The organism is Bifidobacterium tsurumiense (assembly GCF_000741765.1).
Classification (GTDB): domain Bacteria; phylum Actinomycetota; class Actinomycetes; order Actinomycetales; family Bifidobacteriaceae; genus Bifidobacterium; species Bifidobacterium tsurumiense.
This window is the reverse complement of record NZ_JGZU01000015.1, coordinates 57672-288357: the sequence shown is the minus strand read 5'-3', so window position 1 is coordinate 288357 and position 230686 is coordinate 57672. Positions and strand designations below refer to the sequence as shown.

189 protein-coding genes, 8 tRNA genes, 6 pseudogenes and 2 riboswitches (2 of these 205 only partly in view) are annotated in these 230686 nt (G+C 53.0%); of the genes and pseudogenes, 160 read left to right on the top strand and 43 right to left on the bottom strand.

All coding sequences use genetic code 11. The features are described from left to right. Nucleotides 1-237: the final stretch of an ABC transporter ATP-binding protein gene (locus BITS_RS07085; protein WP_026641691.1), read on the top strand. 1641 nt of this gene lie to the left of the window's left edge; only the last 237 of its 1878 coding nucleotides appear in the window; its start codon lies off the left edge, out of view; it ends in the stop codon at nucleotides 235-237. Nucleotides 238-395: 158 nt separating this feature from the next. Here the strand turns inward: BITS_RS07085 and BITS_RS07080 are convergent, their stop codons facing one another. Further along, a complete protein-coding gene (locus BITS_RS07080; RefSeq protein WP_044259650.1) occupies nucleotides 396-1496 on the bottom strand; it encodes an FAD:protein FMN transferase in 1101 nt (366 codons plus the stop codon). A gap of 410 nt (nucleotides 1497-1906) precedes the next feature. On the opposite strand from BITS_RS07080, the gene BITS_RS07075 reads away from it, so the two are divergent. The 7 genes from BITS_RS07075 to BITS_RS07045 all read left to right on the top strand — a co-directional run bounded on the left by BITS_RS07075 (nucleotide 1907) and on the right by BITS_RS07045 (nucleotide 10332). Continuing rightward, nucleotides 1907-3736, top strand: coding sequence for an FTR1 family iron permease (locus BITS_RS07075; RefSeq protein ID WP_407712218.1), 1830 nt, complete (start codon nucleotides 1907-1909; stop codon nucleotides 3734-3736). Between the two features lie 92 nt (nucleotides 3737-3828). Continuing rightward, on the top strand, nucleotides 3829-4467 hold the full coding sequence (locus BITS_RS07070) for an iron transporter (protein WP_026641690.1): 639 nt from the start codon (nucleotides 3829-3831) through the stop codon (nucleotides 4465-4467). A gap of 290 nt (nucleotides 4468-4757) precedes the next feature. Further along, complete coding sequence (locus BITS_RS07065; protein WP_026641689.1) at nucleotides 4758-6026, top strand: DUF2318 domain-containing protein; 1269 nt, start codon at nucleotides 4758-4760, stop codon at nucleotides 6024-6026. 105 nt (nucleotides 6027-6131) lie between these two features. Next, nucleotides 6132-7445 (top strand): ABC transporter permease, encoded by a 1314-nt coding sequence (locus BITS_RS07060; protein ID WP_026641688.1) that lies wholly within the window; start codon nucleotides 6132-6134, stop codon nucleotides 7443-7445. A 133-nt stretch (nucleotides 7446-7578) separates the two neighbouring features. Then, nucleotides 7579-8865: an ABC transporter permease gene (locus tag BITS_RS07055; RefSeq protein WP_026641687.1), complete on the top strand. Its 1287-nt coding sequence runs from the start codon at nucleotides 7579-7581 to the stop codon at nucleotides 8863-8865. A gap of 71 nt (nucleotides 8866-8936) precedes the next feature. Then, nucleotides 8937-9755: an ABC transporter ATP-binding protein gene (locus tag BITS_RS07050; RefSeq protein ID WP_026641686.1), complete on the top strand. Its 819-nt coding sequence runs from the start codon at nucleotides 8937-8939 to the stop codon at nucleotides 9753-9755. A gap of 22 nt (nucleotides 9756-9777) precedes the next feature. Beyond that, nucleotides 9778-10332, top strand: a complete 555-nt coding sequence (locus BITS_RS07045; protein WP_026641685.1) for an FMN-binding protein — start codon at nucleotides 9778-9780, stop codon at nucleotides 10330-10332. Nucleotides 10333-10518: 186 nt separating this feature from the next. On the opposite strand, the gene BITS_RS07040 is transcribed toward BITS_RS07045, so the two are convergent. From BITS_RS07040 to BITS_RS07020, 5 genes are all read right to left on the bottom strand, one after another. Continuing rightward, nucleotides 10519-11151: a TetR/AcrR family transcriptional regulator gene (locus BITS_RS07040; RefSeq protein WP_044259648.1), complete on the bottom strand. Its 633-nt coding sequence runs from the start codon at nucleotides 11149-11151 to the stop codon at nucleotides 10519-10521. Between the two features lie 137 nt (nucleotides 11152-11288). Next, complete coding sequence (locus tag BITS_RS07035; protein WP_026641684.1) at nucleotides 11289-13451, bottom strand: YhgE/Pip domain-containing protein; 2163 nt, start codon at nucleotides 13449-13451, stop codon at nucleotides 11289-11291. Nucleotide 13452: 1 nt separating this feature from the next. Continuing rightward, complete coding sequence (locus BITS_RS07030) at nucleotides 13453-16272, bottom strand: YhgE/Pip domain-containing protein (protein WP_052366679.1); 2820 nt, start codon at nucleotides 16270-16272, stop codon at nucleotides 13453-13455. Nucleotides 16273-16582: 310 nt separating this feature from the next. Then, a complete protein-coding gene (locus BITS_RS08760; RefSeq protein ID WP_051264305.1) occupies nucleotides 16583-17293 on the bottom strand; it encodes a hypothetical protein in 711 nt (236 codons plus the stop codon). Between the two features lie 58 nt (nucleotides 17294-17351). Beyond that, nucleotides 17352-18923 carry a beta strand repeat-containing protein gene (locus BITS_RS07020; protein WP_229774840.1) on the bottom strand — a complete coding sequence of 524 codons (1572 nt, stop codon included), beginning with the start codon at nucleotides 18921-18923 and terminating at the stop codon, nucleotides 17352-17354. A gap of 404 nt (nucleotides 18924-19327) precedes the next feature. Here BITS_RS07020 and BITS_RS07015 point away from each other — a divergent pair, with 404 nt between their 5' ends. After that, nucleotides 19328-20560, top strand: a complete 1233-nt coding sequence (locus BITS_RS07015) for a putative ABC transporter permease (RefSeq protein ID WP_081693479.1) — start codon at nucleotides 19328-19330, stop codon at nucleotides 20558-20560. A gap of 193 nt (nucleotides 20561-20753) precedes the next feature. Here BITS_RS07015 and nrdF read toward each other — a convergent pair whose 3' ends face one another. The 4 genes from nrdF to nrdH form a co-directional block, all read right to left on the bottom strand. Next, nucleotides 20754-21746: a class 1b ribonucleoside-diphosphate reductase subunit beta gene (gene nrdF / locus BITS_RS07010; RefSeq protein WP_081890989.1), complete on the bottom strand. Its 993-nt coding sequence runs from the start codon at nucleotides 21744-21746 to the stop codon at nucleotides 20754-20756. Nucleotides 21747-21919: 173 nt separating this feature from the next. Then, nucleotides 21920-24112: a class 1b ribonucleoside-diphosphate reductase subunit alpha gene (gene nrdE, locus BITS_RS07005; RefSeq protein WP_026641682.1), complete on the bottom strand. Its 2193-nt coding sequence runs from the start codon at nucleotides 24110-24112 to the stop codon at nucleotides 21920-21922. A 112-nt stretch (nucleotides 24113-24224) separates the two neighbouring features. Next, nucleotides 24225-24752 (bottom strand): class Ib ribonucleoside-diphosphate reductase assembly flavoprotein NrdI, encoded by a 528-nt coding sequence (gene nrdI / locus BITS_RS07000; RefSeq protein ID WP_238556564.1) that lies wholly within the window; start codon nucleotides 24750-24752, stop codon nucleotides 24225-24227. Beyond that, a complete protein-coding gene (gene nrdH, locus BITS_RS06995) occupies nucleotides 24749-25024 on the bottom strand; it encodes a glutaredoxin-like protein NrdH (RefSeq protein WP_026641681.1) in 276 nt (91 codons plus the stop codon). The genes nrdI and nrdH overlap by 4 nt, the downstream gene beginning before the upstream one ends. Nucleotides 25025-25495: 471 nt before the next feature. On the opposite strand from nrdH, the gene gndA reads away from it, so the two are divergent. Further along, entirely contained in the window at nucleotides 25496-26950 is a 1455-nt protein-coding gene (gene gndA, locus BITS_RS06990) for an NADP-dependent phosphogluconate dehydrogenase (RefSeq protein ID WP_026641680.1), read from the top strand. 138 nt (nucleotides 26951-27088) lie between these two features. On the opposite strand, the gene pgl is transcribed toward gndA, so the two are convergent. The 3 genes from pgl to zwf form a co-directional block, all read right to left on the bottom strand. After that, on the bottom strand, nucleotides 27089-27904 hold the full coding sequence (gene pgl / locus BITS_RS06985; RefSeq protein WP_034533482.1) for a 6-phosphogluconolactonase: 816 nt from the start codon (nucleotides 27902-27904) through the stop codon (nucleotides 27089-27091). A gap of 187 nt (nucleotides 27905-28091) precedes the next feature. Further along, the gene (locus BITS_RS06980) at nucleotides 28092-29027 is read right to left on the bottom strand and encodes a glucose-6-phosphate dehydrogenase assembly protein OpcA (protein WP_026641678.1); all 936 of its coding nucleotides are present in this window, start codon (nucleotides 29025-29027) and stop codon (nucleotides 28092-28094) included. Then, nucleotides 29024-30562: a glucose-6-phosphate dehydrogenase gene (zwf, locus tag BITS_RS06975; protein ID WP_026641677.1), complete on the bottom strand. Its 1539-nt coding sequence runs from the start codon at nucleotides 30560-30562 to the stop codon at nucleotides 29024-29026. The genes BITS_RS06980 and zwf overlap by 4 nt, the downstream gene beginning before the upstream one ends. Before the next feature lie 248 nt (nucleotides 30563-30810). Between zwf and BITS_RS06970 the strand changes: the two genes are divergently transcribed. Further along, nucleotides 30811-31899, top strand: a complete 1089-nt coding sequence (locus BITS_RS06970; RefSeq protein ID WP_026641676.1) for a LacI family DNA-binding transcriptional regulator — start codon at nucleotides 30811-30813, stop codon at nucleotides 31897-31899. Between the two features lie 66 nt (nucleotides 31900-31965). Here the strand turns inward: BITS_RS06970 and BITS_RS06965 are convergent, their stop codons facing one another. Further along, nucleotides 31966-33216, bottom strand: coding sequence for an ATP-binding protein (locus BITS_RS06965; RefSeq protein WP_034533481.1), 1251 nt, complete (start codon nucleotides 33214-33216; stop codon nucleotides 31966-31968). A gap of 464 nt (nucleotides 33217-33680) precedes the next feature. On the opposite strand from BITS_RS06965, the gene BITS_RS06960 reads away from it, so the two are divergent. From BITS_RS06960 to BITS_RS06950, 3 genes are all read left to right on the top strand, one after another. Next, complete coding sequence (locus BITS_RS06960) at nucleotides 33681-34679, top strand: nucleoside hydrolase (RefSeq protein ID WP_044259647.1); 999 nt, start codon at nucleotides 33681-33683, stop codon at nucleotides 34677-34679. A gap of 61 nt (nucleotides 34680-34740) precedes the next feature. Beyond that, nucleotides 34741-36156: an MFS transporter gene (locus BITS_RS06955; RefSeq protein WP_044259645.1), complete on the top strand. Its 1416-nt coding sequence runs from the start codon at nucleotides 34741-34743 to the stop codon at nucleotides 36154-36156. 143 nt (nucleotides 36157-36299) lie between these two features. Further along, nucleotides 36300-37277: a ribokinase gene (locus BITS_RS06950; RefSeq protein WP_026641672.1), complete on the top strand. Its 978-nt coding sequence runs from the start codon at nucleotides 36300-36302 to the stop codon at nucleotides 37275-37277. 259 nt (nucleotides 37278-37536) lie between these two features. On the opposite strand, the gene BITS_RS06945 is transcribed toward BITS_RS06950, so the two are convergent. The 3 genes and pseudogenes from BITS_RS06945 to BITS_RS09750 form a co-directional block, all read right to left on the bottom strand. Beyond that, on the bottom strand, nucleotides 37537-38550 hold the full coding sequence (locus BITS_RS06945) for a ribose-phosphate diphosphokinase (protein WP_026641671.1): 1014 nt from the start codon (nucleotides 38548-38550) through the stop codon (nucleotides 37537-37539). A gap of 151 nt (nucleotides 38551-38701) precedes the next feature. Beyond that, entirely contained in the window at nucleotides 38702-41860 is a 3159-nt protein-coding gene (locus BITS_RS06940) for an ABC transporter permease (RefSeq protein WP_051264304.1), read from the bottom strand. Nucleotides 41861-41896: 36 nt separating this feature from the next. After that, nucleotides 41897-41962 (bottom strand): annotated as a pseudogene (locus tag BITS_RS09750) (zinc-ribbon domain-containing protein); the annotation flags it as partial. A gap of 558 nt (nucleotides 41963-42520) precedes the next feature. Here BITS_RS09750 and BITS_RS06935 point away from each other — a divergent pair. From BITS_RS06935 to rplI, 9 genes are all read left to right on the top strand, one after another. Beyond that, nucleotides 42521-44131, top strand: coding sequence for an extracellular solute-binding protein (locus tag BITS_RS06935; protein WP_026641669.1), 1611 nt, complete (start codon nucleotides 42521-42523; stop codon nucleotides 44129-44131). A gap of 112 nt (nucleotides 44132-44243) precedes the next feature. Beyond that, entirely contained in the window at nucleotides 44244-45215 is a 972-nt protein-coding gene (locus BITS_RS06930) for an ABC transporter permease (protein WP_026641668.1), read from the top strand. Nucleotides 45216-45229: 14 nt separating this feature from the next. Further along, complete coding sequence (locus BITS_RS06925) at nucleotides 45230-46165, top strand: carbohydrate ABC transporter permease (RefSeq protein WP_026641667.1); 936 nt, start codon at nucleotides 45230-45232, stop codon at nucleotides 46163-46165. 285 nt (nucleotides 46166-46450) lie between these two features. Beyond that, nucleotides 46451-47494, top strand: coding sequence for a LacI family DNA-binding transcriptional regulator (locus BITS_RS06920; protein WP_034533480.1), 1044 nt, complete (start codon nucleotides 46451-46453; stop codon nucleotides 47492-47494). 212 nt (nucleotides 47495-47706) lie between these two features. Then, a complete protein-coding gene (locus tag BITS_RS06915) occupies nucleotides 47707-49149 on the top strand; it encodes a zinc ribbon domain-containing protein (RefSeq protein ID WP_051264303.1) in 1443 nt (480 codons plus the stop codon). Nucleotides 49150-49268: 119 nt separating this feature from the next. Further along, nucleotides 49269-49565: a 30S ribosomal protein S6 gene (gene rpsF, locus BITS_RS06910; protein WP_026641665.1), complete on the top strand. Its 297-nt coding sequence runs from the start codon at nucleotides 49269-49271 to the stop codon at nucleotides 49563-49565. Between the two features lie 53 nt (nucleotides 49566-49618). Beyond that, nucleotides 49619-50215 (top strand): single-stranded DNA-binding protein, encoded by a 597-nt coding sequence (locus tag BITS_RS06905; protein WP_026641664.1) that lies wholly within the window; start codon nucleotides 49619-49621, stop codon nucleotides 50213-50215. 57 nt (nucleotides 50216-50272) lie between these two features. Beyond that, complete coding sequence (rpsR, locus tag BITS_RS06900) at nucleotides 50273-50521, top strand: 30S ribosomal protein S18 (protein ID WP_026641663.1); 249 nt, start codon at nucleotides 50273-50275, stop codon at nucleotides 50519-50521. Nucleotides 50522-50536: 15 nt separating this feature from the next. Then, nucleotides 50537-50983: a 50S ribosomal protein L9 gene (gene rplI, locus BITS_RS06895; RefSeq protein WP_026641662.1), complete on the top strand. Its 447-nt coding sequence runs from the start codon at nucleotides 50537-50539 to the stop codon at nucleotides 50981-50983. Between the two features lie 279 nt (nucleotides 50984-51262). Here the strand turns inward: rplI and BITS_RS06890 are convergent, their stop codons facing one another. After that, nucleotides 51263-53737, bottom strand: coding sequence for a bifunctional hydroxymethylpyrimidine kinase/phosphomethylpyrimidine kinase (locus BITS_RS06890; RefSeq protein ID WP_162177542.1), 2475 nt, complete (start codon nucleotides 53735-53737; stop codon nucleotides 51263-51265). Between the two features lies 1 nt (nucleotide 53738). Beyond that, entirely contained in the window at nucleotides 53739-54740 is a 1002-nt protein-coding gene (gene thiM, locus BITS_RS06885; protein WP_202961132.1) for a hydroxyethylthiazole kinase, read from the bottom strand. Next, nucleotides 54730-54820, bottom strand: a riboswitch (TPP riboswitch). It overlaps the preceding gene by 11 nt. Nucleotides 54821-55208: 388 nt before the next feature. On the opposite strand from thiM, the gene BITS_RS06880 reads away from it, so the two are divergent. The 3 genes from BITS_RS06880 to BITS_RS06870 all read left to right on the top strand — a co-directional run bounded on the left by BITS_RS06880 (nucleotide 55209) and on the right by BITS_RS06870 (nucleotide 57328). Beyond that, a complete protein-coding gene (locus BITS_RS06880; RefSeq protein WP_152571164.1) occupies nucleotides 55209-56918 on the top strand; it encodes an ABC transporter permease in 1710 nt (569 codons plus the stop codon). Between the two features lie 226 nt (nucleotides 56919-57144). Then, a tRNA-Glu gene (locus BITS_RS06875) sits at nucleotides 57145-57217 on the top strand. A gap of 39 nt (nucleotides 57218-57256) precedes the next feature. Continuing rightward, a tRNA-Gln gene (locus BITS_RS06870) sits at nucleotides 57257-57328 on the top strand. Between the two features lie 151 nt (nucleotides 57329-57479). Here the strand turns inward: BITS_RS06870 and BITS_RS06865 are convergent. Then, the gene (locus BITS_RS06865) at nucleotides 57480-57932 is read right to left on the bottom strand and encodes a GNAT family N-acetyltransferase (RefSeq protein ID WP_026641660.1); all 453 of its coding nucleotides are present in this window, start codon (nucleotides 57930-57932) and stop codon (nucleotides 57480-57482) included. A 449-nt stretch (nucleotides 57933-58381) separates the two neighbouring features. Between BITS_RS06865 and BITS_RS06860 the strand changes: the two genes are divergently transcribed. From BITS_RS06860 to BITS_RS06835, 6 genes and pseudogenes are all read left to right on the top strand, one after another. Further along, the gene (locus BITS_RS06860; RefSeq protein ID WP_238556563.1) at nucleotides 58382-59815 is read left to right on the top strand and encodes an amino acid permease; all 1434 of its coding nucleotides are present in this window, start codon (nucleotides 58382-58384) and stop codon (nucleotides 59813-59815) included. A gap of 185 nt (nucleotides 59816-60000) precedes the next feature. Beyond that, a complete protein-coding gene (argS, locus tag BITS_RS06855) occupies nucleotides 60001-61797 on the top strand; it encodes an arginine--tRNA ligase (RefSeq protein ID WP_026641658.1) in 1797 nt (598 codons plus the stop codon). A gap of 114 nt (nucleotides 61798-61911) precedes the next feature. Further along, nucleotides 61912-63342 (top strand): diaminopimelate decarboxylase family protein, encoded by a 1431-nt coding sequence (locus BITS_RS06850; protein ID WP_044259640.1) that lies wholly within the window; start codon nucleotides 61912-61914, stop codon nucleotides 63340-63342. A gap of 264 nt (nucleotides 63343-63606) precedes the next feature. Beyond that, entirely contained in the window at nucleotides 63607-64920 is a 1314-nt protein-coding gene (locus tag BITS_RS06845) for a homoserine dehydrogenase (protein ID WP_026641656.1), read from the top strand. Between the two features lie 104 nt (nucleotides 64921-65024). Continuing rightward, a complete protein-coding gene (gene thrB, locus BITS_RS06840) occupies nucleotides 65025-66020 on the top strand; it encodes a homoserine kinase (RefSeq protein WP_026641655.1) in 996 nt (331 codons plus the stop codon). Nucleotides 66021-66106: 86 nt separating this feature from the next. Continuing rightward, a pseudogene (locus BITS_RS06835) lies at nucleotides 66107-67519 on the top strand (Maf family nucleotide pyrophosphatase). A 73-nt stretch (nucleotides 67520-67592) separates the two neighbouring features. On the opposite strand, the gene BITS_RS06830 reads toward BITS_RS06835, so the two are convergent. After that, nucleotides 67593-68537, bottom strand: a complete 945-nt coding sequence (locus tag BITS_RS06830) for an AEC family transporter (RefSeq protein ID WP_026641653.1) — start codon at nucleotides 68535-68537, stop codon at nucleotides 67593-67595. Between the two features lie 234 nt (nucleotides 68538-68771). On the opposite strand from BITS_RS06830, the gene dapE reads away from it, so the two are divergent. The 21 genes from dapE to rplA all read left to right on the top strand — a co-directional run bounded on the left by dapE (nucleotide 68772) and on the right by rplA (nucleotide 89269). Then, nucleotides 68772-69938: a succinyl-diaminopimelate desuccinylase gene (dapE, locus tag BITS_RS06825; protein ID WP_229774882.1), complete on the top strand. Its 1167-nt coding sequence runs from the start codon at nucleotides 68772-68774 to the stop codon at nucleotides 69936-69938. Nucleotides 69939-70453: 515 nt separating this feature from the next. Then, a complete protein-coding gene (locus BITS_RS06820) occupies nucleotides 70454-73165 on the top strand; it encodes an Rne/Rng family ribonuclease (protein ID WP_026641651.1) in 2712 nt (903 codons plus the stop codon). Between the two features lie 276 nt (nucleotides 73166-73441). Continuing rightward, complete coding sequence (gene rplU, locus BITS_RS06815; RefSeq protein ID WP_026641650.1) at nucleotides 73442-73750, top strand: 50S ribosomal protein L21; 309 nt, start codon at nucleotides 73442-73444, stop codon at nucleotides 73748-73750. A gap of 31 nt (nucleotides 73751-73781) precedes the next feature. Next, nucleotides 73782-74033: a 50S ribosomal protein L27 gene (rpmA, locus tag BITS_RS06810; protein WP_026641649.1), complete on the top strand. Its 252-nt coding sequence runs from the start codon at nucleotides 73782-73784 to the stop codon at nucleotides 74031-74033. Nucleotides 74034-74169: 136 nt separating this feature from the next. Beyond that, nucleotides 74170-75837, top strand: coding sequence for a GTPase ObgE (gene obgE, locus BITS_RS06805; RefSeq protein WP_026641648.1), 1668 nt, complete (start codon nucleotides 74170-74172; stop codon nucleotides 75835-75837). Nucleotides 75838-75856: 19 nt separating this feature from the next. Continuing rightward, complete coding sequence (gene proB, locus BITS_RS06800; RefSeq protein ID WP_026641647.1) at nucleotides 75857-76990, top strand: glutamate 5-kinase; 1134 nt, start codon at nucleotides 75857-75859, stop codon at nucleotides 76988-76990. 181 nt (nucleotides 76991-77171) lie between these two features. Continuing rightward, entirely contained in the window at nucleotides 77172-77357 is a 186-nt protein-coding gene (locus BITS_RS09745; protein WP_081693475.1) for a winged helix-turn-helix transcriptional regulator, read from the top strand. Between the two features lie 10 nt (nucleotides 77358-77367). After that, nucleotides 77368-78336 carry an ROK family protein gene (locus BITS_RS06795; protein WP_026641646.1) on the top strand — a complete coding sequence of 323 codons (969 nt, stop codon included), beginning with the start codon at nucleotides 77368-77370 and terminating at the stop codon, nucleotides 78334-78336. Between the two features lie 46 nt (nucleotides 78337-78382). Continuing rightward, nucleotides 78383-78742, top strand: a complete 360-nt coding sequence (locus tag BITS_RS09615) for an ATP-binding cassette domain-containing protein (RefSeq protein WP_052366678.1) — start codon at nucleotides 78383-78385, stop codon at nucleotides 78740-78742. A gap of 56 nt (nucleotides 78743-78798) precedes the next feature. Beyond that, nucleotides 78799-79167, top strand: coding sequence for an ATP-binding cassette domain-containing protein (locus BITS_RS09740; RefSeq protein ID WP_081890987.1), 369 nt, complete (start codon nucleotides 78799-78801; stop codon nucleotides 79165-79167). Nucleotides 79168-79427: 260 nt separating this feature from the next. Continuing rightward, nucleotides 79428-80393: a sugar ABC transporter substrate-binding protein gene (locus BITS_RS06785; RefSeq protein ID WP_026641645.1), complete on the top strand. Its 966-nt coding sequence runs from the start codon at nucleotides 79428-79430 to the stop codon at nucleotides 80391-80393. Nucleotides 80394-80509: 116 nt separating this feature from the next. After that, a complete protein-coding gene (locus BITS_RS06780) occupies nucleotides 80510-82054 on the top strand; it encodes a sugar ABC transporter ATP-binding protein (RefSeq protein WP_202961131.1) in 1545 nt (514 codons plus the stop codon). Between the two features lie 32 nt (nucleotides 82055-82086). After that, complete coding sequence (locus BITS_RS06775; RefSeq protein ID WP_034533477.1) at nucleotides 82087-83091, top strand: ABC transporter permease; 1005 nt, start codon at nucleotides 82087-82089, stop codon at nucleotides 83089-83091. A 62-nt stretch (nucleotides 83092-83153) separates the two neighbouring features. Continuing rightward, nucleotides 83154-84017, top strand: a complete 864-nt coding sequence (locus BITS_RS06770; RefSeq protein ID WP_026641642.1) for a transketolase — start codon at nucleotides 83154-83156, stop codon at nucleotides 84015-84017. Beyond that, entirely contained in the window at nucleotides 84014-84958 is a 945-nt protein-coding gene (locus BITS_RS06765; RefSeq protein WP_034533473.1) for a transketolase family protein, read from the top strand. The genes BITS_RS06770 and BITS_RS06765 overlap by 4 nt, the downstream gene beginning before the upstream one ends. A gap of 167 nt (nucleotides 84959-85125) precedes the next feature. Further along, a complete protein-coding gene (locus BITS_RS06760) occupies nucleotides 85126-86334 on the top strand; it encodes a pyridoxal phosphate-dependent aminotransferase (RefSeq protein WP_026641640.1) in 1209 nt (402 codons plus the stop codon). A gap of 203 nt (nucleotides 86335-86537) precedes the next feature. Beyond that, a tRNA-Trp gene (locus tag BITS_RS06755) sits at nucleotides 86538-86610 on the top strand. A 42-nt stretch (nucleotides 86611-86652) separates the two neighbouring features. Continuing rightward, nucleotides 86653-86880 carry a preprotein translocase subunit SecE gene (secE, locus tag BITS_RS06750; protein ID WP_026641639.1) on the top strand — a complete coding sequence of 76 codons (228 nt, stop codon included), beginning with the start codon at nucleotides 86653-86655 and terminating at the stop codon, nucleotides 86878-86880. A gap of 45 nt (nucleotides 86881-86925) precedes the next feature. Beyond that, nucleotides 86926-87780, top strand: a complete 855-nt coding sequence (gene nusG, locus BITS_RS06745) for a transcription termination/antitermination protein NusG (protein ID WP_026641638.1) — start codon at nucleotides 86926-86928, stop codon at nucleotides 87778-87780. A 350-nt stretch (nucleotides 87781-88130) separates the two neighbouring features. Further along, a complete protein-coding gene (gene rplK / locus BITS_RS06740; protein WP_026641637.1) occupies nucleotides 88131-88562 on the top strand; it encodes a 50S ribosomal protein L11 in 432 nt (143 codons plus the stop codon). A gap of 14 nt (nucleotides 88563-88576) precedes the next feature. Beyond that, nucleotides 88577-89269: a 50S ribosomal protein L1 gene (rplA, locus tag BITS_RS06735; protein ID WP_026641636.1), complete on the top strand. Its 693-nt coding sequence runs from the start codon at nucleotides 88577-88579 to the stop codon at nucleotides 89267-89269. Between the two features lie 75 nt (nucleotides 89270-89344). Here the strand turns inward: rplA and BITS_RS06730 are convergent, their stop codons facing one another. Continuing rightward, nucleotides 89345-90088: a PucR family transcriptional regulator gene (locus BITS_RS06730; protein ID WP_044259687.1), complete on the bottom strand. Its 744-nt coding sequence runs from the start codon at nucleotides 90086-90088 to the stop codon at nucleotides 89345-89347. A gap of 230 nt (nucleotides 90089-90318) precedes the next feature. Then, complete coding sequence (locus tag BITS_RS06725) at nucleotides 90319-92358, bottom strand: DUF6020 family protein (protein ID WP_044259685.1); 2040 nt, start codon at nucleotides 92356-92358, stop codon at nucleotides 90319-90321. A gap of 216 nt (nucleotides 92359-92574) precedes the next feature. Here BITS_RS06725 and BITS_RS06720 point away from each other — a divergent pair, with 216 nt between their 5' ends. Further along, on the top strand, nucleotides 92575-93564 hold the full coding sequence (locus BITS_RS06720) for a biotin--[acetyl-CoA-carboxylase] ligase (protein WP_026641634.1): 990 nt from the start codon (nucleotides 92575-92577) through the stop codon (nucleotides 93562-93564). A gap of 278 nt (nucleotides 93565-93842) precedes the next feature. Here BITS_RS06720 and BITS_RS06715 read toward each other — a convergent pair whose 3' ends face one another. After that, nucleotides 93843-94439, bottom strand: a complete 597-nt coding sequence (locus tag BITS_RS06715; protein ID WP_026641633.1) for a biotin transporter BioY — start codon at nucleotides 94437-94439, stop codon at nucleotides 93843-93845. Between the two features lie 324 nt (nucleotides 94440-94763). On the opposite strand from BITS_RS06715, the gene BITS_RS06710 reads away from it, so the two are divergent. The 6 genes and pseudogenes from BITS_RS06710 to BITS_RS06690 all read left to right on the top strand — a co-directional run bounded on the left by BITS_RS06710 (nucleotide 94764) and on the right by BITS_RS06690 (nucleotide 108970). After that, nucleotides 94764-96656, top strand: coding sequence for an acetyl/propionyl/methylcrotonyl-CoA carboxylase subunit alpha (locus BITS_RS06710; RefSeq protein ID WP_034533467.1), 1893 nt, complete (start codon nucleotides 94764-94766; stop codon nucleotides 96654-96656). A 91-nt stretch (nucleotides 96657-96747) separates the two neighbouring features. After that, nucleotides 96748-98358, top strand: coding sequence for an acyl-CoA carboxylase subunit beta (locus BITS_RS06705; protein WP_081693487.1), 1611 nt, complete (start codon nucleotides 96748-96750; stop codon nucleotides 98356-98358). Between the two features lie 113 nt (nucleotides 98359-98471). Further along, nucleotides 98472-101162: pseudogene (locus BITS_RS09735) on the top strand (fatty acid synthase subunit beta domain-containing protein); the annotation flags it as partial. Nucleotides 101163-101318: 156 nt separating this feature from the next. Next, nucleotides 101319-108056, top strand: a pseudogene (locus BITS_RS06700) (acyltransferase domain-containing protein); the annotation flags it as partial. A 278-nt stretch (nucleotides 108057-108334) separates the two neighbouring features. Next, nucleotides 108335-108862, top strand: a complete 528-nt coding sequence (locus BITS_RS06695; RefSeq protein WP_051264299.1) for a holo-ACP synthase — start codon at nucleotides 108335-108337, stop codon at nucleotides 108860-108862. A 34-nt stretch (nucleotides 108863-108896) separates the two neighbouring features. Continuing rightward, nucleotides 108897-108970 (top strand) — tRNA-Gly (locus BITS_RS06690). A 157-nt stretch (nucleotides 108971-109127) separates the two neighbouring features. Here the strand turns inward: BITS_RS06690 and BITS_RS06685 are convergent. Beyond that, nucleotides 109128-110135, bottom strand: coding sequence for an alpha/beta hydrolase (locus tag BITS_RS06685; RefSeq protein WP_026641629.1), 1008 nt, complete (start codon nucleotides 110133-110135; stop codon nucleotides 109128-109130). 152 nt (nucleotides 110136-110287) lie between these two features. Continuing rightward, nucleotides 110288-111409 carry a pectin acetylesterase-family hydrolase gene (locus tag BITS_RS06680; protein ID WP_026641628.1) on the bottom strand — a complete coding sequence of 374 codons (1122 nt, stop codon included), beginning with the start codon at nucleotides 111407-111409 and terminating at the stop codon, nucleotides 110288-110290. A gap of 103 nt (nucleotides 111410-111512) precedes the next feature. On the opposite strand from BITS_RS06680, the gene BITS_RS06675 reads away from it, so the two are divergent. The 5 genes from BITS_RS06675 (at nucleotide 111513) to BITS_RS06655 (ending at nucleotide 116879) form a co-directional block, all read left to right on the top strand. Then, nucleotides 111513-112022: a TetR/AcrR family transcriptional regulator gene (locus BITS_RS06675; protein WP_052366677.1), complete on the top strand. Its 510-nt coding sequence runs from the start codon at nucleotides 111513-111515 to the stop codon at nucleotides 112020-112022. A gap of 958 nt (nucleotides 112023-112980) precedes the next feature. Further along, the gene (locus tag BITS_RS09730; RefSeq protein ID WP_202961130.1) at nucleotides 112981-113451 is read left to right on the top strand and encodes an RrF2 family transcriptional regulator; all 471 of its coding nucleotides are present in this window, start codon (nucleotides 112981-112983) and stop codon (nucleotides 113449-113451) included. Nucleotides 113452-113460: 9 nt separating this feature from the next. Beyond that, entirely contained in the window at nucleotides 113461-114507 is a 1047-nt protein-coding gene (locus BITS_RS06665; protein WP_026641625.1) for an NADP-dependent oxidoreductase, read from the top strand. A 4-nt stretch (nucleotides 114508-114511) separates the two neighbouring features. Further along, nucleotides 114512-115417 carry an alpha/beta fold hydrolase gene (locus BITS_RS06660; protein ID WP_044259633.1) on the top strand — a complete coding sequence of 302 codons (906 nt, stop codon included), beginning with the start codon at nucleotides 114512-114514 and terminating at the stop codon, nucleotides 115415-115417. Between the two features lie 622 nt (nucleotides 115418-116039). Continuing rightward, entirely contained in the window at nucleotides 116040-116879 is an 840-nt protein-coding gene (locus BITS_RS06655; RefSeq protein ID WP_044259631.1) for an SDR family oxidoreductase, read from the top strand. A 242-nt stretch (nucleotides 116880-117121) separates the two neighbouring features. Here BITS_RS06655 and BITS_RS06650 read toward each other — a convergent pair whose 3' ends face one another. Then, the gene (locus BITS_RS06650) at nucleotides 117122-117625 is read right to left on the bottom strand and encodes an alpha/beta fold hydrolase (protein ID WP_202961129.1); all 504 of its coding nucleotides are present in this window, start codon (nucleotides 117623-117625) and stop codon (nucleotides 117122-117124) included. Between the two features lie 15 nt (nucleotides 117626-117640). Continuing rightward, nucleotides 117641-117847 carry a hypothetical protein gene (locus BITS_RS09360; protein ID WP_202961128.1) on the bottom strand — a complete coding sequence of 69 codons (207 nt, stop codon included), beginning with the start codon at nucleotides 117845-117847 and terminating at the stop codon, nucleotides 117641-117643. 167 nt (nucleotides 117848-118014) lie between these two features. Here BITS_RS09360 and BITS_RS06645 point away from each other — a divergent pair, with 167 nt between their 5' ends. Beyond that, nucleotides 118015-118533 (top strand): NAD(P)H-dependent oxidoreductase, encoded by a 519-nt coding sequence (locus BITS_RS06645; RefSeq protein ID WP_026641623.1) that lies wholly within the window; start codon nucleotides 118015-118017, stop codon nucleotides 118531-118533. Between the two features lie 60 nt (nucleotides 118534-118593). Then, nucleotides 118594-119646, top strand: coding sequence for a zinc-binding dehydrogenase (locus tag BITS_RS06640; protein ID WP_238556562.1), 1053 nt, complete (start codon nucleotides 118594-118596; stop codon nucleotides 119644-119646). A gap of 399 nt (nucleotides 119647-120045) precedes the next feature. Here the strand turns inward: BITS_RS06640 and BITS_RS06635 are convergent, their stop codons facing one another. Further along, entirely contained in the window at nucleotides 120046-121014 is a 969-nt protein-coding gene (locus BITS_RS06635) for a helix-turn-helix domain-containing protein (RefSeq protein ID WP_202961127.1), read from the bottom strand. A gap of 94 nt (nucleotides 121015-121108) precedes the next feature. Between BITS_RS06635 and BITS_RS06630 the strand changes: the two genes are divergently transcribed. Next, nucleotides 121109-122521, top strand: coding sequence for an MFS transporter (locus BITS_RS06630; protein ID WP_044259628.1), 1413 nt, complete (start codon nucleotides 121109-121111; stop codon nucleotides 122519-122521). A gap of 139 nt (nucleotides 122522-122660) precedes the next feature. Beyond that, nucleotides 122661-123440, top strand: coding sequence for an SDR family oxidoreductase (locus tag BITS_RS06625; RefSeq protein WP_026641620.1), 780 nt, complete (start codon nucleotides 122661-122663; stop codon nucleotides 123438-123440). A 103-nt stretch (nucleotides 123441-123543) separates the two neighbouring features. Here BITS_RS06625 and BITS_RS06620 read toward each other — a convergent pair whose 3' ends face one another. The 4 genes from BITS_RS06620 to BITS_RS06605 are packed head-to-tail and all read right to left on the bottom strand — an operon-like array spanning nucleotide 123544 to nucleotide 126646. Further along, entirely contained in the window at nucleotides 123544-124464 is a 921-nt protein-coding gene (locus BITS_RS06620; RefSeq protein ID WP_034533463.1) for an ABC transporter substrate-binding protein, read from the bottom strand. Nucleotides 124465-124500: 36 nt separating this feature from the next. After that, nucleotides 124501-125169 carry an ABC transporter permease gene (locus tag BITS_RS06615; protein WP_026641618.1) on the bottom strand — a complete coding sequence of 223 codons (669 nt, stop codon included), beginning with the start codon at nucleotides 125167-125169 and terminating at the stop codon, nucleotides 124501-124503. Next, nucleotides 125166-125840, bottom strand: coding sequence for an ABC transporter permease (locus BITS_RS09310; RefSeq protein WP_044259626.1), 675 nt, complete (start codon nucleotides 125838-125840; stop codon nucleotides 125166-125168). Before BITS_RS09310 ends, BITS_RS06615 begins: the two co-directional genes overlap by 4 nt. Beyond that, on the bottom strand, nucleotides 125837-126646 hold the full coding sequence (locus BITS_RS06605; protein ID WP_026641617.1) for an ABC transporter ATP-binding protein: 810 nt from the start codon (nucleotides 126644-126646) through the stop codon (nucleotides 125837-125839). Before BITS_RS06605 ends, BITS_RS09310 begins: the two co-directional genes overlap by 4 nt. Nucleotides 126647-127088: 442 nt before the next feature. Between BITS_RS06605 and BITS_RS06600 the strand changes: the two genes are divergently transcribed. The 7 genes from BITS_RS06600 to BITS_RS06570 all read left to right on the top strand — a co-directional run bounded on the left by BITS_RS06600 (nucleotide 127089) and on the right by BITS_RS06570 (nucleotide 137065). Beyond that, nucleotides 127089-128327: a CE1758 family FMN-dependent luciferase-like monooxygenase gene (locus BITS_RS06600; protein ID WP_238556561.1), complete on the top strand. Its 1239-nt coding sequence runs from the start codon at nucleotides 127089-127091 to the stop codon at nucleotides 128325-128327. Further along, entirely contained in the window at nucleotides 128324-129214 is an 891-nt protein-coding gene (locus BITS_RS06595; protein ID WP_051264298.1) for a CE1759 family FMN reductase, read from the top strand. The genes BITS_RS06600 and BITS_RS06595 overlap by 4 nt, the downstream gene beginning before the upstream one ends. A 773-nt stretch (nucleotides 129215-129987) precedes the next feature. Then, nucleotides 129988-130218: a hypothetical protein gene (locus BITS_RS09245; protein WP_026641615.1), complete on the top strand. Its 231-nt coding sequence runs from the start codon at nucleotides 129988-129990 to the stop codon at nucleotides 130216-130218. Further along, a complete protein-coding gene (locus BITS_RS06585; protein WP_338010655.1) occupies nucleotides 130128-131069 on the top strand; it encodes a pectate lyase-like adhesive domain-containing protein in 942 nt (313 codons plus the stop codon). Before BITS_RS09245 ends, BITS_RS06585 begins: the two co-directional genes overlap by 91 nt. Continuing rightward, nucleotides 130972-131904 carry a hypothetical protein gene (locus BITS_RS06580; RefSeq protein WP_156097485.1) on the top strand — a complete coding sequence of 311 codons (933 nt, stop codon included), beginning with the start codon at nucleotides 130972-130974 and terminating at the stop codon, nucleotides 131902-131904. Before BITS_RS06585 ends, BITS_RS06580 begins: the two co-directional genes overlap by 98 nt. Further along, nucleotides 131802-132767 (top strand): Rib/alpha-like domain-containing protein, encoded by a 966-nt coding sequence (locus BITS_RS06575; protein ID WP_044259622.1) that lies wholly within the window; start codon nucleotides 131802-131804, stop codon nucleotides 132765-132767. The genes BITS_RS06580 and BITS_RS06575 overlap by 103 nt, the downstream gene beginning before the upstream one ends. Before the next feature lie 23 nt (nucleotides 132768-132790). After that, complete coding sequence (locus tag BITS_RS06570; RefSeq protein WP_326830986.1) at nucleotides 132791-137065, top strand: hypothetical protein; 4275 nt, start codon at nucleotides 132791-132793, stop codon at nucleotides 137063-137065. Between the two features lie 380 nt (nucleotides 137066-137445). Here BITS_RS06570 and BITS_RS06565 read toward each other — a convergent pair whose 3' ends face one another. Then, on the bottom strand, nucleotides 137446-138795 hold the full coding sequence (locus BITS_RS06565) for a collagen-binding domain-containing protein (protein ID WP_160249600.1): 1350 nt from the start codon (nucleotides 138793-138795) through the stop codon (nucleotides 137446-137448). A gap of 614 nt (nucleotides 138796-139409) precedes the next feature. Next, nucleotides 139410-139925, bottom strand: a complete 516-nt coding sequence (locus BITS_RS06560) for a GNAT family N-acetyltransferase (RefSeq protein ID WP_202961126.1) — start codon at nucleotides 139923-139925, stop codon at nucleotides 139410-139412. Between the two features lie 9 nt (nucleotides 139926-139934). Next, a riboswitch (guanidine-III (ykkC-III) riboswitch) is annotated at nucleotides 139935-139999 on the bottom strand. A gap of 246 nt (nucleotides 140000-140245) precedes the next feature. On the opposite strand from BITS_RS06560, the gene BITS_RS06555 reads away from it, so the two are divergent. The 4 genes from BITS_RS06555 to BITS_RS06540 all read left to right on the top strand — a co-directional run bounded on the left by BITS_RS06555 (nucleotide 140246) and on the right by BITS_RS06540 (nucleotide 145174). After that, complete coding sequence (locus tag BITS_RS06555) at nucleotides 140246-141634, top strand: dihydrolipoyl dehydrogenase family protein (RefSeq protein WP_034533462.1); 1389 nt, start codon at nucleotides 140246-140248, stop codon at nucleotides 141632-141634. 186 nt (nucleotides 141635-141820) lie between these two features. Continuing rightward, complete coding sequence (locus BITS_RS06550; RefSeq protein ID WP_026641608.1) at nucleotides 141821-143497, top strand: formate--tetrahydrofolate ligase; 1677 nt, start codon at nucleotides 141821-141823, stop codon at nucleotides 143495-143497. A 163-nt stretch (nucleotides 143498-143660) separates the two neighbouring features. Beyond that, nucleotides 143661-144311, top strand: a complete 651-nt coding sequence (locus tag BITS_RS06545; RefSeq protein ID WP_034533461.1) for a cyclodeaminase/cyclohydrolase family protein — start codon at nucleotides 143661-143663, stop codon at nucleotides 144309-144311. A gap of 8 nt (nucleotides 144312-144319) precedes the next feature. Next, nucleotides 144320-145174 carry a bifunctional 5,10-methylenetetrahydrofolate dehydrogenase/5,10-methenyltetrahydrofolate cyclohydrolase gene (locus BITS_RS06540; RefSeq protein WP_026641606.1) on the top strand — a complete coding sequence of 285 codons (855 nt, stop codon included), beginning with the start codon at nucleotides 144320-144322 and terminating at the stop codon, nucleotides 145172-145174. 203 nt (nucleotides 145175-145377) lie between these two features. On the opposite strand, the gene BITS_RS06535 is transcribed toward BITS_RS06540, so the two are convergent. The 3 genes from BITS_RS06535 to BITS_RS08750 form a co-directional block, all read right to left on the bottom strand. Next, nucleotides 145378-146697 carry an ABC transporter permease gene (locus tag BITS_RS06535; protein ID WP_026641605.1) on the bottom strand — a complete coding sequence of 440 codons (1320 nt, stop codon included), beginning with the start codon at nucleotides 146695-146697 and terminating at the stop codon, nucleotides 145378-145380. Continuing rightward, complete coding sequence (locus tag BITS_RS06530; protein WP_026641604.1) at nucleotides 146694-147410, bottom strand: ABC transporter ATP-binding protein; 717 nt, start codon at nucleotides 147408-147410, stop codon at nucleotides 146694-146696. Before BITS_RS06530 ends, BITS_RS06535 begins: the two co-directional genes overlap by 4 nt. Nucleotides 147411-147512: 102 nt before the next feature. Then, complete coding sequence (locus BITS_RS08750) at nucleotides 147513-148100, bottom strand: TetR/AcrR family transcriptional regulator (protein ID WP_051264297.1); 588 nt, start codon at nucleotides 148098-148100, stop codon at nucleotides 147513-147515. 200 nt (nucleotides 148101-148300) lie between these two features. On the opposite strand from BITS_RS08750, the gene BITS_RS06520 reads away from it, so the two are divergent. From BITS_RS06520 to BITS_RS06365, 29 genes are all read left to right on the top strand, one after another. Continuing rightward, a complete protein-coding gene (locus tag BITS_RS06520) occupies nucleotides 148301-149032 on the top strand; it encodes a hypothetical protein (protein ID WP_238556560.1) in 732 nt (243 codons plus the stop codon). Between the two features lie 446 nt (nucleotides 149033-149478). Then, entirely contained in the window at nucleotides 149479-151359 is a 1881-nt protein-coding gene (locus BITS_RS06515; RefSeq protein WP_044259620.1) for an MFS transporter, read from the top strand. A 362-nt stretch (nucleotides 151360-151721) separates the two neighbouring features. Continuing rightward, nucleotides 151722-151991, top strand: coding sequence for a 30S ribosomal protein S15 (gene rpsO, locus BITS_RS06510; protein WP_026641602.1), 270 nt, complete (start codon nucleotides 151722-151724; stop codon nucleotides 151989-151991). 347 nt (nucleotides 151992-152338) lie between these two features. Beyond that, nucleotides 152339-155005: a polyribonucleotide nucleotidyltransferase gene (locus BITS_RS06500; protein WP_026641600.1), complete on the top strand. Its 2667-nt coding sequence runs from the start codon at nucleotides 152339-152341 to the stop codon at nucleotides 155003-155005. A gap of 246 nt (nucleotides 155006-155251) precedes the next feature. Further along, nucleotides 155252-155818, top strand: a complete 567-nt coding sequence (locus BITS_RS06495; protein ID WP_026641599.1) for a LemA family protein — start codon at nucleotides 155252-155254, stop codon at nucleotides 155816-155818. Nucleotides 155819-155926: 108 nt separating this feature from the next. After that, nucleotides 155927-158116 (top strand): DUF2207 domain-containing protein, encoded by a 2190-nt coding sequence (locus BITS_RS06490; RefSeq protein WP_026641598.1) that lies wholly within the window; start codon nucleotides 155927-155929, stop codon nucleotides 158114-158116. Between the two features lie 212 nt (nucleotides 158117-158328). Next, entirely contained in the window at nucleotides 158329-159195 is an 867-nt protein-coding gene (locus BITS_RS06485) for an aldo/keto reductase (protein ID WP_026641597.1), read from the top strand. Between the two features lie 175 nt (nucleotides 159196-159370). Next, nucleotides 159371-160741: a peptidase U32 family protein gene (locus BITS_RS06480; protein ID WP_026641596.1), complete on the top strand. Its 1371-nt coding sequence runs from the start codon at nucleotides 159371-159373 to the stop codon at nucleotides 160739-160741. A gap of 221 nt (nucleotides 160742-160962) precedes the next feature. Further along, nucleotides 160963-161958, top strand: a complete 996-nt coding sequence (locus BITS_RS06470) for a purine nucleoside phosphorylase YfiH/LACC1 family protein (protein WP_229774830.1) — start codon at nucleotides 160963-160965, stop codon at nucleotides 161956-161958. 243 nt (nucleotides 161959-162201) lie between these two features. Further along, complete coding sequence (locus tag BITS_RS06465) at nucleotides 162202-162966, top strand: IspD/TarI family cytidylyltransferase (RefSeq protein ID WP_044259679.1); 765 nt, start codon at nucleotides 162202-162204, stop codon at nucleotides 162964-162966. Nucleotides 162967-163141: 175 nt separating this feature from the next. After that, complete coding sequence (locus BITS_RS06460) at nucleotides 163142-163834, top strand: pyroglutamyl-peptidase I (protein WP_026641592.1); 693 nt, start codon at nucleotides 163142-163144, stop codon at nucleotides 163832-163834. Nucleotides 163835-164008: 174 nt separating this feature from the next. Next, a complete protein-coding gene (locus BITS_RS06455) occupies nucleotides 164009-165454 on the top strand; it encodes a coiled-coil domain-containing protein (protein WP_026641591.1) in 1446 nt (481 codons plus the stop codon). 163 nt (nucleotides 165455-165617) lie between these two features. Further along, nucleotides 165618-166955, top strand: a complete 1338-nt coding sequence (locus tag BITS_RS06450) for a C1 family peptidase (protein ID WP_026641590.1) — start codon at nucleotides 165618-165620, stop codon at nucleotides 166953-166955. 657 nt (nucleotides 166956-167612) lie between these two features. After that, the gene (locus BITS_RS06445; RefSeq protein WP_026641589.1) at nucleotides 167613-168743 is read left to right on the top strand and encodes a 3-deoxy-7-phosphoheptulonate synthase; all 1131 of its coding nucleotides are present in this window, start codon (nucleotides 167613-167615) and stop codon (nucleotides 168741-168743) included. A gap of 350 nt (nucleotides 168744-169093) precedes the next feature. Beyond that, nucleotides 169094-170227, top strand: a complete 1134-nt coding sequence (locus BITS_RS06440) for a 3-deoxy-7-phosphoheptulonate synthase (RefSeq protein WP_238556567.1) — start codon at nucleotides 169094-169096, stop codon at nucleotides 170225-170227. 114 nt (nucleotides 170228-170341) lie between these two features. Next, nucleotides 170342-170539 (top strand): hypothetical protein, encoded by a 198-nt coding sequence (locus BITS_RS09110; RefSeq protein ID WP_152571186.1) that lies wholly within the window; start codon nucleotides 170342-170344, stop codon nucleotides 170537-170539. Nucleotides 170540-170602: 63 nt separating this feature from the next. Continuing rightward, the gene (mtnN, locus tag BITS_RS06435; RefSeq protein WP_026641587.1) at nucleotides 170603-171295 is read left to right on the top strand and encodes a 5'-methylthioadenosine/S-adenosylhomocysteine nucleosidase; all 693 of its coding nucleotides are present in this window, start codon (nucleotides 170603-170605) and stop codon (nucleotides 171293-171295) included. Between the two features lie 333 nt (nucleotides 171296-171628). Next, the gene (locus BITS_RS06430) at nucleotides 171629-173104 is read left to right on the top strand and encodes a sensor histidine kinase (protein ID WP_081693469.1); all 1476 of its coding nucleotides are present in this window, start codon (nucleotides 171629-171631) and stop codon (nucleotides 173102-173104) included. A 145-nt stretch (nucleotides 173105-173249) separates the two neighbouring features. Continuing rightward, nucleotides 173250-173954, top strand: a complete 705-nt coding sequence (locus tag BITS_RS06425; protein ID WP_026641585.1) for a response regulator transcription factor — start codon at nucleotides 173250-173252, stop codon at nucleotides 173952-173954. A gap of 342 nt (nucleotides 173955-174296) precedes the next feature. Then, complete coding sequence (gene pstS / locus BITS_RS06415) at nucleotides 174297-175421, top strand: phosphate ABC transporter substrate-binding protein PstS (RefSeq protein WP_026641583.1); 1125 nt, start codon at nucleotides 174297-174299, stop codon at nucleotides 175419-175421. 189 nt (nucleotides 175422-175610) lie between these two features. Then, nucleotides 175611-176564: a phosphate ABC transporter permease subunit PstC gene (gene pstC, locus BITS_RS06410; RefSeq protein ID WP_026641582.1), complete on the top strand. Its 954-nt coding sequence runs from the start codon at nucleotides 175611-175613 to the stop codon at nucleotides 176562-176564. Continuing rightward, entirely contained in the window at nucleotides 176564-177553 is a 990-nt protein-coding gene (gene pstA / locus BITS_RS06405; protein WP_034533460.1) for a phosphate ABC transporter permease PstA, read from the top strand. Before pstC ends, pstA begins: the two co-directional genes overlap by 1 nt. 51 nt (nucleotides 177554-177604) lie before the next feature. Beyond that, on the top strand, nucleotides 177605-178384 hold the full coding sequence (gene pstB, locus BITS_RS06400) for a phosphate ABC transporter ATP-binding protein PstB (RefSeq protein ID WP_026641580.1): 780 nt from the start codon (nucleotides 177605-177607) through the stop codon (nucleotides 178382-178384). A 596-nt stretch (nucleotides 178385-178980) separates the two neighbouring features. Then, nucleotides 178981-180375 (top strand): NCS2 family permease, encoded by a 1395-nt coding sequence (locus BITS_RS06395; RefSeq protein ID WP_026641579.1) that lies wholly within the window; start codon nucleotides 178981-178983, stop codon nucleotides 180373-180375. 726 nt (nucleotides 180376-181101) lie between these two features. Next, complete coding sequence (gene rplJ, locus BITS_RS06385) at nucleotides 181102-181623, top strand: 50S ribosomal protein L10 (protein WP_026641577.1); 522 nt, start codon at nucleotides 181102-181104, stop codon at nucleotides 181621-181623. 114 nt (nucleotides 181624-181737) lie between these two features. After that, entirely contained in the window at nucleotides 181738-182118 is a 381-nt protein-coding gene (rplL, locus tag BITS_RS06380; protein WP_026641576.1) for a 50S ribosomal protein L7/L12, read from the top strand. A gap of 412 nt (nucleotides 182119-182530) precedes the next feature. Continuing rightward, nucleotides 182531-184042, top strand: a complete 1512-nt coding sequence (locus BITS_RS06375) for an FHA domain-containing protein (protein ID WP_238556559.1) — start codon at nucleotides 182531-182533, stop codon at nucleotides 184040-184042. An 8-nt stretch (nucleotides 184043-184050) separates the two neighbouring features. Further along, entirely contained in the window at nucleotides 184051-187668 is a 3618-nt protein-coding gene (locus tag BITS_RS06370) for a helicase (protein ID WP_044259674.1), read from the top strand. Then, a complete protein-coding gene (locus tag BITS_RS06365; RefSeq protein ID WP_026641573.1) occupies nucleotides 187665-187868 on the top strand; it encodes a hypothetical protein in 204 nt (67 codons plus the stop codon). The genes BITS_RS06370 and BITS_RS06365 overlap by 4 nt, the downstream gene beginning before the upstream one ends. Before the next feature lie 73 nt (nucleotides 187869-187941). Here the strand turns inward: BITS_RS06365 and BITS_RS08745 are convergent, their stop codons facing one another. The 3 genes from BITS_RS08745 to BITS_RS06355 all read right to left on the bottom strand — a co-directional run bounded on the left by BITS_RS08745 (nucleotide 187942) and on the right by BITS_RS06355 (nucleotide 190402). Next, complete coding sequence (locus BITS_RS08745; protein WP_026641572.1) at nucleotides 187942-188703, bottom strand: CpaB family protein; 762 nt, start codon at nucleotides 188701-188703, stop codon at nucleotides 187942-187944. Between the two features lie 766 nt (nucleotides 188704-189469). Continuing rightward, nucleotides 189470-189658, bottom strand: coding sequence for an FmdB family zinc ribbon protein (locus BITS_RS08955; protein WP_081693468.1), 189 nt, complete (start codon nucleotides 189656-189658; stop codon nucleotides 189470-189472). A 129-nt stretch (nucleotides 189659-189787) separates the two neighbouring features. Continuing rightward, nucleotides 189788-190402, bottom strand: a complete 615-nt coding sequence (locus BITS_RS06355; RefSeq protein ID WP_044259617.1) for a 5-formyltetrahydrofolate cyclo-ligase — start codon at nucleotides 190400-190402, stop codon at nucleotides 189788-189790. A gap of 125 nt (nucleotides 190403-190527) precedes the next feature. Between BITS_RS06355 and BITS_RS06350 the strand changes: the two genes are divergently transcribed. The 12 genes and pseudogenes from BITS_RS06350 (at nucleotide 190528) to dapC (ending at nucleotide 200012) form a co-directional block, all read left to right on the top strand. Then, nucleotides 190528-191193: a GNAT family N-acetyltransferase gene (locus BITS_RS06350; RefSeq protein ID WP_026641571.1), complete on the top strand. Its 666-nt coding sequence runs from the start codon at nucleotides 190528-190530 to the stop codon at nucleotides 191191-191193. 40 nt (nucleotides 191194-191233) lie between these two features. Next, nucleotides 191234-192511, top strand: coding sequence for a hypothetical protein (locus BITS_RS06345; protein WP_026641570.1), 1278 nt, complete (start codon nucleotides 191234-191236; stop codon nucleotides 192509-192511). A 168-nt stretch (nucleotides 192512-192679) separates the two neighbouring features. After that, on the top strand, nucleotides 192680-192973 hold the full coding sequence (groES, locus tag BITS_RS06340; RefSeq protein ID WP_026641569.1) for a co-chaperone GroES: 294 nt from the start codon (nucleotides 192680-192682) through the stop codon (nucleotides 192971-192973). A gap of 177 nt (nucleotides 192974-193150) precedes the next feature. Further along, entirely contained in the window at nucleotides 193151-194227 is a 1077-nt protein-coding gene (locus BITS_RS06335; RefSeq protein WP_026641568.1) for a histidinol-phosphate transaminase, read from the top strand. A gap of 275 nt (nucleotides 194228-194502) precedes the next feature. Next, nucleotides 194503-194584: transfer RNA gene (locus tag BITS_RS06330), tRNA-Tyr, on the top strand. 1 nt (nucleotide 194585) lies between these two features. Beyond that, a tRNA-Thr gene (locus tag BITS_RS06325) sits at nucleotides 194586-194657 on the top strand. Nucleotides 194658-194662: 5 nt separating this feature from the next. Next, nucleotides 194663-194736: transfer RNA gene (locus BITS_RS06320), tRNA-Met, on the top strand. Nucleotides 194737-194783: 47 nt separating this feature from the next. Next, nucleotides 194784-194954 carry a 50S ribosomal protein L33 gene (gene rpmG / locus BITS_RS06315; RefSeq protein ID WP_026641567.1) on the top strand — a complete coding sequence of 57 codons (171 nt, stop codon included), beginning with the start codon at nucleotides 194784-194786 and terminating at the stop codon, nucleotides 194952-194954. A gap of 204 nt (nucleotides 194955-195158) precedes the next feature. Beyond that, the gene (locus tag BITS_RS06310) at nucleotides 195159-196436 is read left to right on the top strand and encodes a UDP-N-acetylmuramate dehydrogenase (RefSeq protein WP_026641566.1); all 1278 of its coding nucleotides are present in this window, start codon (nucleotides 195159-195161) and stop codon (nucleotides 196434-196436) included. Between the two features lie 256 nt (nucleotides 196437-196692). Further along, nucleotides 196693-198189: an amino acid permease gene (locus tag BITS_RS06305; RefSeq protein ID WP_026641565.1), complete on the top strand. Its 1497-nt coding sequence runs from the start codon at nucleotides 196693-196695 to the stop codon at nucleotides 198187-198189. 260 nt (nucleotides 198190-198449) lie between these two features. After that, nucleotides 198450-198773, top strand: a complete 324-nt coding sequence (fdxA, locus tag BITS_RS06300) for a ferredoxin (RefSeq protein ID WP_026641564.1) — start codon at nucleotides 198450-198452, stop codon at nucleotides 198771-198773. An 82-nt stretch (nucleotides 198774-198855) separates the two neighbouring features. Further along, nucleotides 198856-200012, top strand: a pseudogene (gene dapC, locus BITS_RS06295) (succinyldiaminopimelate transaminase). Between the two features lie 103 nt (nucleotides 200013-200115). Here dapC and dinB read toward each other — a convergent pair. Next, on the bottom strand, nucleotides 200116-201390 hold the full coding sequence (gene dinB, locus BITS_RS06290) for a DNA polymerase IV (protein ID WP_026641562.1): 1275 nt from the start codon (nucleotides 201388-201390) through the stop codon (nucleotides 200116-200118). A 147-nt stretch (nucleotides 201391-201537) separates the two neighbouring features. Between dinB and BITS_RS06285 the strand changes: the two genes are divergently transcribed. From BITS_RS06285 to BITS_RS06240, 10 genes are all read left to right on the top strand, one after another. Next, entirely contained in the window at nucleotides 201538-202470 is a 933-nt protein-coding gene (locus tag BITS_RS06285) for an EamA family transporter (protein ID WP_026641561.1), read from the top strand. Between the two features lie 87 nt (nucleotides 202471-202557). Further along, nucleotides 202558-202644: transfer RNA gene (locus BITS_RS06280), tRNA-Ser, on the top strand. Nucleotides 202645-203030: 386 nt separating this feature from the next. After that, on the top strand, nucleotides 203031-203684 hold the full coding sequence (locus BITS_RS06275; RefSeq protein WP_034533458.1) for a YigZ family protein: 654 nt from the start codon (nucleotides 203031-203033) through the stop codon (nucleotides 203682-203684). A gap of 73 nt (nucleotides 203685-203757) precedes the next feature. Continuing rightward, nucleotides 203758-204453 carry an AbrB family transcriptional regulator gene (locus BITS_RS06270; RefSeq protein WP_238556557.1) on the top strand — a complete coding sequence of 232 codons (696 nt, stop codon included), beginning with the start codon at nucleotides 203758-203760 and terminating at the stop codon, nucleotides 204451-204453. 204 nt (nucleotides 204454-204657) lie between these two features. Beyond that, entirely contained in the window at nucleotides 204658-206823 is a 2166-nt protein-coding gene (gene malQ, locus BITS_RS06265) for a 4-alpha-glucanotransferase (RefSeq protein WP_026641558.1), read from the top strand. A gap of 237 nt (nucleotides 206824-207060) precedes the next feature. Further along, complete coding sequence (rplM, locus tag BITS_RS06260; RefSeq protein ID WP_026641557.1) at nucleotides 207061-207510, top strand: 50S ribosomal protein L13; 450 nt, start codon at nucleotides 207061-207063, stop codon at nucleotides 207508-207510. A 20-nt stretch (nucleotides 207511-207530) separates the two neighbouring features. After that, complete coding sequence (rpsI, locus tag BITS_RS06255) at nucleotides 207531-208022, top strand: 30S ribosomal protein S9 (RefSeq protein WP_026641556.1); 492 nt, start codon at nucleotides 207531-207533, stop codon at nucleotides 208020-208022. Nucleotides 208023-208466: 444 nt separating this feature from the next. Next, nucleotides 208467-209471: a zinc-dependent alcohol dehydrogenase family protein gene (locus BITS_RS06250; protein WP_026641555.1), complete on the top strand. Its 1005-nt coding sequence runs from the start codon at nucleotides 208467-208469 to the stop codon at nucleotides 209469-209471. Between the two features lies 1 nt (nucleotide 209472). Next, nucleotides 209473-210789, top strand: coding sequence for an MFS transporter (locus tag BITS_RS06245; RefSeq protein WP_026641554.1), 1317 nt, complete (start codon nucleotides 209473-209475; stop codon nucleotides 210787-210789). Nucleotides 210790-210927: 138 nt separating this feature from the next. Then, nucleotides 210928-211326, top strand: a complete 399-nt coding sequence (locus BITS_RS06240; RefSeq protein ID WP_026641553.1) for a VOC family protein — start codon at nucleotides 210928-210930, stop codon at nucleotides 211324-211326. Nucleotides 211327-211589: 263 nt separating this feature from the next. Here the strand turns inward: BITS_RS06240 and BITS_RS06235 are convergent, their stop codons facing one another. Then, a complete protein-coding gene (locus BITS_RS06235) occupies nucleotides 211590-212732 on the bottom strand; it encodes an ROK family transcriptional regulator (RefSeq protein ID WP_026641552.1) in 1143 nt (380 codons plus the stop codon). 444 nt (nucleotides 212733-213176) lie between these two features. Between BITS_RS06235 and adhE the strand changes: the two genes are divergently transcribed. From adhE to rpsM, 29 genes and pseudogenes are all read left to right on the top strand, one after another. Then, a complete protein-coding gene (gene adhE / locus BITS_RS06225) occupies nucleotides 213177-215909 on the top strand; it encodes a bifunctional acetaldehyde-CoA/alcohol dehydrogenase (RefSeq protein ID WP_026641550.1) in 2733 nt (910 codons plus the stop codon). A gap of 173 nt (nucleotides 215910-216082) precedes the next feature. After that, entirely contained in the window at nucleotides 216083-216859 is a 777-nt protein-coding gene (locus BITS_RS06220) for a YwiC-like family protein (RefSeq protein WP_051264295.1), read from the top strand. A gap of 49 nt (nucleotides 216860-216908) precedes the next feature. Continuing rightward, a complete protein-coding gene (locus BITS_RS06215) occupies nucleotides 216909-217757 on the top strand; it encodes a heparan-alpha-glucosaminide N-acetyltransferase (protein WP_160249601.1) in 849 nt (282 codons plus the stop codon). Nucleotides 217758-218190: 433 nt separating this feature from the next. Beyond that, nucleotides 218191-218499: a 30S ribosomal protein S10 gene (rpsJ, locus tag BITS_RS06210; RefSeq protein ID WP_003808013.1), complete on the top strand. Its 309-nt coding sequence runs from the start codon at nucleotides 218191-218193 to the stop codon at nucleotides 218497-218499. A 16-nt stretch (nucleotides 218500-218515) separates the two neighbouring features. Then, nucleotides 218516-219169 (top strand): 50S ribosomal protein L3, encoded by a 654-nt coding sequence (rplC, locus tag BITS_RS06205; RefSeq protein ID WP_026641548.1) that lies wholly within the window; start codon nucleotides 218516-218518, stop codon nucleotides 219167-219169. A 5-nt stretch (nucleotides 219170-219174) separates the two neighbouring features. Next, nucleotides 219175-219840: a 50S ribosomal protein L4 gene (rplD, locus tag BITS_RS06200; protein WP_026641547.1), complete on the top strand. Its 666-nt coding sequence runs from the start codon at nucleotides 219175-219177 to the stop codon at nucleotides 219838-219840. Between the two features lie 5 nt (nucleotides 219841-219845). Further along, nucleotides 219846-220142, top strand: a complete 297-nt coding sequence (rplW, locus tag BITS_RS06195) for a 50S ribosomal protein L23 (protein ID WP_026641546.1) — start codon at nucleotides 219846-219848, stop codon at nucleotides 220140-220142. 35 nt (nucleotides 220143-220177) lie between these two features. Continuing rightward, nucleotides 220178-221008 carry a 50S ribosomal protein L2 gene (gene rplB / locus BITS_RS06190; RefSeq protein ID WP_026641545.1) on the top strand — a complete coding sequence of 277 codons (831 nt, stop codon included), beginning with the start codon at nucleotides 220178-220180 and terminating at the stop codon, nucleotides 221006-221008. Between the two features lie 15 nt (nucleotides 221009-221023). After that, nucleotides 221024-221302 (top strand): 30S ribosomal protein S19, encoded by a 279-nt coding sequence (gene rpsS / locus BITS_RS06185; protein WP_015450968.1) that lies wholly within the window; start codon nucleotides 221024-221026, stop codon nucleotides 221300-221302. 16 nt (nucleotides 221303-221318) lie between these two features. Then, nucleotides 221319-221678 carry a 50S ribosomal protein L22 gene (rplV, locus tag BITS_RS06180; RefSeq protein ID WP_026641544.1) on the top strand — a complete coding sequence of 120 codons (360 nt, stop codon included), beginning with the start codon at nucleotides 221319-221321 and terminating at the stop codon, nucleotides 221676-221678. Nucleotide 221679: 1 nt separating this feature from the next. After that, nucleotides 221680-222498, top strand: a complete 819-nt coding sequence (rpsC, locus tag BITS_RS06175; protein WP_026641543.1) for a 30S ribosomal protein S3 — start codon at nucleotides 221680-221682, stop codon at nucleotides 222496-222498. A 6-nt stretch (nucleotides 222499-222504) separates the two neighbouring features. After that, nucleotides 222505-222924, top strand: coding sequence for a 50S ribosomal protein L16 (gene rplP / locus BITS_RS06170; protein WP_026641542.1), 420 nt, complete (start codon nucleotides 222505-222507; stop codon nucleotides 222922-222924). Beyond that, the gene (gene rpmC, locus BITS_RS06165; RefSeq protein WP_026641541.1) at nucleotides 222924-223181 is read left to right on the top strand and encodes a 50S ribosomal protein L29; all 258 of its coding nucleotides are present in this window, start codon (nucleotides 222924-222926) and stop codon (nucleotides 223179-223181) included. The genes rplP and rpmC overlap by 1 nt, the downstream gene beginning before the upstream one ends. Then, on the top strand, nucleotides 223181-223441 hold the full coding sequence (rpsQ, locus tag BITS_RS06160) for a 30S ribosomal protein S17 (RefSeq protein WP_026641540.1): 261 nt from the start codon (nucleotides 223181-223183) through the stop codon (nucleotides 223439-223441). The genes rpmC and rpsQ overlap by 1 nt, the downstream gene beginning before the upstream one ends. A gap of 75 nt (nucleotides 223442-223516) precedes the next feature. Next, entirely contained in the window at nucleotides 223517-223885 is a 369-nt protein-coding gene (gene rplN / locus BITS_RS06155; protein WP_003837358.1) for a 50S ribosomal protein L14, read from the top strand. A gap of 2 nt (nucleotides 223886-223887) precedes the next feature. Next, nucleotides 223888-224223 carry a 50S ribosomal protein L24 gene (gene rplX, locus BITS_RS06150; RefSeq protein WP_026641539.1) on the top strand — a complete coding sequence of 112 codons (336 nt, stop codon included), beginning with the start codon at nucleotides 223888-223890 and terminating at the stop codon, nucleotides 224221-224223. Continuing rightward, nucleotides 224220-224792 carry a 50S ribosomal protein L5 gene (gene rplE, locus BITS_RS06145; RefSeq protein ID WP_026641538.1) on the top strand — a complete coding sequence of 191 codons (573 nt, stop codon included), beginning with the start codon at nucleotides 224220-224222 and terminating at the stop codon, nucleotides 224790-224792. Before rplX ends, rplE begins: the two co-directional genes overlap by 4 nt. Before the next feature lies 1 nt (nucleotide 224793). Then, complete coding sequence (locus BITS_RS06140) at nucleotides 224794-224979, top strand: type Z 30S ribosomal protein S14 (RefSeq protein WP_003808046.1); 186 nt, start codon at nucleotides 224794-224796, stop codon at nucleotides 224977-224979. 85 nt (nucleotides 224980-225064) lie between these two features. Next, a complete protein-coding gene (gene rpsH / locus BITS_RS06135) occupies nucleotides 225065-225463 on the top strand; it encodes a 30S ribosomal protein S8 (RefSeq protein WP_026641537.1) in 399 nt (132 codons plus the stop codon). 17 nt (nucleotides 225464-225480) lie between these two features. Further along, on the top strand, nucleotides 225481-226020 hold the full coding sequence (rplF, locus tag BITS_RS06130; protein ID WP_026641536.1) for a 50S ribosomal protein L6: 540 nt from the start codon (nucleotides 225481-225483) through the stop codon (nucleotides 226018-226020). Between the two features lie 2 nt (nucleotides 226021-226022). Then, the gene (gene rplR / locus BITS_RS06125; protein ID WP_026641535.1) at nucleotides 226023-226394 is read left to right on the top strand and encodes a 50S ribosomal protein L18; all 372 of its coding nucleotides are present in this window, start codon (nucleotides 226023-226025) and stop codon (nucleotides 226392-226394) included. Continuing rightward, on the top strand, nucleotides 226391-227122 hold the full coding sequence (rpsE, locus tag BITS_RS06120; protein ID WP_034533450.1) for a 30S ribosomal protein S5: 732 nt from the start codon (nucleotides 226391-226393) through the stop codon (nucleotides 227120-227122). Before rplR ends, rpsE begins: the two co-directional genes overlap by 4 nt. Next, entirely contained in the window at nucleotides 227122-227304 is a 183-nt protein-coding gene (gene rpmD / locus BITS_RS06115) for a 50S ribosomal protein L30 (RefSeq protein ID WP_026641533.1), read from the top strand. The genes rpsE and rpmD overlap by 1 nt, the downstream gene beginning before the upstream one ends. Before the next feature lie 2 nt (nucleotides 227305-227306). Continuing rightward, the gene (rplO, locus tag BITS_RS06110) at nucleotides 227307-227768 is read left to right on the top strand and encodes a 50S ribosomal protein L15 (protein ID WP_026641532.1); all 462 of its coding nucleotides are present in this window, start codon (nucleotides 227307-227309) and stop codon (nucleotides 227766-227768) included. Nucleotides 227769-227955: 187 nt separating this feature from the next. After that, nucleotides 227956-229350, top strand: a complete 1395-nt coding sequence (secY, locus tag BITS_RS06105; protein ID WP_044259610.1) for a preprotein translocase subunit SecY — start codon at nucleotides 227956-227958, stop codon at nucleotides 229348-229350. A gap of 17 nt (nucleotides 229351-229367) precedes the next feature. After that, entirely contained in the window at nucleotides 229368-229928 is a 561-nt protein-coding gene (locus BITS_RS06100; protein ID WP_026641531.1) for an adenylate kinase, read from the top strand. Between the two features lie 131 nt (nucleotides 229929-230059). Further along, a complete protein-coding gene (gene infA, locus BITS_RS06095) occupies nucleotides 230060-230278 on the top strand; it encodes a translation initiation factor IF-1 (protein ID WP_003808114.1) in 219 nt (72 codons plus the stop codon). Between the two features lie 20 nt (nucleotides 230279-230298). Continuing rightward, nucleotides 230299-230412, top strand: a complete 114-nt coding sequence (gene rpmJ / locus BITS_RS08950) for a 50S ribosomal protein L36 (RefSeq protein WP_003808136.1) — start codon at nucleotides 230299-230301, stop codon at nucleotides 230410-230412. A gap of 129 nt (nucleotides 230413-230541) precedes the next feature. Further along, nucleotides 230542-230686, top strand: a pseudogene (rpsM, locus tag BITS_RS06090) (30S ribosomal protein S13) (it continues 232 nt past the right edge of the window).

Sequence of the window (230686 nt, the reverse complement as noted above, 5' to 3'; positions counted from 1 at the left end):
ACCTCTTCGGTGGATACGCGAACCGAGGAATTGATCCAACAAGCCATGGATCAGTTGACGGTCGGTCGCACCAGCTTCGTGATTGCTCATCGTCTGTCCACCATCAAGAACGCCGATATGATTCTGGTGATGAATGAGGGTGACATCATCGAGCGCGGCACCCATGAGGAACTGCTTGCAGCAAACGGATTCTACGCCGATTTGTACAACAGCCAGTTCTCCACGCTGGTGGCCTGAGCGATTGAGTGGGCAGGCATATGTTGTTCCGGGCGGCAATGGTGAGATGAATCTCGGGAATCTTGCATAAGCGTAAGAGATGCCATGTCCGTTATGCGCAGTACTGAATTGCCTCCTATTCCTTCTGCTGAGGGAATGGGAGGCAGTCTGATATTCGGCTACATGGTATCGCTGGTGTTTTCGCTGGCTTGTTGGCCGTCATTCAAAAAGAATGTGCCGGGGAATCCGTTGAATATGGTGGCATGCCGCTGCGAATCCAAGGTTGCTCCCGAACAGTGGCTGCTCAGCATGATGTGCTTGCCATATCCGAGGAATAAGGCGGTCGCGAGGCCATCGGCCAAGGCAGTCGGGTAGCAAAGCAGTTTGGGATTGAGACTGCGATTGGTTTCGGATTCGGTATTGATGCCGGCTTGTGGGTCGAATATATGAGGGGCAAGAGCCCAAGACGCTGCGGTATCGGTTACGGGCATACCGTCCAAGGCGTTGATGAGGTGGTGCAGGGGCAGGGGGGCGTTGTCGGCCCAATGGCGTCTGCTGGGGGAGGAAGCGCATAGGGATCCGTTCTTCATGCGGATGATTCCGATGGCGTTATCGGCATTGCTGGGATCCTCTAGCGCTATGGTGACGGGCTCAATGGTGTGAATGTTCACATCGCCTCCGGCATCCACAATCCATTGCGTAATAGGGGGTTGATGCGTGTTCGGGGTTGTGCTCTCCGTGGTTGGGGACGCATGTTCGCCATTCCAAGTCTGCAATGCTTCTGCAATGAGATCAACCAGGTACCCTTTGCCGAAAGCGCCGAAGTCAAGGTGAACCGGCTGTTTGGTGATGAGCGTGCTGTGCTGGCGTTGTATGTCGTTGCGCCATGTTGGTCGACCATGCAATGTGCCGAGGTGCTGCGGGGCATCCGCGTCCATATGGAAACTGAGATCAGGGCCATAGCCGAGTCGGATGAGGTCTTCTCCGGCGCAGGGGTCAATGGCTCCTTTGCTTTCGGTCACTAAGGCGTCGGCGAGATCGAATAATCCGGTCGTCCAATCAGGAAATGCGAATGTGCCGCCTTGCGGTGCCTCTGCCATGCGGGCAACAATGGAATCGCTGCGAAAGCGGGACAATGCGCTTTCCATATCATCTATGAGTGATTCCAGATGCTCTCGAAGCTCAGGCATAATTGACTGATCCGTGCGCAGGATGATTCCGGTGCCCACCGCGTGTGGGAATGCGGTGACGAAAGGCAATTGCTTCGTGAGCTCGCTCATGGTTTTCATCGTAGTGTCAGGGCGTCATCATGATGATTCGCAGTGTGAGATAGGCAGGCTGAACAAACGTGTTGTTTTGTTCGTATGAGAAGAGTTTTCGCTGAAATAACGCACTCTTATACACCAAAAATTCCTGATAATCAAGACTGTTTTTTGTGGATTTGCTCTCTTACACTAAGCCTTGGTGCTTCGCGAAGTCGAGCCTGAAGGTGGCGGTTGTCGTCTTGCGTGGCTGGACGAGGTTTGAGGGCACCAATACACAAGGTTCGAGTGTGGTGCAGCATGCCCGTAGATAACGTATGCGAATGCATATGGGCACGCCCCACCATGGTTTCGGTTAGGCGAGGAACGTGCGGCAATCGGTGAATCAGTTAGGCGGTGTTCGGGTCGCGGCGCAGAGAAATGTTAATGTGCCAGTGAAGTTGCGGCCGGTATTGGTGGCTGCGGCAGTATTCATTGCCTTGATTATTACGCTGTTGCCCATCCAAGCGAGTTCGGCCGAGGTCTCATTCGAGACTTGGGCTGCAGTTGCTGAGGAGATGAATACTCAGCTCACTGACGGCTTGAATGCCTATAAGTCCGGGAATACTTCGGGCGCGGCTGCAGATGTGAAATCGGCATACAATTCCGTCTATGTCGGTGCCAATTTCTCCACGGTGGTGCGCGACACCATAAGCGCGGATGTGCAAAGCAGTCAGCAACAGCAATTCCGCTCGCTTCAGGAATTGGCATATACCACCGGTAATGAGGACGCTTTTGCCTCACAAGTTGCCGCATTGACCCAGGAACTTACCGATACTGCAACCCAGCTGGATGCCAATGCCGATTTGGCGGCCCCGGATGCCTATGCCAAAGCACAGGATGAGAAAATAGCGCAGGACAGGGCGAAGCTGGATGCGGCAAAGAAGAAAAACGAAGGCAAAGGCACCCGCACATGGTCCCAAATCGCCAGCGAAATGAGCGATATTCTCGATTCTGCCGTTGCCGCTTATGAGCAGGGCGACGGCTCCAAGGGTGCGAGCCTGGTCAACGAGGCCTACTATCAGTACTACGAAAAACTGGGATTCGAGAAAAACGTGATGAATGCCATAAGCGGCAATCGCGTTTCCCAAGTGGAATACCAGTTCAAAGAGTCGCGTCAGGCCATGAACAATGGCGAACCACTGGCTCAGGCCAAGCAATATATCGAAGATCTCAAGGCTATGCTTGCCCAGGATGCTCAGGAACTTGACGGTGGGGCGGCAGGTAATGTCAATCCATTGGTATCCTTTGCGACCAGCGCTTTCGGCCAGGCCTTCCTGATCCTCCTTCGCGAAGGTCTGGAAGCAGTGCTTGTGGTGGCGGCCATAATCGCATATCTGCTCAAAACCGGCAATAAGCGAATGCTGAAATACATCTATTTAGGTGTGGTTGCCGGACTTCTCGCCAGCGGTGTTGTGGCAGCGCTTTTCGTCTGGCTATTCAATGGATCAAGCTCACAGCAGGAGATTTTCGAGGGTGTTGTGGCGCTTATCGCCATGGTGATGCTCCTTTACACCAGCAATTGGATGCTTTCACGTTCCTCGATAACGGCTTGGAACAGCTATATCAAGAATCAAACGGCTGCCGCAGTATCTCGCGGCGGTGTGCTTTCTTTGGCATTGTTGAGCTTTCTGGCGGTATTCCGCGAAGGCGCTGAAACGGTGATGTTCTATCAGGCCATCTTCGCGATGACATCCGGAAGCACTGCGGGTATTTGGGGCGGTTTCATCTCGGCTGCAGTGCTCTTGGTGATTATTTTCCTGCTGATTCGCTTCACCTCCGTGAAGATTCCGATTCGTCCCTTCTTCCTCGTCACCAGTGCTCTGATGTCACTTTTGGTTATCGTTTTTGCTGGTGGCGGTGTGCATGCGCTGATCGAAGGCGATGTGGTCAACGGCACGTATGTCAACGGTGTGCCGACCAATGACTGGATTGGTCTGTATCCATATGCGGAAACGATAGCGGCGCAGATTATTGCGGCAATTGCCGTGATGGTGTTGATGACGATGTCCTTGGTCAAACAATCACGCGAGGCGAAAATCTCCGTAGCGGCTCAAGCCGAGCATGATTCCGCGCATTCGCATCAGTCCGAGGCTGCCGCGGCTGGGAAAGACGCGAACGAAGTAATAAGCGATGCCGCTGGTGATCCGCAACGCTCTGAAACCGGGACTTCGGAATCTCAAAGCACGGTTTCGGACGCACATCAGACCTCGGAATAACAACAACAGACGTACCATCCGGCGCCCTTGCGACGCCATTCACAGCACCGCACGCCCTGTGCAGGTGTCCGACTCACAGGAGAACACAAGTAATGAAGAAGAGCACAATATCGGGAATCGCAGCCTTGGTACTCGCTGGCGCCTTGGCTTTGGCCGGCTGCGGAAGCACATCGAATACCAGCTCAAACAGCGCTTCCAACCAATCATCCGACTCATCGGATACCTCCTCACCTGCGGATTCAGGAGCAGGTTTCGAAGAGTTCCCAGTAGGCGATAACCAGGATCAGGAAGTCGGGCCCCTTATGGTCGGTGCCGTGTACTTCCAGCCCATCGATATGGAACCGGCTGGAATGGGTCTGGCCGCCGCTGATTCCAGCTTCCACTTAGAAGCGGATATCCACGCCAATGACGAAGGCACCAAGCTGGGATATGGCAAGGGCGATTTCATCCCGGATTTGACTGTGGACTACGAAATCATCAACCAAGACACCAATGAATCTGTGCAAAGCGGAACCTTCATGCAAATGAACGCATCCGATGGTCCGCATTACGGTGCCAATATCAAGCTTGATGACGCAGGAACCTACACGCTGAAGCTTTCGATCCAGTCTCCTGCCAAGAACGGTTGGATGCTCCATGTCGATCCGGAAACCGGTGTGACAGGACACTTCTGGACCGAACCTCTAGAAGTGACCTTCGATAACTGGGATTACACGCCTCGCCAGTGGTAGGGGTCGCTGGTATTCGACGCCCACAAAGAGGGTTTGGGAACGCACTAGAGTGTCCTCGTTGAAGATCTCATTGAATATATGACAAGGATGCCGGTCAGGTCTGTGCGATGTTCGCAGATGTGACCGGCATTGGCTGTGAATGGACCGGACGGATTCAAGAAACCCCCGGCAACCATCCTCAATCGCAGTCGAGAATGAACCCCAGCTCAGGTCTTTGCAAAGAGGTCTTTACATATGAGGGCTTGATTCGATACATTGGCAGTACAAGCCAAGGAAAGAAGTGACAACGCATGCTGAAGCAATTTGTTACGGTGCTCTCGGGAACATTGCCGATGATGCTTGTGGTGATGTGCTTGGGCACCATGTTCACCGTTGGCGAGGGGAAATCCAAGCCGATAAGCGCCAAGTGGCGCAGTTGGGGACTGCTTGTCGGCATCGTTGCGGCAGTGGTCTTTGCAACGCTTCGAGCCACAGCGGTGATCACCCAGCGCACTTCGGTGAATCTGCCGGCACTTATGGCCACGGTTGTCGCAGATATCGCGGTTATCGTGTTGTTGGTGCGTGCACAGTCAATCACATCGCGTTGGCAGGAGCACCCTCGCCATATTCATGTGGCCAATGGCGTGGCCGCGGTTGCCATAGCTTTGACCACATTCTTTGCCTTGCCGGATGTGATACTGCAATTGACGGCATTCGTGGAGCCTGGTGAGTCGCCGTTCACTTCGGAAATGCTGCTCAGGGCACTGGGATTCCTGCTCGGCCTTGCCAGCTCCATTATTCTGGCCGCCATAGTGCGCACATTGCATGTTTCCGCGGTGCGCCCCTTCTTCCATATCGCTGCCGTCGCTTCGATGGTGCTGATGTTCCTTCAGCATCTCGTCGCATTGCTCCAAGTCATGCAAGGCTCGGTGCTGCGCATTCGCGGAGCGGCTTTCCGCATGTTGGTGTGGGGCATCAACCACCATGATGTTTTGGTACAGGTGCAGATGTGGGTATTCATCATCCCTGCAGTGGCATCGATTGTGGCCGGCATGCGCATGAAGGTGCGGGTTTCCAATATTGCCGAGCGGCGCAGGAATATCGCTTTCAGGCGCCGCGCCATATCGTGCGCGATATGGAGTGTGGCGGCGATGCTCGGTGTGACCATGGCGCTGACAGTCGGCGTGGCACAGACCAAGAAGGTTCCGGTTCTCTCCGAGCCTGAGGCATATTCATTGGAAGATGGCGTGGCCACCATTCCGTTCAGCCAGCTCGAAGACGGGCATTTGCATCGCTTTGAATACAAGGCCAGCGACGGCACCGTGATGCGTTTTATCATCATCAAAAAGAACGGTGGTGCCTATGGTGTCGGATTGGATGCTTGCGAGAACTGCGGTGATGCCGGATATTACGAAAAAGACGGCAAGATCATCTGCAAGAAATGCGATGTCGCCATCAACCTGGCAACCATCGGATTCAAAGGCGGATGCAATCCAATACCGCTGCCATATACGTCGGATGCCAATGCCATAACCATTCAGACAGCGGATTTGGATGCGCTCAGCGCCCATTTCACCTAAATACTGAGTAACTTTCAGTCTGCGATGGCACTGCTTCTGGGCAGAGCCGCACAACAGCGAAGTATGAAAACGTCATATGAAATTCGTCCATGAAAGGAGGCGGCGATGTTCTTTCTGCGCATGGTGTATCGTTCGTTCAGCCGCCAATTGAGGCGACGTCTGCTCATTGCCGTAACCGTATGTTTGTCTGCGAGCATTGCTGTGGCGATGCTGGGCATAGTATTCGATGTCGGCGATAAGCTCAATGCCGAGCTCAGTACCTATGGATCCAATATTGTGGTGCAGCCCAAATCGGATGCAGTGGTCTCCGAACTCTACGGAGGTGATCAGTCCGGCACAGCGGCGTCTTCAAGTGGACAGGATCCCACCGCTTTTTTGGCGGAGTCGGAAGTGCCCAAGCTCAAGACCATCTTCTGGGCATACAATATTACGAATTTTGCCCCGGAACTCACCATTCATGTGGATGTCACCACAGGGAGCGCCAAGAGTGAGCAGGTGCCGTTGGTGGGAACGTGGTTCAACAAGACGCTGAATCTCAACTCTGGCGAAACCACAGTCGTGGGCGTACAAGGCATGCGTTCCTGGTGGAGCGTGGAGGGCAATTGGCCCAAAGATGACACCGCGCAGGCCATGCTGGGCAAGGATTTGGCCACCCGACTCGATGTGAGCGTGGGGCAAAGCATCCAGCTGAGCAAAAACGATGCATCGCAAAGCATTCAGGTGGTGGGCATCTTCGACTCAGGAGATGACGATAACTCCGCCATATATCTGCCATCCTCGGTGGCTCAGACTTTGGCCGGACTCCCTGATCAGATCAATCGCATCGAGGTCAAGGCGCTCACCACTCCGGAAAATGATCTGGCAAGGAAAGCTGCCAAAAATCCTGCTGCGTTGAGTCAAGATGAATGGGAGACCTGGTATTGCACGGCATATCCAAGTTCCATTGCATACCAAATCGAAGAGGTTCTTCCTGACGCCGTTGCCAAGCAGGTCCGCCAGGTTGCGGCTTTGCAAGGCAATGTGCTCAATAAGACCAGCGCAGTGATGATATTGATGACGGCATTGAGTCTGCTGGCTGCGGCTGTGGCAGTGGCGAATCTGATGGCAGCTTCGATATCGGAGCGTTCCGCAGAACTGGCACTGCTCAAGGCAGTCGGCGCCACGGATGGCGCGGTATCACGATTGATGCTTATGGAAACGGCAACCATCTCATTGGTCGGCGCAATAGTCGGTTCCATATTGGGAGTCGGCGTAGCTCAGATCGTGGGGCATGTGGTATTCGGATCAGGCGTGACCATGCGCCCGATGGTATTCATTCTGGTATTCGTGCTCCTCGCCGTAACCGTGCTGGCCGCTTCCGCATCGACCATTCGTTCCATTCTTCACGTGCATCCTGCGGAGGTGTTGCATGGCAGATAAATCAGTGAATCCGCAGGAACGGGAACTCGATAAGAATACCGGCACTCAGCAGGAGCAGAGAGAGCACTTGGAGCAACATAATTCCGAAATGGCTGATAAGCAACAGCACGACCAGCACACTGATACCCGAACCATGGGAGGACGAAGCAATGCGGGGATGTTCCTCGCCATGATCTGGGGCGCTGTTGCAAGACGGCATGGCCGTGCGATCATGGCAGTCGTCGCATCCATGGTCGGGGCTGCAACCCTGTTCTGCCTGGCTGCGATATGCATTGCCGTGCCGCAACAGATGAATGAGGATATGCGGGCATATGGCGCCAATATGGTGGTGACGCCCATCGCGCAGAGCGCGGATTCAAGCTCTGACTCGACGCAGAATACGACCTCTGATGCACAAAGTCAGGATGCTGAGCAGTCCAAAGGCATTGCCGAGGCCATGGTTGAGCACACCACGGAGATGGTGGAGGCGAAGAGCGCTGCAACCTATGCCACATATCGTTATGAAAATGTGAGAGTGAATGCTGCGCCCTATGTTATGGCAGGGATTGATGTGAACAGTGTGCGCGACCTCAACCAGCACTGGAGCGTGGACGGCGAATGGCCCAGCGACGGCAATGTGATGGTGGGGCGCGATGTGGCCGATGCCATGGATCTGCAGATCGGCTCGCGCATAACCGTCGGATATCGTTCGGATGATAACGCAAGCGATTCGCAAAGCGACGGCAGCGCTGATTCCGCTACTGACAGTGGCCATGTCTCCAGTGACATTATGGAAACGGACGGCAAGGAATATCGCGTTGCCGGCATCTTGGACACGGGCGGTTCAGAAGATCAGATAATCTATGCCACGCAAGCGGATGTGGAAACGCTCACCGGGGTGAAACGCGGAGTGGATGTGATCGCCTATTCGGTCAATGCCTCTGCAGACACGTTGGATGAGATAGTCGAAAGCATCAACGATATGACATCCATGCATGTCAAGGCGCAGAAAGTCACCAAAATAACCTCTTCTGACACACGCATCATCACCATGTTGCAAAGCCTGTTCTGGGTTGTGTCATTGGTTGTGCTCGGATTGACCTTGGTCGGCGTCGGCACCACGATCTCCTCGATTGTCTCCCAGCGACGCAACGAAATCGGTCTGCGCAAGGCGTTGGGAGCATCGGCCGCTGGCATCGGCGTGGAATTCATGGTCGAATCGGCAGTGTATGGCCTTATTGGCGGCGTGCTGGGCACTGCATTGGGATACGCGTTCGCATGGATTTTGACCTCTTCGGTATTCGGCAGAGAGCTGGCATTCAGTTGGTGGCTGGGTGCGTGCTCCCTGATATTAAGCGCAATCGTGGCGGTTATTGCGGCATTGCCTCCGGTATTGCGAGCCACGCGGATCGATCCGGCCGTAGTGTTGAGGGAGGAGTGACGATGAGCGCAGCAGAACCACATATCAAGTCGGCACAACAATCGGAGAATGCTATGAGTGAATCACAGTCGATGTTGCTGAATTTGGAACACGTATCGAAAATCTATGGCGATTTGCATGCCGTGGATGATTTGAGCCTGACCGTCCCCGAGGGTGAATGGCTGGCTATTGTGGGATCCTCTGGTTCAGGCAAAACCACCTTGATGAATATCATCGGATGCCTTGACGCTCCCAGCAAAGGTTCTGTGAGTCTCGAAGGTCGCAAACTTGAGGATCTGAACGCTTCCCAGCTTGCAGATGTTCGCAAGAACGTTGTGGGATTGGTATTCCAGAAGTTTTATTTGGTGCCGCATTTGACCGCTGTGGAAAATGTTATGGTCGCCCAGTATTACCATTCTGTGGTTGATGAGCAGCAGGCATTGGATGCCTTGGAACAAGTGGGTTTGAAGGATCGCGCGCACCATTTGCCGAGCCAGCTTTCCGGTGGCGAGCAGCAGCGTGTGTGTATCGCCCGCGCATTGATCAATTGTCCCAAGCTGATTCTGGCGGATGAGCCGACTGGAAACCTGGACGAGAAGAACGAGAGAATAGTGCTCGACCTCTTCCGCAAGCTGCACGAGCAGGGGACGACGATTATCGTGGTCACCCATGATGCTTTGGTCGCCTCCTGCGCACAGCGGGAGATCATGTTGAACCATGGCGTTCTGGTCGGCGAAAAGTGGAACGACGAGAACGCCAAAGCCGAGTATGAAGCACAGGGCGGCAAGCCGGCATCCACGGGAGCGCAGGTCGAAGGTGCACAAAGCGGCGATGAGGCCAAGGATTTCGTTGATCCGACCAAGGCGGCAAAACACCGCGGTTCCTTGGAGGAAGGACGGCATAATGCGTGAGGATCAGTCGATGCTTGGCAAGATGCCGGAGGATAGGAACGGCACGTTAACCAAGAGCAACGGCGCGGAGCGGCATACTCGCAAGTCTGGTGTTGCCACGCTTTCCACGGCGGCGGTAGGCCTGATTGCCGCCAGCACACTGCTCGCTGGTTGCGGCAGCCCGACTGCCGTTCCTATGAATGATGAGTATGCGGGAAATGCAGGGGAATCAAGCTCTGCTCCTTCGCAGTCCACAACCGATCCGAATACCACGACCTCTGACAAGCAGGATACCGGCAATTATGCGGATGGAACCTATGCCATCAAAGGGCAATACGGGCCTATCGGCGAGGATTCTATTGATGTGAGTCTGACGGTTGCGGATCAGGATATTACTGCCGTTTCCATTGTGGGACACCCTTCAAGCACTATTTCCAAAAACCATCAGGATGCCTTCTCGCAAGCCATCCCCGGAGTGGTTGTGGGAAAGCCGCTGAAGGATCTGAAAATCGATACCGTTGCGGGCGCAAGCTGGACTTCTGAGGCGTTCAACAAGGCATTGGAAGTGGCTCGGCAGGAAGCCTCAATCGGCGGGTGATTCGATCCGGAGGTTGCTGATGGGTGCTGTCTGAACGTCACTCTAAAAAGAGTTACTTCAAAGAGAGCTGCTCCAAAGAGAAGGAGAGGCCTCGAGATCGCATATTGTTGCGTCTTCTCCTTCGATACACTGAGGAGATCATCGCTGTTGCCGCCGTTTCCGCTGTTGCAACTGTTGCCACAGTCGCTACTGCTGCTGTGAAGGGGTTATGGCTGGCCACAGTACATTGGCCATCGCTTGGGGCCAAGGGGTTTCCTCTGGGCCGGAATCTGCCACACTTTGTCGAAGCGCCTGCTGTGCAACCATGGATCCGATCACCGTGCTGAAGAGGAACACGGTATCCAATCCTGTTCGGAACACTCCGGCACGAGCGCCGCGATCAATGAAGTCGGTGAAGAAACGCTGGGCAGGGACCACATGTTGCTCGACGATTCTGTTGAAGTATTCATTGCCAGAAGTGATTGCCACTGCCACGGCATCCAGGCCGATATCTGATGTGAAACGTCGCAGCATATATTCAAGAGCGCATTGCAGGTTATCGCGACTCGGCTCAAGGTCTTCGCACTCTGCTTCAACCGGCGCATCCGGTATCGCCAAATGCTTCAACATCTCTTCGGTATTGCGATAACGGCGATAAATGGTCGTTTTTGCAACGCCGCTGCGTCGTGCCACCTCTTCGATACTGACCGCTCCTACGCCAAGTGTTGTGGCGATATCCACTGTCGCTTGCATGATTTTGCGATCGGTTTCTTCGCGTGCATGTTCGCGACGGCTCTGAAGTTTGGTCGGATGGGTGGGATGGGACCGTAACAGATTCATATGTTTCTCTTCTTTGATTGCTTTCGATGATGACTTTCAATATCCGGCGCGATTGCATGGTCTTCGTGAACCAAGAGACTGCTTGCCGCTGCCGAATGGTGTGCGCCATGCGCCGTCGATACTGCGGGCTGAAATGGCTATGCCAATAGCTTGGTGCTTTCCACCCGCTCGACATACGCCTTGTTGAATCGCATAAGAGGCTTGCGCAAGAACAAACCCAGGATGAGTGCAGGGGGAACGAAGAGCAGCAGCAGTCCCAATTGATACCAATAGTCATTCATATATATCCCTGCAATGGCGGCACGTGCGGCCAGAATGGAATGCGTCATGGGCAGATACGGGCTCAGGTCGCGGATGAAACTCGGCAGGAGTTGCAGTGGATATGACCCGCCCGCACCCGAGATCTGCAAGATGAGGAAGACCATGCCAAATGCTTTGCCCACGTTGCCGAAGCTGGCAACGGCGGTGTACATCAGCAGTGAGAACACCAGACTGCTCACCCATCCCGTCAGCATGAACAACCACGGATGAACCATGTGTATGCGCAGAAAGAGCAGGGTTCCTGCGCATGAGAATGTGCTTTGCAGCAAGGCAATTGTGGCGAAAATACCGTAATGGCCGAGGAAGAGCTGATGTGGTTTGGGATTGCCCAGCTCCTTGCGGGTTTTGCGTGAAACCGAAACCTTCAAGGCGATAAGCATCAGCAGCGAACCCACCCACAGAGGAATGAAGGTGTAGAACGGGGTCATCGAAGCGCCGAAATTCTCTATGGGGAATTCGACGGTGCGATTCAACGACACCGGCGCCGCGAGCGTCGCGGCAAGAGTATCGGGATTGTTGCCAAGTACTTTGCGCACTTCTTGCATATCGCCACTGTTCAGGGCATTGCTGAGCTGAGTGTTGAAATCGGCAAGACGCTTTCCGGTATCGTTCAACAAGCTTGACATAGTAGACAATGTTTGTTGCACATTATTCAGGCTGTCGTTGGCCTGATCAACGGTGTTCTGCAGGCCGGCAAGCGATGAGGAAATATCGCCGCTCAGCGATCCGACCGAGGTCTGCAAGCCATTGATATCCGAGGTAATCTGGCTGATCTGCGGCTTGAGCGTATCGGCAAAATCGGTTTGCACGCTTGCGATTTCACTTTTCGCCTGCGTGGCCAAATCCTTGACCTGTTGATGCTGAGACTGGGCGGTGCTATTGTCCTGATCGACTTTGTCCGCGGCTGCATTGAGCGAATCACGCAGCGAAGTGATTCGGGTTATCACAGAATCCAGTGCGGTCACAACCGCTGAATCTTGGCCGAGCAACGAGGCGGCGTTCTCTCGGATTTGTTGATATGGGGCAATCTGGTCATTGACCAAGGATGCCTGTTTGCGCAGCCCAGAGGACACATCGGATGCGCTCGCATTCACATTGGAAAATACGCTGTCGATATTGTCCGCGACTGAGGCGTAACTGTTGCTGCTGGTCGTAAGGGCGTCGGCAAGCGTCGAAGCCGAAGTGTCCAAAGCGCTTGCGATATCACTGACGCTTCCGGAAGCCTGCTGAATTTGGTCTCGTGCATTCCCCGCACTGGTGGAAGTGGTGCTCATAAGCGCATTGGCGCTGGAGAGCAGGGATTGCGCTGCTCCAGTAAGTGAGCCGTAGGAATCCAATGTGGTTGCCGTGGAGGTGAGCTGATTGGCGAATTCTGAGATATTCGTGCTGAAATTACTCAGCATCTGCTGGGATTGCAGCTTATCCAACTGTGTCGAAATCTGGTTGGCAATGCTCAGCGCGATATTGGCCAGTGTTGATGCAAACACTTGGTTGAGCTGTGCTGAGATGCCTTCGGCTCCCTGACCGGTGACCTTCGGAGCCACCGCGTTGAGCTTTTCATTGGTGTAATAAGCCAGATTCGCCCGTTGCCCTTCATCGGAGAAGAATGTCATCATGGTGGTGCTGAAATCCTTGGGAATAACCACTGCGGCATAATATTCACCGGATTTGGTTCCCTCGATGGCATCCTCTTCGCTGGTAAAGGTCCAATTGAGCTGGTTATTCGAACGCAAGGAACTGATAACCTGTTCTCCTACATTGATTTTGAGTGGGATGAGATCGCTTTGATAGCCTTCGTCGATGTTGGCGACGGCGAATTTGAGATTGCTGGTATTGCCGAATGGATCCCAGCTGGCGGCGATATTGAACCACGCAAACAGTCCCGGGAAGGCGACCAGCCCAATGGTGATGATTATGGATGCGATATTGCTAGTCAGGCGGCGCAGGTCGCCCTTGTAGAGCTTCCACATGGTTGACATGCTATTCATCCTCTCCGGTGTCGGTTGCGGTTTGTTGCGTGGTATTCGTGCGGATATCCGTGGGGGCTGGCGTCACAGTCGGTTTGATGCCGCTCGCGGGCAGTTCCTGTGTGTCCGCTGAGCTATTATTTTTGGCTTCTTCGGTTGGTTGTCGGTTCTGAGCAGTCGCTGTGGCTGCAAGCAAGGCCAAATTTGCCTGATGTCGTTCGGTGCCCGCAAATTCGTTTGCCAGCTCGGCGATATCGCGTGACGGGGAGGCTGAATGCTTTGCATTGCCGGCACGGTATATGTTCCGTTTGCGTTTGGACGATGACTTGTATTCTTTGGACAGAATCTCGCGGATGGATTCGTCGCTGAGCGTGCCTAGTCGAACTTGTCTCTCGATACTGTCCCGAGTCATCTCCAGCGTCATGAGCACGGTGACGATGACGAAGAACCACACGAACCAAGCGGCCAGAGCGATAAGCATCGTTCCTGTGGTCAAAGAGAAAGTGATGGCCAAAACAGCGGGGACTACCAGTCCTGCAATAAAGGCCGCTCGTTTCAATTGTGGATATCGGTGTTCGAATTCGGCTGCCTTGCGCTCGATGGCTTCACGGTATTCATCCTTATTGGCCAGCATGGCGATGGCTTGGGAGATGCGGAATTCGCGCCCCGGCATTTGCATCGGCTCATAGGCAATCATGTCGCCTTCCTTGATTTCACGGGCGAAAAGCCTATTGAGATTGGTCAGATATGGACGGATAACAAGACCAAGGAAGAAGAATACGACTGCGAAGAGCAGTAATACACCCATGCTGTTGAGCCAATGATTGCCATAGAATCCGCCGATGGTTTCGCGGAAAGCCTTGATGGAATATGTAAAAGGGAAGAAAGGATACAGCGCTCGGAAGAATCGCGGCATGATTTCAATGGGATACAAACCTGATGCGCCGGGTACCTGCACGATAATCAACGCCATGATCAATCCCTTACCCACATGAAGGAATGAAGTGGACATGGCGAAGGCAATGCTGAGATACACCAATGAGACGAGCATTCCGGTGAGAATGAACATCAAGGTATTCACTGTTTGCACGCCTATGATCAGCTCCCCGACAGTGGTGACCAGCCCCTGCACCATCGCGATTATGGCCAAAAGAAGCCAGCGTCCCCCAATAGCGTTGGCCGGGGGTGAGGTCTTCAATGCCTTCGTCGTCGGTTTCCAGCTTGAACATGACCATAAGCATGAAGCGCCGGCCCAGAGAGAAAGATTGATGAACAGAGGAGCCATGCTCGAGCCATAGGCGTTTATGGAATACAGCGTATGCGTGTCGATGACGGTTGGCGAGAGCATGAATTTGGCGATTGCTTCTGTGTCCAGATTGCCGTCGATGCCAAAGAGTTCCTTGAGGAGATTGGCATCGGCCAAAGCGGTGAGATCGGTGCTCAGGGTGTCTAACTTGGTCTGAAGCTGCGCCAATCCGGCGTCGGTGTTGCTCAGGGCTTGACGCGCCGAGGATGCTGCCTGGTCGAGTTGATCCAAAACGGTGGATACCTGATCAAGGGTGGTTGACTGGCTGGAAATGCCTGCGCCCAAGGATGCCGAGGCTGTGGATAGGCCGGTAAGGCCTGTGTTCAGACTGGGCAAGGTGCCTGAAATAAGACTTGATCGGGCATTGCCTGTGGTTTGCAAGGTCTGTTGCGTTGCCGTATTGATGGAATTGGCAGTGGCGGCGGCACTGGTTACGGTGTTGCCGACGTCGGTATTCAGTTGCTGCAGGCGGCTTGTGGCATCTGTCAGTGTGGCGTTTTGTTCGCTCAGTTTGCTGATCAGGTCATTGCTGCCGGGCAGATTCATCGCTTGCAAGGTGCTTATGAGATTTGCCGCGTCTGCATTGACTTGTTGAGCGACATTCAGCGTGGAAGCAACATTGCCATTGGCTTCGGTGAGTGATGCGGCCACGCTTGAGGCAAGCAGATTCGTGGAAGAGCTTGCCTGAGACAATAGCGCTGCGCCCTTGTCGAGGGAAGTGGACGCAGAGCCGATAAAGGAGTTCAAGCCTGTTTGGGTTTGACTGATCAATGTTGCCGTATCGCTCAGTGTATTGCCGGATTGTTGCGCGATGCCACGCAAAGTATTCACCGTTCCGCGGGCTCTTTGTGTGGAATCCGGAACCTGTGCGAGTGAGGCGTCCAGAGATGCGATATTGGAACGGGTATTGTTCAACGTGGCTTGAACGGTATTCAGATCCTTGACCGTTTGGTTATGCGCATCTGATAATTTCGCGCTTAATCCGGAAGCCGTTGAGTTCAGGGTCGAGGATACGACTGAGCTGACGGTGGATACGAAAGTGCTGTTGATTTGCCTATCCACGGTATTGGCGCCGGTGTCTGAGATTTTTGTGGCGACGCCATTGGCTTTTTCGTTGACGTAATAGTTCAACGTAGGGCGTTCGCCGCCGGTCGCAGCGGCCACAAGACGGGCGCTGAAGTCTTTCGGGATCACGATCGCGGCATAGCTTTCTGCGGATTTGACTTGTCGCAATGCCTCGTCTTCATCAACGAAACGCCAGCCAAGATTGTCGTTGGAACGCAGTGTGGTCTCGATTTCCTTGCCGAAGTTTACGGTGCCCACCAATTCGCTTGTGGTGCCAGCATCTTCATTGGCCACCGCGACCGGAATGTTCTTGGTATTGCCATACGGGTCCCAGAATCCGATCGTGTTGATCCATGCATACAGCGGCGGGATGGCGACGAGACCGATAAGAATCACCCAAGCGGCCGGGACTCGCAATAATCGCAAGGCATCGCGGCGCACAATTTTGAGCACATTCCCCATGGTGTTCCTTCTGATTGGATCAAAGATATACGCTACGCATCGCGTAGCGCTACGTAGATAGTAGCGCCAAGAGGAGGACAAGAACGTGAATATGCAATTATTCGCTTATTGCGAAGTGTGTTGTGGTGATGAAGAATCCTTCGGCCGCATTCAAGATCAGTCCTGTAGGCCCAAGATCATATTGTTTCGAGGATGGGCGAGCGGTTGGGGGATGGGCGAGTGAATGGAGAATGGGCAAAGAAAAAGCCGCCCCGTGTGTAGGGCGGCTGTAAGTCAAGGACGACGGTTCCTTATCGGCCTGCGTCTGCAATCAGAAGCTAGCATCAGTTGGGCTGGAGGTGGACGAGGAGTTCGAAGATGAACCGCTTGAAGATGAACCGGAGGAACTATCCGATCCACTGCCATAGTTGGATGAGTCGCTTGAGCCTGGACCGCCGTTGCCGCTCGGTGGCTGACCCATGCCGCCGGAGCTGGAATCGCCGCCCATCTGGCTCATGCCTCCCATCTGTGACATATCAGGTCCTGATTGCTTGGTGAAAGCGCCGACTATGGCTCCGCCGGCAACGCCTCCGACCGCGCCGCATACCAGGGTGATTGCGATCAGGATGCCGATCATTTTGCCGGTGAGCTTGTTGGGAGCGGGAGCTGTGGTCGTCGCAGCGCCGGTGTGTTGCGCCTGTGCGCCATAACCGTAGGCGGGTGCCGTCGAAGAAGCAAAACGTCCGTCATACGATTGACCAGTGCCGGCCGCGGTATTCGCCGAAGCATACGGAGAATTCTGGTACTGTCCGGCCGATGACTGCGTGTTCTGCGATGTTGAATTGGCGGCAGAATTGGCGTTTGCGTTCCAATACCAATTTCCGTTATTGGACTGTGATTGGCTTTGCGCAGGCGTTTCCGGCAGAGTCTGGGTTGCCTGAGTATCGGTGGTGTTCAAGATTTCCGTGCGCTCGGTCTCGTTGACGGTGTCTCCATTGCCACTGCTGTTGGCGGTGGTGTTGGGGTTGGTGTTGTCGGTCATGATATCTCCTTATTGATGTGCTTATTTGGGAGTATTGGTTGTTTACGCAGAGGTACGTTTATAGGGACCAAGTGGTCGTGGTGCCGAAGGTGCTGTCGAAATCGCTGCGGTTGATGAGATCCTTGGAAAGCTGCGTTTCGTCGTCGGCCGTAACTGTTGTGCCATAGCTGCCGGTCACCGTCACGGTGATATCGCTATCGCCTTGAACCACGGTCTTGCCATTGGCCACGATGGTGACGGTGCGTCCGGAGGAATCCATGACCTTGCCTCCTTCAGCCACATTCATATTGGAAACTGTGGTGTCCTTGGTGACGGTCCAAGTCGAGGTTCCGTCCACATTGATGGTCAAAGGCTCATCGACAGTGGAACCGGCTGAGTTTTCGGTAATCGTTGCCGAACCGGTCCAGGTGGAACCTTCCAACAGGTTCAAGGTCACTGAGGATATGGTGTCCACGTCGATATCGCCATTCAGCGTCTGGTTGCGGCCAGTGAAGTTCACCGTGGCGCCGTTGGAACCGGATTGGCCCCAGTTATTCGAATCGTTGCCAGCTGCGGTAATGAGCGAAGCCGCATCCGAATCGAAATCCAGTGTGGTGTTCTGCAGCACCACATTCGCCGAAGTATTGGTGAAGTAGAACATCGAGCCGGAGGTTATGTCCGATTTCAGTGTGGAGTCCTTGGCTTGGAAGGTGGCATGCTCACCCGTGGAGGATTCCGCGTCTCCGGAAGTGGACTGATAAATGATGATGCCGTTGGCGATTGGGTCAGAACCCGTTGTGCTGGTATTCGTGCTTTCCAACGTCGAATCATTGATCAGGATGGTATTCATGCCTTCCATGCCGGCGATTTGCGCGCCGGTTGCGGTACCGGTTACGCCCGATACCTGAACGTCTCCGGTTGAATAGAGCAGAGGGGATCCGGAGCCGGCGGTGCTCAGCTTCGAATTCGTCACTGATACCGAGCCGCCGCCGCGATCGGTGGCTATTGCGGCGCTGTGGTCTCCTTGGGTGGAGATGGTCAGATTATTGCCGATAATCGTGCCGGAATAGGTGGCGTCCAGTCCGCGTGAATTGTCTGCACTTGTCGTGATGGAAGTGTTATTGGCATAGACGGTTGCGGAATCAGTGGAGAATATGCCGTTTGATCCCGAGCTGGTCGCATTGATGCTGCTGTCGGAAATGGTGGCCTTTGAGCCATCGCCCACTGCAAGCAATACGGAGTTTGTACCGTAGAAGTTGTTGTTGTCGGCGTTGTCGCTATTGCCGGATTTCTCCAAAGTGCCATTGGTTATGGCCAGTGTGCCGCCATTGGTTGCCAATGATGCATTCTGATCGCTATCAGTTGCCGTGGTGGTTTCCGAATCGGAAGTGACGCTCTCCCCATCGGCGGTGAGTGCGGCATTGTAAGTGCCTGAATAGTCGTAGGACATGGTATTAGCGCCGCCGCTTGTGCCTGCGTTAATCATGGTCGCCGCGGCGGATGACGTTCCGCTTCGCATAACCAAGGATGCGACGGTTCCGGTTCCGAGGCCGACGATAAGCGAAGCCGCTGCAGTAAACGCCATGGTACGGCTCATGGTTGAACGCCCTGATGCCTTGGCTTTGGGGCGAGCATTATGGCTGGTCATCATACATCCTTTCCTATGGAGTGATGTGACAGATGGGTAGGCCGTTCACTGTCGTGAGCGGCATTGGGGTGTCGGTCAGGGTTGCGGCTGAAACCTGGTGGGCTGGTCGCATCGGTGCAGGACTCTTGTCAAAACTTGTTGTTTTGCCACGGTCTCGCTCCATCTTCTGTCGGTGCTGGTTTGCTCCGTTAGGTAGTAGTTAACTGCAGTAACCCGTGTTGGAGCTGGTGTCGCCCACAAGATTGACTTCGGTGTTGCCCAAGGCATACTTGATGATTCTTGGAAGTTTCCTGAAAGGGATGCGTCTCAAATGTGACGCTGGACCTAAGCATTGCAAGTCGAAGGACACCGTGCGCTCGGGCATGATAGCGTTGAAGTGGGCTTGAAGCGGGGAAGGTAAGGTTGCCATGGAGAACGAGTCAACGGCGCAGGAACGGCGCTTGCCGCTAGTTACCCGAGTGTATGGATTGCTGACCCTGCTCAGCGGCATCATCACCTTACCTGCAATGGTTTTGTATACCATATATGCAATTCACGAAGGCATGAAACAGGGCATGGTGGTGGATGCCATAAGTCTGGCGTTCATATTGTCTTGTGCGCAAGTGGTTGTGCTCCTGATCAATATGGTGTGCATGATGGTGCTGGGTGTTTCCTTATTGCGCAGTCGAAGAAAACACGCAGCGAGATGGGCATACGCGCTTATTCCGCTGACCATCATTGAGTGGTTGCTATCACTGGCTTTGCAGGGCTTGGGAAGCAATCTCATCGCGACAAGCGTCAAATTATGCATCCTCGTGGCATTGTCCGTTTCGCTTGATCCGGGTCTGCTTGAGGAGCGTCGACTTCAACACACGCTGCGTCGCATGGAGGATCGCGACCAGTATGAGACAGCGCTTTCACAAGGCATGCTCGGCAGAGATATGAGTGGCAAAGGCTATATCGCTCTGGATTTCTTCAATCTCTTCTGGTTGTTCATGGTGGGCAGCGTAGTCGGACTGCTTATCGAAACGGTGTATCACTTCGCGATATTCGGTGAATACCAGGAACGGGCAGGACTGCTATGGGGGCCGTTCTCGCCGATTTACGGCTTTGGCGCGGTTATTTTGACAGTGTGCCTCAATAGGCTTTGGCGCATGAATATCGTTTTGGTGTTCTGTGCCAGCGCGGTTATCGGAGGTGCTTTCGAATTCGCGGTCAGTTGGATTATGGAAGTGACTTTTGGTATCACCGCATGGGATTACACGGGGCAGTGGCTGTCCATTGACGGCCGCACTTCCGGCAAATACATGGTGTTTTGGGGAGTATTGGGCGTGGCTTGGGTCAAGTTCGCGCTGCCTCATCTGCTCGCGCTGATCCAGCGCATTCCTTGGAAGCGTCGATACACATTGACTGTGATTTGTTTGGTGGCGATGCTGGTGAATGCTGGAATGACCTTGATGGCTCTCAATAGCTGGTATGACAGGATGTCAGGCGGTCCGCAAAATACTCCGGTGGCTCAGTTCTTTGAACGGCATTTTGATGATGAATATATGCAAGAGCGATTCCAAACCATGCATATTGATCCCGGCAAGACAGGGCGTATCGATGAGGATGCCAAGCGTTTCTATTTCACCAACAATGACGGGCGTTGGCCGTTCTGACGGCTGAGGTATTCCCACGTCATTGTGGGCGGTTTTGCGATGTGCTGAGTGGATCGGGATCGGGGCCCGCGCGGTGGCTGCGCATGGCAAAGGCCTTATGCTTGGTTGGTTCAACGCCAATCAAGCATAAGGCCTTCGCCATTACCTTGCTTTTTCTCGCTAGTGCTGAAACCAGTCGAAGAACCGAATCGGATTAGAAATCCCAATCGTCATCGTCGGTTTCGACTGCCTTGCCCATGACGTAGGAAGAACCCGAGCCAGAGAAGAAGTCGTGGTTTTCGTCTGCATTGGGGCTCAGCGATGCGATGATTGCAGGATTCACATCGCATATTTCCGCTGGGAAGAGTGCAGGGTAGCCCAAATTCATCAAAGCCTTGTTGCCGTTGTAGCGCAGGAACTTTTCCACATCCTCAACCAGGCCGACACCGGCATAAAGGCTTTCGGTGTAGTTCACCTCGTTGTCGTAGAGCTCGTTGAGCAGATCGTAGGTGTAGTCCTGCATCTCGTCGCGTTCGGCCTCAGAAACCATGGCCAAGCCCTTCTGGTACTTGTAGCCGATGTAATAGCCGTGCACGGCCTCATCGCGGATGATAAGGCGGATCACGTCTGCGGTATTCGTCAGCTTGGCGTGGCTGGAGAAAATACATAGGCAGGTAGAATCCGCTGTAGAAGAGGAAGGATTCGAGCAGGGTGGAAGCCACCTTGCGCTTGAGCGGCTATCGCCTTCGTAGTAATCGAGAACGATCTTCGCCTTCTTCTGCAAGTACTCGTTTTCCTCGCTCCATGCGAAGGCTGCGTCGATTTCCTTGGTGGAGCACAGCGTGGAGAAGATACTGGAATAGCTCTTGGCATGCACTGATTCCATGAATGAAATGTTGGTGTACACGGCTTCCTCATGGGGGGTGAGCGCATCAGGGATCAGGGATACAGCGCCGACCGTTCCCTGAATGGTGTCCAGCAGGGTCAGGCCGGTGAACACGCGCATGGTCAGGGTGTGCTCTTCTTCGCTCATCTTCTGCCAAGTGGGAATGTCGTTGGAAACCGGCACCTTTTCAGGCAACCAGAAGTTTCCGGTGAGACGGTCCCAGACCTCGAGATCCTTTTCGTCTTCGAGGCGGTTCCAGTTGATTGCGGTAACACGGTCAATGAGTTTCAGTGGTTGGCGTGGAATGGAAATCGGTGGCATGCCAGTATCCTTTCATGAGGCGTGAGATGTGGATGGTATTGCTTCTGGACACCTGTCCGGTTGTGGCCAGTCAGATATCCAATCGATGTCGTGTTCCTCAATGAAATGCGCCACCAAAGGGTTAACAAAACCTGAGAGGCGGTGCACTTCATTGAGTTTGCAGGACCGAAGGCTTAGAGCATGCAGGATACGCAGCCCTGCACTTCGGTGCCTTCAAGCGCCTGCTGGCGGATGCGGATGTAATACAGGGTCTTGATTCCCTTGCGCCATGCATAGATCTGAGCCTTGTTCAGATCACGAGTGGTGACGGTATCGGGGAAGAACAGCGTCAAAGACAAGCCTTGATCCACATGCTGGGTTGCTTCGGCGTAGGTGTCGACGATAGCCTTCCATCCGATTTCGTATGCATCCTTGAAATATTCCAAGTTGTCGTTGGTCATATATGGCGCCGGGTAGTACACGCGGCCGATCTTGCCCTCTTTGCGGATTTCGATTTTGGAAGCGATCGGGTGGATCGAGCTCGTGGAGTGGTTGATATACGAGATCGAACCAGTCGGAGGAACAGCTTGCAGATTCTGGTTGTAGATGCCGTCGCGCAGGATGCCGTCGCGCAATGCCTCCCAATCGGCAACCGTAGGAATGGCGATGCCGAAACGCTCAAAGAGATCGCGCACGAACTGAGTGCGTGGCTCCAAGGACCTGCTGCCATCGGTGTACTTGTCGAAGTAGTTGCCTTGTCCTGCCGGCTTGGCGTAGGCGCTCGTTTTGAAGCTGGCAAAAGCCTTGCCGCGTTCGGCTGCAATGGCATGAGAGGTCTTGTAGGCATGGAATGCCACGGTCATGAAATACATATCCGTGAAGTCCAGGGCCTCTTCTGAGCCGTATTGCATGCCTTCGCGTGCGAGGAAGCCGTGGAGATTCATCTGCCCCAGGCCGATGGCGTGGCCTTCGTCATTGCCGCGACGGATAGAAGGAACGCTGTCCATGCTGGTGTGATCCGAGACGGATGTGAGAGCGCGGATTGCCGTGGAGACGCTTCCTGCAAGTCCGCCATCCATGGCCTTGGCGATATTCAGCGAACCAAGGTTGCAGGAGATGTCACGACCCACATGGGCATAGGTCAGATCCTCGTTCAAGGCACTTGGCTCCTGCACCTGCAGGATTTCAGAGCACAAATTGGACATGGTGATGCGGCCCTCGATTGGGTTGGCTCGGTTCACGGTGTCTTCGAAGAGGATGTAGGGATATCCGGATTCGAACTGAATCTCGGCGATGGTCATGAAGAATTCGCGCGCATCGATATAGGTCTTGCGAATGCGGTCATCGGCAACCATCTCGTCATAGTGTTCGGTCACGGAGATGTCTGCAAATGGCTTGCCATAGACACGCTCGACATCATAAGGGCTGAACAAGGCCATAGGCTTTTTGGACTTGGCCAATTCAAAGGTGATATCGGGGATGACCACGCCCAGAGCCAGCGACTTGATGCGGATCTTCTCGTCGGCATTCTCGCGCTTGGTGTCCAAGAATCGCATGATGTCAGGGTGATGGGCATTCAGATACACGGCGCCTGCGCCTTGACGCGCACCCAATTGGTTGGCATATGAGAAAGAATCCTCGAGCAGCTTCATCACGGGGACGATGCCGCTTGACTGGTTTTCAATATGCTTGATAGGAGCACCCAATTCGCGCAGGTTACTCAGCAGCAAAGCCACGCCGCCGCCTCGCTTCGAGAGCTGCAGAGCCGCGTTGATACCGCGGGAGATGGATTCCATATTGTCTTCGATGCGAACCAAGAAGCAGCTTACAGGTTCGCCGCGCTGTGCCTTGCCCAGGTTGAGGAAGGTGGGGGTCGCGGGCTGGAAACGTCCTGAAATAATCTCATCGGCATAGGTCAGGGCTTGCTGCTCGTCGCCTGCTGCCAGCTCAAGGGCCACGGCGGCGCTGCGCTGAGGGAAGTCTTCCAGATACTGCTTGCCGTCGAAGGTTTTCAGCGCGTATGAGGTGTAGAACTTGAAAGCGCCGAGGAAGGTGTCGAATTCAAAGCCCAAGGATTCCACATGCTCATAGAAGCTATCGAGGAACTCTGGGGAATACTGCGAAAAGACAGCAGGGTTGTAATACTGCTTATCCAGCAGATAATCCAAGCGCTCGCGAGTGGAATTGAAATGCAAGGTGTTGTTCTTGACATGTCCGTTGACATACTCGCGTTCGGCGGCCTTGTCCTTGTCGAATTGGATCTTGCCGTCCGCGTCATACAGATTCAGCATGGCGTTCAGCGCATGATAATCATGCGCCGGATCATATGCGGAGTCGTCTGCGGAGGTGTTGTCCAGCGACAGCTCGGTGTTATTGGTGATATCCATTGCTTGCTAATATTCCTTCTCTTCGGACTGGTGGCCTTAACTGAGTGCGCAATAACGCCCTCATGAGACGCTATTGCGCTATTCGTTGAATTCACAGGAAAGTCAGTTGTCGTTAGTTATTGCTGACCGTGGCTTCAGGCGTCGCTGCGCCCTGTGCTTCGTCACGGCGTTCCGGGGCAACCTGGCTGTTGCTCTTCTTGAAGAAATCGACGACACCAACTCGAACCTTTTGCACGTCTTCTTTGGTGCCCATCAGTTCGAAATAATACAGGAACGGCACTTCGCATTTCGCCGCAACGATGTCGCCGGCCATGCAGAATGCCTCTCCGAAATTGGTGTTCCCTGACGCGATGACACCGCGAATATACGAGCGGTTATCGGGATCGTTGAGGAACTTTTTGACTTGGATCGGCACGGCTTTTTTGGGATTGCCGCCTCCGTATGTGGGGACCATAATCACATATGGTTCGCGCACTGACAGCGGAGGCTCGTTGGCTCTCAGAGGAATGCGATATACGTTGATTCCCTCGTCCTGAAGGCGGCAGTTGGCGACGAAGCGGGCTGTGTTTTCAGATGCGGAGGAGAAATAGACTATCGCGCCGATGGTTGGTTCTGTTGCAGCGAATTCCGGCGCACTCACGCCAGCACCTGCTGCGCTTGCTCTGCGGTGACCTCGGCTGCGGCATTCTGCTGTGCGAGCTGCTTGATGAGGTCGGGACGGTATCCGGTCCATGATGAATCAGGTGTGATGACGACCGGAGCCTGGCGGAACCCGGCTTCCTGAAGTTGTTCAAGTGTGGAGGGGTTCTCAACGAGATCCACGATGTCGAATGCAATACCCTGCTTGGTGAGCTGGCGCTTGGTTGCTTCGCACTGCGGGCAGCGGGGTTTGGTAAACACGGTAACAGTCATCGTGGCCTCCGAATTACATAGGTGTTGTTTGTTGTCGAATTGCCACAGTACATGATGGGGTGCCTAATGAGAACACCGATTATGGGGGCGTGTCGGCATATTGACCACTATATCTAGTGATTTATTGATGCTGGATGGTTGCTGGGAAACACGCCCGACAACCCCTTGATTTATCAATGCTTTGAGGAGCTGTCCGGGGGTGTGCGGCCCGGAATTCGCATGCGAAACGTCACTACATATCGTGGTGGGCGAATGTGACGCAGTTCACTTGTGGGCAGTGGCGGTGTGGTTGTTGCGCTGCCGTGGGTCGGGTATTTGGAAACGGGGCATATCGTGATGTGGGTGACAGATACGCTATTGGCATAGGATATGGGGGTAAATTACTGCAATCCGTTGGGGTTGAGCGTTAGACTGAAATACGTGAACAGTGTGCCACTTCAGGTGGCAACGGTCGAATCGAAAGGCAAAGCAATGGCTGAAGCGCAAGCAAATATCGGTGTGGTCGGGTTGGCGGCCATGGGCTCGAATCTGGCACGTAATCTGGCGCATCACGGCAATACCGTTGCGGTGTACAACCGCCACTATGATCGCACAGAAACGCTTATGAACGAGCACGGAGACGAAGGCAAGTTCGTGCCTGCTCACACTGTGGAAGAATTCGTCGCATCATTGAGCAAGCCACGCACGGCCATCATCATGGTCAAGGCCGGTGCTCCAACGGATGCCGTTATCGAGGAATTGGCGAATGCCATGGAGCCGGGCGATATCATTGTCGATGGCGGCAATGCCTACTTCCCGGACACCATTCGTCGCGAGAAGGAAATCCGCGCACGCGGTCTGCACTTCGTTGGTTGCGGTGTTTCCGGTGGCGAAGAGGGCGCTTTGAATGGCCCTTCCATGATGCCTGGCGGCACCGAGGAGTCTTGGAAGACTCTTGGCCCGATTCTTGAATCCATTGCGGCTCTGGCTGAAGGTGAGCCCTGCGTCACCCATATCGGCACTGATGGCGCCGGACATTTCGTCAAGATGGTGCATAACGGCATTGAATACGCCGACATGCAGTTGATTGCTGAGAGCTATGACCTTATGCGTCGTGGTCTGGGCATGAGCGCCGGCGAAATCGGCAATGTATTCGCCAAGTGGAATGAAGGCGAGCTGAACTCCTATCTGATCGAGATCACCTCTGAAGTGCTGCGTCAGCAGGATGCAAAGACCGGCAAGCCGCTTGTCGACGTGATCGTCGACCATGCAGGCATGAAGGGCACCGGAACCTGGACCGTGCAGACAGCATTATCGTTGGCAGTGCCGGTTACCGGCATTTCCGAAGCAGTATTCGCCCGCGGATTGTCCAGCCAAGCGGAACAGCGCGAAGAGGCTGCCAAGCAAGAGCTGGCAGGTCCCGAGCAGCGCATTGAATTGGCTCAGTCTGAGCGCGAGGCCTTCATTGAGGACATCCGTCAGGCACTCTATGCCTCCAAGATCGTGGCCTATGCGCAAGGATTCGATGAGATCAATGCCGGAGCGAAGGAATATGGCTGGAATATCGATCAGGCTGCCGTCGCTCGCATTTGGCGTGGCGGCTGCATCATCCGCGCAAAGTTCCTCAACCGCGTCTCTGATGCATTCGAATCCGGTGAGGCCAATATTTCACTGCTGTTTGCTCGGTACTTCAAGGACGCGATTGCTTCTGCCCAGTCGGCATGGCGTCGTGTGGTCGCTCGTGCTGCCGAGAACGGCATTCCTGTTCCGGCATTCTCCAGCTCCCTGTCCTATTACGACGGCCTGCGCTCTGATCGTCTGCCTGCAGCCTTGATCCAAGGTCAGCGCGATCTCTTCGGTGCGCACACCTATCAGCGCGTTGATGAGCCTGGTGTGTTCCACACGCTGTGGGCTGCCGAGGGTCGCCCTGAGATCAAGCAGGACTGATGCATAGCAAAGGTCTTCATTCCGGAACCGCACGGGTATCGGAATAAAGACCATTGTTCATAACAGCGAGGTGCCGTATCCAATGCGGCACCTCGTTTGGTAAGTGGATGGATGACGGTCCAGTCAGGGATCTCTGTGTTATGCCTTGTCGTCAGGTTCAGGGAGTGCGTCCTCGGTGACAATCCAATGATACTCTTCAGTGCCATTGGCGAAGGAAGAAGGATAATCCACATTATTCGGCTTTTCCAGCACATGAGCCAGTGCATTCGCCTTGCCTTCTCCAGCAGTAAGGAACCAGGTGCGTCGCGCCTGTGCCAAGAGTGGAGCGGTGAGTGATACGCGCAGAGGAGGCATCTTGGGGGAGTGATTCACGCCGACGGCCAACCTGTCGGTAATGGTAATCTCATGGTGACCAGGGAAGAGTGAGGCATAGTGTCCGTCTGGTCCCATGCCCATAACCGCGAGATCGAAAATCGGGGACTCTCCGAGCTCCTGTACAAGCTCTTCTTCGTATGCTCGTGCTGCGGAATCCAATGCCGCGTCATTTTCTGCGTCGCTTGCTGAAGCGATTGCGTCTGCAGAGCGGGTATCCGGTGCCATCTCGTGAATATTGGTTTCGGGTAGGTCGCCCTTGGCTACCAGATCATCAAGGAGTGCACGGCGTGCTTGCAGGCTATTTCGGTCATCGCTATCTGCTGGGACGAATCGTTCATCACCCCACCAGAAATGGACTCTCTTCCAGTCAATGCTATCCACGAGTGGGTTATTGGCCATCAATTTCAGGGAAAGAATGCTGTCCGAACCGCCGGTCAGAATCACGTTGACACGTTCGCGAATGCGGCGGCCATGCGCATCGCGCTCATTGAGATCCTCTGCAACGGCGAGCAAAGTGCGTTGCGCTCCTGCTTGGGCAACGGTTCCTTTGTCTGGATAAACGAATACATGCGGTTTCATAGTGGACTCCTTCACAGTGTTTGAATGAATATTGTTCTGTTTTCAGGCTATTCCTGAGCGTGCTCAACGATGAGCGTTTGCACGGTCGTATTCGAATGCATGGCACGCCAACGAGCGATATGAATAAGCCGTTTCGCTAGTAATACATGGCGAAACGGCTTATTCATGGGTTTATGCATCTCGGATATCAGGCGTGGGTGAGATCCCAGCCGGTGTTGATGACATCGGCATACACCTGATCGAGATCAATGCGTCGCAATTCCTCACTCAAGCAGTCTTCGAGTGTGCGGATAGGAACGGAAATCGGCTGAGGGGTTTGCCCCGGGAAGCTGATAACCGCATGATCCTCATGTGGACGCTCCAGCGAAACCACGCCGTCCTCTCGGGTGAAATACACACCGGTGACGGCTTCGGCATCCTCGACAACCTCGTATTTCACCGGCACGCCCAACTTCAGGCGCAACCAAGCCAACAGGAGTTCCGAAGGCAAGAAGTCCGCCGGTCCGCTCACCTTCACTTCGGTAATCGGCAGATGCGGTGGTTGATCAAGCAAGGATGCAAGCATTGCGCGCCATACTGTCACGCGGGTCCATGAGAGATCCACATCCTCAGGTGACCAGTGGCGGCGCAGACGTTCGACGGTGGCCTCCGGGTTATTGGAACGCATCGCATCGGTGATACGGCTGCCGGCCATCGCTCCGAGCGGATCCTGTGCGGGATTCGCCGGAGGATTGGTGGGCCACCAAGCGACAATCGGAGTATCGGCGACCAGCAAGGGCATGACCAGGGTGTCAGGATGCTCAATCAATCCGTTGCGCGGATACAGAATGATGATTTCGCCGGCCCCTGCGTCTGCGCCGAAACGCACCTGTGCATTCAGATTTGAATCATCTTCGCAGGCTTTGAGATCCGGATTGTGATCCGGAACGACGGCGATAACGCGGCAAGGATGTTCGCGGCTTGCGGCGTTGGCCACTTCCAAGGCATCCTCGAGCTCTTCTGCATCTGTCTCGATGAGAAGCGTCAGCACACGGCCGATAGCGGCTTCTCCGCGTTCCTCGTGCAATTCGTCGATTTTATGCGAGATATCGCGAGTGCGCGTATTCGGCATATCGATAATCATGGCATCCTCCAATGGCGTCCATCGTTAGCCAGCATCTCATCGGCTTCGGCAGGTCCCCATGTGCCGGAACGGTAAGGCTGGGGCTGTCCAAGTGTGGCCCAGTACTGTTCGATAGGGTCAAGAATCTTCCAGCTGAGATTGACCTCTTCTGTGGTCGGGAACAGAGGCGGGTCGCCGAGCAGAACGTCCAGAATCAAGCGTTCATATGCCTCGGGAGAGCTCTCGGTGAAAGAACGGCCATAGCTGAAGTCCATCGAAACATCGCGGACCTCGAATGCGGAGCCACCTGGCACCTTGGCGCCGAATCGCATGGTGACACCTTCATCAGGCTGCACGCGAATCACAATGGAATTATTGCCAAGTTCACGAACCGCAGTGCTTTCGAAAGGCAGATGCGGAGCGCGCTTAAATACCACGGCGATTTCCGTGACACGCTTGCCCAAGCGCTTGCCGGTGCGCAGGTAGAAGGGGACGCCAGCCCAACGGCGGGTGTCTACGTCAAGGCGAATCGCGGCGTAGGTTTCTGTGGTGCTGGAAGGGTCGATGCCTTTTTCATCCAGATAACCTGCCACTTCGTGGGAGCCCTGCCATCCGGCTGCATACTGTCCACGAGCGGTGTGGGCGGAGAGGTCCTTCGGCAGGCGAACTGCTGAAAGCACCTTGGTCTTTTCTGCAGTCAGGTCGGCGGCGGAGAAGCTCACCGGTTCTTCCATTGCAGTGAGGGCCATCAACTGCAGCAAGTGGTTCTGAATCACATCGCGTGCGGCGCCGATGCCATCGTAATAGCCTGCGCGGCCGCCGATGCCTATGTCTTCTGCCATGGTGATCTGAACGTGATCCACATAGTTGGCATTCCATATCGGCTCGTACATCGAATTGGCAAAGCGAAGGGCCAGCAGGTTCTGTACTGTTTCCTTGCCGATATAGTGGTCGATGCGGAACACCGAGCTCGGGTCGAAGACCTCGGAGACCACGCGGTCGAGTTCCTTGGCGCTCTCCAAGTCGTGGCCGAAAGGCTTTTCGATAATGACCCTGCGCCATGCGCCTTCCGATGAACGGGATAGGCCGGAAGCGGAGAGCTGCTTGGAAACGGTGGGGAATGCGCGAGGGGGCACGGACATATAGAAGGCGTGGTTGCCGCGTGTGCCGCGGTCGCGGTCGAGTTCCTGCACGGTTTCGCTCAACCGCTCGAATGCGGCCGGGTCATCGAAGGTGCCTTGCACGAAGCGGATGCCTTCGGCAAGATTGCGCCAAGTCGATTCACGGAACGGCGTGCGGCAATGCTCTTGCACGGCCTTCTTGACGAATTCGATAAACTGCTCGTTGCTCCAGTCACGACGGGCAAAGCCTGTCAGACCGAAGCTCGGAGGTAGCAGACCACGGTTCGCGAGGTCATACACGGCTGGTAGCAATTTCTTCTGCGCCAAATCGCCCGTGACGCCGAAAATAACCAGACTGCAAGGGCCGGCAATGCGCGGAAGTCGCAAATCCTGCGGGTCGCGCAGAGGGTTAGTCCAGGTAATGGAGTCATTCATGCTTCTATCGTAATGCTGTCAGCATATCCGCTACGAAAAAATCGCGTATCGTGAACAGTTGACGACATGTCGAGACTCAGTGTGAGTGCTACCCACCAGGTAGTCTTGCTGTTTGCGACGGTGTGAAGCAGGGTGGCCCCAGGCGACTAGATTGGTTTCAAGAAAGGCCCGGCAAAGCTGCCGAAGATTTGCCGTACGTTAGGCTTGGGAAGACACTCGTTAAGTTCGTAATGCAAAGGATGTGTAGTTTGGCTCGTAAGGCAACGATTAAGGATGTGGCAGCACAGGCTGAAGTCTCGGTCGCCACGGTATCCTTGGTACTCAATGGGCGTCCTGCCCGTGTTGCCGATACCACGCGTGAGCGTATCTTCCAGGCGGCACGGGAATTGCACTATGTGCCGAATCAGAATGCGCGAAGTCTGGTGACGAATGAGTCAAAGCTCATTGCGCTTATTGTGCCGGATATTGAGAATCTGTTCTTTATTGCCTTGGCAAAATCCTTGGAAGATTTGTGCTCGGCAGAGGGGTATTCGTTGATTATTGCCGGCTCCGATGATTCTCGCATTGCAGAACATAATTTGATGAATAAGCTGTCTTCTCGCGGGGTTGACGGCATCTTCCTTATCGCCACTCGGCAGTCGACTGCCCATGAGGAAGGCTTGCGTGAGGATGTGCAGCATTTGGATTGCCCCGTGGTGCTCATCGATCGCCTTGCGGATAGCCATTGGTGCGATGGGGTTGGCTTTAACAACAGGCATGGGGGATATCTTGCGGCCATGCATTTGCTGGAAGCGGGTCATCGTCGTATCGGCTGCGTAAGCGGGGATATCGGCGAAGGCAATGCAAATGCGCGGCGGCAAGGTTTTTTGGATGCGCTCGCGGAATGGGGAGTGAGCGCGGAACCTTCTTTATTGGTTGAAGGCGATTATCGATTCGCGAGTGGTTATGCGGCAGCCGATCAACTTATTGATAATGGTGCCACGGCTGTGTTCTGCGCCAACGATTTGATGGCAGCGGGCTTTATGGGGCGGCTTTCGGAGCGCAAACTGAGCGTTCCTGACGATATTTCTTTGGTCGGCTATGACAATGTGGTCCGCCGATTTGGAGTAATGCCGGAGATTACGGCAGTTGATCAGAACGTAGATGCGATGGCCGCGAAGTGCTATCGCATTATCGCTGATCGTATTGGTGATGCTAATAGTGCGCGGCAAAATACTGCGACCGTCAGCAAGCCATGGTTGGCCGAACCTATGAGTGAGATTCTTTTGCCGACTTTGGTTGTGCGTGACACAGTTCGGCCGGTGCTTGTCAATGGGGACGGCGCAGTTGGGCTTTAATGCCGCAATGATATAGGGTAAGGAATTCGGTTCGCATTAACCTATTCCTATTGGCAGACGTGTTTGCTAGAAGATGCGGTATTCGTCTAAAAGCCAGTCGGTAACAGGGGCAATCTGAATCCCTTGTTCGTCGGTGCCGGTGTTCCATCCATCAAGCGTGAGCACTATTCGTGGGAAGGCATCGTTGAGTTTTTGCAAAGGACGAAGTTCCCGTTCTCTTGTGGCATCATCCAGCATCGATAACGTCACTTGAATGTACGCACGATTTGGTGATCTTTCGGCCACGAAATCAACTTCTTCGCTTCCGTTATTTCCAACGTTTATCGTGTATCCACGTCGTTTGAGTTCGAGGAAAACTATACCTTCGAGCTGCGCTCCAAGGTCACTGGTGCGGAAACCATTTGCAAGGTTTCGGAAACCGTTATCTACCGGATAGTATTTGTTAGTTGGTCTCAGTATTTTCTTTCCGCTAATGCCCACTTGTTCTGCTCGATAGACGATGTATGCGCGTTCTAGAGCTTGTATATAGGTGTCGACTGTCTTGACATTGGCAGGGGTTCCTGCGCTTGTAAGCGTATTTGATACATTTCGTGTGGAGAAAAGGGTGCCTGATGTAGAAAAGAGGTATTTGCAGACGGTGTTGAGCATGCCTAAATCACGGATGTTGTTACGTTCGGCAACATCTTTTACCACAACAGAGTCATATATTCCGTCTAATTGCTCACGTACGGTATCTAAACTCGGCATCTCTTGTTTATATAAGCCGGGCATGCCGCCATACCTCATATAATCCGCGAAGTCTTGTGCAATGGTTGTTTGGCTCTCGGATGCATTTCGGTAGTGGGCATATTCTTCGAATGAAAGCGGGAATACCGGAATCTCCGCATACCTTCCTGCAAGGTAGGTGGCGAGATCTCCTGAAAGCAATTGAGAGTTGGAGCCGGTAATATACACATCGGTATTCGGGCGTGTGTGCAGCCGCCGTACAACTCTTTCCCAACCATCAACGTCTTGGATTTCATCGAGAAATACGTAAAAAGGCTCAGCGGAGTTAGCGTGTTTGAATGCGTTTTGTAGATCCTCATACAGATTTGATGCATTGTATCCAAGTGGAATATCGAAAGAATCAAACCTTTTAGCAAAAATGTTGTCCTGCGAGACTCCCTCATCCTTCAGCTGTTGTACAAACATTTGCAGGAGAGTGGACTTACCGCAGCGGCGCACACCGGTAAGAACTTTTACGGGCTCGGTGTCTCTATGCTGGCTAAGTTTTGCAAGAAGTTGAGTACGCGGAATGAATACGTCTTTGCTGCTCATAAATATGTATTATAATCCACAAATCATGTGAAATGATCCCGATTGTGTGTTTTATTATTCAAAGCCATGGTCACGTTTAGGCCTATCCCAGACCTTCAAACAGAGCCGAAAGCTTGGTGAAGGGGCTATTGATTTGAGGGAGATAAAACATGCTAATGCCGGTCCTTTGTTCCTTTTCAATTATGTTGGGTGTATTTATGGACGCCTGTCGTTTACCGATCCTCTACGACACGCCGTCTCTCGCTTACTGGACGCTTTTGGTAAAACGTTTTATCATCATATCGAGTCGAGGCATATCGAGGTACGCTTGTGCCCGCTACGGTGTTGTTTGCGAACTTCATCGTATGAGTCGTGTGGGCCAAGTTGCCGGTGCTGATCTTATGCGGTTGATGAGTGGCGTAACCATGCACCAGCCGCCGGATCGGGGATGTGCCGACAGGCCGATGCAACGCATTCGATGAGGGGTGTGGCATCGACCGCCCTCAACGAAGAAAGGTACGACAGTGAAAAAGAAGCTCATCCTTGACCTTGACACGGGCGTCGATGATGCACTTGCCATCTCCTATGCCTTGGGCAGCCCTGAAGTGGAGCTTATCGGCATAACCGGGACCTATGGCAATGTGTTGCTTGAACAAGGCGTGCGCAATGCGCTGGCCATCACCGATTTGCTGGGGCATCCAGAGGTGAAGGTATACAAGGGATTGTCTCACTCAAGCACCACCGATTCCTTTGAGGTGCTTGATATCTCGGCGTTTATCCACGGCAAGAACGGCATCGGTGATGTCGACATTCCTGACTCCTCCCGCGAAGCAGAAGAGCAATCGGCTGTGGATTTCATCATTGATGCGGTCAAGACCTATGGCAAGGATTTGATCTATGTTCCTACCGGTCCTATGACCAATATTGCCGCGGCTTTGGCCAAGGCTCCGGAAATCAAGGATGAGATCGGTGGCATCGTTTTGATGGGCGGTGCATTGACGGTTCCGGGCAATGTGAATGCATGGACCGAAGCCAATATTTCCCAGGATCCTGACGCTGCCAATATCTTGTTCCGTTCAGGGGCTCCAGCTACCATGATCGGTTTGGATGTTACTCTGCAAACCTTGCTCACCTATAAGGAAACGCAGCAATGGCGTGATCTGGGCACCAAGGCAGGTGCCTTCCTCGCTGATATGACCGACTTCTATATCAAGGCATATGAGACGACGGCGCCACATTTGGGTGGCTGTGGTCTGCATGATCCTCTGGCAGCTGGTGTCGCAGTGGATCCTTCGCTTGTAAACACTCTTGCCATCAATATGCAGGTGGATGTGGAAGGCGCAACCCGCGGTCGCACAATAGGCAATCCCGAAAAACTCAATGATCCGAACAAGACCATGAAGGTCGCGGCGGGCGTTGACGTCCCACGATTCCTGAACGAGTTCATGACCCGCATCACCAATCTGGCACGCCAGGCAGCGTGAAGGCGTCCAGTAGTAGCGCTGCAATATTCAAGTCAATCTTCGACATTAGAGGAAGGTAATAATGGCACAGGAAAACACTGCTGCTGTTCAATCGGATGATGTGGATGCCGCCACCAATGCGATGGCCATTCGCGCTCTGATCCCCCTGTTGATTACGTTTATTTTGGGAACCTTGTGTTTACAAGGATTCAATCTAGTTTTTGAACAAGTTGGATCCGATGTAGGCGCGTCCGCAGGCCAGGCGTCATTGATCACCGCTTTACCTGGAATCGTGTTGGGCATCGTCTGCTTCATTTACGGTTCGTTGGGTGATTTCGTTTCACTGAAGAAGCTGGTTGTTGTCGGATTGGTGACGCTTTTGGTCGGCTCACTGTTCGGATTTATCGCGAACTTCTTCTTCTCCTCCAATCTGTGGACTGTTATCATTGCACGTGTTTTGCAAACCGCAGGCGAGCAGGTGGCAGGTTCGGCATATTTGGTGGTTGCAACCAAATATCTGAGGAACTCACTCAAGGTGGTATTCTTCGGTCTGTTTACGGCCGGTTATCAGCTTTCGGCATCCATCGGTGTGTTTGCGGCCGGTTGGTTGAGCACCATTCATTGGCAATACCTCTTCCTTATTCCTTCTGTCACCATCCTCTTCCTGCCGATGCTGTTAAAGAATCTGCCAGATCAGAATGGCAGCGGCGACAAGGTTGATGGCTGGGGCTTCGCCATTTTCGGCGTGGCAACTGCATTCCTTACCTTGTTCTTCTCATACAGCAATTGGTGGCTACTGGGAGTTGCATTTGTGCTGTTCGTTGTATTCGGCATTTACATCAACAAGGCCGGCAACCCATTTGTTACTCCGGATTTCTTCAAAAACACTCGATGGATCATGGCCATCAGCTTGATTGCCGTGTTCTACTTCGTCAACTACTGCATTTCTCCTATTTTCAATGCAATCGCTCGTGACGTGTATGGCATGGAGACTTCGACGGTTTCCAACTACTTGGTTTGGGCATTCGTCGTGGCTGCAATCGTGGGTACTTCCTCGGGTGCAATCATCGGCAAGATTGGACGCCAGACTGCTTTGATCACTGCTGGGTGCCTTATGCTCATCGGCTTTGTGGGCTCGGCTCTTGCAGTAAACGCAGGGTTCCTCACGCTGACTCTCATGGCATGTGTGTTCTACGCAGGCACCGGCCTCATGTATTCACCAGTGGTCTCCACTGTTCTGGACACCTTGCCGAAGGAAGAGTCCGGACGAGGTGTTGGCATGAACGATCTGATCATGAATGTCACCGCTTCTATCGGTATTTCCGTTATCGGCGGCATGATGAGCACTGCCGGCAATGCAAGCGGAAGCCTGATCGGTGCAACCGGTGCAGCTGCAGGATATTCCAATTTATTGCTGATCTGTGGCGGGGTCATTCTGCTCGGCCTGATTGTGTTCTTGGTATTCCGCAAGAGGATTTATTCAGACAGCCAAGCCTGATCAGTGCTGACGCCAATTCATCAAGCACTGCGATTCGGGTGGCTTGGAAACAGATTCTTCTGGGTCACCCGCGCATTGCACATCTCAACATGCATAGTTGCTGAAGATCTGAGTCATCGACAGTCCTTGGAAAGGAAAGAGTAATGAGCGAACAATCCGCTTTGAACCTATTGGATCGCATTAACGGCACCATTTCCGTTGTGGGATCGATGAATGCTGACTACACTGTCACCACTGATCGCCTTCCAGGGCCTGGTGAAACGGTGAATGGTGGAGCTCTGCAGATACTTCCAGGTGGCAAGTCCGGCAACCAGGCTGCGGCTGCTGCGAAAATCGGTGCCCATGTACAGATGTTCGGTGCAGTGGGATCCGATGATAATGCGGTTTTCCTGATCAATAATCTCGACAATGCAGGTGTTGACACTTCGCATATCCGACGCGTGCTCGGCCCTAGTGGCACCACGGTGATAACTGTGGATGCGCATGGCGAAAACACCATCGTGTATTCCCCTGGTTCCAATGCGCAGGTTAGCGTTGAATATGTTGAGTCAATGCGCGAGGTCTTGGGCAAATCCAAGGTATTGGGGCTGTGCTTGGAAAGCCCTATGGAGACGGTGACTGCTTGCGCCAAGATGTGCCATGAGATGGGCATTACGGTGTTGCTGAATAACTCCCCATTCGTTCCTTCACTCCCGCCAGAATTGGTGGCAGCTGCTGATGTGCTGCTCGTCAATGAGCATGAGATGGCACAGATGCTGGGTATCGATGAGCCTTCCGATGGCGACTGGAATGCTTTTGATTGGCATATGGCGGCGGAACACATGCAGAAGTATGGTTTCGAGCGCGCTATCGTCACCTTGGGTGCTGAAGGCTCGATGGTCCTTGACTCGACCTCTGATGAGCCGGTTAAGCGTATCCAGCCGGTGAAGGTCAATGCCGTGGATACCACAGGAAGCGGCGATGCCTTTATGGGCACTGTGCTTGCTGGTCTGTCTTCAGGTTTGAGCTTGCATGAGTCAGCCAGCCTTGCATCTTATGTTGCGGCATATGCTGCGGCTGGTTATGGTGCCCAGGCTTCATACGGCACTGCTGCGCAGATTCGAAAGGCCTTTGAAGGCTGAATTGCGGATCGGCGATATGGCTGATGCTGTGGTTGCGGAATGATTTTAGCGGGGGATTGGCCGTATGATATCGGTTGATCCCCCGCTTCATATTGCTGATTCATGGTGATTGAGTCGGATTGGATTATGCGCGGTTGAATTCTGCGGTGGCTGAACTCCTCGTGGGCTCAGCTGGATATCGCTTGTTGTCTTGAATATGGTGAATGCCTGAAGGTCCGACCTTCAGGCATTCACCATATTTGTCAAAAGAGAATTCGTCCTACGCATACATATTGCGTGGCTTCATATCCTCAGGGAGTCCATTGAGCAGCGTACTCACGGAATTGGATTCGAATACGGAGCGGATGCCCGCCGCCAGCAGAGGAGCCACAGACAAAACCGTCATATTGGGAAGTCGCTTTTCGGCAGGAACCGGAACGGTGTCCATAAGCACGATTTCGCGTGCCCCGCTATCACGAAGACGTTCAATGGCAGGGCCGGAAAGCAACCCGTGAGTTGCTACCAAAGTGACGCTTCTGGCGCCGTGTTCATGCAGAGTGCGCACGGCTTCGCATATGGTACCCGCGGTGTCAATCATGTCGTCGACCACAATGCAGTCACGTCCTTTGATATCGCCGATAATGCCGTGGGCTTCAGCGTGGTTAGGGCGTGTGATGTCACGGGTCTTATGAATGAATGCCAGAGGCAAGCCTCCGAGCTTTGCAGCCCACTGTTCAGAAACTTTGATGCGTCCGGCATCGGGTGAGACCACGGTTGCCTCGCCTAAATCCATGGAGTTGCGCACATAATCCAAAAGCACAGGCATAGCGGTCAAATGATCGACTGGGCCGTTGAAAAAGCCCTGCTCCTGAGAGGCGTGCAGGTCGACTGTCATAATGCGGTCGGCGCCCGCAGTGCGCAGCAGGTCGAAGATCAAACGTGCGGTTATGGGCTCGCGGCCTTGGTGCTTCTTGTCTTGGCGAGAATATCCCAAGAAGGGGGCGACGACGGTGATGGAACGAGCCGACGCGCGCTTCAAAGCGTCCAGCATAAGCAGCTGTTCCATAACCCACTTGTTAATCGGCTCAGTGTGTGCCTGAAGGACGAAAGCGTCAGCACCTCGAACCGGTTGTGCAAACCGCACATACATCTCACCGTTGGCGAAATCATATGCGGTCGTCTCTAATAATTCGGTGCCAAGGCATTTCACGGTTTCCTCAGCAAGTTCCGGATACGCGCGTCCCGTCACCACTGCCAAACGCTTATCGGGCCTGCCTTCGAGAATAGCCGACATTATTCGCCTTCCACACTGTGTCCGCATCATGCGGATTTGGAGCCATACAGCACCACACTATACAAACGTACCGTCATCGTAAACGAAATGGCACCGAACCGGCAGGAGATGCCGCGTTCGGTGCCGTTGATCTCACCGTGTGATGAATGGTCTAGTAGTAATACCCCTTGTTGAGGGTTACGGTTACTTTGTCGCCATCGATGGCATAGGTGCCACTCATACTGAAGGAGTCGGTGGAATCCCGAGGAGTCCACTTCTCTTCGGTCCAACCGGAGTTGTACTCGTAGGTGACCTTGGCTTCTCCGTCATAATCGGTGCTGAATGATGAAGAAGATACGCTCACTTGATCGAGTGTGGGATATTCGGTGATGCTCCAAGCAAAGTTTCGGTAATCCGAACTGGTGTAACCGAAGGAGAATGGGCATCCCTTAGGCGACGCATCGGTTGACGCGGCGCACTGGTCAAGAGTGTCATGGATGGCGGAATCGATTGCATTAGTCAGCTCGTCCGTGGCACTGACCTTGAGAGAGGCGGAACTCGGATCTGATGCGTTCACACTGGCTGTAACATTGTCAGCCTCGAAATACTTCGTATCCGACAGTGCAACCGTGTAGGTGCCTGGATACACCTTGAATGCCAAGGTGGAGCCGTCCTCGCTGGCGTCGCTTGCATTGTCCTTGCTGACTTTCACACCGTTGATGGTGAAATCGCTGATGGCGGTAGGCAATGATACTTGCAAGCTTTGCACCACTGGTTGGCTTATGGTCCAGTTCTTGAAGATCAGGTATTTATTGCCCGTGGTCGCTAGTGTAAGGGTGCCGGAGTCAGACTTTCCATCCAGAGTGTAGGTGTATGACACGGAAGTGGTGCCATCGCTTCCTCGCTGTTCGGAACCGATATGCACATTCGTGATGGTGGTATGTTCGCCGGATGCAGCGGCATTAGTGAGCAACGCCTTCTTATCTTGGCTCACCTGCGGATCTGCTATGGAATTCGCCTTATCGTAATCACCTGAGGAAATCGCGGACAAGTAGGATTCTGCAACATGTGAAGGGCTGAACAGTGTCGCGTTCAGCACGCCATAGACAATGCCCAGCACGATGAATGCACCAATGATGGAGCACACGAGGATCATAATCCGTTTTGTTTTCTTGCTCATCGGCTGTGCCTGTGACCCTTTGAATGCCGCGGGTATGGCGGGGTCGGCAGGTGAAGGCATTGCCGGGAAGTTGGTCGGCGCTGTTGCAGGAACTGCCTGTGCCTGCATAGTGCCAGGATTAGGAATCACCGTTGTGGGTTGCTCTTGTGCTGCTCCTGAGGCAGTTTGCGCCGGCATTGCGGTTGATGCGGTGACGACAGGGGTTGCGGACAAGGTGTCTTGCCCAAGTGCTGCTGCGGTGGCTAACGGTTGTGCTGCAGCATTGGCATTTGTCTGAGCATAGGCGTTCTGTGTTGAAGCCGTGGCGGCGCTAATCGGACGTTCCACGCCGGAAGCCTTCACATAGTCGATCACTTCCTGGGGCGTGGGTTGAACGGCGCCTCCGACAAAGAAGCGCCACATGCCAGGTAAGGATGCAATCAAAGTAGGGGCGACTGTTCGGGCCAATACTTCGATAACCAGCATCCAGATTGCGGCAATAATCGCATACCATGCGGCTGGTGCAAGCGAGAGCATGGGGCGGGAACTTGTGTACGAGCCCATGTTTCCGCTGCCGCCCAGTACCAGAGATGAGAACAGTAGAGACCCGAGCAGCCAGACTACTGCAACAGCGACTGGCGCTTTCCATACATGTGACCATGAGGCATAAGCCGGATCATACATATTGCGTGCAGCCAATCTCAGTGCAACGTAGATGGTCGCAACAATGAAGAACAGCAGGCCGACCCACAGGATCCACGACAGGCTGCCTTGCACGGCTGAGGTATTGAACAGTGAGAATGATCTGGTCATTATCTGTTGGGCGGACATGGATATTGCGCCGAAGGAAACGACGCTGAGCAAAGATGCCGCCAAGAAAGGAAGCAGCATGGGAATAAGCTCGAAGAATACCGCGCTGTTGGAGTTGATGCTCAAACCTGTAATCGCGATCAATGCGAGGACGACTCCAAATACGGCGAAAATAACAGAGGATTCAACGAAGGTGCGAAGGAATCCTCGACTGCGGTGAAGCCAGAGCCAAAATGCGTGGAAAGCATTCCCTCCATCAGGCGCAAATTGAGCCAAAGCGTATCCGGTCAGTGAACCCAGCACAGCCACGAGCAAGGCCATGAAGAAGGTACGTGCGCTCGCACCAGTGAGTTGATAGTATCCGTTGGAAACCTGGAACATGGCGCCAAGCAGCACATATACGATTCCGGTGAATACACCGACAATCAGGCTGCTGACTGCTCCTGTCCAGCGCAAGATAATGGCATTGCGTCGGGCGATCATATACGCTCCGTAGGCACAGCCGATTGCCAGCGCAATTCCCGATAGCGATACCGGCAACCACATATACGCTTGTGAGCCATCGGCTGTCAAAGTGATGGAGCCCGATACGCCGGTGACGAGCATAACCAGCGCGACTTGGAAGAGGTTCACGCCGCTGTATTCGCCAAACAGGCTATTGAACATTGAGCTTCCGGGGATCGAGGATAATGCGTCGTTCACATCATTGATTCCGGACATCATAGGTAGGGCCGCAAGCAGTGCCAGCACGATGGCACTGGCGACGCCGATGCCGAGAGAGACGCCGATAGAACTCCAGATGCGAGGGGAAGAGAAATCCCTGCCCAAAGCTTCTATTGCAGCATTTTGCGAACCGGTAGCGTTCGGCTGCATCGTTGGTGAAGCTGTTTGCATTGGAACAGCTGCGGCGGTTTGTGGAATAACGTTCGGTGCCGGTTGGGTGGCATATGCTTCCGTTGCCGGTGTGCTCTGTTGTGGTTGTGCGTAGGATGCAGACGCAGTGCCTTGCGCAGTCATAGTTGCCTCGGCTGCATCAGGCTGGGATGGCGTTTGGCTCTGTGTGTCTGCTGGTGTTTCACCCTCTACGCTGAGTTGCGGCACAGAAAACTGCTGGTTTGCTTGAGTTTCATATGCATCTGAGGCTGTGTGGCTGCTTGGTGAATCAGATTCAGCCGGAGGCAATTCCTCAAAGGAAACCGTGTTCGAGGAATCTGCAGCCTGAGCGTTTGGTGAATCGGCTTCTTCCAGGTTTTCTGTATCAGAAGGCGCGGGTGTTGGAGAGGTTTCGATGCTTGGAGATGCAGTTTCTTGTGGCGCGTCAACGGTCAGCTGTGCTGTTTGTTGCACAGCGGCATCGGGCATCTGAACAGTTGATAGGTCGGGACGTTGGGGGAGTGCCTGTCCGCAAGAAGCACAGAACTTTGCCCCCTCTCTTACTGGTGAGCCGCAATGAGGGCAGAACATATTGTCACCTTTCTCTTCTCCTAGGCGTGTCGACCATGACGGCGACAATCGCCTGGTAAACCTAGTAACAGCAGGCCCCTTCCTTCTTTAAGGAGCCAACTGTCCAGTTGCTATTGTGGCAATATCGACGGTGTTTAGCAACTTTGAATCACAGTGCAGATCTGCAATTTTGATCAATCGTTTGTACCTGCACCAAAAGTGAATCGCGTTGATTTGGGATTGTTTATCAGTTACTGGAAGTAAGTAATTAAGTGGTTGCAAAATCATGTCTTTATTGACGTCAAACGATTGACGGCGTGTCGTGTCGGGACTCGCTATCTTCGTTCTTTCGAAAATGGCGGAATGTTGCCGATGACAACGGTTGTTGTTGACGGGCTGGGCAGTAGAAAAGACTTGAATTGCTTGCCGTCAATCGTTTGACGTTTTGACATTAAACGATTAACTGTTTATATTTAGAGCCGCTGAACAAAGCACACATCAAATGTGAATTTGTGAGGCTGTGTCTAAGTGAATTCGCTGTGACACGGAGATGTCCGATTTGGAAGAAAGCGCAGAATCATGGCACGAGGGAGTGTTCGGTTTATGGCGGCTTGTGCCGCCGTTGCAACCATGGCCGCAATGTTAGCTGGATGTGGCAGTGAAGAGTCCACCGTCGATGAGAACGGCAAGCCGATTGTCAATATTTTAGTGAGACGCAATGTGACTGATCATCCGATGCAGGATACTCAGTACACCAAAGATCTCGAAGAGGCTTGTGACTGCACGATTAAATGGCAGGAAGTCTCAGACAATGCATGGGGCCAACAAAAAAGCGCGAAAATGGCTGCCGGTGAGTTCCCTGATATTGGGCTGAGTCTGTTCAGCATGACGGATGCTGTTAAGTACAGCACATATTTCGAGGATCTTAAGCCTCAGTTGGATAAAATGCCGAATGTCCAAGAATTTTTGGAAGCACAGCCGGGCGCTGAAAAGTACGTTACCGACGGGAATAAAATAGCCATGCTTCCCTCGGATCGCGGGCAAGGATACGAAGTTTCCGGAACCCACATGTTTATCAATAAAACATGGTTGGATAAGCTCGGCTTGTCGGTCCCTACAACCTGGGATGAGCTTCAGACAGTTCTTGAGGCTTTCAAGGATCAGGATCCGAATGGCAACGGCAAAGCGGACGAAATACCGATGAATATTCGTAGCGGTGTGGGGTTCGGTTTGTGGAGTCCAATGACCTTGATGAATTCCGAAGGAGTGGTGACATCCTTTATGGGTGGCGGTGCATCTGAGCAGGGTTATTATGTGGACAATGGAACGGTAAAGAGCTACTACACTTCCGATGCGCTCAAAGATGTCATCAATTATCTTCATGATCTATTGGATAAAGGGCTTATCCCCAAGGATTTTCTCACTCGTGATGACTCCCAGTACACTGCCCAAACCGTAAGCGACGGCAAGACTGCGTTGACGGGCGTATCCTTCGGCTGGTCCAATTATTCTGAATTCGGCAACGCGCTTGGTGATCAGTATGTGACGCTTCCGCCACTGAAAAAAGATGCGTCCATTCCGGATTCGCAAGTCAAGTGGGATGCTTCTCAGGACGCATGTCGGTGGGCATTTTCTGGCTCAGGTTTGTCGGTTAACCCCAATGCCGCCAATCAAGAGGCGATTTATAAAGTAATCAACGCAATGTATAGCGAAAAATTGTCGGTTGCTGGATTCTTCGGTTCCATCCCGGACATCGTGTCTGATGACGGAAACCATCAATACACAATCGACAAAGAAAAGGCGTATGCGGAATATCCGGATACTCGAGCAATCGCATTGCAGGATCGCTTCGGTGGTTGGATTCGCGATGACGTGACGATGGTTAATGACACGAATGCAGACCAAGTGACAGCTTCTGATCAGGCAGTTCGCGGGGCGCGAGACCGAGTCGATATGGAGAAGGACCTCATACCGATTTACGTACGTCCTGATACCGAGGATGCGAATACGCTGCAGAACAACAATACCGCGATTTCCAACTACGCGAGCAGCCAGATAGCTCAATGGATCCAAAAGGGCGGAGTTGACAAGGAGTGGGATTCCTATCTTCAGAAGGTGAACGAGCCCAGCCTTGGCCTGGAATCCAATATCCAAATTTGGCAGAAGTTGTACGACAAGTACGTCGCGTAATGCATGAGACCTTAATGGTTCTGCAGGCGGTGCCGGCTATCAGTATGGGACTGCCTGCAGCCTCTTTCCTCACATGTGTATGAGTCGAGAATACAAATAACTGGAGTGCAAAATGCGTGTAAAGCAAATCGCGCAGTCAAGGACTGCGCATGATGGATTACAACATACGGGCTATCGGAAGAAGTCAAGCGTCCCGCAGCGTATATCCGATCACTTCCGCCGATATTGGCAATTATGGGTTCTTACCGCTCCGGCTTTGATTTTCGTCGGGTTGTTCGCCTACGTGCCGATGTGGGGAATTCAGCTTGCTTTTCGCGAATTTGATCCGATACGCGGACTGACTGGCGGCAAGTTTGTTGGTTTCAAGTACTTCAAGGAATTCTTCCATAACCCGTTGTTCGGCGAGATAATGAGTAATACCATTCGTATTTCATTATGGACATTGGTTATGGGCTTCATCTTCCCCATTATCCTGGCTTTGCTTATCAATCAGATCGGGTCCAAGAAAATAAAAGGGTTTGTGCAGACGGTTACATACATGCCACACTTCATTTCTGTCGTGGTCATTGTATCGATGCTCAACATCTTCCTCACTCCAGGAACCGGAATTCTAGGTCGATTTTTTGGAGATGAATCTCTTATGGGATCGACGAGCGCAATAACTGCGGTGTATTGGATATCTGAAGTTTGGCAACACGTCGGTTGGAACTCCATTATTTACTTGGCGGCATTAGCCGGGGTCGACACGTCTCTGTATGAAGCGGCAAAGCTTGATGGCGCAGGCCGATTGCAGATTATTCGATACGTTGATTTTCCTGCGATTCTCCCTACTTGTGCGATTTTGCTCATCATGAATATGGGCTCTGTGCTCAATGTGGGCTTCGACAAGATCTATCTGATGCAGAACTCGTTGAATTTGCCCGCCACTGAAGTCATCTCAACATATACCTACAAGATAGGTATTATCAATGGCCAATACTCGTATTCAACGGCCATCGGTTTATTCAATACATTGGTCAATTTCGTATTCCTTATCACCGCAAACGCCATTGCGAAGCGTGCGGCAAATACGAGCATCTTCTAGGGGGAGGAATCATTATGGATACATCGACTAAGACCGTTGGCACAAACAAGCACGATATTCCATGGAACAAGCCCGTTAAGCAGAAACTCAAGCCGGGTGACCGTATTGTGGATCTGGTCATCAAAATGCTGATCCTGTTCGCCGTTGTGGCGGTGTTGTATCCGCTATGGTTTGTGATCATCGCTTCCTTCTCGAATCCCAATAGCGTTTCGGGAGGTGAAGTCACTTTGCTGCCCAAAGGGATTAATCTCATAGGTTATGCAAAAGTGTTCTCCAATCCTCGAATATGGCAGGGATATATCAATACGATTATGTATTCCGTCGTGGGCACCGCAGTGAATATGGCAGTCACGATTCCGTGCGCATTTGCATTATCGCGCGTCGAATTCAAACCACGGCGAATCATCATGTTCTTGTTTACCGTCACCATGTTTATCAGTGGCGGTTTGATACCCAATTATTTGCTATATAAAAGCTTGGGCATCAATAACAGCATGTGGGTGTTCATCCTGCCTGGTGCTGTATCGGTGTATAACGTCATTGTGGCGCGTTCCTTCTTTGAAACGTCCATCCCTGAGGAGTTGCATGATGCGGCGCAAATTGATGGGCTGAGCTATTTCGGATATTTCTTCAAGATTGTGTTGCCACTGAGTTCGGCAATACTAGCGGTAATCGGATTGTATTATTTCGTAGGTCATTGGAACGACTTCATGACAGGTCTGATTTATATCACCGATGATAAAAAACAACCTTTGCAAGTAGTTCTGCAACAACTGCTATTGGTGGCGCAGGGGACGGGAACCAATGTCAACGCGGCTGCGCAACAACAGGCAGCAGACCAAATCAAGTTTGGCATCATCATTGTCTCAACTTTGCCCCTGCTTGTGTTGTACCCATTCTTGCAAAAGTACTTCAACAAGGGTGTGATGTTGGGAGCTGTTAAGGGCTAAGACTGCATTTCAATGCGCCGCGTATTGCAAACTGGCAATAGTGCGTTGCACAAAGCCTTGGGCATTACAGTCGACCCGCAGGACAGTTCGAGCGGAAAATTGGATTGGCGGTCGGCATTGTATCGCCGCCTTTCCAAATGGCCCTCACCTGAGCAACGTGAGCAAGTAATGATTTACTATGTGTCATAGCAGGGATCGGCTTGTGCTGGATGGGGGAGTTGATGCATGAAGATTGATATACTTCTCGCATTAGCTAGCGCAGACATAAGTGGATGGGATTGATTATTGGTATCGATCAAAGATATTGCCAGCGAAGCAGGTGTTTCTGTTTGCACGGTCTCTTTGGTGATGAACAATAAGTACCACCATCGTGTCAGTAATGGTGTGGCACAGCATGTTCGAGATGTCGCTCAGGCCATGGGGTATAAACCGAATTCGGTGGCGCGAACGTTGCGCACAGGCAGATCACATACGTTGGGTTTTATTACCGATGAGATCGTGACATCCCCATATGCTGGAAGAGTTCTTCAAGGTGCGCAGGAGGCGGCGAGAAGACTCGGATATGTTTGCTTGGTTGCGAATACCAATTATGACAGTCAAATGGAAAGCCAGGAGATCAACGCATTGCGCAGATACAATGTGGACGGTTTCCTGTATGCCCTAATGTATCACCGAACGGTTGACATCCCTTCTTCATTGGCCAATAGTCCGATCGTAGTGGCAGATGGGGAGGATGCGGCTGGCAGGAAACCGTCGATATTCCCGGATGACGAGCTTGCCGGTTATGATGCGACAAATCGATTAATCAAAGCTGGATGCAGACGGATTGTATATTTCGGTTCTGAGACGATGATTATTGCGCAACGAGATAGGTATGCAGGGTACCGTCGCGCTCTCAAGGACGGTGGGATTCCATTCGACGAGAGTTTGGTGATTAATGTTCTGGAATCCACGAATGCTGCGGATGAAGCGAAGAGGATGTTTGATGAAATCCGACCGGACGGCATCTTTTGTTTCAACGATGTACGTGCGACGTTTATCTACGAGGAAGCGAGGCGGCGTGGAATTCAAATTGGTACTGATGTTTCTGTAATTAGTATCGATAACCAGCCGTTTATTATTGAGGTGCTCAAACCTTCGCTGACCACATTGGAGTTGCCCCATTATGCAATGGGTTTTGAGGCTGTGCGCCAACTGGTATCAATTATTGACGGCGAAGATGCTGTCAGTGTGTTACACGATGAATGCGTTGAGCAGATAAGTGCTCAGGATGATACTAAAACCGCTATGCGCTGCAGCATCATAGAGCGCAATTCAATTGTGACGTGACTGGATATGCGCTTCTGTCCCGCTAGATTCATCTAGCAAGTAAGCGGCATCATGACCCGAGTCAGGGCCACGCATCCGTGGATGTCAGCAAGGCAATGACGCATTCATGGTACACAGTGCAATATCAGTCGCATTGCCAACCAAGGGCATGGCTGTTTTGAATATTGCTAAGATTGCCCGTAGGAGCCAAATTCATATGGGAGAAGTGCGGTATGAAAGCATGTATTCAATGTGGTGCCGAATTGCAGGACGATGACGTATTCTGCACGAATTGCGGCACAAGGCAGCCGGATCCAGAATTGGAATCTCAACAACCGGATCAAGATACCCAAAGCCAGCAGCCAGCAAATAGCGAGGTATGTCCTAACTGCGGTCAACCGGTGGAAGAGAATATGCAATTCTGCATTTCATGCGGTGCGAAATTGCATAGCGGTACGGATGGCTCAGCACTTGTGGGCGGCACCAGTGCCGCAACAGCGCCTATAGCGGTCGTTTCGCCGGTCACGACAGCTCCGAACGATAGATCCGCCGAGGTCCCGCAGCCTGTCCAGCCGATTCAGCAACCTCCAGTGCAACCACTGCCGGTCCAACCTCCGGCACAATTCGCGGCACCGTCAGTTCCGTCTGATGCAGCGTATGCTGGCGCTTCCCCGGTGCCTCCGGCAGTACAAGGTGAAGAAGGCGGATTTTTGGAGGAAGAAGATAAACCCAAGCGCGGCCGCATAATAGCGATCATTGTTGCAGCCATTGTGGTTTTGGCAATTATTGGTGGCTTGGTTTGGTGGTTCGTCTGGGGAAGGGAATCCGGTAATGATTCCAGCCAGCAAGCCCAATCACAAACCACTTCATCGGCCTCTGCAACTCCTGAAAGTTCCTCGGACAGTTCGAAGGGGACGGATAAAGATTCCTCTGATACCACTTGCTCAACGATTTCGGATGCGAGGGTGGAAAAGGTTGCGCAGCAAGGCAATTCTTTGGTCGCTTATTTGAATGTCGATTCCTCTTGTGACGGAGATAAACAGCAGTTCAAGGAATCGGGCATCAAGGTCAGCGTCAAGGATTCTGATGGCGATGTCATTGCGTCAGCTGTATTCGATTTTTCCAAGAAACCGATAACCCTGAATAAGGGGAAGGCTAGCGATGTAGCTCTGGAATTTGGTTCTCGACAGTATTGGCGACCAGCAGACCAAATGACAACGGATAATACCGAAGTCGTATGGCAGAAAGGTCAGCAGGGAAGTGGCGGAGCAGCTGATGGTAACGCATTAACCGGTGGCGATATTTCGAGTGAAGATGCCGAACGATACGCCCAGTTGGCCTTGAGCTGGCAATTGAAACATGATGCAACTGCAGTGCAGGCATTACAAGGTCAGTCCACTACTCAGCTTTCCAGCAAGAAATTTGATATGGATGCCGACGGCAAGGTATGGAAGTACCTTGATATCTACGAGCAGTTCCTTACCTTGCACGTCAAGCATCCCAAGACCGTATTGCTTTGGGGAGCCGATTATAGTTATTACACGCGCAACGGTCATGCAGCGGATTACTACGTCATGCTCTCGGGCGAGACTTTCGGATCCCAGGACGACGCCAATGCTTGGTGCCCTGCCAATGGCTACGATGCCAATAATTGCATCGGTATGACTCTTGACTAAAAGTCAGTGCTTCGAGTTACCATTGCGAGGTTGTGCGCGAAACTTAGTCTCGCGTTCAGCACGCAAACACACTCCTGCCGTGGAAAGGCCACGGCCGAATAGTCCGAAGGAGGTGGGTGATGTCTGCGCATAAGTACGAACTGATGTTCATCGCTGATTCTGAGCTGGATGAGCGCGGTCTGAAGAAGTTGACCGAGCAGTATCTGGAACTCGTCACCAAGGAAGGCGGTTCTGTTGACGGAACCGATTACTGGGGACGCCGTAAGCTCGCTTATGAGATTGCCGGAAAGACCGAAGGCAACTACGTTGTGGTGAATTACACCGCTGAACCTGCCGTGAGTGATGAGCTCGACCGTGTGCTCAACCTCAACGAGTCTGTGATCCGCACGAAGATTCTTCGCAAGGACGCCAAGTAAACGACGATTCGTCGCCAACAGCATTGACAGCTATGAAGTAAGAAGGTAGCGCCATGGCAGTGCCAACCATAACCGTTATCGGAAATCTGGGTACTGATCCGGAATTACGCAAGTCGGCAAATGGTAACGATTGGGTACGTGTGTTCATCATTGCATCTTCACGTCAACGCAATCGTCAAACCAACGAATGGGAAGATGGCGATCATATGGCCATCGGTGGTGTAGCTTTTGGTGATTTGGCTCAGCATATCAGCCAGTCCTTGGCCAAGGGCATGCGCGTTATTGTTCAGGGACGTTTGCGCGAAGGCCGCCCAAACCCCAATCAGCCTGATGCTCGTGGGGCTATGGAATTGCTTATCGACGATATCGGTCCTGCATTGAGCAATGCCACTGCGCAGGTGACTCGAATCTCTGCACAGGGTGGTTTTGCCGGAAATCGTGGCGGCTTCGCAGGAAATGCGGGCGGCAATGCCGGTGGATATCAAGGTGGCACTGGCTATTCCGGCGGCGCTGGATACTCCGGTGGCGCATCCGCACCTGCCGCACAGGGCACGGATCCCTGGAGCACACCTGCATCGTCGAATGATGGATTCGCATCCTTTGGTGCGAGTTCGGACTTTGGCGGCGATTCCGACGAACCAGAGTTCTAATAACTCTTCAACCATTCATAGCGATACACAGATAATCAGTTTTAAGGAGAACATCAGATGTCACGCAAGAGGCCGCAACCGCCGGTCAAACCGTTTAAGAAGAAGCCAAACCCACTGAAGGCCGCTAAGATCACCGAGATCGATTACAAGGATGTCGCCTTGCTGCGCAAGTTCGTGTCCGACCGCGGCAAGATCCGTTCCCGTCGTATTACCGGCGTGACCGTGCAGGAGCAGCGCGAAATCGCGAAGGCAGTGAAGAACGCCCGCGAAATGGCTCTTCTGCCGTACGCCACTTCGGGTCGCTGATAGGAGGCTCATATCATGGCTGAATCCAAAGTTATTCTCAAGAAGACCGTTGCCAACCTCGGTCATTCCGGCGATGTCGTTACCGTCCGCGCCGGCTATGCTCGCAACTACCTGATTCCTCAGGGATTGGCATTCGCTTGGACCAAGAATGCTGCCGCTCAGATCGAGTCGATGCGTCGTGCTCGTCTGGCCAAGGCTGTTGCCACCCGTGAAGACGCCGTGGCAGCCAAGGGCAACATCGAAGGCACCGTTGTGGAAATCACTGCAAAGGTGTCCGAATCCGGAAAGCTGTTCGGCGGCATTTCCAACGAGGCGATCGCTCAGGCATTGTCCTCCAAGGCCGCTGTCGATGCTCGCTCCATCAAGGTGGAGAACATCAAGACCACGGGCGAATTCCCCGCAACCGTGGCTCTGCATCCGGAAATCAGCGCTTCCTTCACTGTGAAGGTCGTGGCCGAGTAACCCTTTCGGTCTCATACGAGTCCGATCATCAGATTGGCTTGACTTATCCCTAAGGAATAAGTGATGGCTGATCGAGCTTAAGCGTAGATCCTCCTGAATCTTCGGATTCAGGAGGATTATCTTTATGCGCTTTATGTAGGAGTTTGCGTGCAAGGTGACACTTGGTTGCAGGGAATTCCGGCCCTCGCAGATAATCTCTTGCATAGCGAAGTGGCACCCCGCGTTGGAAGGTTTCCGCAGGATGCCACGTAATGAATTTTCTTCTTGAGTATGCCGGAACTAATCCCTATCCGTTTGGTCGAAGAATTCCAGCTCCCACTGGCAAGCGGTCATGAATGCTCGTGCGGCCTGCTCGCGCAGTTCAGGAGATGCCGTTTCCATATGGTGCTCAACGATTGCAATAGCCCTGGCTGTCGATTGTGTAAAAGCAGCGTCTCCATATGTTGAAAGCCAACGATGGAAGGGGTGATCCTCGCGGTTGTAGGCAACAAGTTGCAGACCAATATGCGCATACAACCAGAAGCAGGGAAGCACTGCCGCAGCCCCTACCAGATAATCTTCTCCACAGGTTCGAGCCAGTAGAAAATCGGTATATCCCGCAGTGATCGGGGATGTGGCGGTTTCGATATTCGATGTGTCATGGTGAGAAAGCCAGTCACGGTGCAGGGACTGTTCTTCTTGGGAGATGCCTGCGGCGCTGGTCGTCCAATGAGCACGCTCGCGGTCGTCAACGGCACGTGATCCGAGACAAGCCAAGGCGCGTGCGTACTGGTTCAGATACAGAAAATCCTGGAATTGATAGGCCGTGAAATGGTCGGTTTGCAACGTGCCATCGGCAAGTCCCTGGATGAACGGCAACGACTGAGTGCCCAGCACTATTGGGCGAGAAGCGTTCCACAAGCGTTGGGTCCATGGTCCGGCCGCAGGAACGAGGGGATCGGTGTTCCAATCTCGGGTGAGCTTGGTTGGTCGTCCGATCTGAGGTGATGAAGTGCTTGTGGAAGCGTTTGTCCGTGCAGGAGAATCAGCGGCATCACCTTCCCCGGACAATAGTTCCTCAGCTGAAAGGCGATATGAAGGCCACGGACGGTTAGATGCCGCCGAGGCCAGCCTGCGCAGCCGGTGCATATGGTCAACCGGACCATGGCCATGTCCGACATGCAATGCTTCACCGTGGCTAATTGATTCATACAACCATGAGGTAACCCAGCTCAACGCATCCTGGGCGCTTTCTCCTGCAGCAAGCCGTGTTGCCAGAGCAGATGACATGGAGCAGCCTGTGCCGTGGGTGCTTGAAGTGTGAACTCGAGGGCATGTGACCTGTGCAATCACGCCGCTTTCATCGACAATGGCATTGCTCAGCACTTCGTCACTTAAGTGACCACCCTTCATCACCACGCGCACATGGAATCGTTGGGCTACGCGTTGAGCCGCGGATTGTGCAGCCTCAGGCGAATCAATGCTGCCTTGTGCCACTCCGGCAATGACTTCCAATTCGGGAATATTCGGGGTGATGTAGTCTGCGAGATGCAGCATATCGAGTAGTGCGGCTTCGGCTTTAGGAACCAGCAACCGGTCGCCTGAAGTGGCCACCATGACCGGATCCAGAACCACAACGGGGGCGTTATGCTGTTCCAGCCAAGCCCTTACCGTGGAGATAACGTCAGTAGTGCCCAACATGCCAATCTTGACGCCGTCGATTTCGACATCATCGCTGACTGCGTTCAATTGGGCAGTCACAATATCGTCGCTTGGCATTTCGATACTGGTTACGCCATTGGTATTCTGCGCGACGATGGCGGTGACAGCACCCATGGCAAACCCGCCTGCGGCACTGATTGATTTGAGATCGGCATGTAATCCCGCCCCGCCTGTGGGGTCGGTTCCTGCGATCGACAAGATACGTGGGATTTGATTATTCATTATTGTTCCATTCACATTGCAAAGTCGACAGCATATTGAGACAAATGGCTCACTTCGTGGGCGATTCTCGTGCCACAACTGCAAGCATCGAGCAGCGGTCTGCGCAGGATCCTTGGCTGCGACTATTGCGGAGACCATGGCAATAGCGGCAACAGGAATCTGAGCGAGCTGAGGAATATCCTCCGGAACAATGCCGCCGATTGCGATAAGCGGGTGCTTGCTTATGGCACAAGCTCTCTCCAAGCCTTCAAAACCCATGGCATGTGGAGCATTTGGTTTGGTATTGGTATGGCGCAGCACTCCTGTGCCTACAGCATCGATAACATCCGGCATGGCATTGGCGGCTTCAAGTTCGGCATCGCTGGCTGCAGACCAGCCGATATGCGGACGCTGCCCCACCATTGCTCGCACTACGGGAGCAGGAAGATCGGTTTGCCCGATATGAATGCCGTGAATATCGGCACCCTGCTGACGCGAGGCAAGAAACACATCAATACGGTCATTGATAATGATGGATGTACCTGGAACGGCTTCCTCGTAGGCTGCAAGAGCCAAGTCAAGGAAATATCCGGCATCGACGCCTTTCCAGCGTAACTGAATGGTTCGGATGCCTGCCTCGCTGGTTTGCTTCACCAAATCCAGAGTGGCGTCGATTGCCTCGCGGTGCCATTGTTTATCGTCTCCATGAGAAGGCTTGCCCAGCCGAGCCATTGACATCCCCGGATCGGTAACCAGATATATGCCATCTTGGATGGTATTGCGTTGCTTTGAATGATTATTTATTGAGACGGCGTTGAGTGTGTTCTCCATAGAGGCTTGAATGTCTGTCATTTCACGCCTCCTGAATGCTGGCAGAGGATGCCTGCGAATCTGATGTGTCATCAGATGGAATATCCTGTGGGAATATGCGTGCCTCGGCGGCAATATCACCCTCGTTTATTGAAGTGAGAGCATCAAGGAAATAGGCGGCAAAGGTGCCAGGGCCCTTTGCGATGGCGGCCGCATGTTGCGCGGCGATTCCATAGCATGCATGGGCAGCAGCGGCACAGAGCAATGGGTCTTCGCCAGTTGATGCGAAGGCTGCAAGATAAGCGCCCAAAGAGCAACCGCCACCGGTAACAAGTGTGAGTAAGGCATCGCCATTGCCGCAACGCAAAATACGAGAGCCATCGGTGATCAGATCCAAAGGTCCGGAAACAGCGACCACTGCGCCCGTGCGTTTTGCAAGTTCCTGTGCTGCGGGGATTGCCGAATCAACGGAATCGCCGGCATCCACACCCTTGCCGCTGGATGCCGTAGGCGTGCCACCGGAGACATTGTTCAATGTGATGATTTCAGAAGCATTGCCTCGGATAATCGTGGGTTGGTAATCCAAAATCCTGACTGCGAGCTCGGTGCGAATACGGAGCGCACCTACACCGACAGGATCCAAAACCCACGGTTTTCCATGTTCTCTTGCAGACGCGACGGCTTCGGGAACTGCTTTGCGTTGCTCTGGATTGGGAGTTCCAAGGTTGATAAGCAGAGCAGACGCCATGGCTGCAAAATCACCGGATTCACCTGCAATATCCACCATTGCGGGAGAAGCCCCGGCAGCCAACAATACGTTGGCGCTCAAGAATTGCACCACTGTATTGGTTATGCAGTGGGTCAAAGGATTGCTTTCGCGAACTTTCTTCCAAATGGCTTGAATGGTTTGAATCATCTGAGGTGAAGTCGGATTATCCTTTGCTGATTGGCGAGTAGCGCCATCAACAGAGAAATCGGAATTCTGATCGACTTGGTTTTCTTTCGGCTGCTGCGCCGTAGATGCCATAGAATGCGTGGCACTCATAGGACATTCCTCCGTTCGTACTAACGAAATCAGGTTCTCGGGTGTGATCTCAGCCTTTTTGGGCACCCCGTGTCAACAAGCCCACTGTGGCACGGGGTGCAGACTGCATAATTACGGAAAGCTGTTTGCTTCGTGCAATGGGTTGAAGTCAGCGGGCGGATAGATTAGCGGCCACTTGTGTTTGACAAAAGCTGTGCAAGGCGGCTGGAATCTATGTCTAAGGCCATATGTGTGACGGTTGATTGCATCCTGTGAAATGTCATGTGAAGACGGCCATACGTGCATGTTTTATGGCATATTTCCGTACTGTCAACAATGAGGCGGGACACTCGTTATAATAAACAACTCGATAAGTAGATACGTATGGCCGGTGCGGCTTGCGTGCAGAGAAGGAAATGCGCAGTCGCCAAGATAGTGGAAGACGCGCGTGTCGGAACTGTCCATCGAACGACCAACAGGGGACTGATATTGACTGAGGAACGTGGAATCGCAGCGGTATCCGCGCATAAGGTCACGCAATTGCAACGCGTCATTGGCAAAACAAAGCGTTATCAGTGGGTGACCTTGGCTGTGTATGCGATGGTTATCGCCGTGGTCATGTGCTTCCACGAACCATGGTTTGACGAAGCGCAATCCTGGCTTATTGCGCGTGATTCCTCATGGAAGGACATCCTGCTGTTTCGCCCACATTATGAGGGGCATCCGCCCTTGTGGTGGGTGCTATTGGCGGTGCCGGCAAAACTGGGAGTACCCTATGAAATCGGCCTGAAATCGGTGCAATTCATATGCTCCATGCTTATGGCAGGGGCGCTGATTTTTTACTCGCCTTTCTCTAAGATCATCACCATTCTGCTGCCGTTCACGTATTTCTTCTGTTACCAATACGGTGTGACTGCCCGTCCGTATGCTTTGCTGTGTTTGGCCATGTTCCTGGTGGCCATGCATTGGCGAATACGCAATGAGCATCCTTGGCGCACGGTCTGGTTTCTGGTTCTGCTTTGCCTGACCAGCACATACGGAGTGGTGGTTTCCGGCACTATGGCTGCCATCTGGGTGTTACGAGTGATCTTCTCCGGAGAATCGCCTTTCCATAATCGCCGACGCTTTGCTGCGTGGTCGTTGCTTATGGCAGTAGGCATAGTATTGGCCCTTGATGTGTGGCCTGCAGCGGATAATTTCGCCACGCAACCCTCCACTGTCGGAACCATAACGTCGTTGTCGTTGTTCAGGCAATTCGCCATGTTCTGGTTGGTGTTGCCATCGGAAACCATGTTCACTGATTTTGCCGCCGATACTGCATTGAAGAGCATCAATATCAGCCTATGGGGCTGGGTGATGTGCATGGCGATTTCACTGCTGATGTGGGCCATAATGTTGCGCATCGCTCACAGGCGAGGCAATGCTCTCTTGTTGCTCTCGCCATATGCAGCGCTCAGTGTGACGGCAATGCGATATTTCTCAGGACACCACATTGGCGTATTGCTGGCATTCTTCATTGCCATGCTGTGGCTGAATCTGCTGGACAGGCCATTAGAGCCTGAAGATATTCCTGCATTTCTGCGTAAGCATACGCAGAATATATGGCATATTGAGGCTGGAAAGAGACGCCTGGCGAAGTCGATTGCCACTATTGTGCTGCTGGGTATGAGCCTAATATGGAATGTGCAGGCGATTGCCAGTGATATCCGTTATGAATATACAGGGTCTCGGGCGCTCGCTGCCTTTATCAAAGACAATCATTTGGAGAATGCTCGGTGGGTTTCATTCTGGCGATATTTGCCGGAGGAGAAGTATCCAGACGGAAGCGTGCGAGAAGAATCCGATGATACCCATCGTGTGGACTGGACCTTGGTGACTGCCAATCCGTATTTCTCCAAGAATCTGATTTCATGTGCATATAAGGACTACACCTTCGTTTCCAATGAAGCTCCGCCCCAATCGCAGGCTGATAAAGAAATAGAGGCATGTGCCGCCCAAGGTGCGCCAGAATTCTTGATCGGTAGCAGGCAGCCGAGGTATTTCATGAAACGCTTGGGACTTTCGTATGAAGATTACACTTACTATGAACTGACATGGCTGGATACGCCTTGGAAGGGGCAGAACAAGTATTCCACGATCGGATTCTATGTGCGCAATGATGTGTATGCGCGATTATTCGTCGATCCAAATCAGGAGTGAGTATTTCTCGGGAAAGTTCTCGTGCGACTGCGGCAATGGATAACTGATCGTTTCTATGCCCTACTCGTGTAACGATGCGAGATTCTTGGTGGTGTCGCATAAGTGAACCAGCTTGGAAACGTAGTCGTACTGGCGTCATTGCGATGCGACACGCCGGGTTGAGTGAGTCTGCATGTTCCGGTATAGTCTCATCTGTTGCCTCGAGAGAGGTGGCGTGATAATTTAAGCCCCCATCGTCTAGCGGTCTAGGACTACGCCCTCTCACGGCGCCAACACCGGTTCAAATCCGGTTGGGGGTACGACCGACGGAACGGTTTTTAATCGTGACGCCTGCCAATTGGGGTATGGTGTAATTGGCAACACAGGTGATTCTGGTTCATCCATTCTTGGTTCGAGTCCAGGTACCCCAGCGAGATGCGGAAATCGGCGCTTAGCGCGGTTTCCGTTTTTTGTTATTCGCAATCTTCTGAATGTAGGGTGGGGAGCTTACCTGGGCACGGCAATCAGTGGTGAGCGCGTCGACCTGTTTCTCAAACAGTGTCGACGCGCGGCGTCCCATCGTCATGACTCGCGGTCATTGAGCATCCGACGGAAATGATGTGAGACTATTGAGTACCCATTGGCAAAATAGAAGCAGTGTGCGCCGAATCTTTGAACGCCGGAGTCAAGATCGACAGCTCTTGCGCCGGCCCTCGACGCAATGCGTGCCAACTCTTCTAACATGAGCTGACCATAGCCTTGACTGCGGTGTGTTTGGTCGACAACAAGATCGTCGACATACAGCACCAAACCGAGATGAGTATTTGCCATAAGGCGCCAACCAGCCACGCATACACAATCCGATCCGACAAATAATCCAGTGAATCGTGGTCGTTGGCCTCGGGTTGAGCCCAAAATCTCATTGAGTTGCTCCAAGTCCAGACCTTCGCGCAACTGACTGAGCACAGGTAGCATCGTTGTCCAATGCGGATTCCCTGTGTCATTGACTTCTACGAATTGGTACTGTTCAGCCATGGATCACCTCAATGTATTAATAAGTAGCAATGTGACAGTTTCATTATTGGATGGATGGAAGACGGGGGAAGTCGTTCACACAAAGAAAAGACTGGTGAAGAGGCCTTGCGCATGTGGCTGAATTCAAGATGAATGCTGGGAGTGCTGGCGGTACATCCAAGTCAATGAAAAGGAAAACCCCGGCCGTGTGGCCGGGGTGAGAAGGAAGAGAGAAGAAGGAGTTCAGTTTTGGGATTCGGGAAGAATCCCGCCAGCTGTTATGTCTGTTTTGCTGACAACATCAATATAACCAGCCGTTTCTTGGCGCAAGTGTATGGTTAGCTTGAAGTTTTCTGGGAATTTTTATTCGGGGCACCCTCACCTGTAATGTGCGGTGCTGTACCACGCTGTGCTTGTTTCCGCTTGATGCACCCGAACTGCAGTGGGGTAGCCGATGAATAATGCACATAATGCAAACTCGAAGAGCATGGATGGGATCTGGTATGGCCGCAGAACACACTGGTCTTGAACGCAATATGGAATCCCGTCATCTGACCATGATATCGCTGGGTGGCGTTATCGGAACCGGCTTATTCGTCAGTTCTGGATACACCATCCATCAGGCCGGTCCATTGGGCGCCATTCTGGCGTATGCCATTGGTTCGTTGCTGGTCTATTGCGTTATGCTTAGCTTGGGCGAGCTCTCTGTGGCAATGCCATATGCGGGCAGTTTCCATCTCTACACCAAACGCTTTATTGGTCCCGGATCGGCTTTTACTGTCGCCATTTTGTATTGGTTGAATTGGGCGGTGGCGCTCGCATCCGAATTCACGGCGGCCGGATTGCTGATGCAGCGGTGGTTCCCGCATTCGCCGGCGTGGGTATGGAGCGCCATTCTCATCGGTGCGGTATTCATCATGAATATTTTGTCGGTAAGGCTCTATGGCGAAGCGGAATTCTGGTTTTCCAGCATCAAGGTGTTCGCAATCGTCGCCTTCATAGTCGTGGGCATATTAGCGATTACCGGAATTATCCCCATTGCGGGATATGAGCATGCGCCGTTGTTGACGAATTTTTACAACGAAGGTCTGTTCCCTAACGGCATTATTCCGATATTCTCCACAATGCTGACCGTTGTGTTTGCGTTTTCCGGAACGGAAGTCGTGGGAGTCGCTGCAGGGGAAACCAAAGATCCTGAAGTCGCCGTGCCCAAGGCCGTGCGCACTACGGTGTTGAGGCTTACCATATTCTTCATAGGTTCCATAGGGGTTATGGCCGCGTTGATCCCGTGGCATCAATCAGGTGTCGATGAAAGTCCCTTTGTGTTGGTCTTCCAGAGTATCGGCATGCCGTTCGCGGGCGATATCATGAATTTCGTCGTGCTTACTGCGGTGTTGTCCGCCGCGAACTCGGGTCTGTATGTCTGCTCTCGCATGGTATGGGCGTTAGGCAAGGAACGCATGTTGCCGGCAGCTTTGGCCAAGACCAACTTCCATGGAGTTCCGGTGTACGCGGTGATGGTGAGCATGGCGGGAAGCCTGCTTGCCCTGCTGTCGTCTGTGGTTGCCGCATCTACTGTCTATCTCGCATTGGTGGCAGTATCCGGATTGGCGACATTGGTGGTGTGGCTTTCGGTTTCCGCCTGCCATATTCTGTTCAGGAGCGAACTGAAGCGAGGGGGAAAGCCTGTGGAAAAGCTTGGCTATCGAGCCCCAGGCTATCCTCTGGTGCCGATCGCTTCGATCGTGCTTTGCATATTGGCTTTGGTATTGGTTGTGCTTGATCCGGCTCAGCGCTCCACCTTGTATTACATGATCCCCTTCGTTGGACTGTGTTACGCCTTCTATTACGGGCGTGAGGCTTGGCGGAAGAAGCATTCGACCGAAATCGACGCGGCGCAATAGGTATTGACGTGTTGACGGCAACGTTTGCCATATCGCGTCAATAACGTTTGCGATAGCACTTGTGCCGACGAGTCGGTTCCTGACATAGGCCGCTTCAGAAGGAATACATCGGTGATGCAGCGTCGATGATGCTGGTCGCTTGACAATTTCAAGGCCTTAGTCAGTGTTTTCGATACACTGTGAGCATGACTCCTGAAGCGTTGAGTGAATTAATTGCCTCCATAGCCCACACATTGGTATCTTCCGGAAAAGCCGGCAGCTTAAGTGAAGATCTGATACCGCCGGTCGAGAAAATGGCCGTTATGCGTCCCAAGGATCGTTCCCATGGAGATTGGGCGTCCAATATCGCGATGCAACTGGCTAAAAAAGCAGACATGAAGCCACGTGATCTGGCAGAACTGTTTGCTTCCGCATTGCAACAGGCCGATGGCATCCAATCAGTGGAAGTGGCTGGGCCTGGATTTATCAATATCACCCTTGATTCGGCGTCTGCTGCGGCGGTTGTTGACACCGTTCTGCAAGAGGGGAATGACTATGGTCGCAACAGCCATTTGGGCGGTCAGACCCTGAATCTGGAATTCGTTTCCGCCAACCCAACCGGACCGATTCATATCGGTGGAACTCGCTGGGCGGCAGTGGGCGATTCGATGGCTCGTGTGCTTGAAGCCAATGGCGCAAAAGTTGTGCGTGAATACTATTTCAATGACCATGGTGAGCAGATCAACCGCTTTGCTAAATCCCTTGTCGCCGCAGCGCACGGTGAGCCAACCCCGATCGATGGCTATAAGGGCGCATATATCGATGAGATTGCAGCTCGAGTAATCGAAGAAGCCAAGGCGGATGGCGTGGATGTGCTGAACTTGCCCCGTGTGGATTCAGGCAAGGATGCCGATGGCGAGCCGCTAGGCGAGGGCGATTCCGAGCAGCGTGAGGAATTCCGCAAGCGTGCAGTGCCGATGATGTTTGCTGAGATTCAGGAATCCATGAAGGAATTCCGCGTGAACTTCGACGTATGGTTCCATGAGAACAGTCTCTATGAGGATGGCGCAGTCAATACGGCAATCGATAAGCTGCGCGAAATGGGCGATATCTACGAAAAAGATGGTGCAACCTGGTTCGCGTCGACCAAGCATGGCGACGACAAGGATCGCGTCATCATCAAGTCGGATGGCAATTACGCTTACTTTGCTGCGGATATTGCGTATTACTATGACAAGCGTCACCGTGCGAACAATCCCGCGGATGTGGCTATATATATGTTGGGAGCCGATCACCACGGTTACATTGGCCGCATGATGGCCATGTGCGATGCATTCGGCGATACCCCCGGTGAGAATATGCAGATTCTTATTGGCCAGCTGGTCAATGTCATGAAGGATGGCAAGGCTGTGCGCATGTCCAAGCGCGCGGGCAATGTCGTGACTCTAGAGGATCTGGTTGAGGCCATTGGCGTGGATGCATCCCGCTATTCCTTGGCTCGTACCGATTACAACACCAGTGTGGATATCGACCTGAATCTGCTGGCTTCGCATAGCAATGAGAATCCGGTGTACTACGTGCAATATGCCCATGCCCGTTCCTGCAATGTTGACCGTAATGCCACAGATGCTCAGATCAATATGGGTGATGCGGATCTGTCGTTGTTGGATACTGAAGCCGATGGCGTGGTATTGGCAGCGCTGGCTCAATGGCCTGCAGCGCTCAGCCAGGCGGGTGATGTTCGTGGACCACATCGTGTGGCTCATTATCTCGAGGATTTGGCAGCCGCTTATCACAAGTGGTACAACCTCGAACGCGTGGTGCCCATGGAACTCACTGACCCTGAGAATCGTCTCGAGGAACAGGAGCGCGAGGAACTGCGCATCAACAAAAGCCCAGAGCCCGCGCGAGCAGCCGCACGTTTGAAGCTCAATGATGCGGTACGTATCGTCATCGCCGCCGGACTTGATCTTTTGGGAGTGAGCGCCCCCGAGAAAATGTAATTATCTCTGCACGTCAATGCCACCGCATGAAGAGCGACCGTGAAATCGTCCGCCATCGTGCGGTGGCATTCGTGTATCATGCACAGACAAGGGATCGTGAGCAAAGGAATTCGTATGGGTGTGACACCGATTTGGCCGCAAGCTGTGGATCGCAGTGAATCAGGAGAACTGAGCATACACGGCATTGGTGCAACGCAGTTATTGGAACAATTCGGTTCCCCTCTCTATGTGATGGATATCGGAGAGGTGAGGCAGAGGGCACGTCATTTCGTGCAAGCCGCAGCCAATGCATTCGCCAATGCGAATACCCATGTCAGCTACGCCGGAAAAGCCTTCCTGTCCAAGCGTATTGTGCGCATCATGATTGAAGAAGGCATGCTGGTCGATACGTGCAGCATGGGGGAAATGAGCATCGCTCTGGCTGCCGGCGCCCCGGGCAGGCGCCTAGTATTGCACGGCAATAACAAATCCGATGAAGAAATCGAGCTGGCCATCCAAGAAGCTTTGCCAAAAATAGTCGTGGATGAACCACAGGAGCCGGAACGCATCGCACGGATCGCTCAGCGATTGGGCAAGCGAGCGCGAGTAATGTTACGCGTCACTTCCGGTATCCATGCCGGTGGCCATGAATATATTTCAACCGCACATGAAGATCAGAAATTCGGAGTGCCGTTATTGGCCGCGCATACCGATGCCTGCGTATGCGATCATGATGCTCCTGTGTGGGAGGCTATGGATGCCATAGCTGACGGCCCTGCGATTGCGGCGCTCAAGTCGATACTCTCGTTTGAGGATCAGTTGGAGCTTGTCGGCATTCATTCGCATATAGGTTCCAATATCCACGATGCCGATGCGTTTATCCAGGCGGCATCGCGCATGATGCTGCTGCGCAAGACCCTCTACCACACCGATGCGTATGTGTTGCCTGAGGTCGATCTTGGTGGTGGTTATTCCGTGGCATATACGGATGGCGAAGACTCCATGAATGTGGATGCCGAGTTGTCGCGTTTGGCGCAAGCCTTGCATGAAACGAACCGGAGACTCGGTATGCCTGCGCCTGTGATCTCATTTGAGCCGGGGCGTTGGATAGTTGCGCCGGCGGGAATCACGCTGTATCAGGTGGGTACTGTCAAAAGGGTGAATCTTCCTCAGGGAAGCAAGGATTCTGAAGGTAATCCTATCGAACAGCGCACATATGTCTCTGTTGACGGCGGTATGAGTGACAATATTCGGCCGGCTTTGTATGGTGCCCAGTACACCGCATTATTGGCGAATCGTCAAGGTTCCGAACAGACGTGGCTTTCTCGAGTGGTGGGCATGCACTGTGAATCCGGAGATATCGTGGTCCATGAATGCCAGCTGCCGGAAGATGTGCAACGCGGCGATGTGCTTGCTGTCCCCGTGACAGGGGCGTATGGCAGAACAATGGCAAGCAACTACAACCAAGTGTTGATACCTGCGGTTGTTGGAGTTGACGCTCAAGGAGCTTCGGTGATGATCCGTCGCCAGAAGATACAGGATTTGCTTGATTTGGATCAGGACTGAGCAGACACTGACCAGACCCGGTCATTTGGACTCAATACAGATGCCATACACAACCCGATTGCCTAGGCAATCGGTGATATTCTTTGCTGCTGTTGATATTTGCAACTCGCATATATTTCAATAATCAATCGATTGCAGTGCGTTTTGTGTGGGTCATCGGAATCGGTGAAAATGGCCTAATTTCAATATGAATCCAGCTCAGTGTCGGATTTGATTCGTACAATGAGTGCGTTGATGCTTTCGCGGTTCGTGAGGAGGAATCCATTGACACAGGACAAGCAAACCCCCATCCGCATAGGATTGTTAGGCGCAGGAACCGTTGGTTCCCAGACCGCGCGACTTTTGGTGGAGCAGCGTGAGGAGCTCTCCCATCGCATCGGTCGCGATATCGAATTGGTGGGCGTGGCTACGCTGAATCCTGATGAAGTGAATTTCCCATGGATTGACAAGTCACTGCTGACCACTGATACGGCCGGTCTGTGCACTCGCGCCGATATCGTCATAGAACTGATCGGCGGTCTCGAACCAGCTCGGACCTTTGTGCTTACCGCCATTGAATCCGGTGCCTCGGTGGTCACCGCGAATAAGGCGCTTCTTGCGAAATTCGGCCCTGAATTGTACAAGGCTGCAGAAGAGCACCACGTTGATATTTACTTCGAGGCTGCCGTCGGAGGAGCCATCCCGATTGTGCGCCCGCTTCGCGAATCCTTGGTCGGTGACAAGGTCACCAGCATGTTGGGCATTGTCAACGGCACCACGAACTACATCCTGGACGAGATGACCACCAAAGGCCTTGACTTCGATGTCGCGCTGAAAGACGCGCAAGACAAGGGCTACGCCGAGGCCGATCCCACTGGTGATATTGAAGGCTATGACGCAGCCAATAAGGCCGCCATTATGGCGACTCTTGCATTCCATACCAATATCGGCATTGACGATGTCACAGTTGAGGGAATCACTGCAATAACCGCGGATGACATCGCTGCAGCAACTGCAGAGCATAAGGTGGTCAAATTGCTTGCGGTTGTGGAGAACAGCGAAGCCGGCGTGTCCGCTCGTGTCTATCCTGCACTGATCGATGAAAACCATCCATTGGCTTCTGTGCGAGGCAGTTTCAATGCGGTGTTCGTAAAGGCCGAGGCTGCGGATGATTTGATGTTCTACGGCCGCGGTGCGGGTGGCGCTCCGACAGCTTCGGCTGTTGTCGGCGATGTGGTCACCGAAGCTCGTCATATTGCACAAGGTTGCGTCGGGCCGAATATCCCGATGTACAAAGATCTGCCCAAGGCTCCGATCGAATCCTCCAAGGCGGCTTTTGCCGTGCGCTTCCTTATCCACGACAAGCCGGGCGTTCTGGCTGCGGTGGCGCAGAAATTCTTCGAACAGGGCGTCTCGATCAACGGTGTCAATCAGGATTTGAAGCCCACGTTGAATGATCCGGGCTATGACGGCGAGATTCAGCAGCTGCGCATCGTCACTCATATGTGCGACGAGCTGACCCTGCGCAACACCGTTGCCGAGGTGTGCAAGCTTGATTGCGTTACCGGCACGCCCTCGATTCTGCGAGTGCTGAACTAGGCTTGGCGATATCTTGTCAGCGTTCGTCATAGAATGGCGTACTGCTGTCCGGCGGCATCACGTACTGTGGTGTCGCCGGAGTCTTTGACGAGGAGTAAGAGGCAATGACACCAGTGAGCAGACACGTGCAAGTGCGTGTGCCAGCGACCAGCGCCAACCTTGGATCTGGATTTGATTCAGTTGGCCTTGCGTTGGAATATTTCGATGAGTTGAATTTCACGTTGTGCGCAGATCCTGCCAACCGCAATGCGCAGGTCATTATCCATGGCGAGGGAGAGAATACGCTGCCTCGCGATGAGACCCATTTGGTGGTTTCCACATTCCGCAGGGCTTGCCAGACATTCGGCTTGGATCGCTATGGTTTCATTCTGGAAACAGAAAACCGCATTCCTCAGGCACGAGGAATGGGCTCCTCTGCCGAAGCCATTGTCGCCGGTATCGCGGCCGCTGCAGCCTTCGCGCAGGATGGAGAGATCAACCGCGCTGCCATATTCGAATTGGCAGCCAGTATTGAAGGCCATCCGGATAATGTTGCACCTGCAGTGTATGGCGGGTTGACGGTCTCGTGGGATATGGATTTGCCGGAGGGCACCGGTTCCGTGGCCATCCCCGGGAGTGAGCCTCTTCATAAGGGATTCCATACTGCGACATATGCGGTGAATCCTGCTGTTATGGCTTCTGTCTTTATTCCCAGCTTTGAACTTTCCACTGAGCAGGCCCGTCAGGTGTTGCCCGATATGGTGCCGTATCGCAATGCCATGTATAACGTATCTCGTGTGGGATTGCTGCCGGGTGCGCTGTCTCCGGCTGCGCTTACCGGTACGCGTGATCCGAATGCTTTGCTGTATGCGGCAACGCAGGATCGTTTGCATCAGCAATATCGTAAGGATCTTATGCTGCCATCCTGGCAACTTATAGAAATCCTGCGTGCGCATGGATACGCTGCGGCGGTTTCCGGCGCCGGCCCTTGCGTTGTGGTGCTTCATTACGGAGACGACCACGAGGCGATAGAAGCGCTGGCTTCGGCTCATTTGGCTTCAGGCCAGTGGCGGGTGCTTCATCTTCCGGTGAATACCACCGGGGTTATGGTTGAAAGGTAGTCGCGCGGAATTGGTCATGCGCAAGCAATGAGCGGAAGTTTTTCGCTCGGTACCTGTGCCTCTGACAATGAGAAAGGTGGCCGCTCATGTCGGTTTCGATTATTTTGGCGTCTCAATCCATGTCTCGGCGCAATGTGCTGTATTCCGCAGGGATTTCTCCTACCATTCGGGTATCCCATGTCGATGAGCCTGAGGTTTTACGCAGCACGGCACTTGAGCGCGGGGTCGCTGAGGAACAGCTCAGTATCGAAGATCGTGTCATGATTCTTGCGCAGGCCAAGGCACAGGCTGTTTTCGACGCCTATCGATCAGTGATGAACACTGCGGCCTCGGCGCAAGGCGATCATATCACGGCATTTCCTCTTGAGTCTCAAGAGGCCGCGGATTCAACAGCACAACCGGTGGCTGAGGATGCCGAAAACATCGATACCACAACCCGTGACTTTTCCGCCATTGAGGTGCCTACGAGTGTGCAACCGTTGACCGATGTGCAGCACAATAGCGCTGGATTGAAATCCCAAAAGGTCGGACCGTTGATCATCGGCTGCGACTCCATGTTCCTTATCGATGGTGAAGTCCAAGGCAAGCCGCATATCCCCGAAGTGGCCGTTGAACGTTTGCGTCGCATGAGGGGCAATAGCGGGGAGTTGTGGACGGGTCATTGCGTTATCGATCTGGCCACAGGAAAATCCGTTCAGGGGTCCAGCCATGCAGTGGTGAAGTTTGGGCAATATTCGGATCGTGATATCGAGCGATATGTTGCCACAGGTGAGCCTCTGGAAGTGGCGGGTAACTTTACGCTTGAGGGATTGGGCGGAGCCTTTGTGGACGGCATCGAAGGCGGATCCGCATGGCGTGATGGGCATAAGTTTGCCGCTATTGCGCACTTTGGTCGCCCAACTTGGCGTGGATTGGACGGATGTTTGGAATGTGCTTCCCGAAGCGACCACGGAAAAAGGGCCGGAGCAATTGGCCAAGGAATCCGATCCGCCTCAGGAAAACGTGATGCAGCCTGGAGATGGATGGGTGCAGTGTGCTTGTGGGCGCCGGCACTGGGGTCTGAATGGTGCCGCTGGGTATTGCTGGCTCGAACCGATGAACACAGCGGTGAGGTCACTCATGTGGTGATGCAGCATCGTGCCATGTGGAGTGCCGAAGGCGGAACATGGGGGATCCCTGGCGGAGCCATTGCCGATGGCGAGAATGCCATAGAAGGCGCGTTGCGAGAAAGCTCAGAAGAGGCAGGCATCGATCCCGAGGATATCGAAGTCGTAGGAACATATTGCGAGGACCATGGCCCTTGGCGATACACCACGGTATTCGCATTGGAAAAACCCGGCCACAAGGTGCATCCTCAGGCCAATGATGACGAGAGCATGGAAGTGGCCTGGATTCCTCTGCAAGAGGTGCCTCATCGTAAGCTGCTTACCGCAATGCGTACGGATTGGTCACGGTTTGCGCAGCGCCTCAACGATTTGGCAGCGCAATACCGTTCATGAACTGAATCCGGCACGGCGAATAAGCCGGTGTATACGAAGCGGCGTGGTGCCCTCATGAGGTGCACGCCGCTTGTCAGTCCAATACTGCGGCAATGAAGGCGATGATAATCGGGCTGGTCAGCGTGGACAGCAGGATGCCATCGCGGGCAAAAGTCAATCCGACATTGTATCTGGCCGCATAGTTGTAGACATTCTGGCCTGTGGGCAGTGCTGCCAGTACTACGCAGGCATACAAGGTCGCGCCGCGGAATCCCATCACGAAATATGCCAGCAGGAAAGCGATTATCGGCATAATCACGTTTTTGAGCACGGCAACCACAATCGTGGCAGTGCGATCCGTGGCGTTCTGCATGGGCTTGGTGCCGTGCAGGGACATGCCGAAAGCCATAAGAATCATAGGAACAGCGGAGTTGCCGATCATTTGGATCGGATCGTATATGAAATCCGGTATGGGGAACCAGCCTATATGTGCAGAAATGGCGGAAACGACGATGCCGCCCAGGGAACCGATAAGCAGCGGCTGGTGAAGCGGCTGACTGAGAATGCGTTTGGCCGAGGCCTTGCCCGTAGTGGCAATATCCAAGGCCGTCAAACCCACAGGAGTGAACACCGCCTGCTGCATAACCAAAATGGGGGCCACCAATGCGGGATTGCCCAAAATATACGTGGCAACGGGCAGACCGATGTTATTCGAATTCAGATATAACGAATTCAATGATCCGATAATGGCGTCGGCCGCCTTCATATGGAAATACATTCTGTTCAGAACAAGGAAGGCGACGCCCACCAGCATTGCGGAGAAGAAGGCCACAATTATCGAGGGGTGAAAAATATCGAAAATAGGCTCTTTGGACAGGATGGCGAACATCAAGCATGGGCTGGAAACAAAGAAACTGAACTTGTTGAGAACCATCTGCGCATCCGGTCCGCCTATGCGCAATCGTGCCGCGGCATAACCCACGGCGATAACGATGCCAATAACGCAAAATCCTTCCATTGCGCTGAGTAAACCTGGCACGACCTGGCCTCCCTGAACTGCACAGTATTTGAGAATCGCTCCCTGCCGGAATCGGGCGAATTCATGCACCAGTGTGCCACAGCATAGTGATTTATGGCGTCATATTTCATATGGCGGGTGCTTGGCTGGATCCTTTTCCGGTTTTCGGTACGATCGCACGGTTTTGTGCGGGACACTGCAATAATGGAGAATATGAGTGAACCAACATCGACGATGATTTCGGCAACCGATGCAATGAATCTTCCATCTGAACAAGCCTTGCGACTCATTTGCAAGGCTATTATGGACATCTTTTCGGTAAGCGGTCAGGAACAGGCGCTCGCCGATGTTGTGGAAATGTATTTACGTGAAGTGCCTCATCTGCAGGTGCGACGGCATGGGGATACCGTTGTGGCTTCGACGTCGTTGGGCCGCAGCAAACGAGTTATTCTTGCCGGTCATATTGATACCGTGCCGGTTATCGGCAACTTCCCGCCCGCATGGCTTGAACCGGGGGATAAGCGCATCCGTGAAGATGTGGCTCAGGCTCATGCCGGAGAGCGCGTGCTATGGGGGCGCGGCGCCACTGATATGAAAGCCTCTGACGCCGTAATGCTCTATCTGGCCGCAGTGCTCGAAAAGCCTCGATACGACGTGACCTATGTGTTCTATGACCATGAGGAAGTGGCCGCCGAATTCAATGGATTGCGCAAGGTGATCGAAGTGCATCCGGATTGGATTGCCGGGGATTTCGCCATAATCGGTGAACCGACTGATTGCGGCATAGAAGGAGGCTGCAATGGCACCATACGTTTTGATGTGATTACCCATGGCGTGGCGGCGCATTCTGCGCGTGCGTGGATGGGACACAATGCGATCCACGATGCCGCAACGATTTTGGATCGACTCAGTGCCTATGAGCCACAAGATGTGGAAGTGGACGGGTTGGTGTATCGAGAAGGCGTGAATGCCACCATGATTTCAGGCGGCAAGGGCACGAATGTCATCCCCGATGAATGCCGCGTGCATGTGAATTACCGTTTTGCTCCGGATAAGACCATAGAAGAGGCCAAAGCTCTGATGATGGGGGATGCAGGTGCGCAACTTGGCAATGGGGAATGCAAGGCTACCGGTGGCATGTTCGAAGGCTTCGGCATCGAGATGAAGGATGAGTCGCCTTCGGCAAGGCCTGGTATGGACGCCGAATTGGCTCAGTCCTTGGCGAATCTTGTTCAGGAGCGCACAGGACGCGCACCTCAGGCAAAGCTGGGATGGACCGATGTGGCCAGATTCGCCCAGCTTGGCATTCCTGCGGTGAATCTTGGAGCAGGCAGCCCGTTGCTGGCCCATAAGCATGATGAGCAAGTCGCAGAAAGCGAACTCGATTTGCTTTTCGGCATTCTGAAAGACTGGTTGTCATAGCCGTTTGCATGGGGTTGCCTTGACTCAGATGATGCATCTACGCAGTCTGGGCTGCTAAGAATCTCTTATGCTGAGTGCTCAGGTGGTGGTCGGCATACTTGGCTGTGGCATATGAGTCATTGGCGGCATATTGTGGCGTACGGGCGGATGCAAGTCGAAGGCAAAAACAGGGCACAGCCTAGTGTGATCCGGCATCCGCATCGAAGGCAGGGCTATAGGAATAGACAAAGAAGCGGGTTCTCAGCACAGTGAGTAGATCATGGTCGTATAAGAAATGCGCCTGCATTGCAGTATGCTCACGGCACGTGGTCGCTGCTTTCGTTTTTTTGTGTCATACTTAAAGGCGGTGGTTCTGCAAGCCGCCAGCGTCCAATGGCGTCGATCCCCTTGCGATGTTACGCAAGCGTCGGTGTCCGCCATTCGCGCAGCTACAGACTTTTGGTGAATTGCTACCTAGTCCATGACGTGGTGAGAGTGCGTTATGAGAGGGTGGCCAGAGTGTATAGTGCGATGCGTTGCAGCGCATTGCGAGGAGCGTTGTGCCCAGAGTGAATAGAACAGGTTCCGTGGACGCGGAATCCGTAGAGCAAGCCGTACCATCCGTGGAACAGTCTTCGCCTGCCGTGCGCAGACGTCGTGCAGGACGACGTGTGGTCAGAGATACCGGAGCAGCGGGAGCGGCAGTGGAGTTAAAAGTGGAGGAGCATCCGGCTCCTCGCTCTTCGATAGATACGTTATTCGAAGAGCCGGTACTCAAGCCGGTGCGCGAATCGCGCGTAGAGAACGATCATGATTCTCATGATCAGGATGAGGATGCGCCTCAGCCCAGACGCACTCGTCGTCGTGCGACTCGTTCCCGTCGTGATGAGGAAGCCAAGGATACCTTCCGGGAACCTCGGCGCCGTTCTCGTTCTCGTGCAGAAGAAGCTGAAGAACGTAATGCCGAATCCGAAGGCGATTCTGCCGAAGAACGTGTTATGGATGCTGTCGAAACCCTCCCGCAGGGTCATCGCATGCATCACGCAGCCAAGCCCATGACTTCGTTGTTGTTCCAAGAGCCGGTGTTGCCTACCATTCGTCCTGACGATGATATGCAGGATGATGACAGCAATGGCGATGACGAGGAAGAGGAGCGCCCATCCCGTCGAGTCCGCCAGCGTAAGAATCGCAAAGACGCTGCCGACGAGGGGGAAGGCGAGACTTCTCCGCGTTCCAAGCGTCGTCGCAACGAAGACCGCGATAACGATGCAGATGAGCAGGAATCGTCCCGCTCTTCTCGCCGTTCGCGTAGGCTCAATGCCCAGGAACGCAGGGCTGCTGCGGAAGTGGAACAAATCGAAGAGGATCTCGAATTTGATGACATCGAGTATTCCCCGGTGGATGATGAGCGAGATTCCCATAACGAGGAAGACGCGCAGTCTTCTGAAGAAGGTGGGAGCACCCGCACCCGTCGTCGTCGCCGTTCCCGATCCAATCGTGAGGATTCCTCCGAATCCCAGGATACCGAGAATACTGAGCGCCATCATCGCGAGCAAGAAGATGAAGACGATGACACCACGGTGACCCGTCGTCGCCGCCGTCGTCGTTCCCGTGGTGGAGATGACGCTCAGGAAGAGCAGCCGCTCACTCGTCGCTCGCGCAAGCAGCAATATATTGACGAAATCACCGATGTGGAGGGTTCCACTCGTCTGGAAGCCAAGAAGCAGCGTCGCAGGGATAATCGTCGTGAGCGCAGCCGTCAAAGCCAATTGATGGAACAGGACTTCCTTGCCCGTCGCGAGCATGTGGAGCGTTTGATGGTGGTGCGTGAGCGCGGGCGTCATACGCAGATCTCGGTGATCGAAGACAATATTCTCGTTGAACATTATGTTTCCGATATTCAGGAAGTGGCCACAGTAGGCAATGTCTATTTGGGTCGTGTGCAGAATGTGCTCCCCAGCATGGAAGCCGCCTTCGTGGATATCGGCCAGCCCCGCAATGGCGTGCTCTACGCAGGCGAAGTGAACTGGGATGCCGCTCGTTTGGAAGGGCAGCCCCGACGTATCGAACTGGCCTTCAAATCCGGCGACCCGGTTTTGGTCCAGGTCACCAAGGATCCGATCGGACACAAGGGCGCTCGACTCACCTCACAGGTGACATTGGCGGGTCGATTCCTGGTTTTGGTCCCATCCGGAGGCATGACCGGTGTGAGCCGCAAGCTTTCGGACCGAGAGCGCAGCAGACTCAAGTCCATCGTGTCGAAGATCGCGCCGAAGGATATGGGTGTGATTATTCGCACGGCTGCGGATGGGGCTTCAGAGGAAGCGATAACCAAGGATCTTGAAGCCTTGATGCGCCAGTGGGAGAAAATCAACGCCAAGCGTGAAGAGTTCCTCCACGGCAAGCGTCCGAAACTGCTGCAAGGTGAGCCTGATGTGGCGATTCGCGTTGTACGTGATATCTTCAACGACGATTTCTCGAAGATGATCGTTGAGGGCGACAAGGTGTTTGAGCGCATTGAGGAATATCTTGATTCCATGGCGCCGGATCTGCGCAGCAAGCTTGAAAAGTGGGATCCTGCCGAGCATCAGGGCAAGGATGTATTCGATAAGTGGCAGATTGACGGACAGCTTCGCAAGGGCATGGAACGCCAGGTGTATCTGCCTTCCGGCGGCTCCATTGTCATTGACCGAACCGAGGCCATGACAACGATCGATGTGAATACGGGTCGCTTTATCGGTAAGGGCAAGAGCCTTGAGGAAACCGTGACGCGATGCAATCTGGAAGCTTCTGAAGAGATTGCACGCCAACTGCGACTCCGCGATATCGGTGGTATGGTGATGATCGACTATGTCGATATGGTGATGCCGGCCAACCGTGATCTGGTGTTGCGCCGTCTGGTCGAATGCTTGGCCCGCGATCGTACGAAGCATCAGGTGGCTGAAGTCACCTCACTTGGTTTGGTGCAGATGACTCGTAAGCGAATCGGCCAAGGTTTGGTCGAGGCGTTCTCCGAGGAATGCTCCGTCTGCAAGGGCCGTGGCTTCATCGTGCATGACGAGCCAACCGTTTCTGCCGAGTATGCGGATCCATACGCTTTGAAGGGCGGCGATCCTTTCGTCAAAACCAATAAGCGTGCGCATAATGCACCGGAGATTCAGGCGCCGCAGGGGTCCAGTCCCGATGTCAAGGCAAAGCTGGCGCAAATTGCCGCAGCTGCCATTGCTGCCGGAAACGAAACTGAATAAGCAAGCAAGAATAGGTAATACCTCATACGTAATAAGGAAAGCGATATAACCGACTTCTGATAATTTCATATATCCGTGTTTTCGGTGCCGTTACAGGACAATAAGCAGCAGGGGCGCAGAGCAGTTCACAGCTAGCGCCTCAGTCTTCTTCATTGACACGCGCGGCACTAAGACTTGCGAATGTACGAGGGTGTGTGTATTTTAGATGGTTGGTGTCTGGCCGCGAGGCTCAAACGTGCCGGACAGTAAGCTTTCCAAAACAACTAAGGAACGATTATGTACGCGATTGTGAAGGCCGGTGGCCATCAGGAAAAGGTCGAGGTCGGTGACGTCATCCTGGTCAACCGTCTTGATGCGAAGGAGGGCGACACCGTGGAGTTCCCGGTCGCGCTCGTAGTCGATGGCTCCAAGGTGACCTTGGGTGCCAAGGATCTTGCCAAGGTGAGCGTCAAGGCCGAAGTGCTGAACGACGAAGCCAAGGGTCCGAAGATCAACATCATGAAATACAAGAACAAGACCGGTGTCACCCGTCGCAAGGGACATCGCCAGAAGCTGAGCATCGTCAAGATTACCGCGATTGCCTGAGCTGAAGAGCTAGTACCGAAAGGACAACATCATGGCACATAAGAAGGGCGCGTCCAGCTCACGCAACGGTCGCGATTCACAGCCCCAATACCTCGGTGTGAAGAAGTACGGCGGCGAAGCTGTCGTGGCTGGCAACATCCTCGTTCGTCAGCGCGGAACCGCTTTCCACCCCGGCGAGAACGTCGGCGTCGGCAAGGATCACACTCTGTACGCCCTCAAGGACGGCAGCGTGAAGTTCGGTGTCCGTCGTGACCGCAAGGTCGTGGACGTCGTCACCGCCTGATTTTCAGTCGTTGTAACAGCCGCATCCAATGGGTGCGGCTGTTTTTGTTTAGCAATCATCCATGCTTGAGAACTGTGCGCATCCACGCTTTTCATTCCAAGCGCACACGTTGGATGCAGCAGGTAAGGTAAAGCATATGAGTGATTTTGTGGATCGAGTAACCGTTCATGTCAAGGGCGGTGACGGCGGAAACGGCTCGGCCGGTATCCGCCGAGAGAAATACAAGCCGTTGGCCGGACCAAATGGCGGCAACGGCGGTGACGGTGGTTCGGTGATATTCGTGGCCGATCAAAATGCCAATAGTCTTATGGACTATCGTTTTATGCCTCATCGCAGTGCCGGTAATGGCACCATGGGACTTGGTGACACGAAGGACGGATCCAAGGGTGCGGATCTGATCCTTCCGGTGCCTCTGGGAACCGTTATTTTTGAAGCCAAGGGCGCTGAGGGCAAACCCAAACATCCAGGAGAGCAGTTGGCTGATCTTCGTCATGCGGGTGAGCGATATGTTGCAGCGGCCGGTGGCAACGGCGGATTGGGCAATGCCGCTTTGGCCAATAGAACGAGGCGTGCACCTGGATTCGCGCTTTTGGGTGAGCCGGGAGAAGAAAGCGACGTGATTCTTGAACTCAAGTCCATCGCAGATGTGGCCTTGGTGGGATTCCCGTCGGCAGGCAAGTCAAGTCTTGTCGCGGCAATGAGCGCGGCCAAACCCAAGATTGCCGACTATCCATTCACTACTTTGGTGCCGAATCTTGGCGTGGTGATGTCCGGTGATTATCGCTACACCATTGCCGATGTGCCAGGGCTGATTCCAGGGGCTTCTCAGGGCAAAGGCTTGGGATTGGAATTCCTGCGTCATATTGAGCGCACAGAAATCATCGCGCATGTTATCGATTGCGCCACCTTGGAACCGGATCGCGACCCGCTGTCGGATTATTATGCCTTGGAGCATGAGCTCTCCCAATACGCCGATCAGTTGGAACTTCCTGTCGCTGCCATTCCTATTCCGGAACGTCCCCGTATCATAATCCTCAATAAGGTGGATGTGCCGGAGGCCAAGGAATTGGCGGAATTCGTGCGCCCGGAATTTGAAAGGATGGGCTTTGCGGTATTCGAGATATCCACCGCATCTCACGAAGGACTGAAGGAACTTGGATTCGCGCTGGGCCGTATGGTCGATGAAATGCGCGAAGAAGTGGCCAAGCGCGAACAAGAGCGGGATGAGGCTCGTGTTGTCATCAAGCCTCTGGAACGCACTGGTCGCCGTCGTGCTGATGATGAAGGCGGAAACGGTCTCGATTTCAGTATTGTTCGTGAGGAAGGCGGCTCGGGTGACTTCTGGTTCACTGTTACCGGCCGCAAGCCTGAACGCTGGGTTTTGCAGACCAACTTTGATAATGACGAAGCAGTCGGCTATCTGGCTGACCGTTTGGCAAAGTTGGGCGTGGAAGATGAGCTACGCCGATTGGGCGCCAAGCCAGGTGACGAAATCCGCATAGGACGAGGTAATCGAGCCGTTGAATTCGATTGGGATCCAACGGTTGCGGCCGGTGCCGAAATGCTCGATGGCGCTCAATTGGGTGCGCGAGGAAAGGATCTGCGTTTGGAAGAGCAGGATACTCGTGCCCGCAGGCGTACCAATGCCGAACGCCGTCGCCAGTATCATGACATGATGGATGCCAAGGCAGCCGTTCGTGAGGCCATGATGGCCGAACGCCAGGCCGGACACTGGGCCGATCCGAGTGTTGATGATGACCGTCATGATGAGCAGGCAATTCTCGGACGTGGCGAAGACGAATAAGGGGATGTGAACCACTGATATGCCGACATTGTCTCATGCTGAAGTACGCAGAGCGATAGCACAGGCGCAAACCATTGTCGTCAAAGTGGGATCGAGTTCTCTGACTCAACCATCCGGCCACCTTGACCCTGAAAAATTGGGCGCCTTGGTGAATGCCATAGCTCATGCATCCCTTATGGGTGCGCGTATCGTATTGGTATCTTCAGGTGCTATCGCAGCTGGTTTCGGTCCTTTGGGCTTTGACTCCCGCCCCAAGGATGTGGCCACCCAGCAGGCGGCTGCTTCTGTGGGCCAAGGCTTGTTGATGGCGCAATATGAAGCCGCTTTCGCTGCATTCGGCATTCGAGTGGGCCAGATTCTTATTACTGCCGAAGACACGATTCGCGCTGCCCAATATCGTAATGCTCAACGAACGCTGGGCAGACTTCTTGAGCTGGGCGTCGTGCCGATTGTGAATGAAAACGACGCCCTAGCCAGTAACGAGATTCGTTTCGGTGACAACGATCGGCTTTCTGCATTGGTCGCCAATATTGTGCGGGCGGATGCGCTGGTTCTGCTCACCGATGTTGACGCCTTGTATACGGCACCTCCATCCGATCCTGAATCGAAGCAGATTTCGTATGTTCCGAATGTGGTGAAAGCGCTCGAAACAGTGAAAGTTGCAGGAAGCGGATCCAAGGTGGGCACCGGCGGCATGGTAACCAAGCTTGAGGCCGCCCATGTGGCGGCGGTTTCAGGTATTCCGACCGTTATGACCTGCGCATCGAATGCGGGTCCTGCGCTTATGGGTGATTTCGTGGGTACGGCCTTTGCGCCTGTTAAGCATCGCGGTTCCTTCAAGCGGCTTTGGATCGGTTTCGCCTCGCATCCTCGTGGCACGCTTGTGGCTGACGAAGGCGCTGCTCACGCAGTGCGAGGCGGTCGTGCCAGTTTGCTGTCTGCAGGAGTTGTGGCTGTACGGGGCGAATTCTCCTCCGGCGATTCCGTATGGATAGACGATGAGCAGGGCAATCATCTGGCCAAAGGCTTGGTCGGATTCGATTCCGAGGAAATTCCGCAAATGCTGGGCCGTAATACCGCACAGCTCAAGCGATTCCTTGGTGAACATTATGCGCATCCTATCGTCCATCGTGATTATTTGGTACTGGTGTGACATCTCTGGCAAAGTCAGTCATGTGTCTGCGCTTAGATTTCGGGTTGCTAGACTATGCCGTAACAGTATTCCGTACATTGTCGTTACTAGTGCAGGATGAGTAAGGATTGAAGGGGTGTTCCAGCGCGGGTGCCACAGTAGTCTGTGCGCTTGTGGACGGATGCAACGAAAGTGGTGAGTGATGACGATCGAGACGACACAATTGGGATCATTGACATCTTTGAGACAGAGGAATGTCAGTACTGTTCTCAAAGTGTTGCGTCAACACGGTGGTATGACACAGGTTGAACTCGCAGAGGCTACCTTGCTGTCAACAGCCACAATTTCAAGTATCGTTCGGGAGCTTTCCGAAAAAAAACGAAGTTGAGACAACTTCGGTGAGTCGTAATGGTCGTCATGCATGGCTTGTCACATTGGCTGCTGGAAGTTCGCTGGCAGCAGGTATTTCAATCGACGATCATGGAATATCAATCGCCACAGGTGATGCGAATCACGGGGTAGTCTCCTCGAGATTTCTGCCTTTGGCTGGTTTGCAGCAACTTGATACCACTCTTATACGGTTGATCGGATTTCTGAGGGAAATGTTAGAGGAGATGGGCCGTGAACTTGGCGAGTTAAAAGCAATCGTAGTTGCTTTACCCGCACCTCTTGATGGCCAAGGCAATGCCGTGATCCCGAATATGTTGCCAGGGTGGTCAGAGGGCATGTTCTCGGAAGCATTCGTTTCAGCAACTGGAAAGGCCCCTTCACTAATAGGGGTTTCAGATGCATCGTGCAGAGCATATTTAGAAACATCAGGCGGCGTGCATAGTAGGGTAGATACCCTATACATACACGCCGATGATGTAATAAGTGGCTCTTTGGTATTGAATGGCAAGATATACCATGGCAGTAACGGGGTGATAGGACAATTTGGGCATTTGCAGGTCGATCCCAATGGTGCGGTCTGTGCATGTGGGCGACGAGGATGCCTGAATACAGTGGTCGGTGCTCCCGCACTGCGGACGTTGATGATGCCCTCAAGGGGTGATTTAACATTACGCGATATTCTTAATGACGCACGTGATGGTGATACTGCTAGTCTGCGTTTGATGGAGGAAGTTGCAGAGACAATCGCACGGACAGTCGAACCTGTTGTCAGCATGCTCGGCCCAGATGAGGTAGTTATCGGAGGTTCGATGGCCAAGGTTGGCAAGCCTTTCTTTGATGCTTTTGCTTACACTCTTGATAGGCAGTCTTTCCCTGCGGGGAAATCTTGGAGCGTTGTACCTGGTCCTGAAGATGCATTGGACGTAGCGCGTGGCGCACTGTTCATAGCTACAGACAAGGTTATGATAGTTTCTTAAGCAAATAGATGACGAGTGCTCGAGAAATCGTGGATGGAGCGTTGCGATGATCGCTGCTAAGCCTTTAACTGTACCGCACGAAGGCAGGCAGGATTTCCCTGCAGTGTTATCTGCCGTAGCTTTGAGAAAGACATATGGTTCTGTAGTTGCTTTAGATGAAGCCAATATAGATATTCGACGCAGAGAGATTTTGGCTATCGTCGGGGATAACGGTGCAGGCAAATCGACTCTTATTAGATTGCTTAGTGGATTGGAACAGCCCGATTCTGGAGTTATCTATCGAAACGGCAGTAGAGTAGAGTTCTCAGGTGTTTCCGAGGCAAATGATGCTGGCGTTGTTTCAATGTTCCAGAATGCTGAAGCATGTTCCAGATGGATATCGCCGATAATATCTATATGGACATGAACTCATGCGTGGACCATTTGTCGATAAGAAAAAAATGACTTAGAGAGACAGAGACTTTGTTGAACCATTTGGGTTCTAAGTTAACGGCAAATCGATTAGTGCGTGGGCTATCTGAAGGTGAGCGCCAAACATTAGGATTTGCTAGGGCATTATTCTTGGACCCTGAAGTACTCCTGTTGGATGAGCCGACTTCATCTTTGTCGGTGATACAGACCAGCGAGGTGCTTAATCAATTGCTGAGTCTGAGAGATTCAGGCAAAAGCGTGATAATGGTGTCTCATAGCTTGCCAGATGTGTTTGCAGTTTCTGACCGAATTTGCGTCATGAGACATGGTCGAGTTCGAGCAATGCTTGAAACGAGAGAGACAACATACGAGCGAGTTATAGGTTATATGGCTGGTGCGCCCTTAGAGATGGGCTTATAGATTAGGACTTAATATTCAATTTCTGTGCTCTGAATATAATAAATGGCATATTTCGGCGTGTCTTAATTTTACTTTACTTTGTTGAATATGTATTCTAAATTCAACAAATACAAATTGACAAACCTGCAATCCAAGATGCAATGTTGCATCTAGATTTTTTTTGGGCAATTTGTTATATTTTGACCATTATTATTTGAAATTTTGATTGATGGTCATAAATTAATAAATTAAGAATACGAATTCATAGAGGAAGGTCAAAGATGAAATTCACGCGTATTCTTGCTGCAACGGCTGCAGCAGCGGTGCTGTTAGTCGGTGGTTTATCTGGCTGTGGGTCCAGCGGATCGTCCCAGTCAAATTCTGGATCGAGTAGCTCAAGCATAAAGTTGGGTTATGTTCCCTCCACGATGAACAATCCATTTTGGCAGGCGATTCTCGATGGCGTTAATGAGCAGATTGATGGGAAAGATGTAAGTGTTCAATCTGTTGATCCACAGGCAGACCAGTCCAAGATGAATGATATGGTCGGCGACCTTATTGCCTCTGGTGTGAATGCGATAATCCTTGGACCATATGACACTACAGGGGTGCAGCCTGCGCTGCAGGCGGCTGCCGACGCCAATATTCCAGTCATCAATATTGATACTCCGGTCGATGCGCAGGATCTGGTCAAGACAGTGGTTGCCTCCGACAACGAAAAAGCTGGTGCTTTGGTGGCGGCAGATATGAAAAAGAAGCTAGACAAAGGATCACAAGTTGCGGTTGTCAATTGCCCTGCTGGTCAAGCGTGTATTGATCGGTTGAACGGATTTAAAGCTGAAGCTGGAGATTATTTCGATATAGTGCAGGAATTGGACGGCAAGGGTGAACTATCTGTCAGCCTTACACTGACTGAAGATATTCTGCAGTCTAACCCAGATGTGAAAGCTATTTTTGGTGTAAATGACCCAATGGCATTGGGCGCTGTTCAAGCACTGGCAGCTCATCCTGAAATGTCTGGCGTGCTAGTCTACGGGGTGGATGGTAGTCCAGACGGTAAAAAGGCAATCAAAGACGGCACCATGACTGGAACAGGTGCGCAATCCCCTAACCAAATTGGCAAAAAAGCCGCACAAGCGGCATTGGATGTGCTTGATGGAAAAACCGTCGAAAAGAATATCGTCGTGGACACGTTCTTGATTACGAAGGACAATGTCGACGAATATGGGACAGATGGCTGGCAGTGACGTACAGATAAAGACACTGTAGTTTTGTCGAAAATCATACACAAGAATACAGCGAAGTATTCACATAGCCGTGTGCAACCAGACATTCTGGCTGCACACGGCGGGAGGTGACAACAGTGACTCAATTGCTTGAAGCTGCACCATCCTTTTTGCGAACGGATGAGAATATCGTTGATTCTCGTCCGAAATTAGTAGAAATGAAGGGTGTTGTAAAAACATTTCCTGGCGTTAAAGCATTGACTGATATCCATCTGACTTTGCATCAAGGCGAAGTATTAGGGTTGTTGGGCGAAAATGGAGCCGGCAAATCAACACTAATGAATGTGCTGGGTGGTATTTATAAGCCGGATTCCGGTTCGGTCTATATCAATGGAGAAGAGGTTCATTTTGATGGTGTGCTTGCGGCACAAGAAGCAGGAATTGCTTTTGTGCATCAAGAGCTAGCTCTGGAGCCATTTCTGACAGTGGCTGAGAACATATTTATTGGTCGAGAAGTGAAAAATAAAGCAGGTTTGGTTTCCCAAAGAGAAATGGAAACTCAAGCTAGACCATTCCTGCGAATGGTGGGTCTTGATGTAGATCCGCAAATGATGGTCAATTCATTGAGCATGGGACAACAGCAGATGGTTGAAATCGCTAAAGCTTTGTCCTTAAACTCAAGGGTAATTGTTCTCGATGAGCCTACTTCATCTCTTTCCGAAAACGAAGTAGAAAATCTGTTCCAAATTGTCCGTAAATTGAAAACCCAAGGTATGGGCATCATATATATCTCACATAAAATGTCGGAAATTTTTGATCTAACCGACAACGTTATGGTGATGCGTGATGGTTGTTATGTAGACACGGTGCCTACGTCGAATACTACTGAGGATGAGCTGGTTCATCTCATGGTGGGGCGCGACGTAGAAAACTATTACTATCGCACATACAACGAGCCGGGTGATGCTGCTTTAGAGCTCAGGGATTTTGCCTGTGGTCCATGGGAGAAACCCGTGAATCTCACAGTTCGTCAACGTGAGATAGTGGGAGTATATGGCCTAATCGGGGCGGGCAGGTCGGAACTGTTTGAGACCGTTATGGGTCTGCGGAATGGCGGAAGCGGCACGGTTTTAGTGCATGGTAATGAAATTGGCGCCCGTGATCCTGTCCGTATGCAACAACATGGTCTGGCCTACGTCCCTGAGGACCGGAAAACACAAGGTTTGTTCTTATTTGGCGATGTCATGTTCAACACGTCAATTGCTAGCTTGGGAGATTTTATTTCATGGCTGCGAGTAAATGAGCGTAAAGAAAAAGAAATCGTCGTCAATGCGATTGAGACATTGAATATTAAGGTCTCGTCCCCGCAGACACGAGTCGGAACCCTGTCTGGTGGTAACCAGCAGAAAGTGGTGCTTGGCAAATGGCTGGCGACGAAACCAGAAATCCTGATCCTAGATGAGCCAACGAGAGGTGTTGACGTAGGAGCTAAAGCCGAAATCTACAAAATAATCAACGAGTTGGCTGCACAAGGAGTGGCTGTTGTATTCATTTCTTCAGAATTAAACGAAGTAATGAATATGTCAGATCGTCTCGCAGTGATGCGAGAAGGTGAAATAGCTGCGGTTCTATCACGTGATGAATTTAATCAGGATGTCATTCTCAAGCATGCATTGGGCTAATTTGCCTGAAGAAAGAGATAAAGGAGATTCCAATGAAAAACGGTATCGACTTACTGGATCGTGTTGGTGAGGTTCCAGTCGCTGGTTCTGTGTCGAAATTTATAAAACAAAACCTAGGCATACTGATCGGTTTTGCAACATTGTTGGTATTTTTGAGCATATTCGCAGACAACTTCTTGTCGTGGGCAAATATGGTAAATCTCATGCGATCTGTCTCGACCAACGCAATTCTTGCTATAGGCGTTATGTTGTCGATCATGTTGGCTGGTATTGATCTCACATGCGGTGCATTGGTGGCGCTATCGGGAGTAGTTGCAGTGCTAAGCCTGAACAATTTTGGCTTACCGCTGCCGCTAGCTATCGTAACTGGAGTGATTATAGGTGTTGTAGTCGGCTTGTTAAATGGTCTGGTTATTGCATACACCGGAATACATCCCTTCGTAGTGACGCTAGCCATGCAAAGCATATGCCGAGGTGCCGCATATTTAGCGGCTGGCGGTCAGCCGGTCACTGCAAGAAACACTGCATTTACAGCACTTGGGAATGGCTACTTGGGTCCCATTCCGTTACCTGTCGTGTACATGATAGTACTGTTCTTCCTGCTGTATCTATTGCTCAATAAGACGCGTCTAGGCCGTCATATTTATGCACTTGGCGGTAATCCGACAGCTGCCAAATACAGCGGAATAAATGTAGTCAAAGTCAAGGTATTTGTTTGGGCGGTATCCGGCCTATTGTCAGCGTTTGCCGGTGTGGTGTTGGCATCACGCATGTCTTCGGGACAGCCGACGGCTGGCGTTGGCTATGAAACAGACGCAATCGCCGCTGCAGTGATTGGCGGCACTTCGATGTATGGCGGTGTCGGTAGAGCGGGTGGAGTGTTCATAGGTGTACTGATCATTGGAATGATTAGCAATGGTTTGAACTTGCTCCATGTCAATTCATTCTGGCAATACGTGATCAAGGGAATCATTATCATTGTCGCCGTCTATTTCGATATGCGTAAGAACAAGGGAAACGTCCGAACAGGTTTCTGAATCGCAACTCAACGCAAATGAGATTCAATGACGAATCAAGTTTATGAAAACAAGGAAATACTATGGAAGCTTCACGGAAGATAGAGCTTGAGACAATAGCGACAAAGTGTCGAGCAGATGCCTTGGCAATGGTGAGGAGTGCTCACTCGGGGCATCTAGGTGGCTCATTGTCAGTAATGGATTTGCTCACGGTTTTGTATTTTGACGTAATGAACATTGACCCCGAAAAACCGCATGATCCGCATAGGGACAGATGCGTGCTCTCAAAGGGGCACTGCACGCCCGCTATGTATTCAATACTGTCGCGGCGGGGTTATTTTCCAAGGGCTTGGCTGTCGAATTTTAGGCAAATTGACAGCGTACTTTCTGGGCATGTTGAGATGACAAAAGTACCTGGAGTGGACATGTCTGCCGGGTCATTGGGTCAAGGTCTATCCGCAGGTTTGGGAATGGCATTGGCCTCAAGGGTAGATGGGGGTAAATATCGGGTTTATGCAATCTGTGGCGATGGTGAAATCCAGGAAGGTCAAATTTGGGAAGCAGCTCAAGCCGCATCACATTATGCAGTGGATAATCTGACCGTGTTCATTGATAACAATGGTATCCAACTTGACGGCTTCACTGAACAAATCGGCGGAGCGTCCAATGCAGCAGCAAAGTTCAGTGCATTCGGTTGGCATACCACTGAGATAGATGGGCACGATATGGAGTCCATCGAAAAGGCTCTTGAGGAGGCTTGGAGTATCAGCGGAAAGCCGTCGGTGATTGTTGCAAATACCGTAAAAGGTAAAGGTATTTCGTTTATGGAAAACAATCCTAAATGGCACGGCAACGTACCAACTGAAGATGAATTTGAAATTGCCTTTAAGGAACTAGATGATCGGCTTGCGGAACTTGGCGCCAGTTGGGAAGGATGGGCACGATGAAGAAGGTATCTACTCGTGAAATATATGGTAGGACTTTGTGTGAACTCGGCGATCGGGACGACAGTGTTGTCGTTGTTGATGCGGATCTGTCGCTCTGCACTATGACATGTTATTTCGCGGGAAAGCATCCGGAACGGTTCTTCAACGTAGGTATCAGTGAAGCCAATATGGTTGGCGTAGGCGCGGGACTTGCAGCCACGGGAAAAACAGTGTTTGTCAACTCGTTTGCCATGTTCACTGCTGGTCGTGCATATGACCAAATACGAAACTCTGTGTGCTATCCCCATTTGAATGTTAAGGTCGTCGGAACGCATGCCGGATTGACAGTTGGTGAAGATGGCGCGACACACCAGTGCGTCGAGGATATGAGTTTGATGAGGACAGTACCTGGAATGACTGTCATTGTGCCTTGTGATGCGGAAGAAACCCGTCAGGCTGTTTATGCTATGGCGGATTACAACGGTCCTTGTTATTTCAGGTTAGGGCGTGCGCCGGTGAGCAATGTTGTTGACAGTCTACCGGGTTATAAGTTTGAAATTGGTAAAGCGGTTACCGTGAAAGAGGGCACAGACGTCACGGTCATTGCTGCTGGCACCATGGTTGAGGTCGCTCTTGAGGCATCTAGTGCACTCAAAGTTAAAGGTATTAATGCCCGTGTTATCAATATGCACACTATTAAGCCGATCGACCGTAACGCAATCCTCTCCGCAGCAAGGGAAACGGGTGCCATTGTTACAGCTGAAGAGCATAATGTAATTGGCGGTTTAGGGAGCGCAGTCAGTGAGGTTATAGTTGAAAGCGATACCAGAGTTCCGGTAGTTCGTGTTGGAGTGCAGGACGTGTTCGGACATTCCGCTCCGGCTGAAGTATGTATGGCAGCATATGGGCTTACGTCTGATCGTGTAGCGCAGGCCGTACAGCAAGCAATAGCGATGCGGTGAAGCGCTTACCTCAGTTCTCATAAGCAGGTTTCTATACAGCGCACCGCTGACGGTATGAAATTGATACAAATTGCAAGGTTGATATCGCTGGGCGTTTAGACAAGTTAATCTAAGACACCATTGCCGGTTAATTTCGGCTCATAAGGCTAGCATGGTGAAGCATGAGCATGAACGACTGGCAAAGCTTCAGTGATCGTATTAACAGTGTTGCACCCAGCGCAACCTTGGCTGTGGATATCAAGGCCAAGGCCATGAAGGCCGCGGGTATTGATGTCATCGGTTTTGGTGCAGGAGAGCCCAATTTCCCCACGCCGGATTATGTGGTGGAGGCCGCCGCCGCTGCCTGCCGTGAACCGAAAAACTACAAGTACACTCCCACGGCAGGACTTCCTGAGTTGCGCCAGGCCATCGCCGAGAAGACCCGCCGCGACTCCGGATATGAGGTGACTGCCGATCAGGTCGTGGTCACCAATGGCGGCAAGCAGGCTGTGTATGAATCATGCCAGGTGCTCGTGAATCCCGGCGATGAAGTTATCATTCCCGCTCCGTATTGGACGAGTTACACCGAAGTCGTCAAACTGGCTGGCGGCGTTCCGGTTACTGTATTTTCCGGTGCAGAACACGGTTTCGAACCGGATATCGAAGCCATTGAAGCAGCGCGTACTCCACGTACCAAAGCCATTATCGTCACCTCTCCTTCCAACCCCACTGGCGTGGTTTGGAAGCCGGAAACCATCGAAGCCATTGGTCGATGGGCAGTAGAACATCATATTTGGGTGATCTCCGATGAGATTTACGAGCATCTGAACTACGATGACGCCCACACCACATATATCGGCGCAGTTGTGCCTGAGGTTAGGGGTCAGTTGCTCGTGCTCAATGGTGTGGCAAAAACCTATGCCATGACCGGTTGGCGAGTTGGCTGGATGATTGCTCCGGAACCGGTGGCCAAAGCAGTGTCGAAGCTGCAAGGGCATCTGAGCTCCAATGTCGCCAACATATCGCAGCGTGCTGCCTTGGCTGCAGTCAGTGGCTCGTTGGATGCGGTTCGCGATATGCGTGCGGCTTTTGATGTGCGTCGCAAGGCGATAGTCACGGCTCTCAATGACATCGAAGGCGTTGTGTGCCCTATGCCTAAGGGGGCCTTCTACGCTCTTCCGAATGTCGAAGCTTTGTTGAACAAGCCGCTGGGTCCCAAAGGCTCGCAAGCTTCCACGGTTTCAGAGCTGGCTTCCCTGCTTTTGGAAGAAGCGCATATTGCAGCTGTTCCAGGTGAGGCTTTTGGAGCTCCGGGATATTTGCGATTCTCCTATGCTCTTGCCGATGACCAATTGGCTGAGGGTATGCGACGCTTCAAAGCTTGGGTTGAAGCCTGATAGTGATATTGAGAATTGGCGTTTGCGTCACTCCTGTATATCGGAGTTTTGCAGACGCCTTTTTGATATATAGCGGCTTCGTTGAGGCTCTGAGACGTGCCGCGACACTCGATTGGACGAAATCGAAGCGAACCGCTAGTATTGCCTCTTGGCGGTTTTGCCTCGTGGTCGCGTGTTGCGGGTACGATAGGCGAAGTTCACCTAGGGATGTGGCGCAATTGGTAGCGCAACGGTCTCCAAAACCGTAGGTTGTGGGTTCGAGTCCCGCCGTCCCTGCTAGTTTTGAAACACATATCAGCAGCCAAGCGAAGGATGGAAATGGCTAAGGCACGCAACACTGAGAAGGCCGCGAAGCCGAACGTTTTCATGCGCATCGGTTTGTTCATCAAGCAAATCATCGATGAGCTTCGTAAGGTCGTGACTCCTACCAGCAAGGAACTCTTCGGCTGGTCGCTCGCGGTATTTATTTTCGTCCTCTTCCTGATGGCATTGGTCACGGGTATGGACTTTGGCCTGGGCGAGCTTATGCTGAAGTTGTTCGGCTGATTTCCTTACCACCGAAAGTGACTACGCATGAGTGAAGATATGAATATGGATGACGCCGTGAATTTTGATGGCGTCGATGCTGTGCCAGAGTTACCTGAGGAACAGGTTGCTGGCCAGGCCGAAACCGAGTCGGTCGATACTGATGTTGTGAATGATCAGCCTGTTGACGAAGAACCTGAGGCTGCTGCTGAAGAATCTGAAACACCTGTTGCGGCTGAGGATGTTGACGATCAGGAAAGCGTCAGCGAAGACACAGAAGGTGTTGCAGAAGCTGAAGACGATGATCCCGGTGCGAAGGCTGTGAATGAATTCGCCAAGCAGCTGCGCACCCTTGAAGGCAAGTGGTACGTGCTACATACCTATTCGGGTTATGAGAAGCGCGTCAAGGCCAATGTTGAATCTCGCGCTCAGAGCTTTGGCTTGGAAGATCGTATTTTCCAGATCGAAGTGCCGATGGAAGAAGTTGAGCAGCACACCGATAAGGGTAAGAAGGTCATTACCCGAGTCCGCGTTCCAGGCTATGTGCTGATTCGCATGTGGCCGGATGAGAATGCACGTCGTATCGTACGCGAAACCGAAGGCGTGACCGGCTTCGTTGGACCGACCAAGGATCCAGCTCCGCTGAGCCGCAAGGAAGTTGTGCGCATGATGGCGCCGATGATTGCTTCCGAGGCTTTGAAGCAAGCCGGAGACAAGCCTGCTGCAGCCAAGAAGCGCACGGTCGAGGTTTCGTACGCTGTCGGAGACCAGGTCACCGTCACCGACGGTCCGTTCTCCACAATGGCAGCCGTGGTTTCTGATGTGGAACCAACAACACAGAAGCTCACTGTCTTGGTCTCCATCTTCGGACGTGATACTCCAGTGGAGCTCGGCTTCGATCAGGTCGAGAAGATCAACTAAAGCATTCGTATAGTCTGTGCCTCATGCCTAACGGTGTGGGGCACAGTCGTTTATAGGGCATCTTTGTCCTCATAAAAATCGGCTTCCGGGAGATACCGCCGCTTGTTCATGCGAATCAGAAGCATTAGATGATCGGTCCACTGTCATCTCGACACGCGGTAACTTATATTCCTATATGTCCAATCATATGTACGTAGCATATGGCACAATAGGAAAGCTTGTGTCTGGAGGGGAGACCCGCTAGCACAGCACAGCAATGTACGTTGCGGGAGGAGACCGCGGACACTGTAGGCGAAAGCCTGTTGAGTCCACGGCGACCGACAGTACCGCTTCACAGAAAGAAGACCGAAATGGCTCCTAAGAAGAAAGTCTCAGCGCTGATCAAGCTTGAGATTCAGGCCGGTAAGGCAAATCCGGCACCGCCACTGGGCCCGGCTCTGGGTTCCCATGGCGTGAACATCATGGACTTCTGCAAGGCATATAACGATGCCACGAAGGACAAGATGGGCGAAATCGTTCCTGTCGAGATCACCGTTTACGAGGATCGCTCCTTCACCTTCATCCTGAAGACCCCTCCTGCAGCTGCTCTGCTGCTCAAGGCTGCCGGTCTCCAGAAGGGTACCGAAAACCCACTGACCCACAAGGTCGGCTCCGTCACCAAGGCACAGGTTCGCGAAATCGCCGAAACCAAGATGCCTGATCTCTCCGCACGTGACGTTGAAGCTGGCATGAAGATCATCGAGGGCACCGCCCGTTCGATGGGTATCACGGTTGAGGCCTGAGAGGAGTAGGACAGATGGTTAAGCATTCCAAGAAGTACCGCGAGGCGGCTGAGAAGGTCGATCGCAATAACCTCTACACCGCACCTGAGGCCATCGCTCTGCTCAAGAGCATGCCAAAGCGTGGCTTCGACGAGACCGTCGAGGCTGTGTACCGCCTGAACGTGGATCCACGTAAGGCTGATCAGCTGGTGCGTGGCGTGGTCAACCTGCCTCACGGCACTGGTAAGACCGCCAAGGTTCTCGTGTTCGCCCGTGGCCCGAAGGCTACCGAGGCAACTGAGGCCGGCGCAGACATAGTCGGTGATGACGAACTCGTCGAGCAGGTGGCCGGTGGCTTCCTCGACTTCGATGCAGTCGTTGCCACCCCGGACATGATGGGCAAGGTCGGTCGTTTGGGTCGTGTGCTCGGTCCTCGTGGCCTGATGCCAAACCCCAAGACCGGCACCGTGACCATGGATGTGGCCAAGGCCGTTGCCGATATCAAGGGCGGAAAGATCGAGTTCCGTGTTGATCGTCACGGCAACCTGAGCTTCCTGATCGGCAAGCTCTCCTTCGATGAGCAGGCTCTGGACGAGAATTTCAAGGCTGTGGCCGATGAAATCAAGCGTTTGAAGCCAGCAACCGTGAAGGGTCGCTACATTACCAAGGCGACCATCACTTCGACGATGGGCCCCGGTATCCCTCTGGATTCCGCAACCTTCGCCTAATGTGTGAAGGAAGAACCCCCGAAACCGCAAGGTATCGGGGGTTCTTTGTGTTGTGCCACATGAATCGAGAGTCTGCTATTGCCTCTCTTGTGCCTCTCGAATCCGGCCCAAGGCAATAGCCGTCTGAAGAACAAATGCCTCACGCGGATCAGTTGCGTCCCAACCGGTGGTCTCACTGGCGCGCTTCAAACGATACCGAACAGTATTGGGATGTACGTTCAATTCCCTGGCGGTAATATCCAATGAACTGCCCGATTGCAAGAATGCATCCACTGTTGCAAGCGTTGGATCGTCAGGGTTGTCTCCGCGCAAACTTCCATACACGGTAAGCACAAGCTCGTCTCGAGCGCCTTCGTCACCCAATAACGCACGTTCGGGGAGGACGTCATCAGCACGCATGGGGTGAGGTATGGGATGAATTGCCGGCGCGGCCTTAATGGCAGTCAGTGCCCCGATGATGGATTGCGATGCGCCATCGATACCGTGGCGGGTGGGGCCAAGGCACACCGGTGCGGCATCATCAAAGGCAGGTAATATCGCAGTGCACGTGGTTTCCGGTGTTACCGCAGCCTGAATGCCGATAAGTGCAATGCACTGCGTGCCACTTCTTGCCACGATACACATATTGCCTCCGAGATTGCGCACTTCACTGCGAATGCGCACGCTTGCAGCGTCAAAGCCCGGTCGAGGAGAGCCCGCCACGGTGAAACAATCAACCGTCTGGCGCCATCCGAGCAGATGGAACAATGACTCAATACGCGTATCGACAATGCCTTTGGCAAGGCATTCCATGACTATGGATTCAATGCGATGGTCCATGGCAGTTACCGAAAACGAGGATAATGCATCGCCGTCACTCGCAAGTGAATCAGATTGCGCCGCAGCAGAATTCTCTGCACTATGCTGTGTTGCCTCGGTGTTTTCGCCTATCTGCGAGGCGAGAAGCTCGAGGAAATCATCATATGCTGGTTGCGTTGCGCTCATGATTGTCAGTTTAGTCTCTGGGAATGTATATACGCTGAATGGGCTTGCAATGGCGGCATTTTCAGTTAGAGAGCTGCCTTGCTGCAAGCTGCCCGAGGACGGGATTCACGCCAGAACGTCAGGGCCATGCACCCGAAAACAAATGCAACCGGCAGCATATGGCGCTCAAAGTTATTGGCAGGAGCGGTGATCATAACCCCCATCAAGAGCAAAAGCGGCATATGCCAGACAAGGGTACGCCAGCGACGCAGAATAACTTCGGCGGCGCCGAATATCAAGGTGAGCGTCACATAGAAGTTGCCGTGGGTGACCCAGCCTAATACGGGAATTTCTCCCCATTGCTGCGCATCTTCCGAAATGGTATTGCGCCAATCATGGAATTGATATTTGATCCATGTGGATGATTGCTGCACATAGTCGTTGGAAACGTAGTAATTCATGGCGACATAAGGCTGGTCAAATACGTTGAAATAGCCGAAGCATTTGGCCAAGAAAGCATCTGTCGCAGTGACGGGATCAGCTTTGATTATCTCCAACCAAGCCTTGTTGAAAGCCTCCAGATCCTCTGGCGTCGCCGAACGCCACCGATAACTCACCTTCTTGGACTGGATGCCTGAGGATTTCACAGGATCAGCATCTTGGGGATAATAAGCCTCAGCCATCTGATCAAGATTAAACACAGCACTCAATCGAGCCTTTGCCGAGCTGGATATGGCGGACGGGTTGCGCTTGGCGATGCGAGCGATCTGCTGAAGCTGAATGCCGCGACTTTCGATGGGATCGCCGCTGATAATGGATCCATTATTGATCATCAATGCAATGCCGCCGTGGATCACGATCACGGGCAGGAGTGTCGTGATCACATAGACATACCAACGTTTGCGGTCTGCGATGAGGAAGAGCACAAGCTGAAAAACGAGGATATACCAAGCATATTTGGCCGAAATCAGCATGATGCATGTGGCGATGAGCATGGCGATGAAGCTGCGCTTGCGCAATCCTCGTTTCGTGCCGAGATGCAGACCGCTGGTCATATGCAATTCATAACCGATGCCGAACCACCAGACGAAAGCGAATGCGAATAAAGGCGATTTGGTCAAGGAAATCGTGGAGAATACCACGAGTGGGCAGAAGAGGAAGAACGGCAGAAAAGCGAAGCGGAAGATCGGGCCTGCGGGGAGCAATGCACTGCCATTCTTCTTTGTTCTGCACTCCAAAGTGAGAGGGCGATAACCGCGTTCTGGATGCGTTGGGTCGATAAGTTCCAGGGCTTGCGAATATTCCGGTTGCCCGAAAGGGGAAGGGGTTGCAAAAACGGCCTCGCGTCTCAGCCAAGGCAAGTTGAGGAAACGATGCAATGTGGCGGAACAACAGAGGATGGCAAACAACCATTGCATTGCGGAGAGCGTGACCAGACCCCAATCATTGGAGCCTGTGAGATATCGCGAGGCTGCGGCGACCGCCCCATGCACAATGGTTAATACGATATTGTGCTGATCGGTTAGATATGTTGAGGACTCAGGCCATAAATAGTGTGCCGTTGGATAGATATCCATGGGAACGAATGAGAAGAATCCGATATATGGCTGATGCACGCCGGTCCATTGATTCCACGCCCAACTGAATTCTCGCATTTGAGAGCGAATATCAGCGCCGTATGCACTGAGCAAAGTGGTGGGTATCCAGATCCATCCCACACATAATATGAGGGCTATTTTCCATCTGCGGTTAGTGGCTTGGATGAGTATGCGGCTGCATGCCGTTTTCATGCCGACCCATAGACGGGATGTGAAGAAACGACGTATCGCCAGGCAGATTTTGCTTACTTGGCTGTTTGCTTGGCTACTCGCTTGTAGGCGCGATGCGAGACTTGCGCGTGTGGTCCGCAACCATGTCAATGGAATGATGCGCTGCCCTCGTCCAAAACGGACTAATGCGCAGACCATCGAGAAATAGACAGCAAACGAGCCCAACAAGGTCAATGTTTGGAACCAAGACCACGACGCTATTGAGGAATCGGCCCAATAAATCGGTCCAACCGCCGTGCACAGCGCGAGCCACAAACAGGCCAGCGCAGCAAGCGCCCACCGTGAGAATCGACCCATGCGCTGGGCGATGCTGCCATGGTCTGTTGAATGTTCTGCTTCATCTGAATCGCTGACTTGCGACGGACAAGCTGAACCGGAAGCGATTGAAGCAGAGTGAGTCATGTTCGGCATTTTACCTTGCGGCGGCGAACGATTGCGGTTCGATGGCATGAAGCATGAGTGAAAGGGAACGGTGTACAGTGCTTTCGTGCTTCGTGGCGCTATGCTGGGCGCATGAGCGAAACGATTGTGGCCGAAGATGCTGAGATGCCGTTGAGCGAGCAAGTAGCAGACTCAGTGGTGCGCTATGTGCGCGTTGGTTCAACCAATGATGTTGCACGGCAGGCATTGTTGCAGGGGAAGATAGGCTATTGCGATTCCGCATTGCCGCCTATGGCGTTGATTGCAGCCGATGTGCAGGAATCGGGCCGTGGCCGTATGGGACGCGAGTGGCTCAATAGGCCCGGTGAATGCTTCATGGTGTCATTCGTCAGCGTTGTGCCATCTTCAGTGGTATATGGCGCTTCGATAAACGGTTGGCTTCCGGTCTTGGCTGGGTTATGCAGTATTGATGCCGTCAACGAGGTATTAGGCCATTGCAATGCTCACGCTATTCATGATGATTGCCGATTGATGCTCAAATGGCCCAATGACATATTCTGCGAAGGATTCAAGATGGGCGGAATTTTGGTCGAATCCGTGCAATTGGGCAGAAACGGTGCGGGCAAAGGTATCGACAATGTGACAATCCATGCGGATGCCAGCCCGGATAATACACGAGAAAACAGTTCGCACGACGATGGGGGCCAATCCGAATCATTGGTTGGCGTCATCTTTGGAATCGGACTCAATATGAACATTCCCGCTGAATCCTTGCCGACTCAACAGGCCACTTCATTGCAATTGCATTGGGAGGGCCTTCCGCAGGCCACCGTTTTGCGAGATCGCATTGCCGCTGGTATTGCTGCGAAATTGCGAGAAGGACTGCGCAGCCTGATGGATAACCCAACCGAATATGTTGATCAATTGCTGAAGCGATATGTTCGCATGTGTTGGACTGTGGGTCGGCGAGTAAAAGCGAATCTGGTGGATGGCACTGTGAGGTATGGCAAGGCGCTGTCGATTATGTCGGATGCTTCGTTGCGAATGATGGGGGATGACGGTCAGATCCATGTGGTGCATACGGGAGATGTGGGCATTTTGCCGGCTCAGTCGGATTCGTGAGCAATGCTCGCGGCCTCATCGTCTCATCAATGACGAAATGCTCATGGCCGTTGTCTGAACTTGAACCGGGCTATCGGTCAAAAACGATTCGGATGCCGTTTCTGGGCTTGCAATGCAAAAAATCGGCGAAGCAATGCGAAGGGGACGCTTGTCTCGCCGATTTGTGTGGTGCAGAAATAGGAATTGCTTGCTCGGTGCGAAGTCGATTGGATCGCGCCAAGCTGCTCTGTCTGCACTGTGTTATTTGAATCGTGCTGGGTTGCTTGGTTTGCGGTGTATCACTTGGATTGCAAGGCCTGAGAAAGACCGGATACCGCCAAGGCCGCCACAGTGGCTTTCACCATATCGCCGACGATGAATGGAGCGGATGCCGCTGCAATATTCATCCAGGGCAGACCTGTAATCAGGGATTGCACCGTGAATCCCATGAGGTAATCCACAACGATGCAGCCGATAATCGCTGCGAAGAGATACCGCACCGCTGTCATCACATATCCGCGCAGACCTTCAGTACGTGGCTTGCCTTTCAGCAAAGCGGTGATCACAGCCCCGGGAAGGAAGCCGAAGAGGAAGCCTGCCGAAGGGCCAACCAGAGCAAGAGTGGACGCGCCCCCTGCGAATACCGGCAATCCCATTGCGCCCGCTGCCAGATACATCATGATGGAAGCGCCGGCCTCTTGCCAATTAAGGCTCAGGGCGGCAAGCATAACAATGAATGTTTGCAGGGTGATAGGAACCGGCGTGCCAGGAATGGGGACTGCTCCAGCGGCGGTGGCTGCCCATAGCATCGCTGCGAATGCCGCTGCCTTTATGCCGGAGAGCACAATGCAGCGGGACCGGGAACTGCTCGTGGAAATTGCGGAACTTGTTTGCATGAAAAACTCCCCTGATAAGAGTTGAAACCGAAGCTCGAGACGGAGTTGGCTCGCGCTCTGCTTGCCCATCCTAAGTTCATCGATTCGCAGAGGCATGGTGTATTTCTACAAATAATCGCTTTCATTTTTGTGCTTGAGCAATTTCGTGATATTGACATGAGATTATATTTTGTCAATTTATATTAAAATATTGTGCAGTCTTGGATATTGGCAAGGCAGATGAGTGCCGGCATTGTGGTGTTTGTAAAATGCGACAAAACTGGAAGCAAGGTTTTGTAGATTATCTTCTGACGAGGCTGTTGATGCAGAGTTACATTTGACACCATGGTCAAAAACGTCAACACACTGTTGGTGGCAAATCGCGGGGAAATCGCTTTGCGTGTCATCCGCACGGCCCGTGAAATGGGCATTGCCACGGTCGCAGTATATGCCGAACAGGACCGTCACGCGCATTATGTCGATCTCGCCGATGAAGCCTATGTGCTGCCCGGTGATACATATCGTGACACATATTTGAATGAGGATTTGCTTATTGAAATTCTCGCCCGATCAGGAGCTGACGCAGTGCACCCCGGTTACGGATTTTTGTCCGAGGTGCCTTCATTCGCGCAGCGGGTGGAGAAAGCCGGAGCCATATGGGTCGGCCCTTCAGTGAAATCACTTATTGATCTGGGAGACAAAATAACCGCACGCCGTGTGGCCAAGCGGGCCCAGGTTCCACCGGTTCCTGGAATTTCAGAACCTGTGCGAGATATCAAAGAACTGCTCGCCTTCGCACATACCCACGGCTATCCAGTCATGATGAAACGTACTGATGGCGGCGGCGGACGCGGCATAACGCTTATTCATGACGATGACGAATTACGCGGTTTCTATCTCAATCATGATGCCCTGCAAGGCGGAGATCTGGACGAGTATTTCATCGAACGATTTATCGACAAGGCCCGCCACGTGGAAACGCAATGCGGACGAGATAGCCATGGCAACTTCGTTGTCTATTCCACTCGTGATTGCTCGGTGCAGCGTCGAAACCAGAAACTCGTGGAAGAGGCGCCTGCGCCATATCTGACGCAGGATGAACGCGAGCAATTGGAGCGGTATTCGCGCAATCTATTCGAGGCCGTCGATTACGTGGGGCTGGGTACCTGCGAATTCATGGTGACCTCGCAACACAAGGTGTATTTTCTCGAAGTGAATCCCCGTTTGCAAGTCGAGCACACAGTGAGCGAGGAAGTATGCGGACTGGATTTGGTCAGGGAACAATTGATGATTGCTTCGGGAGGCAGCCTCACCGTGCCGACTTCTCCTCGAGGTCATAGTTTCGAGCTGCGTATCACCAGCGAAGATCCGGCAAGAAACCTTGCTCCCAGTTCAGGAACGCTCAGCCGTCTTGAATGGCCTTCCGGCCCTGGAATCCGTGTGGATTCCGGTGTGCAAGAGGGGGATACCATTTCACCGAAATTCGATTCCATGATGGGAAAGCTGGTCATCACCGCACAGGATCGTCTCACGGCAATATCCCGCGTGCGTCGGGCATTGCAGGAATTGCATATCGAAGGGGTGCCGACACCTGCCAGCCTGTTTGAGCAGATATTCTCCGATCCTGTATTCACAGCGGAACACCACGATTTCGATGTGTCTACCAAATGGTTGGAACGCGCATATCTCAATCGCGAACCAGCCGCTGCACAGGCAGGGCAGCCCGCTTCCATGAATGAGGGCGTGGATACGGCGAAACCGGCGAGTGAGTCCTTTGTGGTTGAAGTCAACGACAAGCGAATCAAGCTCACCGTGCCGCAGGACATCGTGGATAATCTTACCGGCTCAGCCAAGGCGAGAGCGGTCAAACTTCCCACACAGCCATTGCGCGGTCAGGGATTGCATGCCATTGAGCAGCAGAGCAAGCGTTCGCAAGACAAGCCAGGCGTCATTTCCGCACCTATGCAGGCAGTGGTGACGCGAGTGAATGTGGCTGAAGGACAGGATGTTGAAAAAGGCGATCTGCTGGTGGTTCTCGAATCCATGAAGATGGAGAACTATGTCTACGCACCGACAGCAGGCAGTGTTTCCAAGATATTCGTGGGGCCGGCTGATGGCGTCGAGGCTGGGGATACGTTGATCCACCTTGATGTGCGAGCAGCGGACGGTCGTAGCACAACGCAAGCGGCATCTGATGACCGCGGCGAAGGCAATGCGGAAGGAGTGAGCCGTGCCTGAGCAGTTGCAACTGGAACGACACAATCTTGCACATTCGTCAGTGGAGGCCAATATCGAAACTGACGCATTTGAACAAAGCCATGCGGGTCGCATCGATGAGAGTGTCCGCAATGCGAGTGACGCTGAATCTCACCAGAACAATCCGGACGAAATTCCGCGGCAGCCGATTCGCGCTGCAGTTGCTAAGGCTGCGCAACTCGCTCGGGGAGCAGAAGCCCACGCCCGTGAAAGGCAGCATGCCAAAGGCAAAAATACGGCCAGAGAGCGCCTTGACCTGTTATTCGATACCGGAACTTTTCAGGAAGTCGGGAGATTTGCAGGCGGGGATATCAACCAAGGTGTCGCCGGATGCGCAGTGATCACCGGATTCGGCGAGGTATATGGCCGCAATGTAGGCGTATACGCCCAGGATTTCTCTGTAAAAGGCGGCACGCTGGGCAAGGCAGAAGGCGAGAAGATATGCCATCTCATGGATATGGCTATGTCGCTCAAGGTGCCGGTTGTGGCACTTATCGATTCGGGCGGCGCTCGCATTCAGGAGGGCGTGTCGGCCTTGAGCCAATATGGCCGTATTTTCAAGAAAACCTGCGAAGCCAGTGGCCTGATACCGCAGCTTTCATTGATCTTGGGCCCATGCGCTGGTGGTGCAGTGTATTGTCCAGCCCTCACTGATGTCATCATCATGACGAAAGAGCATTCCAATATGTTCGTCACAGGACCGGATGTCGTCAAGGCAGCCACTGGCGAAGTGATCAGCATGGATGAACTTGGCGGCGGTTTCGTGCACAATGCCGTATCAGGGGTTGCCCATTATTTGGGCGAAGACGAAGCGGATGCCATTGATTATGCGCGCACGATTTTGGCGTATCTGCCTTCGAGTTGTGATGCGCAACCGCCAGCATTCGCTTATGCGGCAACGCGCGGCGAGCGTGAAATGGCTTCCCGCTTGGCAGACATCGTCCCTGAGAATGACCGTCAGCCCTATGACATGCTCGAAGTCATTCGATGCATTGCTGACTATGGGGAATTCGTTCAGGTGCAGGAATTGTACGCTGCCTCGGCGGTGGTTGGATTCGCCTGCATCGGTGGGCATCCCGTAGGAATCGTTGCGAATCAGCCCAATGTGCTTGCGGGAATTCTGGATGTGAATTCTTCTGAAAAGGTGGCCAGATTCGTCCGTTTGTGCGATGCGTTCAACCTTCCAGTGATCACTTTGGTGGATACCCCCGGATACAAGCCGGGATCTGACCAAGAACATGCGGGCATTATCAGACGAGGAGCCAAGGTTATTTATGCCTATGCCAATGCGCAGGTGCCGCTGATCACTGTGGTGCTCCGCAAGGCGTTTGGCGGTGCTTATATCGTCATGGGTTCCAAGGCCATCGGAGCCGATGTGAACTTGGCCTGGCCTTCCAGCCAAATCGCTGTGCTGGGAGCGCAAGGAGCCGTGAACATAATTCATCGCAAGGATCTGCAAAAGGCCAAGGAACGTGGTCAGGATGTTGAGGCTTTGCGCTCGCGACTCATTGCAGAATATGAGAGCACCACGGTAAACGCCAATTTGTCATTGGAAATAGGGCAAATCGACGCCATGATCGATCCCGGGCAGACGCGCGAAGCCATAGAGGATTCGCTGAGATTGTTGGCGAGTAAGAAACGGGTTGCCCGTGGAATAAAACATCACGGTAACCAGCCCATGTAACCAGTCCCAGTGATCAATTCATGTCATCAGGGCATATATCAAACAACAGAACTTATGCAAGGTATGCATCGACCGGAGCGTTGTGATGCATAACAATGAGATAAGGAATCAACATGACCAAGACCACCATGTTCTTCAATCGTCTGGAAACACAGCCGCATGTACTGATGTTCGGAGGCCAATCCACCCCATGGACCGCGGCTCTGGATGACCAGTGCACAGACCCTGCCTTGGAACAGATATTGCGCGATCATATCGCTGCGGCCGACCGATTGCTGGCACCGGTGAGCGCGGATTTGATGGCCACAACAGGCGGCAATGCCGATGTGTTTGCCATGCATGCCGAAGGTGCCGGATTGGGGGCTGCGGCAGACGCCGCCATAAGCGTTCAAGGCATTGCGCTGAGCCAATTGGGCGCCCTTGTTGACGCATCTCGTCTTGGCTATGATATTGCCACACGCCGTCCGGTGGCGGTGCTGGGGCACTCCCAAGGTGTGATCGCCGTGCATATGGTGGAGGCCATCGAGCAGGCGGGATCCCTTGATGCCGCTGGTTCGACAATCGATGAAATACTCGCAATAGCGCGTCTTGTCGGCGTTGCTGCCGCCCGACAGGTGCGCATGGCTGATCTGCAGGCAAAACTCGGTCAGGCGACGCCTATGCTTTCCATAAAAGGTGCATCCAAGGCTCAGGTTGAGTCTCTGATTCACCGTGTTCAAGGAACGCGAGGGCCTGTGTCGCTTGCTGTCACCAATGCCGCACAGCATTATGTGCTTTCGGGCTATCCTCAGGATCTGGCCGCAGTTGCCCGTGAGGCGGAAAAAGAGCACCGCCGTCAGGCTTCATTGCGTGAGAATAAGGTACGCGGTGGTGCGGTATTCGATCCGGTACTTGAGTATCTGGATGTGACTGTGCCATTCCATTCGCCAATCATGCTGGATGCGGTCAAACGCACCGTCGAGTGGGCGTCTGCATGCGGGCTTGACAGTGCCAGGGCTGAGAGCTTGGCACAGGAAGTGCTGGTGAGGCATGTTGACTGGTCGGCACAGGTGCAGTCGGTGCTGGATCAGACGCAGGCAGATAAGCTGTGGATGCTCGATATGGGACCTGGCATCACAGTCGGCAAATTGACCACCGCGCTCGTGCAGGGGACTGGAGCCGGGGTCGTTGAAGCGGCAACCGGCAAACAACGTGCCGAGTTGTCCACATTGGATAGCGAGCCTGCACGCACTCAGAATTGGCGTCAATTCGCGCCTCGAGTTATTCGCACTGCAGCAGGTAGCAAAGTGCTGACCAAATTCTCGACGCTGACGGGCAAGCCCCCTGTGCTGCTTGCCGGCATGACGCCTACCACGGTGGATCCGGAAATCGTTGCTGCCGCAGCCAATCGTGGATACTGGGCCGAGTTGGCCGGTGGTGGCCAAGTCACCGCTGAAGTATTCGACGGTCATGTCGCCAAGCTGGAAGAGCTGCTCGAAGAGGGTCGCACAGTCGAATTCAACGCCATGTTCATGGACAGGTATTTGTGGAATCTGCAGTTCGGCTCCACTCGTATCGTCCCAAAGAAGAGAGCTTCAGGCACCCCGATTGATGGCGTAACCATATCGGCTGGCATTCCTGAATTGGACGAAGCCAAGGAATTGGTATTGACTTTGCGAGCAGATGGATTCCCTTATGTGGGATTCAAGCCGGGAACCGTTGAGCAGATTCGTCAGGTGGTGGCGATTGCCAAGGCTGTGGCTCCGACACCTGTTATCGCACAGGTAGAGGGTGGAGCCGCCGGTGGCCATCATTCATGGGAGTCATTGGATGATCTGCTGGTGAACACGTATGCCCAAGTGCGTGAATGCGAGAACCTGGTACTGGTTGTCGGTGGCGGTATCGGAACGCCACAGCGTGCGGCGGATTATATTTCCGGACAGTGGGCTCGGGAATATGGTTTGCCTGATATGCCAGTGGATGGCGTGTTGGTAGGCACCGCTGCCATGACCGCTCTCGAGGCGCATACGAGCCCGCAGGTCAAGAGGATGTTGGTGCAAACACCGGGTATCGCCGATGGCAATGATGATGCCGATCCATTTGCTCCTGCCGGTGAGCGCTGGGTTCCTTCCGGTAAGGCCGTAGGTGGTGTGACTTCTGGCTTGAGCCATCTGCATGCCGATATTTACGAGGTCGAGAATGCCTCTGCTCGATGCGGCAGGCTGCTGGTTCGTGTCATGAAGCATCCGGAGGAATTGGCAAGCCGCCGCCAGGAGATAATTGAGGCATTGAATGCCACAGCCAAGCCATATTTCGGTGATTTGGGATCGATGACATATGCCCAGTGGGCACGGCATTTTGCCGAATTGTCATATCCTTGGGCGGATGGCACCTATGCCGATCGATTCTTGCATCTTCTGCAGCGCATAGAGGCTCGCGTCTGCGAGCAGGAATCAGGAAGCTTCACTCCGTTATTCGCTTCACGGCAGGATGTTGAAAACAGCCCGTTTGATGCCGTGGATGCTCTTGTTGCAGCCTACCCACAAGCGGATAGACTTCATGTCACCCCGATGGATGAGGCCTGGTTCCCGACTTTGGTGCGTGAATACCCCAAGCCAATGCCATTTGTTCCGGTTTTGGACGAGGATCTGCTGCGTTGGTGGGGACAGGACCAGCTGTGGCAGTCAGAGGATCCGCGATACAGCGCTGATTCGGTCCGCATTATTCCTGGACCGATTTCCGTTGCAGGCATCACCAGCATCGACGAGCCCGTCGGCGATATTCTGGATCGGTTCTCGCAGGCGGTGCTTGAACGTGCCCAAGCGGATATTGCTCATGAGTCATTGGAATCCACGCCAGTGGACGCTGCCTCGGCAGGTATTCAGACAAATACCGAAGCAGATCTTCGGATCGAGGAAAACAGCCCGGTATCCGAGAGTCCCATCGACGATGCTGCATTGAACACTGCTGTATTCGGTGCGCTCGGCAAGGCTCGTAATGCAGAAGAATTCATACGCCGCAGCCCTCATATTTCTTGGATCGGTCATCTTACGCAGAATCCTGCCTACGGAACCGAAGAAGGGGATGAGCATTATGTGATTACCCGAGTCGGCGAACAGGATGGTTTAGAGCTCTTTGATCTGGATATTCATCTTGACACATTCTGGGATGGCGACCCGGATGGTGGCAAGAGCAAGCATGCAGTTCGCGATATCGTCATACCTCTGACGCTTGATCCGTCTCAGCCTGAACGCTTCCCTGTGGTGGACAGACAGCGCCTTCCGCAGCACGTATACGCCATGCTCGAGGCGACCGCGGGTATTGGCAATACTGCAATCACCGGTGATGTGCTGGCTCATATGCCTCAGGTTGAGCCATCCGATGATACTGCACAGTATCCCTTCGGCTTGGTGCATGCTTCATACACATTATCGTCCAATCTCGGATTCGATCATGAAGCCGCAACTGCAGGACGCCTTGCCAAGGGCCTGATCGCTTCACGCATTGCGCCTGATGCCTTGGTCGGCCCTGCTTGGCCTGCTATTTATGCGGCTCTAGGGTCGGTGCAAGTGCATGGCTATCCGGTAATCGAAGGATTGCTCAATGCCGTGCATCTGGACCATATCATTGGTCTATGCGTCGAAGAGCGTGAACTGCTCAACCATGCAGGAGAGCAGATTTCCCTGACTAGCTGGGCAGAACAGTATGCAGAATCGGTGTCCGGTAGAGTAGTTACCATCCATGTCACCCATGCAGCTCAGGATGGCACGGTATTGGCTCATGAAACCGAGCGGTTCGCCATTCGCGGACGTTCATACAGCAATGCGTTGCCAAAGGATGCTGCAGAATATGGTGGTGTTTTTGCGCAAGACGGCGAGCTGTTCGGCAGCACCACGAGCGATACGCCACGTCGCTTGCTTCGTCGCGTCACTGTGCGTGCTCCGCATGATATGACTGCATTTGCGCGCACTTCCGGCGATTTCAACCCCATCCACACGTCGTATCGCGGAGCTGCCATTTCCGGATTGCAAGCTCCTTTGGTGCACGGCATGTGGCTTTCGGCTGCAGCCCAGCATGCGGTGCAGGCTACTGATGACATGGGCGTGCACTATGAGATTGCGGGCTGGACCTACAATATGTACGGCATGGTCCAGTTGGATGATGAAGTCGAAATCAGTGTGGAACGAGTCGGGAAAATCCATCACGGCGGCATGCTCTTTGAAGTGACCTGCCGTATCGATGGACAGCTGGTTTCACGAGCCACTGCAGCGATTCGTGCACCTCGCGCAGCCTTTGTCTATCCCGGTCAGGGCATCCAGAAGCAAGGCATGGTGCTCGATGAGCGTGCCAAGTCCGCGGCTGCACGAGAGACCTGGGAGCGTGCGGATAAGCTTACGCGAGAACGTCTGGGCTTCTCGATTCTTGCCGTGGTGCGTGACAATCCCAAGGAATTGACCGCCAATGGCGTCACATATCGCCATCCTGAAGGCTTGCTCAATCTCACCCAGTTCACCCAGGTTGCCTTGGCAACGGTGGCTTTCGCACAAACGGCGCGTTTGCGTGAAGCAGGCAGTGATATTTGGCCAGCTTATTTTGCCGGCCATTCGCTCGGCGAATACAATGCTCTCAGCTCCTTCGCAGGCATCATTCCTTTGGAAACCGTTCTGGAACTGGTATTCCATCGCGGCTCCACAATGCATCATCTGATCGAGCGCGATGAACGCGGGCGTTCCAATTACCGTATGGGCGCGCTTCGTCCCAACCAGTTCGGTGTCGGCGATGACGGCGTGAAGCAGTATGTGGAATCAGTGTCAGCGGCTTGCGGCGAATTCCTGCAAATCGTGAACTATAACCTTGCAGGACAGCAATATGCCATAGCAGGAACCATTGCAGGTCTGAAAGCGCTGCAGGCTGACGCATCTCGTCGTGCCAAGGAATATGGCGGCAAGCCTCCGTTCATGCTCGTGCCCGGCATTGATGTGCCATTCCACTCCACGTTATTGCGTAAGGGAGTGCCGGAATTCCGCGATAAGCTGGACGCTTTGTTGCCGAAGCATATCGACTATTCACGTTTAGTGGGGCGATATATTCCTAATTTGGTGGCCATTCCATTCGAGATGACCAAGGAATTTGCGGCTCATATTCTTGAAGTGGTTCCTTCTGAGCGTATTCAAAAGGCATTGGAAGATCCGACGGTATGGGAATCCTATGCGCAGGATGACCAGAAGCTTGGCCGCTTGCTGCTCACGGAATTGCTCTCTTGGCAGTTCGCCTCGCCGGTTCGTTGGATCGAGACACAGGCTTTGCTATTCAATGCTCGTGAACAAGGCGGGCTGGATATCGAAGAATATGTGGAAATGGGATTGGGCAACGCTCCTACACTTGCCAATCTCGGCTCCAAGACCTTGAGGTTGCCTCAATTCCAGGATCGCCATATCACCGTTATGAATGTGGGTCGCGATGAAGCCCGGTTGTATATGACCGATGCAGATTCTGCAGTAATGGAAGACGAAGTTGAGGAGCCGGAGGGCGCTTCAGCCAAGAAAGCCGCTGCTTCGCCACAGGCGATTGCCGCTTCTGCCCAGACACAGCAGAGTGTCGACGGCAAGACTCAGGCCGATCAGGTGCAAAGCTCGACGCCAACTCAGACGGCACTAGTGGCAAATGCGCAAAATGCCGCGGCGGGTGCTCCATCGGGGGCGATGGTTCCTGATATCGCATTCAAGGCTTCGGATGCAATAGCCATGTTGTTGGCTTATGCCGCCAAGGTGCGTCCCGACCAGATCGGAGAGAGCGACACCACGGATACGCTGACCAATGGCGTGTCTTCACGACGCAACCAGTTGCTTATGGATATCAGCTCCGAGCTGGGTGTGGCCAGTGTCGACGGCGCTGCGGAAGCCACCATCAAGGCACTGAGTGCATTGGTGAACAAGGTGGCGCCGAATTACAAGCCGTTCGGCGCGGTGCTTTCCGATATTGTGCGAGATCGCATTCGCGGACTCTTCGGGGCCGCAGGTATCAAGGTTTCGCAGATCGAACAGCGTGTGATGCAGACATGGCAGCTTGGCGAGGGTTGGGCCAACAACGTTATCGCAGCCTTGGTGCTGGAAACCAGAGAAGGAGCCAGCGCTCGCGGTGGCGATTTGGCTTCCCTCGGCAGCGATAGCGTTTCGAATGTGGCGGCTGCGCATGCATTGATTGATGCGGCTGTCCAGCATGTGGCTGCATCCCGCGGTGTAAGTGTGGCCATGCCAAGCTCCGGCGCTTCGGCTGGTGGAGCTGTGGTGGATTCCGCGGCACTGGATGCGTTTGCTCAGCGACTTGTGGGCAATGAAGGCATCCTGGCCTCGACTGCTCGATTTGTGCTCAAGCAGTTGGATTCCGCTGGCAGTGCCCCTGTGGAGCATAGCGATGACAATGCCTCCGTAGTCGCAGCGGTTACGGCCGAATTGGGAGCTGACTGGCCGAAGCTGGTGGAGCCCCGATTCGATGAGCGCAAGGCCATTTTGTTCGACGATCGTTGGGCTTCCGCACGCGAGGATCTGGCGCGTTTGTTCTACAACGGCGATGAATCCGTAAAGGATTTGAGCTTTGTCGGTGCAGGTCAAGCAGTTCACGATCAGGCCGTGTGGTTTGCCAATAGGTCCCGCCAGATCGGCAACCAAGGACTTGCCTCAGTGTATGAGCGTATTTCGGCTGAAGCCATGACCGCTGTCGAAAAGCACGGCGATTCTTCTCAGTTTGCCGGAGATATCGCCGTGGTGACCGGTGTGGCGCCGAATTCGATCGCTGCTCAGGTAGTGAATGGTTTGCTTGACGGTGGGGCAACGGTAATTGCAACATCGCATAGCTTCAAGCCTTCCATAAAGGAATGGGCCAAGCAGACATACCGCGCTCATGCGGTTGCCGGTTCGCAATTGTGGCTCGTGCCCGCGAACTTGGCCAGCTACCGTGATGTTGATGCGTTGGTCCACTGGGTTGGCAATGTGCAGAAAAAGACCTCCGGGGCCACGACGACAGTGCTCAAGCCTGCTTATGAGCCGACACTGTTCTTCCCATTCGCAGCCCCTCCTGTGCATGGCACGGTAAGCGATTCGGGAGAACTTTTCGAATCGCAAGCACGTCTTATGTTGTGGGGCGTGGAGCGTGCAATTGCAGGATTCGCAGCTTTGGGGGCGGATATCGATGTGCAGCATAAGTTGCATGTGGTGCTGCCGGGCTCGCCTAATCGTGGCATATTCGGCGGCGACGGTGCATATGGTGAAGTGAAGAGTGCCTTCGATGCTTTGGTGAACCGTGCTCGTGTGGAAACCGCATGGTCCGATCGAGTCACCTTTGCTCACCCCAAGATTGGGTGGGTTCGTGGAACCGGCCTTATGGGCGGCAACGATCCTTTGGTCGAGGTCGTTGAGCGCCACGGGCTGACAACATATTCCACCCAGGAGATTGCGGCCAAACTGCTTGAATTGTGCACTGCGCAATCAAGGCAATTGGCCGGAACCAAGGCTCTGGATATTGATCTCACAGGTGGATTGGGAGACAAGCCCATCGATATCAAGGCTTTGCGTGCAGAGGCCATGGCTGATGCCGAATCTGAGCTGGAAAAGCATGAGGATGGTCAAGCAGCTGCTGATAGCGAAGTCGAGTCCGTTGATTCCGAGCATGCACAAGTTAAGGGTGTTGCTCTGATTAAGGCTCTGCCAACTCCTCGCATTCCTCGACAGGTTTCGGCTGATCTCACCCAATGGAGCTCGGTAACCGCTCGCCCAGAGGATGAAATCGTCATCGTCTCCGTTGGTGAGCTGGGTCCATGGGGTTCGGGACGTACTCGTTTCGAAGCCGAACTGGGCATCACATCGGATGGCAATGTGCGTCTTTCCCCTGGTGCCGTGCTTGAACTCGCATGGAATATGGGATTGTTGACATGGCAGGACAGTCCTCAGCCTGGTTGGTATGACGTCGATGGTTCTATGGTGCCTGAGGAAGACATTGCAGAGCGATATCATGATGAAGTCGTTGCCAGATCAGGTGTCCGACCTTTCGAAGAGGGTATGGGCAGCGATTATCGCGATGGTACGGATGAGGAAGAGGCAGAAGTCTTCCTTGACCATGATGTCGAATTCAGTGTGCCATCCGAGGAAATCGCCCGCGAATATGTGGCCATGGATGAGTCTCATACCTCTATTCGTGAGGATGCCGAGGCGGGGGAGTGGGCGGTCACCCGTCATGCAGGCTCGATGATTCGCGTGCCTCGTCGCGCGGCCATGACCCGCAAGGTCGGAGGACAGTTCCCCAAGGGATTCGATCCGATGAAGTGGGGCATACCCGCTTCTATGGCCGGCGATGTCGACACAATTGCATTGTGGAATATCGTCACTGCTGTGGATGCTTATATTTCTGCAGGCTTCAGCCCTGTAGAGATATTACAAGCTGTTCATCCTTCACTGGTGGCCAGCACTCAGGGCACTGGATTCGGCGGCATGGCTTCTATGCGCAAGCTGTATCTGGATCGGTTCCTGAATCATGAGATTCCGACGGATATTCTGCAAGAGGCTCTGCCGAATGTCGTGGCCGCTCATGTTATGCAGTCGTATATCGGCGGCTACGGCAATATGATTCAGCCGGTTTCTGCCTGTGCTACGGCTGCGGTATCACTGGAAGAAGGCGTGGATAAGATCGAACTCGGCAAGGCTGACTTCGTGGTCACCGGCGCGATTGACGATATCGGTGTGGAATCGGTTATCGGTTTCGGCAATATGAACGCCACGGCCAATTCGCAGGAGATGGCGGATAAGGGCATTGCTCCTCGCTTCTTCTCCAGAGCCAATGATCGTCGGCGTGGTGGTTTCATCGAATCTCAAGGCGGCGGAACGATCCTCCTGACACGCGGTGATATCGCTTTGAAGCTGGGCTTGCCGGTTGCGGGAGTCGTCGGGTTCATCCATTCCTATGCTGATGGCGCCCACACCTCGATTCCGGCTCCTGGCTTGGGTGCCCTGGCTGTCGCATGCGGCGGTCGCGACTCCAAGTTGGTGCGTGACCTGGCGAAGCTCGGTGTGCAGCCTGATGACATCGCAGTGGTGTCCAAGCACGATACCTCAACGAATGCCAACGATCCGAATGAATCCGAGTTGCATAATGTTCTGGCTCATGCCATTGGGCGCAGCGAAGGCAATCCGCTATTCGTCATCAGTCAGAAAACGCTGACAGGACATGCCAAGGGCGGAGCGTGCATATTCCAAGTCAATGGGCTGACTCAGCTCTTTGGTTCGGGTGTGATTCCGGCGAATGCATCTTTGGATTGCGTCGATCCGAAGCTCAGACGAGATGATCTCATGGTATGGCTGAGGAAGCCACTGCATGTGGGGTCGATCAAAGCCGGTTTGGTGACTTCACTTGGCTTTGGACATGTGAACGGTTTTGCGGCGATTGTGCATCCTGGTGCATTCGAGGCTGCCGTGCTCAATACGCAAGGCAAGGAAGCGCTCGAAAAGTGGCGTAACCGTGCCGATATGCGCTTGGCTCAAGGCCGCCGTCACTTGGAAGAAGGCATGATGGGTCGCGCGCCTTTATATGAGCCTATTGAGAATCGTCGATTCCTCAAAGATGGAACCAAGCTGCCGGATGGAACTCGATATGATGCCCACGAGGCGGAAAAGGCCATGTTGCTCAATCCTGAGGCACGGCTCGGCGCGGAAGGATACTTCGAGGCATGATCGTCGGACGGGTTGGCGGTGCATGAGACATTTTGCGCACCGCCAACCCTTGGCGATTTGGTTGTGTTATTTGGACGCTTCAAAAAGGAATATCGGCTTGGGTGTTGCTTTGAAGTGATTATCCGGCTCGGGTGAGCGTTGCACTTACTCGAGCTTCTTGTGTTATTGCGGGTGTGTTCGTGCGGGTTGCGATGAGTAGCAATAGTGAGTGTGACACTTGCCGTTGCGGCGTTGTGGCATTGTGACGCTGCGACTTTGGGAAAGGTGTTCTGCGAGCGATGCATAATGGCGGGATGGAAAGCATATTGGGACTTGGCCATGATGTTGTGGATATTGCCGGGTTCGAAAAGCAATTGAATGAGCCGGGAACCCGTTTGAGGGGGTTATTTTCAGCTCGTGAGCTACGGCAGTCGACGCTGCGAGGGGAGTCAAAGGCTGATGGAGAAGCCGTGCATCTCGCTGCAAGGTGGGCTGGGAAAGAGGCCGTAATCAAGGCGTGGAGTGAGGCGCTTGGGGTGCGTGACGCTCCGTTTACCGTGGATAATATGCCTTGGTCGCAGATTGAGATTTTGGACGATTCGCGCGGACGTCCCGGTGTTGTTCTGAGCGAGGATGCGCAGAAGATGCTGTATGAATCCGTATTGGGGACTATCAATCATGGTTCGGCTCAGTCTGTTCAACAAAGTCGAATTCATTCCAGAGAAGAATCTGCTAGCGATACTGACGCACATTTGGAATGGCGTATCTCCATAAGTCATGACGGAGGGATAGCCTCTGCAGTGGTGTTGCTTGCCAAGGTCGAGTAATTGTGTATAATGGTCAAGTTGCATATTGCAGCACGCGGATGTAGCTCAATGGTAGAGCCTCAGTCTTCCAAACTGATTACGCGGGTTCGATTCCCGTCATCCGCTCCACTAGAACGTCACTTTGGATACAAGGAATCCCGGTTCAGTCAGGAAGTGTCCAGGGTGGCGTTTTTCTGTTCCGGGGTGAATCTTGAGTGTCCCTCCGGTTACGGGAAGTGAATAGTAAGCTCCTCAAGGCGCTCGATGCTGTTTGAAGCAATCGCGTCTATTGTGCTTGTTGTTTGATGAAGAGCATCATTCTGTCGAATGCGTCTTTTGCGACCTCGTTCACGCGTTCCGAGGCCACGAATCCGTGTGGCATTTCCAAGCCGCGTTCAGCAAGTGGGTCAACTAAAGCATGTTCAACGTTAGCGTTGTTTAAGGCCTGGTCCATTGCTCGCATGTCCGCGTGATATTCGCTCCCCAATAGGAATGCGGGTGGATAGTGAGAATCGACCCATGGGATGTTGTTGTACTTTCGTACCTCTTCGCGGTTCAGAAAAATTGACCCTTTCACATAGTTCCCCACAAGAATCCTAGTACCTAGAGAGAACTTATCGTAGTCGAGTGGTGCGTCGTCAAGAACAACCGCTTTAACCTGCTCGGGCGTTAGCGTAGGAGCAATATTCAAGGTTTCAGCGTACGTAGGGTTGGTGATGATACTCCCCAGCTGGCTCGCCATAATTGCACCCGCGGATGAGCCCATGATCACCACTCGGCCCATATCCAAGTGGTATTCGTCCGCGTGGTCGATCAAAAATTGGAAGGCTTCATTGGCTTGCGCCAGTGGTGCCGGGAAGTGATATTCGGGTACCAGCACGTAGTCAATGTTGACGAGATTGAACCCCTCAGCGCACATGTCATCCAGTAGTGCGGTTGCATCGCTGCCTGCGAGTGGATCTCCTACGTTCTTGCTGCCGCCAAAGAATCCACCGCCATGGAAGTAGATAAGAGTGGGGCGCGACTTATCCCTATTTTTGTCAGGGTATGTAATGTCTAGAAAACTGTTTGGATGATTATCAGAATATTTTATTTCAGTAACTGTGTACTGGCCATTGTCCTTGACCGCTTCTAACGGTTCACCGAGGGGGTCGTAGGAGTTAATGGTATTGACTGTACCGGCAGAGAATTTTTGGATCGCTCCAACGATGATCTGCGTATGCGTAAGCGCAACGAGAGCAGCCGTTGCGGAAATAACTAATAAAACTAGGGAAACGATCAAAAACGTGCGCATCTTTCTCCGTGCCACTTTCGTCGCATACCTCTCTTCTGTATCGTTCCAGGCAGAATTATCGAGATTTAGTGCATCGAGTCAACAACTACCGCTCGGGGTTCGTTTCTATTGCAAAGACATCCATGTGACAAACGTAGATTTTCTCAACATGTCTAACTATTATGGAGCAGGTCAAGCCCATAGGATTCGATTTTGCCGTTTACTGCGTCGTGTATCCACTCTGCGACGCTCTTTCCTTCTTCTAGTTCATCAAATACGTTGGAAGAAATGATGGTGTGCTGAGTGTTGCCTGTGTCGCTGTCCGCTCCATAGTTCCAGATGTAGACACCGATGTTTGGGATGTTCTTTTGCAGTTCACTGACCATCTCAGCGAGGTCCTTCTGGAACCGGTCGCCACTCTCCTTGTCCACATTCATTGCACCATTGCGGATAAATTCCTGGTACTGCTGTAGCGTATCGTCGCGATAGGAGCAGTCAAACAAGATTTTGACGCTATCGCCGCGCTTCTGATGTAGGGCTGTCAGGCTATCCAACACCAGATTATTGCTGGTCAGTCGATCAGATATCACCTTTGGCGATTGCCAGAGATCGGTCGCTGTTTCATGCCAATCATCGTAGAGAAGCAATGCACTATCTACGTTGACTGTCACATTCTCGGCAGAAGGAAAACGGTCAATTACATCGTCCGCAAGAAGAGAAGTCGCGAATCCACCGGCGGAGAAACCAGTGACAAGTAGCGTATCTGGCTCTCCAACATAATATTTAGCCGCTTCCATAAAAGCAGAATAATTTTCGTAACCGTTATGGTAAACGGCCTTCTCTTGATCCCCATCCATGTAACGATAGGTTCCAGTGCCACTATGAAAATCTCCAGAAGCGTACGGAAGGACAAGGAAAGTCCAATCTTTGAAGGGATTTCTCTCGTCGTCACTGGAAATTCCTCCAGAGGCAACAAAATCTTGTATTTGAGCGGTGGTAGCGAAAAATTCCTTACCTCGCTCAGAAGTATAGCCGTTAATGCTCACCCCACCGCCGAAGAAATATACGGCGACCTTGTTCTCTGTTCCAAGCTTTAGAAGTCCGTGCCACTCACTACTATCCGATGACTTCGTCCCCTCCGGAGAAATCCGGTACCATTCCCCGATTTCCGGTTTTCCTTCGAGCTCCGGATGCTCGACAAGAACGGTCTTATGAAGAATCACCGCCACGACGATGCCGACCACCGCTACTACGGCGACAGTGATAATTCCGATGATTTTCATAGCCTTCCGCACGGGTACCTCCTTGACAAGCTGATGTAACAAGTGCAGCATAAACCCGTCAATGACACAAGTGTTTCGGCAAAGTGAAACATAGATAGGTGGTTTGTTTCATCGCATGAGTATGAACAATGAACAGAAAAACACGTACGTTAAAAGACAGATGACGGCCGCGCTCCTCCGTCTCCTAAAAGAGAAGAATCTTGCGGATATTTCCGTAAGTGAGCTAACGAGTGCAGCAAAGGTAGGACGCGTTTCCTTTTACCGCAACTACAGAAATAAAGAGGACGTCCTAAAAAGTGAATCAGATCGACTCGTTAAAGAATGGGGTGAATTATATGAATCGAACCCCGAATCGCAACCGGAAACGCTATTCCCGTCATTATTTGATTTTTATAGGGCACACAAAGACTTTTACCTAACTCTATACAACGCAGGAATGTCTTCCGTCATAATGGAGACAATCGTTAAAACTATACAAATTACACCCGAAATACCCAATCTTGAGGCATATATGAAATCCTTCTGGGCATATGGCATTTATGGATGGATGTTCGAATGGATCAAACGCGGTATGAAAGAAGACGGAGCTGAACGGCTCTCACTGTTTCTAAGCCATAACCAGTGAACAACCCCACTCATTTCTCCACGAGTGATGACCATCTTGCAACTGATCGTCGTTCAACTCTGAAAACCTAATACCGCTTACGATAACAACCGACGATTTCGCATCCCCTTGCGCACCAGTCGATTCAATACCCGAGTGCACCGAACTACATCCCCCTCCATCCAAGAATCGCCGTCACCCAATCTACAAATACGATGCATCCATTGCCTCGATCGAGCATCCAGCACTGCGAGCTATGCACCCACCGGGCTCCACAAATGCACCCACTAGCCCTCAAAGCGCACCCACCTCAGGCCTTGTATCCATCGTGACCACCTTTGGTTCAAAAAATCGGGAGTTACTCTGGATGCAAAGGTTTCCGGGTGTTACGGGACAATACCCGGGATGCCCCGGACGTTTCAACCTGCCACGTCGATCCGTTGATCTTGATACAAGTCGTTGCTCATCAATTCCGGAGATTCCAGCAAGGTATGGAATATGTCAGCAAGAGAAGGGCAAGGGGCTGTATTCCTGAGATGTGAGTCGGACGTAATCGGTGAATAATTTCATGCCTTGGCGGGGATGCGGGTCTTTGTTGGTAGTGGTTTAGATATAAACCAAATTAGGGATGGAATCGCAGAAAGCGGCCTGCTATCGGGCAAAACAGCGATCATCCCCTGTCAGTGATCTAGTTGGGGGAGAGCGGGGTCAGATGGTTTGAGGTCTGACGCCGAGCAGCGGGGGCTGCTCATAAAGCTGGCGGCGCGGTTGTTGGTGAGTTCGGTGAACATTAGCAGACAGTTCGAGTGGGTGGCTACGCTGTCAATGCCAATCCTAGACGATGCTGTCCAAGTTCAAACAGACATAATGGCGGAGCGCTGTAGTAGATCAGCATGTCTTCTGCTTGACAGATGGGTTTTACATCCCTATACTTGTATCTGTAATAGATACAAGTAGATGAAGCGGGAAAAATCCTACTATGGACACAAAATTCGCTCAAGCACTCCACGCCCTGGTGTACATATCCGAAACCACAGGCACGGCGAGTTCCCAAGCCCTGGCCCAGAGCGTCGGAACCAATCCCAGTCATATCCGTAAATTGACAGGCCTCCTCAAACAGGGTGGCATCGTAGAGTCCAGTCAAGGGAAAGCCGGATTTGTTCTTGCCAGACCGGCCGAGGACATTACTCTGGCAGACGTTTACGATGCTGTCTATCCAGATAAGCATCTCTTTAATGTGCATGAAGACCACCAATCCAGATTGCCCTATCGGACAGCACATTGGTGCCATCCTGACCCCCACCTTCCGCCCAAATTGAACACGATCTCGCGACCGAATTGGGTGCTCGTACTCTCCGTGTCCTTATCCAGGACCTCTATCGCAGCGCCGCTACTACTGGAACAACCACAGCTCAACACCACGGCCAGTAATGGCACTACGTCTATCTGAAAGGACCCCATGAAAGCTGCACGACTTTATTCCTACAGCTCAGACCAGCAAGAACTCCAACTCGACGACGTGCCTACACCTCAACCTAAAGCCGGCCAAGCCCTTATTCGGGTACTAGCGGCCGGGGTCAATCCACTGGATAACATGATTGCCCACGGCGAAGTCAAACTCATAACTCCATATAAATTGCCGCTGATTGCTGGAAATGAGCTGGTCGGCATTATTGAATCCATTAATGCTCCGGCCGTGCTATCGGCCTCTTCTCACAGTAGCGCCACCACAGCCGAGTTCAAGGAAGGGCAGCGGGTATTTGCTCGCCTTCCCTTCCGCAGTATTGGGGCGTTTGCAGAATATGTTGCTGTTGACCTTGAAGCCCTTGCTCCTGTACCGGACTATCTCACCACTATCCAAGCGGCCGCTGTTCCCTTGACTGCGCTGACCATCACCCAGGCATTCGAACTCATGAACCCGCAGCCCGGTCAAACCATTTTTATTTCAGGAGGCACAGGCGGTGTAGGCGCAATGGCAATCCCTCTGGCCGTAGCCCAGGGTCTCACCGTTATCACCAACGGATCGGCCCGCAATAAGGAACGGGTCATGGCATTGGGAACCTCCCGCTTCTTGGATTACGCAACGGAGGACTATGCTGCAGCTCTCCACGATATTGATTTCGTCCTCGATACGCGCGGTGGCGAGGAAACCGAAAAGCAGATGAGCATTCTCCGCTCGGGTGGACATCTTGTTTCACTGAAGGGGATGCCAAATGGTGCTTTTGCGCGGCGTATGGGGCTGTCCGCCCCGAAGCGACTGTTGTTTACAGTGGCTGGGCGAAAACTCGACCGGATGGCCGCCCGTTATGGGATCACATACGACTTTATTTTTGTGCAATCCAATGGTGCGCAGTTGCGCAGTGCTGCACAAATTCTTCAGGATCGTAACATCACGCCGTCCGTTGATACGGTCTTTCCCTTTGAGCAGGTGAACGAGGCACTCGTGAAGGTTGTAAACGGACATTCCCGCGGCAAAACAGTCCTATCGATTGCGGAAGGAAAGTGATTATATGAACAACACGGAGAAGGATGGGCTGGAATCCAGAGCAGGATATATTGGGCAGCGTAATTCCTATGTCCAGGTCAATGGGCAACGCATCGCCTATCGAGAGGCTGGTGCGGGAGCCAGTGAGATTCCGTTGGTTATGCTCACCCATCTGGCGGCAACCTTAGACGAGTGGGATCCTCTCCTCATCGATCTACTCGCCACCAACAATCATGTGGTCCTTCTTGATCTGCCGGGTGTCGGGGCAAGTTCAGGCGCAGTGCCCGACACCATTGAGGAGATGGCTATCCAAGCAATCGACATTATCCATGCTCTCGGATATTCCTTCATTAATTTGCTGGGGTTGTCCATGGGCGGAATGATTGCTCAGGAAATTGTACGCGCCGATCCCACATTAGTTCACCGGCTGATTCTCGCTGGAACGGCACCGCGCGGTGGAGAAGGAGTGGAGGCAGTAACGCGGGTGACCTTCGGTTTCATGTTGCGCGCTGCCCTGACGCGCAACGATCCGAAACGCTATATATTCTACGGCCATGATGCCCGCGGTTCCCGAGAAGCCAAGAAAGTCCTCGGGAGGATGGCACAAAGGCGGCCGGAAAACAAAGACCACGCTATGACGGTTCCCTCATTCCTCGGGCAATTGCGAGCGATCCACCGGTGGGGGAAAGCGTCGTTGGATAACATGGCACATATTAATCAGCCCACGCTCATTGTGAATGGTGACAATGATCGCCAAGTTCCAACCGCCAACTCGCCCATCATGCATTCGCATATTCCGGGTAGTCGTCTCGTGATCTACCCGAACGCCGGGCATGGCTCGATCTTCCAATATGCGGAAGAATTTGCCGCCGAGCTGGGAAGGTTCTTGGATGGCTCTCCGGAGAATCCCGGCTCTAGATCGGATGCATGATCGCACGGCGTGTGATCAGAACGGTGTGTGAAGATGGTGGCCGGATCAACGTCCGCAGCCTGCAGGCTTCCCTGTTCCTTCGGCTGACCAGACGGTTGTCCACCCCGGCCAAGTGTTCTCAAGGAGGTAGCAGACGAGTCGAGGCATGTAGAGAGCATCGCTCTCCACTTCCCGCGCCACCAGCTTCCTGGTCTCGTCAATCTGGAGCGTGTTCCTAATCCATGGCGAAGATATCTCTCGCCTGCTCGATGTCTACACGCAAGCTTTTGGCCGCTACATCCGGCGCGAGAGTATGACTTCCAATCCCGTCCTGTTAGACAAACGTCTCATCGCTGATGCTGCGGACGGCAAGTGTAAAGTTCATGCCATCATGATTCACTTGAGATGTGGCGTAATACCAGATTCTGAGTCTAGAGCACCGGTACCCTCGATCTCGGCACATAACCGGATTCAACTGCACTGCGACGGTCACAAGGAATGCAGACGTCCCATTTCAATCCATTGGGATATTGTGGAATATGTAATCCATTAACGAGCATCGTTTGATGGTCGTTCAATTTATAACTTGTTGTAACGGTGTGAATGGTAGAGATGTCGCTGCCATCGTATTGAAGGAGACGTCATGCGAGTTGCAGTGACTGGATCTACTGGCTTTCTCGGAGGCTTGGTTGCCCGTAGCTTAGTTGGTCACAATATCCCGTTGACCTTGCTCGTCCGATCAACCGCACGTGCCCCTCAGCTCCCTGATACTCAGGTAATAGAAACTGCTGGCTATGCTGACTTAGCGGGGAATAAGGAGGCTCTGAAAGATGCATCCACGGTTTTCATGGTGTCTGCAGCAGAGAGCTCTGACCGCCTCGAACAGCACAAGGCGTTTATAAATGCCGCAGGCGCAGCTGGTGTGGAACACATTGTCTATCTGTCCTTCCAGAACGCTGCACCCAATGCCACTTTTACTCTGGCGCGTACCCACTGGCACACTGAGGAGCATATCCGTCAATCCGGTATGAAATTCACCTTCTTGCGTGATAGCTTTTACCAAGACTTCCTTGCAGGCCTAGCCGGAGATGACAGTGTGATTCGGGGGCCTGCAGGGCGAGGGTGTGTCGCTGCAGTTGCCCGCACCGATGCAGCTGCGGCTGCTGCTCAGATACTGCTTGATCCAGCCGCCCATGCCGGCAAAACTTATACCCTCACAGGGCCGCAGGCGCTCACCTTGGACGAAGTTGCCCAGATCATCAGTGAAGAGACTGGCAGGAGCGTTAGCTACCACAACGAGACAGTGGACGAGGCATATGCTTCTCGTATGGCATGGGATGTACCGGACTGGCAACGTGAAGCTTGGGTTTCAACGTACACTGCAATCGCTGCAGGAGAATTGGAAGAGGTCACCACAGATATCTGCGATATCACCGGCCGTGAACCGCTGAGTCTCCGAGAACTGCTGAGGCGAACCCGCTAAGCTTTCCGGATCGACACATAAGCCTCCAGTGCTCCATGGAAATGTTGTGCCGTTGTCGGTTGCAGTTCGCCTACCCGGCAACTATTTGCGCACACTTTCCCATTCGATGTACTCGGCTTGGCTTATATATCCCTATGGATCACAAATATTCAGTGCAGAGTGCTGGAACCTCGTCAATATCAAGGAATTTTGCTCTTTGTATACACTCCCAATGTTGGACAAAGAATACTAGACCCAACGATTTATCGCGTCATACGTGTAATCAGCGCATTGAAATCCTTCGCAAATACGGGTGGGATGTTGTGGGCGGCTTTCTCCCATATTTCATATCGGCAATGCGGGTTGATCTCAGCCATCTTTTGAACACTGTCGATCATTGATTGTTGTTCTCGGGCGCCTGCCAAAGCCACGACGGGAATTGCAACATCAGTGAATCCGGGTTCGCTTTCGAAGGTAATGCCGTTATCCACTGAATTGCGAATGGTTTGGATGCTGACTTTCTGCATTTGTTCGACGAATTCTTTTCTGTGCCCCCTGGGCATTCCGTTCATCATCCCGACGATATTGCATAGCCAGCTTTTCTGAAGTGATGCGAGCTGTTGTTCATTGATCTTCATCACTTCTGATAATTCAGACTCGGATTTAATGAGCCAAGGACTCACGATTACTGCGGCGTAAAACAAATCGGGATATTCCGAAACGAGTTTGAAAGCAAGTTGAGCGCCTAATGAAAAACCGACGAGCAAGACTTTTTCGCCAAGTCAGCTGATATATTCAGCCAACTCAGTGATGCACGTTTCAGTATCAAATACTCTTTCAGCTTCACCGCCGAAACCCATGATATGGGGAATGATGAGGTGAAAATCCGCGGCAAGTGAATATTGTCTGCCAAAGGTATGAACGAAATTGGCGCCGTGAAGCATCACGATAATGCTGTCGTTATCTTTTCCGAATTCTTCTATCTTCATTGTTCGCAGTCCTTGCGCTGTTGCGGATATTGGTGAATATGAGTCGTATCGGCTGCTTGTGTCGTGATTATGCGGATAGCTTTAAAACTCATTATCTCATTTGACTTAAAGCCGACTTGAACTTGTAGTGTTCAAAACAAGAGCTTTAAAGGAAAGGATGACTGAGTATGCGTACGAGAGTACTCGTATTTCACCCGGATCTGCAGTCTTCGACGGTCAATAAGGCCTTAGCTCAAGAAGCGCGGAAAAATCCCGAACTTGATGTGATCGGCATGTATGCAAAGTATCCGGATTTCAATATCGATGTGAAAGCCGAGCAAGAGGCTCTGGAGCAGGTTGATCGCATCGTTCTGCAATTCCCTGTGTACTGGTATTCAGTGCCGCCGCTGTTGAAGAAGTGGTTTGACGATGTCTTGGCATATGGCTGGGCGTACGGCTCACAGGGAACCGCGCTGCACGGCAAAGAGCTGCTCATCGCAGCTGGTTTCGGTGCTGGTGAAGAGGCCTATCAAGGGGATTCTGGTTACACTGCGGAGCAACTGTTCGCACCTTTGCATCAGACCTCGAATTTCATCGGCACCACATGGCTGGATCCATTTGTCATGTATGGAACAACCGGCATTGAACAACAACGCCTCGAAGACTATGTGTCTGCCTATGTGCGGATCCTGTCCGACATAAAATAGGGTTTGACAAAGACGTTTCTATCACTTCGATAATTTGCAAAACCAAGAATGGAGAATCAAATGGCTCAGGAAGATATGACAATTCCAGAGAAAATGAAGGCAGTGGTGATGATCGCCCCCGGCGATGTAGAAGTCCAGGAGATCGATGTGCCACATGTCGTGAAATCGGGTGACGCAGTTATCAAGCTGGCAGCCGCCTGTATCTGCGGGTCGGATTTGTGGCCATATCGCGGCTTGCAACCGGTGGATCACCAGTTCATGGGCCACGAATATGTTGGAACCGTTGTCGAGATCGGCGACGATGTGAAGACACTGAAGGTGGGCGATTTCGTTATCGGTTCCTTCATGGTCTCCGACAACACATGCGAGATTTGCCAGGCAGGATTCCCGTCTCGCTGCGCCAACGCCGGAACCTACACCGGAAGCCAAGCGGAATATATGCGGATCGAAGAAGCAGATGGCACCTTGGTCGTTGTTCCTGGCGGCAAGCCTGATGATCCGGATCGTATCGCTGATTATCTGGCGGCTTCCGATGTTTTGGGCACCGGTTGGTTTGCCGCAGTGGCTGCTGAAGCCGGCCCGGGCAAGACTATTGCCGTCGTCGGCGATGGTGCAGTCGGTCTGTCCGCTATCTTGGCTGCAAAGGCTCTTGGCTCTGAGAAGGTTATTGCTTTCTCGCGTCACGAGGATCGCGCGGCTCTTGCGCGTGAATTCGGCGCCGATGTGGTGATTGCAGAGCGCGGCGAAGAGGGTGCAGCCAAGGTCAAGGAATTGACCAATGGTTTGGGCGCTCACGGCGTCTGCGAAGCGGTCGGCACTCAGCAGTCCATGGATCAGGCGCTCGCGTCTTGCCGTCCTGGCGGATATGTCGGATTTGTCGGCGTCTCCCACGACCAGAAGATCGATGGCCAGAACCTCTTCTTCCGCGAGGTGCATATGCTCGGCGGTCCTGCTCCTGTTCGTCGATTCCTGCCTGATCTGATCAAGCGCATCGATAACGGCGAGATTCATCCGGGCAAGGTATTCACTGCCCGTATTCCTCTTGAAGAAGCCGCTGAAGGATACAAGGCCATGGACGAACGCAAGGAAATCAAGGTCTTGCTTGAGGTCTGAGTTAGCTCTGAAGTCAGTCTGTGTCTGATTGAATGTGACTCGAATCGGTCATAGTTGTCTGGCGCAGACTTGCAGAGGTTTTCCGATTATGCCAACAGGCGCTCGGGTGATGTGAGCTATGCTCCATGTGTTGGACTGAAGGGATTCAGATTCAAAGAATGGAGGCGTGGTCCATAGTATTCCCGAGCGCTTGTTCATGTGTTTCTAGTTTTTGCAGCATAAGTATTTCTAAGGAAGAACTGCTTACGGGAAGTGCTACTTACAGTACGAACTACAACAAGTCAAAAGGGCGCACCCCTGTGTGCCCGCTTTTGATCAACAGCATCCAGTCTGACATGCTTCGAGTTTTACGGTAATCACTGCCAGGCAGCGTCATACATAACCCTTGTACTCTGCATTTCAGGCAGAAATATCGGATGAGTTAGGGAGTTCAGCCTGTGTTTCGTCTGTATGCGGATCTGCCATCCAACTTGCGAGCATACTGAGTCGCTCATAAGTTGGCGTATTCGGCGCTGCAGAATATGTAATCATTGCAAGGCCTTCGTCTGCTGGTAATTCGAGGGTTTCAAAATCCAATGACAGTTCACCGACGACTGGATGAACGATCACCTTGTGTCCTGCCCGATGAAGACGAACGTCATGAGCCGCCCAAAGTTGCGCAAAGTCTTCGCTGCATGCCAGCAATTCTCCAAGAAGGTTGGAAAATACCGTGTCAAAGGGATTCTTGCCAGCAACTCCTCGCAATGAGGCAACAAGATCGGCTGCCGAATCGTCCCAATGGGGGAAGAATTCATGCGCTGCTGGGTCAAGGAACATGAATCGTGCAACATTTACCGTATTTGCCTGACCGCTCAGACCTGGTGAAACTCTGGACTCGTATAACGGTGAAAAGACGGCGCGACCCATTTGATTGGCATACAACAGATCGCGGCGATCCGTGCGAATGAAGGCGGGAATATCTCCCATGGCGTCAATGATGCGCCTTAACTCCTCGCGAACCACTGGGTCTTTCATGCCTGCTCGAGCAGCTCTACGGCGATTGACCGGAGTTGAGGCACTTGCATGTGCCAGATCGAAAAGGTGTGAGGTCTCAGCTTCATCAAGTTGAAGCGCCTTGGCAACCGCTTGCAGCACTTCGGTTGAGGCGCCTTTGATATGTCCTCGCTCAAGGCGTGTGTAGTAGTCAACGCTGACTCCTGCAAGCATTGCTACCTCTTCGCGTCGCAATCCCTTGACCCGACGGCGTTCCCCATATGTGGGAAGGCCCACCTTGTCAGGTGTGATTCGATTGCGTCTCGAAGTGAGGAATTCTTTTATGTCGTTATTCAATTCCAAGCTTTGCCTATCCATGACAACAAAGATAGCCAATGTTGGGTCCTTCGCAAATGCTGAAACAGGTACTCCCAGTACCTGTAATAACGGTCACTGTTACGGTATGCGATTTGATTGAATAATCAATTTCATGGTCTTAGCAATAGTTCTTATCGGATATTTGATTATCCTCTTGGACACCGCAATCGTGGTGACGGGCCTGCCTGCGATCGGTGCGGAATTGGGGCTCACGGCACTTCACTTGTCTTGGGTGCAGAATTCCTACACTTTGATATTTGGCTCCTTCTTGCTCTTGGGTGCAAGAGCGGGTGATATTTTCGGTCGCCGACGCGTGCTGAATGCCGGTATTGCGCTTTTTACCTTGGCGTCTTTGGCAATCGGACTTTCGCCGAATGCTGCATGGCTTATTGCCGCACGAATTGTACAAGGTGCCGGCGCAGCCATTCTTGCCCCTACGACACTGGCTTTGATCACAGAATATTTCCCTGAAGGCGAACCTCGCGTACGTGCAACAAGTGCGTATGGAATTGTCGCAGGAATCGGTGCTGCGGCAGGTATGGTACTCGGTGGCGTATTCACATCGTTGTGGTCGTGGAGGGTAGGCTTCTTTATCAATGTTCCTATCGGTATTGCCTTGTATTTTATGGCTCGATCGGTATTGCCCGTCTCTCGCACCCGTTCTGGGCAGCTCGACGTTCTAGGTGCCGTGCTGTCTGTGCTTGGGGTTGGCGGAATACTGTTCGCAGTGGTTATGAGTCCTGAATTTGGCATCTCCAATCCTCTTGTGAGCGGCTCATTCGTTGTCGGATTGTTGCTCATTGGCGTATTTGTCGCACATGAGAATCGTGTGCCGCAACCTCTTATGCCATTGAAGCTCTTCCGTTCTCCAACGCGATCAGGCGCTGTGGTGACACGATTCCTGCTTGTGGGCGCAACATTCAGCTTTTTCTTCTTCACCACTCAGGTCATGCAAGAGGTACTCGGCATGTCCGCATTGGAAGCGGGTCTCGGATTCCTCCCGCTGTCGGTTACGCAGTTCTTTGTGGCTTTGGGCATTCCTAGTCTGATCCGTCGCGGTGTGAGCGAACGTATTCTTGTCTTCGCAGGAGTTGCAGTGATGGTTATCGGAATGGGATGGCTTGCTTTTGTTGCCACCGGTTACGGATACTGGCTATCAATTGGCATCCCAATGGCGCTGCTAGGAGTCGGTCAAGGAATTTGCTGGGGCCCTCTCAATAGCGCTGGTATTGCCGATACTTCGCCTTCAGAGGCTGGCGCCGCATCCGGTATCGTAAATTCCTTCCATCAGATTGGTGGAACCTTGGGCGTTGGCGCATATTCTGCGCTCGCTGTGGCTGTTATGGGTTCATCACAAAGCGTTAATGCCATAGTTGGTCGTGCCCAAATTGGCCAAGCGGTTGCGGCGTTCGCATTGTTGGTCGCTGCCATAGTTGCATTGGCGTTCATTGGAAAACCGCAGAAAAGTACTTATAAACAACCTAATCCGGACTCAATTGCCGAAGAAATATCGTTTGCGCAGTGAATGGCTGCCACATCTCAGCCATTCAATGAATCAGGCAAGATGCTTGGTGCGCAAAGTGAATATGAAAGGACGAGAATCGTCCGTGTAATTGTTGTCGCACTTGTTGCAAAGTCTCAATAAACAAAATAAAGGAAGTATCATGGCTAACACAAAAACCGTTCTCTCTATCGGTGCAACCGGTTCCATTGGTGTGCACGTCGTTCGTCAACTTGTCGAGAAGGGCTACCGGACAAGAGCGATTGTGCGTGATCTCGAGCGTGCAAGCAAGGTTTTGCCTGCAGAGGTCGAGCTCTTCCATGGCAGTCCAAGCGATCCTGAAATTCTCGCCAAAGCGACGGATGGTGTAGATGCAATAGTGTTTACACACGGGACGCATGGTGAACCTGGACAGGCACGTGAAGTGGAATATGGCTTCGTCAAAGCCGCTCTTGATGCAGTACAAAACCGACCGGAAGTCTTCATTTCTTTGATGACGGCACTTGGCGTCACGGTGCATGAGGGCGAGTTCAACCGGCGTAGTGAGGGGCATGATTACAAGCGTCGTGCTGAGCGCTTGGTTCGTATGTCAGGCCATCCACATGTTATTGTGCGACCAGGCTGGTTTGACTATAACGAAGATGACGAACGCAAATTGCAATTCCTTCAAGGAGATAAGCGCCGCTCAGGAACCCCCGAGGATGGTGTGGTTGCGCGAGAAGACATAGCGCGAGTGCTGATTGATGCCATCGATATTCCTGAAGCGGCATCGACAACGCTGGAACTGGTCGCTGTGAAGGGTGAGTCTCAGAGCGATTTGGCGCCTCTGTTTGCCGCGCTTGAGCATGATGTGCCGGGTCAGCCGGATGCCCCATTGGATCCGGATACCTTGCCGATGAGTTCTGAACCGCAATGGGTTCTTGATGATCTCAAAGCTGCATAAGCGGGCTCGTAATAGAAAGACCGGAATTCCCGACCATGTGGGAATCCGGTCTTTCTATTGCCGCTGTGGTTAGCTAAGGTGGCTAATCACAGCGAGCCAATAATCAAAGATTCTTGGATGCCAGCCAATCCTTGGCAATGGTTGCTGCGGAAAGCTGATCATTCACGCTTCGTGCATTCAAAGCAATCAATTCATCCGTGGTGAGTGCAGCGCTGACCTTATTGATGACAGCGGCATTTTCGTCGGTGATTTTCTTGGATACGAGTGGTACCACATGCGAGGAGAGGAATAAGCCCTTTGTATCTTCCAGAGATACCAAATCATTGGCTGCGATTGAGGGATCGGCACTGTAAATAATGGCGATTTGGATGCTGTTATCTTTCAGGGCCTTGACTGTAAGCGGACCACCGGAATCCTCAATTGGGGTGAAAGATGCGTCGATGCCGTAAGTTGCTTTCAAACCCTTTGGCCCATTCGGACGATTCTCTGCCTCTGAATTTGCGCCCATTACCAGAGGATCAGTCACCTTAGCCAAATCAGCGATGCTCTTGAGTCCCCATTTCTCGGCGAATTCCTTGGTGACAACATATGAATCCTGATCAGTTGCAGGAGCCTGATCGAGCACGCGCAATCCGTCAGGAACAACACTCTTGAGTTGGTTATACACATCATCCGATGTGGTCGCTGTGGTTTGGTCATCCCAATACTTGAGCAGCGGGCCCGTATAATCTGGGAATAAATCGATATTTCCCGATTCGATTTCCGGCAAATAGACCTCACGCTGACCGATGCGCATTTGACGGTCGATTTTCGCGCCATTTTGTTCAAGTGCCTGGGCATATATTTCAGCGATTATTTCATTGGAATAGTAGTCTTGCGAACCAACGACTATGGTCTGTGAATCTGAACCGCTCTGCCCGCTGGCGCTTGAACTACCGTCAAATGAAGAGCTGCTGCCGCAAGCTGCCAATGCCAGTGCTGCTATGGCAGCTAGGGCTGCGGTAATCCCTTTTTTGATCTTCATATTTCTCCGATCCCTGTGATGAGTATTTGAGTCTGGTTATTCAGAGCGAGGATGAGCCTGGTTATCGGCATAGCGTTGCAGCCATGCGAAAAGTATTTCTGCAAGCAGAGCCATTACGGTGACCAAAATCGCACCGCCAAGCATCTGTCCATAATCGCGCGTCTTGAGTCCTGCGAAAATATATCGTCCAAGACCCATATCCGCTGTATATGCTGCAAGGGTTGACGTGGCGATCACCTGCAATACTGCGGATCGTATTCCTCCCACAATCAAAGGACTCGCCAAAGGCAATTCAACTCGCGAAACAATGCCCCAAGTCGTGAAACCGATTGCTCGAGCCGCTTGGATGCTGGTTGTATCAACAGATTCGACACCCGAATATGCCCCTGCAAGCAGTGAGGGGATCGCAAGCACGATAAGAGCAAGGAGCGGTGCTCCAATGCCTATTCCGATCAATAAACCGAACAGGGTCAGCAAGCCCAGTGTCGGTATGGCTCGCATTGCTCCGGTGATTCCTGCGATAACGGATTTCCCACGGCCCGTGTGACCTATCGCCACGCCTGTAGGAATCGCGATTATTGCCGCAATAAGGACTGCAACGAGGCTGACAAGAAAATGCTGGCCAATACGAAGAGGTATTGATCCGCTTCCCGACCAATTGGCTGGATTGATGAACCACTGCCATGCACTGTTGATGAGGGTCATTGGATGTCTCCCTCCAACTTCATCTGGTCAGTTTGTTGTGATGCGCGGGTCCATGGAGTAAGCATTCGCCCAATCAGATTGAGCAGAGCGTCCACCATGAGAGCAAGGGCGACTGTGGCTATTGCTCCGGTGGCAACTTCGGCAACGATTCCTCTTTGGAAGCCATCGGTAAGCAATGACCCAAGACTTTGGATGCCGATAAGCGAACCTATCGTCACCAAACCTATTGTGGACACTGCAACCACGCGAACGCCGGAAATAATGACCGGAATGGCCAGTGGAAGTTCAACTTGCCAGAGCAGTGAGCTACGAGAGAATCCGATTGCAGTTGCTGCGCTTAATGTGGTTTGCGGAATGGAATTGAATGCATCGACGCTCGTTCGAACCATTAATGCGACGCCATATACGGTAAGCGCAATAATCATCGTTGCCGGTGAGCGCAATGGCGTGCCAAAGAAACTCGGAATCATAATGAGCAGTGGCAATGACGGAATCGCGTATAACAGCGTTGTGACCGAAAGCAATGGGCTGCCAAAACGCGGATGGCGGTTGGCGAATCGGCCAATAGGCAGAGCTATGAGCACACTCAATGCTATTGCCGGCAGCGCAAGCAGAAGATGCGCTGCGCCGAGCTCCAAAGCAGTCGCCCAGTTATTCATCAACCAAGTCATCGCAACACCCCAAGCGGTCTGCCAAGAGAATCATATGCGATGACCTTATCTCCCACTTGGGCAGTGGTTATGCTGGTGCGATCCTCGTTGATTCCTATGAATTTGGCAACGAATTCGTTGGCAGGCTTGGTGAGAATCTCTTCCGGGGTGCCGATTTGTTCCACGACACCGCCCTGAGACATGATGACGATCTGTTCGCCCAGTCGCAAGGCCTCATCGATATCATGCGTAATGAAAACAATCGTGGTTCCCAATTCAGTGTGGATGCGCAGCAACTCGTCCTGAAGTTCGCGGCGGACAATCGGGTCGACTGCACCGAAAGGCTCATCCATAAGCATGATGTTTGGGCGGGTCACTAATGCGCGTGCAACGCCTGCGCGCTGAACCTGGCCTCCGGAAAGCTCACTCGGGTAACGAGTGGCAAGCGAGGTATCAAGCCCGACTATTTTCATCATTTCCATGCCGCGTTCGCGGGCCTCGCGTTTGCCGACCTTCTGCAGTCTCAGAACCGTGGTCACATTGTCGATTATGGTGCGGTGGGGAAGCAGTCCGCCCTCTTGCAAGACGTATCCGATTCGCCGGCGTAATTGAATGGGGTCTACTGTGGCGACATCCTCGTCATCGATAAGCACTTGGCCGCTGCTCGGTGTCACCATGCGGTTGATCATTCTGAGCAGAGTGGTTTTACCTGAGCCGGAAGAGCCTACAATCGTGGTAATCGAATGAGAAGGGATGATGAGAGAGAAGTCGCGTACGGCAACCTGCCCTGAGGGATACGTTTCTGATACTGACGAGAATTCAATCATTATTCGCTTCCCTCATATAATCATTCCAACCAGCGTAACCTCATGCGACATTGCGGCATGTAGGCCGTCAAACAGGCAACATCCACGGATGGTCATATTGTGCCAATCCTACATATGACAATAGTATGCAAAGCAGGGGTATCCAGCCATAAGCGGAATTTGTCGGAATGCAATTGCTCATTACGAAGTATTCGCAGTGAGCAATGCTGGTGTGTGAGCCGTCATTGATGTTGTGGGAGCAAGGTCTGCCTGACATCTGATGCGACTTCCATATATTTAAGCCTCCCTGAGGGATGGAAAAGCATGACGATTATGATCTGCTTTTCGGTACTAACAAAATGTGAGCAACCTCATACGGCCTGACGGCGTTTCTGTGGAATTATTCATGGTGGCTTTGGATTGACTCAAACAATGACATTTAACTTTTGAGGAAGGAACAATCATGAACCTGCCCCACTTCGACATATCCAAGAATTCATCCGCACAAGAGCGGAATTCGACTGAAGCAAAAGCAGTGACATCGCCGCGTCGTCATATGCATTTCGGCATTTTCACCGTTGGTGATATCACTGTCGATCCCGCAACGGGCAAGCCGCCAAGCGAGCATCAGCGCATCAAGAACACTGTGGAAATGGCTGTTGCCGCAGAACAAGCCGGTCTTGATTTCTTTGCCACGGGCGAGCATCACAATCCACCGTTCGCTCCTTCAAGTCCTACGACTTTGTTGGCGAACATTGCGGCAAAGACTTCGACGTTGCTGCTGTCCACTGCGACAACGCTGATAACCACTAACGATCCTGTTCGTTTGGCTGAGGATTATGCGTATCTGCAGCATATTGCCGATGGACGCCTCGATCTCATGATGGGTAGAGGCAATACCGGGCCGGTCTATCCGTGGTTCGGCAAGGATATTCGCAAGGGTATCCAGTTGGCAGTGGAGAATTATGATCTGCTGAGACGCCTCTGGGCTGAGACGAATGTCGATTGGGGGGGTGAATTCCGCACCCCACTGACCGACTTCACGTCAATGCCTCGACCGCTTGACGGCGTCGCACCATTTGTGTGGCATGCGTCGATTCGCAGCCCTCAAATCGCGGAACAGACAGCATATTATGGCGATGGTTTCTTCCATAACAATATTTTCTGGCCTGTTGATCATGTCAAGAAGATGACGGATCTATATCGCTCCCGCTATGAGTATTACGGTCATGGTCCTGCCGAAGAAGCCATTGTCGGATTGGGCGGTCAGATTTTCATGGCTGATACAGAGGCGGGGGCAAGGCGCAAATATGAGCCGATTTTCCGCAATACCTATGTGTATCAAGGCGCCTCAATGGATGAAATGATCCAATACACGCCGCTTGCCGTAGGAACTCCGGACCAAGTCGTCGAAAAATATGTGAAGTATCGCGACATTATCGGTGACTACCAACGACAGGCTTTTGTTTTGGATATGGGAGGTCTTTCCCATGCAGAGGTTATGCATCAAATTGAATTGCTGGGGACTCGAGTCGTTCCTGTGCTGCGTGCAGAGTTGGATAAGGAGCGTCCTGCGAATGTGCCGGATGCGCCGATGCATCCAAGACACCTGGCGATGATAACCGGTGCAGAACCTCCTGCAGAAGAGCCATTTGCTCTGGCTGATGATTACGATCCTCTGACAGGAAGGAGGGCACAATGATGAATGATGTGTCTAAGTACGAAATTGAAGATGGAACTGTGGTCCGAGGAGCCGTTGCGCATAACAACGAACCAGGTTTAGACGGTCCAAGCGCTCATGATGCAAGTGATGCTTCGCTCAGCGGTGCGTTGCCCCATGCCTCTGATGAATCAGATTCGGGTCAATATAAAGGTGGTGACATGGAAGACAAAAGGGATACGCCGTTTGCAGGAGAGTACGGTGAGTTTGAAGATGCGTATGACCATACCCAAATGGGACGTGTTGCAAAAATCGTTGCCATTCATGCTGGTGTGTCAACACCTTCGACTTCCAGTATGTTGACTGATCGCATCATTGGTGCAACACGCAGTGCTTTGGAAAAGGACTCGCGTATCGCTTCGGTTTCGGTATACGCATTGCGCCCATTGGTGAATGATATTGCTTTGGCAAGCGTTGGAGGTCCCATAAGCAATGCCTTGCAAGAGATAATCGATGCCTTGCGTGAAGCGGATGGAGCCATTGTCGTCACACCGGTATTTCAATCCTCGTATTCAGGCCTGTTTAAGTCCTTCTTCGATATCTTGCCTGAAAATACGATGAGAGATCTGCCGGTTGTGATGGGGGCGACGGCTGGGAGCGTGCGTCATTCCTTGGTGACTGAATTGGCAATGCGCCCGTTGTTTGCGTATCTCAAGGCATTGCCGACCACACTTGCGGTATTTGCCGCGAGCGAGGACTTCGGTGCATCGGTTCCGGATGGTGATGCGACGGATACTGCGTCGCCTCTGGTGAGTCGTATCAATAGGGCGGGTAAGGAGTTTGCTCGGTTCATTGAAAGCTTCCCTCGCAAGGCGCCGGTCGATGCAATGAGTGATTTCGCGCCTATGGAGTCTTTGCTCAAGCGGTAAGTGCATGCATTGGTGACGCATGGCTGATGCAAGCGAGTACATTGCAGTTAAGGCGGTCTTCGATATGAAGGCAGCCTTCTTCTTGTGAGGGATATAGCGTCGCGCATGGCATTCCGCTGCAAGAATGTGCAACCGTACCCCGATGCAGGCGCGGAATTGCGGAAGTGTTCCTGTGAGTCGGGGGGGGGGCATGGGGCGAAGATAAGTGATTGCGATCAATACGGATTTCAGTCCATTGAGCTCAAAGCGGATCAGTGAATTTCGGATTGCGCTCGGGTTTCAAGTCATGGAATATGCTGATAATTGCTTTCGAATATTTCATATAGATTTTGCTAACACAAGTTAATGTTCGCCAAGCCTTATGACAGTGAAAAATACGTGTTATTCATCACAAAATACTTGGTGTGAGAGATTCATCACAGGGTTTTGAAGCTGTGACGTGAATCACTTCGCGGGGTTGAAACGACAACACTTTCCTTGACGTTTTCTGCGAGTCTGTCAAGTGATCGATGTGTGTGTTTTTGCTGAAATATCAAACGATTCTTACTGCCGACTGAGTTGCAGGAATATTCCATAAAACCAGAAAAACATCATATATGATGATTTCCCTATTGGGAAAAAACACATTTTCGGCGAGTTTGTATCGATGGCCTCATGCTAGCGTCGTCAATCTAGATGCGGCACAAGATGTTGTGGGAGAATATCGATCCGCGGTGTGTATTTAATAATTCGAGAGAAATCACGACGAAAAACATGATCTGTAAGGAGCATGCATGTCAACAATCAAGAACTCGCTGCCAGAGAGCGGCAAGTCAGCCAAGAATGGCAAACCAAAGGCGGTCAAGCGCAATGCCCTTCTGGCTTTCGCTTCCACTGCAACAATCGCACTGCTGCTGAACACCGGCGGCGTTGCATTCGCAGAAGAGACGAACACCGGAAGCGTTGCCTCTTCGGCAGTTGCAGCTGCAACCGCGCCTGCGGCAACGGGCACCCGGTTACCGTAAGCACTGCAGACGAACTCTATAACGCAATCACCGTTTCTACGGCAAATATCATCAACATCGCCGGTAATATCGATTTGCATGACAAGGGTAGCTCTAATATTCGTGTAACTCTCGGAAATGCCTATAGGCGCGATATCACCATTCAATCCGCTGATGGCACCGCATACTCTGTTGATTTCAGTGGTTATTCATTTACTTTGGGTTCTGGTTATACTGTTGCCTTCAAGAACCTCGATCTGTATGGTCAGCAGTGGTACGGCGCAATCCAGGGTGCCACAACTTATAACTACGAAAATGTGACCTACACCGGCTCTCAGTTGGTTAATTTCGATGATGGTGCCGTGAACTTCTATGGAAATGTCGCTTCCAATTCCGTAGCGACCTATAGCAACCCTGTATCCGGCAAGTCTTACTCTACCCAGGGTAACGGTAATCAGCAGGTTATCGAAGGTAAGAGCGCCACATTTAAAGCAGGCAGCAATGTAACTCTGACTTCTGTCAGTGGAAATGTTTTGCAGATTGCTTCTGGCGGTACAGGCGTGACCGTTGAAGAAGGCGCAAACGTTACGCTTAAGCCTCGTAAGACCACTATTTCCACGGAAGCTTCCAAAAATGGTACTAACTATGGTATCGTGCTCGATTCTTCGAGTTTGAGTGTGGCCGAAGGTGCAACTTTGACAGTGGATCTTGCCAATGAATCAGGCAACAGATCCATGTCCGGTGGTATCTACATGACCGGAAACAACGCTGCGATTGACGTCGCTGAAAAACGGCAAGTTGCTGGTGAATACCAATGGCACGCCAAGCGTCAACGTAGTGCAAATGGGTGGCGGTACCGTAAATATCAATGAGAACGCTACTTTTGCTTTGACTGCTACAAACGCAGGTAGCTATGCGGGCAATTTGATGGCTGTTTCCGGCGCTACGGTAAATGCAAACCCATACTCCACCTTCACCATTACTTCTGATGGTACGGGTGCATTGACTGCGCTGAACGTGGCTTCTGGTTCTGTGAATGTGGACCAGCCAACTCTCTTCAAGCTCGATTTGAGTGGTAATACCAATGCCAGCAACAGCGACAAGCTTGTCAGCAGCGGTAAGGTAAACGTCACCAACTCCAAGCAGATTTTCTCCGACGGTACTGAATCGGAGCCAATCAACAACCTTGTAATTACTTACAACAACACTGGTACCGCTTCTAGCAGCACGAATGATCTTGAATCCACTACCGAAGTTGCAGAAACAGCCATCCGCAGCAACATCGTGGGCAAGATTCAGGACACCCTTACTTTCACCCGCGCAGGTGAGACTGTAGATATCGTTGACGATCAGCTCAGCCTGTCTGCAGACAATGTGCTGACCGGTAAGGTCGCCGTAGCCGATGGAAACAATGAAGACGTGTGGATCAGCGTCACCATCACCCCAACTGGTGGTTCTGCGCAGCAACTGACTGGTGAGCAGGGTCCATACTGGCGCGATACCACTACTAAGTATCAGACCAAGACAGATGCAGATGGCAACTTCACGGTTGATCTTTCTGCTTACGAATCCTTGCTCTCCGATAAGGTTCTACGGTTACCGTTTTGGCAACGAAGAACTTTATCGATGACACTGCTTCGAAGACCGTTGCAGAGCTTCGCAAGGAAGCTGATTCTTATGTTCCGGCATATGCGGATACCTCTGTAGAAGCTGGTAAGTCCACTACAGTTACATCAACCTTCACCGACAGCAAGGGTGCATCCACCACAGCACCTTCTGGCGTAAGCTACGCTCTTGGTGACGACGCTCCATCCTGGGCAACCATCGATACAAGCACCGGTGTTATCACTGCAGCTCCAGGCGCAGATGTGGCAAACCAGGCTTACTCCATCCCTGTAACCGTTACCTATTCCGATGGTTCTACTGATTCTTCAACAGCTAAGGTAACGGTCACTGCTGCAGTGGATACAACTGCTCTGCAGGCACAGGTCGACAAGGATGCTGACGTCAAGGCTTTGACTGGTTGGGCTAATGCATCCGACAATGAGAAGACTGCATACAACAATGCTCTTGACGCAGCCAACACTGTACTCACCAATCCTGATGCAACTCAGGATCAGGTTAACGAAGCTCTCAAGAATTTGCAGGATGCTGCAAATGCTATTGCTGCTAAGGACACGGATAAAACTGAGCTCCAGAACCATGTGGATAACTCAGATACTGTGAAGTCTTCTACCGGCTATGAGAATGCAACGGATGAGCAGAAGACTGCATACGACAATGCTCTCGCAGCAGCTGACACCGTTCTGAAAGATCCAAATGCAACTCAGGCAGAAGTAGACAAGGCTATTGAAGACCTTAAGACTGCTGAGCAGGCTATTGCCGGTGCTACCACCGATAGGGTTGATTTGCAGGCTGAAGTGAACAAGGAATCTGACGTAACTGGTTCTACCGGTTACCAGAATGCCTCCGATGAGCAGAAGCAGACCTATCAGGATGCCTTGAAGGCTGCCCAAGATGTGCTTGCTGACGATTCAGCCACCCAGGCTGAGGTGAATGACGCGCTGTAGAAGCTTCAGGATGCCGCTAAGCTATCGCCGCTGAGAATACCGATAAGTCCAAGCTGGAGACTTCCATTTCCAATGCTGGTACTGTTCAGGATTCCGCTGAGTATGAGAATGCCACGGATGAGCAGAAGCAGGCTCTGACTGATGCTTTGGCGAAGGCAAACGAGGTCTTCAATAAGACTGATGCAGCTCAGGCTGAGGTGGATGCCGCTCGGGAAGCTCTCGACAGTGCAATCGCAGCTATCGAAGCAAACGCAACTGATAAGACCGAGCTCCAGGCTGAGGTAGATAAGGAAGCTGATGTTAAGGCTTCCACTGGTTACCAGAATGCTACTGACGCTCAGAAGCAGGCTTATCAGGATGCTCTCGATGCAGCCAACAAGGTGCTGGAAGATGACAATGCTACTCAGTCACAGGTTGAAGAAGCTCTCGAGAATTTGAAGACTGCTTCTGATGCAGTGACAAATGCTACTGCAGACAAGTCGAAGCTTGAGTCTGAGGTCGCCAAGGAAGAAGACGTGAAGGCTTCCACTGGCTACCAGAACGCTTCCGACGAGCAGAAGCAGGCCTATGAGGATGCTCTCACTGCAGCAAACGAAGTTCTTACAAAGGATGGTGCTACCCAGGCTGAGGTTGACGAGGCTCTGAAGAATCTCCAGACAGCTTCCAACGCAATCACTGGCACCACCACTAATAAGGATGCTTTGACTGCTGAGGCTGCTAAGGAAGACTCCGTAAGGGGTTCGACCGGTTGGACTAATGCTGATCAGACCACTAAGGATGCATACCAGTCCGCTCTGGATGCAGCCAACACTGTGCTGGACAACGAGAATGCCACCCAGTCTGAAGTCGATCAGGCTCTGAAGAACTTGCAGGATGCCGCTAACGCGATCGCTGCTAAGGACACGGATAAGACAGCTCTTACTGCTGAGGCTGCCAAGGAAGACGATGTGAAGGCTTCCACTGGCTACCAGAATGCGACCGACGAGCAGAAGCAGGCATATGAGACTGCTTTGACGGATGCTAAGGCTGTTTTGGAAGATGAGAATGCTACTCAGACTGAAGTGAATGATGCTCTGGATAAGCTGAAGGCTGCTGAGCAAGCCATTACCGGTGCTACCACCGATAGGGTTGATTTGCAGGCTGAAGTGAACAAGGAATCTGACGTAACTGGTTCTACCGGTTACCAGAATGCCTCCGATGAGCAGAAGCAGACCTATCAGGATGCCTTGAAGGCTGCCCAAGATGTGCTTGCTGACGATTCAGCCACCCAGGCTGAGGTGAATGACGCGCTGCAGAAGCTTCAGGATGCCGCCAAGGCGATCACCGATCAGAACACTGACAAGACTGAATTGATTGCTGAAGCTGCCAAGGAGGACACCGTTAAGGGTTCTGCTGGTTATGCGAATGCTTCCGATGAGCAGAAGAAGGCATATGATGATGCTCTTCAGGCCGCTAAGGACGTAATTGCTAACGACAAGGCAACCAAGGCTGATGTTGACAAGGCTCTTGAAGACCTCAAGAACGCTGAGCAGACCGTCAACGGTGTGACCACCGATAAGACCGCTTTGCAAGCTGAGGCTGACAAGAAGGATTCCGTCGAGTCCTCCACCGGTTACCTGAATGCTTCCGATGAGCAGAAGCAGGCTTATCAGGATGCTTTGGACAAGGCCAATGAGGTGTTGGCCGATGACAACGCCACCCAGGCTCAAGTTAATGAAGCTCTGAAGAATCTGCAGGATGCAGCCAACGCAATCACCGGTCAGAACACCGATAAGGGCGAACTGGAAACTGCTATCAGCGAAGCTAACGATGCCAAGAACACAGACGCATACATCAATGCTTCTGATGATGCGAAGAAGGCATTGGATGATGCTCTCGCCGCGGCCGAGGAAGTGAACAGCAACCCGAATGCAACTCAGGACGAAGTCAATGCGGCCAAGGAGGCCTTGGAGGACGCCAAGAACGCTCTCGATGGCACGGCAACTGATAAGTCCGAGCTGAATGCAGAGATCGGCAAGGAGAACTCCGTAAAGAACTCTGACGGTTACAAGAACGGAACGGAAGCCACCAAGGCAGCTTACGATCAGGCTCTTGCGGCTGCTAAGGAAGTCATGCACGACGATGACGCAACCCAGGCTGAGGTTGCTGAGGCCCTGAAGAATCTTCAGGAGGCCACTGCAGCTCTCGATGGTGGCGCCACCGACAAGGGCACCTTGGAAGAGGAGATTGCCAAGGAATCCACTGTAAAGAACGATTCCAAGTACGCCAACGCAACAGATTCCTCCAAGCAGAAGTATGACGAGGCTCTTGAGAAGGCAAAGGCCATGCAAAGCGACCCGAATGCAACTCAGGCTGAAGTTGACGCAGCAAAGAATCAGCTGATCGCTGCAGAAGAAGCGCTGAACGGTGCGGAAACGCATTTCAACGATCTCATTGAGACGATTGCTGATGCCAACACTGCTAAGAACACGGATGCATACAAGAACGCTTCCGAAGATGCAAAGAAGGCTCTTGATGATGCGTTGGCCGCAGCTGAAGCTGTGAATAGCGATCTGAACGCCACCCAAGAGCAGGTCGACACTGCCAAGAAGAATCTCGAAGCAGCTCAGTCCGCACTTGATGGACAACACACCACCAAGGGTGACCTGCAGACCGCGATCACCGATGCCAACACCGCAAAGGGTACGGATGCATACAAGAACGCTTCTGACGATGCGAAGAAGGCTCTTGACGATGCACTCGCAGCAGCTGAGGAAGTGAATAGCAACCCTGATGCCACTCAGGCTGAGGTTGATGCAGCCAAGACTGCTTTGGAGAATGCGAAGAACGTACTCGATGGTAAGGATACCGACAAGACCGCTCTGAACAACTCCATCGCGAACTCGGGTGCGACCAAGGATTCGATGAGCTACCAGAACGGTACTGACGAAGCTAAGGCTGCCTATGACAAGGCTCTTGAAGATGCACAGCGCGTCTCCAACGATCCGAATGCAACGCAGGCAGAAGTTGACGCTGTGGAGAAGGCTCTCGAAGGTGCTTTGAGCAACTTGAGCGGTATGGCAACTGACAAGTCCGCTTTGGAGGCCTCAATCTCCGATGCAAACACCAAGCAGGATTCGGATGCATACCGCAACGCTTCTGACGATGCCAAGAAGGCATTCGACGATGCGCTCGCAGCTGCTGAGAATGTCTTCAATAGCGCATCTGCAAGCCAGGCTGAAGTCAATGCAGCTAAGGAAGCTTTGGATGCGGCGACTGGCGCACTGAACGGCGCGGCAACCAATAAGGATGCCCTGACTGCTGAGGCTGGCAAGGAAGAGTCCGTTAAGAACTCCGCTGGTTACGCCAACTCTGCTCAGGAAGTGAAGGACGCATACCAGAAGGCTCTTGACGCTGCAAACGCTGTGCTCGCTGATCCGAAGGCATCTCAGGCTGAAGTGAATGAGGCTCTGAAGAACCTTCAGGATGCTGCCACTGCAGTGAATGCCGCAACTACCAACAAGGACGCCCTGACCGCAGAAGCCGCTAAGGAAGATACGGTTAAGAACTCCGTGGGTTACGCCAACGCTTCCCAGGCTGTGAAGGATGCCTATGACAAGGCTCTGGAAGCTGCCAAGGCCGCTCTGGCTGATGAGAACGCATCGCAGGCAACTGTGGATGAGGCTCTGAAGAACCTTCAGGATGCTGCAAATGCTGTGGCTGGTGCGGTAACCGACAAGGGTGCTCTGACCACTGAGGTGGGCAAGGAATCCGATGTCAAGGCTTCCACCGGTTACGCAAACGCAACCCAGGCTCAGAAGGACGCTTACCAAGCGGCTCTGGATGCAGCCAAGGCTGTGCTTGCCGATGAGAATGCCACTCAGGCTCAGGTTGATGAGGCTCTGAAGAACCTGAAGAATGCTGCTCAGGCCGTGACCGGTGCAGCAACCGATAAGGGTAACCTCCAGACCGGTGTTGACAATGCCAATACCGTGAAGAACTCCGATGCCTACAAGAACGCTTCGCAGGCTGCGAAGGATGCCTACGACAAGGCTCTGGCAGAAGCCAATGCAGTGCTCAACGATCCGAACGCCACTCAGGCCGACGTCGATGCAGCGCTCGCCAAGCTCGAAGCAGTCAAGAACGCTCTCGACGGCAAGAGCACTAGCCCGAAGCATGCCAAGAGCAGCGCTGCAAGCGCTCTGGCCAAGACCGGTGCAAACACCGGTTGGGGTTGGATCTCCGCAGCACTCGCATCCATCGGTGCACTGCTCGGAATCGCTCGCCGCAAGCGTTCCAGCGACGAAGGTCGGCGCTGAATCGAATAGCTCGGAATTCTCCGGTGCTTGACTGAACAAAGTTGAGGGCGTCACTCCATAAGGGGTGACGCCCTCAACTCATTGCGTTTGCCTTTGGATCGTTGACAATAGTGCTCGATGCCGCGAATGCAGAGGACAGTTATGAATGACTCTGATGCTGCCGGAAAACGCTCAGATATTTGCAGCTTGCATTTGGCATATTGTTGCGAACCCGATGCATTCTTGTGGTCATGTTTGTCAGAAGTGACTATTTATGAGTCTCAGAAGAGACCATGCTTATTAGATTTTTTCTATAACCATTGAGCTACACGTAATCCCGCCACCGAAATTAAGTGACGGGATTACGTTTTGTGAGGTTGAAAGGGAATCTAGGTTTCGATCTACTGCAAATGTGCCTTAGCCCTCGCAAGCAGTCCAGCGATACCTGCTGCAGCAAGACAAGCGAATAGCGCTGCTGTTATTGCAGTGTTGGCACCTGTGCTAGCCAACTTCTTGACTCGTTTTGGTGTCTTAGGTTCAATTGGCTGAGGAGCCTCCGGATTAGTGGGTTCCTCAGGTTCGGGAGTCTTTGGAGTGTCAGGCGTTGGGGAATCTGGTGTTTCCGGCTCATTTGGTGTTGGGTTATCAGGCGCGTCAGGTTCCTCTGGGCTCGGCTGATCCGGAGCAGTCGGAGTTTCTGGCTCTTCTGGTTTGTTTGGTTCCTCTGGAGTTGTTGGCTCTTCGGGGGTAGTCGGCTTATCTGGCTTGGATGGATCCTCAGGGGTTGTGGGCTCCTCAGGGGCAGGGTTTTCGGGAAGTCGGGGAGAGGGCATGCGGAAGGGGAAGTGATGCTGTTCTGAGCCAGCGAATTTGCCGCTTGCAACAACAATAGTGCCTTGGATATTGGCATTGGTTTTATTCAGATGGGCCTGAGGGGCGAGAACCGATCCGTCAAGGCTGTCGCCGGTTTGATCAACGGATGTGGCATCGGATGCCACCCAGAGCATGGCGCCAGGATCACGATTGCCGCACAGTCTGGTATCGAAGACCACATGCTCCCCGTCAATGCTGACGATCAAATATGTTTCAGTGTCGGCGCTTGGAGTATCGCCCTCGAATTTAATTTCATCAAGCTCAGCAAGTTGCGCGCTGGAGACATTCCAGTAATTGCAACGACCCTTGGTCAGTCGGATGGTGGCGTTATTGCCTGAGATTTCAACCGAGGCAGCCACGCCTAAAGCTTCATCATCAGCAGCTTTGTCGATGGAATTGGCCAAAGTAATGGCTTTGTTTTGCTTGAATAGTTTGGCAAATAGATCAGGGGAAGAAACCGCATCGGCATCTCGATCATTGGCGCCATAAATGCTGGGATTTGAATCATAAGAAGCGCCCTTCTTCACCACCTTGACCTGCACGCTTGCGCCGTTGCTGTCTTTGTTCAAGGCATCGACATTGCTGGTATTGCCGATACGGATAGCTCCGTTCATCGCTTGAAGAGTACCGTCGGAGTGGGGGAGATCCAAATTCTGGGCAAGCAAGCTCACGCCATCGGCATCGTTTCCTGAATGCAGTGTCGTGTTGGTGCCATTAAAGGTCAGGGTCCCTCCTACTGCTACGGCGCCTTCGGATTCGGCCTTGAGATCTGCGTCACCAAAAGTGACAACATTCCATTCGTTGTAATCAGCCAGAAGCTGTGTGGCTTGGTCTGTGCCGATACCATTATCGTCTGCTGCGGTTTCGGCCTGTGCCACGGATGGCAGGAAAGTGAACGATATCAGGGAGATAAATATTGATATCGTCGAAAACACATGCGTTGATGACATTCTTCTTCTATGAGACATGATGCTATATACCAATCAATCTTTAATAACGGCCATCGTCCATGACGACGTTTATGCACGCAGAAAAGAACCAACCGTGTTTTTACCGCATGCGGACATACCTGCAAATAGGCGCGCAGATATTTAATGAAGCAGATCAGGGCTGCGATGTGCACAATTGCAACTTCTCATTTGAGATATTTACATGACAAAATTGCAAACGTTTACATTGTGCTGATATGCATCCCTGTTATTCCAGCATGTATAACTGGAAGCATGAAGCATTTCAGTAACTGAAGCACTTCACACCTGAATGTGAACAATATCACATTTGGGGATTTAGGCAAATTAACGCGGTTAACACTTGGTAATTAATGAAAACGTTTTGCATGTCTCGTATCAAATATGACAATGAGACACGCCGTATGAAAGGTTGCTTGTGCAGACAAGCTGAGAAATGGCTGTAAGAGTGTACGCCAAGCGATTGGTACTTGGATTCAACAGCTATATGAGTATTGTGATTCGGTCGGGTTTCGATATTTGCCTTACAACATATGCTGCATAAGCAAGTCGGTCTGTTCATCCGATCCGAGCATGAAGACATGCGAGCCAACAGTCTTGAAGCCCATGCGCTCGTAAAATCTGCGTGCCGCATCATTGTGTTCCCAAACACCGAGCCAGACGCTGGTGAGCTGAGCCTGACGTGCACGAACCATGGCAAATGTGATCAGCAGGCTTCCGAGGCCTAGACGTTTATGACTGGGCGCAATATATATACGCTCAATCTCCATTGCTTCGGCCCCGACCTCCTCGTGTTGGGCAGAGCCAAGATTGAGTTTGAGATATCCGACGATCTGTTCGTCCACAGTGACAAAATAGAACTCTGAGTCCGGATTGTTCAGTTCCTGTTCCAACCGCTCAATGGAATATGCTTCGGCAAGATATTGTGCCAGGTCCTCGGCGGTATTGTCTTTTGCGAAGGTATCTGTGAATGTAGCAATGCTGATGGCTTGCAATTCTTCAACGCGATCAACGGACACAGGGGTTATGGACAGGGTCATGATATTCCTTAGAGGCCGTCTTGTCGTCTTCCGGGTACGGCTCCCTCGTCCGGGCGCATTGGTGATGCGCTGAACACACATACTATTCATGGCCAAGTACGGATTAACGAACGAGGATGGGAGAAAAGGTTTGAATCAAGGTGCTGCTGACCGCACTAACACGCCGACGGCGACGAAGAAGACCAAGATGCGACCCATGCAGAGATTGCAGTGCGGCGTTTCTCATTTGGCGAACGATGTCGAAAGCATCAAAAAACCATACACTTGAGATTGGTTGCCGTCGGCGCGGCATCGTCATCGTGGATAACGAAAGGACTGGCATGGAACAAGTAGATTTGCTCGTTGTTGGTGGAGGCAAGGCAGGAAAGTCCTTAGCTATGGCACAGGCCAAAAAAGGCTGGAAAGTCGCCATGGTTGAGCGCCAATATGTTGGCGGCACATGCATCAACGTGGCATGCATTCCAACCAAGTCATTGGTTGCCTCTGCCCGTCGAATGGCTGATACGCGTAGTGACGCCACATTCGGTGTGGAAGGCACTGAAGGGGCAAAGATCAATCTGAATGCCCTGCGTGCACACAAAGAAGGCGTCGTGGGTGGCATGGTGGCCGCTCACGAGAAGATGTTCGCGGCTCCTGGCCTTGACTTCATTCGAGGGGAAGCGAAATTCACCGGTCCCAAGACCATCGAAGTCACCCTGAATGACGGTGGAGTGCGTGAAATCACCGGCGACAAGGTGCTGGTCAATCTTGGCGCCCGTCCGTCCATGCCTTCTATCCCAGGTCTCAAAGAAGCGGGAGCATGGACTTCGGAAGACATTCTGCGTCTTGAGACAATCCCTGAGTCGCTTGCCATTATCGGCGGAGGTTATATTGGCGTTGAATTCTCGCAGACGATGGCTGAGTTCGGTTCCAAGGTCACACTTATCGCTTCCGGTGAGCATGTCCTGCCGCGCGAGGATGCCGATATCGCACAGCAAGTCGAGGCCGGACTTCTTGATTCCGGCGTCACCATCAAATACGGCGTGCGAGCGGTATCCGTTTCAGGTAAGACCGGAGAAGCGTCGGACTCCGTAAGCATTGAGCTCAGCGATGGAAGCACTGTTTCCGCATCCGCAGTTCTGGTCGCTGCCGGCCGTGTGCCGAATACTGACGGCATCGGCTTGGACAAAGCGGGCATCGATCTGGATGATCGCGGCATGATCGTTGTCGATGATCAGATGCGCACTTCAGCACCCGATGTGTGGGCTGCTGGCGATAGCGCAGGCACCCCTATGTTTACGCATGCATCCTGGCATGATTTCCGCATCATCCGCGCTCAATTCAACGGTGAAAACAGCGAATGCACTTCCAAGGCGGGGCGCCTGATTCCATACACCGTCTTCACCATGCCGGAGTTGGCCCGTATCGGCCTATCTGAGGATGAAGCTCGCGCTCAAGGACTGGACATCAAGGTCGCCAAGATCCCGGCAAATGCCATTCCTCGTGCCAAGACCATGCGCATTCAGCACGGCATGTGGAAGGCAATCGTGGAAGCTTCCACCGGCAAGATCTTGGGAGCAACTCTGGTCGGACCGGAATCCGGCGAGGTCATCACCGCTTTGCAGGTGGCCATCGCTTCCGGAATGACGTATCAGCAGCTGCGATTCCTGCCGATTGCACATCCGACAATGGGTGAGGGATTGAATATTCTGTTCGATCAGCTCGACTAGTTCATGAATCACTTCAACGGAATTGCTGGCCGTCTGATATGTGATGATTTTCATGTGGCGCGTGTCCTGTGGACATGCGCCACTTTGTGTCTGGTGGATTGACGTACAGTAATGGCGTATCGATTGGCGACGATGGATGCATGTTGGAAATGTTCGTAGGGCAGGCTATCGAAAGGTGATATGAACATGGCGGCATACAAGTCTGATATTGAGATCGCGCAGGAAAATGAGGCACTTCCCATTCTTCGCATAGCCGAAAGTCTCGGGTTGAATGAGGATCAGCTTGAGCAATATGGCAAATACAAGGCGAAACTTGATATCCATGCCTTAGTCGATAAGCCAGCCAAGGGCAAACTCGTTCTGGTGACGGCAATCACGCCAACGCCTGCCGGAGAAGGCAAAACCACCACCTCAGTCGGTCTTTCTGATGCCTTGAGCCGTATCGGCAAGAAGACTGTTCTGGCTTTGCGTGAACCGTCGCTCGGTCCCGTATTCGGTATCAAGGGTGGCGCTGCTGGCGGTGGATATGCCCAAGTCGTCCCTATGGAGGATATCAATCTGCACTTCACGGGTGACTTCCACGCCATCGGCGCTGCGAATAATCTGCTTGCAGCGCTTTTGGATAATCATATTCAGCAGGGCAATGCTTTGGGAATCGATTCCAAGACGATCACTTGGAAGCGCGTGGTCGACATGAATGACCGTCAGCTGCGCCATATCATCGACGGCTTGGGTGGCCGTATGCAGGGCGTGCCGCGCGAGGACGGTTTCGATATCACCGTGGCATCCGAAGTGATGGCAGTATTCTGCCTGGCCTCTGATTTGATGGATTTGAAGGAACGCCTTGGCCGAATGGTGGTCGCTCAGACTTTTGATGGCAAGCCTGTTACAGCTCATGATCTGAAGGCCGAAGGTGCTATGGCCGCTCTGCTCAAGGACGCCATCAAGCCGAATCTCGTGCAAACCTTGGAACATACGCCAGCATTGGTGCATGGCGGACCATTCGCCAATATCGCCCACGGATGCAATTCTGTTCTGGCCACTGCCACAGCCTTGAAGTTGGGGGATTATGTGGTCACCGAAGCCGGATTTGGCGCAGACCTTGGCGCTGAGAAGTTCTGCGATATCACGAGCCGTTATGCAGGATTCAAGCCGGATGCATGTGTGGTTGTGGCAACGGTCCGTGCATTGAAGATGCATGGTGGCCTGCCGAAGAATGATTTGCAGCATGAGGATCTGGAAGCCCTGAAGCGCGGTATGCCGAATCTGCTTCAGCATGTGCGCAATATGCAGGATATCTACGGTCTGCCAGTGGTGGTTGCCATCAACGCATTCCCCACGGATACCAAAGAGGAGCTCGATCTGGTCGAGGCGTCCTGCCGTGAACTCGGCGTCAATGTGGCACTCTCCGAAGTATGGGCCAAGGGCTCTGAAGGCGGCGTGGCTCTGGCCGAGGAAGTCGTGCGCTTGTGCGAAGAAGGCAATGCACAATTCCGCTATGGATATGAACTTGAAGGCGGCATCAAGGACAAGCTCAACGCCATTGCGACCAAGGTCTACCACGCCGATGGCGTCGAATTGACCGCCGCAGCGAATAAGCAACTCAAGCGGCTTGAAGAGCAGGGATTCGGCAATCTGCCTATTTGCATGGCAAAGACCCAATATTCCTTCTCTGACAACGCCAAATTGCTTGGCGCCCCGACTGGATTCACTATCACGGTGCGCAATCTCAAGGTTTCCGCCGGAGCTGGGTTCATCGTTGCATTGACTGGGGATATCATGACCATGCCTGGTCTGCCCAAGGCACCTGCTGCGCAAAATATCGACGTGACGGCTGATGGAAAGATCACTGGCCTGTTCTAAAGCGGAGCATGGATGTCCATAAATGCGGAGGCGGAGCTTCAGGGCTTCGCCTCTTCGTTATACTGGGAGCCGTCGTGAGGTGAGCAATACGCATATCGTTGTGGCTTTCACGACATGAAGTGGTGTGCATGGCCTCATGCTTGAAGTGAAGGAGACCGGGCGTATGGTTGATGATGGAGAACAAGCTGTTGCGCTCACCGATCTGTCCTTGGAAGCATTCACTGCAAGACTTGCAGCCAAGCATTCGGTACCGGGAGGGGGCGGCGCCGCAGCTGTTGTGGGTTCGCTCGGCGCGGCATTGGGCGCTATGGCAGCGCATTTCACGAGTGGCAAGAAGTCCTATGCACAGGTGCAGGGCGATATTGAAAGAATTGCCGGTTCTGCGACTGCGCTAAGCCAGCAGCTACTTCAATTGGTCAATGAGGATGCGCGGAATTTTGAACCACTTGCTCATGTGTACTCCATGCCTAAGGACCAGCCGGGAAGAGAAGAGCTGCTCGAAAATGCAACCTTAAAAGCCTGTGAAGCGCCGCTCGAGATGATGCGCTTGTGTTCACGTTCAATTGCATTACTCGAAGAGGCATCTGACAAGGTGTCGACATTATTGCTTTCGGATGTGGCTTGTGGAGCGGTGCTATGCGGTGCCGCTCTCCAGGCGGCGAGCGTCAATGTCTTCGTCAATACCGCGCAATTGAAGAATGACGAGGTGGCGCGGCCTCTTGAAGAGGAAGCGGATGCCTTATTGTTGGCCAATATTCCACGTGCGGATACAGTGGCTGAAAAGGCAGTGACTCGAATTCGTGGGAAGGAATAGAGCCAGGTATGGCAAAGGTGTTGAAAGGCGCTCCGGTTGCGGCGGCAATGAGAGAGCAACTTATTGAGCGAGTTCAAGGTTTGCAAAAGCGCGGCATTGAGCCGACTCTTGCCATAATACGAGTTGGAGAACGTGCTGACGACTTGGCTTATGAGCGCGGTGCCGTGAAGCGTTGCGAGCAGGTCGGCATCAAGGTCCAAAAATACTTACTCGCTGATGACTGTGCGCAAGAAGAATTGATGGCAGCTATCCATGAGGTCAATGAAAATGACGGCATCCACGGTTGTTTGCTCCTGCGCCCATTGCCGAAGACCTTGGATGAGGGTGCGGCCTGTGAGTATTTGAGGCCTGCAAAGGATGTTGACTGCATTACGCATGAGTCGATGTATGGCGTAGTTGCCGGGGAGAATACCGGATTTCCTCCATGCACGGCTGAAGCTGTTGTGGCGTTGCTGGACCATTATGGGGTGGAGCTGGCCGGCGCTCGCGTAACGGTGGTCGGTAGGTCCATGGTGATAGGCAAACCGGTCTCGCTTATGTTGCAGTCACGCAATGCCACGGTCACTATGTGTCATACGCGGACCAAGGATCTGGCCGGTGAATGTCGCCGTGCCGATATTGTGGTGGTGGCAGCAGGTCGTGCCGGAGTTCTTGGCTCGGATGCGGTGAGTTCCGGTCAGGTCATAATCGATGTCGGCATTAATTGGGATTCAGAGGCCCAGAAGTTAGTGGGCGATGTCGCCTTCGACGATGTTGAACCAACAGTGGATGCAATCACCCCTGTTCCCGGAGGACTTGGGCCTGTGACGACTGCCGTTTTGGCTCGTCATGTGGTGATGGCTGTTGAACGCATCGGGATGTGAATGCGAGTCAGGTTCGGATTCCTGACCGGGTGTGCTTCATGTGATGCGGGCATGCCAAACCGCACAAAATGCTTTCCTGTTGAGAGTAATGGTGTGATCATAAAAGGCAGATCATTCCATCGGGCATCTTGTGCGGTTATACATTGTCGCTATTCACTGAGGGAAAGGTATCTCGGACTCGTTACCATTCCCGTGGAAGATCCCTATTCATATCGAAGAGCTTCGATTGGATCCTTGCCGGCTGCACGCGCTGCAGGAAGTGTGCCTGCCAAGAATGCGATGGCGATAATCAAGGCGGCGACACCAGCGATAATCCCCGGTGAGAAGGAAATCAAGGTCAGTCCAGGCAGGTCAGCCAAAGGCCCATTCGACAAGGCATGATTAATCCACGGGGCGGCGACAGCCGGTATCACAATGCCTACGGCCGCTGACAGAGCGCCGATGACTATTGATTCCAGACTGAACAATGCGAATACGCGCCGAGACGTCAATCCGAGAGCCTTCAGCAGGCCTATCTCCCTGGTCCGTTCCTGAACGCTCATCAACAAGGTGTTGATGATGCCCAGGCTTCCTGCCACCAAAGCGATTGCTGCGAATGCAACAAGCATGATCAGAATTGCGTCGAAGAATGCGCGGAATTGTCCCAGAATCTCGTTGATGGTCTGACCGCGGTATCCGGCATCGCTCAAGCGCTGTTGCACTTGCGAAACGGCGTCTTCGATACTCTGTCCATCTTCTGTTTCGACGGTTACGCTAGCCGTCGCCCATCGCTGCTTCTGATCATCGGGAAGGCCTTTTGCGCTGACGTTATAAATCGCGTCGGTCAGGGCGGTGTTTAGCGTGGCGGTTGCGCTACTTGAGGTCAGCACAGGATCACTGACACCGACCACTTTCGCGGTTACTGTCTCCATTGTGCCTGTCGGATCGCTGACGCCAAGTTCCACGGTTTTTCCAACGAGCTCGGAGGCGTTCTCCAAGCCAAAGGTTTTCACATAATCGCGGGGCAGAACGATTTGGTGATCCTGCGAGTTCAAATCCGGTTGTTCTCCGGCAGCAAGCGGGAGAGATACCCCGGGAATGCCTGGAGAAATATTCAGCACCCATCTATCGTCGTCCGACGATCCTTGAAGCTGCACATAGTCCACGGAAACCGAGCGGACGGTATGGACCTGAGAAACCCCCTCGATGGATCGCAACGTATTCATATCGTCCTGTGTCAGCAATTCCACTGAGCCGGAACCGCTCATGGCTGCGGCTCCTGCTTCCATTCCAGATGCGGCATCAGGATCATATTTGGCGATGCCATCCTCTACGGTTTCGGTGGGTTTGGTCACTGTTAACGTATCTTCAGATCCAACGGAAGCGATGGTCTCGTCAATATACGAATTCAGGCCATTATTCACAGCAAGAGTCAGGGAAAGCGTGAACGCGCCAATGGCGATTGCCAAGGCGGTCAACGAGGTACGCAGACGATTCCTGAAGGTGTTGGAGATTGCGGTGGCAATAAGATCGCGCGTTTTCACAGTGCCTTCCTTTCGTCCGAGGCGACGCGGCCGTCAGCAATGGTGATTTGGCGATCGCATTTGGCGGCAAGATCTGGATCGTGCGTAACGATAACCAAGGTGATGCCACGGTCACGATGCAGAGAGAACAGGGTGTCCTCCACAACCTGACCGGTGGCGCTATCCAGATTGCCCGTGGGCTCGTCAGCGAAAATCACGTCCGGCTCATTGATAAGCGCACGTGCGATGACCACGCGCTGCTTTTGACCGCCGGATAGATCACTGGCTTTGTTGTGCGCCTTATTGTCCAGCCCGAGCAACTTGAGTGCATTCATTGCTCTGCGCTCGCGCCTTCTGCGATTGACCCCTGCAATGGTGAGCGGCAATGCCACGTTATCAAGTACGCTGCCGTTGGTGATGAGGAAGAATTGCTGAAATACGAATCCAAAAGTATCGTTGCGCACCTTGGCAAGTTGAGATGCAGACAGCTTCGTGGTGTTCGTTCCGTTGAGGGTTATGGAACCACTTGTCGGCGTATCCAGCAGAGCGGTCAAATGCATGAAAGTGGATTTTCCTGCGCCGCTTTTGCCGATTATGGCAACTGATTCGCCTTTGTTGATGGAAACGGATACATGATTAAGCGCGGTAAAGGCCGAATCGCCTTGACCATAGCGTTTGATCACATCGTCCAGTCGGATGAGCGGCTGTTCGCCGGATGGATGCGGAGAGGTCATTGTGACTCCTTGATGATCTTCGGATTGATGTTGGTGCCGTTGATGAGAGACAGCTTGTTGCTGTGCTTGAGGAGAGGGATTTGAATTGCTATGCCTGAGGATTCAATCGAGTTTGGTCGCAAGAATGTGTTCCAAGGTGCTCAGACACAGTGCAATAATCTCATCGAGCTCGCTGGCGTTCCTCTGGGGGGATTCATGCGCAAGATACTCGCAAAATACCATCCACGCGCCGATTCGATCTCTTATGGCGTCAGAGTCTTCCAAGTCAAGCAGTTCAAGAATGCGTTGTTGCTGAGATGCATGATTTGTGCAATACGCCATGTATATGGCGTCCAAGGTGAAACGGTTGGTGACATCGCAAGTCTTCTGGAACAGGCCGTCGCGTTCTGCGATCCTTTCGAACATAGTGCGTAACATTTGCTCGATATTGTCGCGGGCGGATTTTCCGCTATCCGGCTCGGTGTCCATGAGAAGTTGTTTTGATTCATGTTGCAACACGGCGGCGAATAGCTGCTCTTTGCTGGGGAAATAGTGGTATACCAGTGCACGGGTGATACCGGCTTCCTGAGCAATGGCGCTTATGGAAGCCCCTGCCACCCCGTCCCTTGCGAAATGTCTGGCAGCAACGGCGATGATTTGCGCTTGCCGTTGCTCGGGTGATTGCCGCGAAAAATTCGGCTTATTAGGCATGTGTAAAATATATGCCGCCAGCCGCAAAGCTTCAATGCACAGCTCACTCTTATCGCTAACCGCTTATATTTTGGTCACATTCAGCATTGCCGTGCTTATGGGTGACGGTGTTATCCGCCCGCAAGATTCGGCTAGGCCATGATGCAAGGGGTAGTGGGAAGAGGCTAGAGTAGGCAAAAGATATGAATATGGAGGTGCATATGGTTGATCAGCAGTCGGTTTCAGCCCCGCAGCAGGTCCGTTCTGGGCAGACAAAGGATGGAAATGTCGATCAGCCAATAGATGCATGGAAAGACGATATTGCAACGGGTTCAAGTGCTTCTGTCGATTCGCAGGATCTTGCACTTGCCGAAGCGTCGGAACTGTCGTTGGCTGATATCGAGCGTAGCCGATCGCATCCTCTGCAGTGGGTGGCATATGCCGTTGCGGTGTTGGTTGCCATAATCGCCCCGTATTGGTTTGGACGTATGCTTGCGGTTCAGCACACCGAGTGGGTCGTGGCCCATATTTCCATATTCCAGCCACAAGGTATTGCTTTCATAGCTTGGACGGTGACAGTGGTCGCCTTCACCGGATTGGCGATGATGATAGTGGAATCGAAAAGCTGGTTGTGGCGCGTGGTCTTCATAATCGGCTTGGCTCTGGAACAGCTCATTGCCGGAGTTTCACTATTGAAGTTGAGCTTCTGGTATTCCACATATGTTGTGTATGGCGATTCTTCAAATCTGGTGAACGCTGCCAATCTGGGCATTATCTCCGCTGGCTTTGCAGTCGCCGTGTACGCGGTCGTATTCGTCGGTCTGTTGGTTTTGATCCGCAAGGATTCGCCGCTGAATGTGCTCACCAGAAGCTGGGCGTCATTCATTTTGTTCTTCGTGATAGAAACCAGCGCTCTGTTGATTGTGCTCTTTGGCGGATTGCTGTCCATCTGACAATGAGTCGCGGAATAGTCTGTGCTGCGGTTTCGGTTTGCTATTAGCTTCTGGATCTGTTTGGGTTTGGCATGAGCGATATTCAGCGGTTATGAGTTACTGATTATTGAACACCTGTGCGTTGCGGAGTTCACACTCAAAACAAATAAAAGCTGTCTGCCCTGCACATAATCCTCGGCGCAATGGGTGAACCGTGCTATTGCCGAACTCACTGGTGGCATGGAAGGATGGCACTGAATACCATTTTCCGCATCACCCATGTCTCTGCATCCTTCTAAAATCGTATGCCAACTCACAGCGGTCATATGTTGAGCTCGGAATTGTGTGGGATGCGCAATGCCTGCGGTGCTCCATTTTTGGACAGGCCGGTTGAGCTGCCGTCGCATATTGCGACGATGAATACGAGTGGTTCGAATTAGGACGAATCACGCAAGGATTGGATATGTATGAGTCAGCCTTCAAGGTCTGAAAACAACATAAATAATAAGAATTCTTCGCAAAGCAAGGCGGAGCGGACTGCGGCAAAAAATGCCGAACGTGCTCGCATTGCACAGCAAAAAGCCGCCATCCGCGCTGAACGTCGGCGCTTGGCTTTATTGCGTCGCCGTCGCCGTCTGCGTTTGGACGATGTCACGGTTGTGCAGGAGTCCGCATTGCGCAAGGCAATTGTCGGCTCAGTGGTCGGCAATCTGATGGAATGGTATGACGTTGGCGTTTATGGTTATGTGGCGGTTATTCTCGGCAAGGTATTCCTTCCCGATGTCGAGGGCCATATCCAGAACTTGTTTTCGCTCGGCGTTTTCGCAGTGACCTTCATTGCCCGACCTTTGGGCGGCATTATTCTTGGTCAGTTGGGCGATCGTCTGGGCCGCAAGGAAGTGCTGGCCTTCACACTGCTGATGATGGCTGGAGCGACCTTCCTTATCGGCGTGCTGCCCACATATGCGGCAGTGGGTGTTATCGCACCAATACTGCTAATTCTGCTCAAGCTCATTCAGGGCTTCTCAACGGGTGGCGAATATGCAGGAGCCACGACATTCATCACTGAATACGCTCCTGATAAGAAGCGCGGTTTCTACGCCTCGCTTCTGGATTGGGGCTCGTATATTGGATTCGCTATTGGTGCGGCCTTCGTATCGGTGCTGCAGCTCAATGTCAGCGATGCCTTTATGGAATCATGGGGATGGCGAATCCCGTTTATGGTGGCGCTTCCGCTGGGCGTTATCGCGCTGCTGTTCCGTTCACGTATTGAAGATACCCCAGCCTTCGTGGAAGCACAGGCAAATGAGGGTGATGCAACCAAATCCGATCCCGTGCCTGCTGTTGGCGAGGTTGAGGACGCCATTCGACTCGGAGAAGAGGAGCCGCAAGGACTTAAGGGGCTTGTGCGTAATTATTGGCGAGAACTGTTGACCGCTTTTGTGCTGGTCGCCGCAGCCAATACCACCGCATACGCTCTGACGTCGTATATGCCCACATACCTTTCCACCACATTGGATTACGATCCTGTGCACGGCAATCTGCTCACCCTTCCGGTTTTGGTATTGCTGGCCTTCATGGTGCCGCTCTCAGGATGGATTTCCGATCATGTCGGTCGCCGTACGGTGCTGTTCGCCGGTTCGATAAGCGCCATCGTGCTTGCCGTGCCTTCGTTCTTGCTTATGGCTCACGGTGCGATCTGGTCAACATTGCTGGGACTGTTCCTGCTTGCCATTCCGGTTGCTTTATACGTAGGTAACTTGGCTTCATCGCTGCCGGCGCTTTTCCCCACCTCTTCCCGATATGGCGGAATGGGTATTGCATATAACGCAGCAGTCGCGATTTTCGGTGGTACTGCAGGTTTCATTATGGAGGCTTTGGTCACGGCCACAGGCATTGCACTTGCCCCTGCATTCTGGGTTATCGCCACTTCTGCCGCCGGTTTTGTCGCCGTGATATTCCTCAAGGAATCTGCACGCCAGCCGCTTCCAGGATCCATGCCTTCTGTCGCAACCGAGGAAGAAGCAGTCGCTTTGGTGGAGACTCAGGAGGAAAATCCTGATATCAACGTCACAGAAATCTTTGAACAGGCCCCGGTGCATTTGGTGGATCAGCAGCCGACGGTTGCAGAGGCCAAGGCAGAGGTGCAGGTGGCTCTCGAGGCTGAAGCTGAAGCCCGGGAAGCCGTGCGTAAAGCGAAGTTAGTGACTGCAGCGGCTCGTCAGGCTGTTGTTGAGGCGCGAAAAGCCGAAGCAGAGGCCGAGTCGGAATCGGAGGCTGCGTCACAAGATCAGACTGGATCGCAGTCGCAAGTTGCAGACAAGCAACCTGAGGCAAACGACAACTAGAGAGCCGGACTCTGGAACCTGCTTTGCGTAGTGCAGCAATAACCGAGAACAGGCTTTGAGTAGTGCAGCAATAACCGAGTCCGGGCTTAGGATGTCGAATCCGGAATAGGTTGCATAGGCTCTTTTCTTAGCAAAGGATAGGCAGATTGAGTCCCGAGAGGTCAGCGTGAGAATAACCCATATGCCTCTTATTGCTCAAGCCATGGGCGGTTGGGATTGCAGGGATTCATTGTATTGTGATGGCATTCCCAGTGTTTTCCATGGCTTGTCATATACTTTCAGCTTGGCGTGTTTCGCCCGCGGATAGAGAGCGCTGCAACAATGGGTTGCGGCACCGCGCAGCAAGATGCAAGGAGGAAGCCGTGGCACTTACGGCTGAGGAAAAGCAAGAGATCATCACCAAGTACGCGACGCACGAGGGCGACACGGGTTCTCCCGAGGTCCAGATCGCTCTGCTGAGCAAGCGTATCTCTGATCTGACCGAGCATCTCAAGGAGCACAAGCATGATCACCACTCCCGTCGTGGTCTGCTGCTGATGGTCGGTGACCGTCGTCGTCTGCTTGACTATCTCAAGCGCGTGGACATCAACCGTTACCGTTCCTTGATTGAACGTCTTGGTTTGCGTCGATAATGATGCTTTCGCCCGACCATATGCATGGTCGGGCGCTTTTGCATAATATCGATGTGCATGCGGTGAGAGAAGTAGCGCCGTATGCGGCCGGTGGCAGTGCCGGTCGCATATCGGAGGGTGATGCGAATACGCTGCGATGCAAGGCGAGATCAGGAAGTCTCGCCAGCGGGGACGAAACACAACAACTGGTCTGGAAGAGACCGCAAGAAGCACATACCATATAAGAAGAACGAACCTGACATGAGGATTGCGCGGCCGGGTATGCCGCGATGGATGCCGAGCAGGATGCCGGATGTCAGGCCAGTATTTTGGATGCTAGGTAATAGGAACAAACAAAGGAGGAACCCGTGGAGGGTCCCGAAATCAAGGCCGTAGAGGCCGTAATTGACAATGGTTCATTTGGCAAGCGCACGCTTCGGTTTGAAACCGGAAGGCTTGCGCAGCAGGCGGATGGCGCTGTCGCCGCTTATCTCGACGACGATTCGATGGTGCTGTCCACCACCACGGCTGGATCCAGCCCCAAGGAAAACTACGATTTCTTCCCTCTGACAGTGGATGTGGAAGAAAAGATGTATGCAGCAGGTAAGATCCCAGGATCGTTCTTCCGTCGTGAGGGACGTCCTTCTTCGGAAGCTATTTTGGCTTGCCGTATTATCGATCGCCCTCTGCGTCCGCTCTTCCCGCACACTTTGCGCAATGAAGTGCAGGTTGTGGAAACTATTCTCTCCATCAACCCTGATGATGCATATGATGTCATCGCTCTGAATGCCGCCTCCGCTTCCACCATGATTTCCGGTCTTCCCTTTGAAGGCCCGGTTTCCGGTGTGCGTCTGGCCCTGATCGATGGACAGTGGGTTGCATTCCCTCGTTGGAGCGAACGCGAACGCGCCGTATTCGAGATCGTGGTCGCTGGCCGCGTTGTCGAGAATGGTGATGTGGCAATCGCCATGATCGAGGCTGGTGCCGGCAAGAACGCTTGGACCTTGATTTATGATGAGGGTCAGACCAAGCCTGATGAGGAAGTGGTTGCAGGCGGTCTTGAAGCCGCAAAGCCATTCATCAAGGTGATTTGCGAAGCCCAGGATGAGCTGAAGAAGATCGCTGCCAAGGAAACCAAGGAATTCCAGCTCTTCCCTGAATACACCGACGAACTCTATGCTCGTATCGACGAGATCGCTCATAACGATCTGGATGAAGCGCTTTCCATTGCAGAGAAGCTGCCCCGTCAGGATCGCATTCATGAGATCAAGGAAGCTGTGCGCGCACAGCTTGCCAATGAATTCACCGATATGGACGATGCCGAGAAGGAAAAGCAGCTCGGCAATGCATTCAAGGAATTGCAGCGCCAGATCGTCCGTCGCCGTATTCTGACCCAGGATTACCGAATCGACGGCCGTGGTCTGCGTGATATCCGTACGCTGTCTGCTGAGGTTGACATCGTTCCTCGCGTGCATGGTTCCGCACTGTTCCAGCGCGGAGAGACCCAGATCTTGGGTGTGAGCACATTGAATATGCTCAAGATGGAGCAGCAGGTGGATGCATTGTCCGGCCCGCAGACCAAGCGTTATATGCACAACTATGAAATGCCGCCATACTCGACCGGTGAAACCGGACGCGTTGGTTCCCCGAAGCGCCGCGAGATCGGCCACGGTGCCCTTGCTGAGAAGGCATTGGTTCCAGTGCTTCCTAGCCGCGAAGAGTTCCCTTATGCAATCCGCCAGGTGTCCGAGGCCATCGGATCCAACGGTTCCACCTCAATGGGCTCGGTGTGCGCATCGACTCTGTCCCTGTTGGCAGCTGGCGTACCACTGAAGGCTCCTGTCGCAGGCATCGCAATGGGCTTGGTTTCCGGCGATGTCGACGGTCAGCATATCTTCAAGACGCTCACCGATATCCTGGGTGCCGAGGATGCCTTCGGCGATATGGACTTCAAGGTTGCAGGCACTTCCGAGTTCATCACCGCACTGCAGCTGGACACCAAGTTGGACGGCATTCCAGCAGATATCCTGGCTTCCGCTTTGCAGCAGGCCAAGGAAGCCCGTACCACGATTCTCGAAGTCATCGATGAGTGCATTGACGCTCCTGCAGAGATGAGCCCATACGCACCGCGTATCATCACCACAACAGTTCCTGTTGAGAAGATCGGCGAGGTCATCGGACCTAAGGGCAAGATGATCAACCAGATTCAGGAAGAGACCGGCGCTGAGATCGCCATCGAAGATGACGGTACCGTGTTCATCTCCTCCGAAGGTGGCGAAGGTGCTGAGAAGGCGAAGCAGATCATCGATCAAATCGCCAATCCGCATGTGCCGGAAGCCGGCGAAAGCTACAACGGCAAGGTTGTGAAGACCACCAGCTTTGGTGCATTCGTCAACCTGACACCAGGAACCGACGGCTTGCTGCATATTTCGCAGATTCGCAATCTCGCCAATGGTGAGCGCATCGATGCTGTGGAGGATGTGCTCAAAGAAGGCGACGATGTTGAGGTCGTCGTGCAGGGCGTTGACGATCGAGGCAAGATCTCCTTGGCGATTCCGGGATTCGAGGATCAGGAATCTTCCGCTCCGGTACGTGAGCGTCGTGACCGTGGCGAGCGTTCGGATCGTGATGACCGTCGCGGCCAGCGCCGTGAACGTCGTGAGGATCGCGGCGGATATCGTGGCCGTCGTGACCGTGACGATCGTGATTATGATGATCGTCCACGTCGTCGTCATGAAGACCGCGATGATCGTGATGACCGTTATGAGGATCGCCGCCGCGATGATCGCGACGATCGTTATGATGATCGTGATTATGATGATCGTCCACGTCGTCGTCGCGAGGACCGTGAGGACCGCGGTGAGCGCCGTCGAGATGATCGTGATGACCGTCGCGGATACCGTGGCCGTCGCGATGATCGCAACCCGCGCTATGCAGCGGATGAGAATTACGATGAGTACCGCGCTGATCGCGAAGAGCGCTCGGAGCGTCCTCGCCGCCGTGTGCGCCGCGACTTCGATCCGTTTGAGGACTGATGCGCTAGCTCGCTGAAGACGGCGTTAAAGGGATGCCCCTTCGATGACCTGAGCGATTCGGCGAGCGAATGAATTTACAAGAACCGGTGACTTCCGATTATCTCGGAGTCGCCGGTTCTTGCATGTTCAGCCAACCTCATGACGCACGCAGGCGTCGGAGTGGAAGCCTTCGGTAAGGGGAGTATGGGTATGATAAGAGCATCTCATGCACACAGATATTGCATTGGAGAAGATTAAGGAGTCGCAATGGTAGTGGCAATAATTATCATCGCTGTCATCGTATTGCTGGTGTTATGGGGCGTATCCATGTACAACCAGCTTGTTGGCTTGAGAAACAAGGTGAAAAATGGGTGGGCTCAAATCGATGTTCAGCTCAAGCAACGCTCCGATTTGATTCCGAACTTGGTTGAAACGGTCAAGGGGTATGCAGCACACGAAAACAATGTGCTCACCCAGGTCACTCAGGCTCGTGCACGTGTGGTCGCCGCGGCTTCGGATCCCTCCACCACCATGGCACAGCGCGTAGCAGCAGAAAATGAGCTCTCCCGCTCGTTGATCAACTTGCAGGCCACTGCTGAAGCGTACCCACAGCTGCAAGCCAATCAGAATTTCATGGATTTGCAAGGCCGACTGGGGCAGTTGGAAGAGAAAATCGCTTTTGCGCGCCAGTTCTACAACGATGTGGTCATGAAATACAACACCTCGACGGAAACGGTGCCTACCAATATCATCGCAGGCTTGTTCCGTTTTGAACAGGCTCAATACTTTGAGGCGGATGAGGCTTCCCGTGAGGCCCCCAAGGTGAAGTTCTAATCGATGTGATATGGCCTGTGCCGCCAAGGTTTACGGCGCAGGCCATATTCATCGTATAGTTTTGCCGCTCCCTGATAGCGGCTTCGCAATGAGGCGGTAGGAGGAAATATGAAACGACTGGCGCGCTCAATTGTCATATCGGTAATGGCCACTGTTCTTGCAGTGATCGCCGGAGCCTGTCTCGTTGCGATTATCGGAGCGTCCGATTCTGCCGATCTTGTTTACAAATCGATGCATTACGATGTGCAGATGCAAAGCAATGGGGATTTGCGCATCAAGCAGCGTGTCACTATGCGTTTGCAAGAGCGCTCTAGTGATGAGAGCTCATCGCGATATTGGAAGCAACTCTATCAGCAGTACACCCTGAAAGCGACCAATCTGATGGATATTACCGACATCAGCGTCACCAATATCACTTCAGGGCAGCAATATTCACAAATCGATCCTGAAAATCCCGCCGGCATAAGCACATCAACATGGAACGAAGAGTATGCCAATCATTGGTATATTGCCGATGTCACCGAATCAGACACCAATCCAGAACCGTATGTTCGCGATGATGCGAAACTTGATGAGGCTAACCGCACCATCGAAATAGGTTGGAATATTCCCGCAACCGAAAGCGCAGACGAGCTGACTTTTGAAATCGATATGACCATGGTAGGCACGTCCACTGCATATCGTGATGTGGCATCCTTCCAATGGGAGCCGTTCGGGCCTCTGAATCAGGTGCCTATCGGCAAAGTCACTGGCGTGGTGAATTTTCCCGAAGGTGTGAATGAGAATAATTCATGGGCTTGGCTGCATTTCGCGGGGAATGGCCAGACTTCGCGTGGCGACAACGGTCAGTTGCAATTCACTGCATACGACGTCAAGCCGGGGCAGCATCTCGATCTGGTGGCCATGGTGGATTCATCGGCAACCCATGATGTCGCCAGAAGCTTGGATGTCGATCACAAACAGGCCATTATCGATGACGAAACCGAGCAGGAACGGCAATGGTATGAGTCCCAATCCCGCCGAGCGTCGATCACCGTGGCGATTTGGATAGTGTTGGCCATCACAGGAATTGTGGTATCCATATGGGGGCTCGTCGCGGCCATTCGCAGCAACAGGGCGGCGCGATACACAGGCGATGTGGTGTATTGGCGCGATCCTCCTGAAATGAGTCCGGCTTCGGCGAGTCGTCTTCATAATGTTTTGGTTGGTGAAGAGGTGGGGAGCAATCCTTCCAGGCAGATGGCCGCTACCGTGCTGTCATTGGCATGCAAGGGTGTCATTGCCATTTATCCCGGCAAAGCGGAACAATATGCCGGCATCAATCTGCTCAATGGATCGGCTCATGATATCGCATTCATGGCATCGCAGGGGAAGAACAAGACCAGTACCATCGTGATCAAGCAGGTGGACGAGAAGCTTCCTCCATTGTCATCCTCGGAGGAGGCGGCATTCGCGATGCTGGACAAAACCGCGCGGAGCATAGGCTCACGAGTGTTTGACCTTGACGATATGAAGGCTCAATTCTCCAAAGGCGATGAAGGATACAAACTCAATAACCGATTTGATGTCGCAGTGCGCAGTGAATTTGCCATGTTGGGAGCCACGCGAACTGTAGGGGTTGGAGCGAGAGTTGCCGGCAGTATCGGCATTTTGGCTGCCATTATGGCCAGTGTCATGTTTTTCATCCAAGGTGTCGGCATGGCCATGTCTTTGGCATATAGCGCGCCGGTGATGTGCATTTCCATATTCAATCTGGTGTACGCTCGCAGGCGCGGACTCACTGAGCGGTCGGGGCAACGTTATGCAGGCCAGGTGCAGGGCTTGAAGCATTATCTGGAAGATTACAGCGATTTCAGTGACAGAGATACCAGTGATCTGCTGCTGTGGGATCGATATCTGGTGTATGCCACAGCCTTCGGCATTTCCGGCAAGGTGCTCAAGCAGCTAGCCATGGCCAATCCGCAGTTGATGGATCCGCAATGGATGGACCAATACGCAAGCGGCACGATGTTGTATTGGATGTATCGTCCGATGCTATGGAATATGGGCGGTACTTCAGGGGTGAGTGTCGGCAATGCCATTCCGAATTTCACCGGCTCGGCATTCGGAGGATTCTCCGATTTGGGTACGCAATTGAGTTCGAGCTTTGCAACGGTGAAATCTACCTGGGAACAAGCGGCGTGGTCCGAGCGGGCCGGTTCGGGCGGCGGATTCTCCGGTTCGGGCGGCGGCTTCTCTGGCGGGAGCTTCGGCGGGTCTTCAGGAGGCTCCGGCGGTGGATCATTCGGTGGCCGTTAGCAATCGCGCCTAGTCGTAAGCGTTATAGAAGTGTTGGAATCGTATGTTGAGTCCGTTGATACCAGCGTGCCTACGGCACAATAATGCGTATGCTGGTGAATTGGACAGGTTTTCACGGCATATTGCATGCGAGGTCGATGCGTGACCGGCCGTGCAGGCATTCATGAAAACCACAGTAGGACGAATGTCACGCCGAATATAGGGAGCAACATATGGTTCTGTTCCGCAATCTGGGCCCATATTCCACAACCGCCGTTGGTTTGGGGGAGATGCCGCTCACCATCGAAAATAACCTCGGTCATGAAATGGGCATTGAAACCATCCACGCGGCTCTGGACGCTGGATGCCGTCATATTGATACGGCTTGGGCGTATTACTGCTCTGGCGGCGAGGAACAGACCGGTGAGAAATTGGTCCGCGAAGCCTTGAGCTGTTGGAGTGGACCTAAAGATGAGGTGCTGGTCGCAACCAAGGTTGGCCATTATCGCAACTTCACTGATGGCAAGCCCACTTGGGGCAAGGACGGCAAGCCGGAAAGCTTGATTGCACATGCCAAGGAGTCGGCTCAGGCACTTGGCGTGGATGCCATAGATTTGCTGTATTTCCATCGTCCTGATCCCGAAGTGCCATACAACGAATCCGTTGAGGCCATCAAGCAATTGCTTGACGAAGGCGTCGCCAAAGAAGCAGGCGTTTCCAATGCCTCGGTTGAGCAGATTGATATTGCCCACGAGATCTTGGGAGATAAGTTGGTGGCCGTGCAAAACCAGTATTCTCCTATTTATCTGGACACGCAGGATACTTTGGAGCACACTGCGAAGCTCGGCATTTCCTTTGTGTGCTGGAGTCCGTTAGGAGGCTTCCGCAAGCCCAAGGATGAGAGCAAATTCGATGCCTTCCGTGAGGTGGCGCAGAAGCATGATGTGAGCTATCAGCGCGTGGTGCTCGCTTGGGAACTGGCGCAGGGCAAGCATGTGTTCGTCATTCCAGGAGCGCATCGTCCTAGCAGCATTCTGGACAGTCTGCAGCCTGTGGAACTGAGCAATGATGAGTTGGCATTGCTGAATAAGGCTCTGTAATCTGCAGTGTGTCGTGCGCGGAAGCTTGTGAAGCATGCTCCCGCTGAGGAAATGGGCAACCCGTCCTGTCGATAATTGGCAGGACGGGTTCCTATGATATTGGGGATTGAAAAGAATGGCGGCACCTGATATGTGGTGACTTTGCCATGGCACGTTGTTATGAGGAGCGAATTGGATGAAACGCCGACTCAAGCCTGAGGTGCTTGCACCTGCCGGAAATCTACGCAGTCTGATGACGGCAGTCGATTTTGGAGCGGATGCCGTGTATTGCGGAGGCAAGGCGTTTGGTATGCGTTCAGCGCCGAAAAATCTTTCTTTGGAGGATTTTGAACAGGGCGCTCGGTATGCGCATGAGCGCAATGCTCGCGTGTATGTGACCTGTAATATTCTGCCTCGCAATGGCGAGGTCGAAGATATGAAAGAATACATCGGGCAATTGGCCGATACTGGTGTGGACGCGCTGATTGTCACCGATATCGGTGTGCTTATGGCTGCTCGCCGCATTGCTCCGAATCTTGAACTTCATGTTTCTACGCAAGCTGGAGTCACCAACTATCTGGCTGCCAATGCGTTGTATGAATTGGGTGCCAAGCGCGTTGTGTTGGCTCGCGAAATGGGTCTGCAGGCCGTGCGTGATATTCGGGCGAATATTCCTGAAGATATGGATGTGGAATGCTTTGTGCACGGATCAATGTGCATGGCATTCTCCGGCAGATGCCTGATTTCGAATTATATGACCGGCCGCGATGGCAATCATGGCGATTGCGCACAGCCTTGCCGTTGGAAATACCATGTGGTGGAGGAGAAGCGCCCGGGGCAATTCTTCCCGGTCGAGGAAAACGACGAAGGTACCTTCCTGTTCAATTCGCAGGATATGAATATGCTCGAGCATATCGATGATCTGATCGATGCCGGAGCTACCAGCCTCAAGATCGAAGGCCGGGCAAAAAGCGCCTATTATGTGGCGGCCATGGCCAATGCCTACAAGTGTGCAGTGAATGAATATATGCTGCAACGCGGCTTTGAGGATGAACAGGGCAATGAATTGAAGCCATTCCATTCGCAAGTTCGCTTGACTCGTGCAGGGGATGTGCCGGTGACTGGTGAATCAACCAATATCGACGGCGAAGTGCCGGCTGTGGCTCTTCCTGAATGGTTGAAAGAGGAGCCTTTCAAGGTTTCCCATCGTGAATATTCTACCGGATTCTATTATCCTGAACATCAGGTTGGGCAGAATACTGATCGAGGTGGATATTTCCGTGACTGGTTGGTTGTGGGTGAAGTATTGTCATATGACAGCGAACTCAAGCGTGTCCGGTTGATGAGCCGCAACAAAATCGTGCCGGGTCAGGAAGTCGAATTCCTTGTTCCAGGGGCCGCACCGGTTCGCTTCACCGTTCCGGAACAGGGTCTGCTCGATGCAGATAATATGCCCGTTGAGGCCATCAATAACCCGGCGCATGTCTTCTCGATGCCGTGCCCTGTCGAGGTTCCTGTGAACGCTGCAATCCGGTCGAGAGCGAAGAATCGCACACTTAAGGCCTGAATAGCGGAAAGTTTGAAACGGCAGAAATCCGAACAAACCGGAAAGCTGAACGGGCAGGATGACAAGGACCTGAACTTGGAATGCCGGAAAATCGGTAACCAGAAAATCGATAATCTTACAATCTCGAAAGTCGAAGTATTGCTTACCGCGGGCATCAGTATCCGTGCTGCTCGATTGTCCGCGCAAGGCTTTCGGGTTGGCGCTCACGTAGGATGGTGGATATGACAAGCTCCATGAACGACCCCAATGAACAGTCGCAATATGACGACGCTATTTTGGACAGCACTTCGATAGCGCCAGTTGATGAGCAGGGAAATCCGATCCCAGTGACAATTCCCATTGCCATAGCTCCCCAGATTTCAGTGGTATTCACCACTCGTCTCGGCGGGGTTTCTCAAGGCGATTTTGCTTCGTTGAATCTTGGCGGCCGAGGCGGCGACGACCGAGAGGCCGTCAGAGCAAATCGCGTGGGTTTGGCAAAGTCTATGAATGCTTCATTGTCGTTGGTCGGACAAGTTCATTCAGCTGAAGTAGCCGATATCGATGAGATATTTGTGCAGAACACGGCCTACGGATTTGATGCCACTGGCATTGATGGTGAACGGGTGGAAGCCGATGCGCAGGTGACATCCGCTTCTGGCATCGCTTTGGGCATGTTTGCGGCGGATTGCCTGCCGGTGCTGTTCGCCGATCCCGAGAGTGGGATTATCGGTGCCGCTCATTGCGGGCGCAGAGGGCTGCAGGCCGGGGTTATTGAGTCGACCGTTGCGGCAATGGCAGCCAAGGGCGCGCAACGCGAGCGGATCATTGCTACTTTGGGCCCTTGCATTTGCGGCGAATGCTATGAGGTTGGCGATGAGGTCGCCGATGATTTCACGAATCGATTCCCTCTGACCAAAACGCAGACACGTTTTGGGGGAGCGGGCATCGACATTGCCGAAGCCGCACGAATTGATTTGGCCTTCGCCGGGATTACGCGCGTCGTTGACGCCCGTCCCAGAGTGAATGCGGCCACGCAATACCTTGCTCAGGATGAAGAGCTCATGCAATTATGCCGTACGGATGGTGAGGGTCCTGAGGAGCTGTCCGAACGCTTGGAGCATATCAACCATTCCATGTGCACTCTGGAGAATCCTTTGTGGTATTCGCATCGACGCGCGGCATTGGCCGGCAAGGCGCACGAAGGTCGCATGTTGGCTCTGATAGTGCGGCAATAGGTTTATCCTGCGGGATCACGGTTCTGAGATCGCAGAGTTCAGGGATTGCATAGTCCAATTGCATAGTTGAACAAGCCATGCCTGCAGCCGAAGGCATGCCGACGATGCGTGGTTATCGGGGATTCGGTGCAGATGGGCTATGCGGAATATCCCCTGTGGCTATGAAGTTTTACGGTGGAAGTTATGGGTGAGTTTGATCGAAAGAAGCACCGCGATACTGACGAATTGGAGGCTCAAGCGCATATGACGCATACAGCGCCAGAAGAGGCAACACAGTCGGTGCCTGTCGTCGGCATCGTTTTGGCAGCAGGGTTTGGAACTCGATTCGATCCCAATGAGCCCAAACAGCTGGTGAGCATAGCAGGCAAACCCATTGTGTGCTGGAGCATCGAGGCATTCGAAATCAATGATGCCGTCAGCGATATCGTCGTCGCGGTGAATCCCCAAGTGCGCGACCATGTGGAACGACTTGTTGACGAATATGGCTACGCCAAAGTGCGCAGTATCGTCAATGGCGGTGCAGAACGTGTCGACAGCACTCTTGCCACATTGGATCTGCTGAGTCAGGCAGACATCCCGCAGCAGGCCAAGGTGCTTATTCATGATGCGGTTCGGCCTTTTGTGGAACAACCCGCCATTACTGGCTGTGTGGAAGCTCTGGATCAATACTCTGCCGCCACGGTAGCCTTGGCATCCACCGATACCATGCTGATCACCGAGGATCTTGGTGATCGCAAAGTGGTTCGTTCGGTGCCGGATCGAGCCAATATGTTCCGGGCACAAACGCCGCAGGCTTTTCGATTCAGCACGATCATCAAGGCTTATGAGCTGGCTGCCGACGATCCGGATTTCCATCCGACTGATGACACGCGAGTGGTGGTGGAGTATCTGCCGCAAGAGCCTGTGGCCATTGTCGCCGGAAGCGCATCGAATCTCAAGGTGACAACCAAAGCGGATATCCCTGTTGCCGAGCAGATTGCAGAGCGCTTGCAGGCTGGACTCAGATAATATCGGGAATTCGAGTCCGCAACGAATAGCGGAGAATGCACGAGTCTTGAACTCGTCAATATGTTGTCTTTCACGGCGTTCAGGTAGTCATTGACGATATGCATTGAATACATGGAGAACACCGAGTCATGCCTGCAGGCGAATAAGGAAGAGCCACAGGTTAGAATGATTCGGTATGGAGCATATCAATGTGGTCATTTCCGGATTTGATCCCTACGAAGACGTGACGATCAACCCTGCCTTTGAGGTTCCGAAGGCGTTGCAAGAGCGGGGGATTTGGGACGATAGCCAAGATTCGACCAACCTCTCACAGGATGTGGAAGTCAATGTGCATGCGGTGAATATTCCGGTGAGTTTTGCCAAAGCGTGGCCTTTGCTTCGCGAAACGCTTGAGGCCACCAAACCTGATATCGTCATTGCCACAGGACTTAAGCATTCGGCTCGTAGTGTGATGCTTGAGCGCTGTGCCACAAATCTTATGGATGCAGCGAAACCGGATGCTGATAATGCCACTCCTCGTCGCATGCCAATCGACGAGCATGGCCCCGCTGCGTACTGGACACGATTGCCTTTGCGAGCTATTTTGCGGTATTTTGCCAAGCAGGGGATTCCGTCGTCATTGAGTTCCGATGCCGGAACCTATGTGTGCAATTCGTTGTTCTACAGTCTGTTGCACTGGACGGTGAACAGAGAGAATGTGCTTGCGGGATTCGTCAGTTTCCCTCCGATAAACGATGATCCCCATGCCGAGCGTGGTTTGAGTTTGGATCAGCAGATCAAGGCTGGGCAGGCGGTTGTGCGCAAAGCCGTGTGGTATTACCTGCATCCTTCATCAGGCAATATTCTCTTGGATGAAGCACGGGATTGATTCCTGAGTGTTCGCGGGCACGGAGAGTTCGGGTGCGGTTCCCACTGTGCGAATTTGTGCATGATATCTGTGTGGATTGAGAACATATCGCCGTGTGCGAGTCTGAGGTGAGTTAGAGTGCAAACAGCGTGTGCTAAGCGGTGTGTGAGGCGCTGAAAGCGAAAGGAAACAACAATGGTGGAACGGTTCCCTATCGTGTTGCGGGGATATGACAAAGAAAAGGTTGACGAGGCGTTCTCCGCAACAGATGAGGCGTTGGCTCGACTGCGCAATCAGGTGCGTAGCAGTGATGAGACGATTTTGCGTTTGCAGGCGCAACTGCAAGAAGAGAAAAACAATGTGAAGAAGGCCGCTTCCGGCACCTCATTCGCTTCCCTCGGTGCCAATGCCCAGCAGATGCTGGCCTCCGCGGAACAAACCAGTACCGAGCTGTTGAACCGTGCCAAGCAGGATGCTGCAGCGATTCGCGCCGCAGCGAAGGCGCAGGCGGAAACGGTTATCAACAATGCCAATATCGATGCTCAGCATGCATTGGACGAAGCAAATTCCAAGGCGGCCACCCTCATCGATAATGCCAAAAACGAAGCCGAAACGATAACGATGAACGCTCAGGAAGATGCCGCACAGCTGCGTTCTGAAACAGCGAAAATCGTCACCGAACAACGAGAAACGGTTGAGCTGGAGCTGAGCAATGCCCGTGAAGAGCATAATAAGCGTCTGGAATCCGAGAAGGCCACGCAAAACCGCGAGCTTTCCGATATGCAGGCACAAGCTGCGCAACAGATTGCCGAACAACGCAAGTCAGCCAATGCCGAGATTGCGCAATTGAAGTCTGAGTCGAATGACCAGATCGAAAATGCCTTGGCCGAGGCGAATAAGAAGCTGGCTGATGTGCGTGAGCAAGTTTCCCGCATGATGACCGAGGCGCAGCGCAAGGCAGGCGAGATTACTGATGCCGCAAATGCCAAGGCGCAGGAAATCACCGATGAGGCCGAAGTGCATCGCACCAAGACCATGAGTCAGGTCAATGCCGAAGCGGAGCAGATTCGTGCAGATATTGCTGCTCAGCAGGATGAGGCCACACGCAAGGTGAATGAGCTGCTTGATCATCTCGATGAGCGCAGGACCGCAGCAAAGCAGGAATCGGACGAACTGGTCGCTCAAGCCAAGCATGTGCGTGAAGAAGCCGATGCGTATGCTGCATCCAAGCGAGAAGAGGCCGATGGCCAGGCGACGGAACTGCTTCGTAAGGCCAATGAGGATGCCAGCTCACAGATCGAAGAGCGCCGTCAGGCCGCCCAGATCGAGATCGATGGACTGCAGAAGAATATCGAAGAGCTGCAACAACGCGAGGCAACGATTACGCAGCGCGTCACCGAATTGCGTTCCATGTTCGCCAACGCCTTCTCAGGATTCGCCTTCGACCAGGTGCAATCCGGCAATGACGTATCCGTGGTCAATGCGATTGCTCAGGCCGATGAGGTGGAGACACCTTCGGATGACAGCAATGATGATAACGAAGTCGCTGAGTCGGCAGAGTCTGAGTCTGCTCAAGATGAGCCAGGAGACTCTGAGGATAATGACGCTCAGGATGCTGACGAACAGCATGACGAGGAATAAAGCATAGTCTCCCCAGTGATAGGGGGTTCATAGACATTGCGAGAGCGAGACGCCTTTGCCTCTTTTCAGGCAGGGGCGTCTTCTTATAGATTGCCCCAGCATTCGGTTATAGAGGTCATATGATAAGGCTGGATGTGAATCAACCGTCCCTGTAAGGAGTGTAATGACTGACATCACACCGTTGGATGACCAGACGCTGGACGCACTGAGAAATGACTTCTCTTCTGATGAGAAGAACCGCTTGGCGATGAATGCGGTTACGGCTGCCGGTATCGAAAAGGTTGCACGCAATTATGATCGTGCACGTTTGCTGCAGCGTCGTTTTTCTGTAAGCGTGGATAATGGCGAGGTTACCCATCAGGATCGTTCAGGTCGATGCTGGCTGTTCAGCTCGTTGAATGTGGCTCGTTTTGTGGCCAAGCGCGCTATGGGTCTGAAAGAGTTTGAGTTCTCGCAGAACTATGCCATGTATTACGACAAGCTGGAACGTGTGAACTATTTCCTTAAGGATATGGCTGCATTGCTTCGAGCTGGCGAAGCTGTGGATTCTCGCTTGACGCAACATCTTTTGCAGGATGTTATGGGCGATGGCGGTCAGTGGACCATGGCCATGAATATTTACAAGAAGTATGGTGCAGTTCCGAAGGATTTCTATCCTGAGACGGAATCCTCCAAGAATACTCGCGAGATGAATGTGCAGTTGCGCTCGCTGCTGCACACGGCTGTTGCACATATGGCGGCAGAACCGGATCGCATCGACGACATTGTCCGTGAAACCACGGCTGCCGGTCATCGTATGTTGACCATTCATCTTGGTGAGCCCCCGAAGAGCTTCGATTGGGAATGGACCGACAAGGATGGTGAGTTCCACCGTGACGGTGAAATCACGCCTGTTGAGTTCTGGAAGAAGTATGTGGACGCAGGGCTGGAAGATTATGTGTGCCTGGTTGATGATCCGCGTGCTGAACACCCCAAGGGCAAGAAGATTGCCATCGAGCATTTGGGCAATGTCGCCGGGGGAGATCCGACCGAGTATCTCAATGTCCCTAACCAGTTCATGAAGGATTGTGTACGCACTATTTTGAGCGAACAGGGTATCCCGGTGTGGTTCGGAGCGGATTGCCATCCGATGATGGATCGTGAAGCGGGCGCCTGGGCGACCGATCTTTTCGAATACGGCCATGTGTATGGCGTCGATTTCGATCTGGACAAGGAAGCTCGCGTGCGTTTTGCCGATTCCGCGATGAATCACGCCATGGCTTTCGTCGGTGTGGATGTCGACGATGATGGCAAGACCACACGTCGTTGGCGTGTGGAGAACTCTTGGGGCAGCAAGATTGCCGACAAGGGCTATTTCACGATGAGCGATGACTGGTTCAGCGAATTCGTCTACGAAGTCGCCGTCCCCAAGTCAATGCTCCCCGCCGAATACCAACAAGCCCTCTCCGAACCAGCCATAAATCTACCGGCATGGGACCCAATGGGCGCATTGGCCAAATAAGCAAAGTCCAGTGGACTTTGCTCCGGCCAATACGCGCCGGCATGGAACGGCGGAACCGCCGTCCCATGCCGGTCGTTGACTAAGTATCTACCACAATCAAATTCAGTTAAAGCGGTAGCTGCAACCATAGCATTGGCCCATTTGCGTTGAATCGTAACGGCGGAATCGCCGTCCCAAGCCGGTCGTTGACTAAGCAACTACCCCATTCAAATACCGTTAAAGGGACGACCGCAACCATAGCATTGGCCAAGCGTCTCTCGCAAAAAGCCTCCTGCCGCTAAAGCCTCCCACCGCTAAACGGAACGGCGAAGCTCGTTCCGTAGGTTAACTCCCACCCAAGCAATACCTGTTCAAGCCCCAACGCAAAAGCAAAACCGCTAAAGCACCCCATCAGAACATCAATCCTCAAACCCAATGTCCATCATCTAATCAACGCATTGGCATTCTCCCAATGTTCAGATATCGTGGTGCATCCGACGAATGCAAGTCAGGTTGGCAATATCTCATTTCGATAGATGTCCTCAATCGGCAATCCGGTTCGTGATGTTCCTCGTCTTGCCGATGCGTACCGAACGGGAAATCGCGACGCAAGGGTTGCGAAGTCACCTGCATTTCGTCGACAACGAATACGGTCGTTCATAAGAGAGGTGGTTATCGATGGCTGGTCTTCGCGGTCCTGACAGTTCTGAGGATGAACACCGCTTTGACGAGTATGCGGTGCTGCCCGAGACGGTTGATGTCAATATCCGTCAACTTGACCCAATTCCCGCTCCGAGGGCTTTCCTTCGTGAGATTCCCCTCACGGATGAGATGAGTTCTCTGGTACTTTCTTCGCGCCAGGCGATTCGCAATGTGTTGCGCGGCAAGGATGATCGTCTGTTGGTCATCGTCGGCCCGTGCTCGATTCATGATCCGAAGGCGGCTCATGAATACGCTTCGCGTCTGGCTCAAGTGAATGAACGTCTCAAGGACCGTTTGCTTATTGTCATGCGTGTCTATTTCGAGAAGCCCCGTACCACGATTGGCTGGAAAGGTCTGATCAATGATCCTGATCTCGATGGCAGATGCAATATTCGCAAAGGTATGTGGCTTGCCCGTAAGGTGCTCACAGACGTTCTTTCTCAAGGCCTTCCTGCCGCAACGGAATGGCTGGATCCCATTACGCCGCAATATTTCTGTGATTTGGTGAGTTGGGGCGCTATCGGTGCACGCAATACCGAAAGCCAAGTGCATCGCGAGTTAGCAAGCGGTCTATCCATGCCCATCGGGTTCAAGAATTCAACCGATGGCTCGGTGAAAGCTGCTGCCGATTCTTGCTATACATCGGCATTCGAACACCATTTCCTCTCCATCAACCTCGACGGTCGTGTTATTTCAGCTGAGACCAAGGGCAATCCTGACTGCCATCTGGTATTGCGCGGTTCGAGCAAAGGGCCGAATTACGACGAGAATTCTGTTCAGGAGGCGCTCGCAGCATTGCGAGCATCGAAGGCGACCGGTCCTAGCGAGCAAGGCGTGGTCATTGACGCAGCCCATGGAAATAGCGGCAAGGATGAGGTTCGCGAGGCAGAAGTCGTCGAGGAGATTGCCGCTCGTTTGGCGGCTGGAGAACGGGGAATCCTTGGTGTCATGATGGAAAGTTTCTTGGAAGCAGGTAATCAAAAACCTGCACCTTTGGAACAGCTCACCTATGGCAAGTCCATTACTGATGCATGCATTCCCTGGGATCGCACCGAGGCTTTGCTCAATACACTGGCACAGGCGGTATCATCGCGCAGGGCTTTGTAAAACCGGCTATTCGATTCAGGCATGCCGTCTTGAACACCGAGCAGTCGCCTTGCTGAATCACCTTGCGTGTATCGACTTCGAATCGCCCTCGAGTCAGCCCTGATTCAATCTCGATCCGCTGATTCCATGCGAGAGCATAAACGGTACTCCCTAGGCTATTCTTATGTGAGAATCTAGCCAAGGAGATCACGATGCAACAGGATACCGCCGCGCACGGGCATGATGAGCGAAGCAAGCACATCGATGACCGGAGTTTCGAGGCGTATCCCAAAGGTACCGACCAACACCCTCTACAGGTTGGGCCACATCCTTTGAACACACCGGAAGAATTGCGTGCTATCAAGCAGGCGATGGAGGAAGGCAAGAATCCTCTGGTGTCCACTGATGTGCCAGATGGGGAAGATCAGGTTGGAGTCAGCCGCATTATCAACCGAAGGGTAGTGGAGCTGGAGCCTCTGCCCACACCTGCACAGGTTCTTTCTGAACTGTCCATGTCCAAGCAGGCTCAGGAGATTGTGGCATATTCGCGTGATGAAATTCGCGCATGCCTCTATGGGCAGGATGACCGTTTGTTGGTGATAGTGGGTCCGTGTTCGGTCCATGATTCCAATGCCGCACTGGATTATGCTCATCGGCTTGCCGCTTTGAAGGATGAGCTGGGCGGAGAGCTTCTGATCATTATGCGTGTGTATTTTGAGAAGCCTCGCACCACTGTGGGTTGGAAAGGCCTGATCAATGACCCAGACATTGACGGCAGCCATAATATCCGCAAAGGCTTATTACTTGCTCGCCGTACCTTGCTAGGGGTGCTGGACGAAGGCCTAGCTGCGGCTACTGAATTTCTTGAGCCAACCTCTCCTCAGTTTATTTCCGATGCGGTGAGCTGGGGTGCCATTGGCGCGCGCAATACCGAATCTCAGATCCATCGGCAGCTTGCGAGTGGCTTGTCCATGCCGGTTGGATTCAAAAATGCAACCGATGGATCAGTGCGTGCGGCGGTCAATGGTTGCTTTGCTGCGGAGCAGAGGCACTCTTTCTTCGGCATCGACCATCTGGGCAGGGCATGTGCCGTGGAAACCTTGGGCAATCCAGATTGCCATGTGGTATTGCGCGGCTCTAGTCATGGGCCGAATTACGATGCCGAGTCGGTCCGCGAAGCCATGCGGGCGATCCGCGAGGAATTGCCTGAGGAGTCCGCTGCGGCTCATGGCGTTATCATCGATTGCTCTCATGGAAATTCCGGGAAGGACGAACACCGCCAGGCTGAGGTGGTGAGCAATATCGCGTCTCGTATCGCCCAAGGAGAGCCCAATATCACCGGTGTGATGATGGAGAGTTTCCTTGAGGGGGGCAATCAGCCGGCTGCTCCTTTGAATCAGCTGGTATATGGCAAATCGATTACCGACCGCTGTATTTCATGGCCTAATACCGAACGATTGCTGCGGGAATTAGCGCAGGCTGTATCGGCTCGACGCTGGAGATGATGAAGCCGGTTCATATGCGGCACGACATATGCATTTATATTTTGCTCGTATGAAGAGGAATGCCTGGAAGCAAATGCGTGAACCCCGGAATCGTCGGCAGCCAAGATCGGGCGTATGAACAGAAACGCATGTAAAGCAGTGTTTGAAATCGGTTATGATATCAAGCATTTGGTGAGTATTGCACCTACCGTTTCGGCATATGAATTCATCAAAATCATAGGTACCGGTAAGCTATTCGTCGGGAATAACAGCGGTCCTAGGCCGACATTCGTTGTGCTTGGCGCGGTCAGGCAGCAGAATTCGGCATGCTGAGTGGTGTCAGCGTGAACGGATCAGTGTTATGGAAAGACTTCACCTGAAGAAAGTAGGTGCGTGATGGCACGTGTGGCCGTTATCGGAGCGCTTGAAGAGGAAGTGACGCTTATCGCGGCGTCGTTGGATAACGTATCGCGGGAGCATGCCGCCAGTTTGAACGTGGCGCATGGTTCGATGACGACACGTTCGGGCGACACCATCGAAGTCGCCGCAACGGTTGGCGGTATGGGTTTGGTGAATGCCGCAGCCACAACGCAATTCCTCATCGACCAGTATCATCCAGACGCCATTGTGTTCTCCGGCATCGCAGGAAGCCTGAACAAGGATTTGCATATCAACGATGTCGTGCTGGGCGGCACATTGCGATATCTGGACAGCGATATGCGATTGATCGCTCAGTGGAAGCCGAAAACTGAAGAGTTCCATTCGGATCCCCAGCTGTTGGAAATCGCTGAAAAGACCTTGAATAAGCTTGGCGTGAACCATATCGTCGGCACGATAGCTTCTGGAAACTATTTTGTGGATACGCCGCAGAAGGTTGCTGCGGTTATCGAAGAGACTCAGGCTGATGCGGTTGAAATGGAAGGTGCAGCAGTGGCGCATGTCGCAGCTCGCAATGATGTGCCCGCATTGGTGATTCGTGCTTTGAGCGACAATGCGGACACGGATTATGAGGAATTCAAGGAATTTGATATTTCCGAATATGCCAATGTGGCTGCAAAAATAACCATCGATATCATCAAACGAATGTAATGGGCCGTCCCGCATAGTGTGCGGTGCATCGTTGGGTATTCTGCCAACGATGCACCGTTTTCTTATATGGTATTGATTTGGCCTCCAGCCCATTGATTTCGTATACGGCACTGAACCGCAAGTGGGTGGACTGGTCTGACGTCTGTCTCATCGGTGTTGATGCGAGGGGATAGCCCATTCGTTCAACTTAGGTAAATCTGAGGTGAACGGGACATGAAATATACGGAGATGACTGAAGAGCGTCATATCACACCGGTACGCTGATATGGGTCGCATACGCGCTAGGAACACAGAATAGGTCACGCATTCGTGTCCTGTTCGGAAGGAATTTATATGTCAATGATTGGCATATTGCATGCTATTGCGTTAATCGTGACAATCATCGTTGTGGCTGTAGGTATCGGTTTGATGCTCGTCGTGAGAAAACGCAATGGAGCCAGAATCGCATCGATGGGCTCCTCTGAGCAAGCCGGCTGTTCAGGAAGCGTTTTCGGCATCAATGTTCCTGTGGGGGAGGCCGAGCGTCGATTCATCGAAGCCATGCCTGATGCCGTGATCATCACCAATGCGCTCGGCGTTGTGCAATATCTCAGTCCAGGTGCTGCCGGTTTTTCATTGGTTGACAATAATCGACTCGCCATGCGTGAATTAAGCGACATGTTGGAACGCGTCGTTTCAGACGGAACCATGCGAGAGCGCGAAATAGCTTTCGTTCCTAACAAGCGTTCGAAAGTGAGCAATAATGGGCGCGGCATTCAAGCAGGCTCAGCGATTCCTCGTGATACCTTGCATATCCGCGCACGTATTGATGAAATCGCGGACGGGTTGTATGTGATATTCCTGCGTGATATGAGCGAACAAAGGCGTTTCGAAGCCATGCGTCGGGACTTCCTGACCAATGTTTCTCATGAACTCAAAACACCGGCTGGAGCCATAGCACTGTTATCGGAGACCATTACCGATGCGGCAGACGATCCCGATGCCGTGCGATATTTCTCAGGTCGCATTTCCAAAGAGGCTGAGCGCCTGATTGAATTGATCAAACATCAGATTGATTTGCAGCGTGCCCAGCAGGCTCATGAGAATCTGCAACTGCGTCCTGTTTCGACATTGGAATCCGTGCGTGAGGCGGTTGAGCAGAATTTGGTGCAGGCGCATGCCAAAAATATCAATATCCGCATTTCCATGTCAGGTCGTCTGATCGCGCTGCATGAACATGGGGCTGTTTCTGATGAGGCGGGTCGGGGCGGCGCTCTGAAGACTGTCGGTGCATCGGAGCAATCAGGTCAATCCGAGGTGGAAGAAGCAGCGAAATCGAAGATTGACGCCACGATAGGCACCCCGCAAAGCGCATTGGCTTCATACAAGGCAGGTTGGGAAACATCTCCAACAGATAGTGTCACGCTTGACTCCGTCGAAGATATTTGGGTTATGGCGGATAGTGAGCTGCTGGTGCGAGCTTTGAAGAATCTCGTGGAGAACGCTATTCGGTATTCGCCTGAACGTACTACGGTCGCAATAGGCATTACCAAGGAACAGGAGCGAGTATTCATTCGAGTGGTTGATCAGGGAATCGGTATCCCACAGCAATCGTTGGATCGCGTGTTCGAACGCTTCTATCGTGTCGACCCCGCTCGCTCGAGACAGACTGGCGGATCGGGTCTTGGCTTGTCCATTGTCCGGCACTGCATTCAGGAATGCTCGGGTTCGGTTTCTGTGTGGTCTCGCGAGGGTGAAGGCTCGACATTCACAGTGGAGCTGCCCGTGGCATCACCGGAAGATCCCGCGCAAGAATCGGAGAACGCATGAGTATGGCTTAGTGACTCACGGCCGGCTGCTTGGGGTTTTGGATGGTATGACGGCATCCGAGTATGATAGTGAGCCGTGCCGCAGGGGATGACTTGGGTTGGGACCGTAGCGAGGGTGATCTGCTAGTTCATCCGAAAGGACAACAATGACACGAATTCTCATCGTGGAAGACGAGGAGTCATATCGCGAGCCGCTGGTGTATCAGTTGACACGCGAAGGCTATGAGGTGAGTGCCGCAGCAAGTGGTGAAGAAGGATTCGACCTCTTTACCAGAGGCGGTATTGATTTGGTGCTGTTGGATGTGATGTTGCCTGGCATTGACGGCATTGCATTGTGCCGGCGCATTCGTGAACAAAGCAGGGTGCCGATTATCATGCTGACGGCAAAGGGCGCGGAAATCGACAAAGTCGTCGGATTGGAAATCGGAGCCGATGATTATGTCACCAAGCCATATTCATTCAGGGAACTATTGGCCCGCATCCGCGCGGTACTGCGCCGTAACCAAGCTGTGGCCAACGATGATGGCGCCGATAGGGATGATATCGATTTGGTATGCGGCGAAATCGTCATGCATGTTGGTCAGCATGAGGTCACCGTACGAGGAGAATCGGTGTTCTTCCCGCTTAAGGAATTCGAGCTGCTCGGGTACCTGATGCAGAACAAGGGTCGTGTTATGACGCGTCATCAATTGATCGACCGCATCTGGGGTTCTGATTATGTCGGTGACACCAAGACCTTGGATGTGCATGTCAAGCGTATTCGATCCAAAATCGAGAGCAATCCTGCGCAACCGCAATATCTCACAACAGTGCGAGGTTTGGGCTACAAGATCGACGAACCCGAGCATTAAAACCCACAAGCGACTGCGTATAAGACGGCCATCGCAGCGTTCATAACCCTTGTGACCATTCATATGGTGGGGAAGTGGATGCTACGGTGGCCTTTGCATTTTCTGGGGTCGCCGGAATCACCTGAGGGCTCTGGACTGAAAAGTAAGCGGTATCATGCAGTTGTGAACTGTTCACCAGCTGTTTACCCATTTCGGTATCCAGCCACGCGAATATCCCATACTCTTGAATTGTCATGAACATGCGAGCGTGCCATGCTCATGGTCAGGAGTGAGTTCCAGTTGTTGATAGCACGCAACCAGGCGGTGACCGCCGCCATCATTCGATACGAGGGAATGAGAATTATGCGTAAAAGTATGCTTGTCCGTTCAATGGCCGTTGTTTCCGGCCTGGCCATGATGGCCGCTTTGGCTGCTTGTGGTGACAACAACGCCTCCAGCGACAGCACTGCTTCCACCGATACGACGGAGAAGATTTCGGGTGAGTTCTCGGGCGCAGGTGCTTCGTCACAGAAGTCTGCTGTTGAGGCATGGATTGCTGGATATCAGGGCAACAATCCTGATGCAAAGATTTCTTACAACCCAAGCGGTTCTGGCGCTGGCGTGGCCAGCTTCCTGACCGGTGCCGTTGCATGGGCCGGTTCCGATGCATCGCTGAGCGATGATGAGGTTTCCCAGTCGAAGTCCGTGTGCGCTTCCGATGCCACTGCTTTCGAAGTTCCTGTGTACATCTCCCCGATTGCCATCGTGTTCAACCTCGACGGCATTTCCGGCAAGGATAAGCACCTGAACCTCGATGGTGAGACCATCGCCAAGATCTTCGACGGCAAGATCACCAAGTGGAATGACGACGCCATCAAGTCGCAGAACTCCGATGTCGATCTTCCAGATACCGATATCACCGTGGTGCACCGTTCCGATAAGTCCGGTACCACCAAGAACTTCCTGAAGTACGTCAAGGATGTTGCTGCTGATGCATGGTCCTACGACGTCGGCGAGAACTGGCCGAACGAGGTTGGTCAGGGCGCTTCCGGTACTGATGGTGTGATCAACACCGTCAGCCAGGCTGACGGCACCATCGGATATGCCGATGCTTCCAAGGCCGGCGACTTGGGCACCATCGCTGTCAAGGTCGGCGAAGAGTATGTTCCTTACTCCGCTGAGGCTGCTGCCAAGGTTGTGGATGCTTCTCCTCTGGACGACACCGCTACCGGTGACAACCGCATCGTTGTCAAGCTCGACCACAACACCACCGCTTCCGGCGCTTACCCGGTGGTTCTCGTCTCCTACGACGTGGTGTGCCCGGCATACAAGGATGCTGCAACCGCCAAGTTCGTGAAGTCTTGGCTGACCTACGTCACCAGCGAAGAAGGCCAGCAGGTTGCTGCTGACAACGCAGGTTCCGCACCACTGAGCGACACCATGCGCTCCAAGGTGAACGAGTCCATCGCCGCCATCAAGACTGAGTGAACGGTGAGTCCGGTTCGCCAAATTGACGGATATGGACGATAATGAACTAAAGAGATCGTGCGCTGTTGGTCGTAACCGCTCATTTGCTGGTTACGGCCAACAGCCGTCGGTTGGCTCCGATAATCGGATCGAAAAGGAAAACGTGTGTTCTTTTTGAACAGCGTGAGTGCGAAGGTTTAAGGAGAGCGTGTGAGTTCGGCAAGTAACTCCGCAACGACTGCAGCGGGAGGAAAGACCGCGGATAAGGTGTTCAAAGGTGTGGCCTACGCCTGCGGTATTTTGATACTGGTGACACTTGCCGCTGTGGCTTTATTCCTGTTGTTCAGGGCGTGGCCGCTGATTGGCGGCGATCAAGCGCAGAACGTTGCTGCAATTGAGTCCTTCACCGGCAACAAGGCCCATAATTTCTGGCAGTTTGTCGGTCCGCTGATGTTCGGCACCGTATTGGTTGCGGCTTCAGCATTGATAGTTTCATTCTTTATTTCAGTGGGCATTGCACTGTTTATTTCGCATTATGCCCCAAAGCGGTTGGCCACGGCTCTGAGCTATGTGATTGATCTTCTGGCCGCTATTCCTTCAGTTATTTACGGTTTGTGGGGCGGCATCGTGCTGGTTCCTGCTGTCTACCCCTTCTGGAATTGGGTAGCCACCTATTTCGGATGGATTCCGATTTTTGCAGGCCCTGCCGCCAATCCTCCTCGCACTGTTGCAACAGTCGCCTTGGTATTGGCCGTAATGATTTTGCCTATCATCACCTCTCTGTCTCGTGATATCTTCCTTCAAACTCCACGTTTGCAAGAAGAAGCCGCGTTGGCATTGGGCGCTACCCGGTGGGAAATGATTAAGTTGGCGGTGCTTCCCTTTGGTCGTTCCGGAATGGTTTCAGCTTCCATGCTTGGCCTTGGACGAGCCTTGGGCGAGACCATGGCGGTTTTGATGATTCTCTCGCCTGGTCTGACCTATTCCGCTCATCTGCTTCAGGCATCCAAGAACCAGACCATCGCAGCAAATATCGCTTCACAGTATCCTGAAGCCAATGCATTGGGCGTGTCGATTCTTATCGGTACCGGTTTGGTGCTGTTCCTGATCACCTTCCTGGTGAACTTCATCGCCCGGAAGATCGTTGAGAAAGCGAGCGTGTGATGTCAACGGTAGAACAATCGCCAATGGATAAAGCTCCAGTCATCGATTTCGATAAGTTCAAACCATCGCGTTCTCATACCGCTGCGCGTAAGCGCAAGGACTTCGCGATGGGCCTGCTCATCGGCTTGGCCTTCATAGTGGCCTTGATTCCTTTGATTTCGTTGCTGTGGACCACCATCTCAAACGGTATGAAGCGTTTGAACCTGAACTTCCTGTCATATAATATGTCAGGCGTTATTGGTGGAAAGCCGACGCCTTCGGGAGGTTACGGCGGTATCCTTCATGCCATTATCGGTACCTTGGAAATCACTCTTGGAGCCATGGTCATCTCGGTGCCCATCGGTTTGATGTGTGCAGTGTATTTGGTGGAGTATTCCAACCGCAGTGGCCTCGCAAAGTCAGTGTCTTTGCTTGTCGACGTGATGAGCGGCATCCCATCGATTGTGGCAGGTCTGTTCGCATTCTCGATGTTTACCATCATTGCCGGTCCAGGAACCATCAACGGTTTCGAAGGTTCGGTCGCTCTTTCTCTGCTGATGATTCCTACTGTGGTGAAATCAAGCGAAGAAATGCTCAAAGTGGTGCCGAATGATCTGCGAGAAGCCTCATATGCACTAGGTGTCACCAAGCAACGCACCATCACCAAGATTGTGTTGCGTACGGCGTTGCCGGGCATCGTTTCCGGTGTCATCTTGGCAATCGCACGCGTTATTGGTGAGACGGCTCCTTTGCTGATGACAGCAGGTTATATTGCGACAACCAATATGAATCTATTCTCAGGGCAAATGACCACTTTGCCTGTATATGCTTATCAGCAGTACAGCACTCTGTCCGTGACTTGCCCGGCATCTGCGGGTCCATCCTGCGTCACCAGCATTCCGATGGAACGAGCATGGGCTGCAGCGCTTATGCTGATCCTCATCGTTCTGTTGCTGAACTTGATTGGTCGCATCGTGGCCAAGGTGTTCGCGGTGAAGACGGAACGTTAGTCGCATCAGAAACGTATTAAGCTTGAATCGTTAGCAGTGTAAGGAAACGATATGGGACAACGAATAGATGTCAAGGATTTGAACATTTACTACGGTGACTTCCTTGCCGTGGAGAATGTCAACATCGAGATCGAACCCAATAAGGTGACCGCATTCATCGGACCATCCGGTTGCGGCAAGTCAACGGTGCTGCGCACTTTGGATCGTATGCACGAAATCATCCCCGGCGCTCATGTCAAGGGTGAGGTGCTGCTGGAAGGCCGCAACCTGTATGCCAAGGATGTGGATCCGGTGGAAGTGCGCCGCGATGTCGGCATGGTTTTCCAGCGTCCAAACCCATTCCCAACCATGTCCATACGCGAGAATGTGTTGGCAGGTGTGAAGCTGAACAACCGCAAGATCAACAAGTCTGATGCAGACGATCTTGTTGAGTGGGCGTTGCGCGGTGCAAATCTGTGGAACGAAGTGAAAGACCGCCTCGACAACCCCGGTGTGGGTCTGTCCGGTGGTCAGCAGCAGCGTCTGTGCATTGCACGTGCAGTTGCTGTTCACCCGCAAGTGTTGCTGATGGACGAGCCTTGCTCGGCTCTGGACCCCATCTCCACCTTGGCGGTTGAAGACTTGATTAACGAATTGAAGAAGGAATACACCATCGTCATTGTGACGCACAATATGCAGCAGGCCGCTCGTATTGCTGATTACACTGCATTCTTCAATCTGAAGGCAGTCGGTCAGCCAGGCCACCTGACATATTTTGCAGACACCACGACGATGTTCAACAACCCTCAGAACGAAGAAGCCGAACGCTACATCTCCGGTCGTTTCGGCTGATCGTTTCTGATTCTTGTTGCGGGGTCGCACCTATGGTGCGACCCTTTTTGTTAGCTACTCTTGGCTGCGTTTGGCCATCACTGAAGGGTCATGGGTGCATCGGATTCTGGTTTTTCATCATATGTGCGTAACGAAAATGAATGAGCAAGAAAGCTTGCGTAGTAGTAACGAAGGTCAGGCCACAAAAAGCCGAGGCTTGCAGGCTTGAATAATGAAGTATTTCAAGCCCACAAGCCTCAGAAATAAGTTTCGTTCCTTCCAATCTCGATAGCGGAAGAAGTCCTAAGGGTCGCCGTTGACAGTTGGGATTGCTATCGTCTCACTTTCCATTCTAGCCCGTGCATATCAAAGATGATATTTGTGGAGGATTGGGCATATTGTCTCATGCTGTGCGATGTTGTGCTTCGGTATCCATCTGACATGACTGCATCTTGATGTAGAGTTGATGCGTTCGGAAACCGTCCATTGGCGGTGAAAAGAGTCCTGGGATATCTTTCATCGTCGGTGTGCTGCGCGGTTTCCCGGGCGAGTCGCAATTCTCGCCGGCATCGCATGCCTTGACGTATGCGTCGCCGCACAACCCAAGGAAAGAAGATATGGAAAAGTTTTTCCATTTGAAGGAGAATGGCAGCAACGTATCTACGGAGATCATCGCTGGCCTCACGACCTTCTTCGCCATGTCGTATATCATCATCGTCAACCCAAGCATTTTGTCGAATACCGGCATGCCTTGGGGTGGCGTGTTCCTGGCCACGATTATCGCAGCCATAATCGGCACGCTGATCATGGGTCTGTTCGCCAATGTGCCATATGCTCAGGCGGCAGGCATGGGCTTGAATGCCTTCTTCACCTATACGGTTTGCTTTGGCTTGGGCTTCACCTGGCAAGAAGCGCTGTGCATGGTGTTCCTCTGCGGTCTGATCAATATCTTGATCACCGTCACCCGTATTCGTAAGATGATCATCCGTTCCATCCCTCCGATGCTGCAACATGCCATTGGCGGTGGTATCGGTTTGTTTGTGGCATATGTGGGTATGCTCAATGTGGGTCTGGTGACCTTCACTCCTAATGACAAGGAAGCCGCAGGCCAGGGTCTGGCTACGACAGCGGTGCCTGGTCTGGCAACATTGAATAATCCGACTCTGTGGCTGTTCCTCATCGGTCTAGTCCTTGCCATCGTGTTCACGGTTATGAAAGTGAAGGGCGGATTGCTGCTCTCCATCATCATCACGACGCTTTTAGGAATTCCTTTCGGAGTCACCTCTATGGCTGATTCTGTGTCCATCGGCGATACTTTCGCCCAGCTTCCCCAGACCTTCGGAGCAATCTTCTCTGCAGAAGGATTCCCTGCCTTGTTCTCTGATGCATCGCGTCTGCCATTGGTATTGGTAACCATCTTTGCATTCTCAATGTCTGATACCTTCGACACGATCGGTACTTTTATCGGAACCGGTCGCCGTACCGGCATCTTCTCCGAAGAAGACGAACGTGCACTGGAAAGCGGACATGGCTTCAGCTCCAAGATGGATAAGGCGCTGTTCGCTGATTCGGTCGCCACTTCCATCGGTGCTATTTTTGGTACTTCCAACACCACCACTTATGTGGAATCCGCAGCAGGCATCGGCGCAGGTGGACGTACAGGTCTGACCTCCGTCACTGTGGCAGTATGCTTCGCGCTTTCTGCATTCCTCGCCCCTGTTATTTCCGCAGTACCTTCAGCCGCAACCGCTGGTGTGCTGGTCATGGTCGGCTGCATGATGGTGGCCAGCCTCAAGGAGATCGCATGGGATGACATCACCGAGGCAATCCCGGCATTCTTCGCAGCCGTGTTCATGGCCTATGCCTACTCCATCTCCTACGGCATTGCCGCTGGCTTCATCATGTATTGCATCGTGATGACCTGCAAGAAGAAGGCCAAGGAAGTCCATCCAGTGGTTTGGATTGTCGCAGCCCTCTTCATTCTCAACTTCGTGTTGCAGGCAATGCTGTAAGGTTCATCGACCGCGAACAATGTGATGTGGTCTTAATATGCAGCGGTCTGTGGAACTGATCGATCACTCAGGAGTGCCCCATTGAGAGGGCGCTCCTCTTGTAAGGGGCGGTCATTGTCGAATTGATAATCGTTGTGTGCAGTTTTCCAAGTGAAGGATTCATATTCGCGACGGGTGCCTAAACGGCGACTATGCGATGTCATGTTGACGAAACGCAGCATGGTCTCGTCCACATCGTTTCCTGCATTCCCAAGTTCAGATAGATGCGTCAGTGACGCGCGTTTTTGACAAGCTTGAATGCATTATTCAAGAGTGTTGTTCAGTAGCGGTATAGGTGCGCACGCAGTGGAGTTCGGAACTCTAAGACCTCCGAATGAATGGTTTGCAAAGGGGCATACAGGGGTGCTGCATGTGAATATGAATATGAGTACTGGATCGTTACGATGAACACTCTATTGAGACCATCACTGACCAAGACACGCCGTGTGCATGTCCGTCCATGGCGTCGCATAGCATATCACTCTTGTAAACCACAGACCGTTGGTTGGGGTCGTAAGACCCTCGAAGTTTGGTTCGCCAAGCCAGCGCAGGTTGAGTACCGCACTGTCAACAGTGCATTTGCGTGGTCACTATGACTCACGAGAGGTTGCTCCGCCTGTGCGCGGGGCTTTTTTATTGCCTGGTGAGCGTTACTTCCAGTCAACGGCCGACTTAGGAAGGAACGCCATGAAGAGGCCCGAAAAGGAAGCGGTGGTCGCACAGCTTACGGCTCAGTTCCGTGAAGCCGATGCGGTCTACCTGACCGAGTACCGCGGGCTTACCGTTCCGCAGATTTCTGATCTGCGCGAAAAGCTAGGCCGCGATACTTCCTACTCTGTGGCTAAGAACACGCTGGCTCGTATTGCCGCCAAGGAAGCGGGCATCGAGGGACTCGATGAGATCCTCGCTGGTCCAACCGCTATCACCTTTGTTAAGGGTGATTTCATCGAGGCTGCAAAGATCCTGCGTGACTTTGCCAAGGATAACAAGGCTCTTATCGTCAAGGGTGCCGCCGCAGACGGCACTGTCTACGACGCTGAGGGTGCAATCAAGCTGGCAGATCTCAAGTCTCGCCCGCAGCTGCTTGCCGAGTTCGCCGGCGACATCAAGGCCACGATGTCCAAGGCCGCGTACCTGTTCAACGCTCTGCCTACCAAGGCTGTGCGTACGATCGATGCGCTGCGCGAAAAGCAGGAAAAGGCCGCCTGATAACACCGCATCGGCCTATGAGGTCGTTGCATGATAAGGCAAAAAACAACACAAAACGTGTGGTAGCAGGTACCTCTTCAATCAGCCTGTTACCAAGATTGAAAGGAAGCCAAAATGGCTAAGTACACCAACGAAGAGCTGCTGGAAGCCTTTGGTGAGATGACCCTCGTCGAGCTCTCCGAGTTCGTGAAGGCATTCGAAGAGAAGTTCGACGTCGAAGCTGCTGCTCCGGTCGCCGCTGTTGCCGCTGCTGCTGCTCCTGCAGTTGCTGCTGAGGAAGAGAAGGATGAGTTCGACGTCATCCTCTCCGCCGTCGGCGACAAGAAGATCCAGGTCATCAAGGCCGTGCGTGCAATCACCTCCCTCGGCTTGGCTGAGGCCAAGGGCCTCGTGGACGGCGCTCCTAAGACCGTTCTGGAGAAAGCAAAGAAGGAAGATGCCGAGAAGGCCAAGGCTCAGCTGGAAGAAGCTGGCGCAACCGTCGAGCTCAAGTAATGTACGCGGCTTGAGCCGCATATGATTACTGCGTAAGAGCTTTACGCTTTATAACCCCGCCGTTGCAGATTGCGATGGTGGGGTTTCTTGTATCTGATTCTCCTATGTTTCTTTGCCTGACCGGGGGCTGAGGCGTTCTCAAATTCGCAGTGTCGGCTGACGGCTTGACGCGTATCGGGTTTATGTGAACACGCGGAATGTTTTGGGCCAATCAATAGGTCTTTTCAATGGGCGACAAGACGTGTAGTTTGGCACATTGACGGCGTGTAAGGTTTGAGCCACGGCGTATCGTAGGGTTGAAAATCGCCGGATATGCGCGAATGTTGTCAATTCGGCCATAACTCGGCGTGAATCGTCGTGGAACATGACACAATGGCAGATAGTGTGCATGGGCGAAAGGGAGGCCATCAAGGTGACAGAGCAGCAAGCCGCGCAGCAGTGGATCATCACAGTAAACGGCATCAGTCACACCGGGATCAAACCCGGGCAAAGCGTGGAAATCGGTCGAAAACCGATTCGACCGCTGGCAGATGACGGCTTTACGCGCATTGAAATCGAGGATTCCACTCGTTCCATGTCAAAACGGCATGCGTTGTTCACGGTTTCAGAAACGGGAACTGCCAGCGTTCGCGATATGAATTCAACCAATGGATCGTACGCGGTGATGCATAATGGCGAGTTGATGAGACTGAAGGCCAACGAAGATGTTCCGCTGCCATCATCGCCATTCAGGCTGCAATTCGGCGATGTTCCGGTTGATTTCATTCGCATCGAAACCAATGATATCGACGAAGATGATGCCGAAGTGCCAGACCTCTTCACCTACGCATCCGATGAAAACAAGCCTGAGCCAGATGCCGCCGACATGTCAGTGGACGATATTCTCGACTTGCGCGCGGGAGAGCCTACCAGCATGTTCCGAGCCAAAACCGTATCGGAGCGAATCAGTGAGTTGCAAGCTGCCTCGATGCAGACTTTCCAGCCATTGGCACAATCCCAAAGCGAAACATCACAGGATTCCTCTCAGGATCTCGCCAATGCATTGGCCGGTGCAAATGGAGACGAGGAAGCTGCGCATCCTGTTGAAACGCTGTCCTTAAACATTACGCAACCTGGGCTGCAGGAAGATCCTCAGCCGCGTGATTTGTTCGCTGATGCGCAGACAGTTGGGCAGAATGCGGGTTTCGAGGCTGAGACAGAGGAATCAGCTTCTGAACTTCCTGCTGTTGAAACGACCATGCCCATCAGGATCGATGCGCAGACTGATTCACCGGTGCAAGAACGGGACTCTGTCGAAAGCGACGAAGCAAACTCCCAAGCCGCGGCTCCCGTCGAGGAAGTGCGCAGCGTTGTTGACACCTTCGGACTGTCTGAAGGTGAGCCTGCACAGGATGCGGACACGGCTCAAGATACCGAAGGTGCGGACGCGGATGAACTAGCGGTGGATGTTGCTGCAGAAAACACCGATGAATCAGACGAACAGTCTGATCATGATGGCAGTGCGCAAACGGCTGCAGTATTCACTCCTATTGACGATAGTGTTGCGGATGGTTCGGTCTCCGAGGGGGCTGGCGAAGATCACGATCGATACCGTCAGGCATCCACGCAGAGTGCTGCCACAGCATTCACGCCAGTATTCGAGCCTGGATCGGTATTCGACAGGGTCTCCAAGGGTGAAATCTCAGCTCGGGAACCAAGCGTTGAAGTCGATGGTCTGACCTCCGATGACGCGAAAAGAACAGGGGATTTCCGCGTTCAATTCGAGATGGCCCGCCATCCGCAGTTATTGCCATTCTTGGCCATGAATCCGTCGCTATATGACGATTTGTATGCATGGCTTGCCGCACAGGGGAATAGTGATATCGACGAGGCACTCGCTCACAATGCGGGTTATGCCGAATATCTCAAAGCAGTAGGGAAGTGAGTCAAGGCATGAGCGAAACCATGCAAACTAACATTTCTGTGAATCGAATGCACCACTGGAGAGAGCAGTATCGTAACCGATTGGCTCCATCTCCTTTGGAAGATATCAGTCAGCTCACTGCTCAGTTGGATATGACCCATGCGCATCCATCGGGAATCGCGCAGTTGTTTGCCAGCGGACACGCGCCTTTGGATTCGCTGTTCCGTGACGCGGGAATGCTTCGTGCTGCCGGACGTAGACTCGAACGGGTTGTGGATGATTGCGCCGTGAAAAGTCGGATTAGCGGATTGGCTGAATTGTCGCTGGTTGTGGGGGTGGCGACTTGGAAAGGCAATGCCGTTCCAGTGCTGATGTATCCGGTGGATGTGGTCCGCAAGCCAGGCGGTTCAGAAATCGATGCAACGATTAAATTCACCGGTCGTGTCAAACTCAATCCTGCGTTCGTGGCTTCTTTGCGTGAACAACATGTTGATTTGGATGAAGACGAACTGTTCGATGGCGCGAATTACGAGAGCGGAACGCCGGAGACTTCGGCAGTGTTCGCGGTCATAGTGGAGAAAGCCTCACAGGCGTTCGCAGACTTCGATATTGAGCGCAATATTGTGCTGGGATGCTTTATGGATCCCGGCTCTCAATTCCTGCTCGAAAGCCAACGCATTATCGATGCCTTGTCCCAAGGGCCTACGGGCAATACTGTGCTTGATGCTTTGGCAGGCGATGAGCATGCCAAAGCAGAGCTCAAAGAAGCTCCGATCGCAACATATAGTCCTTTTGATGGCGATCCTCATACGGAATACGAAGTAGGCGATGTCGACAATACAGTGCGATATGCGGCCCATGTCGCGGCTTCGGGGCATTCGCTCTTTGTCGATGCAGCGGTTGGTGAGGATACTGCGCAGCAGGCCGCGGCTATTGCCGCCCGCTGTGTGATGAATAACCGTTCCGTGATGTATGTGCCATGTGTTGCAGATCAGAAGAGACGCTTTGTTCAGGCGGTCAAGGCCAATGAAATGTCAGATATTTTGCTTGATGCCAGCGATGAGAATGCTGCATCGAGTATTGACAGGCAGTTGATAGCGGCAGTTGGCTTCCAACCGGGCGTTGCCACCTCTCGTTTTGAACAGCTTTCTGATGAATTAGTCGGTGTTCGTTCTCGACTGACCAGATATCTCGGCGATTTGCACGGTGCCAACGACAGGTGGGGAGTGTCTGCCTACCAAACCATTCAAAATCTGGCCAGTATCGCCGTTTTGCCGACTCATCCCGCCACTCGTGTGCGTTTGGGCATCGACACGGCACGTTCGCTGAACGGACATATGGATGAGTGGGTCGACAAGCTCAAGCAGGCTGGGGAGCTCGGTGAATTCACCATTGGCCCTGCGGATACCGCTTGGTTTGGCGCTTCGCTCTATTCCGAGGACGAGGCTGTCAATGCATATCAGCGCGTAGTGGATGTGTTGCGCAAGTTGTTGCCTTTGACGCGAGAACAGGTGGAGACCACAGTGCAAACCTGTGGCTTCCCGATTCCTGCAACTGCTCAGGAGTGGGGACGTCAGGTCAATGTGCTGAAGAACCTTCGCCGGGTGCTCGATGTGTTCCAGCCTGAGATCTTTGAGCGCGATATCAACGCCATGATCGAAGCCAGCAAGTCGAAGGCCGTGCGCAAGGCCGAGGGTACTAATATGGGCTTCTGGGAGCGCCGTCGCCATGTCAAGGAAGCCAAGAGCCTGTTGCGAGTCGGGCGACAGGTCGAGAACCTGCATGATGCACTCGTAGTGGTTGCTCGTCAAGCGGAGCAGTGGCGAATGTTCGTGCCTCATGGAGGATGGCCGGTACTGCCTCCTAAACTGGACGCGATCGTTGAAACTCAAGAGTCGCTTATGAGCAATATCACCGCGTTGAATGCGGTGTTGGCAAGCACTCCTCAGGGCGGAAGCTTGGAGACTCTTGACTTCAATACCGTTGAAGAGCGGCTCAAAGCTCTTTATGACGATCATCTGGCTTTGGATACCTTGCCGGGGCGTTGCCGTTTGGAGCAGGAATTCAACACAATCGGGTTGAAGGATCTGGTTGAAGACCTACGCAATCGTCGCATTCCTGTCGAAGCCGTGGAAGGAGAATTGCATCTGGCATGGTGGACCACGGTATTTGAGGATATTGTGCGTTCATCTGCGATTATCTCCAACCAGGATGGTTCGGTGATGCAAACGGCAGCCGACCGATTTGCACAAGTTGATATTGAGCATGTCCGTAGTATCGGTCCTATGGTTCAGCAAGAAGTGATGCGCAGACTTTGCGAACTGTTATTCTCCCGCACGCAGGAGGCTAACCAGCTGCACACCATTCTTGCAGGGCGTTCGCATATGCCGCTCAGTCGGATTAGGCGCGATCATCCGCAGATCATTGCAGCAGCCAAGCCTATTGTCATGGCGACTCCTGCGACTTTGGTGACGCTCAGCGAGCCTCAGATTATGGCTGATGTTGCCATAATCGATGCAGGTGCGCATATGCCTGCGATTCAGTTGCTGTCCATTGTGAGCAGGGCGCGTAATGTGATTGTGTTGGCGCATCGTGCAACAGTCACATCCGAAAGCGTGGCGACCCTTATCTCGATGCTCCCCGGAGTCACGGTCAAGTCTCGTCCTTCGCGTCGTCCGGCTCAATTGTCCATATTCCTTGAGGAACAGGGATATGGTTCCATTCGCAATGACGTTGCTGTCGAAGGAGCACAAGGTTCGGTGCGCTTCCAGAGGGTGGAGGCCAATGGCGTTCCCGTGCTTTCGACTGGTTTGGTGGAAAGCAGCCAGCAGGAAATCGATGCTGTGGTTGCCGCTATCACCCGTCGTGCTTCGACTTTCACAATCGTCCCTGCCGGTTATGTGTTGACGGTGGTCACTTTGACAGGCGTGTTCCGCACACGTTTGGGAGCTGAACTGAAATCATTGGCGGCGAAGAATGCCGCTATGGGACGGTTCTTACGCCATGTCAGACTGGTCGGAATTGACGAGGTCGCGGGAGCTCGAGCAACGGATGTCATCCTTTCATTGAGCTATGCAAAAACCGCACATGGTCGTCTTATTCAGCAGTTCGGTCCTTTGGAAGGCGGGGGAGGCAGCGGAATGCTGCTCGATGCCTTGGCTTTGGCCGACCGCAATGTCGATATCATAGCGGCGTTCGGTTCCGAAGATATGGATGACGAGCGAATTCACCAGCCCGGTCCAAGGCTGCTGAAGACGATGTTGCGCTGGGCTGAAAGATTGGAAGATGCTCCGGTTCAACCTGAAATCCTTCAATCCGGTGACAATGTGTTGTTCAATGACCTGGCAGAACGAATTCGCGCCCGTGGTTTGAATGTTGCCGTCAATTATGGTTTCGAAAAAGGTCTACGCATTCCTTTGGTGATTGGTCTGAACAATAAGCCATTCGCACTTGCCGTGCTCACCGACGATGCTGCCTTTATGGGAATCCAATCCACCCGTGAACGTCATCGTATGATCATGCAGGATCTGGAAACACTGGGATGGTCGGTCATGACAGTGTGGAGCGTGGGTGCATTCGTGAATCCCGATAAGGAAGTCGACCGGATAGTTGCGAGAATCGGTGAAATCTATCGGGAGATTCGATGAGCGGGTACGACGCATCGCGCAGATCGGCACGCAAACACAAGCGTGTGGTGAGGCAAGGCAGTGAGCTATTTGACGCTGATGGTGTCAAGCTTGATCCAGAAGATCTGCGTACCAAGGAGCAACAACGCTCTGATGACGATGAGCGCATCTTAGGAGAGTTGCCGCCTCATTGGGCGGTGTTCAACAAACCTAGGCAATAATGATTGAAGTTCGGCCGGTATCATGCATAAGCGGGTACCGGCCGAACTCGTGTGAGACTCAACTCATGATGTTTCAGCTCTCGACTCGCACGGCAATAACCGGTCCGGCCTCCAGTGCATGCAAGACTTGAAAGGCTTCTTCAGTCGACAGGGCGACAATAATCGTATTCGCATCACCTGGTGTTGCCGTGTGGGGAATCTGCAGCACAAGCCCTTTTTCGCTCAATGTGCACGCCATATTGTGTGATGTATCGTCTGTTTGCTGAGATAAGCCATCAAGCTCTATAGGAATGTCTGGCTCAACATACTTCTGCTCGTTATCCGCATTGTCAGCAAGCCCGCTGCTCGCGCACCCAGCGGATGAGTTGAGCTCGACGCGATCTCCGGGGAGCAGATACTCAGGCATATTGACGACCCGCACTTCAATTGCCGTGTGCTGGTCGGGAAGGACCGGCTCTTCCCGCAAGAGTTGTGCTGTGAGAACTGTCCCTTCATCGATATCGACTTGGGCAATACGCTTGAGCACCTCCGCATCGCTTAACAGTGATCCGGAAAAACCGCCTGACGGGATAACGCTGTGATGGAAGTCGGAAATTTGAAGCGTCGATCCGCGGAGAATATGTTGGGAAGCAACAGGAACGGTGACGGTTCCTACCAATCTCGCAATTCCGCCGTAGGAAAGCAACACCAATAACCCGATGAGCGCGGCGCTGATGCCATGGCGAATGGCATACCATTGGCGACGGCGCTTGAGAGAAAGTCTCCTGGAACCTCGGCGACCCTTCTTGTTCGGAGATGCGCGTATATGAGCAAATAAATCTTGGAACATATCCATAGAGGGATCATGCCTGATGGAATGCACACACCGGCCCAAGCAGCAGTTATGTGGTCGGAGGATTCATGGATGTGATGATAATTCTGCAGGGAAATCAATCATAACCATGCATGTGGTCGGAAGTATTGTGTGCAAGTGCTTATGAACTTATGAACAGAATAATTCCCCATCGTCAAGATCACATGTGGCAATTGGCGGCATAACTATTGAACACAACGTTTGGCCGAGGTGATCGAAAACGCATAGATATGGCAGCTAGCGGCATAATCCCATAGACCCACCGATACTGCGGTCGACAATACAACAACACTCCGGTTCCGAAGCTCGAAACTGAATGGGCAGAATGTGTGAGGTGTTCTTGGTGGACTTTGCTGAGCTAGATTTGTGTGGGGATGTATGGGTTGCGATGTGGCGCAGTGCAGGGGGGGGCTTGTGACCGTTTACGAAGAGCGAACGGGGAGCTTGCGTGGTGCTTGCAGAGAGCTTGTGGGGATGTATGGGTTGTGTTGTGATGCATGCAGGAAGCTTTGTGTGACCGTTTGTGGGGTGCTTGCGGGTGCTTCTTACGGGACGATGAAAAAGACGATTGTCTGACACCTGCAGTGAGCCGTGCGGGGCGATGACTTGTCGAGCAGTAACTCGTGAGAAAGCATATTGAGGATATGCACTCATGGACAAGGCAAATCCATTGAAAACCGTTGTGAAAAGAATTGAGGCTCTCATCTCAAAAGACGAGAGCCCCGAAGACGAGAACCGAGATCAGGCCTTATTTTGAAGAACCTGAGTCAGTGCGGTAAAAACCATGTCCCTTAAAGGAAATAGGAGGTGCTGAATACACTTTGTGCACCTGTTCCTCTCCGCACTGAGGGCATACGGTGATGGGATCATCGGAAAATGACTGCTGCTCGGTGAAGTCGTAACCGCAGTTCTTGCAGCGGTAGTGATATGTAGGCAATGCTCATTCCTTCTTAGACGAATAATGCGAAGCTAAGGTCAAACTCGTACATATCCTAGTCCCGACCATAAGACCTTAGTGTGAAGCTGCAGCCATTGAGCGACGCGCGAACAAACACCAGATGGTAATTCACAGCAACCCAAAGCTGTCCGTGGTCAGAATTCCATGCACTGGCACATCATGATCATGTGCAGGCAAAGGCTCTTCACGCTGTTCCCAAGGCCAACATATACCGAGCAAAGTGGATTGTGGATCACGATGAATAAGCGCTTGGTCGTACCATCCCGCGCCGCGACCCAGACGGATGCCGCGATTGTCTATTGCAAAGGCTGGCACAAGAATGCAAGCGGCTTCTGCGAGTGCATCAGGCGGCAAAGTCACGGTATCTGTTGGTTCCTGAGGCCTGAGTCCTCCGGAAGCGCGCCGGGGCATATCGGTCAGCTGATCAAGCTCTTCGACATCCGCAATTTCACTCCAACCTATTTCCATCCCCGATCCCAAACGTGGCACAAGCACACGTCGATCGGATCGAAGAATATGACGGAGCAAAGGCAGGGTTTGTATTTCCGTTCCCATGGAAATGTATGCTGCGATGGCGGCGGCCTGAGGGAGCTCGTCGATGAATGGTGCAGCCATGTTCTCAAGTTCAGTCCCACTTGACTCCAGTTGGGATGAGGGGATAGAGCGGCGTCTTGCAGCAGCTGCATGGCGTAGTTCCTGTTTTGCGGATGCGATTTCGTCCATAAATCCGTTCTAGCACATGGTGGATAGCTGGGAACATAGCCTAGGCGCGGAGTATGGTTGCTTGAACGCAAATAAAATCTTGGCAATGGTCGAATAACCGGCGTCAACAGTGGCACAATGGGACAATGAGCATTTTGCGTTCTTTGCGTCAGGCTCTGGCCCCTTCGTCACCTCGTGCCATTCATATGCCTTCGATCCTCTATGCGCCCGAAGGCGCGTTGCCTATTGCATTGCGTCCGCTGACTACGGATGACGCGCGTGAATGGGGAAGGGTGCGTTGGGGCAATGAAGCTTGGTTGGCGCCTTGGGAATCCGGCGATCCAGAATATGGTTCGGGAATGTCCTTTAATGAGTGGATTCAGTGGCAGCGCCAACAGGAAAGGGATGGCGCAGGTGTCGTTTTTGCCGTGACATATCAAGGGCGCATAGTTGGACAGATATCTCTCGGTGCAATAAGTTATGGGGCAATGCGCAGCGGGATCGTGGGATATTGGATGGACCATGCCTATGCAGGCAAAGGAATAATGCCGCTTGCAGTGGCGATGCTTGCCGACTGGGCATTGGGAGAGTCCAGCGGACCAAAGCTGCATCGTTTGGAAATCGATATGCTTATCAACAACCGGCGCTCGCATCGGGTTGCTGAAAAAGTCGGTGCAACTTATGAGGGCATCCGTCGTGGTTATATGTATGTGAACGGACGATGGCAGGATCATGACGCGTATAGTCTGTTGGCAGAGGATCGTGGCGAGGGATTTGCGGTGCGGCAGATAACACGACACGCCCGAGATTAAACACGACAAAAGGTCAAGGAGTCTTCTATTCTTGGGGAGTATGGATTACGGATCGTTGAGCACCATTGTTGTACTCGCGATAGTCGTAATTGCGATGGTCGTCTGGCTGCCCAAGAGGACAGTTGACAGCATGAAGCGGGTGATAGAGCATCGCGAAGACAGGTATTCCTCGTCGTTGCACTTGGTGGATGCACAGAGTGGTACTCGGTTCTCCGATGGGTATACGCCCGAGATGAAAGGGGCTACTATGCAGCCAAAGCAGGCACGTGGCGCTCGGCTAACTCAGGAGCGTATTGCGCAGATTCGTCAAATGCGCCGCCAGGCTATTCGCCGTCGCCAAATGCTGGTTGCTGCTTTAGTGGTTGTCACCATTCTGGTTTTCGCAGGGTCTTTTGCCTTGCACTTCAGCCCTTGGTTTGCAGTCATCCCTGTCGTTTTGCTGGCGGTGGTATTGGCTTTGGGGGCAAGGGCTGCACAACAGGCGAGGCATTGGGAACAGCGAGTTGCTGAACAACGAAAGTCAACCAAGGAACCGGTTGCGGGGGATGCCGAGGGAAAACGGTCGGCAGCCGGTGAGCGGCTGCAACGTGATGAAGTGACACAATCAGCCGAAGATTCTGCGCCCACAGATGTGTTGGAGCAGCGGGAGATTAGGCAAGCGTTGCGTCGAGCCCAGATGGATAAGGCGCGTGCCATGGAGCGCCGTCAGGATAACGTTGGAGAGCCCGTTGATGTCAAGCAGCCGATATCCGGTCAAGTGGATGTGCAGGCTGTCGCTGAGTACAAGCAGGCGTCTCACGATGAGTTGGACGCACAGTCCCCTGCGGTTCATGAAGAGGGCGCTGAGCATAACGAGGGTCTGAATATTGCTGAGGAGAGCCAGGCTTCCGATGCCACCGACGAACTGCATCAGGTGCATCCTGCGAAAAGCCTTGATGTCTTTGATATGGCGGTTCCCGCTCAGGATCTCATCTCATTCTCTCTGGGCGCGCCTCGCAATGGCATAGAGCAGGATTATCAGGCACCTGAGAGCATGGAGATCAAATCTACTGTGCAGGTAGCCAAGGCCGTTGCGCCTCAGGAAGAGCCAGAACGCTCCGATTCTGATCTCGAAGCGGATGCGGTGGATGACGTTGATTTGCAACGAAATCGTTCTGCGCAAGCGTATTCGGCGAGTGACAAGCAATCGGAAAACCAGAGTGATGACACTTCTGCATTCCACAACGCAGAAGTGCATGCTCAGGTTGACGTTCCCGATGCAACGGCAGATTCACTCGGCGCCGATCTTGAAGCGGTTTTGGCACGTCGCACGGTTTGACAAGAGTTTTCACTCTCAGCGTTAGCACTCGAGTTGGCAGAGTGCTAATAATCGCGCTACGATGAGCGGTAGCGCAAAGGGACGGCGCCACAAGTGATCGTCAGCCTCTTGGAAGCGATGTCCTGGCGCGGCAATTATTGATTTCTCTTTAGAAAGAGGAGGTCCACAGTGTCGATCTCACTCACACCGTTGGAAGATAAGATTATCGTCAAGCAGGCGGAGGCCGAGACTCAGACCGCATCCGGTCTGTTCATTCCGGACAATGCCAAGGAAAAGCCGCAGCAGGGCGAAGTGCTGGCAGTTGGTCCTGGTCGTCGTGACGACAAGGGCGAGCGCATCCCCATGGATGTCAAGGTTGGCGACAAGGTGCTGTATTCCAAGTACGGCGGCACCGAGGTTCACTATCAGGGCGAGGATTTCCTGATCGTGTCTTCTCGCGACGTTCTGGCCATTCTGGGCTGAGCATAGTCGTTGTCATGGCTCCTGCGGTGTGATGCCGTAGGAGCCATTTGTTATGTGCGGGCAGTTGCTCAGATTGATATTGCGGGATGCCTCGAGAACTCTGCATAATCGATGCCTTCCTTGTCCAAGGCGCGGAATACCAAGGGTTTGCGGCATGCTGAGGGATAATATGGGTGCATGGCATTCAAACATCGTGCAATAATCGACACCATTCCGAGCTATAAGCAGGGCAAGCCCGCTCCAACCGTCGAGGGGCATAAGTCGTTCAAAATCTCAAGCAATGAGAATCCATTCCAGCCTCTACCCAGTGTTGTGAAGGCCATTGAATCGCTATCCTTGTCTCGCATCAATCGATACCCGGATATGCGTGGTTGGCAGGTCGTGGAGCGCCTCGCGGCATTGCATGATGTCAAGCCTGAGCAGATTGTGCTTGGATGCGGGTCCACTGAGGTCATCACACAACTGGTGCAGCTCGTCGCAGGGCCTGGTGACGAGGTCATCTATCCATGGCGAAGTTTCGAGGCATACCCAATAATCGTGGCAACAGCCGGTGCGGAAAGTATTCAGATACCGAATAGGCCTGATGGCAGTCATGATATTGACGGCATTATCGCAGCGATCAATGATCGCACTCGTTTGATTATTTTGAATAATCCCAACAATCCTACGGCGACTGCGTTAACCGTTGACGAGGCAAGACGTGTTATGGAGGCTGCCCCCTCTGATGTGCTGGTGCTTATGGATGAGGCATATATTCAATTCAACACGAGTGCAGACACTGCAGTGGGTATGGATTTGTTCCGCCAATATCCCAATGTTGTGGTGGCTCAGACCTTCTCCAAGGCATACGGCCTCGCGGGACTGCGTATTGGGTATGCTGTGGCTCCTGAGGATGTGGTGGATGGCATGAGGAAGGTCGCATTGCCGTTTGCCGTCACCGATCTTGCCCAGAAGGCCGCGCTGGCTTCTCTGGATGTCCAGGAGGAACTGGATGCGCGGGTGAAGCAGCTTCTGGCCGAGAGGGATCGTGTGGTAGTGGCTTTGCGTGAACAGGGTTGGGAGTTCCCCCAGCCTTATGCCAACTTCTTCTGGCTGCCATTGCAGGAACGCACCGATGAGGTCGCAGCGGCATTTGTTGGGTACGGCTTATCCGTTCGTGTGTTCAGCGGGGAAGGCATTCGCATATCCATCGGGGAGCCGGAAGCCAATGATGGTGTTATTGAGGTGATGAGCCATTTCACTCCGGCAAAATAGGCGGAAATAGCCAAGACTGCATACTCCGCCAAGAAGGTCGGAGGGCCTCGATCCACTTGAATGGAGCGTTGTGACATCGGGGCTTCTCGATCTTCTATGAGCGGAGTAGATGCGTGATCGCAGTGCGTTGGTGTCTGTTAAACGTTGGTATTTCAACGAAAAACGATTGTTCAAGTGCTTGGAATCGCTTCGGCGTGTCTTGGCTTGCATTCGTCGGCCAGCCGTGGCACAATAGCCAAGTTGCCGGTTGCGGCCTAGGTCGCTGACGGAAACATGGCGGATTTCCCAAGCGGTCAAAGGGAGCTGACTGTAAATCAGCCGCTTCGTGCTTCAGTGGTTCGAATCCACTATCCGCCACGCCTCGATAGCTCAGTGGTAGAGCACTTCCTTGGTAAGGAAGAGGTCGTGAGTCCGATTCTCACTCGAGGCTCTCATGGCGGGGTAGCTCAGCTGGCTAGAGCGTACGACTCATAATCGTAAGGTCAAGAGTTCGAGTCTCTTCCTCGCTACAAAGCCGAAAATAATCGGTAAGTACACGAACACAGAGGTGAACGAAATGGCAAGCAAGAGCGCCGACATCCGTCCGGGCATTACGCTGGCATGCACTGTGTGCAAGGAACGTAACTACATCACGACGAAGAACCGCCGCAACACGCCGGATCGTCTTGAGCTGAATAAGTTCTGCCCTCGCTGCGGCAAGCAGACTGTGCACCGCGAGACCCGCTGAGCATTTACAGACTTTAACCCGACTTCGGTCGGGTTTTTTTTCAGCTCAAGATAGTGTGAGTTGGCACGCTCTGAACCTACCGGTATTGCGGCTCTTCGTATAGTGGCGGGGTTCAGGGGTGGATGTTGTTGAGTAGTGTCCAGTTTGGCTTGCCTTCTCTTCGCCTTCGATGCAGAATGCGTGGCAACGGTTACAATAACGCCTATGACCAATTCAGTAGCGTTTGCAGATATCACCACGATTGGCGTCGGCGGTCACATTGCGAGATTCGTTGAGCCAGATACCCGCGTGGGGATTATCGAAGCGGTCGAAGATGCTGATTCCAAAGGGCTGCCATTGCTGGTAATCGGCGGCGGCTCCAATCTGCTCGTCAGTGACGATGACTTCCCAGGCGTTGTGGTTCGGGACGCGCGTCGTACCATAACCGTTCCTGATGAGGCTGCTCCGGTTGAAGGGGAAGCCCATATCGTGCATGTCAATGCAGAGGCTGGTTGTAACTGGGATGATTTTGTGGCCTTTTGCGTTGAGCTGGGGTTGGAAGGCGTTGAAGGGCTTTCCGGCATACCCGGCACAGTGGGCGCTTCTGTCGTGCAAAATATCGGTGCGTATGGGCAGGAAGTCTCCACAAGCGTATCTTCGGTCGAGGTTTGGGACAGGCAAACAAAAACGACTCAGGAACTTGATCGCAAGGATCTGAAGTTCGGCTACCGGACTTCATTGCTCAAGCAGAGCATGTATGTTCAGCCAGCAGTTCCTGACACTCAGTATTTTCCGACTCCTCGCTATGTGGTGCTATCAGTGACTTTCACGATGCAGCATAGTGAAACCGGAACTGTTGGATACGGTCAATTGGCGCATGCGCTTGGGGTGCAGGTTGGTGATCGCATGTCCACGCGGGCGATACGTTCTGCAGTGCTGCGTGTCAGGGCTTCTAAGGGAATGCTTGAGGATGCCACGCGATATCGTTCCGCATGGATGCAGGGAACTCGCAAGCAGAGCAATCTCGATATCGCTTTGCGAGCGCAGGGCGGCGATATGCCCGATTACAACAGACATAGTTGCGGTAGCTTCTTCATGAATCCAATCGTGACTGAACGACAGGCAGAAGCATTGCCTGAGGATGCACCGCGATTCGCCGCAGTGCTTCCGGACGGAAGTGCAGGCGTGAAGACCTCAGCGGCATGGCTTATTGATCACGCAGGTTTCCATAAGGGATTTGCCCTCGATGGCTATGTGCAAGGTCCTGCTGAAAGCGAAGGGGAGATGCAAGGAGCGTCGCATGAGGGGGAAGACTCTTCCGAGCGCACGGTCCAATCATCTGCGAGCCTGTCAACCTTGCATACTTTGGCATTGACCAATCGAGGAACCGCCAAGGCCATCGATATTCAATCCCTTGCGCAAAGCATTCAGGATGGTGTTGAGCAAGCCTTTGGCATAAGGCTGGTGCCTGAACCGGTCGTGGTTGGTTTGCACTTGGCTTAGCCGGTGTCTTTGAGCTAGCCACGATTGCATCCCGTTCGGGGCATGCCTGCTGCATGCGCTTGCAGCAGAGCTAAAGCTGAGCGGGAATGCATTGCGATGTGCTGTGAGGCGATGATCACCTGAGCCGAATTTTCAATATAAGACGCAATGGCTTGCCGCAGTAGGCTGCAAGCCGTATAGTTCTACGACGTACACCGAAGGTCCATCGATGCTTGCGCATGAGCCGGGTATCGATGATGAAAGCGAAGAGATTGTTATGCACCTGTTTCGAACCAAGTCTGTGGAGCGTGCCATTGCAGAAACCCAGCAAGAGGAGCAGGGTGGTGCACAACATGTGCTGGTTCGAACGCTGAATGCGTGGGATCTTGCAGTCATGGGCGTCGCCGTGGCTGTCGGAGCAGGTATTTTCTCCATTGGCGCGCAAGCGGCGGCATTCCATGCAGGGCCAGCAGTGATACTCAGTTTCTTGATTGCTGGATTGGTGTGCGGTGCCGCAGTGATGTGCTACGCCGAGTTCGCTTCGATGATTCCTGTGGCTGGATCGGCATATACCTTCACCTACACCACGATCGGTGAAGTGGTGGCATGGGTTATAGGTTGGGATCTGATCCTGGAAATGCTTATGGCAGGCTCGGTGGTGTCGAAATATTGGGGTGTGTATCTCAATGATTTCATGCATTCCATGGGATGGAATTTCAGCACCAATATGTCCATTGGCAGCATTCACTTCGATGTGGCGCCAATGATCGTTGTCGGTTTCTTCACGGTTTTGCTCGTTATCGGGACCAAAATATCGGCGCGTGTTGATGGCGTTTTGACCATTGTGAAGATTGCAATCGTGGCATTCGTGGTCATTGTTGGATTCATGTACATCAAATGGTCGAATTTCACTCCTTTCATTCCTCCCCAGCAACCTGCTGACAGCGTCCCTGGCAGTATCACCGCAGGTCTCGGCCAACCACTGTGGCAGTGGGCGACTGGCTTGACGCCAAGCATGTATGGCATTCCCGGGATCATTTCCGGAGCGGCATTGGTGTTCTTCGCATTCCTTGGCTTCGACGTGGTGGCGACGGCTTCTGAGGAAACCAAAGATCCTCGCCGCAATATTCCTCGGGGCATCGGATTGGGAATGTTGCTTATCACGATTATGTATATGGCTGTGGCTTTTGTGACCACGGGCATGGTCTCGTACAAGCAATTGGCGCAGTCTCCAGCCCCTTCTTTGGCAACCGGATTTGAATTGGTTGGCGCCAACTGGGCCGCCAAAATCATATCCTTTGGCATTGTTATCGGTTTGACCACCGTGGTCATGGTGCTATTGCTCGGTCTGACACGAGTTATCTTCGCAATGAGCCGCGATGGACTGCTTCCTGAGCGGTTGGCCACAGTCGGCAAACGAGGCACTCCTGTGGGCCTGCAGATCGCAGCAGGTGTGGTCGTTGCCGCATTCGCATCCTTCCTGGATGTTTCAGTGCTTTCGGATATGGTGAATATCGGCACGCTTTCCGCATTCGCCTTGGTGGCGATTTCCATTCCCATAATGCGCCGCAAGCGCCCTGAGCTGCATCGCACATTCACGATGCCGGGTAATCCGTGGCTTCCTATCGTGATAGCAATAGCGGATGTGGCGCTGATGTTCAATCTCTCCGTGTTGACCTGGTTGCGCTTTCTTGTCTGGTTGGCAATCGGCTTTGCCATCTATTTCGGGTATTCATACAAGCATTCCAAGTTGAATGCGCTCCCGCTGGAGTGATACGAATCGCATAGATGCGGTCGATGTCCAATTGCCACAAGTCACGCTTGCTCGGTATTGATTGATGGATGATATTGGTCCGCAAGGTCATTTGGTACTGCTATTGGATTACTGCTTTGAAGCGCTTTTGCACTTGCAATATATGCCGTATTACCGACGCTGATCAGCGCAACGGATATGCGATTTCGTATTCCTGCACGCAACGTCCGTAATGTCGTGCAGCCATAGCGGTATTCTGGAACGAGGAAAAGGAGGTTGCTATGCCATATGTCATCGCTCAGCCTTGCGTGGATGTCAAGGATAAAGCATGTGTGGACGAATGCCCGGTTGATTGCATCTATGAGGGCAAGAGGTCCTTGTATATCAATCCCAATGAATGCGTGGATTGCGGGGCCTGCGAACCGGTGTGCCCGACTGAGGCGATTTTCTATGAGGATGATTTGCCTGATGAATGGGCTTGGTACAAGGATGCGGCAGTGAGCTTCTTCGATGAGGTTGGCGATCTTGGTGGAGCTGCAGCTGCTGGCCCGCTGGGCAAGGATCCTGAGCAGGTGGCAGCGTTGCCGCCGCAGAATCAGGGCTGAATCTTATCGAATGTTGATATGGCCGCCGCGAAAGCAGGCGGCCTTTGTCGTATGCTGTTGGAACGCGCACAGAAGGAGCATCATGGGTTTCCAGACATTCGCATCTCCATACGATTGGTCGAGAGTCAGCAAATACCGGGAGATTGCCCGACAAGCCGAAGGCGGTTGCATTGACATCTCCGTCGGCTCGCCTGCTGACGAGGTCCCTCAATCCGTGGTCGAGGCATTGCGCGATGCCGCCACTGCGCCGAATGCCTATGGCTATCCGGCCACAGTGGGGACGCAGGCATTGCAAAACGCCATATCGCGTTGGTTCATGCGGGAACGCGAGGTCGATTTGTCTGCAATCCATGCCGTAACGATACCGACAGTCGGATCAAAGGAAGCCGTGGCGTTGATGGCTTCACTGCTGCATTTGGGAGCAGGCGATGTGGTTGTTCAACCTGCCGTATCGTATCCGACATATGCAATCGGTACACAGATTGCTGGCGCTGAAGTACTGGAAGTGAGCGATGTCGCCGATGTGGATTCCTGGCGAAATGTTGCAGGCGTCAAGGCTGTATGGGTGAACTCTCCTTCAAATCCAACCGGCGAAATCATCGACTCAGAAGCCCTTGCCGGAATTGTGAGGGCAGCAAGATCCATAGGCGCCGTGGTGCTCTCCGATGAGTGTTACGCACTGATGCGTTGGGATGAGGCCGATTCAGATGCCACCCAATATGCAGATGCTCCCAGCATATTGCGCACTGATATTTGCCAAGGCACGGCGCAGGGGGTGCTCGCTTTGTATTCACTGAGCAAGCAGTCCAATATGGCAGGATATCGAGCGGCTTTCGTGGCGGGCGATGCGGCAATACTCAAGGAAATGACAGCATATCGTAAGCAGATAGGACAGATCATCCCCGGACCGGTGCAGGCTGCCATGCTGCCGCCTTGGATGATGCAGAAGCGGTTCATGTGCAATGGCGTCGCTATTACCGCCGGCTGTCTGCTTTGGTGCAAGCGTTGCAAGCATATGGATATGAGGTTTCAATGCCTCAGGGCGCATTGTATGTGTGGGCGAAAGCCCGTAGCGGCAATTGCTGGCAGGATATGGAAGACCTGGCTGCTTTGGGCATAGTGCCAAGTCCCGGTGAATTCTATGGAGCTCCGGAATATCTTCGATTCTCGGCAACCGCAAGCGATGAAGATATCAGCACCGTTGCCAAGCGATTGCATGAGGCTGCATCCAGCAAGTGAGGCGGCGGAAGCTGTTGCCGCATTTGTGGCCCTTACTAGGAGTGCGCTATGCGACCTTGACAAGACATAGTGTGTGCATTAACCGGCGTGGCCGGAAGCCTGGTCACAAGCCCATGCTGGCGGCATGTTTGCCGTATTTCTCACGCACTGCATCCAAAGCCTGCTCAGCTCCACGCAATCGTTGCTGTTTTTGTCCGCTTGTGGATGATTCAGACTCTTCAAGCACATCTTCAAGAGATGGTTGAACACTGGTGGATCCTGCCGCTTGCAAACCGCCTGCGCTCACGCCCGCCAATCTGACCAACCTTGGTAATCTCTCGGCGGCAATATCTTGCTCGGACATGGATAGCATCGCTTGGAGGAGCTTCACGCTGACCGGATAGATGGCGCTCGCGGTATCAAGTGGTTTGGGCAGGGTGAGCGTCTTGGTCGCATAGCGAAGGTCTTCGAAGCGCAGTTTCACCGTAATCGTTCGAGCCACCAAGGATCGTCGGCGCAATGTGCTTGCCACTTCATCGCAGCAGCGTCTGAGCAGATCGCATACAGTGCGCATGTTTTCGGTATCCTGGGCAAATGTGCGTTCGGAACCGATCGATTTCTCAGGCGTGTATGGGGTGACTGGTCGTGTGTCAATGCCATGTGAAGCCAGTAGCAGATCGTGGGCGATTGTGGCCGAGCCGGTCGCTCTGGAAAGACTGGTTTCATCCATCTGAGCCAGATCCGCAACGGAGTTGATTCCCCAACTATTCAGGCGTCGTTCCATTGACGGGCCGATGCCTGGAATGCCGCGCAACGGCATGATCTGTACGAATGTGGCATGTGCTGACTGAGGGATAAGCAGCATGCCATCGGGTTTCGCATTGGTCGAAGCCATTTTTGCCACCAATTTATTCGATGCGATCCCCACCGAACAGGTGATTGCATAGCGCTGGGCGACCTGATCTCGAATCCACGCGCCTATGGCACTCGGACGATGCCATCTCAGCAGTGCAGCGGAGACGTCCATATAGCATTCGTCCACTGAAACCTGCTCGATGTGATCAGTGATTTGGCTGAATACCTCAGAGAAAATGCGGTGTGACATTGCGCGGTAATACGCCATATCCACAGGAAGAAATACCCCGTTGGGACATAATTTGTGCGCGCGGGCCGCAGGCATCGCTGAATTGATGCCATATGCGCGGGCTGCGTAATTTGCTGCTGAAACGACCGCTCGGTGACCTGTGCCAATAATCACAGGCTGGCCGCGTAATTCAGGATTCCTTGCCTCTTCAAGCGATGCATAAAAGGCATCCATATCGATATGCAGCACCGTGCAACCAGTTTCGTCATGTCCCCAGTCGCGTTTCGCTGCGGCTATTCTCGGTGCTGTGCTCATAATTGCATTCTATTGTCGTTGTATCCAAATTACGCAATGCGCCTGTGCAGGGCAGCGGATTGTCAATCGAGCGGTCACGCAATTCGGTATTGCAGATGTCACACACCCCGTATGAAGTGGTAGCGCAGGTATCGTACAGTATGCCTCATGAAACAAGCTGTGGCGGATGTGCTCAATCGCCTTCCCATTTTCGTGATCATCGTATGCTCTGGCATCATGATTTATGTCGCGACATCGGTGGCGAAAATCGCTTTTGTGCAGCTGGATCCCATATATGCGGTGTGGTATCGGGTGGGATTCATGACTTTGTTGCTGCTTGCATGGCGACGGCCGTGGACACGCGACAAGCGTGAGAATCTGCCGCAAACTGCACGCCAATGGTTGATAGTCTCCATTGCGGGATTGTCGATAACGGCAATGAACACGGCGTTTTATATTGCAATCAGCAATATGAATATCGGTATTGCCGTTGCCATTGAATTCGTTGGACCATTGACGGTTGCCGTGCTCACCGGGCGCAGTTGGCGTGAGCGCGTGGGTATTGCGATCGCGGCAAGCGGCGTGGTCCTTTTGGCTGGGATATCATTGCAGGGGCCTCAAGGCGGCAGTTTTCTCATTGGTTTGATTGCCATTTTGTGCGGTGGATCGATGTGGGGAGTCTACATCGTCACAGGCAGACGGATAGCCAACCGCGGCAATCCCGTGGATACCCTGAGTGTGGCAATGACCATCGGATGGCTTGTGCAATCAGTATTCCTCGCAGCCCCGGCCATCAGTCATGTCATACATCCGAAGGACACGGCCACGTGGGCGCTCGCTCCGGGAGGATCCTATGCAGTGCTAGGGCTGATGTTCGTGGTTGCCTTATTCGCCTCGTTCATTCCCGCTCTTATCGACCAGGTCATTATGCGGCGTGCGAGCGCAGCGACATTCTCGGTTATGCAATCCGTCTATCCAGCGACAGCAGTGGCTGTCGGATTGGCCTTCGGCGAGGTCCCGACGCCGGTTGAACTGCTCGGTGTGTCGCTGGTCATAATCGCGGTGATTGTTACGTTTTCTGGGGACAAACACCCTGCATAAACCAGATGAATATCGCTGTGTGTATTGACAGTCCTCAAAAGGTGATAGAGTAGTGTGCTGTTGCGTCACCGTGTGTGAAGTAACGTCGGAGTCATGCCTGAGTGGCCGAAAGGGGCACCCTGCTAAGGTGTTAGTCGTGTATGCGGCTCGAGGGTTCGAATCCCTCTGACTCCGCGGATGGGTTCGTGGCTGAGGTCGCGAACCTTTTTTGTTGCACGGTGCTTATTGCGCGATGAAACGGTGTGCACAGGATTCATGACTGGGCAAATGCCATGCCGCCTCATGGAGTGTTTTGGGCACAGATTGCCTAGAGAATTAACGTAGGCAAAATGCCACCGGATTGGTGAATATGCGCGGAGTCGGCGGTACGCCTTTGTCCGACCGCCTCCGTGTACCGATTCTATCCTATGAATTCATAATTGTGAGTTATATTACATTTCGGCGTGTTTCCATATGGGGCAACGGTTATCCCGTAAATAGGAATGGAAATATGCGACAGAAGACGCAAAGAATTCGGTTGCATATTGCTTGCATATGCCTTGCCGTATGGTTGAATCATCATGGCTGATCTCATTACCTTGCTCGATACGGCAAAAGCCCCTGCTCATGCGGCTTTCGTTGAAAAGAAATCCGAATTTATCGGTGATGCATGCCATATTGATTCACTTGAGGAAGCAGTGGCTTTTGTCGAATCGATTCGCGAGCAGCATCCCAAGGCCAGACATGTTGCATATGCCGCGATTTGTGGTGGTGATGATGGCCGACTTTCAGAACGAATGAGCGATGACGGTGAGCCTTCGGGAACTGCCGGCAAGCCGATCTTGGATGTTATTCGTGCCAACGGACTTACCGACTGCGTCGTTACGGTGACTCGATATTTTGGTGGGATTTTGCTTGGTGCTGGTGGGCTGATTCGTGCATATGCCTCAGGTGCCGCCCAAGCCATATCGGTGGCGCACAAGGCCGATATCGTGGTGTGCGATCGGTATGGTCTGACTGTGGACTATTCACAGCTGGGTGCCTTGCAACAGTTGTTGGCTACGGTTGGTGCGGAACAAGACAGTAGCGAATACACTGATCGTGTGTCGTTGGAGGTTGTGGTGCCGGTCGCACAGACCGAGCAATTCAATACCCGATTGCAAGATATGTTCAATGCAACCGTTCAGGCGCAGCATTTGGGAACCTCTCATGTGGTCAAAGCTTCACAGCGGTGATTTTCTTGCGATGTCCTAGGCGGTAGGGCATAAAGCGCATATGGGATAGATGGGGATGGATATGCTGGAGCGTATGAGTGCCACTTCACAGTCCGAGAATGCAGATGCCGTCTCAGAGCAAGTTGAACAGAATCAATCCGCCGAAGGGGCCGAACAGTCGAAACCAGCCAATCCGGACGGATATGAGACCCTGACCTCCACATATGAACGACTTCGGCATTCCGAAGATTCTTCGGAATTGAGCGCATTCGCCAGACGCACTCTGCCGGATCGCTCCGATCAGGCGGCGTTCTCTCGCGCCACGGCATTGCTTGAGGCGGTTGCAGGCAATAGCCATACCCCAGTAGAGGATCGCGTATTTCTGGCGCAGACCATGCCCTTCCCAAATGTGCTGGTCAAATTATCGGTGGATCCCGCGGATGAAGTGCGTCAGGCCGTTGCCGCGAATGAACATGCCAAGAATTGGCTGGTCGGTCGATTGACCAAGGATGCTTCCGCTGTGGTGAGGGATTCTGCGCTGCGCAACCCCCAGACGTCATGGAAGATGAGGCTTGAAGGCGCTCAGAACGAGCAAATGGATGCGCAGACCCTGGATTTCTTGGCAAGTCTTGGTGTTGCGGTTGAGGCCAATGCTCCCCAGGTGCTTACCGTAATGGTGCGCAGGGCTGTGGCTTTGAATCCAAATACCTCCCAGGAGACTTTGGAACGACTCTCGCATGATGAGGCACCTGATGTCTCTCGAGCGGCATTGCGTGCAATGCAAGGATGAGCCACTGCGGATTCGTGGTTCATCGTCCAATATCGGCGATGAAACATTTTGCAAACGGCTTATGAGAAGTCGAGGAGTGACCTGCAGACTCACTGCCGGATTTGGCTTAAATATTGCATTGCGCCAAGCCTCAGTTGATGCGAACGTTGTCAAAAACCGAGCATATGCCGCGTGCCGCCCCCTATTGGGGCTTACACTTACGGTATGACGGAGAAGATCGAAAACGAGGAACGCCTTGCACGCCCGCTGGTTCGATTGGCGAAGTTAGTCGGCATCGGCACGAGCTATATCGGACAAAGCAACGATTACCACGAGATCGACGATGATGTCTTGGTTGCGGTACTCGCAGCCTTGGGGGTTGACGCTTCAAATGATGAAGCCGTCGAAACAAGCATCCGCACAGTATTGGATGAGCGTCATCGTCGTTTGGTCCCACCCACAGTGCTGCATGCCGTCGGGGTGCAGGATTCGGTGCTGGTGAATACCGGCATTATGGAAGTGCCCAGCGCTTCCATAACTTTGGAAAATGGTCAGGAATACCATGGTGAGCTCACTGTAGGGGCCGGCGACGGCTCGCCTTCCTACATGCTTGACGGCAAATTCTTGGCCAATGCATCCATTCAGTTGCCTGCCGATTTGCCGGCTGGATACCATACTTTGCATATCACGGTTGACGGCCGTAGTGAAGATGCCACGCTCATCAGCGCTCCGGAGCGCATATCGTTGCTCGAGGCCATGGAAGACCAGCAGCTTTGGGGCTGGATGGCACAACTCTATTCCATCCGTTCGAGAGGCTCATGGGGCGTTGGCGATTACGCCGATTTGAAGACCATGCTGGTGGAAGCCAAGAAGAAGACGAATGCCGATTTCATCCTGGTCAACCCTCTCCATGCAGGAGAGCCGGTTTCTCCGCTGACCCCATCGCCATATCTCCCGATTTCCCGTCGTTTCATCAATTTCACCTATATTCGTCCAGAATATGTGGAGGAATACGGCGATCTGGATGAACAGACCAAATCTCAGGTGGATGGGCTGCATGATCAGGCCGATCCCTTGAACGGTGACGCGCAGATTATTGACCGTGATGCCATGTGGCGCTTGAAAATGCGAGCTTTGTGGCTGATCTACAAAGCCGGACGCAGTGCCGCTCGACAGGCCAGATTTGAAGAATTCAAGGCGAGGGTAGGAACAGAACTAGAATCCTATGCCACATGGTGCCTGTGCTATGACAAGTGGGGAGCGCCGAGTGTCGATCCCAATAGCTGGAATAGCCGTCTGAACAGGGACAGCGACGAGGTGCAAGCACTTCGCCAGCAATTCCCGGATACTTTGGATTTCTATCGCTGGCTGGAATGGATTGCAGCGGAGCAGCTCGAGGATGCACAACGTGCAGCCAAGGATGCAGGTATGGCCATTGGCATTATGTCTGATATGGCAGTCGGCGTGCATCCTGTGGGATCGGATGTGTGGTGGAATCCGGAGCGATTTGCCAAGGGAGCCACTGTGGGAGCTCCTCCGGATTACTTCAACCAGCAAGGGCAGGATTGGAGCCAGCCTCCGCTCAATCCGATTGAGTTGGAGAATACCGGATACAAGGTGTATCGCGATATGGTTCACGGCATGTTTGCCAATGCCGGTGCTGTGCGTATCGATCATATTCTCGGCCTGTTCCGCCTGTGGTGGATTCCGGAAGGCAAAAGCGCCAAGAATGGTGCCTATGTGTATTACGACTCCGAAATCATGATGGGTATTTTGGCCATTGAATCAGCTCGTGCCGGTGGGGTCGTAGTGGGCGAAGACCTCGGCGTGGTGCCAGAATACGTGGTGAAGTCACTAGGACGCCATGGCGTGCTTGGTTGCGCCGTGGAGTGGTTCGAACAATCCGATGGCGAGTTCAGGCCACCTGTCAAATGGCGTGAATATGCATTGGCTTCGGTGGATACCCACGATCTGCCTCCGGCTGCAGGATATTTGGCATATGAGCATGTAAAGATCCGTGAGCGTTTGCATCTGCTTGACACGTCGGTTGAGGAATTCCAAGCCTCGGCGGTGAAGGAGCACAATGCCATGCTCTCGATGTTGGTTGACAACGGTTATCTCGACCCGCAGTTGATTACCGATGAGCAAGCGAATGAGCAGGCCATTGTCGAATCACTGCATCGCGCGCTGAAGGATTCTCCGAGCAAGTTGCTGGCGGCTGCGATTGTTGATGCAGTCGGAGAGCGTCGCGCCCAGAACCAGCCGGGGACGGATAACGAGTATCCAAACTGGCGAGTTCCTCTGGCTGACGGCAAGGGGGATGTGGTTCCTCTGGAAGAACTCTTCGATAATCCAAGGCTGCAATCTTTAGCGAATATTATGAATGAATAACGCCATACATAACCGGGGTCGACACGTGCAAGACAGGGTGTCGACCCCGGTTTGCGTTTGGGTATGCCTCTCGATATAGTAGAGGATTGTTGTGTTTCCCTAAGGGGTCCTTCAAAGCGCTTTCCCACTCGCCATCGAGGACTTTCAGGGAGCCCACGGATAATGAGGCCAATTTGACCATGCCACTTGGGTATGCGCAATGCGGCCCGGAACACAATAAATAGAAAAGGTATACCCGTGAAAACTTTCACACCGAAGCCAGCTGATCTGACTCATGACTGGTATGTCATCGACGCCACTGATGTGGTGCTTGGCCGTCTTGCCTCTCAGGTAGCTATCCTGTTGCGTGGCAAGAACAAGGCGACTTTTGCGCCTCATGCCGATTCGGGCAACCACGTGATTATCATCAATGCCGAGAAGATCGCTCTGACCGGCAACAAGTTGGGCAAGGAGCTGTATTCTCACTCCGGCCGTCCTGGCGGTCTGCGTCGCGACAGCTATGCCAAGCTGCTGGAAAACAAGCCAGAGCGTATTATCATGGCGGCTGTTAAGGGCATGATGCCTAAGAACCGTCTGTCCAAGGTGCAGCTGGGCCGTTTGCGTATCTTCGCTGGTGACGCCCATCCGCACACTCCTCAGCAGCCCCAGACCTTCGAGATCTCTCAGGTCTCGCAGCAGGCCAAGTGAACCGAAGGGAGATAAGAATCATGGCTGAAAACACCAATAACTCCGCGGTTCTGGAGACCGAAGAGGAGCTCACCTCGTACACCACTGAAACCAATGCTGGTGCTGGCACCGGTACTTCTGCGATCGCTCCGGGCTACGGCACCGGTCGTCGTAAGGAAGCCGTTGCTCGCGTGCGCCTGGTTCCAGGTAGCGGCAAGTGGACCATCAATGGTCGCACTTTGGAGGAGTATTTCCCCTCCCGCCTGCTGCAGCGTGAAGTCAACTCTCCTATCGTGCTGCTGAAGCTCGAAGGCAAGTTCGATGTTATCGTTCTCGTTGATGGTGGCGGCACCACCGGTCAGGCCGGAGCAATCCGTCTGGGTGTTGCTCGTGCCTTGAACGCTATCGATCGCGATGCCAACCGCCACGCCTTGAAGAAGGCTGGCTTCCTGACTCGTGATTCCCGCGTTGTGGAACGTAAGAAGGCTGGTCTGCACAAGGCTCGTCGCGCTCCGCAGTTCTCGAAGCGTTAATCGACGATTCTTCGTTATCAAGCTCTTTGTGGGTGGTTTCATCCGCAAAGAGCTTTTTTGTATTGCGGGGCTTTGCCGAATTTGTCTTGCCGATATCTTTCATGCTTTCGAGTTCAATATGAGATGGGCATATTAAGACGGACGTGTTAAGGCGGACGTGTTGAGATGGGCATGTTGATGAAGCATCGCTGTGTGGAAGAGTGCCTTACGGAATCGGACGAGAACGTCAAGTCACCTGTGGATGGTGAAACAGGGATTTGTATTGAACTTGCGTTGTCATGCATTCAGCAACACACCTAGAAAAGCTTGATATTCCAGCGATTTGTAATCTTATACAAAGAAGATTTGCAAAACAAGTTACAAAAGAGTATATTCAAACTTGTCAATCCGGACGATATGAAGACGCACAACGATGAACGTCTTTTCAACGACGAAAGGGATATCATGAAGGCATTGGTGCTTACAGGTGTGAAGCAGTTTGAGATTCAGGATCTTGAGACCCCAGAAATCAAGGATGATGAGGTTTTGATCAATACCGCGTATGCGGGAGTGTGCGGCACGGACCATGATTTGTATGCAGGCCGTCCAGGCTCGGCAGCGGCGGTTCCTCCGATCGTTCTTGGTCACGAGAATTCCGGCATTGTGGCAGCCATTGGAAGCAACGTCACCAATGTCGCAGTCGGTGACCGTGTGGCAGTGGACCCGAATATCTATTGTGGACAGTGCGAATACTGCCTAACCCAGCGTCCTGAGCTGTGCGAGCATCTGAGCGCTGTTGGCGTTACCCGTGACGGTGGCCTGGAAGAGCAATTCACGGCCCCTGCAAGTGTCGTGTACAAGCTGCCTGACAATGTGTCTCTTCGCGATGCAGCGGCAATTGAGCCGGTATCATGCGCAGTGCACGGTTTAGATTTGCTGAATTTGCGTCCATATCAGAAGGCGTTGGTTATCGGTGATGGATTCATGGGACAGATTTTTGCCCAGCTTCTTCAGGCATATGGCGTCCATCAGGTTGATCTTGCCGGAATCTTTGATGACAAGCTTCAAAGGAATAAGGAACTCTTCGGTGTCACAGAAACATACAACACCACAAAAGAGAGTATCCCTTCGAATGCCTATGACGTGATTATCGAAGCCGTCGGCCTGCCTCAGACCCAGGCGCAGGCAATTGAGGCTGCTAAGAAGGGTGCACAGGTGCTCATGTTCGGCGTAGGTCCTCAGGACGCGCATTTCGAAATGAATACCTATGACATCTATAAGAAGCAGCTCACCATTCAGGGCTCCTTCATCAACCCTTTGACCTTCCGCGACGCTATTTCACTGGTTTCGTCCGGCAAGATGAACATCGGTGGTCTTATCAGCCATGAGCTTGAACTGGAACAGGTTCAGGACTTCCTCGATGGCAAGATCTCTGGTGTGTCCAAGGCCGTGGTCAAGGTCGGTGCCTGACATGATCCGGTTGCTTGAGCGTCTGGGCGTGCCCAAGACTCTGATGCTGGGTTTCCTGGCCGTTGCCATTTTCATGACAGGTGACGGCTTCGAACTCACCTTTCTCACCAAGTACATGGTCGATCAGGGCTTTTCCTCCTCGCAGGCGTCGCTTCTGATCACCGTATACGGTCTATTCTCAGCGCTCGGGGGATGGTCGGCTGGTGTTCTGGCCGAGATGTTCGGCGCACGCAAGGTGATGCTTTTCGGTGCAAGCTGGTGGATCGGCATCCATTTGCTGTTCCTTGGCGTCGCATTGCCAAGTGGCATGTATCCATTGATACTTGGGCTATATGCCTTGCGAGGCATAGGTTATCCGCTGTTCATCTACAGCTTCGTAGTGTTGATGGCGCAATATATTTCGCCATCCCGCCTGGCTTCGGCAACCGGATTCTTCTGGACCTGCTTTTCCTTGGGCATAGGGGTTTTCGGCGCATATTTGCCAAGCTTCGTTATGCCGTTGGTTGGTGAATATCGAACCTTCTGGTTTGCCTTGCCGTTCTCCATTCTCGGCACGATAATGTGCTTCTTCTTCGTCCCGAAGAACAAAGTGGTCAAAGGAGAAGGGCTGAGCAGAAAAGAGCAGCTCAAAGAGCTGACCGAAGGCGCCACGATACTGGTTACCAATCGCAAGATACTAATTTGTGCGGTGATTCGTATCATCAATAACCTATTGCTATACGGATTCCCGGTGATCATGCCGCTGTATCTGAGTTCAACTCACAATGGAGGCATCAATATCTTCAGGACAGAAGAGTGGATGCGCATTTGGGGCTTCGTATTCGTGGTGACTTTGATATTCAACACCTTCTGGGGATGGTTTATGGATCGATTCGGTTGGGTATGGCCCATGCGTTGGTTTGGATGCGCTGTGCTCGCCGTCGGATCTGTTGCCTTCTATTACATACCGCGGTGGTTCGGTGCCAATATGCTCATGATGATAGTGGCGGCAATTATTGTGGGAATTGGCACATGCGCTTTTTCCTCATTGCCAACGATTATGACGCTGTATGCAGGCAAGGAGAAGCAAGGCGCTGCGTTGTCGGCATACAATCTGGCCGCAGGCCTCACGACATTCGCCGGACCTGGAATCGCTACCATATTCCTGCCTCTGCTGGGATATGAAGGTGTGTGCTGGATATATGCAGGACTGTATATTTTCGCCTTTGTGCTTACGCTCTTCATCCGTCCGAAGCAGCCCGGATTTGATGCTCGCGGGCACCGTATTCGTGAGGCAAAGGTGGAAATTGATCCGCTTCAGGTGGAAAAAACCGTGTAGCGCAGGTGCTTAATAAAAATTTGGTGCTGAACAAGAATTTGGACAATGGTTGCGCACAGTGCCGTACGTATCTGCATGGTCTGTGCGCGGCCAATAGCCTGATAGAAAATATATTCGGGCAATGAAAAGGAGTTTGTGATGAGTGAATCGATGTCTGCATATACCAGTGGTTTTCAGCATTCTGGTATGCCTGCGAAGGATTTGGATGAGACGATTGAGTTTTATACGAAGACTTTGGGGTTTGAATTGGCCGGTTTGTTCCATAACGGGGACAATCGTTGTGCGTTTCTTCGGTATGGCGGGTTGACCATTGAGACGTGGGAGGGGGATGCTGCGCCTTTGGTGACTGGTGCGATTAATCATTGGGCTTTGGATGCGCCTGATATCGAGGCTGCTTGGAAGCATGCGCATGAGTTGGGGCTTCGTGTCAAGGAGTCTGAGATTCAAACGATTCCAGGTTTCTGGGATCGTGGCATTCGTTTCTTCAATGTTCTGGGTCCCAATGAGGAAACGATTGAGTTCTGCCAGATCCTATAAGGACTGCGTGTGCGGTTCCCGGGTTTGACGGAATGCGACAAGCTGGGTTGGTGCAGTGTGCTCCAACCCAGCTTTTTGTGTAATAAGTGTTAATGGCTGATATCGACTTGTCGTGATTTGCTGTGGCATGATCATCGTTGATCCGCCGTCAGGTCATTCACCGGACTCGGTTTGAACAGCCATATTCCATGGCATAAGGGGAGAAGAAGGAATTGATTGCAATCAATATTGATTCAAAACGATTCCTTCTAAAGGGGCACATTTTATTCCGCATCGGTGCAGATCGAATCGACATACGCTTCGATATATCGCAACGCTGCGCCGACTATGCTATTCGTGTCCGCACACCGGCTTTTATGCAGTGAGAAGGTATCGGTGCTGAAAGGCGTGAGCTGCTGGACTCGTGATTTCAAAGCGGCTATATCGGAGTCATCAAGATATTGCGCAGCTTCACCGCCGATCACCACATCTCCAGCGATTACTGAGCGTGCATTGACAATGGTCTGAGCGATGAATTCCATCCAAGTGTGCATGCGCTCGCGATGATGAGGCTCACCCTGTTCAAGCACGCTGAAGAAACCAGGAACGCTTTCTCCCTCTTCAGGCAGGGTTTCCAACGAGCAATACGTATCCATGCATCCTCGCTGTCCGCAGTAGCACTGCCTGCCGTTGGGCACGAGTACCATGTGTTCGATGGCGCCGTTGCATTGATTCGGACCTTGATACAGCTTGCCATTGACGATGACTGCGCCACCCGGACGCCTTTCGAGATACACGCATACTGCATCGCGAATGGTGGGATCGAACCAGAGTTCGGCCATTGCAGATGCGTCGGAGTCATGAATCATAATGCATGGGTAATGCACGGATTGTGAGATGGTCTCTAGTGTCAATCCAGTGTTATGCATCAAGGTGCCGAAGGTTATTGATGTGCCGTCCGCGGAAACGATGCCTTGAACCGAGAATGCCACGCCGAGCACGGTGCTGCCGCCCTTTGCAACTGTTGCTGCGAATTCATTGATAAGCGTGCCGACTCTCTGGTAATACATGGGCGTATTGGTATAGCTCATGGCATGGGTTCGTTCTTGAACAGTATCGCCATAGAGATCCACCGCGCACAGGCATACGGAATTACTGCGTAGCGCGACTCCTATGGCGACGCGATGTTTGGCTGCGAAACGGTATGATTGCGCTTTTCTTCCACCTGTGGAGTCCTGCAATTCGCCAAGCTCTATGATGTGCTCAGCTTCCAGATTCCTGAGGTTCTGCGTAATGGTGGGTAGGCTTATGCCGAGTTCTCTTTCCAATACCTGCTTGGTCGCTTCTTTATGCTCATACAGATAGGTCGTTATCAGGGTGCGATTATGGAGTTTCGCAGCCTTCGGGGATAAGGTGTCGCTCATCATGCTCCTTGCGTGTGTTCACTGGAATTCACATGCACCGTTCCGTCTGTGAAAGGTGCAATATCGCAGTTCAAGTGCTGGTTGCGCTACGTCGTCGACAACACTTCTATAAAGATATTTTATATAAATCATACAATGTTGCAAATCATACCGGGGTACTTTTTGAAAAGAATATATATGAATATTTCAAATTTGTTGTGAAGAGACGCGAAAAAGAGAACAATTAATAACATACATCGGAAAATAGTGGGAAAAATGTTCGTTTTAATCGAATATTACAACAAATAACACTCATAAAGAAACATAAAACGCGCAACACATTTCTGCATGCATAAATCAAATGATTCGGCTACATTGTGACTGTGCTCACATTTTAAGGTGGGCGAGGACGGTTTCGTATGAGAATGCGGAACGCAAACTGATACGGACTCCATAGAGGAGGATTCCATGGCAGAGACAAAGAAAGTCGAACAGGCAACCAAGCCCACCCCTGAGGAGAAGCAGGCGGCTGCTGAGGCTGAGGTTGATGCTCTGGTTCGCAAGGGACTCAAGGCCCTGAAAGCGTTTGAGCAGCTTGACCAGGAGCAGGTGGATCGCATCGTAGCGAAGGCTTCCATTGCGGCATTGAACAAGCATCTTGTGCTGGCGAAGATGGCAGTGGATGAGACCGGCCGTGGCTTGGTTGAAGACAAGGCCACCAAGAACATCTTCGCATGCGAACATGTGACCAATTATTTGGCAGGTCAGAAGACTGTAGGCATCATCAGAGAAGATGATGTGCTGGGAATTGATGAAATCGCTGAACCGGTGGGCGTCGTTGCCGGTGTCACCCCTGTGACGAATCCGACATCAACTGCAATCTTCAAATCGCTCATCGCACTGAAGACCCGTTGTCCAATCATCTTCGGCTTCCACCCATTCGCTCAGAAGTGCTCTTCAGAAGCTGCACGCATCGTGCGTGACGCGGCAATTGAAGCAGGGGCTCCTGCTGACTGCATCCAGTGGATCGAACATCCTTCTATCGAAGCGACCGGCGCTCTTATGAAGCATCCGGGAATCGCCACGATTCTTGCCACAGGCGGCCCCGGCATGGTGAAGGCGGCATATTCCTCAGGAAAGCCGGCCTTGGGTGTGGGTGCAGGCAACGCACCTGCCTATGTCGATGCTGATGTGGACATCGCACGTGCTGCCAACGATCTGGTGCTCTCCAAGCATTTCGATTACGGCATGATCTGCGCAACCGAGCAGGCGATCATCGCCCACAAGGATGTGTATGCGCCGCTTGTCAAGGAAATGAAGCGTCGCAAGGCATATTTCGTCAATGACGAAGAGAAGGCCAAGCTGGAACAATACATGTTCGGTTGCACCGCTTATTCGGGACAGACTCCGAAGCTGAATTCCGTGGTGCCTGGCAAGTCCCCGCAATTCATTGCCAAGGCCGCTGGCTTCGAAATTCCTGAAGGCACAACGCTTATCGCTGCAGAGTGCAAGGAAGTTGGCGAGAACGAGCCGCTCACGATGGAGAAGCTCGCTCCTGTCCATGCAGTGCTGAAGGCAAAGGACAAGGAAGAAGCCTTTGAAATGTGCGAGCAGATGCTCGTGCACGGAGCTGGCCACACCGCTGCAATCCACAGCAACAACGAAGAACTGGTGCGTGAGTATGGTTTGCGCATGCATGCTTGCCGCATTGTGTGGAACTCCCCGTCATCGCTTGGCGGTGTCGGCGATATCTACAATGCCATTGCTCCGTCGCTGACACTGGGCTGCGGATCCTATGGCGGAAATTCCGTTTCCGGAAACGTGCAGGCAGTGAACCTGCTCAATATCAAGCGCATTGCTCGGAGGAACAACAACATGCAGTGGTTCAAGATTCCATCCAAGACATATTTCGAGCCCAATGCGATCAAGTATCTGCGTGATATGTACGGCATCGAAAAGGCCGTTATCGTCTGCGATAAAGTTATGGAACAGCTCGGTGTCGTCGATAAGATCATCGACCAGCTGCGTGCACGTGCCAACCGCGTCACCTTCCGCATCGTCGATTATGTCGAGCCGGAGCCATCGGTGGAAACCGTTGAGCGTGGCGCTGAAATGATGCGTGAAGAGTTCGAGCCGGATACGATTATCGCAGTCGGCGGCGGTTCTTCTATGGATGCCTCCAAGATCATGTGGCTGCTGTACGAACACCCGGAGATCTCCTTCTCCGATGTGCGTGAGAAGTTCTTCGATATCCGTAAGCGCGCCTTCAAGATTCCGCCGCTGGGCAAGAAGGCCAAGCTGGTGTGCATCCCGACTTCCTCTGGAACCGGCTCCGAGGTTACGCCATACGCTGTGATCACCGATCACAAGACCGGCTACAAGTACCCGATCACCGATTACGCGTTGACCCCTTCGGTTGCCATCGTAGATCCGGTGCTTGCACGTACCCAGCCTCGTCGTCTTGCTCAGGATTCCGGTTTCGATGCGCTCACCCACGCATTCGAGGCTTATGTTTCCGTATATGCCAATGACTTCACCGATGCCATGGCCCTGCATGCAGCCAAGTTGATCTGGGACAATCTGGCAAAGTCCATCAATTCTGAGCCAGGCGAAGCTCGTACCATGGCACAGGAGAAGATGCACAATGCCGCAACCATGTCTGGTATGGCATTCGGTTCAGCATTCCTCGGCATGTGCCACTCGATGGCGCACACCATAGGCGCACTGTGCCATGTGGCTCATGGACGCACCAACTCGATCCTGCTGCCATATGTGATCCGTTACAACGGCTCCATCCCTGACGAGCCAACGAGCTGGCCGAAGTACAACAAGTACGTCGCTCCTGAACGCTACCAGGAACTCGCCAAGATCATGGGTGTCAATCCAGGCAAGACCCCCGAGGAAGGCGTTGAAAACCTGGCAAAGGCCGTTGAGGATTATCGCGACAACCAGCTGGGCATGAACAAGAGCTTCCAGGAGTGCGGCGTTGAAGAGGAGTACTTCTGGAGCGTGCTTGAGCAGATCGGTATGCGTGCATACGAAGATCAGTGCTCTCCTGCAAATCCACGTATCCCGCAGATCGAGGATATGAAGGATATCGCAATCGCCGCATACTACGGCGTCTCTCAGGAAGAGGGCCATCGCATGCGCGTCGAGCGCGAAGGCGTTGAGGCAACTGAAGAGGCTTCGCAGCGCGTGTGATTCAAGCTCAACGATCCGGAGCGAATCACTTGAGCAGGTGATTCCTTAAGGGTGAAGTGGCGTCGGTTCCATCGGGACCGGCGCCACTGTCATGTGTGCAGACTGCCTCGATGTGCACATAATTTCGACATCGAACTCTGGAAAACCCGTCGCACTTCATTTATGGTTAAGGCGTGCAATCTGGTCATGGCAAAGAAGATCTTGAGCGACAGCGGCGACGTCGCGCGATTTTGCGGATGTGGTTGTCTGATCAACCGGGCGCATGGCTGTTTGCCATGTCGCCTGTTATCGCATCTCTCATCGTGGTGAGATTCGATGTTCTGGCGTTATGGATCGCTGTGGCTTGGAATATGTGTTATTTCGTGCAATTCACTGCGGCACGTTGGTTCAAATCACATGGCAGAAGCCGTTATGCGAAGCCCATGGTGGTGTATGAAGTAATCGCATTGCTCATAGGCTTCCCATTGCTCATGATGCATCCGGAATTGCTATGGTGGGCGCCTGCTTATATCGTGTTTGCAACGACATCGTTCATTGCTTCATCGCTGCGAAAGGAACGATCCCTGTGGTCAAATGCGGCGCAGGTCGCTGCTGCATCATGCATGGCGGTCGTGGTGCTTGCTTCGATCAATAACGATGCCGCTCGTGGTTGGAATATCGCTGCTGGCTTTGCATTGGTGCAATTCGGCTGTGTGCTGTACGTGAAAACCATGATACGAGAATATGGAAAAGCCTCTTATCTCACCGCTTCCCTCGTATGGCATATTGCCTTGGTGATTATCGGCTTTGCGGTTTCTCCGGTTTTGGGCGCGTTGGCATGTGCATTATTGGCAAGAGCTGTCACCTTCCCCTTGGCGGCAAGAAAGCACCGTATCAAACCGAGTATTGTCGGTGCCGGTGAAACGGTGGCCACCATTCTGGCGATTGGATGCATAGTCGCTGCGTTGTAAGCGTGTGGCAATAGCGTCCAACGCGATGCCATAGGATGAGAATATGCGTATGCAAAGAGTCCAGGAGAGCGATAACCCTCGTTTTATGCGTATGCACACGATCCACAAGGATCAGCAACAAGGTCCACGGGCTGACGGCGCCGGGCATGGCGGTACGCGGTATGGGATCATCGACGCACTGCGCGGCTTTGCCATCGTCAATATGGTTGCATTCCACATCTGTTATGACATTTTTGAAATCATGGGGCAGTATCCGCGCTGGAGCAGCCTTTCTTGGGTAATCGTGTGGCAGCAGTGCATTGCCGGTTGTTTCATTGCGGTGTCAGGCTTTTCGTGGACTTGGGGGAGTAGGCATGCACTGCGTCGTGGTTTGGAATTGAATGCCCTGGGTCTGCTCATCACCGCAGTGACATTGATTATGCTGCCAGAAAGTCCTGTCTGGTTCGGCGTGCTGAATTTTCTTGGCTGTGCAACGCTGTTGTTATTGGCAATGGAACCTATGGTGAAGCGGATTCCACCAAGCGTGGGAGTATTCGCATCTCTTGTGCTGTTCTTCATATTCAGACGAGTGCAGTATGGAGAATTATGGCTTGGTGCGACCACTATCAAACTGCCGACCAGCTGGTACCAATATCCATTGCTCACTCCATTTGGCTTTCAGCATGCAGGGTTCATCTCCAGCGATTATGTGCCTATCCTGCCGTGGATATTCCTCTTTATATGCGGATATTGCCTATCTCGTTGGGTTATCGGCAGGTCTTTGAGTCAGCGAAAGGCACTGGTACCTCAAATACCGGTACTCAGCGCTATTGGGCGACACAGTCTCCTTATATATATGGTCCACCAGCCGTTATGTATGGGTTTGGTCTGGATAGTCTTTGCCCTATTCCATGTGTAATTGCTTATGTCAATCTGCTGATGAATATTGTCATGGGATAGAGCATCGTATCTTCATTACATGGTCAATACCTACGACATCGAGACAAGCGTGGGGATTATTGATGTCGACTGGTTTATGCGCAAGGGATCGAGCCAAAAACGGTAGATTGAATGCTTCGTCATAGTGGCTCAATGTGCTGCAAAAAAGAGCGACACGCCCGAAAATCTCAAATACACCCTCGATGCTTTAATAGAGAAGTTGCCTGTTTTAGGCTCGCAAATTGGAATCAAAAAAGCGAGCGTGGCATCACGAATCTTGCTCCAGTGAATTCGTTGATGGCCGCGCACTGATGTGGTTAGACCTCGAAGTGTCTCTTCGTGGGTCATGTCCTTCGGTGCCCTTGAATCAGGTTGGTAAACAGTAAACGAATCGCTAGAAAGGGCGGACGGCAATGGCGGGACAGAAAATCCGCATCAGGCTTAAGTCCTATGACCATGAGGTCATCGACCAATCGGCGAAGAAAATCGTCGAAACGGTGACGAACGCAGGTGCCACTGTTGTGGGACCGGTTCCTCTGCCGACCGAGAAGAACGTGTTTGTTGTTATCCGTTCTCCTCACAAATACAAGGATTCTCGCGAGCATTTCGAGATGCGTACGCACAAGCGTCTCATCGACATCGTGGACCCAACCCCAAAGGCTGTGGACTCCCTGATGCATATTGATCTGCCCGCAGATGTAAACATCGAGATCAAGCTGTAAGGGAGGAGGAATCGCTATGTCACAGCAGAAGGCAAATCGCTCTGCATTGTTGGGCCGTAAGCTCGGCATGTCGCAGGTCTGGGATGAAAACGGATTCTTCGTCCCTGTAACTCTGGTAGACGTGTCCACCAACGTGGTCACCGCTATCAAGACCGAAGAAACTGACGGTTACAAGGCCGTTCAGCTCGGTTATGGCCAGATCGACCCCACCAAGGTGACCAAGCCTCTGGCAGGTCACTTCGCCAAGGCCGGCGTTACCCCTCGTCGTCACCTCGTTGAGGTGCGCACCGAGAACGCCGAAGAGTTCCAGACCGGTCAGGAATTGACTGCAGAACTCTTCGCAGAAGGTAGCGAAGTTGATGTCACCGGCACCACCAAGGGTAAGGGCTTCGCTGGCACCATCAAGCGTTGGGGCTTCAAGTCCTATCGTCGTACCCACGGTTCACACAAGAACGAACGTCGTCCCGGTTCCGTTGGCGCATGCGCCACTCCGAGCCGCATCCTCAAGGGCAAGCGCATGGCTGGCCGTATGGGACACGACACCTCGACTGTGCAGAACCTCACCATCGTTTCCGCGGATGTGGAGAACGGCATCATCGCTATCAAGGGCGCTCTTCCAGGGCCTAAGGGTGGCATCGTTCTCGTCCGTTCGGCAGTGAAGGGAGCCTGATTTAAATGGCAAACGTTACTCTGAACGTCACCGATCCCCAGGGCAAGGCCGCTGGCACCGTTGAGGCTCCTGCTGATATCTTCGGTATCTCCAGCGAAGAGGTAGAGGCACACGTTCCTCTGGTTCATCAGGTTGTAACCGCACAGCTCGCAGCTGCACGTCAGGGAACCCACGCGGTCAAGACCCGTGGCATGGTTTCCGGTGGCGGCAAGAAGCCATGGAAGCAGAAGGGCACCGGTCGCGCTCGTCAGGGCTCGATTCGCGCTCCTCAGTGGGTCCATGGTGGCGTCGTGCACGGACCGGTTCCGCGCAGCTACGATCAGCGCACCCCTAAGAAGATGAAGGCCGCCGCTCTGCGTTACGTGCTTTCCGATCGCGCCAATGCTGGTCGCGTGGCAATCGTGGATTTGGGCATCAAGGATGTTCCTTCCACCAAGGCTGCTGTGACTGCTTTGACTCCCGTGACCGAGAACCGTTTCACAACCGTCGTGCTTTCCCGCGAAAACATCAACGAGTGGATGTCCGTTCGTAACATCCCGACCGTGCATGTGATTTTCGCAGATCAGCTCAACACCTACGACGTGGTTACCGCTCAGGACATCGTCTTCACCAAGGAAGGCTTTGACGCTTTCGTTGCTGAGAAGACCGAGCCGGTCGCCAAGGAGGCCTGATCAATATGGTCGCAATTCATAAGCCAGCCCATGACATCATTCTTAAGCCTGTTGTCTCTGAGAAGAGCTATGCAGCTTCTGATCGTGGTCAGTACACATTCGTGGTGGCTCCGACTGCCAATAAGGTGCAGATCAAGCAGGCTATCGAAGAGATCTTCAAGGTCAAGGTGACGAATGTCAACACCCTCAACCGTGCAGGCAAGCGCATGCGCACCCGCACCGGTTTCGGTCAGCGCGTCAATCAGAAGCGCGCGATTGTGACCGTGGCTGAGGGCCAGACAATCGACATCTTCGGTAACTGAAGGCTAGCCGAGAAAGTAAAAGGAAGTACTACATTATGGCTATCCGCGTTTATAAGCCGACGACTGCAGGCCGCCGTAACGCGTCTGTCTCGGATTTCTCCGAGCTCACTCGTTCAACGCCTGAGAAGTCGCTGGTTCGCAAGCTCAGCAAGACTGGTGGTCGTAACTCTTACGGCCGTATGACTTCCCGCCATCGCGGCGGTGGTCACAAGCGTCAGTACCGTCTCATCGACTTCAAGCGTTGGGACAAGGACGGCGTGCCAGCAAAGGTCGCTCATATCGAGTATGACCCCAACCGTTCCGCTCGTATCGCCTTGCTGCACTATGCAGACGGCGAGAAGCGTTACATCATCGCCCCTGAAGGTATCGCCCAGGGCGACGTGATCGAGACCGGCGCCCAAGCTGATATCAAGCCGGGCAACAACCTGCCATTGCGCAACATCCCCACCGGTACCGTGGTGCACGCCATCGAGCTGCGTCCACTGGGTGGTGCGAAGATCGCACGTTCCGCAGGTGCAGCCGTGCAGCTCGTCGCTAAGGACGGCGCTTACGCTCAGTTGCGTATGCCTTCCGGAGAAATCCGCAACGTAGACGCTCGCTGCCGCGCAACCGTGGGTGAGGTCGGTAACTCCGATCACGCCAACATCGAGCTCGGCAAGGCAGGTCGTGCACGTTGGAAGGGCAAGCGCCCGATCACCCGTGGTGAATCCATGAACCCGGTCGACCACCCACATGGCGGTCGTACTCGCGGTGGTAAGCCACCAGTCTCCCCATGGGGCAAGGGCGAGGTTCGTACTCGTCGTCCAAAGAAGGCTTCGAACAAGATGATTGTTCGTCGTCGTCCTAATGGTAAGAACCGCAAGTAAGGGAGTGTCGAACAGATGACTCGTAGCATCAAGAAGGGCCCCTTCGTCGACGCCCACCTTCAGAAGAAAGTCGACGAGCAGAACGAGAAGGGCACGCATAACGTCATCAAGACGTGGTCGCGCCGTTCGATGATCACTCCTGATTTCATTGGACACACCTTTGCCGTTCATGATGGTCGCAAGCATGTCCCGGTGTTCGTCACCGAAGCCATGGTTGGACACAAGCTCGGTGAGTTCGCCCCGACCAAGACCTTCAAGGGTCATGTGAAGGACGACAAGAAGGCACGCCGCTAAGGAGAGTTAAGGACACATGGAAGCTAAAGCAATTGCTCGTCACGTTCGCGTGACGCCGCGCAAGGCTCGCCGCATGGTCGACCTCATCCGAGGCAAGAAAGCGGCAGAAGCCATCACCATTCTCAAGTTCGCTCCTCAGGACGCTTCTGTTCCTGTGCTCAAGACCTTGGAAAGCGCGATCTCGAATGCTCGCGTCAAGGCCGACCGCGCAGGTGAACCGTTCCGTGAGAACGATCTGTTCATCAAGGAGACCTTTGTGGACGAAGGCGTGACGCTCAAGCGTTTCCGCGCTCGTGCTCAGGGTCGTGCGGCTCGTATCAATAAGCGTACAAGCCACATCACGGTCGTCGTAGCAGCTAAGGAAGGAGCCCGCTAAGATGGGTCAGAAGATCAATCCATTTGGCTATCGCCTGGGCATCACAGAGAACCATCGTTCGAAGTGGTTCTCTGACTCCAACAAGGCTGGCGAACGTTACAGCGATTTCGTGCTGGAAGATGACAAGATCCGCAAGGCCATGAGCAAGGATCTCGAGCGTGCAGGCGTGTCCCGCATCGTTATCGAGCGCACTCGTGACCGCGTGCGTGTGGATATCCACACCGCTCGCCCGGGTATTGTTATCGGTCGTCGTGGAGCAGAGGCAGAGCGCGTTCGCGCAAAGCTCGAGAAGCTTACCGGCAAGCAGGTTCAGCTCAATATCTTCGAAGTGAAGAACGCTGCTCTGGATGCACAGCTTGTTGCTCAGGGTATTGCGGAACAGTTGACCAACCGCGTCACTTTCCGTCGTGCAATGCGTAAGGCACAGCAGGATGCTATGCATGCTGGTGCAAAGGGTATCCGTATCAAGCTTTCCGGTCGTCTTGGCGGCGCTGAAATGAGCCGTTCCGAGTTCTACCGCGAAGGTCGCGTTCCGTTGCAGACTTTGCGTGCCCTCATCGATTATGGCTTCTTCGAGGCCAAGACCACATACGGCCGCATCGGCGTCAAGGTGTGGATCTACAAGGGCGACATGACTGAGCGTGAGTTCGAAGAGCAGCAGGCTCAGCAGGGCAACAACCGTCCTGGTCGTCGTGGCGATCGTCGTCCACGTCGCGGACAGCGTCAAGCCCAGCAGCAGAGGCCAGCAGCAGAGGCAACTGAAAACGCCGAAGCTCCGGCAACCGCTGAAGCTCCTGCGGCTACGGAAACGAAGGAGTGAGCCCAGATGCTTATCCCAAAGAGGACTAAATACCGTAAGCAGCACCGTCCAACCCGTCGTGGTATGTCAAAGGGCGGCACTGAGATCGCTTTCGGCGATTATGGCATTCAGGCGCTTGCGCCGGCCTATGTGACCAACCGTCAGATTGAGGCCGCTCGTATCGCCATGACCCGTTACATCAAGCGTGGTGGTCGCGTGTGGATCACGGTGTTCCCGGATCGTCCGTTGACCAAGAAGCCACTTGGTACCCGAATGGGTTCCGGTAAGGGTACGCCTGAATTCTGGATCGCCAATATCCACCCCGGTCGCGTGATGTTCGAGATCGGTGGTGTCTCCGAGGACGTCGCTCGCGAGGCTCTTCGCCGCGCTATCGACAAGCTCCCCATGAAGTGCCGTGTTATTGCTCGTGAAGGCGGTGACATCTGATGTCAGTCGGAACTGCAGACTACACCATCAAGAATCTGAACGAGAAGACCAATGCCGAAATCGAGGACTTCCTGAAGAAGTCCAAGGAAGAGCTGTTCAACCTGCGCTTCCAGTCGGCAACCGGTCAGCTCGAAAACACCGCCCGCCTCAAGGCGGTAAAGCGCGATATCGCAAGGATGTACACCGTCCTGCGTGAGCGTGAGCTCGGCATCAGCCAGGCGCCCGAGGCGACCGATACGAAAGCTGAGGAGAAGTAATGGCTGAAGAGCGTAACTTCCGCAAGGTTCGTCGCGGTTACGTCGTGTCCGATGCAATGGACAAGACGATTTCCGTTGAGCTCGAGCAGCGTTCGACCCACCCGCTGTACGGCAAGGTCGTTCGTTCTACTCGATCGGTCAAGGTCCATGATGAACACAACGACGCCCACGTTGGCGACCTCGTGAGTATTATGGAAACTCGGCCTTTGAGCAAGACCAAGCGTTGGCGTCTCGACTCGGTTATCGAGCGCGCCAAGTAAACAAGTTCGGCAAGGCTCCGCGAGACACCCCGAAAGGGGTGCTCGGGGAGAACCAGCTCGGCTAAGGAGAATCAAATGATTCAGCAGGAAACGCGGCTTCATGTCGCCGACAACACGGGTGCCAAGGAGATCTTGGCCATCCGAGTGCTCGGCGGATCGAAGCGACGCTATGCCGGCATTGGCGACGTGATTGTCGCCTCCGTCAAGGACGCGATCCCTGGCGGGTCGGTTAAGAAGGGCGACGTAGTCAAGGCTGTCGTTGTCCGCACTGTTAAGGAACACCGTCGTGTAGATGGTTCCTACATCAAGTTCGACGAGAATGCCGCTGTTATTCTCGGCTCCGGCCGTGAACCGAAGGGCACTCGTATCTTCGGACCGGTTGGTCGTGAATTGCGCGACAAGCGCTTCATGAAGATCGTGTCCCTCGCCCCGGAGGTGATCTGAGTATGGTAGCCAAGATCAAGACCGGCGACCAGGTCAAGGTCATCCGCGGCAAGGATCGCGGTAAGGAAGGCACCGTTAAGCGCGTGCTTCCTAATGATCGACTGATCGTCGAAGGCGTGCAGATCGTCAAGAAGCACGTTCGTGCTACACAGCAGGGCGAGCAGGCTGGTATCGTGTCCACCGAGGCTCCGATCCATCGCTCCAACGTGATGTTGATCGACCCGGAGACCAAGCAGCCGACTCGTGTTGGTGTAGTCATCAAGGAAGAGGTACGTGACGGCAAGGTGAAGACCGTGCGTGTGCGCGTAGCCAAGAAGTCCGGAAAGGAGCTGGCATGAGCGATACCGTTATCGAAGCGCCGGCAACTCCGCGCTTGAAGCAGCGCTACAAGGACGAAATCATCCCAGCTCTGGAGAAGGAATTCTCATATTCCAATCCAATGCAGGTAGCCCGGGTTCAGAAGGTTGTCGTATCCATGGGTGTTGGCGCCGCAGCTCGCGACTCCAAGCTCATTGAGGGTGCCATCAAGGATCTAACTCTGATCACCGGCCAGAAGCCAAAGGTCACCAAGGCCAAGAAGTCCGTCGCACAGTTCCATCTGCGCGAAGGCCAGGCCATCGGCGCCTATGTGACTCTGCGCGGCGATCGCATGTGGGAGTTCCTGGATCGCCTGCTGACCCTTGCTTTGCCTCGTATCCGCGATTTCCGTGGTATCAGCGGCGAGCAGTTCGACGGTCAGGGCAACTACAACTTCGGTCTCACCGAACAGTCCATGTTCCACGAGATCGATCCTGATTCGATTGATCACCAGCGTGGTATGGATATCACCGTGGTGACCAGCACCAAGGACGACAAGGAAGCACGCGTGCTGCTTAAGCACCTCGGCTTCCCCTTCAAGGAGAACTGAAATGGCAAAAACCGCTCTTAAGAACAAGGCGGCCGCTAAGCCGAAGTTCAAGGTGCGCGCTTATACGCGTTGCCAGGTTTGTGGTCGTCCCCACTCCGTGTACCGCAAGTTCGGCCTGTGCCGCATCTGCCTTCGTGAGAAGGCTCACCGCGGCGAGTTGCCCGGAGTTACGAAGTCCAGTTGGTAAACATCGACGCTGAAGGTCCGCGGCCCGAACGGAATTGCTTCCGGGAGGGCGGCGGAAACCACGGCGAGAAAGGGCGTTAGCCCACATGACAATGACAGATCCGATCGCAGACATGCTTACGCGTCTGCGTAATGCGAGCGCGGCAAAGCACGAAACCGTGGATATGCCGTACTCCAAATTCAAGGCGAATATCGCTGAGATCCTGAAGCGTGAAGGTTATATCAAGGACTTCACCGCAAAGGAAGCCAGGGTTGGACAGACCCTTGAGGTCTCTCTCAAGTACGGTCCAAACGGTGAGCGTTCCATCCAGGGCATCAAGCGCATCTCGAAGCCAGGCTTGCGTCGTTACGCAAAGTCCGATTCGTTGCCAATGCCTCTTGGTGGTCTCGGTATCGCTATCATCTCGACCAGCTCGGGATTGTTGACTCAGAAGGAATGCCTCGACCGGGGCATTGGCGGCGAAATCGTCGCTTACGTGTGGTGAGAAAGGAGAGCTGACACATGGCATCGCATATTGGTAAGCTCCCCGTCTCCATCCCGGCAGGCGTGGAAGTCAAGATTGACGGACAGTCCTTCAGCGCCAAGGGACCTAAGGGTTCTGACGCTTATGTCATTCCTGATGGCATCACTGCCAAGGTCGAAGACAATGAGATCATCCTGACTCCGGCTGATGACCTGCGTCCTACCCGTGCAATGCACGGATTGAGCCGCGCCATCGTCGCATCGATGGTCAAGGGTGTCCACGAGGGATACACCAAGACTCTCGATATTGTCGGTACCGGTTATCGTGCACAGATGAAGGGCAAGGGCATCGAGTTCTCGCTCGGCTACTCGCACACCATTACCGTGAACCCTCCGGAAGGCATCGAATTCGAACTGCCGAATCCCAACCAGGTGATCGTCAAGGGCACCGATAAGCAGGTTGTCGGCCAGGTGGCTGCGAATATTCGCAAGTTGCGTGCTCCTGAACCTTATAAGGGCAAGGGCATCAAGTACAGCGACGAGCGTATCCTGCGCAAGGCTGGAAAGGCTGGTAAGTGATTATGAGCGTAAAGATTTTCGGTAAAGGCAAGAAGGTCGCTCGTCTTCGTCGTCACGCCCGCCTGCGCAAGCGCGTTTTCGGTACTGCCGAGCGTCCGCGTCTGGTGGTCACCCGTTCCAACCGTCATATGGTTGCCCAGATCGTCGATGACACCAAGGGAATCACCTTGGTGAGCGAGTCCACCATGACCGCTGCATTCGAAGGTTTTGAAGGCACCAAGGTCGAAGCTGCAAAGAAGGTCGGCGAACTGGTTGCCAAGAAGGCTCAGGATGCAGGCATCACCGCAGTTGTCTTCGATCGTGGCGGCAACAAGTACCATGGTCGCGTCGCAGCTGTTGCTGAGGGCGCCCGCGAGGGAGGTCTGGCACTGTGAGCGACAACGAAACCCAGAAGGAAACTCAAGTGGCTGAAGAAACTCAGAATGCTGTGGCCTCTGAGGAGCGCAATGACGACCGTCGCGGCCGTCGTGGCCAGCGCGGTGAGGGCCGTCGTGGTCAGCGCCGTAATCGTCGTGAGGAAAATCACGGCGATGAGCTGCTCGATCGCGTTGTGACGATCAATCGTGTTTCTAAGACCCACAAGGGTGGTCGTACTTTCAGCTTCGCCGCATTGGTTGTGGTTGGCGACGGTAACGGCACCGTTGGTGTTGGCTACGGCAAGTCCCGTGAAGTCCCTGCAGCAATCGCTAAGGGCCAGCTGGACGCCAAGAAGCACATGTTCACTGTTCCACGTATCCGCGGTACCGTCACCCATCCGGTAATCGGTCATGACGCTGCAGGCACCGTTCTGCTCCGTCCAGCCGCACCCGGAACCGGTGTAATCGCCGGCGGTGCTGTTCGCGCCGTCATGGAATGCGCAGGTATTACGGATATCCTCACCAAGTCCATGGGCTCCGCGACCGCAGTGAATGTGGTTCGTGCAACCGTGGATGCGCTGAAGAACCTTGAAGAGCCGGAAGAGATCGCTGCTCGTCGTGGCCTGTCTCTTGAAGAGGTCGTTCCTGACGCCTTGCTCCGCGCCCGTGCAGAAGGCATTGCCGAAGCACGTAAGGCTCGTGAAGAGGCTCAGGCCAAGGCTGCTGAAGCAAAGGATGGTGAGTGATGAGCAACATGAAGATCACTCTGGTGCGTGGATTGGTTAACTCCAATGCAAAGCAGCGCGCCACCGTCCAGACTCTCGGACTTCGCAAGATCGGTCAGAGCGTCATTCGCGAGGACACCCCTGCGAATCGTGGTCTGGCCAATGCGGTCCGCCATTTGGTGACCGTCGAGGAGGCTGACTGATTATGGCAAACGAAGAAGAAACCACAATCCTGCAGATGCATGACCTCCGTCCTGCCCCAGGTGCCAAGAAGAACCGCATCCGTGTCGGACGTGGTGAAGGCTCCAAGGGTAAGACCTCAGGTCGTGGCGACAAGGGTACCAAGAAGCGTTATCAGGTACGTCCTGGCTTCGAAGGTGGCCAGCTGCCTCTGTACATGCGTCTGCCTAAGTTGCGCGGCTTCAAGAACCCCTTCAAGAAGGAGTTCCAGGTTGTTAACATCGCAACACTCGCTGAGCTCTTCCCCAAGGGTGGAGAAATCAGCGTACAAGACCTCGTGGCCAAGGGCGCTGTGCGTGCCAACCAGCCAGTGAAGGTCTTGGGCGATGGGGAGACCACGGTTGCTTTCACCATCTCTGGTGTGAAGGCATCCGCATCTGCCAAGGCCAAGATTGAAGCTGCCGGTGGTAACGTTTCCGAAGACTGAGTATCTTCGGGGATATGCTTCATAAGAGCTAAGTAAGGTCCTCCCCGCGATTACGCGGGGAGGACCTTTGCATATGTCATGCGTGTCGGCGTGTGATACGCATAAGGTAGGCGCTCTGCGCTAGACTCGTGCGTTAGAGTCTGTTTTGCATAGGTGCGAAGTGCACCATAAGGGAAGGAAACCCCAGGTGAGGACGTTAATCCAGGCCTTCAGAACAAAGGAACTTCGTAATAAGATCCTGTTCGTTTTTGGTATCATCATCATCTACCGCATCGGTTCATTCATTCCTACACCGGGTGTTGACTATAAAGTAGTTCGTGAATGTCTCACGACTGTGTCCAGTGCCTCGGAAAACTTCGTGGGACTGGTAAACCTCTTCTCGGGCGGTGCAATGCTGCAGCTGTCCATATTCGCTTTGGGTGTGATGCCATACATCACGGCATCCATCGTTATTCAGTTGTTGCGAGTCGTTATTCCTCGCTTTGAAGCTTTGCACAAGGAAGGCCAGTCCGGTGAAGCGAAGCTGACGCAGTATACTCGTTATCTCACCATCGGACTCGCAGTGCTGCAGTCGACCACCATTCTGGTAACCGCACGTTCCGGAGCCCTTTTCAACTATCAGTGCTCTCAGGTCATCCCGGATGGCTCTGTGTGGAATCTGATCGTTATGGTGCTCATCATGACCGGCGGTACTGGCCTGATCATGTGGATGGCCGAATTGGTCACCGACAAGGGCATCGGGCAAGGCATGTCCGTGCTGATCTTCATGTCCATCTGCTCCGGTTTCCTGCCTCAGTTGTGGCAGATCGGTTGGGGAAGCAATGGCACCGATGGTGATTGGACCAAGTTCGGCATCGTGTCAGGTGTTCTTTTGGTTATCTTGATCTTCGTCGACTTCGTGGAGCTCTCACAGCGTCGTATTCCTGTGCAGTACACCCGTCGCATGATCGGACGAAAGATGTATGGTGGATCTTCCACCTACCTGCCTTTGAAGATCAATATGAGCGGTGTGATCCCACCGATCTTCGCTTCTTCGATTTTGGCGATTCCGACGCTGATTGCACAGTTCGGCAGCTCAAGTGCAGGTTGGGTCACGTGGATTAACAACAATCTGGCGAATACCACCTCAGTGTGGTACATCTCCTTGTACGCCTTGATGATTGTGTTCTTCTGCTTCTTCTACACTTCGATCACCTTCAATCCAGACGAGACTGCTGACAATATGAAGCAATATGGCGGATTCATTCCCGGTATTCGTGCGGGTAGTGCAACAAGCCGCTATCTCAACTACGTCATGAACCGTCTGAATACTGTCGGTGCCGTGTATCTGCTCTTCGTGGCGTTGATTCCGACCGTATTGATCATGGCTCTGAATCTGAATTCGCGTCTGCCATTCGGCGGTACCACAATCCTGATTATCGCCGGTGTTGGTCTGGATACCTTGCGTCAGGCCAAGGCACAGACCGAGCAGTTCCAATACGCAGGATTCCTGTTCTCACATGACGAGGATGAGGATTCCAAGTCCAAGAAAGCTAAGAAATCCAAGAAATCAGATGATGACAAGTCGTCTGAGTCAAAGTGACTGAGAAAGGAACCACATTGCGTTTGTTGATCATGGGCCCGCAGGGCGTAGGTAAAGGCACCCAGGCAGCTCTGCTGAGCAAGCACTATGGCATCCCTGCCATTTCCACCGGTGATATTTTCCGTTATAACCTGAAGAACAAGACTGAATTGGGCAAGCAGGTTCAGGAGTTTATTGACCGCGGTGCATTGGTTCCTGACGAACTGACCAACAAGATCGTGAAGGATCGTCTCGCCATGGACGATGCCAAGGATGGTTGGATTCTCGATGGGTATCCTCGCAATGCGGCTCAGGTCAGTGCGCTGGACACCATGCTTGAGGAGTTGGGAACTCCTTTGAACCATGTGGTTGCATTGGAAGCGGCACGTTCCATTCTTCTCGAGCGCATGCAAAAGCGTGCGGTTGAAGAGGGCAGGTCGGATGACACTCCTGAAGTGATTGCAAAGCGACTTGAAACGTATGAGAAGGAAACTTCTCCTTTGCTTGATGTCTATGAAAGCCGCGGCCAGTTGGTTGTGGTTGATGGCGTCGGCGATATCGAATCCATTAATCAGCGCATCATTCAGTCGCTGAATTAATCGACATATTATACGAAGTGGGTTGAGGCAACACGCCGAGTGTTTGCCTCAACCCACTTTTCTTGTATTATTGCAATTTGGTGTGTCTTCAGACACACGAAGTAATTCAGCCAAGGAACGGAACGAGGCTCATGGCAAAAGACGGTGTGATTGAGGTCGAAGGTCAGGTAGTGGAAGCACTGCCTAACGCGATGTTTCGCGTCGAACTAGAGAATAAGCACATCGTGCTCGCAACCATATCGGGCAAGATGCGGAAGAACTACATCCGTATTCTGCCTCAGGATAGGGTAGTGCTGGAAATGAGCCCATACGATCTGAACCGTGGAAGGATTACGTACCGTTACAAGTAAGGTACAAGTAAAGGAAAACCATGAAGGTCAGCCCTAGCGTGAAGAGGATCTGCGAAAACTGCCGCGTGATCCGCCGTCACGGCCGCGTCATGGTGATCTGCGTCAACCCGCGCCATAAGCAGCGCCAAGGCTGAGTAGATTTCCAGCGGCATACAACAGATAAGGCGCTGAGTCGCAGCGAAAGCTGAACACCGGGTACGCAGGCCCGGTCCGGGAAACCGGAAGACTCGGTGTACGACCTGCGGAACACAGAAGGAATCGCAATGGCACGTCTTGCCGGAGTCGACATCCCCAATGAGAAGCGCATCGAGATCGCCCTCACCTATATTTTTGGTGTTGGTCGTACTCGTGCCAAGGAAACGCTTGCCGCGACCGGTATCAATCCGGACACTCGCGTCAAGGATCTGA

What these genes read in the sequence shown, in the direction of transcription:
- BITS_RS07080 (WP_044259650.1), bottom strand. Translation starts at nt 1,496, where the DNA reads ATGAGCGAGCTCACGAAGCAATTGCCTTTCGTCACCGCATTCCCACAC.
- BITS_RS07070 (WP_026641690.1), top strand. Translation starts at nt 3,829, where the DNA reads ATGAAGAAGAGCACAATATCGGGAATCGCAGCCTTGGTACTCGCTGGC.
- BITS_RS07065 (WP_026641689.1), top strand. Translation starts at nt 4,758, where the DNA reads ATGCTGAAGCAATTTGTTACGGTGCTCTCGGGAACATTGCCGATGATG.
- BITS_RS07060 (WP_026641688.1), top strand. Translation starts at nt 6,132, where the DNA reads ATGTTCTTTCTGCGCATGGTGTATCGTTCGTTCAGCCGCCAATTGAGG.
- BITS_RS07055 (WP_026641687.1), top strand. Translation starts at nt 7,579, where the DNA reads ATGGGAGGACGAAGCAATGCGGGGATGTTCCTCGCCATGATCTGGGGC.
- BITS_RS07050 (WP_026641686.1), top strand. Translation starts at nt 8,937, where the DNA reads ATGTTGCTGAATTTGGAACACGTATCGAAAATCTATGGCGATTTGCAT.
- BITS_RS07045 (WP_026641685.1), top strand. Translation starts at nt 9,778, where the DNA reads ATGCCGGAGGATAGGAACGGCACGTTAACCAAGAGCAACGGCGCGGAG.
- BITS_RS07040 (WP_044259648.1), bottom strand. Translation starts at nt 11,151, where the DNA reads ATGAATCTGTTACGGTCCCATCCCACCCATCCGACCAAACTTCAGAGC.
- BITS_RS07035 (WP_026641684.1), bottom strand. Translation starts at nt 13,451, where the DNA reads ATGTCAACCATGTGGAAGCTCTACAAGGGCGACCTGCGCCGCCTGACT.
- BITS_RS07030 (WP_052366679.1), bottom strand. Translation starts at nt 16,272, where the DNA reads ATGGGGAATGTGCTCAAAATTGTGCGCCGCGATGCCTTGCGATTATTG.
- BITS_RS08760 (WP_051264305.1), bottom strand. Translation starts at nt 17,293, where the DNA reads ATGACCGACAACACCAACCCCAACACCACCGCCAACAGCAGTGGCAAT.
- BITS_RS07020 (WP_229774840.1), bottom strand. Translation starts at nt 18,923, where the DNA reads ATGATGACCAGCCATAATGCTCGCCCCAAAGCCAAGGCATCAGGGCGT.
- BITS_RS07015 (WP_081693479.1), top strand. Translation starts at nt 19,328, where the DNA reads ATGGAGAACGAGTCAACGGCGCAGGAACGGCGCTTGCCGCTAGTTACC.
- nrdF (WP_081890989.1), bottom strand. Translation starts at nt 21,746, where the DNA reads ATGCCACCGATTTCCATTCCACGCCAACCACTGAAACTCATTGACCGT.
- nrdE (WP_026641682.1), bottom strand. Translation starts at nt 24,112, where the DNA reads ATGGATATCACCAATAACACCGAGCTGTCGCTGGACAACACCTCCGCA.
- nrdH (WP_026641681.1), bottom strand. Translation starts at nt 25,024, where the DNA reads ATGACTGTTACCGTGTTTACCAAACCCCGCTGCCCGCAGTGCGAAGCA.
- gndA (WP_026641680.1), top strand. Translation starts at nt 25,496, where the DNA reads ATGGCTGAAGCGCAAGCAAATATCGGTGTGGTCGGGTTGGCGGCCATG.
- pgl (WP_034533482.1), bottom strand. Translation starts at nt 27,904, where the DNA reads ATGAAACCGCATGTATTCGTTTATCCAGACAAAGGAACCGTTGCCCAA.
- BITS_RS06980 (WP_026641678.1), bottom strand. Translation starts at nt 29,027, where the DNA reads ATGATTATCGATATGCCGAATACGCGCACTCGCGATATCTCGCATAAA.
- zwf (WP_026641677.1), bottom strand. Translation starts at nt 30,562, where the DNA reads ATGAATGACTCCATTACCTGGACTAACCCTCTGCGCGACCCGCAGGAT.
- BITS_RS06965 (WP_034533481.1), bottom strand. Translation starts at nt 33,216, where the DNA reads ATGAGCAGCAAAGACGTATTCATTCCGCGTACTCAACTTCTTGCAAAA.
- BITS_RS06955 (WP_044259645.1), top strand. Translation starts at nt 34,741, where the DNA reads ATGGCACAGGAAAACACTGCTGCTGTTCAATCGGATGATGTGGATGCC.
- BITS_RS06950 (WP_026641672.1), top strand. Translation starts at nt 36,300, where the DNA reads ATGAGCGAACAATCCGCTTTGAACCTATTGGATCGCATTAACGGCACC.
- BITS_RS06945 (WP_026641671.1), bottom strand. Translation starts at nt 38,550, where the DNA reads ATGTCGGCTATTCTCGAAGGCAGGCCCGATAAGCGTTTGGCAGTGGTG.
- BITS_RS06940 (WP_051264304.1), bottom strand. Translation starts at nt 41,860, where the DNA reads ATGCCCGATGCCGCTGTGCAACAAACAGCACAGCTGACCGTTGACGCG.
- BITS_RS06935 (WP_026641669.1), top strand. Translation starts at nt 42,521, where the DNA reads ATGGCACGAGGGAGTGTTCGGTTTATGGCGGCTTGTGCCGCCGTTGCA.
- BITS_RS06930 (WP_026641668.1), top strand. Translation starts at nt 44,244, where the DNA reads ATGCGTGTAAAGCAAATCGCGCAGTCAAGGACTGCGCATGATGGATTA.
- BITS_RS06925 (WP_026641667.1), top strand. Translation starts at nt 45,230, where the DNA reads ATGGATACATCGACTAAGACCGTTGGCACAAACAAGCACGATATTCCA.
- BITS_RS06915 (WP_051264303.1), top strand. Translation starts at nt 47,707, where the DNA reads ATGAAAGCATGTATTCAATGTGGTGCCGAATTGCAGGACGATGACGTA.
- rpsF (WP_026641665.1), top strand. Translation starts at nt 49,269, where the DNA reads ATGTCTGCGCATAAGTACGAACTGATGTTCATCGCTGATTCTGAGCTG.
- BITS_RS06905 (WP_026641664.1), top strand. Translation starts at nt 49,619, where the DNA reads ATGGCAGTGCCAACCATAACCGTTATCGGAAATCTGGGTACTGATCCG.
- rpsR (WP_026641663.1), top strand. Translation starts at nt 50,273, where the DNA reads ATGTCACGCAAGAGGCCGCAACCGCCGGTCAAACCGTTTAAGAAGAAG.
- rplI (WP_026641662.1), top strand. Translation starts at nt 50,537, where the DNA reads ATGGCTGAATCCAAAGTTATTCTCAAGAAGACCGTTGCCAACCTCGGT.
- BITS_RS06890 (WP_162177542.1), bottom strand. Translation starts at nt 53,737, where the DNA reads ATGACAGACATTCAAGCCTCTATGGAGAACACACTCAACGCCGTCTCA.
- thiM (WP_202961132.1), bottom strand. Translation starts at nt 54,740, where the DNA reads ATGAGTGCCACGCATTCTATGGCATCTACGGCGCAGCAGCCGAAAGAA.
- BITS_RS06865 (WP_026641660.1), bottom strand. Translation starts at nt 57,932, where the DNA reads ATGGCTGAACAGTACCAATTCGTAGAAGTCAATGACACAGGGAATCCG.
- BITS_RS06860 (WP_238556563.1), top strand. Translation starts at nt 58,382, where the DNA reads ATGCAAACTCGAAGAGCATGGATGGGATCTGGTATGGCCGCAGAACAC.
- argS (WP_026641658.1), top strand. Translation starts at nt 60,001, where the DNA reads ATGACTCCTGAAGCGTTGAGTGAATTAATTGCCTCCATAGCCCACACA.
- BITS_RS06850 (WP_044259640.1), top strand. Translation starts at nt 61,912, where the DNA reads ATGGGTGTGACACCGATTTGGCCGCAAGCTGTGGATCGCAGTGAATCA.
- thrB (WP_026641655.1), top strand. Translation starts at nt 65,025, where the DNA reads ATGACACCAGTGAGCAGACACGTGCAAGTGCGTGTGCCAGCGACCAGC.
- dapE (WP_229774882.1), top strand. Translation starts at nt 68,772, where the DNA reads ATGAATCTTCCATCTGAACAAGCCTTGCGACTCATTTGCAAGGCTATT.
- rplU (WP_026641650.1), top strand. Translation starts at nt 73,442, where the DNA reads ATGTACGCGATTGTGAAGGCCGGTGGCCATCAGGAAAAGGTCGAGGTC.
- rpmA (WP_026641649.1), top strand. Translation starts at nt 73,782, where the DNA reads ATGGCACATAAGAAGGGCGCGTCCAGCTCACGCAACGGTCGCGATTCA.
- obgE (WP_026641648.1), top strand. Translation starts at nt 74,170, where the DNA reads ATGAGTGATTTTGTGGATCGAGTAACCGTTCATGTCAAGGGCGGTGAC.
- proB (WP_026641647.1), top strand. Translation starts at nt 75,857, where the DNA reads ATGCCGACATTGTCTCATGCTGAAGTACGCAGAGCGATAGCACAGGCG.
- BITS_RS09745 (WP_081693475.1), top strand. Translation starts at nt 77,172, where the DNA reads ATGACGATCGAGACGACACAATTGGGATCATTGACATCTTTGAGACAG.
- BITS_RS09615 (WP_052366678.1), top strand. Translation starts at nt 78,383, where the DNA reads ATGATCGCTGCTAAGCCTTTAACTGTACCGCACGAAGGCAGGCAGGAT.
- BITS_RS06785 (WP_026641645.1), top strand. Translation starts at nt 79,428, where the DNA reads ATGAAATTCACGCGTATTCTTGCTGCAACGGCTGCAGCAGCGGTGCTG.
- BITS_RS06775 (WP_034533477.1), top strand. Translation starts at nt 82,087, where the DNA reads ATGAAAAACGGTATCGACTTACTGGATCGTGTTGGTGAGGTTCCAGTC.
- BITS_RS06770 (WP_026641642.1), top strand. Translation starts at nt 83,154, where the DNA reads ATGGAAGCTTCACGGAAGATAGAGCTTGAGACAATAGCGACAAAGTGT.
- BITS_RS06765 (WP_034533473.1), top strand. Translation starts at nt 84,014, where the DNA reads ATGAAGAAGGTATCTACTCGTGAAATATATGGTAGGACTTTGTGTGAA.
- BITS_RS06760 (WP_026641640.1), top strand. Translation starts at nt 85,126, where the DNA reads ATGAACGACTGGCAAAGCTTCAGTGATCGTATTAACAGTGTTGCACCC.
- secE (WP_026641639.1), top strand. Translation starts at nt 86,653, where the DNA reads ATGGCTAAGGCACGCAACACTGAGAAGGCCGCGAAGCCGAACGTTTTC.
- nusG (WP_026641638.1), top strand. Translation starts at nt 86,926, where the DNA reads ATGGATGACGCCGTGAATTTTGATGGCGTCGATGCTGTGCCAGAGTTA.
- rplK (WP_026641637.1), top strand. Translation starts at nt 88,131, where the DNA reads ATGGCTCCTAAGAAGAAAGTCTCAGCGCTGATCAAGCTTGAGATTCAG.
- rplA (WP_026641636.1), top strand. Translation starts at nt 88,577, where the DNA reads ATGGTTAAGCATTCCAAGAAGTACCGCGAGGCGGCTGAGAAGGTCGAT.
- BITS_RS06730 (WP_044259687.1), bottom strand. Translation starts at nt 90,088, where the DNA reads ATGGACCATCGCATTGAATCCATAGTCATGGAATGCCTTGCCAAAGGC.
- BITS_RS06725 (WP_044259685.1), bottom strand. Translation starts at nt 92,358, where the DNA reads ATGGGTCGATTCTCACGGTGGGCGCTTGCTGCGCTGGCCTGTTTGTGG.
- BITS_RS06720 (WP_026641634.1), top strand. Translation starts at nt 92,575, where the DNA reads ATGAGCGAAACGATTGTGGCCGAAGATGCTGAGATGCCGTTGAGCGAG.
- BITS_RS06715 (WP_026641633.1), bottom strand. Translation starts at nt 94,439, where the DNA reads ATGCAAACAAGTTCCGCAATTTCCACGAGCAGTTCCCGGTCCCGCTGC.
- BITS_RS06710 (WP_034533467.1), top strand. Translation starts at nt 94,764, where the DNA reads ATGGTCAAAAACGTCAACACACTGTTGGTGGCAAATCGCGGGGAAATC.
- BITS_RS06695 (WP_051264299.1), top strand. Translation starts at nt 108,335, where the DNA reads ATGCATAATGGCGGGATGGAAAGCATATTGGGACTTGGCCATGATGTT.
- BITS_RS06685 (WP_026641629.1), bottom strand. Translation starts at nt 110,135, where the DNA reads ATGCGCACGTTTTTGATCGTTTCCCTAGTTTTATTAGTTATTTCCGCA.
- BITS_RS06675 (WP_052366677.1), top strand. Translation starts at nt 111,513, where the DNA reads ATGAGTATGAACAATGAACAGAAAAACACGTACGTTAAAAGACAGATG.
- BITS_RS09730 (WP_202961130.1), top strand. Translation starts at nt 112,981, where the DNA reads ATGGACACAAAATTCGCTCAAGCACTCCACGCCCTGGTGTACATATCC.
- BITS_RS06665 (WP_026641625.1), top strand. Translation starts at nt 113,461, where the DNA reads ATGAAAGCTGCACGACTTTATTCCTACAGCTCAGACCAGCAAGAACTC.
- BITS_RS06660 (WP_044259633.1), top strand. Translation starts at nt 114,512, where the DNA reads ATGAACAACACGGAGAAGGATGGGCTGGAATCCAGAGCAGGATATATT.
- BITS_RS06655 (WP_044259631.1), top strand. Translation starts at nt 116,040, where the DNA reads ATGCGAGTTGCAGTGACTGGATCTACTGGCTTTCTCGGAGGCTTGGTT.
- BITS_RS09360 (WP_202961128.1), bottom strand. Translation starts at nt 117,847, where the DNA reads ATGAAGATAGAAGAATTCGGAAAAGATAACGACAGCATTATCGTGATG.
- BITS_RS06645 (WP_026641623.1), top strand. Translation starts at nt 118,015, where the DNA reads ATGCGTACGAGAGTACTCGTATTTCACCCGGATCTGCAGTCTTCGACG.
- BITS_RS06640 (WP_238556562.1), top strand. Translation starts at nt 118,594, where the DNA reads ATGGCTCAGGAAGATATGACAATTCCAGAGAAAATGAAGGCAGTGGTG.
- BITS_RS06630 (WP_044259628.1), top strand. Translation starts at nt 121,109, where the DNA reads ATGGTCTTAGCAATAGTTCTTATCGGATATTTGATTATCCTCTTGGAC.
- BITS_RS06625 (WP_026641620.1), top strand. Translation starts at nt 122,661, where the DNA reads ATGGCTAACACAAAAACCGTTCTCTCTATCGGTGCAACCGGTTCCATT.
- BITS_RS06620 (WP_034533463.1), bottom strand. Translation starts at nt 124,464, where the DNA reads ATGAAGATCAAAAAAGGGATTACCGCAGCCCTAGCTGCCATAGCAGCA.
- BITS_RS06615 (WP_026641618.1), bottom strand. Translation starts at nt 125,169, where the DNA reads ATGACCCTCATCAACAGTGCATGGCAGTGGTTCATCAATCCAGCCAAT.
- BITS_RS09310 (WP_044259626.1), bottom strand. Translation starts at nt 125,840, where the DNA reads ATGACTTGGTTGATGAATAACTGGGCGACTGCTTTGGAGCTCGGCGCA.
- BITS_RS06605 (WP_026641617.1), bottom strand. Translation starts at nt 126,646, where the DNA reads ATGATTGAATTCTCGTCAGTATCAGAAACGTATCCCTCAGGGCAGGTT.
- BITS_RS06600 (WP_238556561.1), top strand. Translation starts at nt 127,089, where the DNA reads ATGAACCTGCCCCACTTCGACATATCCAAGAATTCATCCGCACAAGAG.
- BITS_RS06595 (WP_051264298.1), top strand. Translation starts at nt 128,324, where the DNA reads ATGATGAATGATGTGTCTAAGTACGAAATTGAAGATGGAACTGTGGTC.
- BITS_RS09245 (WP_026641615.1), top strand. Translation starts at nt 129,988, where the DNA reads ATGTCAACAATCAAGAACTCGCTGCCAGAGAGCGGCAAGTCAGCCAAG.
- BITS_RS06560 (WP_202961126.1), bottom strand. Translation starts at nt 139,925, where the DNA reads ATGACCCTGTCCATAACCCCTGTGTCCGTTGATCGCGTTGAAGAATTG.
- BITS_RS06555 (WP_034533462.1), top strand. Translation starts at nt 140,246, where the DNA reads ATGGAACAAGTAGATTTGCTCGTTGTTGGTGGAGGCAAGGCAGGAAAG.
- BITS_RS06550 (WP_026641608.1), top strand. Translation starts at nt 141,821, where the DNA reads ATGGCGGCATACAAGTCTGATATTGAGATCGCGCAGGAAAATGAGGCA.
- BITS_RS06545 (WP_034533461.1), top strand. Translation starts at nt 143,661, where the DNA reads ATGGTTGATGATGGAGAACAAGCTGTTGCGCTCACCGATCTGTCCTTG.
- BITS_RS06540 (WP_026641606.1), top strand. Translation starts at nt 144,320, where the DNA reads ATGGCAAAGGTGTTGAAAGGCGCTCCGGTTGCGGCGGCAATGAGAGAG.
- BITS_RS06530 (WP_026641604.1), bottom strand. Translation starts at nt 147,410, where the DNA reads ATGACCTCTCCGCATCCATCCGGCGAACAGCCGCTCATCCGACTGGAC.
- BITS_RS08750 (WP_051264297.1), bottom strand. Translation starts at nt 148,100, where the DNA reads ATGCCTAATAAGCCGAATTTTTCGCGGCAATCACCCGAGCAACGGCAA.
- BITS_RS06520 (WP_238556560.1), top strand. Translation starts at nt 148,301, where the DNA reads ATGGTTGATCAGCAGTCGGTTTCAGCCCCGCAGCAGGTCCGTTCTGGG.
- BITS_RS06515 (WP_044259620.1), top strand. Translation starts at nt 149,479, where the DNA reads ATGAGTCAGCCTTCAAGGTCTGAAAACAACATAAATAATAAGAATTCT.
- BITS_RS06495 (WP_026641599.1), top strand. Translation starts at nt 155,252, where the DNA reads ATGGTAGTGGCAATAATTATCATCGCTGTCATCGTATTGCTGGTGTTA.
- BITS_RS06490 (WP_026641598.1), top strand. Translation starts at nt 155,927, where the DNA reads ATGAAACGACTGGCGCGCTCAATTGTCATATCGGTAATGGCCACTGTT.
- BITS_RS06485 (WP_026641597.1), top strand. Translation starts at nt 158,329, where the DNA reads ATGGTTCTGTTCCGCAATCTGGGCCCATATTCCACAACCGCCGTTGGT.
- BITS_RS06480 (WP_026641596.1), top strand. Translation starts at nt 159,371, where the DNA reads ATGAAACGCCGACTCAAGCCTGAGGTGCTTGCACCTGCCGGAAATCTA.
- BITS_RS06470 (WP_229774830.1), top strand. Translation starts at nt 160,963, where the DNA reads ATGACAAGCTCCATGAACGACCCCAATGAACAGTCGCAATATGACGAC.
- BITS_RS06465 (WP_044259679.1), top strand. Translation starts at nt 162,202, where the DNA reads ATGACGCATACAGCGCCAGAAGAGGCAACACAGTCGGTGCCTGTCGTC.
- BITS_RS06460 (WP_026641592.1), top strand. Translation starts at nt 163,142, where the DNA reads ATGGAGCATATCAATGTGGTCATTTCCGGATTTGATCCCTACGAAGAC.
- BITS_RS06455 (WP_026641591.1), top strand. Translation starts at nt 164,009, where the DNA reads ATGGTGGAACGGTTCCCTATCGTGTTGCGGGGATATGACAAAGAAAAG.
- BITS_RS06450 (WP_026641590.1), top strand. Translation starts at nt 165,618, where the DNA reads ATGACTGACATCACACCGTTGGATGACCAGACGCTGGACGCACTGAGA.
- BITS_RS06445 (WP_026641589.1), top strand. Translation starts at nt 167,613, where the DNA reads ATGGCTGGTCTTCGCGGTCCTGACAGTTCTGAGGATGAACACCGCTTT.
- BITS_RS06440 (WP_238556567.1), top strand. Translation starts at nt 169,094, where the DNA reads ATGGAGGAAGGCAAGAATCCTCTGGTGTCCACTGATGTGCCAGATGGG.
- BITS_RS09110 (WP_152571186.1), top strand. Translation starts at nt 170,342, where the DNA reads ATGAACAGAAACGCATGTAAAGCAGTGTTTGAAATCGGTTATGATATC.
- mtnN (WP_026641587.1), top strand. Translation starts at nt 170,603, where the DNA reads ATGGCACGTGTGGCCGTTATCGGAGCGCTTGAAGAGGAAGTGACGCTT.
- BITS_RS06430 (WP_081693469.1), top strand. Translation starts at nt 171,629, where the DNA reads ATGTCAATGATTGGCATATTGCATGCTATTGCGTTAATCGTGACAATC.
- BITS_RS06425 (WP_026641585.1), top strand. Translation starts at nt 173,250, where the DNA reads ATGACACGAATTCTCATCGTGGAAGACGAGGAGTCATATCGCGAGCCG.
- pstS (WP_026641583.1), top strand. Translation starts at nt 174,297, where the DNA reads ATGCGTAAAAGTATGCTTGTCCGTTCAATGGCCGTTGTTTCCGGCCTG.
- pstA (WP_034533460.1), top strand. Translation starts at nt 176,564, where the DNA reads ATGTCAACGGTAGAACAATCGCCAATGGATAAAGCTCCAGTCATCGAT.
- pstB (WP_026641580.1), top strand. Translation starts at nt 177,605, where the DNA reads ATGGGACAACGAATAGATGTCAAGGATTTGAACATTTACTACGGTGAC.
- BITS_RS06395 (WP_026641579.1), top strand. Translation starts at nt 178,981, where the DNA reads ATGGAAAAGTTTTTCCATTTGAAGGAGAATGGCAGCAACGTATCTACG.
- rplJ (WP_026641577.1), top strand. Translation starts at nt 181,102, where the DNA reads ATGAAGAGGCCCGAAAAGGAAGCGGTGGTCGCACAGCTTACGGCTCAG.
- rplL (WP_026641576.1), top strand. Translation starts at nt 181,738, where the DNA reads ATGGCTAAGTACACCAACGAAGAGCTGCTGGAAGCCTTTGGTGAGATG.
- BITS_RS06370 (WP_044259674.1), top strand. Translation starts at nt 184,051, where the DNA reads ATGAGCGAAACCATGCAAACTAACATTTCTGTGAATCGAATGCACCAC.
- BITS_RS06365 (WP_026641573.1), top strand. Translation starts at nt 187,665, where the DNA reads ATGAGCGGGTACGACGCATCGCGCAGATCGGCACGCAAACACAAGCGT.
- BITS_RS08745 (WP_026641572.1), bottom strand. Translation starts at nt 188,703, where the DNA reads ATGGATATGTTCCAAGATTTATTTGCTCATATACGCGCATCTCCGAAC.
- BITS_RS06355 (WP_044259617.1), bottom strand. Translation starts at nt 190,402, where the DNA reads ATGGACGAAATCGCATCCGCAAAACAGGAACTACGCCATGCAGCTGCT.
- BITS_RS06350 (WP_026641571.1), top strand. Translation starts at nt 190,528, where the DNA reads ATGAGCATTTTGCGTTCTTTGCGTCAGGCTCTGGCCCCTTCGTCACCT.
- BITS_RS06345 (WP_026641570.1), top strand. Translation starts at nt 191,234, where the DNA reads ATGGATTACGGATCGTTGAGCACCATTGTTGTACTCGCGATAGTCGTA.
- BITS_RS06335 (WP_026641568.1), top strand. Translation starts at nt 193,151, where the DNA reads ATGGCATTCAAACATCGTGCAATAATCGACACCATTCCGAGCTATAAG.
- rpmG (WP_026641567.1), top strand. Translation starts at nt 194,784, where the DNA reads ATGGCAAGCAAGAGCGCCGACATCCGTCCGGGCATTACGCTGGCATGC.
- BITS_RS06310 (WP_026641566.1), top strand. Translation starts at nt 195,159, where the DNA reads ATGACCAATTCAGTAGCGTTTGCAGATATCACCACGATTGGCGTCGGC.
- BITS_RS06305 (WP_026641565.1), top strand. Translation starts at nt 196,693, where the DNA reads ATGCACCTGTTTCGAACCAAGTCTGTGGAGCGTGCCATTGCAGAAACC.
- fdxA (WP_026641564.1), top strand. Translation starts at nt 198,450, where the DNA reads ATGCCATATGTCATCGCTCAGCCTTGCGTGGATGTCAAGGATAAAGCA.
- dinB (WP_026641562.1), bottom strand. Translation starts at nt 201,390, where the DNA reads ATGAGCACAGCACCGAGAATAGCCGCAGCGAAACGCGACTGGGGACAT.
- BITS_RS06285 (WP_026641561.1), top strand. Translation starts at nt 201,538, where the DNA reads ATGAAACAAGCTGTGGCGGATGTGCTCAATCGCCTTCCCATTTTCGTG.
- BITS_RS06275 (WP_034533458.1), top strand. Translation starts at nt 203,031, where the DNA reads ATGGCTGATCTCATTACCTTGCTCGATACGGCAAAAGCCCCTGCTCAT.
- BITS_RS06270 (WP_238556557.1), top strand. Translation starts at nt 203,758, where the DNA reads ATGAGTGCCACTTCACAGTCCGAGAATGCAGATGCCGTCTCAGAGCAA.
- malQ (WP_026641558.1), top strand. Translation starts at nt 204,658, where the DNA reads ATGACGGAGAAGATCGAAAACGAGGAACGCCTTGCACGCCCGCTGGTT.
- rpsI (WP_026641556.1), top strand. Translation starts at nt 207,531, where the DNA reads ATGGCTGAAAACACCAATAACTCCGCGGTTCTGGAGACCGAAGAGGAG.
- BITS_RS06250 (WP_026641555.1), top strand. Translation starts at nt 208,467, where the DNA reads ATGAAGGCATTGGTGCTTACAGGTGTGAAGCAGTTTGAGATTCAGGAT.
- BITS_RS06245 (WP_026641554.1), top strand. Translation starts at nt 209,473, where the DNA reads ATGATCCGGTTGCTTGAGCGTCTGGGCGTGCCCAAGACTCTGATGCTG.
- BITS_RS06240 (WP_026641553.1), top strand. Translation starts at nt 210,928, where the DNA reads ATGAGTGAATCGATGTCTGCATATACCAGTGGTTTTCAGCATTCTGGT.
- BITS_RS06235 (WP_026641552.1), bottom strand. Translation starts at nt 212,732, where the DNA reads ATGATGAGCGACACCTTATCCCCGAAGGCTGCGAAACTCCATAATCGC.
- adhE (WP_026641550.1), top strand. Translation starts at nt 213,177, where the DNA reads ATGGCAGAGACAAAGAAAGTCGAACAGGCAACCAAGCCCACCCCTGAG.
- BITS_RS06215 (WP_160249601.1), top strand. Translation starts at nt 216,909, where the DNA reads ATGCAAAGAGTCCAGGAGAGCGATAACCCTCGTTTTATGCGTATGCAC.
- rpsJ (WP_003808013.1), top strand. Translation starts at nt 218,191, where the DNA reads ATGGCGGGACAGAAAATCCGCATCAGGCTTAAGTCCTATGACCATGAG.
- rplC (WP_026641548.1), top strand. Translation starts at nt 218,516, where the DNA reads ATGTCACAGCAGAAGGCAAATCGCTCTGCATTGTTGGGCCGTAAGCTC.
- rplD (WP_026641547.1), top strand. Translation starts at nt 219,175, where the DNA reads ATGGCAAACGTTACTCTGAACGTCACCGATCCCCAGGGCAAGGCCGCT.
- rplW (WP_026641546.1), top strand. Translation starts at nt 219,846, where the DNA reads ATGGTCGCAATTCATAAGCCAGCCCATGACATCATTCTTAAGCCTGTT.
- rplB (WP_026641545.1), top strand. Translation starts at nt 220,178, where the DNA reads ATGGCTATCCGCGTTTATAAGCCGACGACTGCAGGCCGCCGTAACGCG.
- rpsS (WP_015450968.1), top strand. Translation starts at nt 221,024, where the DNA reads ATGACTCGTAGCATCAAGAAGGGCCCCTTCGTCGACGCCCACCTTCAG.
- rplV (WP_026641544.1), top strand. Translation starts at nt 221,319, where the DNA reads ATGGAAGCTAAAGCAATTGCTCGTCACGTTCGCGTGACGCCGCGCAAG.
- rpsC (WP_026641543.1), top strand. Translation starts at nt 221,680, where the DNA reads ATGGGTCAGAAGATCAATCCATTTGGCTATCGCCTGGGCATCACAGAG.
- rplP (WP_026641542.1), top strand. Translation starts at nt 222,505, where the DNA reads ATGCTTATCCCAAAGAGGACTAAATACCGTAAGCAGCACCGTCCAACC.
- rpmC (WP_026641541.1), top strand. Translation starts at nt 222,924, where the DNA reads ATGTCAGTCGGAACTGCAGACTACACCATCAAGAATCTGAACGAGAAG.
- rpsQ (WP_026641540.1), top strand. Translation starts at nt 223,181, where the DNA reads ATGGCTGAAGAGCGTAACTTCCGCAAGGTTCGTCGCGGTTACGTCGTG.
- rplN (WP_003837358.1), top strand. Translation starts at nt 223,517, where the DNA reads ATGATTCAGCAGGAAACGCGGCTTCATGTCGCCGACAACACGGGTGCC.
- rplX (WP_026641539.1), top strand. Translation starts at nt 223,888, where the DNA reads ATGGTAGCCAAGATCAAGACCGGCGACCAGGTCAAGGTCATCCGCGGC.
- rplE (WP_026641538.1), top strand. Translation starts at nt 224,220, where the DNA reads ATGAGCGATACCGTTATCGAAGCGCCGGCAACTCCGCGCTTGAAGCAG.
- BITS_RS06140 (WP_003808046.1), top strand. Translation starts at nt 224,794, where the DNA reads ATGGCAAAAACCGCTCTTAAGAACAAGGCGGCCGCTAAGCCGAAGTTC.
- rpsH (WP_026641537.1), top strand. Translation starts at nt 225,065, where the DNA reads ATGACAATGACAGATCCGATCGCAGACATGCTTACGCGTCTGCGTAAT.
- rplF (WP_026641536.1), top strand. Translation starts at nt 225,481, where the DNA reads ATGGCATCGCATATTGGTAAGCTCCCCGTCTCCATCCCGGCAGGCGTG.
- rplR (WP_026641535.1), top strand. Translation starts at nt 226,023, where the DNA reads ATGAGCGTAAAGATTTTCGGTAAAGGCAAGAAGGTCGCTCGTCTTCGT.
- rpmD (WP_026641533.1), top strand. Translation starts at nt 227,122, where the DNA reads ATGAGCAACATGAAGATCACTCTGGTGCGTGGATTGGTTAACTCCAAT.
- rplO (WP_026641532.1), top strand. Translation starts at nt 227,307, where the DNA reads ATGGCAAACGAAGAAGAAACCACAATCCTGCAGATGCATGACCTCCGT.
- infA (WP_003808114.1), top strand. Translation starts at nt 230,060, where the DNA reads ATGGCAAAAGACGGTGTGATTGAGGTCGAAGGTCAGGTAGTGGAAGCA.
- rpmJ (WP_003808136.1), top strand. Translation starts at nt 230,299, where the DNA reads ATGAAGGTCAGCCCTAGCGTGAAGAGGATCTGCGAAAACTGCCGCGTG.